This is a genomic window from Imperialibacter sp. (assembly GCF_048007035.1).
In the GTDB taxonomy this organism is placed as follows: domain Bacteria; phylum Bacteroidota; class Bacteroidia; order Cytophagales; family Cyclobacteriaceae; genus Imperialibacter.
This window is the reverse complement of sequence record NZ_CP180355.1, coordinates 1,989,044-2,219,729: the sequence shown is the minus strand read 5'-3', so window position 1 is coordinate 2,219,729 and position 230,686 is coordinate 1,989,044. Positions and strand designations below refer to the sequence as shown.

At 46.2% G+C, this 230,686-nt stretch carries 200 protein-coding genes and 1 pseudogene (2 of these 201 cut by a window edge); 120 read left to right on the top strand and 81 right to left on the bottom strand.

Annotated elements, in window-relative coordinates; all coding sequences use genetic code 11:
- On the top strand, positions 1-608 hold the 3' portion of the coding sequence (locus tag ACMVP2_RS09775; protein ID WP_339785471.1) for a calcium/sodium antiporter. The gene continues 358 nt to the left of window position 1, outside the view; 608 of the gene's 966 nt are visible here — the last part of the coding sequence; its start codon lies off the left edge, out of view; the stop codon is at positions 606-608.
- Here the strand turns inward: ACMVP2_RS09775 and ACMVP2_RS09770 are convergent, their stop codons facing one another.
- A complete protein-coding gene (locus ACMVP2_RS09770; protein ID WP_416867564.1) occupies positions 609-2,603 on the bottom strand; it encodes a monovalent cation:proton antiporter-2 (CPA2) family protein in 1,995 nt (664 codons plus the stop codon).
- Between the two features lie 160 nt (positions 2,604-2,763).
- Between ACMVP2_RS09770 and ACMVP2_RS09765 the strand changes: the two genes are divergently transcribed.
- Positions 2,764-3,441 carry a GIN domain-containing protein gene (locus ACMVP2_RS09765; protein WP_339785466.1) on the top strand — a complete coding sequence of 226 codons (678 nt, stop codon included), beginning with the start codon at positions 2,764-2,766 and terminating at the stop codon, positions 3,439-3,441.
- A gap of 25 nt (positions 3,442-3,466) precedes the next feature.
- Here ACMVP2_RS09765 and ACMVP2_RS09760 read toward each other — a convergent pair whose 3' ends face one another.
- From ACMVP2_RS09760 to ACMVP2_RS09745, 4 genes are all read right to left on the bottom strand, one after another.
- Positions 3,467-4,993: a sodium:solute symporter family protein gene (locus tag ACMVP2_RS09760; RefSeq protein WP_416867563.1), complete on the bottom strand. Its 1,527-nt coding sequence runs from the start codon at positions 4,991-4,993 to the stop codon at positions 3,467-3,469.
- A 5-nt stretch (positions 4,994-4,998) separates the two neighbouring features.
- Positions 4,999-5,124 (bottom strand): hypothetical protein, encoded by a 126-nt coding sequence (locus ACMVP2_RS09755; protein ID WP_339785459.1) that lies wholly within the window; start codon positions 5,122-5,124, stop codon positions 4,999-5,001.
- Between the two features lie 9 nt (positions 5,125-5,133).
- Positions 5,134-6,618 carry an acyl-CoA synthetase gene (locus tag ACMVP2_RS09750; RefSeq protein WP_416867562.1) on the bottom strand — a complete coding sequence of 495 codons (1,485 nt, stop codon included), beginning with the start codon at positions 6,616-6,618 and terminating at the stop codon, positions 5,134-5,136.
- 94 nt (positions 6,619-6,712) lie between these two features.
- Positions 6,713-7,492, bottom strand: a complete 780-nt coding sequence (locus ACMVP2_RS09745) for an alpha/beta hydrolase-fold protein (RefSeq protein ID WP_416867561.1) — start codon at positions 7,490-7,492, stop codon at positions 6,713-6,715.
- A 120-nt stretch (positions 7,493-7,612) separates the two neighbouring features.
- Between ACMVP2_RS09745 and ACMVP2_RS09740 the strand changes: the two genes are divergently transcribed.
- On the top strand, positions 7,613-8,368 hold the full coding sequence (locus ACMVP2_RS09740) for an NUDIX hydrolase (RefSeq protein WP_339785452.1): 756 nt from the start codon (positions 7,613-7,615) through the stop codon (positions 8,366-8,368).
- Positions 8,369-8,411: 43 nt separating this feature from the next.
- Here the strand turns inward: ACMVP2_RS09740 and ACMVP2_RS09735 are convergent, their stop codons facing one another.
- The 3 genes from ACMVP2_RS09735 to ACMVP2_RS09725 form a co-directional block, all read right to left on the bottom strand.
- A complete protein-coding gene (locus tag ACMVP2_RS09735) occupies positions 8,412-8,936 on the bottom strand; it encodes a DinB family protein (RefSeq protein WP_339785449.1) in 525 nt (174 codons plus the stop codon).
- An 88-nt stretch (positions 8,937-9,024) separates the two neighbouring features.
- Positions 9,025-9,549, bottom strand: a complete 525-nt coding sequence (locus ACMVP2_RS09730; protein ID WP_416867560.1) for a GNAT family N-acetyltransferase — start codon at positions 9,547-9,549, stop codon at positions 9,025-9,027.
- Entirely contained in the window at positions 9,546-9,839 is a 294-nt protein-coding gene (locus ACMVP2_RS09725) for a hypothetical protein (RefSeq protein WP_416867559.1), read from the bottom strand. The genes ACMVP2_RS09730 and ACMVP2_RS09725 overlap by 4 nt, the downstream gene beginning before the upstream one ends.
- 276 nt (positions 9,840-10,115) lie before the next feature.
- Between ACMVP2_RS09725 and ACMVP2_RS09720 the strand changes: the two genes are divergently transcribed.
- From ACMVP2_RS09720 to ACMVP2_RS09710, 3 genes are all read left to right on the top strand, one after another.
- Positions 10,116-11,102, top strand: coding sequence for a MoxR family ATPase (locus ACMVP2_RS09720; protein WP_339785442.1), 987 nt, complete (start codon positions 10,116-10,118; stop codon positions 11,100-11,102).
- Between the two features lie 195 nt (positions 11,103-11,297).
- Complete coding sequence (locus ACMVP2_RS09715; RefSeq protein WP_416867558.1) at positions 11,298-12,572, top strand: hypothetical protein; 1,275 nt, start codon at positions 11,298-11,300, stop codon at positions 12,570-12,572.
- Between the two features lie 244 nt (positions 12,573-12,816).
- Positions 12,817-15,627, top strand: a complete 2,811-nt coding sequence (locus tag ACMVP2_RS09710) for a TonB-dependent receptor domain-containing protein (RefSeq protein ID WP_416867557.1) — start codon at positions 12,817-12,819, stop codon at positions 15,625-15,627.
- Between the two features lie 115 nt (positions 15,628-15,742).
- Here the strand turns inward: ACMVP2_RS09710 and ACMVP2_RS09705 are convergent, their stop codons facing one another.
- The 5 genes from ACMVP2_RS09705 to ACMVP2_RS09685 all read right to left on the bottom strand — a co-directional run bounded on the left by ACMVP2_RS09705 (position 15,743) and on the right by ACMVP2_RS09685 (position 19,222).
- Entirely contained in the window at positions 15,743-16,192 is a 450-nt protein-coding gene (locus ACMVP2_RS09705) for a hypothetical protein (RefSeq protein WP_339785435.1), read from the bottom strand.
- Positions 16,193-16,277: 85 nt separating this feature from the next.
- A complete protein-coding gene (gene arsB, locus ACMVP2_RS09700) occupies positions 16,278-17,330 on the bottom strand; it encodes an ACR3 family arsenite efflux transporter (RefSeq protein ID WP_416867556.1) in 1,053 nt (350 codons plus the stop codon).
- 3 nt (positions 17,331-17,333) lie between these two features.
- On the bottom strand, positions 17,334-17,945 hold the full coding sequence (locus ACMVP2_RS09695) for a protein-tyrosine-phosphatase (protein WP_416867555.1): 612 nt from the start codon (positions 17,943-17,945) through the stop codon (positions 17,334-17,336).
- 22 nt (positions 17,946-17,967) lie between these two features.
- Positions 17,968-18,852, bottom strand: coding sequence for an arsenite methyltransferase (locus ACMVP2_RS09690; RefSeq protein ID WP_416867554.1), 885 nt, complete (start codon positions 18,850-18,852; stop codon positions 17,968-17,970).
- A 49-nt stretch (positions 18,853-18,901) separates the two neighbouring features.
- Positions 18,902-19,222: an ArsR/SmtB family transcription factor gene (locus tag ACMVP2_RS09685; protein WP_416867553.1), complete on the bottom strand. Its 321-nt coding sequence runs from the start codon at positions 19,220-19,222 to the stop codon at positions 18,902-18,904.
- Between the two features lie 101 nt (positions 19,223-19,323).
- Between ACMVP2_RS09685 and ACMVP2_RS09680 the strand changes: the two genes are divergently transcribed.
- A complete protein-coding gene (locus ACMVP2_RS09680; protein ID WP_416867552.1) occupies positions 19,324-19,779 on the top strand; it encodes a DinB family protein in 456 nt (151 codons plus the stop codon).
- A 9-nt stretch (positions 19,780-19,788) separates the two neighbouring features.
- Here the strand turns inward: ACMVP2_RS09680 and ACMVP2_RS09675 are convergent, their stop codons facing one another.
- From ACMVP2_RS09675 to ACMVP2_RS09660, 4 genes are all read right to left on the bottom strand, one after another.
- A complete protein-coding gene (locus ACMVP2_RS09675; RefSeq protein ID WP_416867551.1) occupies positions 19,789-20,424 on the bottom strand; it encodes a nucleotidyl transferase AbiEii/AbiGii toxin family protein in 636 nt (211 codons plus the stop codon).
- Positions 20,414-20,668: a DUF6922 domain-containing protein gene (locus ACMVP2_RS09670; protein ID WP_416867550.1), complete on the bottom strand. Its 255-nt coding sequence runs from the start codon at positions 20,666-20,668 to the stop codon at positions 20,414-20,416. Before ACMVP2_RS09670 ends, ACMVP2_RS09675 begins: the two co-directional genes overlap by 11 nt.
- Before the next feature lie 308 nt (positions 20,669-20,976).
- Positions 20,977-22,578, bottom strand: a complete 1,602-nt coding sequence (locus tag ACMVP2_RS09665; RefSeq protein WP_339789902.1) for a peptide chain release factor 3 — start codon at positions 22,576-22,578, stop codon at positions 20,977-20,979.
- 129 nt (positions 22,579-22,707) lie between these two features.
- Positions 22,708-23,451, bottom strand: a complete 744-nt coding sequence (locus tag ACMVP2_RS09660) for a hypothetical protein (protein ID WP_416867549.1) — start codon at positions 23,449-23,451, stop codon at positions 22,708-22,710.
- Between the two features lie 107 nt (positions 23,452-23,558).
- Here ACMVP2_RS09660 and ACMVP2_RS09655 point away from each other — a divergent pair, with 107 nt between their 5' ends.
- The 3 genes from ACMVP2_RS09655 (at position 23,559) to uvrA (ending at position 28,513) form a co-directional block, all read left to right on the top strand.
- On the top strand, positions 23,559-24,482 hold the full coding sequence (locus ACMVP2_RS09655; RefSeq protein ID WP_416867548.1) for a TIGR01777 family oxidoreductase: 924 nt from the start codon (positions 23,559-23,561) through the stop codon (positions 24,480-24,482).
- 113 nt (positions 24,483-24,595) lie between these two features.
- The gene (locus ACMVP2_RS09650) at positions 24,596-25,588 is read left to right on the top strand and encodes a lytic transglycosylase domain-containing protein (protein ID WP_416867547.1); all 993 of its coding nucleotides are present in this window, start codon (positions 24,596-24,598) and stop codon (positions 25,586-25,588) included.
- 33 nt (positions 25,589-25,621) lie between these two features.
- The gene (uvrA, locus tag ACMVP2_RS09645) at positions 25,622-28,513 is read left to right on the top strand and encodes an excinuclease ABC subunit UvrA (RefSeq protein WP_416867546.1); all 2,892 of its coding nucleotides are present in this window, start codon (positions 25,622-25,624) and stop codon (positions 28,511-28,513) included.
- Between the two features lie 112 nt (positions 28,514-28,625).
- On the opposite strand, the gene ACMVP2_RS09640 is transcribed toward uvrA, so the two are convergent.
- Positions 28,626-28,952 (bottom strand): hypothetical protein, encoded by a 327-nt coding sequence (locus ACMVP2_RS09640; RefSeq protein ID WP_152001651.1) that lies wholly within the window; start codon positions 28,950-28,952, stop codon positions 28,626-28,628.
- 385 nt (positions 28,953-29,337) lie between these two features.
- Between ACMVP2_RS09640 and ACMVP2_RS09635 the strand changes: the two genes are divergently transcribed.
- From ACMVP2_RS09635 to ACMVP2_RS09625, 3 genes are all read left to right on the top strand, one after another.
- Positions 29,338-30,687 carry an NAD(P)/FAD-dependent oxidoreductase gene (locus ACMVP2_RS09635; RefSeq protein WP_339789917.1) on the top strand — a complete coding sequence of 450 codons (1,350 nt, stop codon included), beginning with the start codon at positions 29,338-29,340 and terminating at the stop codon, positions 30,685-30,687.
- A gap of 93 nt (positions 30,688-30,780) precedes the next feature.
- The gene (locus tag ACMVP2_RS09630) at positions 30,781-31,809 is read left to right on the top strand and encodes a sensor histidine kinase (RefSeq protein WP_339789920.1); all 1,029 of its coding nucleotides are present in this window, start codon (positions 30,781-30,783) and stop codon (positions 31,807-31,809) included.
- A gap of 21 nt (positions 31,810-31,830) precedes the next feature.
- Entirely contained in the window at positions 31,831-32,559 is a 729-nt protein-coding gene (locus ACMVP2_RS09625) for a LytR/AlgR family response regulator transcription factor (protein WP_317488701.1), read from the top strand.
- 1 nt (position 32,560) lies between these two features.
- On the opposite strand, the gene ACMVP2_RS09620 is transcribed toward ACMVP2_RS09625, so the two are convergent.
- Together ACMVP2_RS09620 and hemW are read right to left on the bottom strand one after the other, a co-directional pair.
- Positions 32,561-32,926, bottom strand: a complete 366-nt coding sequence (locus ACMVP2_RS09620; RefSeq protein ID WP_152001655.1) for a hypothetical protein — start codon at positions 32,924-32,926, stop codon at positions 32,561-32,563.
- 42 nt (positions 32,927-32,968) lie between these two features.
- Complete coding sequence (gene hemW, locus ACMVP2_RS09615) at positions 32,969-34,093, bottom strand: radical SAM family heme chaperone HemW (protein ID WP_416867545.1); 1,125 nt, start codon at positions 34,091-34,093, stop codon at positions 32,969-32,971.
- Between the two features lie 36 nt (positions 34,094-34,129).
- On the opposite strand from hemW, the gene ACMVP2_RS09610 reads away from it, so the two are divergent.
- The 9 genes from ACMVP2_RS09610 (at position 34,130) to ACMVP2_RS09570 (ending at position 45,442) form a co-directional block, all read left to right on the top strand.
- A complete protein-coding gene (locus tag ACMVP2_RS09610) occupies positions 34,130-35,827 on the top strand; it encodes a BamA/TamA family outer membrane protein (RefSeq protein ID WP_416867544.1) in 1,698 nt (565 codons plus the stop codon).
- An 89-nt stretch (positions 35,828-35,916) separates the two neighbouring features.
- Positions 35,917-37,035, top strand: a complete 1,119-nt coding sequence (locus tag ACMVP2_RS09605) for a DUF4271 domain-containing protein (RefSeq protein WP_416867543.1) — start codon at positions 35,917-35,919, stop codon at positions 37,033-37,035.
- Between the two features lie 42 nt (positions 37,036-37,077).
- Entirely contained in the window at positions 37,078-37,854 is a 777-nt protein-coding gene (locus tag ACMVP2_RS09600; RefSeq protein WP_317488697.1) for a uroporphyrinogen-III synthase, read from the top strand.
- Positions 37,855-37,947: 93 nt separating this feature from the next.
- Positions 37,948-38,904, top strand: a complete 957-nt coding sequence (locus tag ACMVP2_RS09595; protein ID WP_339789937.1) for a type IX secretion system membrane protein PorP/SprF — start codon at positions 37,948-37,950, stop codon at positions 38,902-38,904.
- 191 nt (positions 38,905-39,095) lie between these two features.
- Positions 39,096-40,136: a gliding motility lipoprotein GldK gene (gene gldK / locus ACMVP2_RS09590; protein ID WP_152001661.1), complete on the top strand. Its 1,041-nt coding sequence runs from the start codon at positions 39,096-39,098 to the stop codon at positions 40,134-40,136.
- A gap of 43 nt (positions 40,137-40,179) precedes the next feature.
- Complete coding sequence (gldL, locus tag ACMVP2_RS09585) at positions 40,180-40,986, top strand: gliding motility protein GldL (protein WP_317488695.1); 807 nt, start codon at positions 40,180-40,182, stop codon at positions 40,984-40,986.
- Between the two features lie 32 nt (positions 40,987-41,018).
- Positions 41,019-42,602, top strand: a complete 1,584-nt coding sequence (gene gldM, locus ACMVP2_RS09580) for a gliding motility protein GldM (protein WP_416867542.1) — start codon at positions 41,019-41,021, stop codon at positions 42,600-42,602.
- An 11-nt stretch (positions 42,603-42,613) separates the two neighbouring features.
- Positions 42,614-43,501: a gliding motility protein GldN gene (gene gldN, locus ACMVP2_RS09575; protein ID WP_416867541.1), complete on the top strand. Its 888-nt coding sequence runs from the start codon at positions 42,614-42,616 to the stop codon at positions 43,499-43,501.
- A 318-nt stretch (positions 43,502-43,819) separates the two neighbouring features.
- Positions 43,820-45,442, top strand: a complete 1,623-nt coding sequence (locus tag ACMVP2_RS09570; protein WP_416866955.1) for an IS1634 family transposase — start codon at positions 43,820-43,822, stop codon at positions 45,440-45,442.
- Between the two features lie 80 nt (positions 45,443-45,522).
- On the opposite strand, the gene uvrC is transcribed toward ACMVP2_RS09570, so the two are convergent.
- The 3 genes from uvrC to ACMVP2_RS09555 are packed head-to-tail and all read right to left on the bottom strand — an operon-like array spanning position 45,523 to position 52,202.
- Entirely contained in the window at positions 45,523-47,352 is a 1,830-nt protein-coding gene (uvrC, locus tag ACMVP2_RS09565; protein WP_416867540.1) for an excinuclease ABC subunit UvrC, read from the bottom strand.
- 3 nt (positions 47,353-47,355) lie between these two features.
- Positions 47,356-49,632, bottom strand: coding sequence for a transglycosylase domain-containing protein (locus ACMVP2_RS09560; RefSeq protein ID WP_339789948.1), 2,277 nt, complete (start codon positions 49,630-49,632; stop codon positions 47,356-47,358).
- On the bottom strand, positions 49,632-52,202 hold the full coding sequence (locus ACMVP2_RS09555) for a tetratricopeptide repeat protein (protein WP_416867539.1): 2,571 nt from the start codon (positions 52,200-52,202) through the stop codon (positions 49,632-49,634). Before ACMVP2_RS09555 ends, ACMVP2_RS09560 begins: the two co-directional genes overlap by 1 nt.
- 107 nt (positions 52,203-52,309) lie before the next feature.
- On the opposite strand from ACMVP2_RS09555, the gene ACMVP2_RS09550 reads away from it, so the two are divergent.
- The 17 genes from ACMVP2_RS09550 (at position 52,310) to ACMVP2_RS09470 (ending at position 64,205) form a co-directional block, all read left to right on the top strand.
- Positions 52,310-53,185 carry a M23 family metallopeptidase gene (locus ACMVP2_RS09550; protein WP_317488689.1) on the top strand — a complete coding sequence of 292 codons (876 nt, stop codon included), beginning with the start codon at positions 52,310-52,312 and terminating at the stop codon, positions 53,183-53,185.
- A 10-nt stretch (positions 53,186-53,195) separates the two neighbouring features.
- The gene (locus tag ACMVP2_RS09545) at positions 53,196-53,624 is read left to right on the top strand and encodes a polymer-forming cytoskeletal protein (RefSeq protein ID WP_317488688.1); all 429 of its coding nucleotides are present in this window, start codon (positions 53,196-53,198) and stop codon (positions 53,622-53,624) included.
- On the top strand, positions 53,575-53,850 hold the full coding sequence (locus tag ACMVP2_RS09540) for an AtpZ/AtpI family protein (RefSeq protein WP_416867538.1): 276 nt from the start codon (positions 53,575-53,577) through the stop codon (positions 53,848-53,850). Before ACMVP2_RS09545 ends, ACMVP2_RS09540 begins: the two co-directional genes overlap by 50 nt.
- A complete protein-coding gene (locus tag ACMVP2_RS09535; protein ID WP_416867537.1) occupies positions 53,850-54,242 on the top strand; it encodes a hypothetical protein in 393 nt (130 codons plus the stop codon). The genes ACMVP2_RS09540 and ACMVP2_RS09535 overlap by 1 nt, the downstream gene beginning before the upstream one ends.
- Entirely contained in the window at positions 54,235-55,272 is a 1,038-nt protein-coding gene (gene atpB, locus ACMVP2_RS09530; RefSeq protein ID WP_339789963.1) for a F0F1 ATP synthase subunit A, read from the top strand. Before ACMVP2_RS09535 ends, atpB begins: the two co-directional genes overlap by 8 nt.
- A 35-nt stretch (positions 55,273-55,307) precedes the next feature.
- On the top strand, positions 55,308-55,553 hold the full coding sequence (atpE, locus tag ACMVP2_RS09525) for an ATP synthase F0 subunit C (protein ID WP_152001671.1): 246 nt from the start codon (positions 55,308-55,310) through the stop codon (positions 55,551-55,553).
- Positions 55,554-55,619: 66 nt separating this feature from the next.
- Positions 55,620-56,114: a F0F1 ATP synthase subunit B gene (gene atpF, locus ACMVP2_RS09520; RefSeq protein WP_152001672.1), complete on the top strand. Its 495-nt coding sequence runs from the start codon at positions 55,620-55,622 to the stop codon at positions 56,112-56,114.
- 1 nt (position 56,115) lies between these two features.
- Positions 56,116-56,673 (top strand): ATP synthase F1 subunit delta, encoded by a 558-nt coding sequence (atpH, locus tag ACMVP2_RS09515; RefSeq protein ID WP_339789967.1) that lies wholly within the window; start codon positions 56,116-56,118, stop codon positions 56,671-56,673.
- A 21-nt stretch (positions 56,674-56,694) separates the two neighbouring features.
- Positions 56,695-58,275 carry a F0F1 ATP synthase subunit alpha gene (atpA, locus tag ACMVP2_RS09510; protein WP_339789970.1) on the top strand — a complete coding sequence of 527 codons (1,581 nt, stop codon included), beginning with the start codon at positions 56,695-56,697 and terminating at the stop codon, positions 58,273-58,275.
- 48 nt (positions 58,276-58,323) lie between these two features.
- Complete coding sequence (gene atpG / locus ACMVP2_RS09505; RefSeq protein ID WP_339789973.1) at positions 58,324-59,217, top strand: ATP synthase F1 subunit gamma; 894 nt, start codon at positions 58,324-58,326, stop codon at positions 59,215-59,217.
- Positions 59,218-59,271: 54 nt separating this feature from the next.
- Positions 59,272-60,093, top strand: coding sequence for a hypothetical protein (locus tag ACMVP2_RS09500; RefSeq protein WP_416867536.1), 822 nt, complete (start codon positions 59,272-59,274; stop codon positions 60,091-60,093).
- A gap of 1 nt (position 60,094) precedes the next feature.
- Positions 60,095-60,715, top strand: a complete 621-nt coding sequence (locus tag ACMVP2_RS09495) for a class I SAM-dependent methyltransferase (RefSeq protein ID WP_416867535.1) — start codon at positions 60,095-60,097, stop codon at positions 60,713-60,715.
- A 77-nt stretch (positions 60,716-60,792) separates the two neighbouring features.
- The gene (locus ACMVP2_RS09490; RefSeq protein ID WP_152001680.1) at positions 60,793-61,356 is read left to right on the top strand and encodes an RNA polymerase sigma factor; all 564 of its coding nucleotides are present in this window, start codon (positions 60,793-60,795) and stop codon (positions 61,354-61,356) included.
- Positions 61,353-61,904: a hypothetical protein gene (locus ACMVP2_RS09485; protein WP_152001681.1), complete on the top strand. Its 552-nt coding sequence runs from the start codon at positions 61,353-61,355 to the stop codon at positions 61,902-61,904. Before ACMVP2_RS09490 ends, ACMVP2_RS09485 begins: the two co-directional genes overlap by 4 nt.
- Positions 61,873-63,021: a hypothetical protein gene (locus ACMVP2_RS09480; RefSeq protein WP_339789982.1), complete on the top strand. Its 1,149-nt coding sequence runs from the start codon at positions 61,873-61,875 to the stop codon at positions 63,019-63,021. The genes ACMVP2_RS09485 and ACMVP2_RS09480 overlap by 32 nt, the downstream gene beginning before the upstream one ends.
- A gap of 8 nt (positions 63,022-63,029) precedes the next feature.
- A complete protein-coding gene (locus ACMVP2_RS09475) occupies positions 63,030-63,569 on the top strand; it encodes a hypothetical protein (RefSeq protein WP_317488677.1) in 540 nt (179 codons plus the stop codon).
- A 9-nt stretch (positions 63,570-63,578) separates the two neighbouring features.
- Positions 63,579-64,205, top strand: coding sequence for a hypothetical protein (locus ACMVP2_RS09470; RefSeq protein WP_152001684.1), 627 nt, complete (start codon positions 63,579-63,581; stop codon positions 64,203-64,205).
- 312 nt (positions 64,206-64,517) lie between these two features.
- Here the strand turns inward: ACMVP2_RS09470 and ACMVP2_RS09465 are convergent, their stop codons facing one another.
- The 3 genes from ACMVP2_RS09465 to ACMVP2_RS09455 all read right to left on the bottom strand — a co-directional run bounded on the left by ACMVP2_RS09465 (position 64,518) and on the right by ACMVP2_RS09455 (position 68,468).
- On the bottom strand, positions 64,518-65,402 hold the full coding sequence (locus ACMVP2_RS09465) for a gluconolaconase (protein WP_416867534.1): 885 nt from the start codon (positions 65,400-65,402) through the stop codon (positions 64,518-64,520).
- Positions 65,403-65,537: 135 nt separating this feature from the next.
- The gene (rsgA, locus tag ACMVP2_RS09460) at positions 65,538-66,602 is read right to left on the bottom strand and encodes a ribosome small subunit-dependent GTPase A (protein WP_416867533.1); all 1,065 of its coding nucleotides are present in this window, start codon (positions 66,600-66,602) and stop codon (positions 65,538-65,540) included.
- Positions 66,603-66,962: 360 nt separating this feature from the next.
- Positions 66,963-68,468 (bottom strand): ATP-binding cassette domain-containing protein, encoded by a 1,506-nt coding sequence (locus tag ACMVP2_RS09455; RefSeq protein WP_416867532.1) that lies wholly within the window; start codon positions 68,466-68,468, stop codon positions 66,963-66,965.
- Positions 68,469-68,650: 182 nt separating this feature from the next.
- Here ACMVP2_RS09455 and ACMVP2_RS09450 point away from each other — a divergent pair, with 182 nt between their 5' ends.
- The 9 genes from ACMVP2_RS09450 (at position 68,651) to ACMVP2_RS09410 (ending at position 74,318) form a co-directional block, all read left to right on the top strand.
- Positions 68,651-68,911, top strand: a complete 261-nt coding sequence (locus ACMVP2_RS09450; RefSeq protein WP_416867531.1) for an OadG family transporter subunit — start codon at positions 68,651-68,653, stop codon at positions 68,909-68,911.
- An 18-nt stretch (positions 68,912-68,929) separates the two neighbouring features.
- A complete protein-coding gene (locus tag ACMVP2_RS09445; protein ID WP_416867530.1) occupies positions 68,930-70,804 on the top strand; it encodes a biotin/lipoyl-containing protein in 1,875 nt (624 codons plus the stop codon).
- A gap of 54 nt (positions 70,805-70,858) precedes the next feature.
- Positions 70,859-72,049 (top strand): sodium ion-translocating decarboxylase subunit beta, encoded by a 1,191-nt coding sequence (locus ACMVP2_RS09440; RefSeq protein WP_416867529.1) that lies wholly within the window; start codon positions 70,859-70,861, stop codon positions 72,047-72,049.
- A 221-nt stretch (positions 72,050-72,270) separates the two neighbouring features.
- A complete protein-coding gene (locus ACMVP2_RS09435) occupies positions 72,271-72,498 on the top strand; it encodes a hypothetical protein (protein WP_339790003.1) in 228 nt (75 codons plus the stop codon).
- A complete protein-coding gene (locus ACMVP2_RS09430) occupies positions 72,495-72,800 on the top strand; it encodes a type II toxin-antitoxin system RelE/ParE family toxin (protein ID WP_416867528.1) in 306 nt (101 codons plus the stop codon). Before ACMVP2_RS09435 ends, ACMVP2_RS09430 begins: the two co-directional genes overlap by 4 nt.
- Before the next feature lie 136 nt (positions 72,801-72,936).
- Entirely contained in the window at positions 72,937-73,095 is a 159-nt protein-coding gene (locus ACMVP2_RS09425) for a sodium ion-translocating decarboxylase subunit beta (protein ID WP_416867527.1), read from the top strand.
- A 51-nt stretch (positions 73,096-73,146) separates the two neighbouring features.
- Positions 73,147-73,389 (top strand): type II toxin-antitoxin system Phd/YefM family antitoxin, encoded by a 243-nt coding sequence (locus ACMVP2_RS09420; protein WP_416867526.1) that lies wholly within the window; start codon positions 73,147-73,149, stop codon positions 73,387-73,389.
- A complete protein-coding gene (locus ACMVP2_RS09415; RefSeq protein ID WP_339790015.1) occupies positions 73,386-73,652 on the top strand; it encodes a Txe/YoeB family addiction module toxin in 267 nt (88 codons plus the stop codon). The genes ACMVP2_RS09420 and ACMVP2_RS09415 overlap by 4 nt, the downstream gene beginning before the upstream one ends.
- Positions 73,653-73,730: 78 nt before the next feature.
- Positions 73,731-74,318 carry a phospholipid scramblase-related protein gene (locus tag ACMVP2_RS09410; protein WP_339790018.1) on the top strand — a complete coding sequence of 196 codons (588 nt, stop codon included), beginning with the start codon at positions 73,731-73,733 and terminating at the stop codon, positions 74,316-74,318.
- 16 nt (positions 74,319-74,334) lie between these two features.
- Here ACMVP2_RS09410 and ACMVP2_RS09405 read toward each other — a convergent pair whose 3' ends face one another.
- Both ACMVP2_RS09405 and ACMVP2_RS09400 read right to left on the bottom strand, forming a co-directional pair.
- A complete protein-coding gene (locus ACMVP2_RS09405) occupies positions 74,335-75,042 on the bottom strand; it encodes a DUF6503 family protein (protein ID WP_339790020.1) in 708 nt (235 codons plus the stop codon).
- A gap of 35 nt (positions 75,043-75,077) precedes the next feature.
- Positions 75,078-76,202 carry a DUF4249 domain-containing protein gene (locus ACMVP2_RS09400; RefSeq protein ID WP_416867525.1) on the bottom strand — a complete coding sequence of 375 codons (1,125 nt, stop codon included), beginning with the start codon at positions 76,200-76,202 and terminating at the stop codon, positions 75,078-75,080.
- 310 nt (positions 76,203-76,512) lie between these two features.
- Between ACMVP2_RS09400 and thrA the strand changes: the two genes are divergently transcribed.
- From thrA to thrC, 3 genes are read left to right on the top strand one after another with little or no spacing between them, the layout of a single operon-like run.
- On the top strand, positions 76,513-79,005 hold the full coding sequence (gene thrA, locus ACMVP2_RS09395) for a bifunctional aspartate kinase/homoserine dehydrogenase I (protein WP_416867524.1): 2,493 nt from the start codon (positions 76,513-76,515) through the stop codon (positions 79,003-79,005).
- Positions 78,995-79,930 (top strand): homoserine kinase, encoded by a 936-nt coding sequence (locus ACMVP2_RS09390; RefSeq protein ID WP_416867523.1) that lies wholly within the window; start codon positions 78,995-78,997, stop codon positions 79,928-79,930. Before thrA ends, ACMVP2_RS09390 begins: the two co-directional genes overlap by 11 nt.
- Positions 79,931-79,932: 2 nt before the next feature.
- Positions 79,933-81,228: a threonine synthase gene (thrC, locus tag ACMVP2_RS09385; RefSeq protein ID WP_416867522.1), complete on the top strand. Its 1,296-nt coding sequence runs from the start codon at positions 79,933-79,935 to the stop codon at positions 81,226-81,228.
- Positions 81,229-81,233: 5 nt separating this feature from the next.
- On the opposite strand, the gene ACMVP2_RS09380 is transcribed toward thrC, so the two are convergent.
- Entirely contained in the window at positions 81,234-81,818 is a 585-nt protein-coding gene (locus ACMVP2_RS09380; protein ID WP_416867521.1) for a TIGR00730 family Rossman fold protein, read from the bottom strand.
- A 119-nt stretch (positions 81,819-81,937) separates the two neighbouring features.
- Between ACMVP2_RS09380 and ACMVP2_RS09375 the strand changes: the two genes are divergently transcribed.
- Positions 81,938-87,076, top strand: coding sequence for a PKD domain-containing protein (locus tag ACMVP2_RS09375; protein ID WP_416867520.1), 5,139 nt, complete (start codon positions 81,938-81,940; stop codon positions 87,074-87,076).
- A gap of 31 nt (positions 87,077-87,107) precedes the next feature.
- Here ACMVP2_RS09375 and ACMVP2_RS09370 read toward each other — a convergent pair whose 3' ends face one another.
- A complete protein-coding gene (locus ACMVP2_RS09370) occupies positions 87,108-87,875 on the bottom strand; it encodes a DUF547 domain-containing protein (RefSeq protein WP_416867519.1) in 768 nt (255 codons plus the stop codon).
- A 254-nt stretch (positions 87,876-88,129) separates the two neighbouring features.
- On the opposite strand from ACMVP2_RS09370, the gene ACMVP2_RS09365 reads away from it, so the two are divergent.
- The 4 genes from ACMVP2_RS09365 (at position 88,130) to ACMVP2_RS09350 (ending at position 92,749) form a co-directional block, all read left to right on the top strand.
- Positions 88,130-90,046 carry a cation:proton antiporter gene (locus ACMVP2_RS09365; RefSeq protein WP_416867518.1) on the top strand — a complete coding sequence of 639 codons (1,917 nt, stop codon included), beginning with the start codon at positions 88,130-88,132 and terminating at the stop codon, positions 90,044-90,046.
- A 135-nt stretch (positions 90,047-90,181) separates the two neighbouring features.
- Entirely contained in the window at positions 90,182-91,666 is a 1,485-nt protein-coding gene (locus ACMVP2_RS09360; RefSeq protein ID WP_416867517.1) for a glycine--tRNA ligase, read from the top strand.
- 109 nt (positions 91,667-91,775) lie between these two features.
- Entirely contained in the window at positions 91,776-92,576 is an 801-nt protein-coding gene (locus ACMVP2_RS09355; RefSeq protein ID WP_339795000.1) for a zinc-dependent peptidase, read from the top strand.
- The gene (locus tag ACMVP2_RS09350) at positions 92,573-92,749 is read left to right on the top strand and encodes a hypothetical protein (protein ID WP_416867516.1); all 177 of its coding nucleotides are present in this window, start codon (positions 92,573-92,575) and stop codon (positions 92,747-92,749) included. The genes ACMVP2_RS09355 and ACMVP2_RS09350 overlap by 4 nt, the downstream gene beginning before the upstream one ends.
- 13 nt (positions 92,750-92,762) lie before the next feature.
- Here the strand turns inward: ACMVP2_RS09350 and ACMVP2_RS09345 are convergent, their stop codons facing one another.
- The 5 genes from ACMVP2_RS09345 to ACMVP2_RS09325 form a co-directional block, all read right to left on the bottom strand.
- Positions 92,763-93,767 (bottom strand): WD40 repeat domain-containing protein, encoded by a 1,005-nt coding sequence (locus ACMVP2_RS09345; RefSeq protein ID WP_416867515.1) that lies wholly within the window; start codon positions 93,765-93,767, stop codon positions 92,763-92,765.
- Positions 93,767-94,243: a hypothetical protein gene (locus ACMVP2_RS09340; protein WP_416867514.1), complete on the bottom strand. Its 477-nt coding sequence runs from the start codon at positions 94,241-94,243 to the stop codon at positions 93,767-93,769. The genes ACMVP2_RS09345 and ACMVP2_RS09340 overlap by 1 nt, the downstream gene beginning before the upstream one ends.
- Positions 94,244-94,439: 196 nt before the next feature.
- A complete protein-coding gene (locus ACMVP2_RS09335) occupies positions 94,440-96,527 on the bottom strand; it encodes a kelch repeat-containing protein (protein WP_416867513.1) in 2,088 nt (695 codons plus the stop codon).
- The gene (locus tag ACMVP2_RS09330) at positions 96,511-98,775 is read right to left on the bottom strand and encodes an IPT/TIG domain-containing protein (RefSeq protein ID WP_416867512.1); all 2,265 of its coding nucleotides are present in this window, start codon (positions 98,773-98,775) and stop codon (positions 96,511-96,513) included. Before ACMVP2_RS09330 ends, ACMVP2_RS09335 begins: the two co-directional genes overlap by 17 nt.
- A gap of 10 nt (positions 98,776-98,785) precedes the next feature.
- A complete protein-coding gene (locus tag ACMVP2_RS09325) occupies positions 98,786-99,982 on the bottom strand; it encodes a hypothetical protein (RefSeq protein ID WP_416867511.1) in 1,197 nt (398 codons plus the stop codon).
- A 95-nt stretch (positions 99,983-100,077) separates the two neighbouring features.
- Between ACMVP2_RS09325 and ACMVP2_RS09320 the strand changes: the two genes are divergently transcribed.
- From ACMVP2_RS09320 to ACMVP2_RS09285, 8 genes are all read left to right on the top strand, one after another.
- On the top strand, positions 100,078-101,418 hold the full coding sequence (locus ACMVP2_RS09320; RefSeq protein ID WP_416867510.1) for a deoxyguanosinetriphosphate triphosphohydrolase: 1,341 nt from the start codon (positions 100,078-100,080) through the stop codon (positions 101,416-101,418).
- Between the two features lie 72 nt (positions 101,419-101,490).
- A complete protein-coding gene (locus ACMVP2_RS09315; protein WP_339794464.1) occupies positions 101,491-103,914 on the top strand; it encodes an efflux RND transporter permease subunit in 2,424 nt (807 codons plus the stop codon).
- A gap of 31 nt (positions 103,915-103,945) precedes the next feature.
- Positions 103,946-107,314 (top strand): isoleucine--tRNA ligase, encoded by a 3,369-nt coding sequence (gene ileS / locus ACMVP2_RS09310; protein WP_416867509.1) that lies wholly within the window; start codon positions 103,946-103,948, stop codon positions 107,312-107,314.
- 49 nt (positions 107,315-107,363) lie between these two features.
- A complete protein-coding gene (locus ACMVP2_RS09305; protein ID WP_416867508.1) occupies positions 107,364-108,041 on the top strand; it encodes a lipoprotein signal peptidase in 678 nt (225 codons plus the stop codon).
- Positions 108,042-108,240: 199 nt separating this feature from the next.
- Complete coding sequence (locus tag ACMVP2_RS09300; RefSeq protein WP_416867507.1) at positions 108,241-109,281, top strand: DUF697 domain-containing protein; 1,041 nt, start codon at positions 108,241-108,243, stop codon at positions 109,279-109,281.
- Between the two features lie 245 nt (positions 109,282-109,526).
- Entirely contained in the window at positions 109,527-112,205 is a 2,679-nt protein-coding gene (locus ACMVP2_RS09295) for a M16 family metallopeptidase (RefSeq protein WP_416867506.1), read from the top strand.
- Between the two features lie 498 nt (positions 112,206-112,703).
- A complete protein-coding gene (locus tag ACMVP2_RS09290; RefSeq protein WP_416867505.1) occupies positions 112,704-113,273 on the top strand; it encodes a Crp/Fnr family transcriptional regulator in 570 nt (189 codons plus the stop codon).
- An 80-nt stretch (positions 113,274-113,353) separates the two neighbouring features.
- Positions 113,354-114,013 carry a hypothetical protein gene (locus ACMVP2_RS09285; RefSeq protein WP_416867504.1) on the top strand — a complete coding sequence of 220 codons (660 nt, stop codon included), beginning with the start codon at positions 113,354-113,356 and terminating at the stop codon, positions 114,011-114,013.
- On the opposite strand, the gene ACMVP2_RS09280 is transcribed toward ACMVP2_RS09285, so the two are convergent.
- The 4 genes from ACMVP2_RS09280 to recF all read right to left on the bottom strand — a co-directional run bounded on the left by ACMVP2_RS09280 (position 113,987) and on the right by recF (position 118,354).
- Positions 113,987-115,594 carry a nitrilase-related carbon-nitrogen hydrolase gene (locus ACMVP2_RS09280; RefSeq protein ID WP_416867503.1) on the bottom strand — a complete coding sequence of 536 codons (1,608 nt, stop codon included), beginning with the start codon at positions 115,592-115,594 and terminating at the stop codon, positions 113,987-113,989. The two genes, ACMVP2_RS09285 and ACMVP2_RS09280, sit on opposite strands and share 27 nt — an antisense overlap.
- Positions 115,595-115,756: 162 nt before the next feature.
- A complete protein-coding gene (locus ACMVP2_RS09275) occupies positions 115,757-116,902 on the bottom strand; it encodes a helix-turn-helix domain-containing protein (protein WP_416867502.1) in 1,146 nt (381 codons plus the stop codon).
- Between the two features lie 11 nt (positions 116,903-116,913).
- Positions 116,914-117,222, bottom strand: a complete 309-nt coding sequence (locus ACMVP2_RS09270; RefSeq protein WP_152001725.1) for a DUF721 domain-containing protein — start codon at positions 117,220-117,222, stop codon at positions 116,914-116,916.
- 10 nt (positions 117,223-117,232) lie between these two features.
- Positions 117,233-118,354 carry a DNA replication/repair protein RecF gene (gene recF, locus ACMVP2_RS09265; RefSeq protein WP_416867501.1) on the bottom strand — a complete coding sequence of 374 codons (1,122 nt, stop codon included), beginning with the start codon at positions 118,352-118,354 and terminating at the stop codon, positions 117,233-117,235.
- Positions 118,355-118,481: 127 nt separating this feature from the next.
- On the opposite strand from recF, the gene pdhA reads away from it, so the two are divergent.
- On the top strand, positions 118,482-119,513 hold the full coding sequence (pdhA, locus tag ACMVP2_RS09260; protein WP_317488638.1) for a pyruvate dehydrogenase (acetyl-transferring) E1 component subunit alpha: 1,032 nt from the start codon (positions 118,482-118,484) through the stop codon (positions 119,511-119,513).
- A gap of 74 nt (positions 119,514-119,587) precedes the next feature.
- Here the strand turns inward: pdhA and ACMVP2_RS09255 are convergent, their stop codons facing one another.
- On the bottom strand, positions 119,588-120,766 hold the full coding sequence (locus ACMVP2_RS09255; RefSeq protein ID WP_416867500.1) for a heparan-alpha-glucosaminide N-acetyltransferase domain-containing protein: 1,179 nt from the start codon (positions 120,764-120,766) through the stop codon (positions 119,588-119,590).
- Between the two features lie 11 nt (positions 120,767-120,777).
- Entirely contained in the window at positions 120,778-121,869 is a 1,092-nt protein-coding gene (locus tag ACMVP2_RS09250; protein WP_416867499.1) for a family 20 glycosylhydrolase, read from the bottom strand.
- A 200-nt stretch (positions 121,870-122,069) separates the two neighbouring features.
- Between ACMVP2_RS09250 and ACMVP2_RS09245 the strand changes: the two genes are divergently transcribed.
- From ACMVP2_RS09245 to ACMVP2_RS09235, 3 genes are all read left to right on the top strand, one after another.
- The gene (locus ACMVP2_RS09245; RefSeq protein WP_416867498.1) at positions 122,070-122,789 is read left to right on the top strand and encodes a tetratricopeptide repeat protein; all 720 of its coding nucleotides are present in this window, start codon (positions 122,070-122,072) and stop codon (positions 122,787-122,789) included.
- 70 nt (positions 122,790-122,859) lie between these two features.
- Positions 122,860-123,336 carry a 6,7-dimethyl-8-ribityllumazine synthase gene (gene ribH / locus ACMVP2_RS09240; RefSeq protein WP_152001731.1) on the top strand — a complete coding sequence of 159 codons (477 nt, stop codon included), beginning with the start codon at positions 122,860-122,862 and terminating at the stop codon, positions 123,334-123,336.
- A gap of 15 nt (positions 123,337-123,351) precedes the next feature.
- Positions 123,352-124,671 carry an aspartate kinase gene (locus ACMVP2_RS09235; protein WP_416867497.1) on the top strand — a complete coding sequence of 440 codons (1,320 nt, stop codon included), beginning with the start codon at positions 123,352-123,354 and terminating at the stop codon, positions 124,669-124,671.
- A gap of 14 nt (positions 124,672-124,685) precedes the next feature.
- On the opposite strand, the gene ACMVP2_RS09230 is transcribed toward ACMVP2_RS09235, so the two are convergent.
- Positions 124,686-126,206 carry a sodium:proton antiporter gene (locus tag ACMVP2_RS09230; protein WP_416867496.1) on the bottom strand — a complete coding sequence of 507 codons (1,521 nt, stop codon included), beginning with the start codon at positions 126,204-126,206 and terminating at the stop codon, positions 124,686-124,688.
- Between the two features lie 386 nt (positions 126,207-126,592).
- Entirely contained in the window at positions 126,593-127,681 is a 1,089-nt protein-coding gene (locus ACMVP2_RS09225) for an anhydro-N-acetylmuramic acid kinase (RefSeq protein ID WP_339793624.1), read from the bottom strand.
- A gap of 47 nt (positions 127,682-127,728) precedes the next feature.
- Between ACMVP2_RS09225 and ACMVP2_RS09220 the strand changes: the two genes are divergently transcribed.
- The 12 genes from ACMVP2_RS09220 to ACMVP2_RS09165 all read left to right on the top strand — a co-directional run bounded on the left by ACMVP2_RS09220 (position 127,729) and on the right by ACMVP2_RS09165 (position 138,262).
- Positions 127,729-128,448, top strand: a complete 720-nt coding sequence (locus tag ACMVP2_RS09220) for a type III pantothenate kinase (protein WP_339793622.1) — start codon at positions 127,729-127,731, stop codon at positions 128,446-128,448.
- Positions 128,435-129,703 carry a hypothetical protein gene (locus ACMVP2_RS09215; protein WP_416867495.1) on the top strand — a complete coding sequence of 423 codons (1,269 nt, stop codon included), beginning with the start codon at positions 128,435-128,437 and terminating at the stop codon, positions 129,701-129,703. Before ACMVP2_RS09220 ends, ACMVP2_RS09215 begins: the two co-directional genes overlap by 14 nt.
- A 12-nt stretch (positions 129,704-129,715) precedes the next feature.
- The gene (locus ACMVP2_RS09210) at positions 129,716-131,020 is read left to right on the top strand and encodes a tetratricopeptide repeat protein (protein ID WP_416867494.1); all 1,305 of its coding nucleotides are present in this window, start codon (positions 129,716-129,718) and stop codon (positions 131,018-131,020) included.
- 55 nt (positions 131,021-131,075) lie between these two features.
- The gene (gene lptC / locus ACMVP2_RS09205) at positions 131,076-131,609 is read left to right on the top strand and encodes an LPS export ABC transporter periplasmic protein LptC (RefSeq protein WP_339793616.1); all 534 of its coding nucleotides are present in this window, start codon (positions 131,076-131,078) and stop codon (positions 131,607-131,609) included.
- A 234-nt stretch (positions 131,610-131,843) separates the two neighbouring features.
- A complete protein-coding gene (locus tag ACMVP2_RS09200; protein WP_339793614.1) occupies positions 131,844-133,130 on the top strand; it encodes a hemolysin family protein in 1,287 nt (428 codons plus the stop codon).
- 71 nt (positions 133,131-133,201) lie between these two features.
- Positions 133,202-135,310, top strand: a complete 2,109-nt coding sequence (locus ACMVP2_RS09195; RefSeq protein WP_416867493.1) for a peptidylprolyl isomerase — start codon at positions 133,202-133,204, stop codon at positions 135,308-135,310.
- A 75-nt stretch (positions 135,311-135,385) separates the two neighbouring features.
- Positions 135,386-135,646: a DUF493 family protein gene (locus ACMVP2_RS09190; protein WP_416867492.1), complete on the top strand. Its 261-nt coding sequence runs from the start codon at positions 135,386-135,388 to the stop codon at positions 135,644-135,646.
- A gap of 1 nt (position 135,647) precedes the next feature.
- Positions 135,648-136,346: a class I SAM-dependent methyltransferase gene (locus ACMVP2_RS09185; RefSeq protein WP_416867491.1), complete on the top strand. Its 699-nt coding sequence runs from the start codon at positions 135,648-135,650 to the stop codon at positions 136,344-136,346.
- A gap of 6 nt (positions 136,347-136,352) precedes the next feature.
- Positions 136,353-136,586, top strand: a complete 234-nt coding sequence (locus tag ACMVP2_RS09180) for a 4a-hydroxytetrahydrobiopterin dehydratase (protein ID WP_339793606.1) — start codon at positions 136,353-136,355, stop codon at positions 136,584-136,586.
- The gene (rsmI, locus tag ACMVP2_RS09175) at positions 136,587-137,261 is read left to right on the top strand and encodes a 16S rRNA (cytidine(1402)-2'-O)-methyltransferase (RefSeq protein ID WP_416867490.1); all 675 of its coding nucleotides are present in this window, start codon (positions 136,587-136,589) and stop codon (positions 137,259-137,261) included. It begins immediately after the preceding gene.
- Positions 137,262-137,268: 7 nt separating this feature from the next.
- Complete coding sequence (locus tag ACMVP2_RS09170; RefSeq protein ID WP_416867489.1) at positions 137,269-138,066, top strand: inositol monophosphatase family protein; 798 nt, start codon at positions 137,269-137,271, stop codon at positions 138,064-138,066.
- A gap of 34 nt (positions 138,067-138,100) precedes the next feature.
- A complete protein-coding gene (locus tag ACMVP2_RS09165; protein ID WP_339793599.1) occupies positions 138,101-138,262 on the top strand; it encodes a FeoB-associated Cys-rich membrane protein in 162 nt (53 codons plus the stop codon).
- A gap of 4 nt (positions 138,263-138,266) precedes the next feature.
- Here ACMVP2_RS09165 and ACMVP2_RS09160 read toward each other — a convergent pair whose 3' ends face one another.
- Positions 138,267-139,292, bottom strand: a complete 1,026-nt coding sequence (locus tag ACMVP2_RS09160) for a radical SAM/SPASM domain-containing protein (RefSeq protein WP_416867488.1) — start codon at positions 139,290-139,292, stop codon at positions 138,267-138,269.
- A gap of 74 nt (positions 139,293-139,366) precedes the next feature.
- Here ACMVP2_RS09160 and ACMVP2_RS09155 point away from each other — a divergent pair, with 74 nt between their 5' ends.
- Entirely contained in the window at positions 139,367-140,560 is a 1,194-nt protein-coding gene (locus ACMVP2_RS09155; RefSeq protein WP_416867487.1) for a DUF4105 domain-containing protein, read from the top strand.
- On the opposite strand, the gene ACMVP2_RS09150 is transcribed toward ACMVP2_RS09155, so the two are convergent.
- The 8 genes and pseudogenes from ACMVP2_RS09150 to ACMVP2_RS09115 all read right to left on the bottom strand — a co-directional run.
- Entirely contained in the window at positions 140,547-141,164 is a 618-nt protein-coding gene (locus tag ACMVP2_RS09150; RefSeq protein WP_416867486.1) for a LysE family translocator, read from the bottom strand. The two genes, ACMVP2_RS09155 and ACMVP2_RS09150, sit on opposite strands and share 14 nt — an antisense overlap.
- Entirely contained in the window at positions 141,161-142,237 is a 1,077-nt protein-coding gene (locus tag ACMVP2_RS09145; RefSeq protein ID WP_416867485.1) for a hypothetical protein, read from the bottom strand. The genes ACMVP2_RS09150 and ACMVP2_RS09145 overlap by 4 nt, the downstream gene beginning before the upstream one ends.
- 28 nt (positions 142,238-142,265) lie before the next feature.
- Complete coding sequence (locus ACMVP2_RS09140; protein ID WP_339793588.1) at positions 142,266-142,787, bottom strand: DinB family protein; 522 nt, start codon at positions 142,785-142,787, stop codon at positions 142,266-142,268.
- Between the two features lie 76 nt (positions 142,788-142,863).
- Positions 142,864-143,253 (bottom strand): DoxX family membrane protein, encoded by a 390-nt coding sequence (locus ACMVP2_RS09135; RefSeq protein WP_416867484.1) that lies wholly within the window; start codon positions 143,251-143,253, stop codon positions 142,864-142,866.
- 102 nt (positions 143,254-143,355) lie between these two features.
- Positions 143,356-143,781, bottom strand: coding sequence for a regulatory protein RecX (locus tag ACMVP2_RS09130; RefSeq protein ID WP_416867483.1), 426 nt, complete (start codon positions 143,779-143,781; stop codon positions 143,356-143,358).
- A 47-nt stretch (positions 143,782-143,828) separates the two neighbouring features.
- Entirely contained in the window at positions 143,829-144,302 is a 474-nt protein-coding gene (locus ACMVP2_RS09125) for a YcxB family protein (RefSeq protein ID WP_317488612.1), read from the bottom strand.
- Positions 144,303-144,305: 3 nt separating this feature from the next.
- Complete coding sequence (nadC, locus tag ACMVP2_RS09120; RefSeq protein WP_416867482.1) at positions 144,306-145,169, bottom strand: carboxylating nicotinate-nucleotide diphosphorylase; 864 nt, start codon at positions 145,167-145,169, stop codon at positions 144,306-144,308.
- An 84-nt stretch (positions 145,170-145,253) separates the two neighbouring features.
- Positions 145,254-145,400 (bottom strand): annotated as a pseudogene (locus ACMVP2_RS09115) (hypothetical protein); the annotation flags it as partial.
- A 279-nt stretch (positions 145,401-145,679) separates the two neighbouring features.
- On the opposite strand from ACMVP2_RS09115, the gene ACMVP2_RS09110 reads away from it, so the two are divergent.
- Positions 145,680-146,093, top strand: coding sequence for a hypothetical protein (locus ACMVP2_RS09110; protein ID WP_339794807.1), 414 nt, complete (start codon positions 145,680-145,682; stop codon positions 146,091-146,093).
- Between the two features lie 923 nt (positions 146,094-147,016).
- Here ACMVP2_RS09110 and ACMVP2_RS09105 read toward each other — a convergent pair.
- The 4 genes from ACMVP2_RS09105 to ACMVP2_RS09090 all read right to left on the bottom strand — a co-directional run bounded on the left by ACMVP2_RS09105 (position 147,017) and on the right by ACMVP2_RS09090 (position 151,273).
- Positions 147,017-148,555, bottom strand: coding sequence for a YifB family Mg chelatase-like AAA ATPase (locus tag ACMVP2_RS09105; protein WP_152001755.1), 1,539 nt, complete (start codon positions 148,553-148,555; stop codon positions 147,017-147,019).
- Positions 148,555-149,130 (bottom strand): D-sedoheptulose 7-phosphate isomerase, encoded by a 576-nt coding sequence (gene lpcA, locus ACMVP2_RS09100; protein WP_339794804.1) that lies wholly within the window; start codon positions 149,128-149,130, stop codon positions 148,555-148,557. The genes ACMVP2_RS09105 and lpcA overlap by 1 nt, the downstream gene beginning before the upstream one ends.
- Positions 149,127-149,516, bottom strand: coding sequence for a hypothetical protein (locus tag ACMVP2_RS09095; RefSeq protein WP_339794802.1), 390 nt, complete (start codon positions 149,514-149,516; stop codon positions 149,127-149,129). The genes lpcA and ACMVP2_RS09095 overlap by 4 nt, the downstream gene beginning before the upstream one ends.
- An 80-nt stretch (positions 149,517-149,596) precedes the next feature.
- Positions 149,597-151,273 carry an ABC transporter substrate-binding protein gene (locus tag ACMVP2_RS09090; protein WP_416867481.1) on the bottom strand — a complete coding sequence of 559 codons (1,677 nt, stop codon included), beginning with the start codon at positions 151,271-151,273 and terminating at the stop codon, positions 149,597-149,599.
- Between the two features lie 382 nt (positions 151,274-151,655).
- Here ACMVP2_RS09090 and ACMVP2_RS09085 point away from each other — a divergent pair, with 382 nt between their 5' ends.
- On the top strand, positions 151,656-153,173 hold the full coding sequence (locus ACMVP2_RS09085) for a hypothetical protein (RefSeq protein ID WP_339794798.1): 1,518 nt from the start codon (positions 151,656-151,658) through the stop codon (positions 153,171-153,173).
- 104 nt (positions 153,174-153,277) lie between these two features.
- Here ACMVP2_RS09085 and ACMVP2_RS09080 read toward each other — a convergent pair whose 3' ends face one another.
- Genes ACMVP2_RS09080 through ACMVP2_RS09065 form a run of 4 tightly spaced genes read right to left on the bottom strand, consistent with a single transcriptional unit; the run spans position 153,278 to position 158,436 of the window.
- Positions 153,278-155,110, bottom strand: coding sequence for an ABC transporter ATP-binding protein (locus ACMVP2_RS09080; protein WP_416867480.1), 1,833 nt, complete (start codon positions 155,108-155,110; stop codon positions 153,278-153,280).
- A gap of 47 nt (positions 155,111-155,157) precedes the next feature.
- A complete protein-coding gene (locus ACMVP2_RS09075; protein WP_416867479.1) occupies positions 155,158-156,858 on the bottom strand; it encodes a hypothetical protein in 1,701 nt (566 codons plus the stop codon).
- 29 nt (positions 156,859-156,887) lie between these two features.
- Positions 156,888-157,487, bottom strand: a complete 600-nt coding sequence (locus tag ACMVP2_RS09070; protein WP_416867478.1) for an aminotransferase class IV — start codon at positions 157,485-157,487, stop codon at positions 156,888-156,890.
- Positions 157,453-158,436 (bottom strand): aminodeoxychorismate synthase component I, encoded by a 984-nt coding sequence (locus ACMVP2_RS09065; protein WP_416867477.1) that lies wholly within the window; start codon positions 158,434-158,436, stop codon positions 157,453-157,455. The genes ACMVP2_RS09070 and ACMVP2_RS09065 overlap by 35 nt, the downstream gene beginning before the upstream one ends.
- A 116-nt stretch (positions 158,437-158,552) precedes the next feature.
- Here ACMVP2_RS09065 and ACMVP2_RS09060 point away from each other — a divergent pair, with 116 nt between their 5' ends.
- The 8 genes from ACMVP2_RS09060 (at position 158,553) to ACMVP2_RS09025 (ending at position 166,147) form a co-directional block, all read left to right on the top strand.
- Positions 158,553-158,801: a type B 50S ribosomal protein L31 gene (locus ACMVP2_RS09060; RefSeq protein ID WP_152000786.1), complete on the top strand. Its 249-nt coding sequence runs from the start codon at positions 158,553-158,555 to the stop codon at positions 158,799-158,801.
- Positions 158,802-158,880: 79 nt separating this feature from the next.
- Positions 158,881-160,080 carry a GlmU family protein gene (locus ACMVP2_RS09055; RefSeq protein WP_416867476.1) on the top strand — a complete coding sequence of 400 codons (1,200 nt, stop codon included), beginning with the start codon at positions 158,881-158,883 and terminating at the stop codon, positions 160,078-160,080.
- Positions 160,081-161,223: an ATP-binding protein gene (locus ACMVP2_RS09050; RefSeq protein ID WP_416867475.1), complete on the top strand. Its 1,143-nt coding sequence runs from the start codon at positions 160,081-160,083 to the stop codon at positions 161,221-161,223.
- A 2-nt stretch (positions 161,224-161,225) separates the two neighbouring features.
- Positions 161,226-161,669, top strand: a complete 444-nt coding sequence (locus ACMVP2_RS09045; protein ID WP_339789584.1) for an ATP-dependent zinc protease — start codon at positions 161,226-161,228, stop codon at positions 161,667-161,669.
- Between the two features lie 22 nt (positions 161,670-161,691).
- A complete protein-coding gene (gene hemC, locus ACMVP2_RS09040; RefSeq protein WP_416867474.1) occupies positions 161,692-162,627 on the top strand; it encodes a hydroxymethylbilane synthase in 936 nt (311 codons plus the stop codon).
- Positions 162,624-163,487, top strand: a complete 864-nt coding sequence (locus ACMVP2_RS09035) for a peptidylprolyl isomerase (RefSeq protein WP_416867473.1) — start codon at positions 162,624-162,626, stop codon at positions 163,485-163,487. Before hemC ends, ACMVP2_RS09035 begins: the two co-directional genes overlap by 4 nt.
- A 3-nt stretch (positions 163,488-163,490) precedes the next feature.
- On the top strand, positions 163,491-164,384 hold the full coding sequence (locus ACMVP2_RS09030; RefSeq protein ID WP_416867472.1) for an SDR family oxidoreductase: 894 nt from the start codon (positions 163,491-163,493) through the stop codon (positions 164,382-164,384).
- Positions 164,385-164,683: 299 nt separating this feature from the next.
- Complete coding sequence (locus ACMVP2_RS09025) at positions 164,684-166,147, top strand: glycoside hydrolase family 32 protein (RefSeq protein ID WP_416867471.1); 1,464 nt, start codon at positions 164,684-164,686, stop codon at positions 166,145-166,147.
- Positions 166,148-166,182: 35 nt separating this feature from the next.
- On the opposite strand, the gene ACMVP2_RS09020 is transcribed toward ACMVP2_RS09025, so the two are convergent.
- Positions 166,183-168,810 carry a WG repeat-containing protein gene (locus ACMVP2_RS09020; RefSeq protein WP_416867470.1) on the bottom strand — a complete coding sequence of 876 codons (2,628 nt, stop codon included), beginning with the start codon at positions 168,808-168,810 and terminating at the stop codon, positions 166,183-166,185.
- 168 nt (positions 168,811-168,978) lie between these two features.
- Between ACMVP2_RS09020 and ACMVP2_RS09015 the strand changes: the two genes are divergently transcribed.
- From ACMVP2_RS09015 to ACMVP2_RS08990, 6 genes are all read left to right on the top strand, one after another.
- Positions 168,979-173,265: a hypothetical protein gene (locus tag ACMVP2_RS09015; protein WP_416867469.1), complete on the top strand. Its 4,287-nt coding sequence runs from the start codon at positions 168,979-168,981 to the stop codon at positions 173,263-173,265.
- Positions 173,252-173,659: a gamma-glutamylcyclotransferase family protein gene (locus ACMVP2_RS09010; RefSeq protein ID WP_416867468.1), complete on the top strand. Its 408-nt coding sequence runs from the start codon at positions 173,252-173,254 to the stop codon at positions 173,657-173,659. Before ACMVP2_RS09015 ends, ACMVP2_RS09010 begins: the two co-directional genes overlap by 14 nt.
- A complete protein-coding gene (locus ACMVP2_RS09005) occupies positions 173,656-174,708 on the top strand; it encodes a mechanosensitive ion channel family protein (protein ID WP_416867467.1) in 1,053 nt (350 codons plus the stop codon). Before ACMVP2_RS09010 ends, ACMVP2_RS09005 begins: the two co-directional genes overlap by 4 nt.
- A gap of 58 nt (positions 174,709-174,766) precedes the next feature.
- Positions 174,767-175,696 carry a polysaccharide deacetylase family protein gene (locus ACMVP2_RS09000; protein WP_416867466.1) on the top strand — a complete coding sequence of 310 codons (930 nt, stop codon included), beginning with the start codon at positions 174,767-174,769 and terminating at the stop codon, positions 175,694-175,696.
- A gap of 21 nt (positions 175,697-175,717) precedes the next feature.
- Positions 175,718-176,593 carry a hydroxypyruvate isomerase family protein gene (locus ACMVP2_RS08995; RefSeq protein ID WP_416867465.1) on the top strand — a complete coding sequence of 292 codons (876 nt, stop codon included), beginning with the start codon at positions 175,718-175,720 and terminating at the stop codon, positions 176,591-176,593.
- A gap of 207 nt (positions 176,594-176,800) precedes the next feature.
- On the top strand, positions 176,801-177,079 hold the full coding sequence (locus tag ACMVP2_RS08990; RefSeq protein ID WP_416867464.1) for a hypothetical protein: 279 nt from the start codon (positions 176,801-176,803) through the stop codon (positions 177,077-177,079).
- Here ACMVP2_RS08990 and ACMVP2_RS08985 read toward each other — a convergent pair.
- Positions 177,076-178,110, bottom strand: coding sequence for a hypothetical protein (locus ACMVP2_RS08985; protein ID WP_416867463.1), 1,035 nt, complete (start codon positions 178,108-178,110; stop codon positions 177,076-177,078). The two genes, ACMVP2_RS08990 and ACMVP2_RS08985, sit on opposite strands and share 4 nt — an antisense overlap.
- 218 nt (positions 178,111-178,328) lie before the next feature.
- Between ACMVP2_RS08985 and ACMVP2_RS08980 the strand changes: the two genes are divergently transcribed.
- Both ACMVP2_RS08980 and ACMVP2_RS08975 read left to right on the top strand, forming a co-directional pair.
- Positions 178,329-178,742, top strand: coding sequence for a hypothetical protein (locus tag ACMVP2_RS08980; protein ID WP_416867462.1), 414 nt, complete (start codon positions 178,329-178,331; stop codon positions 178,740-178,742).
- A 32-nt stretch (positions 178,743-178,774) separates the two neighbouring features.
- Positions 178,775-180,190 carry a L,D-transpeptidase family protein gene (locus ACMVP2_RS08975; protein WP_416867461.1) on the top strand — a complete coding sequence of 472 codons (1,416 nt, stop codon included), beginning with the start codon at positions 178,775-178,777 and terminating at the stop codon, positions 180,188-180,190.
- Between the two features lie 11 nt (positions 180,191-180,201).
- On the opposite strand, the gene ACMVP2_RS08970 is transcribed toward ACMVP2_RS08975, so the two are convergent.
- The 9 genes from ACMVP2_RS08970 to ACMVP2_RS08930 all read right to left on the bottom strand — a co-directional run bounded on the left by ACMVP2_RS08970 (position 180,202) and on the right by ACMVP2_RS08930 (position 192,745).
- Positions 180,202-180,741: a DUF4136 domain-containing protein gene (locus ACMVP2_RS08970; RefSeq protein ID WP_416867460.1), complete on the bottom strand. Its 540-nt coding sequence runs from the start codon at positions 180,739-180,741 to the stop codon at positions 180,202-180,204.
- Between the two features lie 176 nt (positions 180,742-180,917).
- A complete protein-coding gene (locus ACMVP2_RS08965; RefSeq protein ID WP_416867459.1) occupies positions 180,918-181,484 on the bottom strand; it encodes a gluconate 2-dehydrogenase subunit 3 family protein in 567 nt (188 codons plus the stop codon).
- Between the two features lie 11 nt (positions 181,485-181,495).
- Positions 181,496-183,196, bottom strand: a complete 1,701-nt coding sequence (locus ACMVP2_RS08960; protein WP_416867458.1) for a GMC oxidoreductase — start codon at positions 183,194-183,196, stop codon at positions 181,496-181,498.
- Positions 183,197-183,308: 112 nt separating this feature from the next.
- Positions 183,309-185,858 carry a M14 family zinc carboxypeptidase gene (locus ACMVP2_RS08955; RefSeq protein ID WP_416867457.1) on the bottom strand — a complete coding sequence of 850 codons (2,550 nt, stop codon included), beginning with the start codon at positions 185,856-185,858 and terminating at the stop codon, positions 183,309-183,311.
- Positions 185,859-185,930: 72 nt separating this feature from the next.
- Positions 185,931-186,542, bottom strand: a complete 612-nt coding sequence (locus ACMVP2_RS08950) for a TetR/AcrR family transcriptional regulator (protein WP_416867456.1) — start codon at positions 186,540-186,542, stop codon at positions 185,931-185,933.
- A 66-nt stretch (positions 186,543-186,608) separates the two neighbouring features.
- On the bottom strand, positions 186,609-189,782 hold the full coding sequence (locus ACMVP2_RS08945) for an efflux RND transporter permease subunit (protein WP_416867455.1): 3,174 nt from the start codon (positions 189,780-189,782) through the stop codon (positions 186,609-186,611).
- A 12-nt stretch (positions 189,783-189,794) separates the two neighbouring features.
- Positions 189,795-190,853 carry an efflux RND transporter periplasmic adaptor subunit gene (locus tag ACMVP2_RS08940; protein ID WP_416867454.1) on the bottom strand — a complete coding sequence of 353 codons (1,059 nt, stop codon included), beginning with the start codon at positions 190,851-190,853 and terminating at the stop codon, positions 189,795-189,797.
- A gap of 16 nt (positions 190,854-190,869) precedes the next feature.
- Positions 190,870-192,240: a TolC family protein gene (locus ACMVP2_RS08935; protein ID WP_416867453.1), complete on the bottom strand. Its 1,371-nt coding sequence runs from the start codon at positions 192,238-192,240 to the stop codon at positions 190,870-190,872.
- 46 nt (positions 192,241-192,286) lie between these two features.
- Positions 192,287-192,745 carry a GbsR/MarR family transcriptional regulator gene (locus tag ACMVP2_RS08930; RefSeq protein ID WP_350088937.1) on the bottom strand — a complete coding sequence of 153 codons (459 nt, stop codon included), beginning with the start codon at positions 192,743-192,745 and terminating at the stop codon, positions 192,287-192,289.
- 242 nt (positions 192,746-192,987) lie between these two features.
- Between ACMVP2_RS08930 and ACMVP2_RS08925 the strand changes: the two genes are divergently transcribed.
- The 6 genes from ACMVP2_RS08925 (at position 192,988) to ACMVP2_RS08900 (ending at position 199,988) form a co-directional block, all read left to right on the top strand.
- The gene (locus tag ACMVP2_RS08925) at positions 192,988-194,364 is read left to right on the top strand and encodes an exonuclease domain-containing protein (RefSeq protein ID WP_416867452.1); all 1,377 of its coding nucleotides are present in this window, start codon (positions 192,988-192,990) and stop codon (positions 194,362-194,364) included.
- A gap of 36 nt (positions 194,365-194,400) precedes the next feature.
- Entirely contained in the window at positions 194,401-194,622 is a 222-nt protein-coding gene (locus ACMVP2_RS08920; RefSeq protein WP_339789512.1) for a DUF433 domain-containing protein, read from the top strand.
- 9 nt (positions 194,623-194,631) lie between these two features.
- Positions 194,632-194,982 (top strand): DUF5615 family PIN-like protein, encoded by a 351-nt coding sequence (locus ACMVP2_RS08915; RefSeq protein WP_416867451.1) that lies wholly within the window; start codon positions 194,632-194,634, stop codon positions 194,980-194,982.
- 163 nt (positions 194,983-195,145) lie between these two features.
- On the top strand, positions 195,146-197,116 hold the full coding sequence (locus ACMVP2_RS08910; RefSeq protein WP_416867450.1) for a DUF1592 domain-containing protein: 1,971 nt from the start codon (positions 195,146-195,148) through the stop codon (positions 197,114-197,116).
- Positions 197,113-198,492, top strand: a complete 1,380-nt coding sequence (locus ACMVP2_RS08905; RefSeq protein ID WP_317488575.1) for a DUF1552 domain-containing protein — start codon at positions 197,113-197,115, stop codon at positions 198,490-198,492. Before ACMVP2_RS08910 ends, ACMVP2_RS08905 begins: the two co-directional genes overlap by 4 nt.
- 29 nt (positions 198,493-198,521) lie before the next feature.
- On the top strand, positions 198,522-199,988 hold the full coding sequence (locus tag ACMVP2_RS08900; RefSeq protein WP_416867449.1) for a c-type cytochrome domain-containing protein: 1,467 nt from the start codon (positions 198,522-198,524) through the stop codon (positions 199,986-199,988).
- Between the two features lie 51 nt (positions 199,989-200,039).
- On the opposite strand, the gene ACMVP2_RS08895 is transcribed toward ACMVP2_RS08900, so the two are convergent.
- Positions 200,040-201,152 (bottom strand): amidohydrolase family protein, encoded by a 1,113-nt coding sequence (locus tag ACMVP2_RS08895; protein WP_416867448.1) that lies wholly within the window; start codon positions 201,150-201,152, stop codon positions 200,040-200,042.
- Positions 201,153-201,319: 167 nt separating this feature from the next.
- Between ACMVP2_RS08895 and hppD the strand changes: the two genes are divergently transcribed.
- The 5 genes from hppD (at position 201,320) to ACMVP2_RS08870 (ending at position 204,415) form a co-directional block, all read left to right on the top strand.
- Positions 201,320-202,453, top strand: a complete 1,134-nt coding sequence (hppD, locus tag ACMVP2_RS08890; RefSeq protein WP_416867447.1) for a 4-hydroxyphenylpyruvate dioxygenase — start codon at positions 201,320-201,322, stop codon at positions 202,451-202,453.
- A gap of 21 nt (positions 202,454-202,474) precedes the next feature.
- Complete coding sequence (locus ACMVP2_RS08885) at positions 202,475-202,948, top strand: MarR family transcriptional regulator (RefSeq protein WP_339789489.1); 474 nt, start codon at positions 202,475-202,477, stop codon at positions 202,946-202,948.
- A gap of 72 nt (positions 202,949-203,020) precedes the next feature.
- Positions 203,021-203,359: a hypothetical protein gene (locus ACMVP2_RS08880; protein ID WP_317488570.1), complete on the top strand. Its 339-nt coding sequence runs from the start codon at positions 203,021-203,023 to the stop codon at positions 203,357-203,359.
- Positions 203,360-203,398: 39 nt separating this feature from the next.
- Positions 203,399-204,061: a deoxyribose-phosphate aldolase gene (gene deoC / locus ACMVP2_RS08875; RefSeq protein ID WP_416867446.1), complete on the top strand. Its 663-nt coding sequence runs from the start codon at positions 203,399-203,401 to the stop codon at positions 204,059-204,061.
- 84 nt (positions 204,062-204,145) lie between these two features.
- Positions 204,146-204,415, top strand: a complete 270-nt coding sequence (locus ACMVP2_RS08870) for an acylphosphatase (protein ID WP_152000746.1) — start codon at positions 204,146-204,148, stop codon at positions 204,413-204,415.
- Here ACMVP2_RS08870 and ACMVP2_RS08865 read toward each other — a convergent pair.
- Complete coding sequence (locus tag ACMVP2_RS08865) at positions 204,412-204,924, bottom strand: hypothetical protein (protein WP_339789476.1); 513 nt, start codon at positions 204,922-204,924, stop codon at positions 204,412-204,414. The genes ACMVP2_RS08870 and ACMVP2_RS08865 overlap by 4 nt on opposite strands.
- Positions 204,925-205,404: 480 nt before the next feature.
- On the opposite strand from ACMVP2_RS08865, the gene ACMVP2_RS08860 reads away from it, so the two are divergent.
- The 5 genes from ACMVP2_RS08860 (at position 205,405) to ACMVP2_RS08840 (ending at position 216,051) form a co-directional block, all read left to right on the top strand.
- On the top strand, positions 205,405-208,629 hold the full coding sequence (locus tag ACMVP2_RS08860; RefSeq protein ID WP_416867445.1) for a TonB-dependent receptor: 3,225 nt from the start codon (positions 205,405-205,407) through the stop codon (positions 208,627-208,629).
- A 350-nt stretch (positions 208,630-208,979) separates the two neighbouring features.
- Entirely contained in the window at positions 208,980-210,053 is a 1,074-nt protein-coding gene (locus ACMVP2_RS08855; RefSeq protein ID WP_416867444.1) for an efflux RND transporter periplasmic adaptor subunit, read from the top strand.
- Between the two features lie 12 nt (positions 210,054-210,065).
- Positions 210,066-213,125 carry an efflux RND transporter permease subunit gene (locus ACMVP2_RS08850; RefSeq protein ID WP_339789466.1) on the top strand — a complete coding sequence of 1,020 codons (3,060 nt, stop codon included), beginning with the start codon at positions 210,066-210,068 and terminating at the stop codon, positions 213,123-213,125.
- Positions 213,126-213,140: 15 nt separating this feature from the next.
- Complete coding sequence (locus ACMVP2_RS08845) at positions 213,141-214,469, top strand: TolC family protein (RefSeq protein ID WP_416867443.1); 1,329 nt, start codon at positions 213,141-213,143, stop codon at positions 214,467-214,469.
- A 145-nt stretch (positions 214,470-214,614) separates the two neighbouring features.
- On the top strand, positions 214,615-216,051 hold the full coding sequence (locus ACMVP2_RS08840; RefSeq protein ID WP_416867442.1) for a transglycosylase SLT domain-containing protein: 1,437 nt from the start codon (positions 214,615-214,617) through the stop codon (positions 216,049-216,051).
- On the opposite strand, the gene crtD is transcribed toward ACMVP2_RS08840, so the two are convergent.
- Positions 216,043-217,515 carry a 1-hydroxycarotenoid 3,4-desaturase CrtD gene (gene crtD, locus ACMVP2_RS08835; RefSeq protein ID WP_416867441.1) on the bottom strand — a complete coding sequence of 491 codons (1,473 nt, stop codon included), beginning with the start codon at positions 217,513-217,515 and terminating at the stop codon, positions 216,043-216,045. The two genes, ACMVP2_RS08840 and crtD, sit on opposite strands and share 9 nt — an antisense overlap.
- Positions 217,516-217,707: 192 nt before the next feature.
- Between crtD and ACMVP2_RS08830 the strand changes: the two genes are divergently transcribed.
- Positions 217,708-218,169 carry a hypothetical protein gene (locus ACMVP2_RS08830; protein ID WP_339789452.1) on the top strand — a complete coding sequence of 154 codons (462 nt, stop codon included), beginning with the start codon at positions 217,708-217,710 and terminating at the stop codon, positions 218,167-218,169.
- On the opposite strand, the gene ACMVP2_RS08825 is transcribed toward ACMVP2_RS08830, so the two are convergent.
- The 4 genes from ACMVP2_RS08825 to ACMVP2_RS08810 all read right to left on the bottom strand — a co-directional run bounded on the left by ACMVP2_RS08825 (position 218,166) and on the right by ACMVP2_RS08810 (position 222,508).
- Complete coding sequence (locus ACMVP2_RS08825; RefSeq protein ID WP_416867440.1) at positions 218,166-219,494, bottom strand: FAD-dependent oxidoreductase; 1,329 nt, start codon at positions 219,492-219,494, stop codon at positions 218,166-218,168. The genes ACMVP2_RS08830 and ACMVP2_RS08825 overlap by 4 nt on opposite strands.
- Entirely contained in the window at positions 219,487-220,785 is a 1,299-nt protein-coding gene (gene kynU / locus ACMVP2_RS08820) for a kynureninase (RefSeq protein ID WP_416867439.1), read from the bottom strand. Before kynU ends, ACMVP2_RS08825 begins: the two co-directional genes overlap by 8 nt.
- A 160-nt stretch (positions 220,786-220,945) precedes the next feature.
- The gene (locus ACMVP2_RS08815; RefSeq protein ID WP_416867438.1) at positions 220,946-221,971 is read right to left on the bottom strand and encodes an amidohydrolase family protein; all 1,026 of its coding nucleotides are present in this window, start codon (positions 221,969-221,971) and stop codon (positions 220,946-220,948) included.
- A 12-nt stretch (positions 221,972-221,983) separates the two neighbouring features.
- Entirely contained in the window at positions 221,984-222,508 is a 525-nt protein-coding gene (locus ACMVP2_RS08810) for a 3-hydroxyanthranilate 3,4-dioxygenase (protein WP_339789439.1), read from the bottom strand.
- 99 nt (positions 222,509-222,607) lie between these two features.
- Here ACMVP2_RS08810 and ACMVP2_RS08805 point away from each other — a divergent pair, with 99 nt between their 5' ends.
- The 3 genes from ACMVP2_RS08805 to ACMVP2_RS08795 are packed head-to-tail and all read left to right on the top strand — an operon-like array spanning position 222,608 to position 225,826.
- Positions 222,608-223,396 carry an SDR family oxidoreductase gene (locus ACMVP2_RS08805; protein ID WP_339789436.1) on the top strand — a complete coding sequence of 263 codons (789 nt, stop codon included), beginning with the start codon at positions 222,608-222,610 and terminating at the stop codon, positions 223,394-223,396.
- 1 nt (position 223,397) lies between these two features.
- A complete protein-coding gene (locus ACMVP2_RS08800; protein ID WP_416867437.1) occupies positions 223,398-224,387 on the top strand; it encodes a dipeptidase in 990 nt (329 codons plus the stop codon).
- Positions 224,384-225,826, top strand: coding sequence for an aldehyde dehydrogenase (locus ACMVP2_RS08795; protein WP_416867436.1), 1,443 nt, complete (start codon positions 224,384-224,386; stop codon positions 225,824-225,826). The genes ACMVP2_RS08800 and ACMVP2_RS08795 overlap by 4 nt, the downstream gene beginning before the upstream one ends.
- 52 nt (positions 225,827-225,878) lie before the next feature.
- Here the strand turns inward: ACMVP2_RS08795 and ACMVP2_RS08790 are convergent, their stop codons facing one another.
- Complete coding sequence (locus ACMVP2_RS08790) at positions 225,879-226,613, bottom strand: hypothetical protein (RefSeq protein ID WP_339789428.1); 735 nt, start codon at positions 226,611-226,613, stop codon at positions 225,879-225,881.
- Between the two features lie 664 nt (positions 226,614-227,277).
- Here ACMVP2_RS08790 and ACMVP2_RS08785 point away from each other — a divergent pair.
- The gene (locus ACMVP2_RS08785) at positions 227,278-228,252 is read left to right on the top strand and encodes a hypothetical protein (protein WP_416867435.1); all 975 of its coding nucleotides are present in this window, start codon (positions 227,278-227,280) and stop codon (positions 228,250-228,252) included.
- Positions 228,253-228,311: 59 nt separating this feature from the next.
- On the opposite strand, the gene ACMVP2_RS08780 is transcribed toward ACMVP2_RS08785, so the two are convergent.
- The gene (locus ACMVP2_RS08780) at positions 228,312-229,091 is read right to left on the bottom strand and encodes an alpha/beta fold hydrolase (RefSeq protein WP_416867434.1); all 780 of its coding nucleotides are present in this window, start codon (positions 229,089-229,091) and stop codon (positions 228,312-228,314) included.
- 18 nt (positions 229,092-229,109) lie between these two features.
- On the bottom strand, positions 229,110-230,686 hold the 3' portion of the coding sequence (gene dxs, locus ACMVP2_RS08775; RefSeq protein ID WP_416867433.1) for a 1-deoxy-D-xylulose-5-phosphate synthase. The gene runs 343 nt beyond the window's last position; 1,577 of the gene's 1,920 nt are visible here — the last part of the coding sequence; the start codon falls outside the window, past its right edge; the stop codon is at positions 229,110-229,112.

Below are 230,686 nucleotides of genomic sequence, written 5' to 3'. Positions count from 1 at the left end.
CTGCGCTGTTCGGAGACCCGGGTACATTGAGCATCAGTAGGTGGGATGGATTGATTTTGCTTACTTTCTTTGCTTTGTTCATGGCGTATATTTTTAAGATAGCCGGGGAAAACAAAGAGCAGGAATTGGAGTCTACAGAGAAAGTAGAAATTATGCTGCTGCCAAAGTCGATACTTTATATAGGCATTGGCATCGGGGGCTTGTTTCTCGGCGGAAAATGGGTGGTAGATGGGGCCGTGGCGATGGCCGAGTACTTTGGTATGTCGCAAACGTTCATTGGCCTTACTATTGTGGCGATTGGCACTTCCCTTCCTGAGCTGGTTACTTCCGCCATGGCTGCTTACAAGGGCAACACAGATATAGCCGTCGGTAATGTAGTTGGTTCCAACATATTTAACCTGCTTTGGATACTAGGCATCAGTGCCACTATCAAGCCCTTGCAGTTCTCCCTGATCAACAACGCCGACATACTGGTGCTGATCGTCGCCAGTGCCTTGATGATCCTGTCTCTTACCACAGGGAAACGAAATGCCATAGACAGGGTGAACGGAATTGTTTTTGTTCTCCTTTATGTAGGCTACATAGTTTACCTTGTTTACAGGGGCTAGTCAAACCTTTACCTTCTGATTGAGCTTCAGGATGTTACCGGGTTTGCCAAACACATACAGCCTGTCGTCGAGCTTTATTTCCGTGTCTCCGTCTATGTCGGTAAGCAGCTCTTGCCCCCTTTGGATGGCCAGAATGAAGAGCTTGTAGCGGCTTTTTATTCTCGATTCTGCAATGCTTTTTCCGACGATTGATTTATCCTCCCGTTCCAATACAACACATGCCATCTCCAGGTCCTGAATGCTGAGATTTTTTGCTGCCTGTTCGGTTCTCATTAGAGGGCTGCGGAGCATTTCATAGCTACCTGAGCGAACCTCCTGTGTAAAGGCCTCAATCTCATTTAGCGGAACCAGGTAGTGCCGAAGTACCCGGGTAAAAATTTCAATGGAGGTTTCAAATTCCTCCGGAATAACCTCGTCAGCTCCAAGCTTTTTCGACTCTTCAATTTCGTTGATGTAGCGGGTGCGAACAATGATATGCACCGTGTTGGAGAACTCTCTGATCTTAGCGACTATTCGTTTGGTAGAAGAAGGATCCGATATGGCGATGACCACCACCCGGGCTGACTGAATCTGGACGTGCCTTAAAATCACATCATCGCTGGCGTCTCCATATATTATCGGCTCTCCTCTTTCTTTTTCCTGTTTAACAGTAGCCGGGTTCATTTCAACGATGGCGTAAGAAATAGCGGCCTTTCTTGCTGCTTTCGCTACATTTTTACCGTTGATACCGTACCCAATGATCACCAGATGATCCTTCAGTTCATGCTCGTCAGGCTCTTCTGTTTCAACATCCGACGACAGCGCCTGAATCTTTCTTACCAGCGGGTTCGGCGTTTTGCTATGCACCACATCGGTAATTTTGGAAGCGTAACTGAGAATGAATGGCGTAAGTCCCATGGTGATCAGCGACACACTAAGAAAATACTGATACGTCAATGGGCTGAGAATTTGGTTTTCGATGCCTGTTGCCGACAACAGGAAGGCAAATTCTCCTACCTGACAGAGCATGAGGCCGGAAAGAATAACCGTTCGGAAGGGATACCTGAGCAGCACCGCCCCGAAGCCTGCAATCAGCGCCTTTCCAAAAAGTGTTAGAAAAGTTAAAAGTAAGACAACGCTAAGGTGGTCAAAAAGGAATTTGAGATCGAGCAGCATTCCGATCGACACAAAAAAGAAGCTGATAAATATTTCTCTGAAAGGCAGAATATTGGCAGTGGCCTGGTGGCTGTAGTCTGATTCTGAAATGATGAGACCAGCAAAGAATGCACCCAGGGCCAGCGACAGACCAATGGAGGACGTAAGCCAGGCTGTAGCAAAGCAGATGACAATTATCGTCAGAATAAAAAGTTCACGACTTTTTGCCTGGGCCACCCTGAAAAGCAGTTTTGGAACAATATAGCGGGCCATGATTAGCACCAGACCGACTACCGCAATTACTTTTAGTAATAAAATGAGAATGGTTTCACCAATATTTCCGGTTTTACCGGCGATGATTGGGGTAAAAAGTATCATCGGAACGACAATGATGTCCTGAAAAATCAGAATGCCCAGGGCAATGCGGCCGTGAGGGGTATTGATCTCGCCTTTTTCCTGTAGCAGCTTCAGCACGATGGCGGTGGAGCTTAACGATACGAGAAAGCCTGCAAAAATCGACTCCTTGAAGGACAGCCCAAACATGTAAACAATGCCAAATGTGACCAAAATGGTGCCGGCCACCTGCACGGTTCCGCCAACAAATACTGTTTTCCTTATAGATGTTAAATGTTTGAAAGAAAACTCCACACCAATGACAAAAAGCAGGAAAATCACACCAATCTCCGACAGCATCTCCACTTCGTGAGAGGCCTGAATGAGCCCCATGCCGTGGGGCCCGGCCACCATGCCAGTAGCTAAAAGGCCTAAAATGGACGGCAGCTTAAAGCGGTTGAAGATGAGGATCATCAGCACGGAAATGCCAAGGATGATGACTATTTCAGTAAGAATCGGTATCTGCATAGTGGTTTTGTTGGGCGCAAATTACTAAAAGCTGGGGCAAGGAAGTTGGCGTGAGTGAAATAGTTCAGTGTCAGTTGGTGACAAAAATTGACATAAATTAACGCAAGGGTGACACTCGCTTTACTTGTTATGATCATATTGAAGTTAAATCTCCACCACTATGAAACTACTCTCAGCCTTTTTTATTGGCGTTAGCCTTCTGGGTGCTGCACCCTCAATGTCGCAGTCAAACGATTATGTAGCTCATGAAAAGGACTTTGGCCACTACACCTCCCTGGTTGTCGATGTTCAGGCCAATATTGAGGTGGATGCCAGTCAGCCTTCTCACGGCACTTTGGTGGTGTCAGAGGCTGATTTCGAGAACCTTAAATGGGAGCTGCTGGGAGAAACGTTGATTATTTCTGCGAAGGAAGGCAAGTCTGTGGCTGGCCCGATTAATTTGAAGCTCGGTTCCCCTAACCTGGCACGTATCGAGTCGACACAGGAGTCTATCATCTATATGCATCACGTAAGCGGAGAAAGCTTGAGCCTGGATTTACTCAAGGGTACTGTAAAGCTTGAAGGAAAAGTGGAAAACCTGCATGTGATGGCCGAGAAGGGCAGACTGTATGGATCAGGGCTTGAGTCAAAGAGTGCAGAAGTGAGGATTTGGGATGAGGGCTCTGTCGTCATACATGCAACCGAATCGCTGGAGATAGAAGCAACTAACAATGGGAGAGTTATTTACAATGGCTCTCCATCCAAAGTGATTAAGAACACGGGCAGTGGTGGTGTGATCATGTCAGAAGAGGCGTTGCAGCAACAGCGGGAAGTCGAGTATGTGAATTTTGGGGTTTAGGCAGCTTAAACAGGGCAGTTATTCTCTATTTTCTGTCGGCAAACACTAATTGTAAATGCTCACCTTCGGGCATTCGTTTCGCTGTCAATTTACTAGCCACCACGTACACCAGGAAAGAAACTACGAAAGCCGGAAAGACCTCATGCACCTGTTCCATGCCTTCAAAATTGAACCGGATTCCGAAGCGCCAGATCACATTCACCACCATACCAGCCACCATGCTGGATAGCGCTCCAATGTCGGTGCCCCAGCGCAGGTAAAGGCCGCCAAAGATGGTGGGGAAAAAGCTGGCAGCAAAGACCGATCCTGCAAAGGAAGACATTTCTACCACGCCCGCCGGAGGGTATAGTGTGAAAAGGAACACCACTACGCAATAGCCGAGCATGGCCCACTTGGTGCGCCTCACAATCTTTTGTTCCTCCATCGGCTTCCAGATATTCCAGATGTCTTTGACAATAGAGGTGCCTGCGATAAACGTGACAGAGGCTAGCGAGGACATGCCTGCAGCAAAAAGCCCCATCATACAAATGCCACTTACTGTTGGGCTATTGAGCTTGTTGAACATTACGCCAACAACTTCATCCGTATTGTTGATGAGATAGGCAGCCTCTTCATCACTCACCATCACATGCACCAAAGCCCCCACGCACATTACACAAATCAGCGAAATACCAAGGAAAATAGGCGTCCAGGTCATGGCAAACTTCATGCTGGCTTTGTCCTTGATGGAGTAAAACCGGATAATCAGCTTCGGGTCGGACACCTGCTTCATGCCTATGGTGAGGCCTATCGCAATGATATAGTACATGCTGGCTACTCCCCCAAACGTCATCATGCCGTCGCCAATAGGGGTGCCATCGGGCGTTACATGCCGGAGGTTGGCGAGCTTCTCCATTAACGGTGAATAGCCACCTGCAAAATAGAAAGGAATAATGAGCATGATAATGGCCACAAGGAACATGAGGATGCCCTGTATGGCATCTGTCCACATCACACCGTACATGCCGCCCGCCATGGTATAGCCACAGGTGAAAAAGATGAGGATAAACGCACCCAGGCCATAGTCGACTTCCAGCACGGTATTCAGCAAGTTAGCGCCGCCTTTGGCAATGCCGGTCATGTACCAGAGTGTAGCAAAGAGAATAATGAAGGAAGACAGCACCCTGATGCTCCTGGAGAGGTTGCTTTGGTAGCGCAGGTGAAAATAATCCGGCACCGTTACTGACTTTAGCCGAATGGACTGACTACGCATTCTGGGACCCATCACCAGCCAGGAAATCATGCAGAATACTACCCAAAACAGCGCTACATAGGCCCACGAAAGGCCGTATTTGAAAGACTCTCCTGCCTGACCGATGTAGGTGCTGGTACTAATGAATGTAGAGAAAAAGGCCAGGGACACTACCCAACCCGGGATTTTTCGGTTGGCCAGATAATACTCATTTACATTTTGAGAGGCCCTCTTCTGAAAGTGCCAGCCGATGTAGATAATAAGTCCTACATAAACCGCAATTAAAAGGAGCGTGAGCCCGTGTTGTGATAAGTAGTCCATGTTGATCAGTGCCCCACGGGGTTGTTGGTGTCATCGTCTTTGATACGATCGCTGAAACTGGATACCAGAAAGCTATTAAGTACAAGGAGTAAAAGCATCATCCAAAATGGAAAGCTGATCCAGAAGCTCATAATGTTGGGTTAGGTGTTGAAAAGCTTTTTCACGTCGTTTTTTGTCACTTTGCCCATTGCATTTCGGGGAAGCTCTGAAAGTGACAGGTATTTTCTCGGTACCCGGTAGCCCGGCAGGCGGGCTTTGAGCCAGGAGGTGAGTTCTTCAGTGTCGAGCGAGGAGTCACCAACAATGGCAGCGGCCACTATTTCCCCCCATTCTTCATCGGGAAGGCCAACTACGGCGCAATCGCTGACGGCCGGATGGCTTCTGAGTACTTCTTCAATTTCCAGAGCCGATATTTTGTATCCACCGGATTTAATGATATCCACTGAATTCCTGCCAAGAATTTTGTAGTAGCCATGTTCAACCTCGGCAATATCACCTGTTTTGAACCAACCATCGCTCGTGAAAGATGCTATCGTGGCCTCAGGCCTTCGCCAATAATCTTTGAAGACATTTGCTCCCTTTACCTGAATTTCACCGGGTACAGTAGTGTTTTCCAGTTCAATGTTTGCCTCATCCGCCAGCCTGATATTGACTCCTGGCAGCGGTAGTCCAATAAATCCAGCTTTTCTTTCGCCCACATAGGGATTGCTGATGGCCATGCCAATCTCGGTCATGCCGTAGCGCTCCAGCAGGCGGTGGCCGCTTATTGTTTCCCATTTTTCCATTACCGAAACTGGCAAGGCGGCAGAGCCCGACACCATTAGCCGAAACTTCTTCATTGCAGCGGTGAGCTGTTGCTGTTCACCCTCATCAAGGCTTTCAAAATGGGCAATGAGCTTGAAATAGATGGTGGGCACTGCCATGAACACATTGAGCCTGCCGGCTGCAAATAGGCCGAACACTTTTTCCGCAGAAAAAGAGGGCAAGAACTCACAGACCGCCCCTGACCATAAAGCGCAGCTAACTACGTTGATGATGCCGTGCACGTGGTGCAGTGGCAGAATGCATAACGTGTGATCAGCAGAAGTCCAGCCCCAGGCGGCCACGAGCGTTGAAATTTGTGCTTCCAGATTGGCATGCGTTGTTACCACCCCTTTGGGTAGGTTGGTGGTGCCACTGGTATACAGAATCATCGCCCGGCGAGACTTGTCAATTTCAGGTAGTTCTGCTGGCTTGCGATCGTTCTCAGGCTCCAGCACTATGAACCTAATGGTTTTATCTTCTGCATAGCCTTGCAAAACCTCTCTGAAGGAAGGCGACACCACGATAGCCGAGGCCTCGGTGTCTTCAATGACGTATTGAAGGGAAGGAAGCGGATGTGTGATACAAAGTGGCACCGCAATGCCTCCCGCCTGCCAAATACCCCATTGCACCCTGACGTAGTCAAAACCGGGTTCCACAAGAAAGGCAATTCGCTGTTCCTTTAAATCAGAAGTCCTATCCAGAAGGAGAGCGGCAAGCTGCTGAGAAGCAAAAAGAAGCTGTTGGTAAGTGCATGAGCCGCCATTTGATACAATGGCAGTTTTCTGAGCGTAAATTTTAGCCTTTTGAAAGAGTTGTAGCATTGAGTAGGTTCCAGACTAACAACATAAGTAAAATTGACCCGACCAACAAGTGTTCACCTCTCTTGGCGACGGCTTGGTTTGATCAGGGTAAAAGCTACCTGCTTTTTGAAAACATCCAAGGAAACAGATCAGGCTCAACATAAGCATTTTCCCAACTATTGTGATTGACACCCGGGTATTCTGTGTACTGCACATCGGCCCCCATCTCCCTCAGCTTTTCGTTAAGTTTCCTTGAATTGTCGACGGCAATCACGCCATCCACACTGCCATGGAATAGCCAGAAAGGTATTTTTGACTGTTTTTTCGAGTAGGCATTGAGGTCGGCACCCCCGCACACGGCAGCAATAGCAGCGAACATTTTTGGATAGCGATACACAGCCTCCAACGACCCCATGCCTCCCATGGAGAGCCCGGTGATATAGACACGCTTGCTATCGACAGACTCACTTTTCATCACGCTTTTCGTAAGGTCAATGGCCAGTTGTAAACCTTTGGTGATGTCGTAGCCATAGTTGAAATCAAGCTCCAACGGATACTTGGTTCGTTCAAACTTTACCGATGCCCAGTAGCTATCTTCGGGGCACTGCGGTGCTATAACGATACAGGGAAACTTGCTTCTGTTTTCAGGCTCCAGAAAGGCTTTCACTCCATTCACCAGTTGCTTTTCATTGTCAGTGCCTCGTTCTCCCCCACCATGGAGAAACAGCACCAAAGGGTACTTTTTAGTCTTGTCATAGTTTTCCGGATACAAAATCCGGTAGGGCAGCACGTCGCCTTTTTCGCTGATAAACTCTTTTTTCTCAAAAAGAGAGAAGTCCTGCGATTTTGCCTTAAATGACGTGAGCAGTATGATCAGCACAACTAATTTCTTCATAACTTTTGTCGGTAGTATTTTAAAATGTGTATTAGTGACACAACCTACAGTTTTCTTTTTAAACTTGAATGATGTAATATTCTTTTTCTTACTTGCCGGATTGATTGAATACGTTAGAAAATGTCGGAATTTCTGGATATAGCTGCTGAAAAATACCACCCCGGTCTTTCGGTAGATTGTGTGATTTTTGGGTTTCACGAAAATGAACTGAAGGTGCTGCTGCTGAAAATGAAGCACACCTCCAAATGGGCGTTGCCCGGAGGTTTCGTAGAGAAGAATGAGCATATTGACCTGGCGGCGATTAGAGTGCTGGAGAACAGAACCGGGTTGAAGGATATTTTCCTAAAACAGTTCTACACGTTTGGGGATCCGGACAGGCATGATCACGAAATGGATCTTGAGCTTTTCAAACAAAGTGGCCGTGATCCGGTGAAGGATCACTGGTTTTTGCAGCGCTTTATTACCGTGGGGTACTATGCCCTCATAGAATTTTCGAAGGCAAGCCCAAGGCCCGATGATATTTCCGACGCCTGCGAATGGAAAAGCGTTGACGAGCTGCCCGACATGATACTTGATCACCGGGAGATAGCGGATAAAGCGCTGGATACTTTACGGTTTCAAATCAACTACCAGCCTATTGGCCACAGGTTGCTTCCGGTTAAGTTTACGATGCCAGAGCTTCAGAAGTTGTATGAGACTATTTTGGGGAAAGAACTGGACCGAAGAAATTTTCAACGAAAGATGCTTGCTTATGGCATTTTGAAAGACCTGGGGGAGAGAAGAAAAGGGGGTGCCCACAAAGCGCCTTATCTCTATAGCTTTGATGTAAAGAAATACAACGCTGCCTTGAAAATTGGGTTGAAAGGAAGCTGGTAAAAACCTTACTAAGCCGCAAGGCTTAGTAAGGTTTTAAAAAGTATTAAAATAACTTCTCGTTCGGCGGAGTGGCACCAGCCAGCCGGATATATGGTGTAGTTTGACCCCTGTGGTGTGTTTGATGTTCAAAGGCTTTGCCGAAGGCTACCTCCCGGGTCATGTCCATCCCAAAAAGACTAACCGTTTCTGCCATTTGAGCCGCAGTCATTCCTTTCAGTGCATTGATCACGAAATCATAACTGTCCGACACCATTTTCACGGTGACTTCTTTCGATTTCCCGGCTGATTTTTCTGCGCCTCCTCTTTCAACAGGGCTAGCTGTTCCGGTGATTCCCGCAGTAAAACCGAAGTTCGCATCCGCCAGGTGCAGAAGCTGCTGCTCGAACGACCTGATCTCAGGTGTAGGCTTGTAGCCATACTTGTCTGCTGGCATCGCTTCCAGGTATTCCAAAGTGAAGGCCTTGGCTCTTTCCCATTCTTTCACAAGGAAGGCCGGGTCAACGGCAAAGCATTTGCTTGAAGCCACAAGGGCTAGCAATGCGAAGGTGAGTAAAAAGTTCTTTTTCATGGTGGTAGGAATTTAGTAAGGGTATGAAAATACGCTTTTTCAAATTATTAACGTAAGCTCCTGAATATTTTAAAGTTATCTATTCAGCTCAACCCAGTGACAGCTTCATCAGAAGGTCTGTTTGCGGATCGTTTCCCAACATAAAGGTGTGACTACCAAATTGCTGGAAGCCATGCCGTTTGTAAAACCGGATAGCACCGTCATTTTTCTCCCACACGCCCAGCCACAGGTAAGGGAATTGCCTTTTTTTACCAGTATTGATGGCAAAGTCCAGTAGCTGTTGCCCTATTCCTTTCCCCTGATGCTCCGGCATTACATAAATGCGTTGCAGTTCGATGCCTGGCTCTGTAGCGATGTCCGTTTGCGCTGCGCCATGATTAAGCTTGATATAACCGACAACTTCCTCGCCCGTGATGGCAAAGTAAAACTCCGACCCCTCAGTACCCAGTTCCTTTTTCGTTTGCTGCAGTGAAAAGGCCTCTGCCATATAGGCTTCGAAATCCTCCGGGTCGTTGAGGTGCTGAAAGCCCACCCGAAAGGTAAGCTCTGCTACTTTAAGCAATGTCTCGGCCCTGTCGGCTCCGACTCTTTCGAATGAGATATTTTTGCTCATGCTAAGTCCAGCAAAGCTTTCACGATGTTCTCCCATTCTTCGTCAAGGGTCAATTTTGGTCTCACCTTGCCAGCTCGCCGGTACCAATAGTCAGCGTTCCAAACATCACCTTCTTTGCGGTGAAGATAGGCGTGCACCCAGGCGGCATTTTCACTCTCCAGATCCTGAACTGTTTCGTGCGACTTGTCCCAGCTGCCCTTTCCGTCCCACCAGAGCCCTTTTAATTCTTCACTCAAGTTCAACGGTGGAGCTTGCTCGTGAATGGATACCTTGTATTCGTCGAAAGTCATAGTTGCAATTTACCTGTTTCGAAAATATGTGTTCAATAGCTGCCAGTCAATTAATTGTTGAATCAAATCCACCTTACATGAAATGCTGGTTGTTGCGGTGCATCGGGGACTCGCCAAACCTATCGCTTTCAATATTATAACCGTTTTTAACATTAATTAACACTTCCACGTAAACCATGTTTGTTTATGTATACAGGGTTGAGGTAACTTAGCCGTTTGTTAAAGCGTCAGGAGTTCAACAATACATAGTTTACATCCAGGAAAAGTTTGTGCATAATGGAAACATCGACAACAGATCTTAAAAGAGAGCACCAGGAGAAAATAAAGAAGGTAATAAGTGAGGTTGGAAAAGTAGTAGTCGGTCAGGAGTACATGATCAACAGGCTGTTGATTGGCTTGTTTACCAACGGCCACATCCTGCTCGAAGGTGTGCCTGGCCTTGCAAAAACACTTACGGTAAATACGCTGGCTAATGTGCTGCATCTTGACTTCAAAAGAATCCAGTTTACCCCCGACTTGCTGCCCGCCGACCTTGTGGGTACCATGATATACAATCAACAGAAGGCTGATTTTGAAGTGAAGAAGGGCCCTATTTTTGCCAACATAATCCTGGCAGATGAGGTCAACCGATCGCCCGCTAAGGTGCAATCGGCGTTGCTGGAAGCCATGCAGGAAAAGCAGGTGACCATTGGGGAAACCACTTTCCACCTGGACAGGCCTTTTTTGGTGCTGGCCACTCAGAACCCAGTGGAGCAGGAAGGCACCTACCCATTGCCAGAGGCCCAGGTTGACCGTTTCATGCTGAAAGTAAATATTGAGTACCCTACCAAGGCCGAAGAGCTAGAGATTATGCGCAGAATGGCGAATATGAGCTTTAATGCCAAGGTGGATACGGTGCTTTCCAAAGAAGACATTTTTGCGATCCGTGATGAAATCAACCAGGTTTCTATTTCCGAGTCACTTGAAAAATATATTGTGGAGCTGGTCTTTGCCACAAGAACGGCGGCAGACAATGGTCTTAAAGACTTTGCCGGCTATATCCAATTTGGAGCTTCTCCCAGAGCTTCCATCAACCTGAACCTTGCGGCCAAGGCCATCGCTTTTTTCGATGAGAGAGATTATGTGTTACCGGAAGATATCAAGGAAATAGCCAGCGACGTGCTCAACCATCGTATTCTTCTTAACTATGAGGCGGAGGCTGATGGAATTACTACTCAGCAGATCGTCAAAGAATTGCTCAACAAAGTATCTATAGGTAAATAAGCGACTCAATAGCTTACTGCTAAGCCCATATTGATTTACCCCTGCGACGTAACACCACGTTAACAAACGTCACGCAGGGGTAATTTTTTTAAAATTAGTTTAATCATATCGTAACATCGCTTTTCCTCCCTTTTAACATTAAGTGCTCAACTTTGCGGCTCAAAGACTTTTGAAATCAAAAAACAAAGTTGAACCATGAACAAGATCTTATCATTACTTTTTATGGCGGGCGTTTTAGTGTTCGCATCATCATGTGGCGGCGACGATGAGCCAGAGCCGGAAAAAACAACGGAAGAAAAAATTGCTGATGCGGTTGCTGCTTCTCAAACGGCCGTAAGTGCAAAGGCTTCTTCAGACGCATCTGCAACGGGTGTTACTGATGCTTCGGTATTCGACGATTGGACGCTGGCTTTTGTCAAAGGTCAACTGGGAGGCACTGATCAGACTCCATCTGAGCCATCAGCTGAGGCTACTGTAGTTAAAGTATCTGCTAACATCTCTGAAGATACTGAATGGACAAAAGACAAAGTGTATCAGTTGGACGCCCGTGTTACCGTTCTTGATGGCGTGACGCTAACAATCGAAGCCGGAACAATCATTAAAGGTAATGCCGAGCTGACCGGAGCTAACGCTGCCGTGCTAATGATTGCCAGAGGCGGAAAGCTTATGGCCGAAGGTACTGCTGAGGAGCCTATCATTATGACTTCAACCGACGACAACATTCAGCCGGGAGACCTTTCGGGCACTACTTTGACCGAAAGCGATCGGGGTAAATGGGGTGGATTAGTAGTCTTGGGCAAAGCGCCTGTAAGTGCCAAGACTGAAGACCCTCAGATTGAAGGTGTTGACGCAGCTGACACTAACGGAAGATACGGAGGAACCGCCGCTGATGACAACTCAGGAGTTATTAAGTATGTTTCGATCCGCCACGGTGGCGCTGAAATCGCTGCCGGAAGTGAAATTAATGGACTTACCCTCGGTGGTGTGGGAACTGGCACAACAATCGAAAACATTGAAGTTTATTCTAACTCTGACGATGGTATCGAATTTTTCGGGGGTACTGTAAATGTTAAGAGTGTGCTTATATACACTGTTGGTGATGATGGTCTTGATGTGGATCAGTCATACGCTGGAACTATAGACAACTTCGTTGTGTACGTTAGCTCTGACTCTGACAAAGGATTGGAAATCGACGGCAGAGAAGGCAGCTTGGATAAATCATTCACTATCAAAAACGGGACTATTGAGAGTGTTGGCGGAAAAGCTACAACAGCTGACTTCAAAGCCAAAGCCAAAGCTACAGTTACCAACGTGGTCTTGAAGAGTGGCAAAGTAATATTGTCCGCTTCATTCGATACAGAAACATACGAGGAGACTGAAGATGCGGCTTCTAACACAGCTGCTGGTTCACTTGTATTCTCTAAAGTTTCAACTTCAGCGTTTGAAGTATACACTAAGAGCTTCGATTGATAATAGTCGAAGCGAACTTATAGAAGATAATTCATAAATAAGACTCGTACTGAAAATGGTAGTTGTGGTGTTCCACGGCTACCTTTTTTGTTTTTCCATACTGACACCACTCGATTCAATATTACGGAAATGTTATCAAATCCTCACTTTCGAGTCTTTTTATTAAAAAACTGATAAAGTTCCCCTAATCAGTTCTAGCCGTGTCGGTGTCTACCTTTGCAGCGAATTAATTTTGAGTCTATTTATGAAGAAGTTCTTTATTGTTGCGCTGGCGGTTTGTATCTCCTCGTCGGCATTTTCTCAAACCGGGTTTTTAAGAGGTAAAGTTTACGACCAAATCTCCGGTGAGGCATTGTTTGGGGCGGCTGTTATCAAGAAGGGCACTACCACTGGTGCCGTTGCCGATTTCGATGGCAACTTTTCATTGACCCTTGAGCCAGGCACCCATACCATCGAAGTGCAATTCGTCTCTTATCAGTCCAAAACTATCGAAGGCGTTGAAATAGTTGCTGGGCAAACTACCACACTCGACATTCCTATCAGTGAGGATGTGACCGAACTTGAGTCGGTCGTAGTTACTGCTGAAGTAATCAAAAACAACGATGTTGGTTTGCTGTCTGTTCAAAAGAAGTCTATCAACACCATGGATGGCATTTCTTCTGCTTCTTTCAGAAGAGTAGGTGATAGCAACCTGTCTTCAGCCATGAACAGGGTGACTGGTGTGACCATTCAGGGTGATAAGTATGTGTACGTACGTGGCCTGGGTGACAGGTACACAAAGACGTCGCTGAATGGGATGATCATCCCTGGCCTCGACCCAGATAGAAACGATGTGCAAGTGGATCTATTCCCAACAGGTGTGCTAGAGAATGTGATTGTTTACAAAACATTCACCCCAAATCTGGTAGGGGATTTTGCCGGAGGCCTGGTTAATATTCAAACCAAAGCTTTTCCTGAAGAAAAGACTAGTTCAGCTTCTTTAAGCTTTGGGTACAACCCGGCCATGCATTTCAATAGCAACGCCGTGTCATACAAAGGCTCATCTACTGATGCGCTGGGCTGGGACAACGGAGCAAGAGCGCTTCCAATATCAGCCAGCGCTTCTATTCCAACATTGCCTAATTCCTTTGTAGAAGAAACAACAAAGAAGTTCTCACCTCTTTTAGGAACATCCCGGTCTACCAACTTCATGAACACCAATTTTTCTCTGTCACATGGCAATCAGGTGCAGAAAAACAAAGTGACATGGGGCTACAACGCCATATTCAACTACACTAATACCAACACTTTTTACGAAGGTTTCACAAGAAAGCGGTTTGAAAAAGACCGTACTTCTGCTGAGGTTAGCCTCGAGAGGGACTTTACAGCCGTGGGTGATTTGAGCTCTAACAACGTGCTTTGGAGTGCATTGGGAACCCTGGCCGCTAAGGTTGATAATCACACCATTGGTACAAATATATTTCGTACGCAGAATGGCGTAAGCACTGCTTTGGATCGTGAGATAGACTTCACTACGCTGAACAACCCAACTCATATCCATAACGATATCCTTGCTTATACCCAACGCCAGATGACTAACAACATCTTGTACGGTAAGCATCAGTTTGGCAGGCTCCGGGTGGATTGGACAAACTCACTTTTATTTTCAGGAATTACCGATCCGGATTATCGTGATACCAGAATCAATGAAGATGACGACACCTATGCCTTCAGAAATGGTGGTGGCATTGACAGATTTTGGAGAGAGTTGAAGGAAACAAATGAAAGCTTCAAGGCAGACCTTACATACGATCTAAACGACAACAATAAGTTGAAGGCTGGAGCCATGGTGGCTTTGAAGTGGAGAGAATTCAAAGTGAATGCGTATAACTACGATCCACTTGAAGCATTTCAGATTGAGCAAAACGACGCTAACTGGTTGCTGACTGATGCTAATTTGTATTCTGCGGAAAACCCCAGAGGTCTGTATGTTCAAAACAACAGTAACGCCTACAACAACTACGATGGAAGCCAGTCTACATATGCTGCCTATGTGATGAATGAAATGAATATCACAAGCAAGCTGAAGTCGATTTATGGTGTGAGAGTAGAAAACGTCAAGATGTTCTATACTGGAATCCGATTAAATGAGGACAACTCCAGCCAGCTGGAAGAGAACACAAAAACATTGGACAAGACTAACTTGCTGCCGTCTTTGAACCTTGTATATGCACTACAGGAGAATATGAACCTGAGAGCGTCATTCAATAAAACGCTTGCCAGGCCATCTTTCAAAGAGAAGTCTTCGGCGTTTATCGAAGACCCTATCACCAGAATACAATTCTCTGGTAATTTGGACCTGAAGCAGGCACAAATACTCAACTATGACTTGAGATGGGAGTATTTCTTCACTCCGGGTGAAATGGTGTCAGCCTCAGTTTTCTATAAAGACTTTACTGATCACATCGCATTGGTTTTCTTCCCTAACAATCCAGGCCAGCTGAAGCCAAGGAATGTGGGCGAAGCCCAGGTGTATGGTGCTGAGTTTGAGGTAAGAAAAGACCTGAGCTTTATCACTCCTGCTTTGCAGAACTTCTCAATAGGCTCCAACGTGTCGATTGTGGCCTCACGGGTCAACAGAAAGACAGTAACTGTAAGTGAGCAGGGACAAACCGAATACGACAGCGAAGTGAGCTACAAAGGTGGCGATGCATCTTCTGTAAAACTTTACAGAGAAATGACTGGCCAATCGCCTTATGTCGTAAACGCTTACCTGTTGTATCAAAATGATGAAATTGGGTTTTCAACAAACTTGTCATACAACGTCCAGGGAGAAACGATCACTTTCATCGGCATATCTAATATTCCTGACGTTTACCAAAAGCCATTCAATAGCCTGAACCTGAACGTTACACAGCAGTTTGGAGGAAGCCGCCAGTCAGCGCTAAGCCTATCAGCAAAGAATCTGCTCAACGCAAAAGATCAGCAGGTGTATAAGTTTGGTGATCAGGAGGAGTTGTTCTCGCTATACATGCCGCAAAGACTCTTCTCTCTAAAGTATACTTACACTTTCTAATTTGATATTTGGGCAGTGCAGTTTAGCAGCCCACCAATGAAATAGAAATTATAAACGAGAAAGGGGAGCTCAGCTCCCCTTTTCTCGTTTAATAGTCTTTCGTCGGCAATTTTGCCTATTTCCTTCCGATGATGGTAACAGTAAAGTTGTCTACATTTTGCAGGCTGTCGTAGTGTGTGGCTGCGAAGCTAATGGCTTCAATTGGCGCCTGCATTTTTATCCAGCGTAGCACCTTTTCATCCGCCGACTTGGTGGGTTCCCCCAAGGCTTTTGCATTGAAAGCCTCTAGTGCTTCTTCTGAAAATGGGAGCCCATGAGGGCCTTTTACAGAAATGTAGCTGGCTTTGTTGTCTACATACTCGACCTCCACATTATACATCCTGAAATGCTGTGCAAGAGCGGGGCCTGCGAGTGTCTCGGTGGCATAAGTACTATCTGGTTTGCCTAAAATGGCCTCTACTTCCTCCGGAGAATGTCTTAAAATAGCTGGAGCATCTACAACTACCCTATGTTTGCAGCTAGCCAGCGAAAGAAGGACGAGTCCAAAAAATATACGCTTGTTCATGTTATTTGTGGTTTGGCGCAAAATAGAAAATCAGAGAGAAACTACACAGCTTCTGGTGGGAAATGGCTGCCAGGAATCCGTAACACTACGATGGTGTTGTTGTGTAGTATTTTCTTTTCAGCCAGAAAGCTACTCTTACCAAAAGGATCAAGGCAGGTACCTCAACCAGGGGTCCCACTACTCCGGCAAAGGCTTGTCCGCTGTTGAGCCCGAATACGGCGATAGCTACTGCAATCGCCAGTTCAAAATTGTTGCCAGTGGCGGTGAAGGCAATGGATACATTCTTATCGTAAGGTGCTCCAATAGCTTTACTGAAGAAGAAGCCAATGAAGAACATAATGGTGAAATACAGCAGGAGAGGAACGGCTATCCGAAATACATCGCCCGGAATCTGGACAATTATCTCACCTTTCAGGCTAAACATCACCAAAATGGTAAAAAGCAGTGCAATGAGTGTTAACGGAGCAATGGCAGGGATGAATTTTTGCGTGTACCAGCTTTCTCCTTTTAGCTTTACTAACGAAACTCTCGTTAACAACCCAGCGAGAAACGGAATACCGAGGTAAATCGCTACACTTTCGGCAATGGTAGCGATGGAAATGTCTACAATGGCCCCTTCAACACCAAAGAGGGGAGGAAGCACAGTAATGAAAACACAGGCATAAAAGCTGTAGCCAAACACCTGGAAAATGCTATTAAGCGCTACCAGCCCAGCTCCATATTCAGCGTTGCCTTCCGCTAAGTCGTTCCATACCAACACCATCGCAATGCACCGGGCCAGGCCAATCAGGATTAAGCCCACCATATACGCCGGGTAGTCCTTCAGGAAAACGACAGCCAATACAAACATCAGCATGGGACCTATGACCCAATTGAGGATAAGCGACCCAAAGAGTATTCGTGTATTGCGAAAAACACGTGGCAATAGCTTGTAGTTCACCTTTGCCAGCGGTGGATACATCATCAATATCAAGCCGATGGCGATCGGGATATTGGTAGAGCCACTGGAAAAAGAGTTGATAAAATCGGAACTCCTGGGAAACAGATACCCAATGGCAACGCCTATAGCCATTGCCAAAAAGATCCAAAGTGTAAGGTAGTTGTCCAGGAAGCCGAGCTTCTTCTTGATGGTGGCCAAAGCTTATTTGATTTGAGAGAATACGTAGAACATTTCGGTGGCGATTTGCTGGCAGCGCTCATCGTATTTGACAGCTTCTAACACAGTGTCGTCAAAAGCTTTTGGGTCGTCATACATCACAGGTATGCGAGCTTCGGTGCCAGGGATATACGGGCAGTTTTCCTCGGCGTGCGAGCAGGTCATCACAGCAGAAAAGTTGGTGGTGGCGTTGGCAGGGTCATCGTACAATTTTGAAAAGGCAGTGATCGGCTCACCATCTTCGGAATTGAAAATGAAGTAGACCGGATTGGTTTGCTTTTCCTTTTTAGTAACATGAAAGCCAGCCCGCTCAACTGCGGCTACAGCACGCTCATTGAAGGCTGTTACCTCCACTCCGCCCGAGTAGGTTTGCACATCAATGCCGTAGTAGTCGGCAGCAGTTTTAGCCCATATTTGTGAAAATTGGCTGCGGCGTGAATTGTGCGTGCAGATGAAATTCAACTTCACTTCCTTATGTTCTTTTTTTCTGGACTGTATATAGTCAATCAACTTTTGAAGAACAGCTTTTCTTTCTCCTGAGAGTTCACTCACAGGAAGTTGTTGTCGGTAGGCTTCAAGCCTCGGTAATAGTTGCATAGTAGTGTTAGACATTTTGATGTTAGCAGCAGCCCGAGCCAGGAGCGCAGGCATTGGCAGGAAGTTTATCTGTTTGTGAGGTGGCAATTTTGATAGACTCGCCGGGCTTTTGGGCGAAGACGGTAACACTGAAAATACCTGTAGAACCACTTTTGAAGGCTTCTACCTCTGCTTCGGATAAGTACTTGTTGAGAATGTCATTAGGGATAACTATAGCTTTCTGCTTTTGCACTAACACGTTTTCAAATCCCGTTGACTCGATGTAGCCAAGATACTCATCCTTTTGAATAGCACCAGCTACGCAACCAGCATACATTTCAGCGTCTTCCTGAAGAGCTTTTGGCAAGTCGCCTACGAGCACAATGTCTGAAATACTGAAATGGCCTCCTGGCTTGAGCGCCCGGTATATTTCTTTGATAACGTTTTGTTTGTTGGGCACCAGGTTTAGTACACAGTTGCTGACTATAACGTCCGCAACATTGTCTGACACGGGCATTTCTTCAATATCACCCTGGCGGAATTCGACGTTGTTGTACCCAAGCTTTTCAGCGTTGGCTCGTGCCTTTCTGATCATGGCGTCGGTAAAATCAATACCGATTACTTTGCCAGTTTCGCCGGTTTCGTGCCGGGCCAGAAAACAGTCGTTTCCAGCACCAGATCCTAAGTCAATAACCGTATCTCCTTTTTGGATTTTAGCAAATTGTGTAGGAAGCCCGCACCCCAAGCCAAGATCGGCTTCCTGAGCGTAGCCCTGCATTCCGGTGTAGTCGTCGGTCATGATATTATACACCTCGTTTGATGAACCACCCGCTCCGCAACATGAAGATTGGTTCACGGAGATGTCTTGCTCGGCGATCTTGCTGTATTTTTCACGAACTATTGTCTTAAGCTCCTCGGAGGTTTTCATATTTTCAGTTGTTTAATTGCAATATTACGATGCCTGTTGGCAAATTTTTTTAGCAGCAGAAGGGGTGTCGGTCAAACATCTTATTAAAAAGACCCTTTATTTCCGTCCAACGAACCGGATCAATGCAATAGCTTACAGAGACTCCCTCAATCGTACCTTTAATAATACCCATGTCTTTTAGCTCTCTCAAGTGCTGACTGATGGTGGCTTGTGCCAAACCCAACTCTTCCACCAGATCCCCATTGATACAAGCGTTGGTTTTGAGCAAATAATCAATGATCGCTAAACGGGCAGGATGAGCGAATGCCTTAGCAATAAGGGCCAGGTCATTTTGTTCAGCAGTAAAGAGATCAGTTTTAGTTACACCCATAACTTTTGATTACATTGCAATATTACGATTAATAAATTCATTTGTCAAATACCCCGGTAAAATTTTACCATTACATTTGTCAATAAGCTAAATAAAAACTTATGGCCACTGAAATCATGCTCCCGATTTGGCGAATGGGCCGAACCAGGCTCACCAACCAGTTGCCCTCGATTAGCTCCGAGAGCTTGCCGTTGAGAATCCATCCCGATAGCAATTCGATAGGCTGGCTACTCAGGCACATCGCAGAGGTGGAGCTGCTTTTTGCCAAAAATGTATTTGGAAGGCCTTTGCAGGTGAAGCTATCGACAGTCGGGCAGGGCATAAAGGACTTGGGGCACTTTACCAACCTTGAGGAACTCAAAGGGTTGCTCGACGAATCGGGCAGAGAGCTTGAAGCGGCCATTTTGGATCAGGAAGACGGAAGCTGGTCTACTGAGGTTACTACCCGGGAGTTTGGAACGATCACTAAGGCTGAGGCACTTTCACGCATCACTACGCACACCGCATGGCATGCAGGTCAAATGGCGATTATTAAAAAGTATGCTGTAGCCGGGTAGAAGCTTGCACTACCCGAAACGCTTTTTTGAATGCAACACAGCATCATTAATTCGTTTTTTTATTTCAGACAAGGGCAATTTTTCTTTCAGTTTGGGTGGGTCAATGGCAGGATCGATATCATCAAAGTAGTTGACTGACCTCAAAGCAATGAGCGGGTTGAAATTAGGGTACTTAGTAGTGTAGAAGGCGATCATTTCGTCCATAGAGAAATGCTCTAGCAGATAGTAGACATCAATAAAGTCCTTGAGCCGCTTCCCCGAGTTTGAAATGGCATTGAGCTTCATAGCGGCTATGTCCTCTTTCCCAAGAAACGTAATGCCCTCTTCCGTTATTGGAGGCTTCACTAGTGGATAGTTATGGCGGACGAAGTCTGTTTTCACCGAGTTGACTACCGTCAGAAGGGTTCCTTTTCTTTGAAAGGTTGGCGTTACCGAATACTTCTCACCTAAAAACTTTAGAAGTTCTTCGCCGTCAAATTCATTAACAGTAAACAAATCAATATCAATAGAATTGCGATGGCCAAGTTGAAGCGCCAAGGAAGTTCCTCCGACCAGATAAAAACCGTTCAACTCTGAAGAAGTTTGTAGCTGCCGTATTAAAGCGAAAGTCTCCGGTTTGACAATAAGTGGGTCTTTATGTAGCATCCAAAAAATCGGATTTAAGGAAGAATTTGGACCACTCCTTTTCTCGGGCACCCAGCTGAGCACTCCAGTCTATCGTTTCAAGTATCTTTTGCTCGCCATAATACCGAACGATCTCTCTCCATTCTTCGAGATTTCCTCTTTCCAGCACTCTTTCAATGACGATCTTGTATGACTTCTCATAGTTGAAAGTCTCAAGATCATATTCCCAAAGCAAATGGCCAGGCAAATTGGGTTTGGTGCTCATGACTTATTCAATCAGGGAAAAGTGTCGTTGAACAAAAAGTGTAAGCCTAATTTAACGTGAGTTCGATATAAAAATGCCGTTATTCCGGAAAATATTGGCCTAAAATTCAAATGGGCCAATATTTATCCGGAATCTCAAATGTCTTGTGGCGGAGATTGCGGATAATTTTCTTCAGATGAGAAAAATATCTGAAGAAAATTTCCGCAATGACGCCCCTCGGTGATGTTTTGTTACATTTTTATATCGAACTCACGTTAATTTACGAAAAGCGATATAACTAATGCGAAAAAGTTACCCGAAACGTTGGGTTAAGCCTCGCTATCTGCCATCCTGTTGTGCTCCGACTGAAAAGCAAAGTCGATTTCCGGATACTTCGAAATCATCACATCCAGCATACCTTTCGATTCCGCCAGATAAACGGGTAAACCATCTTTGTCCAGTGCGATAGAGTTGGCCTTAAAGTCAAGGAAGTCTTTCAGTTTGGCTGGGTTGTTGGAGCTGACCCAGCAGGCTTTGTACATCGGCATGGGGCGGAAACGACAGCTGGCCCCATATTCATGGAGCAGGCGATATTGAATAACGTCGAACTGGAGCTCACCCACTGTGCCTACGATTTTTCTATTGCCGGGCTGCTTGATAAACAGCTGTGCCACGCCTTCGTCGGTCAGCTGGTGAATTCCTTTTTCCATCTGCTTCGCTTTCATGGGGTCAGCATTTTCCAGTTCCCTGAAAATCTCCGGAGAAAAGCTGGGAATTCCCTTGTAAGTCATCATTTCACCTTCGCTCAGGGTGTCACCTATCTTGAAGTTGCCTGTGTCATAAAGACCCACTACGTCCCCGGGAAAAGCCGAGTCAATTGTTTCTTTGTCCTGAGCCATGAAGCTGGTAGGGTTGGCAAAGCGCACATTTTTGTTGAGCCTCACATGGTGATAAAACTTGTTACGCTCAAACACACCGCTGCATACCCTGAGGAAGGCGATCCTGTCACGGTGGCGGGGATCGAGGTTGGCATGTATCTTGAAAACAAAGCCTGAGAAGTTTTTTTCTGTGGGAAGCACCTCACGAAGGTTGGTGTTTCTTGGCAAGGGTGTTGGAGCAATTTCGATGAAGGTGTCGAGCAGCTCCTGCACGCCGAAGTTGTTCAAGGCACTGCCGAAAAAAACCGGAGCCAGAAGCCCGTCCAGATAGTTCTCCTTATCAAACGGCTCATAGGCCATTTCTACCAGCTCTGCATCTTCTCTCAACGTATCTGCATCTTTGCCTATGATTTCTTCCAATTTGGGGCTTTGGAGATCCGAAAATGATACAATGTCTCGCTCGACGGCAGTCTTGTTGGCATTGAAGAGGTTGAGATGCTTTTTATACAGGTTGTATACTCCTTTAAAATCCGAACCGTTGTTGATAGGCCAGCTGAGAGGACGCACTTTAATGCTCAGCTTGTCTTCCAGCTCGTCCATGAGCTCAAAAGGGTCTTTGCCTGGTCGATCCATTTTATTCACAAACACAATCACTGGCGTGTCTCGCATTCGGCACACACTCATGAGTTTTTCGGTTTGCTCTTCCACGCCCTTCACAGAGTCCACCACAAGTATCACACTGTCGACGGCCGTTAGCGTCCGGTAGGTGTCTTCTGCAAAGTCTTTGTGACCGGGAGTGTCCAGCAGATTGATCTTTATGCCTTTGTATTCGAAGCCCATCACCGAGGTAGCCACGGAAATACCACGCTGCTTCTCTATCTCCATAAAGTCGGAGGTGGCGGTCTTCTTAATTTTGTTGTTCTTAACGGCTCCGGCTGACTGAATAGCACCACCAAAAAGAAGTAGCTTCTCCGTCAAAGTGGTTTTCCCCGCATCGGGGTGACTGATAATGGCAAATGTTCTGCGGCGATCTAATTCTGCAGTGTTCTTCATACAACTCCTTAACTATTCGTGATTTACTCTGGATTTGGTGGATAAAAAGGCCTCATTCACAAAGATTTTGCAAATATAAGTCTTTAAAGACAAGGGATCGACATGCGCTGTGATAAATAGGAACTTACACTAGTGTCCGCTTTTTTGAATATAGTTCAGAAGGGTCTTTTTCAATGAGGCAATTTCCTTTTGGGAAGCATCCACTGCTGCCGCTTTCTCTGCTATCAGTTGTCCCAGCGTGTTGATGGCGGCCACCAGCTCTTCATCTTCAAAGGTAGTATCTTTATCGGCACTTCGGGCCTTCGACTTTTCCAGCTTAGCTATGAGCTTCTCTCTTTTTGCCACAGCCCTTTGGTGATCGGCGCTGGTTTTTCTGGCTTGTTTTTCGGCGGCAACTATCAGTTGCTGGATATAGTCACCATAGAATTTTGACTTAAACTCCTCCAGAAAATTCTTTGTCTGTTGCATGTACTCTTTCCGTGTCGACGCATCCATATTCACACTGTTCAGCACAAGCGTTAACCTGGAAGAATTACCATCAACCTTTATTTCGGAAAACATTTCTATTGGCACATTTGACGAGCCTTTTTCCGGCGGTACTGAAAGTTTCCAGTAAGTCTTTCGGTTTTTTACCCTGGCTACGGTTTTAAGGTACCGCCACCAGCCCTTTTTCAGGTTTTTTGGAGGGAAGTCGAACTGGGCAACATAACCAGCGTGCTTGTCGCTGCCAATTGTAAGCGAAGCCGATGTCACTGCCGGGCCGAAATCAGGTACGGCATTTGAGCTGGCCCCGGCATTTTTACTTTGAGCCCACAAGCCTCCTGCTGAAATGAAGATAATTAAAACAGAAAGCAGGAATATGCAGTTTTTCATTCAAACACCATTTCTTATCTAACGCAAATGTTGGCTAAAAATGCGTAATTAATACGGAAGTTGAAAAGTGAATTATACACAGATAACCAGCAGCAACTGCATCAAGAATGAGAGAGACAACGAAAGGCAAAATACTTGTGACGGGAGGAAGCGGCTTAATTGGCAGCCGGCTAAGTGAGTTGCTGACACAGGCAGGGTATGAAGTGGCCTGGCTGAGCAGATCCTCTGGAAAGGCCGACAAGTACAAAACCTATACATGGGATATTGGAAAGGGCGAGATACAAGATGGTGCCCTGGAAGGCGTTGAGGCTATTGTCCATTTGGCTGGTGCTGGTGTAGCTGATAAGCGCTGGACGGAAGCAAGGAAAAAGCTGATACTTGAAAGCAGAACTAAGTCGACGGCATTACTCATGGAAAAGCTCTCGGCCCTTGAGCGGAAACCGAAAGTATTTATTGGCGCCTCGGCGATTGGCTATTACGGTGCCGATACTGGCGACGCTATAATTGATGAGAAGTCACCAGCTGGTGACGATTTTCTTGCTCAGGTAGTCAAATCGTGGGAAGCATCATCAGCCCCCGTTGAAGGCATGGGAATCAGGAGGGTACTTATCCGGGTGGGGGTGGTGCTGAGTGCCAGTGGTGGTGCACTGCCGCAACTGCTGGCCCCGCTTAAATTTGGGTTCGGCGCTCCTTTGGGAACTGGCAAGCAGTGGATGAGCTGGATTCATATCGATGACCTTTGCCGCTTGTTTCTGGAAGCCATTGAGAATACTACTTACTCTGGAGTCTATAATGGAGTGAGCCCATCGCCGGTCACCAATAAAGAAATCACGAAGGAAGCCGCTAAAGTATTGAACAAACCGCTTTGGCTGCCGCCAGTGCCTGGCTTCGTTCTGAAAGTGGCGCTTGGTGAAATGGCGCAGATTGTCCTGGGTGGCAGTAAGATTTCTTCAGAAAAAGTGGATAAGATGGGATTCAAGTTTGATTATACCCACCACAACAGTGCTTTGAAGAACATTTTGCTGAAATAGCTTTTTGCCACTGCCAATGAGCAAATCATGTTTTCACCTTCGTTTTAATTGTGTCGATTTAAACGTATTTTTGCGTTTTGGCAATTCTGTACTGCCCCCAAGAACATAAGAGTATGCGTAAATTCATCATGTTGCAGCTTTGGCTCGGCATCCTTATCATCGGCGGTTATTTTGTTTACAAGCGCACCACGGGCAAAGATGAATACCTGACGCCGCCGCCCGCCTCCATGGAGACAGTGCCTTTGGAGGTGACGCTGCCCGACAACTATGTAAAAGTATTCGAACTGCCTGATACTTTGAGTTTCGCAGGAGAGCCAGTGCCGTTACATATGACCGATGTGAGGGAAAGACTTGACAGGGAAATACACGTCAACTCCTACTGGCACAGCAGTACTATCTTCCTTATCAAACGTTCCAATCGGTGGCTCCCGTTGCTTGAAGAGCTGCTCAAAGAAAATGGCATTCCTACAGATTTTAAGTATTTGTCAGTGATTGAAAGTGGCCTTGAGAATGTTGTTTCTCCAAGGCAGGCAGTAGGTTTCTGGCAAATAAGAGAAGGTACCGGAAATGATTTTGGCCTGGAAATTAACCGGGAAGTTGATCAAAGATATGATCCGATTGCCTCAACAGCCGCCGCAGCCAAATACTTGCTCAAAGCAAAAGAGAAGTTTGGGGACTGGACAAATGCAGCAGCCTCCTACAATATGGGGATGAAAGGTCTGTCAGATGAACTTGAAGAGCAGAAGACAAACTCCTACTACGACTTGCTCTTGAACGAAGAAACTTCCAGATACATGTTCCGTTTGTTGGCCATCAAAGAAATTCTTGAGCACCCCAAGAAGTATGGGTATGATATTCCGCAGGAGTTACTGTACCCTGTGATTCCGCTCGACACATTGCGGGTTACGGAAGACATACCTAGCCTCGTTGACTTTGCCCAGGCGAGAGGCTTGTCATACAAGGAACTCAGACTGCACAATCCGTGGTTAAGGAGGGGTGCTCTAAATGTCAGGAAAGGAAAAAGCTATTTGCTCAGGCTACCGAAGGGGCATCTTGAAGTACTGCCATCCAACAGTAAAGCCGATGCACTGAATTCCGGAAATTGATTTATTTAAAAACATTTTGTATCCATCAACAGCATGCCAAAAGATACTTTAAAAGCACCACAACCCACAAAAGAAAGCAATGGGGAGCAGTTGGTGAATGGGGCCACAGATGGTATTGACTTTCTCGAGATTTTCGGAGCCAGGGAGCACAACCTGAAAAACATTGACCTGAGATTCAAAAGAAATCAGTTGGTGGTCATTACGGGCATTAGTGGTAGCGGTAAGTCATCTCTGGCGTTTGACACAATCTACGCAGAAGGCCAGCGCCGCTACATGGAAAGCTTCAGCGCCTACGCACGTTCGTTCATTGGCGAGCTGGAAAGACCCGATGTGGATAAAATCAATGGACTAAGTCCGGTCATTTCGATTGAACAAAAGACCACCTCTAAAAACCCTCGTTCTACAGTAGGCACGGTTACTGAAATTTATGATTTTCTTCGTTTGCTTTATGCCAGGGCAGGTGACGCCTATTCTTACCTCACAGGCAAGAAAATGACCAAGCAAAGTGAGGATCAGATCATCAGGCAGATTCTTAAGCAATACGATGGCCAAAAATTGGCTATCCTTGCTCCGGTTGTCAAAGGCCGAAAAGGGCACTACAGGGAGCTTTTTCAGCAAATCAGGAAACTGGGCTTTTCAAGGGCCAGGATAGATGGTGCCTTGGAAGAGATCACCCCCAAGATGCAGTTGGATCGTTACAAAACCCACGACATCGAAATTGTGATCGACCGGGTGGTTGTAAGTGAGAAAGACGCCAGTCGCATTACCCAGTCTACCAAAACAGCAATGACGCAGGGCAAGGGGGTAATGATGATTTTGCTGGAAGATGGAAACGTGGCTCATTTTTCCAAGACACTGATGGACCCTGAGACGGGGCTTGCCTATGATGATCCGGCTCCAAATACCTTCTCCTTCAATTCCCCCTACGGTGCCTGCCCGGACTGCAATGGCCTGGGGGTCATTCAGGAAATATCCAGAGAGTCGGTCATGCCCGATCCCAATATCAGCATTAGCCGGGGAGGAATAGCACCCTTGGGTGAATACCGGGATATATGGATTTTCAAGAAGCTGGAGGTCATTCTCAAAAGACACAGGTTAAGTCTGGCTACGCCTATTAAAAACATCCCTGAAGAGGCGTTGAAGATAATACTGTTTGGCGACGACGAACCTGTAGCAGTCGCCTCCGTCAAATACCCCGGCACAGAATGGAACACCAAGTTTGAGGGCATCATCAATTTCCTTGAAAAGCAAAAGGACGGTGGCTCTGACAAAATGCAGCAATGGGTGGATGAATTTACTGTTAGCACCATCTGCCCGTCCTGTCATGGCGCTCGGCTTAAAAAAGAAGCACTGCACTACAAAATCGACAACAAGAACATTTCCGAGCTGTCTTTCATGAACATCACCCAGCTTTCGGAATGGTTCGAAGGGCTGGAGACTCGGCTCGACGAGCGGCAGAACATCATAGCAGCCGAGGTATTGAAGGAAATCAGGAAGCGAATCGGCTTTTTGCTGGACGTTGGTCTGGATTACCTTAACCTGGACCGGCCCCTGAGAACGCTTTCCGGAGGAGAAGCTCAGCGTATTCGACTTGCAACACAAATAGGTACTCAGCTGGTCGGTGTGCTGTATATTCTTGACGAGCCAAGCATTGGCTTGCACCAGCGTGACAACGTGAAACTGATCAAGGCGCTGAAAGACCTCCGGGATCTTGGCAATACCGTCATAGTGGTGGAGCACGACCGTGATATGATGATGGAAAGCGACTTCCTCATTGACATCGGGCCGGGAGCTGGAAGGCACGGTGGCCAGGTGGTAGCTGCTGGCACGCCTCAGGAGGTTTTAGAAAGCAATTCGCTAACAGCCGGTTATCTCAACGGAATTAACAAGATCGCTGTACCGAAGGAAAGAAGAAAAGGAAAGGGCGAGAGCATTGTACTGAAAGGTGCCACGGGCCACAACCTGAAAAATGTAACACTCACTTTGCCAATTGGCAAGATGCTCTGCATTACCGGTGTGTCAGGTAGTGGCAAGTCTTCGCTGATCCACGAAACGCTTTTCCCCATTCTCAGGAAGCATTTTTACGGCAGCAGATCAGAACCCCTTCCCTATAAAGAGATCAAAGGGGTTGAACATATCGACAAAGTAATAGAAGTGGATCAGGCACCTATTGGCAGAACGCCACGCTCTAACCCAGCCACTTATACTGGTGCCTTTTCAGATATTCGTCTGTTGTTCTCGAACCTTCCCGAGGCGAAGATAAGAGGCTACAAGCCGGGCCGCTTCTCTTTCAACGTAAAAGGTGGCCGTTGCGAAACCTGCGAAGGGGCGGGCATGAAAGTCATCGAAATGGATTTCCTCCCCGACGTGCATGTGCCGTGCGAAACCTGCAAGGGCAAACGCTACAACAGGGAGACGCTGGAGGTAAGGTTCAAGGGCAAGTCAATTTCAGACGTACTTGACATGACTGTGGAGCAAGCCGTAGAGTTTTTCGAGTTCCAGCCCAAAATCCTCAGACGGATTCAGACCCTGCACGAAGTTGGTCTGGACTACATCACATTGGGCCAGCATGCCACCACGCTTTCGGGCGGGGAGGCGCAGCGGGTGAAGCTGGCAACTGAGCTTTCGAAGAAAGACACGGGCAAAACGCTGTACATTCTTGACGAGCCCACCACCGGCCTGCACTTTAAAGACATCCAGCACCTGATTGACGTGCTGAACAAACTTGTGAACAAAGGCAACACAGTCCTGATCATAGAGCACAACCTCGATGTGATCAAAGTAGCCGATCACGTCATTGATCTGGGACTTGAAGGCGGCGATAAAGGTGGTAAGATACTTGTGGAGGGTACACCCGAAGAAGTGGCAAAAAAGCAGGTAGGGTATACGTCTAAGTTTCTGAAGGAAGAACTCGAACGGGTTTAAATAAAAAATCCCACTGAAAAAACAGCGGGATTTCCACACCTAAACCTACCATGTGTTACCCCGATGAACCGGGGTAAACCACCTACTTAAACTAACTACTAACCTTTATGTTTTAGTCTTCCAACATGTAGTAGCTGTTTCCAGCGTACTCCATCAGGAACTCACTTTTCTTTATTAACGATCTTTCTTTTGAAGAAGGATCTTTTTCCAACACCTCCTGAAGTGGCTGCTCCAGCAACACATTCCAGCTTTCGTCAAACACTACAATTTTATCCTGCAACACAGGAATGTCTTTGACACTTAATTCGTTATTGAGGCTGTTGATGATTTCTGCGATCTCCGCCTGCGAGAGCTTGTAGGGATTTTTAGCTACAAGGTCGCTCGTGAAGGTGCTTCCTATCAAGACTATACCTGCAATGCTCAAAAAAATACTTTTCATAATTTTGGTCTTTTCCAATTCTTTAACAATGTTCTGTTTCTTGGTTCTGACCAAAATGAACGCAAAATTATATTCTTTGTTTCTTATTTTTACAGAACATATTAATGAAGAGGTGCGTTCTGAGGTAAGAAAAGTGATCGAACTTCAGAAAATGAGACAGACTTACGCCAGTTTTATTCGAAAAGTACAATTTATAGACTGATGATCCTCACCAAATTAGCTATGAAGAGGGACCTAAGAGGGGAATATTTTAAGAACTAAGGCGGCCACAATATCAAAATAATAATTGCCTACACTCTAAAAAATCAGAATATAATTCTGGTATAATTTAGTAAAAAAATAGAATAATTATAAGAAGTTAGTCAATGTACCTTTATCTCCTATTATGTCAGAACAAATAAAAAAATCGGGCGATATCATGATTCCTCAGACCTCCAAAAAACGAGTGGTAATCATCGGAGGAGGATTCGGAGGCTTAAAAATAGCGAAAGGTTTAAGAAAAAAAAACTTTCAGGTAGTTCTTTTTGATCGACACAACTACCACACTTTTCAACCTCTCCTTTATCAGGTGGCTACTGCAGGGCTTGAACCCGACTCTATCGCAGGTCCTTTGAGAAAGCGACTAAAGAATTTCAAAGACTTCTACTTTCGAATGGCCACGGTTGAGTCTGTCGACACATCTAGGAATTGTATAATTACAGAGATCGGAGAACTGACCTATGATTACCTTGTGATAGCGAACGGGTCGCTCACAAACTATTTCGGCGACAGTGAGCTGGAGAGGAATGTTTTTCCGCTCAAGCAAATACCCCATGCACTCAACCTGAGAAGCCAGCTTTTGCAGTCATTTGAGAAAGCTGTGTTGCAATCTGACACGGAAGAGAAGCAAAGCCTGATGAACTTTGTGATCGTAGGGGGCGGCCCCACGGGAGTTGAGCTGGCAGGGGCGCTTGGAGAACTGAAATTACATGTGCTGCCCAAGGACTACCCGGAAATCAACTTCAAAAAGATGATGATCTATTTGGTGGAGGGCCTGCCAAGGCTGCTCAATGGCATGAGCCATGAGGCGGGAGAAAACGCTTTCAACTACCTTAAGCGATTCGATGTGCAGGTGTTGGTTGATAAGCGCTTGAAGTCCTACGACGGGAAAACCGTCGTGTTGGATGACGGCATGAGCATCCCGGCAAGTACGCTGATTTGGGCGGCCGGTGTAAAAGGCAACATTTTGCCCGGAGTAGCAGATGCCTCTGTTTTCAAAAGCCGCATCAAAGTAGATGAGTATTGCAAGGTGATTGGCACCGACAATGTTTATGCCATTGGCGACGTGGCCTATTTCCCGACAGAGGCCTACCCAAATGGCTTGCCCATGCTGGCGCCTGTGGCCATTCAGCAAGGAACCTTACTGGCAAAGAACCTGGTCAACCTCGACAAGGGGAAGGAAATGAAGAAATTCGAGTACCTTGATAAGGGCAGCATGGCCACCATTGGACGAAACAAAGCTGTTGTCGACTTGCCTGGCAACATAAGAATGAAAGGATTCATCGCCTGGTGGGTTTGGATGTTCATTCACCTGCTGTCCATTATTGGCTTCCGCAACAAGTGGATCGTGCTGAGCAACTGGATATGGAATTATTTCACGTTTGACCGAAGCACAAGACTTATCATAAGGCCTTATGTGAAGAAACCTGCCAGGCAAGAAAAAGAACCTGAGAAGGAGGAAGTTACCTCCCGTTGAAAGGGCCCGCTAACGGTTTGAAATTGAGAAACACTCCACTTAACCGGAATGTATTAGACCAAGTGTGGATTTTATTTATATTTCGCCCATAAGATGATCAATAAGAGGCGGATATATTGGATTTGTCAGATTGGTGGATGGTCGATTTACGGCTTCAGCAATTTGTTTTTGCTGTCTACTGCAAAAACACTCACGCTATCCGACATCACCGGACAAATCATTTCGACCGCTTTCTATATTCTTATTACGCACTTTTTAAGAATACTGATGATCAGGCGGAATTGGCTGGGCAATTCATGGCCAATTCTTATCCCAAAGGTGATATTTGCCACATTTCTGGTAGGCATTATCGACTACTTCTTTCTATTGGCTCTTCAGTACAGCCTGGGCACGTTGATGAAGAGTGATTTCAGTTTTGAGACAATGAGTGCGAACGTCCTCATCTCCTGGACACTCACCTTTATTTGGGCGTTGATTTATTTTACCTTTCATTATTTTGAGAGGTACAACAAGTCTCTTCAGTTTGAAGCAACCATCAACGAAATAGAGCTCAACAACCTGAAGTCGCAGCTGAACCCGCATTTTATATTCAATGCCCTCAATAGTATCAGAGCCCTTGTTGACGAAAACCCGTCGAAATCGAAAATAGCCATCACACAGCTGTCGAACATACTGCGATATTCCCTGATTCTCGACAAAAAGAAGCTTATCCCTTTTCAGGACGAGCTTCAAACAGTAAAGGATTACCTTGCGCTGGAAACCATCCGATTCGAAGAAAGACTTAAGACAGAATTTCAAATCCATCCCGATTCTTACCTTTACATGGTGCCGCCCATGATGATTCAAACGCTGGTTGAGAATGGAATTAAACATGGCGTGTCCAACCTTAAGCACGGCGGACATATTAAGGTGACCACGGAAGTGAAAAACAACACCCTGATGGTGCAGATCAGAAACAGCGGGTCGTACAAGAATGGGGTGGTGAGTCCCAACGGCGGATATGGTCTGCAAAATACCAAGCGCCGATTGAAGCTTATTTACGGAAGCGGCGCCTCCTTTAAAATTGCGAACGAGGGTACAAATATGGTTTTGACTGAACTAAAATTTCCTGAAACAATTTAATTACTGATAATAGATCTAGACATGAGAGCACTGATAATCGACGACGAGAGGTTGGCACGGAAAGAGCTAACAACTTTGCTGAGCGTACACAAAGACATTGAACTGATAGGAGAAGCCGTCAATGCTGATGATGCGTTTGAAAAAATCAACACCATGCAGCCAGACCTGATTTTCCTGGATATCCAAATGCCGGGCAAAACTGGATTTGAGCTTCTTGAGAGCCTGGAGAGAGTGCCAAAGGTTATATTCACAACGGCGTACGATGAATTTGCTATCAAAGCGTTTCAGTACAATGCGCTTGATTACTTGCTAAAGCCCATTCAGCCGGAACGATTGAACGAAACCGTTAAGAAACTGTTCAACGAAGGAGTAGCGCAAGGCGAGGAAGACCTGTCAGGTTTACCGCAGAAAAAACTTGGCGCCACCGATCAGGTATTTGTGAAGGATGGCGACAAGTGCTGGTTTGTCAGGCTCTCAAACATCAGGTTATTTGAATCCGATGGCAACTACATAAAGGTCTATTTCGATAACTTTAAGCCCATGATTCATAAGTCGCTCAACGCTCTTGATGAACGATTGGATGACAGAACTTTCTTTAGGGCAAGCCGCAAGCATATCGTTAATCTTGACTGGGTGGAGTCTATCGAGCCCTGGTTCAATGGTGGGCTAATGGTGCAGCTAAAAGGCGGTGAAAAGGTGGAAGTGAGCAGGAGGCAGGCTGCCAAGTTCAAAGACATGATGTCTTTGTAAGCTACTGCTTCACAATATTGATAATCTCCTTTTCGATGTGCCAGTCCTTGGCAAGGTTTAACATAGCGGTTGCCTCCATTTCAGTGAGGTAGCCCTTTTTGTCATTGTCCTGCCACACGGAAAGGAGGTATTTTATCCTTTTTTCTTTCTCAAGTTTGCTTATCACCTTGTTCAGGTACTCTCTGGAGCGGTCGAAGGCAGAAAGATAGTCCTCGGCAATAAAAGTATTGGCCCATTGCAACTCATCAAACGCATCAAGCGATTCGGCCGAGTCGTTCAGCATGTTTTGCTCATCCTCATCTAGTCCATGGTAATGGAAGATAAGCGACTTAAGAAGCATAAAGGCCTTTTTCTCTTCTTTTTCCATTTTAATCCTAAGGTGTCCGGCAATCAATCTCTCTTTTGCTCACTACAGCATAAGTTGAGAAGTGATTTCATCTGCAAAAAGTTTGCCTTTTTTTGTTAAATATAGTGTACTATCGGTTGTAAATAATAACTCCTCCTTGTGAAGAAGCGAAAGCTCCCTCTCTTTTTCCTTCAAAAGGTCAACACCGAACTTTGTACCGGCCAGTTCAAGGCTGGTGCCCCACATGGTTCTGAGGGTGGTCAGCAGGTACTCGTTGAAAGCCTGATTAGCCTCCAGCACCTCCACCGTTGTCGGAATTTTATTTTCGCCGAGCGCCTTGATGTAGGCGGCATTGTTGGCGACATTATACTGCCTGCTTGAGCTGTTGTAGGAGTGGGCACTTGGGCCAATGCCCAGATAAGGCTTTTGCTGCCAGTAGGCAGTGTTATGCTTCGAGTGCCTACCCGGCTTGGCAAAGTTGGAAATCTCGTATTGCTCATAACCGGCGCTTTCCAAAACTGAAACCAGCATTTCAAATTGCTCAGCAGCAAAATGATCGTCTATCGGGGCCAGCTTGCCTGTTTTTTGCCATTTGCCAAAGGCAGTTTTTTCTTCAATTGTCAGGCAATACGCCGAAATGTGCGGAACATTTAATTCAATCCCTTTTTGCAGATCATTTTGCCACACTGAGTGATCTCTGAAGGGCACGCCATAAATCAGGTCGATGCTGATGTTCTCGAAACCGGCCTTTTGTGCAAGCTCCAGGCATTTCAGCGCCTGGCTGCTACTATGCGACCGGTTCATAAATCTCAGGTGTTCATCCCAAAACGATTGAATCCCGATGCTCAGCCTGTTGACTCCAAGTTTCTTAAAAGTGTCGAGCTTAGCTGTTGTCAAATCCTCCGGATTAGCTTCCAGCGTCACTTCCGCCACCTGCGTCAACTCAAAGCTCTCTTTCAATGCGTCAAAAACCTGCTGCAAGTCGCCCTCATCAAGCAGCGACGGTGTTCCACCGCCTAAATAGACGGTTTCTATGGCTTCATTGTTTAAATACCCTTTTTGAAGCGTAATTTCATGGCAGATTGATGCAATGAGGTCACTTTTCAACTTCAGCGAGGTGCTGAAATGAAAGTCGCAATAGTGACATGCCTGCGAACAAAAAGGAATATGAATGTAAATTCCGGCCAAGAGCGTTTACTTTATCCAGCAAAACTAAGCAAAACATTGGGGAGACTCGCAAGCTACCTGTTGGCATGGGGGGCGTTAACTCTTTTCGGCACCACCGAAGCGATGTCGCAGGTATACACAATAAACATTCAACCTGTTGACACACTGGCCAGCTATGCCCTAAAAACCCTGGACAACAGAAAATTTACCGACTCTGTTCAGGTAGTTTCAACCCTTAGCCAAATCACCTCGAAGTTCAGGCTCGACGGATACATCTTCGCTGATTTTCATGACCTACGTTGGAAAGGTGATACGGTCAACGGATTTCTGTCAGCAGGTAAAAAGCAATACTTGTCTCTCCGAAATGCCAGGAGCGGCAAACAATATTCATCCTGGACAAGCCTTCAAAATAAAGCAGCATTCACCAGAGACCTTGAGTTGTACCTCAACAACGGCTACCCGTTTGCCCGCCTCTACTTCACAGAGGCGGTGTTTTCGCACGACACGCTTAGGGCTACGCTTGAGGTGGAGAAAGGGCCGCAGATCGTGTTTGACACACTGGTGATACGAGAAAAAGGCAAGACCAAGGCCAGTTTCCTTCAAAAGTATCTTTTTATAGCTGCAGGTACTCCTTATTCTGAAAAGGCCTTTCAAGGCATCGCTTCCAGAATTAATAACAGCGGATATTTAAGAACTTCATCAAGCCCGCAGGTAGAGTTTTACGCCGGCAAGGCGAGAGTCAGCCTCGCTGTCGACGAATTGAAGGTCAACCAAATCGACGGCGTCATTGGGTTTTTGCCGGATCAAAACTCCGAAACGGGCAAGCTGCTGCTAACCGGTCAGGTCGAAACCGACTTGCACAACCTGTTTGGCACCGGCAAGCATGTGTATTTAAACTGGCAGAATTTCAATGTGGCTTCTCAAAAGCTGGAAGTTGCCTACGACCACCCTGTCTTGCTTGGCTCTCCGCTCGATTTTCATGGAGCCTTTCAGCAGCTCAAGCAAGACTCCTCTTTTGTCACGAGGTCAGCTCAGGCTGGCTTTAAGCTTCCCATTGGCTATTTCCTGAAGTTTGGGTTTGGGGTAGACTTCAGGCAAAACAGTCTTTTGTCGGCTAATCGAATAAGTAGTGCCGAGAAACTGGTCAATGCCGACAGCCGCTTGAACCAGTACCAGGTGGCTATAACTTATACTCAGCTTGATGACATGCTGCTGCCGTCAAAAGGCATGTCATCGGGGCTGACAATAGGTGTTGGCCAAAAAGAGATAGTTAGAAATAGTATTGTTGATCCTGAGCTATACAGTGATGTCCAGCTCAAATCAATCCAGGCGACCATTGAGGGGTATCTCGAAAACTATTTGAAGCCGGCGAAGGCTGTTGTTTTTGCCCAGCAGGTGTATGTGGGCTCCATTCTCAACGAGCAGGTTTTCAGGAATGACCTCTTCAGGTTTGGTGGTTTGAGAAGGCTTCGTGGGTTCAACGAAAATCAATTTTATAGCCAGCGCTATGGCGTGGGAGTGGCTGAGCTCAGGTTTTTGTTTCAGGAGGAAAGCTATTTCGTCACATTTGCTGACCAGGGAATTATTAGCAGTGAAGTGGGTAGCTGGGTGTATGCTGCTGGGGTAGGAGGGGGCATGGTATTGAAAGTCAACAACGGGATTTTCAGACTGATGCTTGCTGTGGGAGGCACCAAAGGGCAGCCGATGGACGTAACTCAGCCCAAAGTTCATTTCGGCTTTGTCAACCGGTTTTAGCAAGTGCGGCGCAGCAAGGCTGAGTTAAAAAACCCAAGTGTTTTGCTTATACAATTTAAGCTATCATTTTTGTGACGATATGTTCGCCCATGAGTAAATACCATTTTCTGCTACTTCTTCTTTCCTTTTTTGGCTTGAGCAAGGCTTCCGCACAGGAGAGTAGTGCAACCAGGCGGATTCTGGAGGAGAGATGGTTCTATAGCACAGAATCCAACAGTTTTGAACCTTCTTTCAAAGCCACTTTGCCCGATCCGGCACTTGTCGGGTTTTATATCCAGCTAAACGGCGATTACCTCCATTTTTTGAGGATATGTGCACCGATTGGCACAGCTGTTTGGGTGGATAGCCAGCTTATACTTGGCGAAACACAGGAAGATTGCTTTCAGCTGGATTTAGGCGAATGGCGAAGCCAGTTTGCCAGGGATTCTGTTTTTGTTGTGCTGCACAAAGACACGGGTTTGCTGGCATCGGCTGACATAACAGCAATCGCTCATGAGGAAAGCAGCGGGACGAATGACAAAGTAATTCTTCCTGTCAAGCGTTCTATCGACAAGAGAGATCATTTTATACTCTTGTTTACAATTGCCTTCTTAGTCACTACGGGTTTCTTCCGGCTGCAGTTCTCTCGTATTTTCCGATCTTTTATCGACCTCAACAGGGTGCTCAGCTTCAGAGTAAGGGATGAAATGGTGAGCGGTTTTCGGCTTCTTTCCACTCCTTCCATCACCATACACATGCTGGTTAGTATGTTGGCCGCATTCTTTTTGACTATCGGCCAGTCTTACCTGTCTGCGGAGGCTGCCGGCTCCCCAACGCTATCAAACTATATTAGCGAATGGGCTGTTTATGCATTGCTTATATTGGCATTCCTGTTGTCGAAGAGGTTCCTCATCCAAATTTTTGGAGAGATCTTCCAAATGAGAGGAGCCATCTACCTACAGGTTTTTGAATACCTCCGCACCATTTTTATACTGCTTAGTATAGCACTTTTCGTCTACGTGCTCTTTTTCTACCTTTTCGGAACAGCGTCACAGTGGCTTATCAGTAATATGGCCGGTTTTGCAATTGCCTTCCTAATTTCCGTCATGCTTTTAATGTTTTATAAATTAGCTTTTGAAACCCGCTATCAAAAACTTCATTTATTTTCATATCTTTGCGCCACCGAAATATTACCAGCGATTCTTTTGATCAAATGGATGTTTTTTTGATCGAAAGTGTAGCAGTCACTCAAAACAGGAAATAGCGCAGATATGATCTTGGAAGATAAGAGTAGGCTTAAAAAGGTATCAAGTATCTTAGTTTCTCAGCCAAAACCTTCTGACCCAAATTCCCCATACTTCAAACTTGCAGAGCAATATAATATTAAGGTTGACTTCAGGCCATTTATAAAAATTGAGCCAACCAATATTAAAGAGTTCAGGCAGCAGAAAGTGGATATTTTGGCGCACACAGCCGTGATATTTACCAGCCGAAATGCTGTTGACCACTTTTTCAGACTCGCTGCTGAAAGCAAGATTGAGATACCAGCTGACATGAAATATTTTTGTATTTCAGAACAAACAGCAAACTATCTCCAGAAGTACATCGTCATCAGGAAGAGAAAAATCTTTACTGGTCTTCGCACAGCGACTGACCTGATAGAGATTATCAAAAAGCACAAAAACGAAAAATACCTTTTCCCGTGTTCCGACATAAGGAAGGAAGACATCCCTGTTTTTCTTGAGGAAAATGGGTACAAGTTTTCCGAGGCTATTATATACAAAACTGTAGCAAGCGACCTCTCAGATCTTGAGGATGTTTACTACGACATATTGGCTTTCTTTAGCCCATCAGGGATCAACTCCCTGTTTGTCAACTTTAAGGATTTTAAGCAAAACGACACACGAATTGCGGTGTTTGGCCCTACAACGGCAAAAGCCGCCAGAGATGCGAACCTGGTGCTCGACATTGAAGCGCCTCTTCCCAATGCCCCTTCTATGACTGGTGCCATTGAGCTCTATATTAAAATGGCAAACGGATTAGTGTAGCTTGAGCTAAGGTTGGCAGGCTTTCAGGTTGTTGTAGAAAGTACTTTAGCTTTTACGCTAGTTTAACTACCTTAACGGCAACGAATAAGCTGCATGAGAAACAAATTGTTTTTTATTATTCTTCTGGCTGGTGCTGGTTACACAGCTTCGGCACAACAAGATGCTCATTTTAGCCACTACATGTTCAACCAGGCCCTTTATAACCCAGCCTGGCTGACGCAGGAGAAAAGCGGCTATGTATCTGCCCTGCACCGAACGCAGTGGGCTGGTTATGCAACTTCTTTCGACGGATCTGGTGGGGCCCCCACTACACAGCAGTTCAACTTCGGTATGCCGCTGGCGACTATGCCCGGCGCAGTTGGCGTAACAGCCATTCACGATCAGCTTGGACCGTTGACCAACGTGCACCTCCAATTCCTCGGGGCATACTACAAAAACTTTAACCGGGGAAGGGTCAGCATCGGTCTTCGCCCTTCATTGGTCATGCAAACCATAGACTTTGATCAGTGGAGATTTGTTGATCCGAACGATCCACTTAACAAGGGAGGCCGGGAGTCTCAGCTGAGGCCAGACCTTAGCTTCGGAGCTATGTATTCCAATACCGATTTTTATCTTGGAGTAGGCATCAACCATATTTTATCGCCTTCATTTGATTTCGGAATTGCACAAATAGAAAACAGGCTTGAAAGATCAGTTAACCTGATGGCCGGCTACTCCTTTAAGCCCACTTACAATCTGGAAGTGAGTCCAAGCGTTCTTGTCAGGTCTACCTTCAAAACATTTACTTTTGATGCAAGCGCCATTGCCACCTACCAAAATAAACTTTGGGGAGGCTTGGGCTTCAGGGAGTCTGAAGCTATGATTGTACTTCTGGGGTATAACTTCCTCAAAGACGGTATCTTGAAAGTCGGATATTCTTTTGACTATGTAATAGAAAGCAGAGAGGCAAAACAGTCGACCTCTCACGAAGTTTTTGTCAGATACAAATTAGGCGGGCTCACCGGTGGCGGCGGAAAGAAAATCATCCGCACACCGAGGTTTAGGTTCTGATAGCGGAAGCTTTTTACTGCCCGAAGAGGATTATTTGTGAAACAAAACAGGGGTAATTAACGGAATTATTCTTTTTTTTGTTAAAATTGCGTTAACCGACTCTAAAAAAATTGGTATAAAAGACCTTAATGATAATATTTGTAAACTTTGTGTTGTTTTATAGTTGCAGGATTTTTTATAAACTAGGTGTTATGAATAAAAAGAGTGTTGTAAAAAACTTAGCTCTTCTGATTATTTTTGCTGTCGTTTCACAATCGTGTGGGCTACTTGGCCTTGGCGGTGGTGGGTATGACGACAGAGGAGAGCTTGTGGGTGTTCCTGACCGGGAAGGTTGGGAGATGACGATACCATTTGGAATGGTGTCAGTACCTCCGGGTACTTTTCACATGGGACAGGCGGACGAAGATGTGGCTGCTACGCAGATCAACTTCAACAAGCAAATCACAATAGGTGGTTTTTACATGGACGATACTGAAATTACCAATAATGAGTATCGTCAGTTTGTTGTAGCAATGTCCGAGGGATCAGAAGTAGACATGCCAGAGGGTATTACGCTGGAAGATATCTATCCCGATACTGCTGTTTGGGTAAGAGATTACACACACCATATGGGCGACCCTATGATGGTGTACTATTGGTCTCACCCTGCCTTTGACAACTATCCTGTGGTAGGTGTCGATTGGGAATCAGCGCAAGCTTTTTGCGACTGGAGAACGGAGCATTTGAACTCTTACCGGGCCGACCAGGGCTTATTCAGGATGCCTAACTTCAGGCTCCCTTCTGAAGCCGAGTGGGAATATGCCTCAAGAGGCGGCAGAGATATGGCCAAGTATCCATGGGGTAACCCGTACATAAGAAACACGAAAGGGTGTCTGTTGGCCAACTTTAAGCCAGGCAGAGGTAACTATTTCGATGATGGATTCGCTTACACAGCACCGGTGGCAACGTTTTTTGCCAATGACTTCGGTCTTTATGACATGTCGGGCAACGTAGCCGAGTGGTGCGAAGATGCATTTGATGAGGCTTCAGTTCCGTTAGTGTGGGATCTGAACCCAACTTATAACGATGATAATGAACCTAGGAAAGTAATAAGAGGAGGATCGTGGAAAGACATCGCCTACTATCTTGAGACAGGTACAAGAACATTTGAATATAAGGACACTTCCAGAGCAAGTATAGGCTTCCGTTGTGCGATGACTTACCTCGGAAGGTCAGCTGGCAGTGAATTCTAAACACTAACCTAAACCCATTCTAAGAACTTAAATTTTTAAACAGATGAGCAAAAAAGGCGGATTTCAGGAGCTTCTCTTTTCAACAATAATGCCCAAAGTCTATGGTATTGGCGCTGCTGTCGTAATTGTCGGTGCCATGTTCAAAATCCTTCACCTTCCCGGTGCGAGTGAGATGTTGGGTATTGGACTTACCACAGAAGCAATCATTTTCTTTCTAAGTGCATTCGAACCGAAGCACAAGGAGGTAGACTGGTCAAAAGTTTATCCAGAATTGGCTGACGACTTCGACGGAGGCCCGGCAAGACCTAGACCAACTGCAGTTGCTGTGGGTGACGGAACTAGCCAAAAAATGGACAAAATTCTGGCGGAAGCTAAGATTGGCCCCGAGTTATTGGATAGTTTAGGAAAAGGCATGAGAGGCCTTGCAGACACATCTAACAAGATGGCTGCATTAGGCGAAGCATCAGTTGCGACCAACGAGTACGCAAATAATGTGAAAGCCGCTTCTAAGTCGTTGACGGACATGAACAAAGCTTATGCTACTACAGCTACAGCTATGACAGAGATGGCCAACGCTTCAAAGGATGCTAAAGAATATCATTCTCAGGTGCAAAGTGTAACTAAAAACCTTAGTGCGCTGAATGCAGTGTATGAGATGGAACTTCAGGATGCTAATACTCACCTGAAGGCGATGCAGAAGTTTTATTCAAACATAGGTACTGCCATGGAAAGCATTGCGCAGGCCGGTAAGGACACAGAGCAGTTCAAAGGTGAATTGTCTAAGCTTACAACGAATATTACGCAACTGAACAAAGTTTATGGCAATATGCTTACTGCCATGAAGGGTTAATTTATTTCTACTAACCACCAAAAAGTAAAACTATGGCTGGAGGGAAACAATCGCCGAGAGATAAAATGATCGGTATGATGTACTTGGTACTGACTGCACTTCTGGCACTGCAGGTAAGTAACAGTGTACTAGAAAAATTTGTTCTTATTAATATGAGCCTTGAGGCGACTGTCGTAGAGAAAGTTGCGGGGAATATAAGCACAATCGGCAGGATTGAAGCCGCTGTAACTGAATCTGGCGAAAGAGCTGACGACGTGGCGGTGCTCGAGAAAGCCAAGGCACTTCGTGAGGAGACTGAAAAAACGGTTCAGGAGGTTGAGGTATATAAGAATCGACTCATCGAAATTACAGGCAACAGGGACGAGCATGGACAACTTGTGGGCCAAAAGGATATTGATGCGGCTCCAGCCTTATTCATTAATGCGGGTGAAGGAGATGTGTTGAAGGAGAAGTTGAATAAATTCTCTGAATACCTTCGTCAAACTACTGGAGATGACTCATTTAAGGACATTGCTTTAGATGCGAAAGACGTGCCAGTGTTTGCAAACGATCCGAACCAGAACACCAAAGGTTTTGCTGAGTTGAACTTTGGGTCTAATACTCCTATGGTGGGCGCACTTGCCACCCTAAGTCAACTTCAAATGGAATTGATTGACTCGGAGGCAAGGGCACTTGAGACACTTGCAAGACAAGTGGGTGCAGCGGATCTTAAATTTGATCAAATTGTTGCTATGGTTCGGCCAGAGTCCAATATTGTGGCTGCTGGTACTAAGTTCCGGGCTGAGCTGTTTATTGCAGCATCGTCATCCTCTGCTAATCCTACCATGACAATTGATGGGAAAGAGATTCCAGTTGTAGGTGGAATGGGTCAGGTAGAATTTACTGCTACACCTGGAAACTACGTAAACGGACGGGCTGAGAAGTCGTTTGAGGCTGCTATTACAGTAAACTCAAGAGGCAAGGATACAACTTTCGTAAATACTGTGAAATACTTCGTGTCGAAGCCGGTAATACAGGTGCAGTCTGCTTCATTGTCAGCTTTGTACTTGAATTGCGGTAACGAACTGAATATTCAGGTGCCCGCAATGGGAGAAGCATATGATCCTTCATTTAATGTAACAGGTGGTACGGCCACAAAAGATCCTTCAAAGAAGGGCTTTGTTACAGTTGTGCCTCAGGCAGCAAAAGTGGACATAGCCGTATCGAGTGGAGGAAACTTGATTGGAACAGAGACTTTCACGGTAAAGAGAATACCCAAGCCTGAAATAGTTGTGTATGACCGTGGTAGAGCGGTTGATATGAAAATGGGTGTGGCTCAGCCACCAAGAGCGCTTCAATTGAGAGCTGAGCCTGATGAGTCATTTGCTTCTTTGCTCCCTAACGATGCAAGATTCAGAGTAACCGACTCAGAAATTGCATTGGTAAGAGGTGCGAGAGCCGTTGTGGTTCGCCGATTCCAGGGGCCGGACATCAACTTGGCTGATATAGCTGGCCAGGCAAGGAGTGGTGATGCGATAGTGATTGACATTAAGCAAGTACAACGTATGAATTTCAAAGGTGCCACAGAGGACTTTAACAACTATGGCCCTAGAATTCTTACAGTTCGAATACAATAAATTATACAGGTATGAAAAAGTTTGTTTATGTAATTGGTTTTGCTCTGTTTATCGCAGTCCTCTCTATGGGAGAATTGCAGGCGCAGGAGGCAAAGCCGGGGTATAACCCAAACTCGGAATTTCCGGTACATGAATCTCAGATCATGTTCAAGAAAGAGTTGTGGTGGAGAATGGATTTGCGTGAAAAACAAAACCAACCTTTCTACGCTATCAATGGCGAACTGCCGACTCTTTTGATAAAGGCCGTAAAAGCGGGGTTGCTGTTTCCGTATATGAATGACTCCCTTACAAATAGAATGGGTAAGGAAATGTTTTTGGAAAACCTAAAGATGCCTGAAGAGGGCGGTGGGTTGACTGAAGAGGAGAAGGCGATGGGTTTCGGTGCCGATTCCGGTGCTAGTGACTGGGGTGCCAGTGACTGGGGTGGGGGTGGTGCGGCGCCTGCTGGTGGTGGCGCTGCTGCTGCGGCTCCTGCTGCATTGGAATTCAGTCCACGTGATTTCTCAATTTTTGAATTACGTGAGGATTGGTACTTTGACAGGAATCGTTCAAGAATGTATCACGATATTCAGTCGATAAGTATGTTTTTGCCTGCTGACAAGAACCCTGCTTTGTATGAGAAGCCAATCGCTTCATTTAGATACAAGGATATAGTGGAGCTGTTTGCAACTATGCCTGACGAAGCTGTCTGGTACAACGCTCAGAACATGGCAGAGCATAGAAAGATGTCGGATGCGTTTTTGCTGAGACTCTTTAGTGCCACGCTGGTTAAATATTCTAACCCTCAGGATCAGAGGATTATCGATGTGTATTCAAAGTCGCAGAAAGAAGGAGTACTTGCTTCTCAGAGACTGGAGTATGAGCTGGTAGATTTCGAAAATGAATTGTGGGAGTATTAATTACTTTCAGTTTTATACAAAAAGGGGCGTTAAGCCCCTTTTTTTGTGTCTGATGCCGTAAAGTGATCCTTAACGAGCAATGCCTTTTTTTGACCTATCAGGTTCGAAAGTTCAGTAATAGAAGCCCGCTTAATTTTTTCAACAGATTTCAGCTCACTCAACAGGAGACTTCTTCCTGAGTTTGACACGCTGAAATTGAAAAAGTGCCATTGCGCTGTGTATGGGCACTTTTTAGACTACTTTTCAGAAATTTGTATATCGAAAACTCGCTTGATTTTCTTTCAGATAGTGGCTTGATTTGCCTCAAACAGATTTTGAGTGCCTAGTATCATTATCGACAAGAAGCCATCAGGTGATTATATCCGCATCGTTGAGTCTTATCGTGACCAGGATGGCAAGCCACGCACCAAAACGCTTTACAGCCTGGGGCGGGTAGACAGTTTTTCGCCCGAGTCTCTGAAACGAATGGGCCAGCGGCTCTATGAATTAGGTGGTGGAAATCTGAAGGATTTACTCGGTGAGCAGGTCAGCGAAGAAGGTAGATATAACTACGGCTTTCTGTTGGTTTACCGTAAAATACTCCACTATTACGGCCTTGATCGCATATTTCAGCGGATCACCAAAAAGAAAAAGCTGACCTTCTCTCTTACTGAAGTGGTTTTACTACTGCTCATTGAGCGCCTCAATGATCCTTGTAGCAAGCGGGGTAGCTTTTTCCACCAGGAAGAATACCTGGGGCTGGCTCAGGTGTCCTTGCAACACCTCTACAGGAGTCTGGACTACCTGGCTGACCATAGCCAACTGATCCAGCAAACCATTTTCCAAACTGGTAGAGACCTGTTCAACCAGAAATTAGATGTGGTGTTCTATGACGTGACCACCTTCTATTTTGAATCAGAAATAGAACAGGAAGGAGCATTGCGTCAGAAAGGCTTTAGCAAAGATGGCAAAATAGGAAGCACACAAGTGGTTTTTGCCATGCTCATTGACAGATACAAGCAACCCATCGGTTACAAACTCTATAGCGGAGACCTGTGGGAAGGATACACCTACACAGAAATGGTGGAAAGCCTCAAGAAAGAATACCAGATCGAAAACATCGTCTTGGTCGCCGACCGAGGCATGCTCAATACTGACAACCTGCAAGTCACTGTTGACAAAGGCTATGAGTTCATCATGGGAGAGCGGCTCAAGGTACTCCCCAAACCCATCCAGGCCCGGTTGATCGATCTGGATAACTATCACCATCAATGGATGAGTTCTTCAGTAGGTTCGGAGCGTGAGCCGATCAAAGTGCGCTACACTGTCCTGGAATACAATGAGCGAAAGATCATAGCTACCTACAGCGAAAAGCGAGCTGAAAAAGATCGACAAGAAAGAGAAGAAAAGCTTCGTAAGGCTGAATTGTTGCTCAAAAACCCAACGCAACTCAAAAAGAAGGCCCATCACTACTACCTCAAAAATACCGAAGGGGAAAAGTATGTGGTTGATACTGAAAAAATCAAACGAAGCGAAAAGTATGACGGCTTCCTTGCCATCGCCTACCACGCCAAAGGACTCTCCCATGAACAGGTGCTGGATCACTACCACCATCTATACCAGATAGAGCATAGCTTCCGTACCTTCAAAGGCTATCTGGAAACCCGCCCGATGTTCCACTGGACCAATAAGCGTATCCAGGGTCACATTTGTCTGTGCTATATCGCCTATAGCATGCTAAACCATTTACAACTTCGGCTAACCAAACAAGGCACCCCACTTACAGAGCAAACCATCCGAACCCACTTGTCCAAAATGCAAGTCAGCCTTGTCAAACAAGCCGATCAATACTTCTACCTGCGCTCCAAGACCTCTGAAATCTCACAGCAATTACTACAAGCAGTGGCTGAAAAGAACCTCCCAGACCTTTTTCATAAGGATCAGATAATCAAATACTTATAAAATCTTGTATATCGAAAGCAATTTTTTAATTACTTATATATCAGATACTTAACTCAAAATCGTGTCAAACTCAGGGGGCGTTAAGCCCCTTTTTTTGTGTCTGATGCCGTAAAGTGATCCTTAACGAGCAATGCCTTTTTTTGACCTATCAGGTTCGAAAGTTCAGTAATAGAAGCCCGCTTAATTTTTTCAACAGATTTCAGCTCACTCAACAGGAGACTTCTTGTCTTTTCCCCGATACCATCAATGTCATCAAGAGCAGATTTGGTTTGAGTTTTGGATCTCTTGGCTCTGTGGAACGTGATGGCAAACCTATGGGCCTCATCACGTAGTTGCTGGATGATTTTGAGGGACTCTGACTTTTTTGCCAGGTGGATCGGAATCGAGTCTTCCGGGTAATAGAGCTCTTCCAGTTTTTTGGCTATGCCTATAATTGGGACTTTTCCATAAATACCCAGCTCTTTCAGTGAGCTGACCGCCGCACTTAGTTGTCCTTTGCCACCGTCGATGATGATCAGGTTGGCGAGAGGAAGACCTTCGTCAACAACCCGTTTGTACCTTCGGTAGACAATTTCACGCATGGAGCCAAAGTCGTCGGGACCTACCACGGTTTTAATGTTGAAATGACGGTACTCTTTTTTGGCAGCTTTCCCATTGATAAAGCAGACCATTGACGCAACAGGGTGTGTGCCCTGAATATTGGAGTTGTCGAAACACTCTATCCTCATAGGTGTTTGCGTCAGCTTTAAATCCTCCTTCATTTGAAGGAGAACCCGGTTTTCCTTGGTTTGACTTTGGAGCTTTTGGTTGAAACGTTCCTTTTTGAAGAAGAGGGCATTTTTAACTGAAAGGTCAACTAGTTTCTTTTTGTCACCTATTGCCGGTTGCGTGATGCTCAGTGTTTCGTCGTAAAGGCTGACCTGTTTGTTGGTAAGGATTTCTTTGTTGCTGCTCTCATATTTGCTTCGCAGGCTTACCATTAGCAACTGTAGTATTTCCTCATCGGTTTCGTCAAGTTTTCTTTTTATCTCCAGCGTATCGGAAATATTGATAATGCCACCGTCCACCCTCATATAGTTGACAAACGCTGAGGACTCATCTGACACCAGCGTAAATACATCAGTATTGGTAATCTTGTTGCTGACAATCAATGACTTTGACTGGAACTTTTCGAGCAGGTCTAGCTTGTTCTTAAACTTTTGCGCTTCTTCAAACGCCAGCTGCTCGGCAGCGGTTTGCATTCTCTCTTTGAAGTAGTTTCTTACAACCGATAGATTGCCTTTCAGGGCCTCTTTTGATTGATTGATTTCTTCCAGGTAGTCATTGTGATCCTGTAGCCCCTCGCAGGGTCCCAGGCAGTTCCCTAAATGGAATTCAAGGCAGACCTTGAATTTCTTTTTTCTTATGTTTTGAGGAGAGAGGTCGAAATTGCATGTTCTTATCTTGTAGAGCTGACGAAGGAGCTGAAGTACATTCTTCATGGCCTTCACGCTGGTGTAAGGGCCGAAATATTCACCTTTCGTACGATCGACCTTTCTGGTGGAAATAATTCTCGGAAACTGTTCTTTCAGGATGACAATGTAGGGGAATGTTTTGTCGTCCTTGAGCAGGATATTGTACTTCGGCTGATTTTCCTTAATCAGGTTGTTTTCGAGAAGTAGCGCATCGAACTCAGAGTTGACGATAGTGAATTCTATTTCGGCAACCTCACTGACCATCTTGATGGTTTTCCGACTAAGCTGATTGGACCGGTTGAAATAGCTAGCTACCCGTTTTTTTAGGTCTTTTGCTTTTCCTACATAAATGAGCTTACCGTGTTTATTTTTGAACCTGTAGACACCGGGATCATGTGGAAGCAAGAGGACATCTTCCGTCTTGTAAGAGGTCAGCGAAATTTCACTTGATGACATGCCTTAAAAGATGTCGTCTTCTGATACTTTTTCAATATCAACTCCAAGAGAATCGATGCCTTGCGTGCGATCATGCTTCGAACAGTCGAGTTCAACTGAGAGACCATTGACAGGTTTGGGAAAAGGTCCCTTTTCAATGCCAAGGTCGGGGTCGGCGTACACTTTTAGCATGAATTTATTCCAAATAGGCATGGCTGTTCTGGCCCCTTGACCCATGGCCCAGTTGCGAAAGTGAATACTTCTGTCGTCTCCACCAACCCAGCCACCGGCCACCAAATCCTTGGTCACTCCCATGAACCAGCCATCGGAGGCGTTTTGCGTTGTACCTGTTTTTGCACCCACCTGGTTGTCAGCTTTTATTTCTCTAGAAAGGCCGCCACCGCTTCCATGAGGTTCTTCGGTGGCTCCTCTCAACATGTAGAGCATAGTGTAGGCAGTTTCCTCACTCAGAGCTTCCCTGGTTTGCGGAACAAAGTCCTGTAGCACTCTGCCGTTTTCATCTTCAATGCGGGTAATAAAGATCGGCTCTGTCCATACGCCCTGGTTCACGAAAGTGGAGTAAGCTCCGACCATTTCATAAACTGAAACTTCGCCTCCCGCTCCCAAACAAAGTGCGGGAACGGCTGCTAAGTCGCTTTGAATACCGATGCGGTGTGCGTAGTCGACGACTGTTTGTGGGCCAAGTTTTTTCATCCAATAGGCGGTAATGGTATTGACGCTTTGTGCCAGCGCACTTCTGATGGTCATCATATTTCCGGTAGGGTTTCCTACGGCGTTGCTGGGTGTCCAGGTGGGAGGATCCTGACCCGGGAACGAAAAGGTGATGGGGGCATCAGCAACTTCATAGCAAGGGGAATATCCATTATCTATTACAGCTGAATAAACGAAGGGCTTGATGGTAGAACCAGGCTGGCGTTTTCCCTGCATCACGTGGTCAAACTGAAAGTATTTGTGATCTATTCCCCCGACCCAGGCTTTTATGTGGCCGGAATGCGGATCCATTGCCATGAAACCAGCCTGAAGGAAGTGCTTATAGTACTTCAGCGAGTCATAGGCTGACATAAGTGTGTCAATTTCGCCGTCCCAGCTAAATACTTTCATCGGCCTTTTCAGGTTGAGTAATATATCGACTGAGTCAGCGCCCTTACCATATTCTTTTACCAGGCTTTTGTAGTAGCTGGTTCTCTGCATGGTAGTTTCAATGAAGTTTTCCATTTCGGTACCATCCTCATTGATCCAGGGGCTTCTTCCTTCGAGGTGTTTTATAAATACCGACTGGAGGGTATCCATATGCTCTCTCATCGACTCCTCGGCATATGCCTGCATGCGGCTGTCAATAGTTGTGTAAATCTTGAGACCATCCTCGAAAAGGTCGTAGCCGTGCTGCGTGGTCCAGTCCATCAGGAAGTTTCTTATGACTGTTCTGAAATAGGTAGCGAGGCCTTCGTTGTGTCCATCAACCTTGTACTGCAAATCAAAATCTTTGGCTCTGAGAGAATCGTAGGCTATCTGATCTATTCGATTGTATTTGCGAAGGTTGTATAGTACTTCATTCCTTTTGCGCATGGAGGTTTCAGGATTGAGAATAGGGCTGTACCTGGTTGGCGCATTTACCAGGCCAACAAGGAGGGCCGCTTCGTGGTAGGTAATTTGTTTCGGTTCTTTGTTGAAAAAGGTTTTGGCTGCCGCTTTGATTCCGAAGGCGTTGCTGCCAAACGGAACGGTGTTGAGGTACATCGCCAGGATCTCTTCTTTGGTGTAGTTTTTCTCCAACTGCACTGCAATGATCCATTCTTTGAACTTGGTGATGATTTGCCCAAGGCCAGGCACACTATGCAATTTCCCTTTGTTCTCTTGCTCAGTTTTATAGAGGTTCTCGGCTAGCTGCATCGTTATGGTGCTGCCCCCGCCGGCAAAGCTGAAGGTGAGTTTTCCGACGACCGCTCTTACCAGTGCCCGCAAGTCGATACCGGAGTGCTCACTAAACCTGAGATCTTCGGTGACAAGAAGCGTTTCTGTGAGCTCTCTGGAAAGCTCATCGTAGGTTACCGGCGTTCTGTTTTCTCTAAAGTATTTGCCCAGCAGCACGTTGTCAGCTGAAAATAACTGTGAGGCAGTTTCTTCTTCCGGGTTTTCAAGGCTTTCAAGGCCGGGGAGTTCGCCAAAAAGACCAAAGGAATTGTTTCCGATCATGTTAAAGAACACAGGAACACCAACCATCGTGCAAATGAAAACCACCCAAAGGGTGATCAATAGCCATTTGATTTTATTGCTCTTCATTAATAATTATTGTTAAAGAAGGTTAAGTAAGCTTCCAGGTCTTTTGTTTGATAGAAAACGTTGAAGTTTTCTCTTGTGATTACGAAATTATAAAATTTTATGGTGCCATATTCCTTAAACAGGGTATTGTTGTTATTGAAATTTTGATAAAACTCAGCCGCCTCTTTTTTGCCAGGAAACGAGTTAACTAAAATCATCGATCTTCTTGCGTCAAGAATCAAATTGCCGAGTGTAAGCCCCTGAATTTGAAGGTTGGTTTTAATATAAGTGTCGACTTTCCCCGGAAGTTCATCGGGCAGTTTGCCGTCAGGCGGATAAATAATTACGAAGAAATGGAGTTGATCGAACTCTTGTTTGAATTTTGCCTTTGCGCTATTGACAAGGTTTAGCTGGAAATCATCGTATGCCTTCACGAGTGTTTTCGCATAAGGAATTAGCTCACTCTCGGAGTAGGTGGTAATGAAGTTGTTCAGCTCAAACTGGTACCTGTACACGTCGTCCAGCTTTGCAATCAGCATAACGTCCAGCAGCTTCATATTGTCAGTAAAATCGTTGTCGTCGTAAGCCAAAAGCCCCTCAGAAGTGATTTCCCTTGCTTTTTTGTATTCTCCCCGCTGGTAATAGCCATACGCCTCAGCGTACATTTTCTGGAGCTTGGCCGATGCTGCGGAGCTTTCTTCCCGGTACCTTGGGTTCACAATGAGTTTGGCAAAAATGGATTCTGGAAAGCGGGTGATTAACTGTCGTTCATAATCAGCGTAAATAGCACTGTCCAACTCTTTGTAAATGAGATATAACTCATACAAAGCCTCAGGGGCATGCTCGGAATCAGGAAACCTTACAATGAGGGTGTTGAACGTGATGCCGGCATTATCCTTTTCTAATAACTGGAAGTTGTAGATGTTGCCGAGCTGGAAATGGGCTTCCTCCACTTTCGCAAGTGCTTCATTTTGTGCCTCTTCAGTTAAGGGAAGCGTTTTTATCAAATCTTCCTTGGAAATGGACGCAATCGCTTCGTCAGGATTAGCCTGTGCTGTTTGTTTCGGTGCCTCGGCATCCCTTACCGTCGCTGCAATCTCTCCCTGCTTTACTGATCGCCTCCAGTTGTCGGCCAGGGGCCTATTGCCCCAAACCCTGGCGAACTCCTGCCTGCCCTGGCTGACGGCCGAAGCGCTGTAAAAATACCAGGTGCCCTGCTGTTGCACATTAATTTCCCTGCCCTGGGTCTGGAAGTTCACGGCCTGGTTTCCACGTCGGCCCTTTTTGCTCTCAGCAATGGCTTTCTCTTTGTCTTCTGCTTCCTTGGCCTTGGCAGCGATGTAATCATCGAGGTATTTGTCCAGCTCATCTTCAGGCATTTTTGCAAGCGCTAGCAGGCTGTCCTGGGTTTCAATGATCGTCACCTGTTCCACAAAAGCGGTAAGTATTTCGAGCCGCTGACTCAGCGCTTCGTAGTTGGGTTCATCTTTTGGAAGCACACTCAGGGTGCTGTCGTAGTAGCTTTGAGCAGTCTTATATTTTTTGAAATGGCGGTAGTACACCTCGGCAAGCTGAAGGTATGAATAACCCTTCTGCCTGGGGTTTGACGTGCTGGATTGAATAGAGTTGTTGTAGTTTTCAATGGCCTCATCATAATTTCCCTGCTTCAGCTCAAAGTTGGCCAGCTCGTAGTAAATCTTGTCTTTGAAGTCAATATTTTTCTCGTCCTTCAAGAGCTTCCGAAAATACCTTCTCACAGTTTTGAGGTCATCCGAATTGGTGAGCTGGGTAACCGATGCCATGTTGAGCTTGGCATAAAACGACAGCTCATAGGGAGGGTTGTTCTGCAGGCAGGACTGATAGTTTTCATAGGCCAGCGCATCAAATGTCAATTGCTGATACACCTGACCAATAATGAAATAGATTTTTGCCCTCTCGTCGTGATTAGTTTCAAGAGGAACCGCCTCAACCAGGTTTTTCACCATGTTGTCGAGGTCGTCGGTCAACTGATAATAACGGGCCTTAAAAAGAGCGAATAGTCTTTTGTTATCCTTGCTGAGCTTTTCTCTTTGCAGGTAGTCGATCACAGCTGTGGCATTGTTGTATTCCCCGGCATCAACAAATGTGCGAAAAAGCCAAACCAGCGACAGGTGGCGTGTGTCCTTGTCTTTGCTCTTCACATTCACATATTTGAACGTTTCTACAGCATTCGGAAAATCGAGACTGAAAAGCCGTGCTTTGCCTACGGTGATGTAGCTGTCATCAACCCACTTACTGTTTTCATGTCTTTGAATAGCGATGGAAGCCTTTTTAACAACATCCTCTATCAGCTCCTCGTTAGCCTTGGAAAAAGACGAATCCATTGGAGGATAAATGGGTAAAATCCTGTTGTAATTTCTTTCGCCATAATTGAGCAAATTTTGTTCAACTTCGAGGATTCGTTCTCTGGCGTAGAAATAGGCATTGTAGTGAGCAGTCGTATTGTGATACACGTCGCCCACCGGAGTTATTTTGCTTCCTTTGCAACCAATAAGGAGATAGGAGAAAAGAAGAAAACTGAGGAAATGGTATGGTGAAATACGTTGGGTCAACTGAATTGATTTGAATTGCTAACGCTCAAAAATGTCTCAATAATACATAAAAATAAGAAGGTCTTATTTTATTCTATAATTTTGTGGCTCCCAGAACCTAAAAGGATTTGAAAAATAAGAAAACATTATCCAGCTGGCTTACCACCGGCTATCTGCTAATCATACGGAGTGAGGAGAATTTTGCGGAAAAAAGCACCATCAGGTTCAACTACGCAAGGCTCCTGCTTTTAGCCTTTGTTGTAGTATCAGTTTTTTTTGCGATTTGCTTTTATCTGGCTACCACCATTTTAGCTAAATGGTACGACCCACGCCATCAGCAAATGGAAACCAATCGGAAATTAGTGAGTCTTTCACTCAAAGTGGATTCTATGCTTGTTGAGATGGATAACAAAGACTTGTACATCGATAACCTGAAACTGGTGCTTTCGGGGGATACAAGCATGTTGGAAACCGAATCGGCCCTGAGGGCGTCTGAGCAACAGGAAAGAGTATTGTCGGCTTCTGAGATCAACAGCGAAAGATTGGCACCTATCGACTCAATTTTCAGACAAAGGTTCGAAAGTGCTGACTCTGAGATATTGCCTGTAAGCTCATCTATTGGCTCTGACCTTCAGGACATCTACCTTTTTCAGCCCATTTCAGGTATTATTTCTGACAAATTCAACCCTAAGAACAACCACTATGGGACTGATGTGGTGGCAAAAAAGGATGAGCCGGTCAAGTGTGTGGCCGACGGCACTGTTATACTTGCCGACTGGACACAAAATGACGGCTATGTGATTGGTATTCAGCACAGAAGTAATTTGATTTCAGTATACAAGCACAATTCGGAATTATTGAAAAACGTTGGTAGCTTTGTCAGCGCCGGCGAGATTATATCTATTATAGGCAACACAGGCGAATTGACAACCGGGCCTCACTTGCATTTTGAGCTTTGGCACAATGGAATGCCGGTGGATCCTGAAGAATTCGTAGCTTTTTAATTTATTTATCATGACCATGTTTAATAACAAGGAAATTAAGGAAGCCGAAGAGCTCAGCAACTCCAGCAACATTATTGGAAAGGGAACTATCCTTCGAGGAGGTATCGAAACCTTCGGCAACATCAGGGTAGAAGGGAAAGTTATTGGTGATATTATCACTAAGTCAAAGGCGGCATTTGGTCATTCCTCTTACATTGAGGGAAATGTATTGGCGCAAAATGCTGAAATCGCCGGCACGGTGGACGGCAAAGTGGAAGTAACAGAAATGCTTGTGTTAAAGCCCTCAGCAGTTATCAATGGAGACATTATCACCAATAAACTGGTTATTGAGTCGGGTGCTTCCTTCAATGGAAAATGCCAGATGGGTGTAACTGTTAAGGAAATAAAAATTGGAGAAAAAAATTCGGAAGAAAGACCGCTACTCAAAGCCCAGTCCTGACCAATCTGAGGCAGGAAAGCTAAAAGACGCTGGCACCGGTTCAACTTTTCTGAGGTTTACCGGTGTCGGTTTTGAAATGTTGGCCACTATAGGCGTGGGAGTAACCGCCGGATACTATGCCGACAAGTACTTTCATCTTCAGTTCCCGGTGTTTTTGTTGTCTCTTTCGTTCATTTCACTTTTTGGCTCTCTTTATTTGCTTTACAAGCGCCTTCCTAAAGAATAATGAATAACTATCTCAAGCTGTTTATTTTTTCAGCAGTTGTCGTTGGAGCATATTTCGGACTGTTGGCCTCCGGCTTCGGTCAATACATCCATTCCACGGCGATAGCGACTATTATTTTCTACTCGCTCCAGTCCCTGCTGCTACTTTGGGCCGAGAGTATTTTTGTAAACAACGATGGTCAAAATTTCGTCCTTTTTGTCATTGGCAGTATTTCCTTTCGTCTTCTGACAAGTTTATTGGTCGCAATCACCTACCTTGTGGCAATTGGCGAAGAAAACACCAGTTTCATCATGACTTTCTTTGCCCTGTATTTATTATTTCTTGGGTTTGAATTATTTACGCTTATGACTAACTTGCGCTCAAATTCGAAAAGCGTTCAAATTGATGGATGAAGGTGTAAATCATAAGAGGGCCAACCTATTAAAAATCACCGTGTTATCACTGGTGATTATTTTATTTAATAGCCCGTTGGCGGTAGCTGCAGAGGAAACAGGGGGAACCTTTAATCCTTCAGAATTGATCAATCATCACATTTTGGATGCACATGAGTGGCATTTTTTCGACGGCCACTATGGCACGCTTTTCCTGCCAGTTATTTTGTATTCGTCAGACAATGGGCTGGAAGTATTTTCCAGCAGTAATTTCTATGATGAACATCACAACATCGTTGAATACAACGGCTATAAGTATGAGCACGGGCATATTCTGCCTGTAGCAGAAGGCCGTACTATTATCGACTTCTCGATCACGAAAAATGTGGCCTTTCTTTTCCTGAATGCCACTTTGATGATAGTAATCTTTCTTGCGGTGGCAAGAGGATACAAAAAGCGGCCGAAAGAAGCGCCAAAAGGCATTCAGTCTTTGTTCGAGCCAATCATCGTTTTTGTGAGAGACGATATAGTTAAGCCTAATATTGGCCCCAAGTACGAAAGGTATCTGCCGTATTTGTTGACTTTATTCTTCTTTATCTGGTTTGGTAACCTGCTTGGTTTGATGCCGGGTGCTGCCAACCTCACTGGAAATATCGCTGTGACTGGCGTAATGGCCATTATCACTTTCCTTTTCACAAATTTTAGCGGAAACAAGACTTATTGGGGACACGTTTTTAATACCCCCGGAGTTCCGTTTGCATTGAAGTTCATCATTGTTCCTGTTGAGATCATTGGCGTTTTCACTAAGCCTATTTCTCTCATGATACGTTTGTTTGTGGCGATCACCGCAGGCCACATTGTAATTCTGAGCTTGATTAGTTTGATATTCATATTCGAGAGCTATATGGTGGGCTTTGCGTCAACATTGATAGTGGTTTTCATTACCTTTATCGAGTTGCTCGTTGCCACGATCCAGGCTTATGTTTTTACAATGTTCTCGTCGCTCTATATTGGCCTTGCCATTGAGGAGCATCACGAAGAGCATCATTAATTACGAAACCATTTTCACTATTAAATAATAAAACTATGTGGTTATCTATTTTGCTTGACATGAGTTTGGCAATTATGGGCGCTGGTATCGGTGCCGGACTTGTTGCGATAGGCGCAGGTATTGGTATCGGTCGCATCGGTGGCTCTGCAATGGAAGCAATGGCTCGTCAGCCAGAAGCTGCCGGCAGAATCCAAACCGGTATGCTTATTATTGCTGCACTTATTGAGGTAATTGCCCTCTTTGGTGTGGTAGTATGTTTGCTTATCTCATTCAAAGCCTAAAAATGGCTTCACGGAGGCTGCACTTAGTAGCCTCCGTTTGTTTTTGACTGTAAACGTGATAAAATAATGGAACTCTTAACACCCGGGATAGGCCTTATATTTTGGCAAACGGTTATTTTCATAATCGTTTTTATTGTTCTGCTTACATTTGCCTGGAGGCCGATTGCTGACGCTCTTAAAGCGAGAGAAGGCTTCATCAACGATGCCCTGAAATCAGCTGAGCTGGCCAAAGAGGAAATGGCACAATTGAAAGAAGACAATGAGCTTCTTTTGGAGGATGCCAGAAAAGAAAGAGACCACATATTGAAAGAGGCTCTTGCTGCCGCCAATAGAATCAAGGAAGAAGCAAAAGCCGACACTTCAAAAATTGCCGAAAAAATGATAGCCGATGCCAAGTCTTCTATCGAAAATGAGAAGAAGGCTGCTCTGGCTGAGGTACAAAACCTCGTGGCTGAAATTTCTTTAGACATTGCTGAGAAGGTTTTGAGAAAGAACCTAAGTGGCGACAAAGCACAAAAGGCGCTGGTAGACGAATACATCAAAGACCTAAAAGTCAACTAAGATGTCAGAATTCAGGATAGCCACAAGATACGCCAAGTCTTTGCTGGAGTTGGCAGAGGAAAAGGGAGTGCTTGATAAGGTCAACGAAGACATGATCACATTTGATCACTTGTGCAAGGCTAACAGGGATTTTGCTTTGATGCTTAAAAACCCAATTATTCAGCACCACCGCAAGCTGGCCATTCTTAAAAAGATATTCGCTGGCAAGGTGCATGACCTGACCCTGTCCATTTTCGATATTATCACAAGAAAGAACAGGGAATTCATTTTGCCGATGCTCGCAAGTGAATTTACCCATCAGTATAATGTGAGAAAGGGAATTTCCGAGGCAACAGTTACTACCAATTTTGCCTTGACGCCTGATCTTCGTAAGGAATTCATGAGACTGTTGAAAGAGATTACCAAGAAGGAAATCGAGTTGACGGAAAAGGTAGACAAGGAGATGTTGGGAGGCTACATTATTAAAGTGGGCGACCTTCAATTAGACGACAGCGTCGATTCTCGTCTCAAAGATTTGAAGACGAAATTGATTTCAAGTTCATACATTAAGAAGTTTTAAAAACACCATAATAATACACTAATGGCAGACGTAAGACCTGACGAGGTATCAGCGATTTTGAGAGAGCAGCTCTCAAACTTCAGAACTGAAGCTGAGCTCGAAGAAGTAGGAACAGTTCTTCAGGTAGGTGATGGGGTGGCCCGTATTTACGGACTTACTCAGGCACAAGCTGGTGAACTTTTAGAGTTCGAAAACGGCTTGAAGGCATTGGTACTTAACCTGGAAGAAGACAACGTAGGTGCGGTATTGCTGGGGGACCCAAAAGGAATTAAAGAGGGTGCTACTGTAAAGCGCACAAAGACAATTGCCTCCATTAAAGTAGGCGATAGCATGTGCGGCAGGGTAGTAGATACACTTGGTAATCCTATCGACGGTAAAGGTCCTTTGAGTGGCGACTTGTACGAAATGCCGCTTGAAAGAAAAGCGCCTGGTGTTATCTATCGTCAGCCGGTAAACGAACCGCTGCAAACTGGTGTAAAGGCTATTGATGCCATGATTCCGATTGGACGTGGTCAAAGGGAGTTGATCATTGGTGACCGTCAGACGGGTAAGACCGCTGTGGCCATCGATACCATCATCAACCAGAAAGAGTTTTACGAAAAGGGCGAACCTGTTTACTGTATATATGTGGCGGTAGGCCAAAAGGCCTCTACCGTAGCAGGTATTGTTGCTTCTCTTGAAAAAGCGGGAGCTATGCCTTATACCGTTATCGTGTCGGCTGCTGCATCTGACCCTGCGCCAATGCAGTTCTTCTCACCGTTTACAGGTGCATCTATCGGGGAGTACTTCCGTGATACCGGACGCCCTGCTTTGGTTATCTATGATGACCTTTCCAAGCAGGCGGTTTCTTACCGTGAGGTGTCACTTCTTCTTCGTCGCCCGCCAGGACGTGAGGCCTACCCGGGTGACGTATTCTATCTTCACTCTCGTTTGCTGGAGCGTGCTGCCAAAATCAACGACAACGATGAGATTGCCAGCCAAATGAATGACCTTCCGGAGTCATTGAAAGGCAAAGTAAAAGGAGGTGGGTCATTGACAGCCCTTCCGATTATTGAGACGCAGGCCGGTGACGTTTCTGCTTACATCCCGACTAACGTAATCTCAATTACCGACGGGCAGATTTTCCTTGAAACTAACCTGTTTAACTCAGGTGTGCGTCCTGCGATCAACGTTGGTATTTCTGTATCAAGGGTGGGTGGTAATGCCCAGATCAAGTCGATGAAGAAAGTGGCAGGTACGCTGAAACTGGATCAGGCCCAGTTCCGTGAACTTGAGGCTTTTGCCAAGTTCGGCTCTGACCTCGATGCGTCTACCAAGCTGACAATTGACAGGGGTAGAAGAAACCAGGAAATTTTGAAGCAGCCTCAGTTCAGCCCTATGTCGGTTGAGCATCAGATTGCTATCATTTACGTGTCAACAAAAGGCTTCCTTGATAAGGTGCCTTTGGACAAGGTGAAAGCCTTTGAGAAAGAGTTTTTGACACTATTATCGGCGCAGCATCAGGATGCCCTGGATTTGCTTCGTGCAGGTAAGCTGGAAGACAGCGTGATAAACACCCTGGCCGAGACGGCTAAGAGTCTTCAAAAAAGTTACGTATCCTAAATAGAATGGTGAGTCCGCCCACTGGCGGACTTTTCAAATAGAAAGTATATGGCGAACCTAAAAGAGGTTAAGGGCAGAATTCAGTCGGTTACTTCTACTCAGCAGATCACCAAGGCCATGAAAATGGTGGCGGCGGCAAAGTTGAGGAGAGCACAAGACCGTATTACCCAAATGCGCCCCTACTCTGAGAAGCTGACAGGTATACTTAGAAATGTTACCTCATCTGTTAGCGACGATTTAGAGAATGAATATGCCGTTGTAAGGGAGGTGAACAGGGTCGCTTTGGTTGTTGTTTCTTCCGACAAAGGCTTGTGCGGTGCTTTTAATAGCTCCGTTTTTAAAGCAGCTGTCAACCTTCTGAAGACAAAGTACAAGGAGCAGAATGAGTTCGGTGGAGTTACCATCATTCCTCTGGGGAAGAAGGCCATGGAGTTTTTCAAAAAGAGAAACTACAAAGTGGACACGAAATACTGGGACATTTTCTCTAACCTTTCGTTTGATGAGGTTCGCCCGGTAGCCGAGTACCTGATGGAAGCCTATAAGGCAGGAGATTTTGATGCCGTAGAGCTTGTATACAACGAGTTCAAAAACGTGGCTACTCAGGTGTTGAGGGTAGAAAAGTTCCTTCCTATTGAGCCGTCTGAGGTGGAAGAAGAGGGCACCTCCAACTCGAATGCCATCGACTACATTTATGAGCCATCAAAGGAGTTCATCGTAAAGGAGCTAATCCCCAAGTCGCTGAAGATCCAGGTGTACAAGGCTACTTTGGAATCCAATGCTTCCGAGCAGGGTGCGAGGATGACGGCCATGGACAAGGCGACAGATAACGCCGGGGAGCTTTTGAAAGAGTTGAAGCTCATGTATAACAGAACCCGTCAGGCGGCAATCACCAAGGAGATTCTGGAAATCGTTGGCGGTGCAGAAGCACTTAAGAGTAGCTAAAATCAATATTTGACGATAAATTGAGCCCATGAATATTCATGGGCTTTTTTGTTGATGGGCAGGTCTTTCATAATAGGACTGCTTAAACATGGCAGCCTGGAGGTAGCTCTGGGTGCTGTCGTCATGTCAATGGTTGTTGCCTCCACCTGCGGTGCCCATGTACCGGCCTCTGTTTATGTCTCCCTGTTTTTGGCTGTTTGGTTTATCTATATTCTCGACCGGCTTTTTGACGCCAGAAAAATACCCACATCTGCCAGCAATCCCCGGCATCATTTCTACCAGGAGCACTTCTCACAGTTGCTTACAGTCCTTGTGATGGTGGGTTGCGCCGGCCTCGGTTCGCTGATCTATTTGCCGGCGCCTGTGTTGCTTTATGGTGTGTTGGTGATGGGAAGCTGCTTGCTGTATTTGCTGTGGGTATTTTTGTCGACCCGGAACCTGCCTAAAGAAGTGGTTGTGGCGGCGCTTTATACTGCCGGAATTTCGCTGGCACCCAGGGCCTTGGCGAACAGCAGTGTGCGGCCTGTAGATCTGCTGATTTTCATGGTGATATTCCTCATTGCTTTTATCAACCTGATTTTATTCTCCCGCCAAGAGCGGCAGTACGACATGGCCGATAGTCAGGAATCATTCATAACCCGGTGGAAACCCGAAAAAATACGTTTGCTGCTGCGGGCTACTTTTACTGTAGCCATCATTGGGATAGCTGGTATTTCCTGGTTCAGTGGCAGCCTCCTTGCTCTGCAAGGTTTGCTGATGCTGATGCTTGGTGTTCTTTGGATACTTTATCAGCGAATGGCTGATTTTGAAACCTCTCTCACCTATCGGCTCATTGGCGATGGCATTTTTCTGATGCCGATAGTTCTTCTGATTTAAGATGGCCAATGGATTTAACCTTTTGGCCCCTGTGTACGACCCGCTGGCCCGGCTTGTCTTCGGAAAGTGCATTGACAGGAGCCAATGCCACTTCTTTGGAAGGGCACAAAATGTTAAGTTTACGCTGGTAGCAGGCGGCGGCACGGGCCGGTTTTTTGAAGAATACTTCAGGCAGCATCCGGATAGCCAACTGGTTTTTATTGAGAAGTCGCCGGGCATGATTGCAAAGGCACAGTCGAGAACGACGCCGCTCATGAATACTCGTTTTGTGCGGGCGGACTTCTTGACCCACAGCGAAGCCGATTCTTATGATCTCGTGTTGCTTCCTTTTTTTCTCGACATTTTCACCCACGAGTCGGTGGAACGTATTGTGAAGTCGGTATCGCGGGTGAGTAAACCGAACACACTGTTGATCGTGACTGATTTTGTGGAACAGGAAAAGCGAGGGTGGAAATCACTTCTCATAAGGGGTATGTACTTATTTTTTCGCTTAACTTGTGATATTGAGGCACATAGGCTTCCCAATTGGCAGGAGGCATTTGCCCGAGCTGGATGGAACATTAAGCAGAGTGCCACGTATTGTAGAGGAATGATAGGTACTCACCTTTTAGCGAGAAGCTAAATATTTTTTGCTCCAACCGATTCAATCGAAACCTATTCATTTTTTGGATGTCTTTTACCCTGCAACCTAATTAGAAATTGGATTCAGAAAGTGCGAGTTTACAGGAATACCTTGTGGTGAGGAGCCAGGAGGGCGATCGTCGGGCGATCAACGAGTTGTACAAGCTGTACTCAAAGGCGATGTACAATATCTGCCGCCGGATGATAGGCGACGAGGAAGAAGCCAGAGATGTGCTTCAGGATGCCTTTGTCGATGCCTTTGCCAGCCTGAAGAAGCTCCAGCAGCCCAAGACTTTCCCTGCGTGGATCAAGCGGGTGGTGGTGAATCATTGCATCAATACGCTTAGAAAGAAGCGACTTTTCACCATCAGCATAGAAGAAAAGTTTGACCTGGCCTATGAGGACGACGACGATAACTACTACGCCCGAATGGAGGCTGGTAAAATACTGCAGGCGATGGATCAGATTTCGGTGGGTTGCAAAACAGTGATGAACCTATACCTCTTTGAAGGGTATGACCATGGAGAGATTGGGCAAATATTGGGTATAACGGAGTCGGCTTCGAAGGCCCAGTACTGTAAGGGCAAAGCAAAAGTGAGAGACTTGTTAGGAATGGAAAAATTGAAAGTAGCCAACCAATGACAGATTTTCTAAAAAAGAACATTGACGAGCGCCGGGACAGCTTCGATGTTTTCGATACAGACCTTGATTTGGCCTGGGAAAACATTGACAAGCGACTCCATGGCGGTAAGAAATCGGGAAAGGTACTGCCCATGTGGGGCTGGAGCGGTAAAGTAGTCCGGGTGGCTGCTGCTGTTACATTATTGTTGGTGGCATCCATCGCTTTCATGTGGAACAGTGCGGGATCATCAAAGTCGCAACCGACCCTTTCTATGGTGTCGCCGGAGATGGCAGAGACTGAGCAGTATTATGCCATGATGATTTCTGAAAAAATGAATGAAATAGAAGCCAATGGGCAGTGGGTAGACAAGGAAGTGGTGGAGGACATGCTGGCCCTCGATCAAGCCTATAATGAGCTCCAGACTGACCTGGCAGACAACGTAGACAATGAAGAGGTCATTCATGCAATGATCGTGAATTATAAAATTAAGCTGGACATCCTCGACAGGATACTGGCGCAAATAAAGGAGGCAAAAAATGGAGCAGGTAGGAAAGAATCGTCTCTTTAAGTGGTTGATCATGCTGTTGCTTGTGTTGGCTGGAAGCCAAGCACAAGCGCAGAGCGATACGAGACTGACGAAGAGCATCAACAAAGCGTACAAGGTTCCGAAGGACATTACTGTTGACGTGAGCAATAAATATGGACGGGTAGCGGTAAAGTCGTGGGCAAAAGATTCTGTGCTTATCTCGGTGGAGATTACAGCGTATGCCAAGGATTCCAGATCCACTCAAAAGCTGATGGAGAGGGTTGAAATTGACTTTAGCAATCTTGGGTCTTTTTTAACTGTTGAAACTGTGCTGGACAGGGGCAGCGGAACCTTTAAGGAATTGCTGAACTCGGTTGGCGATGTGTCGAAGACGGTTTTGAGCAGCAACAAGCTGACCATAGATTACGAGATAACCTTGCCAGAGGGGGCGAGCCTATTTTTGGACAACCGCTTTGGGAATGTTTTTATTGCCGATCACGGGGGCCCCATCAAGCTTACCCTTGCGCATGGTGATTTGAAGGCCAATGAGTTGAAGGGTAAGTCGATCGTTGATTTAAGTTTTGGTAAGGCGAATATAAGACGGGTGCATGATGTGGAGCTGACGCTTAAAGCTGCCCAGGTTGACATTCAGCAGGCAAAGGGTATCATTCTACAATCGATGACTTCCGAACTGAGGGTAGAAAGTGCACTTTCAGCGAGAGTAGATTCCAGAAACGATAAACTCAATTTTCAGAAAGTTGGGTGGATCAGTGGCAAAGGAATGTTTACAGACTGGACGTTGGGTGAAATACAGGAGAACCTTGATTTGGAGGTGAACTACGGGCAGGTAATACTTCATAACCTTAATAAAGACTTTGCAAAGGTGAGGCTGGCAAGTAAGTACACTGACCTGGATGTGACCATGGATCCTGCCAGTTGGGTAAATCTTGATATCAAGGCTGAGCAGGATAAGATTTATATCCCTGGCAACTGGATTCCCATGCTGACCAATAGCCCGGTAGCTGGAAAGGAAGGTTACATCCAGTTGAGTGGCCAGGTGGGTAGAACAAATGACAAACAAGGCATCATGCAACTGGATCTGCAAGGTGCCTCGGTAACCCTTCGCTATATGGAGGCTCTGCCGTTTACGAAGAACTAATACTAACAATGAAGAGATTATTTTTTGGTGCGCAGCTGTTGATAGCTGCCCTTAGTCTTGCTACATGTCAATTGGCCAATGCGCAAACGACGCAGGAATACTCGCAGTCAGCCGGCGTACGATTTGGTGCCACGTCAGCGCTGACTTACAAGAAGTTTCTGGTAACCGAAGAGGCACTGGAAATCATGGTAAGTGGAAGGCACGAAGGGCTGCAGCTCACTACTATGTATGTGTTCCATGTGCCGATGGATTTGGCTTTTTCTCCAAACTTCTATGCCTACTACGGCGCTGGTGGCCATTTCGGATTTGAGGAGCGAAACAACCTGACCAAGATATTGGTAGGGACAGACGGGAGTGCGTTCACCTATGAAAATGGGGCGACCTTTTTCACCATGGGGGCTGACTTTCTTATTGGTGTGGAATACCGGTGGCTGGCGGCTCCAATAACCGTTTCTTTTGATGTAAAGCCCTATTTCGACTACATCGGTTTCCGAAAAACGGATTCGAGGTTCTGGGACTCAGCCATTTCATTTAAGTACATTTTTTAAAAAAGATCGATGAAAGCTGTCAAAATTGTTTTTATACTTTCTATCACATGCGGGTGGCTCAGTAGCGCTGCACAGGGTATTGAGAATCCCGAGGAAATCAAGTCTCTTTTTAGCAAAGAAAATGAGATCAAGGGCTTCGGTGGTGTGGACATCAATATTACAGACGTGTATCAGGAAAGAAGCCTTCTGCTGGGGGCATACGGGGGTGCAATCATCAACAAGCATGTGATGTTCGGTCTGGCAGGTTATGGCATCTCTACTGAGAACCAATTCAGGGGCGAGGCCGGCACTATGTTCAATATCGAAGGTGGTTATGGTGGGCTGTACCTTGGGGGCATTCTGTTCCCCAACGAAGTGGTGCACTTAACGATCCCGGTACTATTTGGCGCCGGTGCTTTCCATATAGTCGACAAGCAGTATTTCCCCACTTCCTTCGATAAGGAGTATGTACTTGAGTCAACGGCGTTTTTTGTTGTGAAGCCCAGTGCGCAGCTTGAAGTCAATATCACGCAATTTTTGCGGGTGGGAGTGGGCGCTACCTATCGCCTCATAAAGGGGTCGGATCTGAGAAACATTTCGGATGATGATTTGACCAGCTGGGGAGGAACGTTTTCGATCAGGCTAGGCAGGTTTTAAGCCAATAGCCTGAGGTTTATGAATGGTTTATACTAAAAAAACAGACTGGAGATACCAGCCTGTTTTTTTTGAGTCAGGTATTTTTGTTAGACCTTATGGTTTTAACGACGTCAACAGCCCTAGGGCCAAAATAAGCCGAGCCTGCACCGACCAATACGGCAACTGCCGCTAAAAACCACCAATCTTTGGGCACCAGGTATTCTCTATTCCATCCGATGGCCACCACTCCGCCAATAAAGTAAATTATTGAAACGACGGAGAACTATAAAATTCTGTCTTTTCGAGTGGCCACGGATTTTCTAGAACGGAAGACTACTCTTTCACGATGTCATAAGCGACCACTGTGTTGCCGAAAAACGTAGGAACAAACAGTAAGCTTTGATCCGCCGCAATTTCAATATCCGCCGCATTGGCACCGGCTGCTTTGGTGTCAAGCAGTTTAGTTTTCTTCCAGTCTTCGGTCACGTAGTACACCTCACCGTTCCAGTTAGACACGAAGTAGTCGCCATCCAGCGCCACCACGCCATCACCACCGGGGATAGAATCCACCACCATTTTCACGTCCTTATCGGCGATGCTGATAGTGCTGAATTTGCCTGCGCCGAAAGAAGCCACCATTAGCCTGCCGTCTTCAGCCAAAAGGCCATTGGGGCCGCCAAGGACCTCGCCTTCTGTCCACAGTGCTACAGCCCCATTGGACAGCGTAAAGATTTTGCTCATGCCCGAATCGCTGATATAAACGGTTCCTGAAGCGTCAACGGTAATATCGTTGAGGAATGAGGCCCCGTCTACCGGAAACCTATTGGTGATCTCACCGGTGTTGACATCTATCTCCACCACTTCGTCGATATTGCTTACGTAAAGCAGGTTGCCTACCATGCCCATGCCTTTAGGGCCGTCCAACCCTACGACCCATTGGGTATCGATGATGGCTCCATCAAGCCCTACTTTGGCTATAAATCCGTCTCCATCTTTCGCATCCGGTGGCACCGCTCCGATGCAGGCAACGTACAGCACGCCATTGGTTACATCGTAGTAAACAGACTCAGGCGTCGTCAGCGTTGTATCAGTCTCCCATTTTTTCACGAGTGAAACGGTGGTTGCTGGTGTTTCCTCCACCACAGCTTCCTCTGTCTTCTTTCCACTTTGGCAGGCCACCAAAACGGCAGCGGCCAATAAATAGCTAAGTTTTTTCATTGTTGATCTAGGTTTATTGTTTTCAAAGTTAACAGCATATATGATTATTGTAAAATTGGCAGGATTACCAAAAGGTAATTAATTGCCAGAAAAGTGATTTGAGTAAACCACGGTAAGATTAACAAGGTGGAAGCATTACATGTTTCTGTTTTTCTGGATAGCCTTGTAGTCCTTTTGAATCTTCTTCCATTTTTTCTTCTTTTCCAGCATCGCATTTACATCCTGCCTGGTTTCCAGATATGCAAGCTCTTTTTTCATTTTGGCATAGTTGATCCAGTGTGCTTCGTCCAGCGAACCTTCGTCCAGCGCCTGGGTGATGGCACAGCCTTTTTCATCGGTGTGTGTGCAGTTCTTGAACGTGCAATGCTCGCTCAAGGCTTCAATGTCTTCGAAAGAAGTGCCCAAGCTGGACTGGTCACCCCAGAGCTGTAGTTCACGCATGCCCGGAGTGTCTATCAAAACGCCCCCACTTTCCAGCAGCATCAGATGTCGGCTTGTAGTGGTATGCCTGCCCTTTGAGTCCAACTCCCTCACCTCGCCGGTTGCCATAAGCGGCCGCCCAATCAGACTGTTGATGATTGTCGATTTACCAACGCCAGAGGAGCCTACTATCGCTATGGTTGATCCAGCCTTTATATAAGGATGAAGAGCGCTGACCTGATTTTGCAGGGCAGCTACCACCACAATCTCCACATTTTTCACTCGCTCTTTCACCTGCCTAACAATGTCTTCCGGATGGGGGCAGAGATCGGCTTTGTTCAAAACAATGACCGGCTCTACATTTTGCGCAAGTGTCAGGTAGCGCTCAAGTCGGGCGAGATTGAAGTTACCATCCAACCCCTGCACAATGAAAAGCTTGTCGATGTTGGTAGCAATGATTTGCGCTTCCAGCTTCTTGCCTGGCACTTTTCGTGAGATGACAGACTGCCGTTCCAGCACCCTTTGAATGATGGCTTTGCCCTTGTCAATTTCTATCATCAGCACCCAGTCGCCCACTTTTGGTAACTCGGCGTCTGTTTCCGCCATGTAAAAAAGGCGGCCAGTGGCTTCGGCAATATATGTGTCCCTGGCGGTAAGTACCTGATAGTTGGTCTTGTTTTCTATAGATACTCTGCCAACGATGAGCTCTCTTTCGTCCTGGGTAATTTGATTTTCAAAATAGGTATTCCAGCCCAATGGGCTTAAGTGATTGTATTCCATTTCAGTATAGGATTTAGTCAATAAAAATCTACTCCACCGTGGGAAGGTGGATCTGAAATAAGCGCTGCCCGAAGGAGCGCCTTAGGCTATATCAAGCCCTGGAATAGAAATTTTTAAAAGTATCAGAGACTAAAAGTTATTTTGGCAAAGATAAGGATTTGGTCTAAATAATCCTCAAATGACCCAGGGCAAACGCATTTAAAACAAAAAGGAGTCAAATTTTTTTCAAAGCTGTTTTTTTACCCCGACCCTTAAGGGTGAAACAGCTTTGAAATTCGTCTTTCCCTTTAGGGCTACCGACGTGGAACGGGGTAAAAAGAAGAATTTCGAAGCCAAATGGTTTTAAATGCGTTTGCCCTATCAAATGACCCTTTTTCCCTTTTCCAGCTGAAGCACGTGGTCAACACATGCAGGCAATTCTTCTTCATAATGTGTGACATAAATGAGTGCTGTGGAGGATGCGCTACAAACAGCATCTACCACTGTCCGCACCCTTGTTTGTTGCGCATGATCAAGGCCCTGACACGGCTCGTCGAGGATAAGCAGAGGAGGGTTTTTTATTATGGCTCTGGCAAGTAGAATGATTCGCTGTGTGGTGGGCGAGGCTGTTTCAAAGATTTGCGTGCCCGAGCTCTGCAACTCAAGCAGGTCAAGCCACTCGTCGACCAAAGACGCCTGCTCCTTGCTCACCGGCTTTAGATACCCCAACGTATCGTGAAAGCCCGAGGCCACAATTTCCCGACAGGTGGCTGTCGAGTGAAAGTACTGTAGCAACTCTGGCGATACAAAACCAATTTTTTTCTTGATGTCCCAAATGCTTTCTCCGCTGCCTCGTTTGTGATCAAAAAGAGTGATGTCGTTGGCATAGGCCTGGGGGTTGTCTCCATTGATCAGGCTTAGTAGCGTTGACTTTCCTGCACCGTTTGGCCCCCGCAGTGCCCAGCGTTCTCCCGGCTTGATTACCCAACTGATGCCGCTAAGAATAGTGCTGTCTCCATATTTGACGGTCACTTCTTTCATGCCCACAATCAATTTATATGGTGATAGCGGTTGATTATCTGTCAGCCTGTTCACCTTGGTTGTATCAAGGGAGTAAGAGGGGGGGTTGGGCAGTGTAATTGAACTAAACTTCTCCCTGACGACGACCTGTTGGATGTGACAATTGGCCAGAATGGCGGCATGTGTAACCACCGAGGGTATTTCATCAGCAGCGGTGGTGAGCACAATGGCGATGCCGGAACTGATGATTTCGTCAAGGATGGAATTGAACGCCGTCCTGGTTTTTGCATCCAAGCCAACAAGTGGACTATCCAGAAGTAGCAGCCTGGGGTTTTTCAGCAGTGAGGCTGCCAGCCTGAGCCTTTTGGTTTCTCCATTGCTTAGCTTGATAAGCTGCTTCTGACGCAGCGGCTCAAGCTGGAAAAGCGAGATAACTTTGCTGACGTCCCAGGACCCTTCTGCTAAGCTTCTCTGCGCCTCGTCATTAAGAAAATCTTCGACGGTTGGGGCATCTTCTGAAAAGGCGGCATTGAAGCGTTGCTGGTAAAAGAACTCCGAAGTGTTAGAAAGATTCTTGAACTGATACTTCACAGGGAGGTAGCTGATGAGCTGCCGGTAGTTGAAGTAAGAGTCTTTTGGCGGATGGGCTCTAATATAGTCATCGTAAAAAGGCCTGATGATTTGCCCCTTTACCACATTGAAATTACCTGTAATGGCCTCCAACAAGGCACTTTTCCCGGATCCACTATGCCCCAGGAGAGCCCAGCACTCACCGCTTCTCACCTCAAAGGACAAGTCCTTGAAAACGATTTTTTCACCGTAGCGAGCGGTTAGGTTGTCGAGCTTAAGAAGAAGCTGATCGTGCATAACACTGAGAGTATTTAAAGCCGGGATTTTGTTGAGCTCCCGGCAAGTTTAATAAAATTCTTTCACTGACGGTTTTTTTCATGTACTGACTCAGGGTAGCCTTCATTTTGTCTGTATTACTTCGTCTAAATGTCATTTTTTAATCGATCTAAAATTTCTAATTTGTCGCTAACCCAAGTGTGATGGAAGACATAGAAAGAGCAGTTTCCCTGATGGGAGTAGGTATGATCACAGTGTTTCTGGTACTGGCCCTGGTGGTGCTTACAGGAAATGCACTCATCAAGTTTGTCAACACCTTTGTTCCGGAAACCTTACAGGCTTCCCCCAAATCCCCTTCCACACAAACATCCCAGGTAGCTTCCAAAAAAGTAGCAGCCATTACCTCGGCGGTTCATCAGCTCTCAGGAGGTAAGGCCAACATCCAAAAGATTGAGAAATTGTAGTGTTTAAACAACCCGGAAATGAGTAAGGAAATAGGACTTTGTCTTGTGTACAGAGATATGTGGCAGTCGTCGGGCAAGTACATGCCCAGGAAAGACCAATTGGTGAAGGTGGCAGGCCCCATTGTAGAAATGGGTTGCTGGAGGAGAGTGGAAACCAACGGCGGCGGTTTTGAACAGATCAATTTGCTTTATGGCGAAAACCCCAACCGATCGGTTCGGGAATGGACGCAGCCGTTCAACGATGCTGGCATCCAAACGCAAATGCTGGAAAGAGGCCTGAACGGGCTTCGGATGTACCCCGTGCCCATGGATGTGCGGGAGCTGATGTTCAGGGTGAAGAAAAAGCAGGGCACCGACATATCCCGCTCTTTCGATGGTCTCAATGACACCAGGAGCATCATCAACTCCATCAAGCTGGCAAAAAAGGGAGGCATGATTGCCCAGGCGGCATTGTGTATCACTCATAGCCCTATCCATTCCGTCGATTATTTTGTGAACATGGCAGGTACATTGATAGATGCCGGTGCAGATGAAATAGCGGTGAAAGACATGGCAGGCATTGGTCGTCCGGCGTCTATTGGCAAAATTGTGGCTGGCATTAAGGCCATCAAAAAAGACATTCTGGTGCAGTACCATGGCCATTCCGGGCCAGGATTTTCGGTCGTTTCCTCGCTGGAGGCAGCCAGGGCTGGTGCAGATATCATCGACGTGGGCATGGAGCCGCTGTCGTGGGGCACCGGGCACGCAGATTTGCTCACTGTGCATGCTATGCTGAGAGATGCCGGATTCTCATTGCCTGATGTGAATATGAAGTCTTACATGAAGGTGAGGTCGTTGACACAGGAATTTATTGATGATTTCCTTGGCTATTATATCGACCCGAAGAACCGCCTGATGAATTCACTGCTGATTGGCCCGGGCTTGCCAGGAGGCATGATGGGAAGTCTGATGGCTGACCTTGAAAAAAACCTGGTTTCCGTCAACAAAGCCAGAGAGAAAAATGGAGAACCTGCCATGTCGCAGGACGACCTGCTGATCAAGCTGTTTGAGGAAGTGGAGCATATTTGGCCGAAGATGGGCTATCCACCGCTGGTGACTCCCTATAGCCAGTATGTGAAAAATGCTGCACTCATGAATGTGATGCAGATGAACAAGGGCAAGGAACGCTGGAGTATGCTGGATGATAACACCTGGGATATGATGCTGGGCAAGTCCGGTCAGCTGCCAGGCCCTGTAGCTGATGAATTGAAAGCCCTGGCCAAAACCCAAAAACGGGAATTTTTTGAAGGAGACCCGCACAGCCTATACCCAAATGAACTCGAGAAAATCAGGGGTGAGATGAAAGAGAAAGGCTGGGAGTTTGGAGAAGATGAAGAGGAGCTGCTGGAATATGCCATGCATCCTAAGCAATACATCGATTACAAGTCGGGTAAAGCCAAGAAAGCTTTTGATGAGGATTTGGCGCAAAGAAAAGCAGCTGCGTCGGCGCCTGCTGCTCAGGCTCCAAGCCAAACGCCTGCCATGGCAGCCCTGCCTCAAACATTAATGGTAGATGTGAACGGTGAGGCTTTCCGGGTGACTGTATCCTACGACGGAGATAGTCAGCCGAAGTCGACTTCTGAAACTCAAGCCACGCCGCAACCTTCCAGCAACGGACATACGCAGGAAATACTGGCTCCGCTTGAAGGCAAATTCTTTGCAACGAAGGATGCTGGCGAAAAGGCCATCAAGCCAGGTGACGTCATAAAAAAGGGCGATACTGTGGGGTACATAGAGGCCATGAAGGTGATCAATGCTATTTCCGCCGATAAAGAAGGAACAGTAGTGGAAGTTTGTTTCAAAGACGGGCAGGAGGTATACGACGACGACGTGCTGGTGAGAGTAAAAAGTTAAGGACATAACCAGCTCACTATTTACTTCTTACCAATAACCACTTACCTCCCTACCATGGAACTGTTCGAAAAAGTATACAGAATGACCGCCCTGGGCGACTTGGTTGCTCATCCGTCTTATATCCTGATGATCCTCATCGGGTTTGGTTTGCTCTACCTGGGCATTGCCAAAAAATATGAGCCGCTGCTCCTTGTACCCATTGCTTTTGGAGTGTTGCTGGCCAACTTTCCCGGAGGAGGGATGGGAGTGGAAAACATTCCTGAGGGGCTTACCCTGCCGCAGATTGCCGAGCAGTACGGCATCATGAACTTTGTTTACTACGCCCTGATCAAAACGGGCTTTCTGCCGCCAATCATTTTCATGGGGGTAGGTGCGCTGACCGACTTTGGTCCTATGCTGCGCAACCTCAGGCTGGCCTTTTTCGGTGCTGCTGCGCAAATTGGCATCTTCTGCGTGCTGATGGCGGCAGTGGCCATGGGCTTTACGCTGAAAGAGGCTGCTTCTCTGGGCATCATAGGTGGGGCCGACGGGCCTACCGCTATTTACACCACCATCAAATTGGCGCCGCATCTACTGGGACCAATTGCAATTGCGGCTTACTCTTACATGGCATTGGTGCCGGTGATCATCCCGTTTGTCGTTCGGTTTTCCATGACAAAAAAGGAGCTACTCATCAATATGAAGGAGCAGGACAAATTGTTTCCGTCCACGAAGCCTATCAAGAATTTGCAGGCGTTAAAAATCATGTTTCCCATCGCCCTTGGCTCTATTGTGGCTATTTTGGTGCCTAGCTCGGTGCCGCTGGTGGGCTTTTTGATGTTTGGCAACCTGGTAAAGGAAATTGGCGTGGCCACGGGCCGTTTGTACCAGGCCACATCCGAGACCATTCTTAATTCAGCCACTGTATTTCTCGGCTTATCTGTCGGCGCCACCATGACCACCAAAGCCTTCCTGAACACGCAAACACTGATGATTGTGGTGGGGGGCTTTATCGCCTTTGCCATCTCCATTTTGGGCGGCATCATGGCTGTGAAAGTGTACAACCTGTTTGCCAAAAAGAAGATCAATCCGTTGATTGGTGCTACCGGCTTAAGTGCGGTGCCCATGGCCGCCAGGGTGGCCAACGAGATTGCCATCAAGCATGATCCCAGCAACCACTTGCTGCAATACGCCATGGCCAGCAATATTTCAGGAGTGATTGGCTCCGCTGTCGCCGCTGGGGTGCTGATTTCGTTTTTGGGGTAGGTGGGGTTGAGCCGTTTCGACATAGGATCATCTTCCCGTTTTGATGGGCGTATCCCATCGCCTTCGTTTTCCTTGCTCAATAACCCGGCTGAAACGAGGGCGATAGTGGCTATTAGCATCATGTGATGTGAGTCGAAATTAGCCGGGCCAGTCTGTCCGACTGACAAGTAAATACAAATCGAAAAATTTACGTTGAATCAAATAATAGCTATTTTTATGATATGGAGACTGTAGATATAAAGGCAGAGTTACTAGCGCTCATTGAAAAAGAGACTGATAATAGCATATTAGAAGCTATCAGGACTTTGCTCCGAAAATCAAGCTTAGACCCTGCATTAAAGCAGAAACTAACTTCCAAAGCTTTGAAGGCAGAAGACGACATTACCGCCGGTCGGGTCATGGACAGACAAGAGTTAGAGAAAAGGCTGAATAGCAGGTTGCGTAAATGAAAGTAATTTATACTGACCAGTCTTATGATAGTCTGGAAGATTTAACAGATTTTTTGCTGGAAGAACAAGGCTGGGAGTTAGAGAAATTGTTGGAGTTCAGAATAAAATTGTTGGATCGGGCGGATGCCCTGGAAACCACCTATAACAACTATCAGCAGGAAGACTATTTGGAACATTTAGGAAAGGGCCATAGGAGAGTAATAGAGGGGCATGTCAAAATCATTTATAGGATTGAAAAGGAACGCATCTACATTATCGACTTTTTTGACTCCAGGCAAGACCCAGAGAAAATGAAGGGCTAATTGGCCGGCGTTTTGTAATCACTGGCTGAATTGGAAGAATTAACAATTTGTCGCCGTTAGGCAAACGAGTGGTCGCCAGCAATTTGCCATAAAAATCACATTTTCTCTTGCTCTGGCAACAATGGTGATTCATTTTGTGCCTAGGTTGCCGCCTGTGGCATCCCGGATAGCCAACGAGATTGCCATCAAGCACGATCTCAGCAACCACCTGCTGCAGTATGCCATGGCCAGCAATATCTCAGGGGTGATTGGCTCTGCCGTGGCTGGTGGGGTGCTGATTTCGTTTTTGGGGTAACATTTTTTAATGAATCTTTGCTAAAAGTACGGAAGAGCGTACGTTCAATCTATGAAAAGCTTATCGATTACAGAGGCCAGGAAGAATATGTATAAGCTGATAGACGAGGCTACCGAGACTCACCAACCCGTTCAGATTACTGGCAAGAGAAATAACGCTGTGTTGGTAAGTGAGGAAGACTGGCGTGCTATTCAGGAAACACTTTATTTGATTTCAATTCCACGTATGAGAGAATCTATCGTAACGGGAATGAAAACACCCCTCGAAGAAACCACAGATAAGCTGGATTGGTGAGCAATTACAAATTGGTTTATATAAGGCAGCCTCAAAAGGATGCAAAAAAAGTGACCTCCGGCGGGCTTAAGCCTAAAGTGGAGGAGCCTCTCAATATGCTGGAAGCCAACCCATTTCAAGACTATCCTCCTTACGAAAAACTTCTTGGTGATTTATACAAAGCATATTCCCGAAGGATTAATATTCAGCAGCGACTTGTGTACCAGGTACTGGAAGAAGAGAAAATAGTAAAAGTGCTGAGAATGTGGACTCATTATGAATAATGGGACTGTACTGGAAGCTCATTTTTGATTACTTTTCTCCAAACATATTATTGATAGTTATCCGCCAACAGATTATTTATGAACGCAGCACTCAACCGCAACTTATTCTTTGTCAAAGAACACACCGGTGTTTTTAAAGCAGCCAACAATTACGATATCCATGATCCGAACTCACAGGAAGTGATCCTTCACTGTCGGGAGGAGAACCTGGGGTTCTTTTCGAAAATATTAAGGTTCACCGACTATAAGAGGATGACACCGTTTCACATTGAGATCAGGACGCCAATGGGAGAAAAGCTTTTGACAGTGAAGCGGGGAGTATCTATCATTCTGTCAAATGTGGAAGTACTCGATGCGAACGACCAATTGGTGGGTAAATTCAAACAGAAGTTCTTTTCCATCGGAGGGAAGTTTGATGTGCTGGATGCCAATGAAACATTTATGTGTACACTTCAGGGAAGGTGGACAAGTTGGGATTTCAAGTTCGTCAAAGACAATGTTGAATTTGCCCATGTGAGCAAACAATGGGCAGGCTTGGGCCGGGAGATGTTTACCTCTGCAGACAATTATATGCTTCAGATCAATGACAAAGTGCCTGCCGACCACCCTTTGAGGATTCTGATTTTGGGTGCGGTGATGTGTATTGATATGGTGTTGAAGGAGTAGCAAGTCAGCAAAGCAGCTATTCTATTTTGAGCAATTCGTCGGTTCTGAAGTGCGCACTGTCTTTGTTCCAGTGCCACTTTTTGAGTTTAGGAAGCTGTAAGCCATTCAAAGATTCGTAGCCTTCGACAAAAATGAACTCTCCGTCCCCTTTGCTCTCGTCAAAATAGAAACGATAGCCGGCCAGGAGAAAGGTCTCCTTGTCAATGTAGAAATACCAGGTTTCTCCATCGGTGGATGGATCGTAGGTTACTTTTATCACCCAACATGATTGATTATTGAATGTTTCCTCCACAACCGCCGGGTCGATGATGGTACCTGTATCCTTTAGTTTCATCGGCACGCCGTACAGGTATTCGTACACCTCTTTGAGGTACTGGGTTCTCTCTTCAGTTAGCTGAAATTTGCTTTTTATCTCGTAGTTTAAGTTTGAACTGTCATTTACCGAAACATAATACTCGCCATGTCTCACTCCCTGGCTGACAGTGCTGTCGCCCTGCTGCAGGGCATATTCAAAAATGCCTTCAGGATTATTTATGAGAACTGAGAAGTATCGGTCTGCCTGTCCATCTCGCTTGATGGACATGTGGAAGCGGCTATTGAGCTTAGGCCACTGGTTGTTGGGGTCATGGGCTTCGATAGATTTTTCAAGCAAAGAGGCTGGAGTGAGTGACGGCTTGTCGCAAGAAAAAAGCAGTATCAGTAATAGGACTGGTGTGGTTTTCATGTGTACTCTCAATACGCTGTCCGACAAATATACCCTTAATTCGGCCAAAACTCCGGCTCGTCCAGCTCACCATATAGTCGACAGTCGCAACAGTACTCTGGGGCGTAATAATTAATGCCCGACCCATATGGCCCCTGACTTGCGAGGCAATAGCCAGCCGGCGGACTTCCACCGCCAGATACCTCCACGAGCTTCGAAGAACACCCATCGGAAGCAAAATCTAAGTCCAAAAGCTGGCTTCTGTCGATGTAAATTTCTTTTTCGGTTACAGCACCCACATCAAAAAAGCCGATCACCTGTTCGTCGGGATTGTTAGGATTGAAGAGATTGCTTGGCAAATCGTACGGTAGCGGATCGAAGAGTGTACCCTGGCTCTCAGAAATTTTTTTGAGTTCAGTCCAGTACTTTATACCAGTGCTGCTGAGGGCATATTGACGAACCAACAACCTGTACAAGGAGCGAAGCTGGTAGCCCTCTGTGCTTATATACTTTATTTCGAGTTGGCTGACTCTTGACTCTTTGAGCTGACTGGTATTTGCCGTAATAATATTGGAGTTTGTCTCGGTGTTGTAGCAAACCCACACACTGATATCCTGTGGGTAGGGAACTTTGATTTGGTACGTCTCTTCCCATTCATAGCGGAAGTACTGGGTGAGCCCTTCAGGGTCATGCGAATCGAGAAGTATTTTAATACCGTCTTTGGTGGTCCCTTCATTAGTTAGCCGCCGTTCTCTTTCAAAGTATAAGCTATCGATGTCTGGCGCAGTGTTGAGCAAAATGGGCTTGGATTGGTAGGTCTCGCCGTAAAGAGTTTCGATATGCAAAGCATACGAGTTGCCCGTTTGGCCAACAAAACATGCGGGGTCACTCTGGTAGATTCCCGGGCTGGTCTCTTCAAAGTAAAATTTAGCGCCCTCCTGGCCTTCAACATACACCAGAGCGCCAACTTCAACTCCACCATATTCCACACTGAGTGGTTTGGTGCGTGAAAGCCTGACAGTATTGGCCTCATCGAGATTGGAGACATGACCTTCAACGACCATGAGATAATCAAAAACCCCCAGCTCTGGCTCGATTGGCTCTATGCAACCGACCAAAATTAACGTTAGAGAAAGGGTGACGTGTCGTCTGGTTATCATTCGTTTAAGCAGGTCGATCATACTTCCCGGGCATTTTCCATTATTTCTATCGGCTAATAGACGTATTATTAGCCCCGTTAGTTGGCATTGCCAGCGGTATAGCATAACATCTATCTGCCTAAGCGCCCGTAGTGGTCGTCATTTGGTTCATTATTTTGCAATATCAAACCGTTGTACCTGTTTTTTCCCAACTTCATTCTCTTTTTGGTAATTCTTTTATCAAATTTGCCGATTCCTATTTTTGACGGTCGAAATCAGTGATAAATCTTCCTCGAAACAAAAGATGATTGGTCAGTGTGGACTGTCTGTGGACTAAATTTTTTGCGAATTTATGAAAGTCTTAAAGTTCGGAGGCACTTCAGTGGGGTCCTCGGAAAATATACGAAAGGTGGCGGCTATCCTTCGGGATTACCAACAGCAGGGAACCGAAGTAGCCGTGGTAGTTTCTGCCATGAGCGGTGTTACCAACCGGCTTATTGCGCTTGGTGATGTGGCAGTTTCTGGCGATGAGTCGTACCTGGTGGATTTGGAGCGACTGCGTCTACTGCACCTCGACACCATGAAGCGCCTCAATGATAACAAACTCCACCCGGAGGGGCGGGACACCATTGACAAGCTTTTCGCTGAGTTGAAGGACATGCTTCACGGGGTGTTCCTTATCAAAGAGCTTTCCGTTCGATCGCTGGATTTGATACAGAGCTTTGGTGAGCGGCTTTCAGCCAACATAATTACACTGTATCTGCAAAAGATTGGAATCAACTCCACGTTTCTGGATACCCGCCGGGTGATCAGAACGGACAATCATTTCGGCGGATCGAAGGTTAATTTCAAGGAAACCAATGCTTTGGTGAAAGGCTTCTTTGAAGGGAACAAGTCGATGGTGGTAGCTACAGGTTTTATTGCCAGCACTGCACAAAATGAAACCACCACACTTGGCCGTGGCGGCTCCGACTACACTGCCTCCATTTTGGCTGCTGCATTGGACGCCGATGAGGTGGAGATTTGGACCGATGTTGACGGCGTGATGACTGCCGATCCACGCAAGGTGAGAGAAGCTTACTCAATGACGAGCCTAAGCTATGTGGAGGCGATGGAAATGTCACATTTTGGTGCCAAGGTTATTTACCCGCCCACGCTGCAGCCAGCCATTTCAAAGAAGATTCCATTACGAATAAGAAACACGTTTAACCCGGCTTTTGAGGGCACCTTAATTACGCAGCAAAGCACTGGAAAAAAGTACCCTGTTAAAGGCATTTCTTCCATTGAAAACATGTCGCTTGTGAGCCTGATAGGTGGCGGCATTGCGGGTGTGCCGGGGGTGGCATCGAGGCTTTTTGGAGCACTTGCCAGGAAGAATGTGAACATCGTCCTCATCACGCAGGCCTCATCCGAGCACTCCATCACTTTTGCGGTGAGCCCAAAGGACGGAACCATTGCCAGAGACGTATTGAAAGAGGAATTTGCCCAGGAGATTAAAAACAGAGAGATAGATAGAATCCAGGCTGAAGAAGACTTATCTATAGTCGCTGTTATTGGTGAAAATATGAAGAATACGCCTGGCATTGCGGGCAAGCTTTTCCAGGCATTCGGCAGAAACGGTATCAACGTGGTAGCCATTGCCCAGGGTTCTTCGGAGCTCAACGTATCCGTGGTGATCAACCGGGCCAATATTTCCAAGGCACTCAATTCATTGCACGAAACCTTCTTTCTTTCAGATAGAAAATCGCTCAATGTGTTTCTTGTGGGCACCGGACTGATAGGCAGCACGCTTATTGAGCAAATCAAGGCACAAGCGGCCTACCTCATGGAGGAACGGTCACTGAAAATCAATGTTGTGGGTATTGCCAACTCACGTCACATGGCTTTTGATGAAGGCGGCATTGACCTTAACACTTGGCGCAAGCTTGTGGACAAGCCAGGAAAGGGCATAGAACTTTCAGCGTTCATAGAAAAAATGGAATCTATGAACCTGGCCAATTCGGTGTTTATCGACTGCACGTCGAGCGCTAAAGTGATCGAGTTTTACGAAGATATTTTGGAGTCCAGCATTTCTATCGTTACGCCAAACAAGCTGGCCAACTCCGGCCCACTGGCTTTTTACGAAAAGCTAAAGAAGCAGGCGGCCAAACACGGTGTGAAATTCATGTACGAAACGAACGTGGGTGCCGGACTTCCCGTCATCAACACGCTCAATGATTTGAAGTACAGCGGCGATAAGATCATCAAAATTGAAGGCATCTTGTCGGGCACGCTTTCCTATATATTCAACAGCTTCAAAGAGGGGGTGCCATTCAGCCAGGTGGTAACGGAGGCCCGCAGCAAAGGGCTGACCGAACCCGACCCGAGAGACGACCTGAACGGAATGGACGTGGCGAGAAAGATATTGATCTTAGGACGAGAGGCAGGCCAGAAACTCGACATCAAAGATGTGAAGCTGGAGCCTATTTTGTCTGATGCTTGTTTCAAGGCGCCAAACATTGACTCCTTTTTTGAAGAACTCAAAAAAGAAGACGGCAGACTGGAAGCCATGAGAAAGAAGGCGATGGACGAAGGGAAGAAGCTGCGTTTTATTGCCAAGGTAGAGGAGGGAAAAGCTTCTATTTCGCTGCAAGCAGTCGATGCCGAACATCCGTTTTACAGCCTTTCCGGCAGCGACAACATTATTTCCTTCACCACCCAAAGGTATTTTGAAAGGCCATTGGTGGTAAAAGGGCCGGGCGCCGGAGCAGAAGTGACTTCGGCAGGCGTTTTTGCAGAGATCATCAGCATCAGCAATCACTTTATCCAGGACAATTACAAATTTGCAGGCGGCTATGGCGGATAGTATCAAAGTGTTTGCCCCAGCTACTGTGGCCAATTTAACCTGTGGCTTCGATATTCTTGGACTCGCCATCAATGGCCCGGGAGATGAGCTGGTGGCTAAAAAAACAAGCGGAAGTGGGGTAACTATCGTCTCCATCGAAGGGGACGAAGGGCGGCTGTCAAAAGATGCATCAAAAAACACGGCGGGCATTTCAGCCAACCAGTTCTTGCAGGCAATTGATTACCGGGGAGGCATCGAGATTTCTCTTCACAAGAAAATGCCTTTCGGAAGTGGCATGGGCTCCAGTGCAGCCAGTGCCGTAGCTGGTGTTTTTGCTGTCAACGAGTTGCTGGGGAGGCCGATGAGCCAAAGGGACTTGCTGCCCTTCGCCGTGGAAGGTGAGCGCATTGCCTGTGGCAGTGGCCATGCCGACAATGTGGCGCCGTCGCTGCTCGGAGGCATTACGTTGGTTAAAAGCTACGAACCATTGGAAGTGCTTTCTTTGCCGGTGCCGCCGAATATGTATGTGGCAGTTTTGCACCCCGCAGTGGAGGTGTCGACAGGTGATGCAAGAGCGATTTTGCCAAAAGAGGTGGCCATGAAAGCTTCAGTAAAGTACGCCGGTAATTTAGCAGGCTTTGTTTCAGCGCTATACACCAACGACCTTGGTTTAATGCGCCGAGCACTGATAGATGAGATTGTGGAGCCAAAAAGGGCTTCATTGATCCCGTATTTCTACGAAATCAAAGAAGCTGCTTTGTCTTCCGAAGGGGTCATTGGTTTTGGCATTTCAGGCTCCGGCCCGGCCATGTTTGCCCTGGCTGATGGATTGGAGGCAATAACAAAAGCGGGAGCAGTCATGGAAAGCATTCTTAAAAAGCGAGGCATATCGGCTAACCTCTACATTTCTGAAGTGAATACCGCAGGTCCTAAAATATTAGATTGAAAATGAAGTTATACAGCACCAATAAGCAATCTCCCGAAGTAAGTTTTGAAGAGGCGGTTTTTAAAGGACTCCCTGACGACAACGGGCTTTATATGCCAAAAGCCATTCCGGCACTTTCTGCCAAATTTTTCGAAGGGCTGGAGGACATGTCTTTTCAGGAGATGGCCTTGGATGTAACGGATACCTTGATTGGTGATGAAATAGGAAGAAAAGACCTGGAGAAGATCATTTACGACGCAATGAATTTTCCGATAGAGCTTCATCAGGTAGAAGACAACATATTTGGTCTTGAGCTTTTTCATGGGCCTACGCTGGCTTTCAAAGACTTTGGCGCCAGGTTCATGAGTCGTGTAATGGGTCATTTTTTGGAGAAAAAGCAAAAGGAAATTACCATCCTTGTCGCCACCTCTGGCGATACAGGTAGTGCAGTTGCCCACGGCTTCCTGGGTATTCCGGGCATCAATGTGGTGATCCTTTATCCTAGCGGCAAGGTGAGTGAGATTCAGGAGAAGCAGCTAACAACGATAGGCCAAAATGTGAAGGCGCTGGAGGTTGATGGCACGTTCGACGACTGCCAGCGCATGGTAAAGCAGGCTTTCCTCGACAAAGAGCTGAACAAGGTGCGACATTTTACCTCAGCCAATTCCATCAACATAGCGAGGCTGATCCCTCAATCGTTCTATTACCACTATGCCTGGTCGATGTTGCACAGCGACCGCAAGCCAGTGTTTTTCTGTACGCCGTCTGGCAACTTCGGGAATTTGTGTGGAGGCCTTATTGCAAAGAAAATGGGATTGCCTATCGACCACTTTGTGGCTGCAACGAATGCCAATCACATTGTGCCCGATTATTTGCTGACGGAAAAGTTTCAGCCAAAGCCTTCTGTGAAAACAATTAGCAATGCCATGGATGTGGGCAACCCTAGTAACTTTCCACGGGTGCAGGCATTGTATGGAGGAAGCTATGACAAGATCAACCGGGATATTTCAGGGGCATGGTATACGGATGCTCAAACGTCGCAGGCCATGAAGGAGGTCTTTGAAAACGAGGAATACCTGCTTTGCCCACATAGCGCCATCGGCTATTTGGGAGCCAAAGACTATCTGAAAAGCCATCCAGGCAAGACGGGAGTATTTCTGGCCACAGCTCACCCGGCTAAATTCTACGACGTGGTGGACAAAGTGCTTGGTGGGAAAGTGGAAATCCCCGAAGTGCTGAAAGAGACGATGGAGAAGCCCAAAAAGTCAGTGAAAATGGAAGCCAGCCTCGATGCTTTGAAAAGCTTTTTGATGAACTAAGCTTTTCAGGACTTGCTGAGGCCTGACGGCTTCCGGGCAGAAAGTTCACTGGCTGCTCCAACCATTTTATCAAGCAGGCGGGCAGGGTCAGTTTCCCAGATCACAAAGTCGAAATTCACCTTTTTCAGCAGACCATTCACCGTCATGTGAGCGAAGAGCTGGTGCAAATAGTCGTAGTATCCGTTAGTATTGAGGATGCCAATAGGGGCATGAATGAGGCCCAGTTGACGCCAGGTGAGTATTTCGCAAAGCTCCTCAAGCGTACCGAACCCACCCGGCAAGGCTATGAAGCCCTCTGAAAGTTGCGACATGATGGTCTTCCTCTCATGCATCGACTCTACCCTGATAAGTTTGGTAACACCCGTGTGGGCGATCTCCTTACTGGCCAGAAAATTTGGGATTACTCCTGTGACCTTTCCACTTGCTCTCATGCAGCTATTGGCTACAGCACCCATGATGCCTATTTGAGACCCACCATAAATCAGCTCAATGTTTCGGCTGGCCATCAGTTTTCCGAGAATTTGTGCCTGAGCCACAAACTGAGGGTCTTTTCCTTCAGCAGAACCACAAAACACACAAAGTGACTTCATTTCGTACAAATTAGAGTTTCGTAAATACTTTTTTTGGAGTATTTCTTATTGGCCCTAAACCTAGTAATTTGTTGCATTGATTTTTACTGTAACCTGGAATTTTACTAACCCTACCCCTTATGATAAAGAGGAAGCACTATCTCAATGGCCTGTTATTTTTATTTTTTGTAGGCTCAACCGTCCTTTTTGTTCAAGAGGAAAACCGGCCAGTTGATTCACGAATCGCTTACGAGGCCTTCATAAGGGAGCATCCCTACAACCAAAATCAAAAAGGAGCGCAGCGTTCAAAAGGCAATAGCGAGGAGGACAAGGAGAGGAGCGGCCCGGCAGAGAGAATGCAGCAGGACTTCCTAATGACGATGGATCCTGCGCTTAAAAGGCCCACTCCTGAATTGCTACCACAGATAATGAGGGATCAAAAAAGTGCACGTACTTACGGCACACTTCCCGGAGAGTCGGCAGCGCCGTGGCTGGAAAGGGGCCCCAAAAATGTGGGCGGACGAACCCGGGCTCTTATGTGGGATCCTAATGATGGCACAGGGAAGAAAGTATGGGCGGGCGGAGTAGCAGGTGGCCTATGGTTTAACAGTGACATTACGAGTAGCAACTCGCCGTGGACAGCGGTCGATGACTTTTGGAGTAACCTTGCAATTACTTGCATTGCATATGACCCGAATGATACGGAGACTTTTTATGTGGGTACAGGTGAGGGCTGGTACAACGCTGACGCTGTAAGGGGGCAGGGCATTTGGAAGACTACCAATGGCGGCACTACGTGGACGCAACTGACTGCCAGCACCAGCTTCCTTTTTGTGAACGACATTGTCGTGAGAGATGACGGTGGCACAAGCGAAGTTTATGCAGCGGTGGCCAGAAGAAGTGGAGCGTCAAATAGCGAAGGTCTGTTCCGATCTGTCGACGGAGGAACTTCTTTTACTCAGCAGCTCCCGAATATTGCGGGCAAATCGTACCCACCAGGGGTAAGCGATATCGAGATTGGTGCTGATGGAGCCATTTGGGCAGGTACCACTTTTGCTGGATCGGGCAGTGGCGGTGGTTTAGTTCTCAGATCAAGTGACGGAGAATCATGGTCGACTGTATATACCGCTTCTGTCAACGAATTTGATGGCCGGGTGGAACTCGCTACCTCTGCGGAGGCCGATACTGTGGCGTATGCCCTTATCGAAAAGGACTACAAGATCTTTGAAATGAAGAGGACGGCTGACGCCGGTGCTACCTGGGTAAACATGACGCTACCGGATGATGATGACAATGGCATTGACGCTGACGATTTCACAAGGGGGCAGGCTTTTTATGACTTGGTTGCTGCAGTGAACCCCGAAGACGACAGCACTATTGTAGTGGGTGGAATAAACCTTCACATGAGTACTGATGCAGGCCAGACATGGCAACAGATATCAAAGTGGTCCAACAATCCCAACATGGGTGGCAAGCCGTATTCCTATGTGCATGCCGACCATCATGCTATCCAGTTCAAGCCCGGAAGCTCAAACGAGGTTGTTTTTGGGAATGATGGCGGGGTATTCTGGACAAGTGATTTCTCTGACCCAGCCAATACCGACAAGATTGTGAGTAGGAATAGTGACTACAATGTTACACAGTTTTATTCCGCTGCCGTTCATCCGGACAAAGCCAAGAACTACTTTTTGGCAGGTGCTCAGGACAATGGCACGCAGCGATTCCAGTCTGCGGGAGTAAACGTTACCGACGAAGTCTCCGGAGGCGATGGCGGGTTCGCCTTCATTGATCAAACCAATGGCAGTGAGCAGTTTGCTGCTTACACAAATAACAATTATTATTTCACCGACAATAGCTGGCAAACCGCCGTAACTGTAGAGTCTGATGATGAAACTGGCCGGTTTATCAATCCAACTGACTATGATGACGAGCTGAATATTCTTTACTCAGCATCAACGGAGTCAACTATAGGACGTTTCTCTAATAGCCCGACGGGGTGGGTCAGGAACGATCTGGCTGTAAGTCTGGGTACCAAAGCCACACATTTGAGGGTGTCGCCCCACACCCGAAACTCGACGACCCTTTTTGTTGGTACGGAAGCCGGGCGGGTTTTTAAAATTACTAAAGCTAACTCTGGCGTTTCAGCCTCTGCGGAAATTACAGGTTCTTCGTTTCCGAATGGCTGGGTGTCCTGTATCGAAGTGGGGCAGGACGAAAGTCATCTGCTGGTGACATTTTCGAACTACGGTGTGATTTCCGTGTGGTACACCGAAGATGGTGGTGCCACCTGGAGTAACAAGGAAGGCGATTTACCCAATTTTCCTGTGCGCTGGGCCATGTTCAATCCAACTAACTTTGATGAGGTAATTTTAGCTACCGAAATGGGAATTTGGGGAACAAAGTCAGTGACCGCAGCCTCACCAACATGGGCGCAGTTCAGCAACGGCCTTGCCAATGTGAGAGTGGACATGCTTCAGATGAGGGACTCAGACTTTGAGGTGATCGCAGCCACTCATGGCAGAGGGCTCTACTCAAGTTCAATTTTTGCCGGGCAGTCGTCGCTTACAGCGAATTTTGTAGCGAAAAACAGAGCTACCGAGAAAAATACTGCGGTTGAGTTTGTTGACAGGTCGAAAGGAGCTACCTCCTGGGCCTGGACTTTCGACGGGGGCACACCGGCAACTTCAACTTCCCAAAATCCATCAGTAACCTATGCAACCGACGGAGCCTACACGGTGACCCTTGTTTCAAAAAATGCCAGCGGAGCAACATCAACGAAAACCATCGAGGGCTACGTACAGGTAGGGCCGGTTGATGATGGGCCGATTGAAGCATTGTTTACCTCCGATATCCAAACAGTGGTGCAGGGCAACACAGTTAAGTTTACAAACGCCTCTAAAGGTATGCCTGAGTCTGTCATCTGGTTTTTCGAAGGGGGCACACCATCCGCTTCTACGGAGCAAAATCCGACTGTAAAATATGAAACGACTGGCTCGTTTGATGTGGAGTTGGTGGTGTTTAAGGAAGGGGAGCAAAACAAAATATTAAAAGCCAACTACGTTACGGTTTCTGCTGACAATTCGACTTTAAAAGCGAAATTCAAGGTCAATACGCCCACTGTTTTTGTAGGCAATCAAATCAAGTTCACGGACATATCTACAGGAGGTGCTACCTCCTGGGCGTGGACTTTCGAAGGAGGAACACCGTCTATTTCGAGCAGTCAGAATCCGGTTGTCGTTTATAATACTTCCGGTAAGTTCAACGTGACCCTCAAGGTCACAAAAGGAGCTGAAACAAACACCCTAACGATTGAAGACCATGTCGGCGTTTACGTTAGCACAGGTATTGAGTTTTCAGACGGCGTGATAGACTCATATTACAGCAATGCCAACCCTGATTTTACTGGCTTGTATGGGGGCGAGTGTGATGCATTTTTCACCAACAGAAGGCTTTTGGCTCCAACCAATGTCAATGGAAATACAGATACATTTGTCAGCTTGCCTCTGGGGTCGTATGTGACGGTAGAATTTACCGACAATGTGATTATCAATGCTCCTGGTCAGGACGATATTTTCATCAGAGAATGTGAGGGGGTCAACGAATATGCCAACGTTTATGTAAGTGCAAATGGCGTTGATTTTTCTTTTATTGGCACAGCCATAGGTACTAACAGCAGCAATGTCACGACTACTTTCGATCTGGAAACGATAAATTTTCAGGAACCCGTAACGGCCATCAAAGTAATTGGGCTGGATTTAGGTGGTGCCTCGCCCGGTTTTGATTTACTGAGCGTGAGTGGAATTGCCGGAGCCATTATCGGTAACGATCCACCATTGGCACCTACACTCCTTACTGCCGAGGCCAAGCCCTCAGAAGTAAAGCTGAGCTGGGAAGACAATGCCATCGATGAGGCTGGATTTTTTGTCGAAAGGTCAACCAATGGTACCACTTTCACTAAGATCAAAGACTTGCCGGTCAACGCATCCAGTTACACCAGTGGAGGACTCACAGAGGCAACCAAATACTTTTTCCGTGTGGCAGCCACCAACAAAAATGGCGACTCCGATTACAGCAATGTGGTGGAGGTAACAACGACAGAGTTTACCATTGAAGCACCCACTGGACTTAATGTAATTGCCAACACTTCGGTGTCAGTGGTGCTCGATTGGGTTGACAATTCAGATGACGAAGAAAGTTTTGAAATTCAAAGGTCCGAGGACAATGATCAGTTTATTACGCTTGGCACAATTGGAGCTGACACCATTTCGTTTGATGACCTGAGTTTGGTGCCGTCGTCAACTTATTTCTACAAAGTAAAAGGTGTTAACGCAACAGGCGAGTCCGATTACACCGAGGTTGTGGAAATCAAAACGCTTGACCCTCTTGAGGCACCCACGTCCCTCACACTTGACAAGGCGACTGGGCGTAAAGTGGTGCTTTCGTGGGCCGATAATTCAACGAGGGAAACTGCCTTCATTGTGGAAAGGGCCGTAGGAAACGGAGCGTTTGCTACCCTAACGGAACTGGAAGCTGATGTCACAGAGTTTACAGACGATGCCGTACTTGAACTAACAGACTATAAATATCGCTTGTATGCAGTGAACGATGTGCTCGAGGTTTCGTCAAAAACCACTTCGTTGCTCGTGTCAACGCCCGAAAAGGGCTTTGCGGATCTTACCATTACCGATCTGAATGCCCCGGTTTCGCAGAGCGCCAAAGAAATCACACTTGGAGCAACCGTTTCCAATCTTTCCGACGATCCTACGGAAGGCGCTTTTGAGGTTAGTTTTTACCTTTCTAAGGATGAGAACCTCTCGTTAGCGGACGAGTTTTTAGGGGCGGTAGCTTTTGAGGAGATGGAGGATGGGGCAGAGCAAACTGCCTCCGGAACCTTTGATATGGTGATACTGACAGCCGGGGAGTATTTCATCATTGCCGTAGTTGACGAAGAGAGTGTGATTGAAGAAAAAGACGAAGCCAATAACAAAAAAAGTGCCTCAATTATTCTCACGGAAGTGCTTTCTGTGGCCGATGATTTGCAACAAAACATAAAAGTTTACCCCAATCCAACCACTGCGGTGGTTAATGTGACGTCGGAGGCAGGCAAAATTGGGCCATTCAATATTCGGTTAACAGACTTGTCGGGAAAGCTCTTAAAGGTACAAGCCAAGGTAGAAGGAACTACAAGGATTGATATGACAGACCTGCCAAGTGGCGTCTATCTCCTTACAATCCAAAAGGAGGGTAGCCAGTATTCAACCCGGATTCTGAAAAGGTAAAAATGGGGCTGGCGGTGAGCCGGCCTCATTTCTAAAAGTCCTTTGAGTCATTCAATCGCCAGTCGTAGTCGATATAGCTGACTTTGGTTTTATCAGCGATCTTTACTTTGGCAAACTGATTGATAAAATCTTTCAGATTCTTGTTTTTAGTGAAATCGCCACTGTACCAATCGAAGAGTTTTGACAGCTGAGCACTTGTGCTGGTAATTTTGTTTCGCCGCTCGTCGTTGACAAAGCTAATGGCCTGCTCTTTAAGTTGCTGGTCAATCTTTGCGCCGGTGTAGGCCTCGGCCCTTAGCACCGGGCACGAATAAGAGGCACAATTGACGGCAAAGTGTATCCTCGGCTCATTGAATTCCTTTCTTAGGATGCTGTGCTCTATGTTATTCAAATCCATCTCTTTACCACCTATTTTGATGAACTTGATGTCCCAGGGTGTGTTCACAAAGGGGATTTGAATTTTGCTGCCGATGTCTTTGATGCTCTCCACTGGATAATATTGAAGAATAAGCTCAATAGTAAAAGCATTGTAGGCATTGATCCAATACGCCAGCCGATCCTCTTTGCTCCAGGTCTTATCGTTTGGTGCGTTGTTCTGAATCAAATCCAGGTATTTTTTTAGTTCGGCTCTGTCTTCTTCGAAGCCTTCGTAGTTCACCCAGCCTTCTTTGTTGACATGTTTTTTTAGCAAAGCATCGAAGGTAGCGTGGCTGATCGGTTTTGTGTTTTCCTGTTTTGGCGAGGCTATGCCGCAACTCACAAAAACCAGCAGCAGAAAAATGTTAAGGGTATGTTTCATGGCCAGGGATGTTTTATAAGTGAAACGAGCGAACCCAGTGCTTGTTGGCAGAAAAATGAGATGTGTCTTGAGAAAGACACTATCTTTTTTCCTGAAGGATGACTTTTTCACGGTAGATGGGCGAACCATAAGTTGACCTAATGTAAAGACCTCATCAGTTTTATAGTGTTTTTTTTGACAAATTTTTGGATCAAACACCTTTTATTGAAGTATTCGCTTAATATTGAAGATAAGGTTTGATTGATGATTCGACAATGATACAATTGCTCATTTTAATTGCCGGGTTTCTCTTGGTTGCCGTGTCCTCCAATCAAATAGCCCGCCAATTCCAAAAAATACATTTGCCTTTAATTTCCGGGCTCATGATCACGGGCGTTTTGGCTGGGCCTTATGTGCTCAACCTCATCCCCGAGATAGCCAAAGTGCAGCTGAGCTTTATCAGTGAAACGGCCCTCGCATACATTGCATTTGCCGCAGGGTCAGAGCTTTATCTCAACGAAATGAGGAGCAAGTTGAGGAGCATTAAGATTCAATCTTTTGCTCAAACGGCCATCACTTTTCTGGCAAGCGGATCCCTTGTGTTTTTCCTCGCCGATATGATCCCCTTTATGAAAGAGCTTTCGCTGGGCGACAAATTATCGGTTTCACTGCTTACGGGGGTCATATTTGTTACACCTTCTCCCGCTTCGGTAATAGCTATCGTCAATGAATTGAGAGCGAAGGGGCCTTTTACTCAGGTCGTTCTCGGCGTCACTATTGTGAAGGATTTTGTGGTGGTTGTCATGTTTGCCATTATTTTGGCCGTGGCAAAAACGCTTGCTCATGGCGATAGTTTTGAGCTCACAAGCCTGCTAATAATAGTTATTGAGCTGATTGTTTCTTTTGGCGGGGGCTTTCTTGTGGGGAAGGGGCTTGAGGCAGTTTTAAAGCTGAAAATCAAGCACTTGGTCAAAACCGTATTGATTTTGGGCCTGGGGTACCTGGTTTACTTATTGTCACATCACATTCTGGCATGGAGTGAAGAGCTTTCGGGGCACGGGCTTTATCTGGAGCCGCTGCTTATTTGCCTCGTAGGGAGTTTTTATGTCGCCAATTACTCCAACTACCGGCCAGAGTTTCTAAAAATTCTTCATGAGGTAGGAACACCAGTATATGTAGCGTTTTTCACACTCACTGGCGCATCCATGGACTTGCCTGTATTGGCAGAGGTTTGGGTCATTGCCCTGCTATTTTTTGTTATCCGACTGCTTGCAACCACAGTAGGCGCCCTTGCAGGAAATGTGTTGGCCGGAGACCCGCACAGGTTTCTTAAGGTGGTTTGGATGCCATACATTGCTCAGGCTGGGGTAGCGCTTGGTCTGGCAACCGTTATCGCCAACCAGTTTCCCGGGTGGGGGGAAGATTTTGCCGTACTCATTATTGCCATCATAGTTATCAACCAACTTGTGGGCCCGCCATTTATCCGCTGGGCCATCGACCTGGTAGGTGAAAACAAAAGCAGAGCGGATGTTCCCCGGTTTGATGGCGTTATGGACGCCCTTATTTTTGGCTATGAAAGTCAGTCATTGGCCCTTTCACGGCAGCTTATGGAGAAAGGCTGGAAAGTAGAGATGATTACGCTGAGTGATCAAAAGGATGTGGAAGTTCCGGACGGAATTAAACTTCATTTTGTTACTCAGATCGACAAAAAGCTTTTTGACGGGATCGATGCTAAAAAATTTGATGCCATTGTAACCTTGCTGTCTGACGAGGAGAACTATAGAATATGTGAGATAGTGTACGAAGAAATAGGGACAAAACAGATGGTTGTGCGCCTGAATGAAAGGGCCAACCTCGACAAATTTGTTCACCTGGGCGTGAAAGTGATCGACCCGTCCACTGCCATGGTGAGCCTGCTTGACCATTTTGTACGCTCACCCCAGGCTACCAGCTTGCTGCTTGGCATGGAACACGGCCAGGACACCAGAGACATTGTCATCCGCAATCCGGATCTCCACGGACTCCCGCTTCGGAGCCTTCGCCTGCCCCCGGAGGTCATCATCCTTTCTATGCGCCGGGCCGGCCAAATGATCATTTCACATGGCTACACCCGGCTGCGGGTGGGTGACATCGTGACCATGGTTGGATCGAACAGCAGCCTCGACGAGATAGAGCTGAAATTTGCCAACTAACGTTTCATAGCAGAATAAGCCATTTTTGCTCCTCAATTCTTTATTCTGCAAGCTTTAATCCTATATCTTTGCGGCCTGAAAAGAAATCAGCCGACGGCTGGTGCTCTTTCTTTTAGAACCGAATAAGACGAACTGATGAATTCTCAAAACACGCCTAAAGAAGAAACCAACTTGCTTCGTACCCTCATTGCTCATGCCAAGGAGTATGGCTTCATATACCCTTCAAGTGAAATATATGACGGCCTCCAGGCAGTATATGACTATGGTGCTTATGGTGTGGAGCTGAAAAACAACATCAAAAAAGTTTGGTGGGAGAGTATGACCCGCCTCAACGAGAATATAGTGGGCATCGACGCCGCCATCTTCATGCATCCAACTACCTGGAAGGCATCTGGCCACGTCGACGGGTTCAACGACCCGATGATCGACAACAAAGACTCGAAGAAGCGCTATCGGGCCGACAATCTCATTGAAGATAAGGCTACTGAGTATGAGAATAACGGTGAAGGAGCCAAAGCGGAGCAGCTGCTGGCCGACATGAACAGGCTGCTGACAGCTGAGGACTTGAAGGGAGTGAAGGAGCTGATTGAGAGCCACAAAATTGTTTGCCCCCTCTCCGGCACTGCCAATTGGACTGAGGTGCGTCAGTTCAATCTGATGTTTTCCACCAAAATTGGTTCGGTGTCTGAGGAGGCCGATGTGGTTTACCTGAGGCCGGAAACTGCCCAGGGAATTTTCGTCAACTTCCTGAACGTGCAGAAGACTGCCAGGATGAAAGTGCCTTTTGGAATTGCGCAGATTGGCAAGGCCTTCAGAAATGAGATTGTCGCCCGCCAGTTCATTTTCCGAATGAGGGAATTTGAGCAGATGGAAATGCAGTTCTTTGTCCGTCCTGGTGAAGAAATGAAGTGGTACGAGTACTGGAAAGAGGCTCGCATGAAATGGCACCTGGCGCTGGGCACTCCGGCTGAAAAGCTGAAGTTTCACAACCATGATAAGCTGGCCCATTATGCCAATGCCGCTGTTGATATTGAGTACCAATTTCCATTCGGTTTCAAAGAAGTGGAAGGCATCCATAGCCGTACTGACTTTGATTTAAAGAACCACCAGGAGTTCTCAAAAAAGAAGCAGCAGTACTTTGATACAGAAATCAATCAGAACTACATTCCTTACGTGGTGGAGACCTCTATCGGTGCCGACAGGGCATTTTTGATGGTGTTGAGCAATGCTTATACGGAAGAGACCGTAGGTGAGGGGGATGAAAAGAAGGAAAGAACTTATTTGAAGCTACATCCTGCGCTAGCGCCAATCAAAGCTGCTATCTTCCCATTGGTGAAGAGAGATGGCCTGCCTGAAAAGGGCCGCCAGATTTTTGACATGCTGAAGTACGATTTCAACCTGATTTATGAGGAGCAGCAATCAATCGGCAAGCGCTACACACGGCAGGATTTGATAGGCACACCTTTCTGTATCGCAGTGGATTACGAGACGATGGAAAACGATACTGTAACCATCCGCCACCGTGACACCATGGCACAGGAAAGAGTGCATATTTCCGAACTGAAGGAGAAAATTGGAGAGGCAGTTTCTATTAAGAGGATATTTGAGAAGCTGGGGTAAAACTATCAAATTAGAAAATTATCAAAAGGCTCTTTCTAGAATGATTGAGCCTTTTGCTATTATTATACTTTAGTGTGGCCTAAGTATTAGTTACCTCATTCCAACCTGAATGGCTTATTTTCTATCTGCTGGTGTAGTTTTCGCATTTTTATGGGTAGTCGTACGAAGAAGCGCCCGCTCAGAAAGCTATTGGCGATGGATGCGTTGGGAAAGCTCTTCATTGACTCCCGACCGGGTTCGCCCGCACATTGAAAAGCATTTTGACTACTACCGTCGCCTTCCTGCTGGCTTCAAGATTGAATTCGAGAACAAGCTGATAGAATTTATAGACCGCAAGGATTTCACTCCCCGCCAGATGCAGTCGGTAACGGAAGAAATGAAGGTGCTGATCTCGGCAGCGGCTACCCAGCTCACTTTTGGCCTGCCTGATATCTATCTCGAAAACTTCAGCAGAATATTAGTCTACCCTGACGACTACTACAGCACCATTTTCAAGCGCTACCATCGGGGCGAAGTGAACCTGGGAGGGGGGATCATTGTGCTTTCCTGGAAAAGCTTTGTGAGTGGCTATGCCGATGGATCTGATGGCCGCAACCTGGGCCTGCACGAAATGGCTCACGCTCTGAAGCTGGAGAATGGAATCTTTAACCAGGAGTATAACTTCTTTGACGAAGGAGTGCTTCAGGAGTGGACCACTATTGCCCGCAACACCATCGGCGAAATACGGGAAGGAACGGAGACTTTTTTTAGAAGCTATGGAGGGGTTTCCATAGACGAATTTTTTGCCGTGGCCATAGAGAATTTCTTCGAGAGGCCAGTCGGTTTTCATCAGGAGCACCCCAGGCTTTACAAGTTTACAGTGCTTTTGTTAAGGCAGGACCCCATCAGGTTATTATCTTTGGCGCAATGATCTGGAAAGAACTCCTCAACAGCCAGCGATTCGGCGCCACCAAAAGCATCAACTTCGACCCTGCCCGCAGTCCTTTCGAAATGGACTATGACCGCATTATTTTCTCCTATCCTTTTCGCAGGCTGCAGGACAAAAACACAGGCCAGGGACATTACCGCATTCAAAGCCTTTAAGTCAATCTTGCTATTAGAACGAAACTCGATTGGCGTGGATCTGTGGTGATCTCAGCTTTTCTCTGGCTTTCATACTGGAAGCTTTGACAATTACTATACCCTTACCTAAAGTGCCAAGGCACACAACCAGTTGGTTCGATTCACCAGTAGGAATGAATTTGGCGCTGGAGATGACGGCGTTAATTTTTAGGTCATAGCTGTTGAACGGGGTGATAATTTCAATGAAACCTTCACTAGAAGTTAGTAGAATACTTTTTTGATTTAAATCTATTGCGGTGAGCCAAGTGAAATATCTTTTCCTTTTGAACAAGAGATAGTCGGTTTTTATGCTCGTCATTTGGCATTTCCCGTCATCACCAACTGTTACTATTGCGTTTCTTTCTTTGTCTATCTTGACCTCACGAATTTGTTTAGAGTGGCTTTTTGTAGTTCGTAACAGCTGACCATCAGACAGCTTTCTGAAGGACAGTCCCCCCTCAATGTCCGAAACAACAATGAGGTTGAGTGAGTCACTAACATCCAGGGAGGTGGCTGAAAATTCGCTTGCGGGCAGGTTGTAAATCAGCCGGGAGCTTTTCACACTAAATAAGCTGACAGAATTGTCGTTTAGCAATACGGTTATGGAGTCTTGATTGGCCCAAGCGGTTTTTAAAACTGGAAGTTTATCTTCTGTGTTCAGGGTTTGCTTGAGTTCCAGCGAAGGGAAGCTTCGTAGCTGGACTTGCCCTGACGATGTGCCGCAAGCAAGCGTTGAGTTATCTGGGGAAAGTGAGATGCTGGCACTCGCTCCATCTATTTGTTGTGATACTAAAAGGCTGTTGTTGGATACTTGCCAGGTCTGTAAGATGTATTTCTCTGTGAGAGCCAAAATGTATTCGCCTTTGTCGCCGACTACGATTTGCTGGATGCTTTCATTGGAGCTGCCGATGGTCTTATATTTTTTTGATTGCCCAAAAAGAGAACTAGTTGTAACGAGATAAACAACCAGTAATATGGAAATTCTATTTTTTGCCCACATCAGAAAAGTTTTTTAGTTAATAGTCCTCTGTAAAACATTCCCATCTCTGTCTTAGTAAAGATTGCAGACGTGTCATCATAGAGTTTGGATTTTAAACGATGTTTCGTGACACCATAGGTTAATTGAAAGCCAAGCCTATTGGTTAAAGCAAGCTCAAGGCCGAGTCTGGCTCCATAGCCGAAATTGAAAGCTTTTGATGTTGTTTCTTCAAACGACTCTTTTTCACCGAAGGGGAGGTAGGCTAGCGTGGTTGCTATCGAACTATTTACCTGAAAGACTTCAAGGAACGGTTTGAATCTATTTCTAAATCCGACCCTTCTGTAAGGTAAAAATACCCTCAAAGAAGGGATCAGCGATTTGATAGTAGAATTTGCCCCCTCGTAAGTTTGTGCATCGCCAGGGTGGCTCCAATCCGAAAAATGTACATTGTCTCCTGTTAGTCCGACGGCCAAAAAAGGTGAAAGGCTATAATTCACAAAGAGAGAGGCGCTTAACAATTTGTCATAATTCGAAAACAAAGCCGGTGTAAAGTACCCACTTGAGGCAGTATTTGCTGCCCCGCTGCTGCTACCCCATCCACCACTCAGCCCAACAGCCAGGTAGTTGTCCAAAACCAGCTTTTGTGAGTAGGTACACGAGCTATAAAGAACACCTACCAAGAAAAAAGCGAGCTTAAAATACAGACGGGTCAAATTCCCAAATTTCATTTGAAAGGTAGGTTGGTCCATAACTTTTGTATCCCCCAATAATATATCCTTTTTTGTTGACGGTAATTCCAATGGCGTTATATACCCTGTTTGTTCTGTCGACCAGCGTCATACTCGGCAATTGCGTCCATAAATAATCTGTAGGATCAAACTTCCAAATCTGTTCAGGTAACCCCGTCCCTCCTGTTACATAAGCGACATTGTCTATTACCAATGCACTTACACTGGCGGCGGCATATAGAAGTGGCAAAGCGCCAAGGTTCTGCCATGTATCAGTTTTGGTATGATACACCCAAAAATCTTTCGGATTAATACTTCCAAGAAACCCACCTCCTACAAATATATCCTTCCCAATTACGAAGGAAACCAGGCTTTGGCGTGCCCTACCCGGGTAACTGGTGATCGAATCCCATTTTTGTGTTATTGTACTGTATCTCCAAATATCTGCATGAGATGAGTAACTGTAGGCAGATGAGCCGGAAAGACCAGTGCCAAAATAGATATCTTCGTCGACTACAACGGCAATGGCATCATATCGGGTGCCAAAGGGTACGTTTGATAGCTGGAGCCAGCTGTCCGTGGCGGGAGAATAGCTCCAAAAATCCCCTAGACTGGCTTTTTTTTCAGTTTTACCACCTATGACAAAGCCTTTATCTCCTATTGCTGCTGACGAAGCAGAAGTTCGTGCTACGCCTGGGAAAGTCGCTTTTTTTGAGTTGCTGCCATTTTCGTCAAACTCCCAAAAATCGTTATTTGCTTTGAAGTCTTGTTGCATGATGCTACCAATCCCAGCATACATCTTATTGTTGATAGCAAAGCCAACGCCATTCGCAATTTCGCCTCCCGGAAATGTTCGATCTGATGTCCATGGGCTAATAATTTCTATTGAGTCAGAGGATGGGATTTTGGTTTGACTTACCCAGGGAGCATCTATTGTGAACTTGCCGGGTGGTGTTGAATAATCGATAGCTACAACTCCTGAGGTTGGAGATGTCGACGTTAGTGTTGAAGGTGTATTGCCGATTAACACTCCGGCTATTTTGTCAAGGTATTGGCCGGTTACAAATATTTTCTCACCAGGAAACGCTTCTTTTGGGGTAAACGAAAGCACTTGAGGCCCAGCAATTTCATAATCCTTGAGCAGCAAACCTGCGGAGTTATATTCGCTATCGAAAAACTCAACACTGATTTGTGCGGGGCCGACAAAGGAAAAGTCATATGGAATTTTGAAACGGATTTCGGTAGGTGAATAAGCGAAGTGATAGCCAGAAATGTCATTTGAAGAACCATTCGCTATGAGCGAAAGTTGCATATAATATTGCGGCGCATTCTTACACCATAGTTGGACATCATCATTGGCCAAGCCTTTGATAGGGGAAATGCTATCGATTTGGAATCCTTCCATCATAAAGGAATCTACCGATTGTGTCCTATGGTTCCCCACTTGTACGAAAAGAGGGTAGCTGCCTGAAATCATTGTGCCATTTCCCACCCTAACAGTCAGTTCAGTTCTACTGGCCTTAATTATCTCGCAATTTAGTGCGCCGATTTTAACGAAGTTTTCTGCCAGAGCATCGCTGAAGAAATCTCCTTTGATAGTCAATTCCGACCCGTAAGTGCCCTCGTTGGGTTCAAAACCTGTAATTACTGGAGCTCGCCCGCCGAGGCTCTTAAAGGTGACCATATCTCCATAGATTACCGACCCCGAGGTTTGCATGAACGCCCGTAGATAGTAGGTGGTATCTTTTCTCAGTCCGGCGCTATTGAGGTACTCGAACTCTCCAATTGTCGGTGGTTCGCCGAAAAACTTTGCGTATCCATCCACAGTTGGATAGACTTCTTCTGACCACACAAAGCCGTAATCAATTACCTCTTCCAAGCCAAGCTGTGAGATATTTCCCCGAAACGTGGCACCTTCAGCGGAAATGTCGGTCACAGCACCGGTTCTAATAATCGAGATATTATCAATCTTCTCTTCGCATGCCCCTGTTAGAAGGCCAAGTAGGATCCAGACAACCGCAATAGAAACAACGGCTTTAGTATTGCGGATCATATTCCCAAATGGTGTTCTGGTTGATCAAGAGAAGCTTATTTCCATTTTCAATTATCGCCTTTCCCTTTAACAGGCTTATAGGAATATCTGGAAATTCGGAAGGCGTCAATTCCAAACTGGTTTTGTCAATTTCGTAGATTCGAGAATTGCTAGTCCCGTATTCGTTAGCAAGGATGTATGATTTTCCATTGTAGGGCACATGTTGGATATCTGAGAGGAAATCCATGTCTTTTTTGGACCATTCTAAGGTTTCCAAATTAAAATGCCATAGGGGTTCTGGTGCCGGCTTACCGTCATAATTGGCTACCGTATAGAACAACTCTCCATAACTGATGAAGGAAATCGCAAAACTTTGGGATCGGTAATTTGTCTCATGTGTAAAAGGGGCCAGAAAGGACCAGCTTTCAGTGGTGGAATCGAACTTCCACAATTCAAACTTACCAGTAAGGGAGACTCCATCGTGGCCAGCCCACATAACATACCCGTAGTCTCCAATAGAGTAGCTTGCCATGGTGATGCCGGCATTTGGTATAGATGTTTTCTGCTCCCAGGTATTGGCGGCAAATGTATATTTGTGAAAATTCTTGATTGGAGGGTTGACGACACTTTGTTCACCCATATACATGGCTCCATCAAAGTGAAGTACAAAAAAATTCTTCCCATTGCCACTTTCGCTCACTGCTGGTAGTTCGCTCCAAGAGTTGGACGCAAGGTTGTATTTCCAGAAAGGCCCCCCATCTGATGGATTATACTGATAGATGTCTCCAAAGTTGAGAAAACTACGGCTTCCGTAGCTTGTCTTAGTCTTTGTGAGGGGCACATAGGAGGTTGTTATGTCAAAATCGCCAATTTTTCCAGCCATATTTACACTAAGTTGAATACTATGGGACTCAGCGTCTGACGGAAAATTGAAACTCAGTTCTTCATGGGAATTTACTGCTACTGTGCCATTATTAATTCTTATGCCGTTCACATAAAGCTCAAAAGCTGATCCGCCCATTGGGAAGTTTCTACCAGTGATCAAAACCTTGCTGCCAGGTAGGAGGCCTGAGGAGGGAATAATTGATTCAATAAAGGGCTTGGGAATATTAAGCAATACATTATTTGAATTATCGTTGTTCACCGTAACACCAATTTTTGGGGCATACCCCACGTATTGGGTAGGAATTTTCGCAAGTATTCTTGTTGTGCTTGATTCAACTTTCTGGACTTCATAGTATCTTATTGGATCGCCTTCAAAATATAGCCTTACTGAATTTTCGTTAATGTCAGGTGCAAAATACTTTCCTGTAATTGTGACGGTTTCGCCATATGTCGCAGACTCAGGATCTACCATTTTAATTATAGGAGTCGCCCTGAAAAATTGTTTGGCGGCTGTAATAGTTCGATCACCAATTACCACTTTTACATCCTGAAACCCGACTGTGAGACCATTTGGGACTTCGAAGGTTATTATGTTCAATGAGTCATTGACGGTTACGGCATTTATTTCGACATCATTAAAGTAAACTTTGGTAAAGTTTTTACTGAAAAGGCTTCCTGTGATTGAGAAGGGTACACCATAATTTGCTGAGTCTGGCTTAAACCCGTTTATCAAAGCTGATTCTAACTCGAAGAAGCCGTTTGATTCGCCAGAGTTTCCAGCTACGACCACTTTGATTTTGCCGATAGAATTAATAAAGCTTTGTGGCACGACAATTTTTAGCAGAGTATCTGAATTAAAAACAATCTGCGTTTCGACATCTTCCAGGAGAACCCGATTTTTACCAGAGACCTGGCTAAAATTCTTTCCTTTGATTTGGATAGTGTCACCCCAGGTGCCAGTTTTTGGTTCAAAGTCTTCAATTGAAGGTGCTTTGCTCCCCAGGCTTACAAATTCCTGAACCGGGCCATATACTGTGTTTTCTGCACTCTGGGCATAGGCTCTTACATAATGTGTTTTGCCTTCTTCAAGGGACCTTTCAATTTTGGCTGAAAATGTTCCAGTATTTGATCTACTACCCAGCGAAACATAGTCGGTATTTCCCAACTGCTGGCTTGGAGCATCACTCCAGACAAACCCATAGTCGATAACTTCTACCGAGGTGAAGAATATTTCTCCGTTGAAGGTAGCCCCACCTGACGTAATATTGGAAACGGGGTGTGTAAGAACCCGAGGGTAGGCCCGTGGAGTTATTTTCTCCTCTGTACAGGTTAAGAAAACTGTGGAAATGGTTATAAAGGAGATAGTTCTGACAATCTTCATCATAATCAAATGGTTAATAGGTTATCCCAACAAGCAGCCCAAAATTCGTGACGTTAGAATCCTCGGCAAAGTTCACAATTTTAAACACCGTTGCCTTTTCAAAATATCCTTCTGCGAACACACTCAGTTTTCTCAATATCCTCCTTTCGTAACCTACACTTACCCAATATCCAGTGAGATAAAAGCTTTCTACCTTGCTTTTCTCTAAATATGTTTGAACATCACCGTTGGTCAACATTTTCTCTTCAATTGTTTTACTGAATGTTCTGCTGAATGCAGAAACAGAAATGCCTCCTTTTATATAGGGAGTTGCTAGTTCGGACAAAAGAGAATATTTCACACCAAAAGGGATTTTTAGAAAGCTGGAATTGATAATAATATCCTTATTAGACGTAATAGACCCTTCTTTTGAGGTGTATAGACCCTGGTAAATCGAACTTGTAAATAACCCACTTGCCACAATAGCGATCTTCTCATTTAGGCGAGGGGAATTTACGGACAAGCCAAGCCCATAAATAGCATATTTGGCAGGGTTAAGCATACCGGCCGGATATCCAGGCAGGCTTAGGAGTGAATTATTGAATCCTGAGGCCAATGATAATCTTGGACTTATCCATGGTAAGCTGTTCTTTGGAATAAACACTTCACTCCCTGAGCAAGCATTATACTTCTCTATCACATCGCTTATTTCTCTCTGGGTGTATCGCACTTTTGACAGGTTCTCCAACATGCAATCACTTGTAAGTAAGTTGAGTATGCCGATGTAGCTTTTTCCTTCCTGAACGAATGCTCTGTTGCCAATTTCAACTCGCTTCTGTTCTCCCTTATCGAGCCGAATAAGAGTATCCTTTTTTACAAAAAAATAATGTTCATATGCGTAAAGGCTAAGCTTTCCACTTTGCACCAGTTCCAGAAAAACGGATTCGGGCAATTTGGTCGCTGACGAACTAAATGATTCATAAAACCGGCTATTTATGAATCCGTAGCCCTTTATTTCTTGAGGTTTGTATAATTTTACTGCGGAGCGTCTGTTTTCCCTGAATTCGCAGATTTCCAAATGGCTGTAATTTATGAAGCCATGGAGGGTGTCGCCTTGTAACCTGACGACATATCCCGGGCGAAAATCTGGTTGCGCCAGAATCGGGCTGAATGAAATAGTAAGGCCTGCCAAAAGGCCGAGAGAAAAGAAGCTTTTCAAGAATTGATTCATTGATTAACAATATAAAATTGACTGAAATATATTGAAACGTTAACGATTTTTATGTAGTAATTCTTCATTTAATTGTAAATACGAGCCTCTACTAAATGATCTGGAAAGAACTCCTCAACAGCCAACGCTACGGCGCCACCAAAAGCATCATCTTCGACCCTGCCCGCAGTCCTTTCGAAATGGACTATGATCGTATTATTTTCTCGTATCCTTTTCGCAGGCTGCAGGACAAAACGCAGGTATTTCCTTTGCCCGACCACGACTTTGTGCACAACCGGCTTACCCACAGCCTCGAAGTGTCAAGCGTGGGCAGATCGCTGGGGAAAATGGTGGGTGAAAAGATTCTGGAAAGAGAAAAAGACCTTGCACTCACGGCGGCTGACTTTGGCTCCATAGTGGCTGCTGCCTGCCTGGCGCACGATATTGGTAACCCGCCGTTCGGCCATTCTGGCGAAAAGGCCATTTCTGAGTTTTTTCTCAATCATGTCGAAGGAAGGATATTCGAGTCGAAAGTAACAAAAGCCGAATGGGCTGATCTTGTTTCATTTGAGGGCAACGCCCAGGGGCTTCGGCTGCTTTGCCATGCTCAGAACAAAGGGCTGCGGCTCACACATGCTACGCTGGCGGCATTTACCAAGTACCCCTGCCAGTCGTCATTTGAAGGGAAGAGTAAAGAGAAAAAGAGCCAGAAGAAATTTGGTTTTTATCAGACAGAGGCAAGCATCTTTCAGGAAGTAGCAGCAGCCACCAGCCTGAAAGAAGAAATAAAAAACACAGCCTGGGCCAGACACCCGCTGGTGTACCTGGTGGAAGCGGCTGACGACACCTGCTATCATATCATCGATCTGGAGGATGGGTGCCGGCTTGGTTGGGTGCGGTACGAGGTGGCAAGAGACTTACTGGCTGAAATAATAGGCGACGCCTACAAACCGGAGAAGCTGGATGACCTGGAAACTGTGGAGGAAAAGATGGCGACGCTCAGGGCGCTGGCCATCAACGTGCTGGTGGGGCAGTTAACAAAAGCCTTTCTGGATAACGAAAAGGAAATCCTTGACGGCACATTGAACACTGACCTGTTTTCGCTGGTGCCTTGCAGTACTACTTTGGTAAAAATCAGCAAACTGTCTGTGGCACAGATTTACCAGTCGAGGCAGGTAATCGAAAAGGAAGCGGCAGGGTTTCAGGTAATCTCAGGTTTGATGGAGGCTTTCTGTAGCGCTGCCTACAAAGTTCGTTTTGACGACAAACCAGGCTATAGAGACCAGCTCGTATACAAACTCATGCCGTTAGACATTCTTTTGGGCATTCAAAAGTCAAAAACGACCTATCAACTCCTACGAACGGTGCTTGATTTTATCTCTGGTCTCACCGATGGGCATGCACTTTCCCTGTACCGAAACCTGACCGGCATATCGCTGCCAGGAATAAGATCGTAGAAATAGGAAAGGAATAATGACCCTCAACTACCTTAGAAAGATTATTTCATTACATTTGTGCTCCGTTTGGAAATGTGGACCCAGTTAGCACATATCATCCTGAAATTCAGGCTTCCCCTTCTTATCATTCTGGTTATCCTTACAGCCTTTTTTGGCTATCAGGCCCGGAAAGTTGAGTGGTCGTTCGATCTTGCCAAAACAGTTCCGGATACAGACCCCGACATGGTCTATTTTCAGGAATTCAAAAAGCTGTTTGGTGAAGATGGAAACATGCTGGCTATTGGCGTAAAAGATAGCGCCATCTACAAGGTGGAGAACTTTCAAAAGTTCAGGTACCTGGCCGACGAGCTGGCTCGCATCAACAATATCACAAACGTACTTTCCCTTCCCAGCCTCCAGCACCTTGTAAAGAACGATGAAAAAAAGCGGCTGGAAATGAAGCCGTTTTTCACGAGCATTCCTGACACGCAACCAGCGCTCGACTCTATGTTGCGGGAGGCTAACCAAATCAAAGTTTATAGTGGTCAGCTAATCAATCCTGACAATGGAGCCACGCTTATCATGGTGTCCATCAACAAGGAGATTCTGAGCACAAAAAACCGTGATGGTGTGGTGGGCGACGTGCTGATGGTGGCTCAGCTATTTGAAGAGGAAACGGGCATCAAGCTGCACTATGCCGGCTTGCCCTACATCAGATTTATTAACACAAGCAAGGTAAAAGCCGAGCTCCAGCTATTTCTGGTGCTTTCTATCATTGTTACGGGCATCATCCTTTTCTTTTTCTTCCGGTCATTCCAGGCTGTGCTTTTCCCGCTCATTCTTATTGGCACCATGATCGTATGGGTGATGGGAACGCTGTCTCTCTTCGGCTATAAAATCACCCTGCTTACGGGGCTCATTCCGCCGATTATTGTTGTCATAGGTATACCCAACTGCGTGTATTTGCTCAACAAATACCATCAGGAATATGCCCTGCATGGCGACAAAATGATGGCCCTGTCGAACATGATCAGGCGGATTGGTATTGTGACGTTGATGACCAATTTCACCACGGCCATTGGGTTTCTCGTGCTTCTTATTGTCGACATTGTGGTGCTTCGTGAATTTGGAACTATTGCCGGCATCAATATCATGTCCACTTTCATCGTGAGCATCGTATTCATCCCGACGGTCTTCTCTTATTTGCCGCCACCTAAAAAACGCCACCTGAAGCACCTGGACATGAAGCCGCTGGCTAAGCTGCTATATGGGATAGATCTTCTGGTGCACAGGCACAAATACAAAGTGTTTTTGTTTTCAATAGTATTGGTAGGGGTGTCGATATTTGGAATGACTCGTATCAGAGCAGTTTCGCATATGATCGATGACCTGCCGGACGATAGCCCCGTTAGGTATGACCTGGCTTTTTTCGAGGAGAATTTTAGTGGTGTAATGCCACTGGAGCTCTTGATTGACACGGGCAACAAAAAGGGAGTACTCAACCTGAATAACCTCAGGAAAATTGATCAGCTGGTCAATTTCCTTGATAGCATACCTTACATCTCTCAGCCGGTTTCCATCGTAAGTTTTGTGAAGGCTGCCAGGCAGGCTTTTTACAATGAAAACCCAGCGTTTTACTCGCTGCCAACCAGCCGGGATCAGGCATTTGTCCTTCGCTATCTTCAGGGTGAGGCCGGAATGAGTTCAGGCCTGGCAAGTAACTTTATAGACTCAACCGGTCAGATAGTCCGTGTGTCAGTGCGCATTGCCGATGTGGGATCGGATAAAATGGACAGCCTGGTCACTCAGGTAATAGAGCCGAAGATTACCGATCTTTTTGAAGGAACAAAAATGTCGGCCACCATCACAGGTACTACATTGCTTTTTATAAAGGGCAATAAATTCCTGATACAAAACCTTATCAGTAGCATGGTACTGGCCTTTTTCGTCATCGCCATTGTGATGGGGCTGCTTTTCAGAAACCTGCGGATGATCATTGTTTCCCTGATACCCAACTTTATTCCGTTGATCATTACGGCGGGAATCATGGGTTATTTTGGAATACCGCTAAAGCCAAGCACCGCCCTTATTTTTAGTATTGCTTTCGGGATATCGGTTGATAACTCCATCCACTTCCTGGCCAAGTACAGGCTGGAATTGTTTGCTAACAATTTCTTTGTGCCAGTGGCTGTGAGCAAAAGCATTAAAGAAGTGGGGTCGAGCATGATCTATACTTCGATCATTCTTTTCTTTGGCTTCGTAATATTTGCCTTTTCAGAATTCGGCGGAACAGTGGCGCTCGGAACGCTTACCTCTACCACTTTGTTCTTTGCCATGTTTACTAACACCATCTTGCTGCCGTCTTTACTGCTGCGATTCGATAGCGGCAAGAGGAACAAAAACGAGCATTTGCTTATTGATAGCTATAGCGATTTTTACACGGAAAATGACGACGAAGAAATTGACATTGACCGAATTAAGCTGGAAGAGCTCAATAGCAAAGAAACACAATCGTAGTACTTAAAGATTGAATTTTCAGGAGAAGATCATGACGAAAGCTGTGAAATACAGAGAGTATAAATCTATAGACTTGGCCAAGGTAGCTTCCGAAGTGCTGGAAGACTGGAAGCAGAAGAAAATATTTGAGAAATCTGTAAGCTCAAGAGAGGGCCGCCCGACTTTTACTTTCTACGAAGGTCCCCCGTCGGCCAATGGCACACCAGGTATTCACCACGTGATGGCGAGGACGGTGAAGGATATTTTTTGTCGTTACAAAACGCAGCAAGGCTTTCAGGTAAAAAGAAAAGGCGGTTGGGATACCCATGGTCTGCCTGTTGAACTTCAGGTAGAAAAAGAGCTGGGCGTCACCAAAGATGATATCGGCAAGAAAATATCAGTTGAGGAGTACAACCAGAAGTGCCGTGAGGCGGTGATGAAGTTCAAAGGGCAGTGGGACGACCTCACTGAGAAAATGGGCTACTGGGTCGATTTGGACAACCCTTACATCACCTTCGAGAAAGACTATATTGAGTCTGTCTGGAATTTATTGCAGAAGTTTTACGACAAGGGCCTTCTTTACAAAGGCTACACCATACAGCCGTATTCCCCGGCAGCAGGCACCGGTCTAAGCTCTCACGAGCTGAACCAGCCCGGCACCTACAAAATGGTGAAGGACACCACGATAGCGGCGCAGTTTAAAATAGAGGGAACGGAAAATGACTACTTCCTGGCCTGGACCACCACCCCGTGGACTTTGCCAGCCAACAACGGTTTGGCTGTGGGTAAGGAGATCGCCTACGTGAAGGTGGCCACTTTCAATCAGTATACTTTTGCGCCGGTAAATGTGATCCTGGCAAAAGATAGAGTCAGCGCTTACTTCAATCAGAAGGCCGCCGACCTAAAGCTTGAGGACTATAAGCCGGGTGACAAGTTGATTCCTTTTAAAGTGGTGCAGGAGTACAAAGGCAAAGAACTGGCCGGCATGGCCTATGAGCAGCTCGTTCCTGTGGTGAAGCTGGAAAAACCTGCTTTCACCGTGGTGATTGGCGACTTTGTGACGACCGAAGACGGCACAGGCATCGTGCATATCTCCAAGACCTTTGGTGCGGATGACTTTCGAACTTCGGTGCAGAACAACCTGCCCGGAGTCTTTGTGAAAGATGAGGGTGGCTTTGAAGTGCCTATCGTTGACAAGAAAGGAAAGTTTGTTGATGAGGTAGGTGCCTACCTGAAAGCCAAGATGAAGGAGTGGGACATCACCGCACACAAGGAGTATGACGAAGACGGATTTTATGTAAAGAACTATAAAGAAGAGGACGAAAGCGACCCGAATTTCAAATCGACCGACGTCATCATTTCTATCATCCTCAAGCAGGAAAACAAAGCCTTTAAGGTAGAAAAGTACGAGCACACCTATCCGCATTGCTGGAGAACGGACAAGCCGGTGCTTTACTATCCTATGGATTCCTGGTTCATCAAAACCACGGCTTATAAAGACAAGCTCGTGGCGCTGAACAACACCATCAACTGGAAGCCGCAGTCGACAGGAACAGGCCGCTTTGGCAATTGGCTGGAGAACCTGGTGGACTGGAACCTGAGCCGCAGCCGCTTCTGGGGCACGCCTTTGCCTATTTGGGCAACAGACGACAGGTCGGAAATGAAATGCATCGGCTCATTTGCTGAGCTCAAAGCAGAATCGGAAAAGGCCGTAAAAGCTGGCCTGATGAAGGCACCCGTTGCCGACGATATGGATCTGCACAGGCCTTTCGTGGATGATGTGGTTTTGGTAAGCGACAGTGGTCGTCCCATGCGTCGGGAGACTGACCTGATCGACGTTTGGTTTGACTCAGGCGCTATGCCCTATGCGCAGTGGCACTACCCATTTGAAAACAAGGAAGTATTTGAAGCCAACTATCCTGCGGACTATATCGCAGAAGGTGTGGATCAAACCCGTGGCTGGTTCTTTACACTCCATGCAATAGCAGGTATGCTGTTCGACAGTGTAGCCTTCAAAAATGTGATTGCCAACGGCCTTGTGCTGGACAAAAACGGCAATAAAATGTCGAAGCGCCTGGGCAATGCTGCCGACCCTTTCCTTACATTGGAGAAGTACGGTGCCGATCCCACCCGCTGGTACATGATCACCAACGCAAATCCGTGGGACAACCTCAAGTTCGATATCGATGGAATAGTAGAAGTACAGCGTCGTTTCTTTGGAACCTTGTACAATACCTACAATTTCTTTGCCCTCTACGCCAATCTGGATGGTTTTAACTACAGTGAGGCTGCCGTTCCTTTGAATAAGAGGACAGAGAGCGACCGGTGGATTACCTCTCGCCTGAATACGGTGAAAAAGCAGGTGGCAGAAGCTTATGATGACTACGAGCCAACGAAGGCTGGCCGGTTGATTCAGAATTTTGTTGTGGACGATATGTCCAACTGGTATGTGCGCCTGAACAGGAAGCGTTTCTGGAAAGGTGAGTACAACGAAGACAAGAAAGCGGCTTACCAAACGTTGTACGACTGCCTGGAGACAGTAGCTCGCCTGGCAGCGCCGATTGCTCCTTTTTATATGGAGCGTGTTTTTGCTGACCTTAATAAGGTGTCAGGAAGGGAAACGGAAGAGTCAGTGCACCTGGCAGCGTTCCCTAAGGCCGACGAGTCGGCCATTGACAAAGAATTGGAAACGAAGATGGCGTTGGCTCAGGAGGTATCGTCTTTGATTCACTCGCTTCGTAAAAAGCAGATGATCAAGGTACGGCAGCCACTGTCAAGAATTCTTATTCCTGTGCTGAATGCTTCTACCAGGCATTATATCGAAGCCGTGGAAGATCTTATTTTGTCAGAAGTAAATGTGAAGGCGATAGAGTATATAGACGATACTTCTGGAATCCTGGTGAAAAGCATCAAGCCGAATTTCCGTAAGCTGGGTCAGCAGCATGGCCCGATTATGAAAGATATAGCCGCTGCTGTAAAGGAAATGACACAGGAAGATATCGTCAGCCTGGAGGGTACTGGCAAATTCTTGCTGAAAACAGCCAAAGGCGACATTGAGCTTACGCCGGAAGATTTTGAGATTTCTTCAGAGGACATCCCTGGCTGGTTGGTTGCCAGTGAAAATGGCCTGACTGTCGCCCTCGACATCACCATTACCGATGACCTGAAGAGGGAAGGGATCGCTCGTGATCTTGTGAACAGGGTACAAAACCTGAGGAAAGACATGGGGCTTGACGTACAGGACAAAATCAGGTTGTCGGTTAAAGAAAGTGAAAAAATGGTAAATGAGGCTTTGATTAGTTTCAAAGACTATATTTGTAGTGAAACCCAGGCCCTTTCGCTTGAAATGGTGGGAGATCTGACTGACGCTGTTGTTTTGGATATGGATGAGTTTAACCTCGAAGTCAAAGTCACCGTTTAAAGAGATCAATCGTCGAAGCCAACACCAAACATTGTAAACTAAGGACAAAGTGAAGTATTTTAAATATTACCTACTGGCCATTGCAATGATCATTTTGGATCAGGTAGTTAAGTTGGCAGTACACTTCAATATGGAAATGGGCGTGGCCGGGCAGATTTACCTCCTTGGCGACGTATTTAAGCTTCACTATCTCACCAACCCTGGCATGGCCTTCGGCATGCAGCTGGGCAGCGAAAACGGCAAACTTATTCTTACTGTTGTCAGGCTCATAGCCATGGTCGTGATTGCTGTTTATCTCTATAGGCTGGCAAAAAAAGAAGTACACAGCGGCCTTCTATGGTGCGGTGCGCTTATACTTGGGGGAGCCATTGGTAACCTGATCGACAGTGTTTTCTACGGAGTTTTTCTTAACAACGCTCCTTACGACGCACCGAATCCATGGTTTCACGGCCAGGTAGTTGACATGTTTTACATCGACATCTGGGAAGGCAGAATCCCCGAGTGGGTGCCTTTGTTTGGTGGAGACTACACAGCGTTGTGGCCCGTTTTCAATGTCGCAGACGCCTCAATTTTCGTTGGTGTGGCGATTATTATCATATTCCAAAAGTCATTTTTCAAAGAAGCCGAGCACGAAGAGCATGATGCTACCGAGGACTCTCAAACTTCCATTGTGGGGCAGGTTCCTTCTGATGACGACGAAACAAGAAATGCCCAGTCGGTAGGGTAAGCTGCAGGGGATGGTCTCACGCAAAGGCTTCTAAGACGTAAAGAAGACTTTGAAATCATTTCTTTGGAGTGATGTTTCAATTTAAGTTGCCAGTGCACGACTTTAACTCGTGCTTCTGCAAGTAGTTCGCAAATAGTCGACAAAACATGTAACTTCAGTCTTCCCCAACCTGTCAAACCAACGTAACGTTAATACAGGTATGTCGAGCTTTTCAAAAGAGGTCAAACTTATTGCGGTCTGGCTTTCTGCCATTATCGTTTTCCTCACAGTCCTTTTTCTGGTCAATCAGGTCTATCAGATTTATCACCTGGCGCTTGGTGTAAACGAAACTTTCGGAAGGGTGGTACTTGTTGCCCTGATAGCCATTTCCGCAGGCATTCTGCTGGTGCCTGTTTTTCTCTTTTTGCGGTTGCCGCAAACCCTCACACCTCCTAAAGAGGAAGACCAAGTCCCCAAACATAAAAGGAGAGTATTTCAACGGATTAGAAAAAATAAGCTGTTGATCGCCGAAGGTCTCGTTCCCGCCTCTGAGGATCAATTGGAGGCTTCGCTAACCCGACTCAATGAGGAGGCAGACAAGATTATCAAACAAACGGCGCTGTCAGTATTCCTTACTACATCCATCTCTCAAAACGGACGGCTTGATGCCTTCACCATCCTTTTTACTCACTCACGCATGGTGTGGAAAATTTGCCATTTGTACCACCAGCGACCAGGCCTTAGAGATCTCGCTCATCTTTATGCTAATATTGGTGCCACCACTTTTCTCGTATCCGAAATTGAAGACCTCGACATCAGTCTACAGCTCGAGTCGCTGCTGTCGGGTGTAACTAAAAGCACCTCATTCTCTTCTATTCCAGTGGTGGGCCCCACAGCAACGCTGGTGATGGATTCACTTTTTGAAGGCTCCACAAATGCCTTTCTTACCTTACGAGTGGGCATCATTGCCCGGCAATACTGCAGCTGTGTAACCACCTGGGATAGCAAAAAGGCCAGGAAAAATGCTACCCTTGGAGCCGGAAAAATGTTGAGCCAGATTGTGACCCAGGGATCAACAAAAGTTGTGGGAGGGATACTGAAAGCGGCCAAAAACGCTGGATTTCAATCCATCAAATCGGGTGGCCAGGCCATAGTGAAAGCAGGCACCAAAATCACAGAAGGAGTTTCATCCGCTGCCCGAAAAGTCAATCCTTTCGGAAAGAGAAAATCAGAAAGCGAAGAAGTAGACCAACAGAAATAGCGAGCATGCTTTGGACGGCATTTTGCTTCGATGTATTTTGAAGACCTATTTTCAGTTAATTCAACCTATTCAACAAACCTGGAACTTAATCCATGGAAACATCTTTCAAAAACAGAGCTATAAAAGCTATCTTTTTCTTGCTTTTAGGGCTTCTGCCCTCACTTTTGGCCCAAAGCCAAACTGTTGACTTAAATTCACAGATCCCAGTCGATAAAAATGTCAAGATCGGCACGCTGAAAAATGGAATGAAATACTATATCCGACACAACGACCGTCCCGAAGACCGGGTGGAGTTGCGGTTGGTAGTAAATGCCGGGTCGATTCTGGAGGATCCAAGCCAACTCGGCCTTGCGCACTTCACGGAGCACATGGCCTTCAATGGCACAAAGAATTTCAAGAAAAACGAAATCGTCAATTACCTGCAATCTATAGGTGTGCAGTTCGGTGCAGACCTCAACGCTTATACCAGCTTTGACGAAACGGTCTATATCCTGCCGATACCCACAGACGATGAAAAAATTGTCAACCAGGGACTTCAGATTCTGGAAGACTGGGCACACAATCTCACTTTTGAAGGAGAGGAAATAGACAAAGAGAGGGGGGTGGTGATTGAAGAGTGGAGGCTTGGTCAAAGTGGTGAGCGCCGCATGCTCGACAAATACCTGCCGGTGATTTATAAGGACTCGAGGTATGCGGAACGCCTTCCAATAGGCACCAAAGAAAACCTGGAGACCTTCCCGCATGAAGCGATCAAGCGGTTTTACAAAGACTGGTACCGTCCTGACCTGATGGCTGTGGTAGCAGTAGGCGATATTGATGTGGCAGTGATGGAAGCCAAGATTCAAAAGTACTTTGGAAGGATACCTGCGGCTAAAGGCCCAAAGAAAAGGGAAGAGTTCAAGGTGCCAGACCATTCCGACACCTATGTTTCGGTGCTGGCTGACAAAGAAGCTACTTTTGCTCAGGTGCGTCTGTATTTCAAAACCGACCCTGAAGAGGAAACAAAAGCCAGCGACTACAGAGATTTTCTTGTGGAAAGAGCTTTCACAGGCATGTTGAATAAGCGGCTACAGGAGCTAACGAGAGAAGCTGAGCCGCCATTTGTATACGCAAGTACCAGCCATGGTGGCACCTGGGCAAGAACGAAAGATGCGTTTCAGGCCTTTGCGGTGGCAAATGAAAAAGACATAAAGGGCGGGCTGCAGGCCATGATTACCGAGTTGGAGCGGGTTCGTCGGCATGGGTTCACTTCAGGTGAGTTAAAACGCTACAAGCTCGACTTGCTGAAATCATACGAAGTAGCCTATAACGAAAGAGACAAGTCGGAGTCGGAGAACTATGTAGATGAATATGTTAACAACTTCCTCGAAAAGGAGCCAATACCAGGCATTGAGTGGGAATACAACTTCGCAAAAGTGTATGTTGAAGGGATAGGTCTTGATGAGGTAAATGCGCTGATCGAAAAATGGATCACAAAGGATAACAGGGTGGTGGTGATCACCGCACCTGACAAGGAGGGTGTGGTGCTACCAACTGAGGACGAAGTGAAAGGCGTGCTCAACAGGATCAGGATATTAAAAGTTGATCCTTACGAGGACGAAGATTTTGGTGAGAGCCTCATGACCACCTTGCCCAAGCCAGGCAGCATTGTGTCAGAGAAAAAGAACGAGGCGCTGGGTGTTACCGAGCTCGATCTTTCGAATGGAGTAAAGGTGTTTTTGAAGCCGACCGACTTCAAGAACGACGAAATAGTGATGACTACCTGGAGTCCGGGGGGACACAGCCTTGCTTCCGATGCCGACTACCAGTCTGCTTCTAATGCGGCCTCTTTGGTGGATCAGGGCGGTATTGCCGACTATGACATCACCACCCTGCAGAAAGTTTTGGCTGGTAAAAGCCTCGGCGTCACGCCATTTATCAGGGAGTTAAGTGAAGGTGTGCAGGGAAGTACCACACCTGCCGACATGGAAACGTTCTTTCAGTTAACGAATATGTATTTCACGACTCCAAGAAAGGACGAAAAAGCGTTCCAGTCATTCATCACAAAGAATAAGTCCATTTTGTCCAATGTGATGGCCAATCCACAGTACTACTTTGTGGATCAGGTGCAGCGAACACTTTCAAACAACAGCATCAGGGGTGGAGGTTTTCCAACAGAAGCTGACTTGGATCAGATCGACTTAGATAAAGCGTTCGCCTTTTATCAGGACAGGTTCAGTGATGTGAGCGACTTCACTTTCTTCTTTGTGGGAGCATTCAAAGTAGATGAGATCAAGCCCATGCTGGAGCAGTACATTGCCAGTCTGCCGGCTTCCGGAAGAAAAGATGAATGGAAGGACGTTAGTCCTCGCCCCCCAAAGGCACCTTTGGAGAAAATAATCAAAAAAGGCGTTGACCAAAAAAGCCAGGTGATCATGTACTGGGATACCGAGCAGCCTTTCGACCGGAAGCAGTCTTACTATCTGTCGAGTTTTGGAGAAGTGATGACCATTAAGCTGGTTGAGTTACTTCGTGAGGAAAAGGGCGGAGTGTATGGCGTAGGTGCCAATGCCAATGCTGAGAACATGCCTTACGATCACTACACCTTTCAGGTGAGCTTCCCTTGCGGGCCAGAAAATGTGGAGGAGCTGGTGAAGGCTACTCTGGATGAGTTGAAGAAGCTTCAGAGGGAGGGTATTAGTGCCGAAGACTTGAAGAAAATTAAGGAAGGCCAACGTCGGGAGATCGAAGTGAGCCTAAAAAACAACAACTTCTGGGCCAGCACGCTGCGGACTTATTACTATCAGGGCTGGGATCCTGAAGGTATCTTAAAGGCGAAAGAAAGGATAGAAAGTCTGACTTCGAAAGACATGCAGGAAGCGGCTAAGACGCTGATCGATCCCGACAAGTATATCAAGCTGGTGTTGATGCCGGAGGGGGAGTAAGCTGTAAAAAACTTTGTGGGGCATGGCCGAGCCATGCCCCACTTTTGTCTTTATTTTTTAGAATTGCCCAAATTTTTATGAAGTATGTGCTCCCTTGGCCACGTAGTCGTATGCTACTGAGTTGTGCGAAGCCACAAAAGGAATTCGAATCTGTCCTTTGAGATACTAACCGAACAAGCACCAACGACAACATCCAGCACGTCTTCAAACCCCACCGTGAGTACATCTACATTACCAAATACTGGGATCAGGACTATAACCTGACCTCGAAGGAGCGGATTTGGATGATGGCAACCATGCACTGGGCTTGCTTGTAACCAGACTGAGACCCTCTTGGAATCCCCTCCACAAAACTTAAATTTACCATCAGCATACCACAGCCTGTTGGCAGACATGGCTAGGGGACTGCAACGGAAATGCATAAAACTCCTACACCAAAACACAACGCCCTGTTTTGCCATCAAAAAGATTGGACAAACTAGGCATCAAATTATTGGAATGACTGAGCTATTCGACTTTATTAAATCAATTCACAGCATCAGTGAGGACGATTACCAGCTACTAACCAAAGACCTCAAAACCAGGCAGTTTAAAAAAGGGGAGCATATCACGCAACCAGGTCAGATTGAGAGGCAGATATTTTTCGTTAGGAGTGGTGTTCAAATGTATCACTTTGAGGCTTTTGGGAAACTCAATATTCTGGGGTTTGCCTACCCACCAAACTTTTGTGCCATTCCGGAATCTTTCCTTTTACAGAAGCCGGCCAGGTATTACCTCACCTGCTTAACAGATAGCGAGTTAGATTATTTGTCTTTCGAAAAACTACAGCACCTATTTGATAAATCTCAGCAGATTGAGAGACTGTTCAGAAAACTGTCCGAAGCAGTCACAGTTGGGCTGATCAATCGGCAAATCGAATTGCGATCCACAACCATTGAGGAAAGATTTAAATCCTTTTGCCAAAGGAGCCCGCATTTATTACAGCTTGTCCCTCACAAATACATTGCTGCTTACCTGGCCATAGACCCCACTAACTTTAGTAAACTGTTTAATTCGGTGAAATTTTAGTGTTGGTCTAGACCAAGATTCCTTTCCATGTGATTTCTGAATTTTGTGGCGTTCAACATCACTTTAAAAGGAATTTCGCTATGACAATTCAACACCTACTGTACATTCCCACAATCTTCTTGCTTGGGCTAGTGTTTGGCACCATGATCAATGAAAGGGCACAAGGCAAGATGTCAAATGCAATAATTGACTTAAATGGGCCTTTTCGCTACCAGACTTCCGGGAAAAGGTTACTTCAAACTTTTTCAATATTTCTGATTGTATTTGTCATCACACACATGTTTCCAATTCCGTTTGGGTCGAAAGTGGTAAGCCAACTGCTTGGGGGGCATGAAATATTTGACAAGCGACCTGTTTTCTCGAGCACCGAAGTATACGAACGCATAAACCTATTCAGCCAGGCTGGAGTCATGGCCTACAAGCGCTTCACCTACACTATTGATGTGCTGTTTCCGGCTTCATTTTTTGCCTTTCTTTGGACTTTCGCATCGTTCGTTTCGGAGCGTCGAAAAATTTCTAAGCATATAAGAAACGTTTTAATTGGATTGCCTTTTTTTTGGTTTGCCTCCGACCTAATTGAAAATGCCGTCATATTCAAAATTTTAGATTGCCTCCCAAATCAAAGTGAATTCCTCAGCAATTATTTAGGGTTGATCACGACACTGAAATTTGGTTTGCTTGCGTTTTCCATATTTACCCCCTTACTATTGACCTTATTTGCCAGGAAAAATGCTGGCTGAGTTTGATGTTAGCGAGATCAGGAGGAAGTCCCCAAGAAAAGCAACCAACCCCACCAAACACCCCCAAGCCAGCCAGTCGCCCATCTTCGAGTAGACAGTTGCTATTCCTTTCGTTGCCAGATGACTCACCATCACATGTTCACCGGCTGAGCTAAAGTCATTAGACCCCACTACTTTTCCATAGTAATCCGAGGCAATGGATGTGGCATTGCTAACGGGCCGCAGCAGTGAAAAACCATTTTCTATAGCTCTGACTTTGGCCATCCAGGCGTGATACGGAGCAATCTCTTTCCAGTCGCCCGAAGGGAGCAGTACTATGTCAGCACCTTGCTGTCCTGCCTGTCTCATCAGGTAGGGAAAGTCGGCGTCGTAGCAAATGGAGATTGCAATACGCCCAAATTCGGTGTTGATCACAGGAATCTTTCCATCTCCTTGGATGCTGGGCTCTACCAATGGAACGGGCTTATTTTTGAAAAAGGTGTTGAGCACTTGCCCATCCGGGCCTATGAACAAGGCCTTGTTCTCCAGGTACTTTGAACCCATCGTGACTTCGCCGGGGATAACGGACGCCATGGTTAGCAGGAGATAGAACTGGTTTTCCATTGCCACTTTCCTGGCCTTGGCAATCAGCTTGTCCTCCGTGGCTTTGGTGGTGAACAGGAGCCCTTCGGAAAAAGAGACAATCTTAGCGCCTGCCACTGCTTCCTTTTTAGCGACAGAGAGCATGCTGTCCTGAAAAGCTTCCATTTGAAGATGAGAAGCTGCAAATATTGGATCCGTTGGGTTTTCAATGAACTTCACAAGTCCCTTGTTTAGCTCCTGAAGTGCTGGTGAGGTTTGGGTAAGCTTTGACAGATCAACATCCAGCCTGCTTCCAAACACTGCCTCATAAGTTGACTGAAGCAATTCGAGGTTTTGCCCTGTGATACCAGCCACTCTCACTGTAGTTGCTTCTTCCTGCCACAGCGAATTGATTCTTATGCTTCCGCCAATTAGGATAACTACAAATACTGATGAGCATACAATGGCCGGGTTTTTTATTGAGGAAAAACTAAAACCATTGGAATACCCTGCCGCCAAAAGTGCTGATGCCCAGGTAACTAGAAACGTTATGCCCCACAGGCCTGTGACAGCCGTTAGCTGCATTAAAGCGTCATTGTTCACCTGGGTATAACCCATCGAGCCCCATGTGCCAGCCCCATCAAAACCATTGAGGTAGTCGTAGGCCACGTAGAGGCAGGGAAACAGCAGGGTGGCATACCATCCTGTAGCTTTTTTCGAAAGCAGGCGGAAAAGAAAAAAGGGAATCATGTGCTTCATAGCTCCGATCAGTGCGACCACCACAAATACGAGAGTAGGGAACGGTATCACCTGATAACCGCCGATCAACGACGAAACATAAAGCACAGACAACCCGGCGAGCAAGCTTTTCCACGGCTTGTGCTCTTTCATTAGCAAAATAAGGAAGGCCGGAGCCACCCAGGCTGCAGGAGCAAACATCCATTTTACTGATAACAGTGAGAAGCTGATCGTTGCCAACAGCCAAAGTGTAGTAGTTTTTGTGTTTGTGAAGGTCTTCATAATGTCTCTTTTTTTTGAAGCAAAGGAGACATATTCTATTCAGCCCTCCGACCGCCTGCCGGAAGTCGAACGCTTTTTTCGGAAGAAAACAGTAAAAATTTCTTCCTCGTGTCGGCTACTCAAAGCGACTGTTGCCGTGTGGTAAATTCGAAACTTTTTTGTTTAGTTTGAAGCTGCCAGTTTCTGTAGCACTTCTTTCCTAAAGGCTGAAGGCGTCGTCCCTGTCTTTTCTTTGAAGATGGTGTTGAAAGACGACTTGGAATTGAAACCGACCTCGTAGAGAACTTCCAGCACAGTAAGCTTTGAGTCGGGCGAAGTGGAAAGGATGGTCACCGCTTCATTAATCCTGTATGAATTGATGAAGTCGTAGTAGTTCTGACCGAGTAGTTCATTGAGTACCTGAGAAAGTTTCTTGGGAGCCACTTCGAGTTTTGCACACAGCTGCTCAAGACTTATTTCTGGATCCAGGTACGGCTTTTCATTTTCAATCAGCTGAATCAGTTTATCCTTCAGCGCTTGCTTTTCTTCATTGCTTAGAGTTGAGCTTGTGTATTTGGCAGTGTCCTTTTGTTCAAGCCCTGCAAATATTTCAGGTTGTTGTAAGCCTTTGAAAACGACAGCATTCACGAAAAGAAAAAAGAGCCCCACCACTATGGCGAAGGTGGGTTGAAACCAGGCATCGAGGCCGGCATAAGGAGCCATCACATTCACGAGGGAAAACAACAGGATGCCTGTCATGGTCAGTATCAGGAAGCGCAGCCAGGAAAGACTTATTTTTTCGGTGGACGAAAAAAGGTCTTTGATTCGCTGCTGATAGAACCTGATTTCTTTCAGCGCCAGAAAAAAATAGCTCAAAACATGGCCATAAACCAAAGCGATGGAAAAATAGAAGCCGGTCGGCAACTGCCGGTCGGCGATAGATTTTTGTATGAAGAGTTGCTCTTCCTGGCTGTAGGAATGATAAAAGACCTGAAAGGTAATCGTGAGAATTACAAAAGGAAGGAGATGAAGCAGGTGGGAAGTTTTCAGTTGAAATCCTTCATAAACTACTGACCGGGTGTAAAACAACAGCAGTGGCCCAAGCAAAAAGGCGAATCCATCTTCCAGGTGTGCAACGGCGGGGTATTGCTGGTAAAAGCCAGTCAGTCCGATAAGCCCATCTGAAAAATTGATCCCCAAAAATAGGAAGAATAGGGCGAGCAGTCGATTGCTTAGCTTTTTACCTTTTTTAAGGGCAAAGAGAAAAAAGGCAAGCAGCAATACCTGCAGGATGATAATGGGCAGAAGAGTATTTAATACTATGTCCACCGTTTTTCCTTTTACTGAAACACAATATCCTTCAACACCTTCTCCCCAAACTCCTTCTTGAAGATATCAAGTACCTTGGCTTTGTTTAAATTCATCTCGCTTTTGAGTGGGGCGGACGTAAGACGCACGAACAATACATTGTCCTTTACAAAAAGCTTGGAGGTGCGGCTGGCAATAGGCTTGCCCATGAGTCGTTCCCAGGAAGCAAGCAGCCTGGTGTGATCAAATTTCTCCTCAATATGGTAATTCTGAAGCATTTCCCTGATTACATCCTTCAGCTCCAGCGACTCGTTTTTTCTATCGTCTTTCTTTTTGTACATACTTTCCACTCTAAAAGTCTATCTCCTCCACTTTTCCTTCCTCCACTTTAAATAGCTTCTTGTCTTTCTTCAAGCCCTTAAAAAGCGTCATTGTCCTTTCCGGCCTCGCATCTGTTACAAACAACTGACCGAAGTCATCCTCTCCCACAAGTTCCATCAATTTTTTGATGCGATCGTCATCCAACTTGTCAAATATATCGTCGAGCAGCAAAATGGGGGCAAAGCTTTTCACCTGACTGGTAATGTCAAATTGAGCTAATTTCAGAGCAATCACAAAGGACTTTTGCTGGCCTTGTGAGCCAAACTTCTTCACGGGTTCGTCCTCCAGCAAAAACTCAAAGTCGTCCCGGTGGATGCCAAAAGTGGTTCTTTGCAAGGCCATGTCCTTATCGATCGCCTTTTTGAAGTTTTCCTTCCATGAGGTTTCGGAAAGCTCAGAAACGTACACCACCTTGGTTTGCTCGGCTCCCCCTGAAAGCCACTGGTAGCGGGGGCTGAACAAAGCTTCAAACTTTTCTGTGAAGTCTCGTCTGCTATCGAAAATCAATTGTCCCGACTTCATCAAATGCTCATCGTACACTGCAAGCAACGTTTTGTCCAGCCGCCTGGTGTCCCCATATTGCTTCAGCAGACTATTCCGCTGCTTTAGGTAGTGGTGATACACCATCAGGTTTTCCAGGTAGCTGGCATCCAGCTGAGAAATGATGCTGTCGAAGAATTTGCGCCGACCGTCGCTGCCTTCCCTTATCAGGTCGGTGTCGTTGGGGGCGATCAACACCACAGGGAAGCGACCTATGTGGTCAGCCAGTTTCTCATACTCTTTTTGATTCACTTTGATGAGCTTTTTTTGCCCCGGTTGAAAAGCCACCTGCACCTGTTCTCCCTTCCCGCTCCCTTTTTTAGCAGCCTTCCATTCGCCTTTTATAAAAAAAAGCGGATCACCTTTCCTTATGTTTTGACTGTCCACACTATTCAACGACCCTTTTGTCATCGACAAATAGTGGATCGCATCCAGCAAATTGGTCTTTCCTGAGCCATTTTTGCCCACAAAACAATTTATACCCTTTGAGCAGTTAATAGCAAGTGACTGGTAATTTCGGAACGACTCAAGGTGCAGGTTACTCAGATACATTTACTTTTGTTGAATGAAGGCAATTTACTTATTTTGCGGGGGTTAAATCTGCCAGGCGCATTCCAGGGCAGCGTAACACATCCCAAAAGTAATATTACAATTCGTAGACACAGAAATATTTCCAATAATGGCTAGTGTAAAAGATAAGGCGAAGGCAAAAGCAACAGCGAAGGATAACTTTTCGAATGAAACCTACATGTTCTGGTATGAAACCATGCAGCTGATGAGGAAGTTTGAAGAGAAGGCAGGGCAGCTATATGGTCAGCAAAAGATACGTGGCTTCTGTCACCTTTATATCGGCCAGGAGGCTTGCGTAGCCGGCGCTATTTCTGCCTTGGAAACAGGCGACAAGTACATCACGGCATACCGTGACCACGCCCACCCAATTGGACTGGGATCCGATCCTAAAACCATCATGGCCGAGCTTTATGGCAAAGAAACCGGCATTTCAAAAGGCAAGGGAGGTTCCATGCACATGTTCGATAAAGAGAAGGGTTTCTTCGGCGGGCATGGTATCGTTGGAGCGCAGGTGCCACTTGGCCTGGGAATTGGATTTGCCGAAAAATATCTGAAGACAGGTAAGTTGTGCGTCACTTACATGGGAGACGGTGCTGTTAGGCAGGGTGCTTTCCACGAGGCGCTTAACCTGGCGATGACTTACAAGATTCCTGTGATTTTTGCTATCGAAAACAACGGCTATGCCATGGGTACATCTGTACAGCGTACGTCCAACGTAACCGAGCTATATAAACTGGGTTCTGCCTACGACATGCCCTCATTCCCAGTTGATGCCATGTCGGTTGTTGATGTGCACCATGCGTTTGCTGATGCGGCCGAGCGTGCCAGAAAGGGCGACGGACCCACCCTGTTGGAACTTCGCACTTACCGTTACAAAGGACACTCAATGTCTGACCCTGCCAAGTACCGCACCAAGGAAGAACTTGAGGAGTACAAAGCAAAAGACCCCATTGAGCAGGTTCGCCAATTGATACTCGATAAGAAAATTGCCAAAGAGGCTGATCTCGAAAAGATAGACGACAAAATTAAAGACCAGGTAGCTGAGGCTGTCCAGTTCTCCGAGGACTCAGGCTGGCCTGATCCATCTGAATCGCTAAAAGACGTGTATGCCCAGCAGGACTACCCTTACCTGATGGAGTAGTACTGATCATTGGTCATAGAAGCAAAAAGAGCTGCCCATCAGGCAGCTCTTTCTTTTATATAATGAATGAAACTTTACACTTTCAAACGGATATTGACTTTTTCCAGTAAGCTGGTGATGTAAATAACCAGCAGCGAAAACAGCAATGTTTTGACAAGCCCAACAAGCCCAACTGTAGCGAAATCGGGGAGCCAGGCTGCAATCGTGACCATAAAGATAGGGTAGAACCAATAGGGCACCAGGTAACAGGTGAGCGTGCTTCTTCCTGCCGGTGCCAGAAAGCCAGCCCAACTCGTCTTCTTCCACACGTCGGCAATCAGATAAACCAGTGCAAACGAAATGGTGCTTATGCCAGCGCAGATGGCTGTCCAGGAAGGCGTAGCCCTGATTTTAGATATTCCCCATTCAGGGCGGGTAATGAAGCCAAAAGCCAGAGAAATAACAGCAAAGGCCAAACAAGCGGTAAGAAAGAGGCTCAGTTTGTTCTTTTGACCAAAATAAGTGAGCATAAGGCTTACCCACACGCCACTGAGCACACTGGCGTGGTTAGAGGCACTCACAACGAGAAGCCCTTTTGGCACCGCTCCCAGCAGGCCGTTCATTTGGTGAATATTGAATAGATAGAAGGCCACGAGTATTGCTGAGATGATAACTATTCTGTCACCTGCAAAAACATAGATAACCGAGCAGAAGAGATAGGCCCAGCCAATGAGTCCAAGAATGCCCCACCAATGTGTTTTCATCCAGACGGGGTTGTCTGTCGGCCCTCCTTTATAAATGGCACACAGCGCTATAAGAACGCCAATGCCCAACACCTGCATCACCCACTCAGGCACTTTGCCGAAGGCCTTTTTGTCTTTATAGTTGTTCCAAATGAGAATAAACCCAATGGCCATCAGGATTTGCCAGGCTTGCTTGGGGATAGGAATCAATTCTTTGTTGATGCTCTCCAGATTCACCATCATTACCCCCATCACAATCAGCGCCAGGCTTCTTTTAGCAATGTGGATAATCACCTCAGTGTTGTTTTCTCCCTTTGCCCTGCGTGCCTTAATGGCCATGGGCACTGAAAGGCCTACTATGAATAAAAATGCTGGAAATACCACGTCTGCCAGGCCGAGACCGTCTTCGTTACCCGCTTTGTGACCCATCCATTCCGGCACTTCACTGAGCGACCATAGGTCATTCACAAAAATCATGAGGAGCATGGTAAGCGCTCTGAAAATATCTATAGAGGCGATACGATTGTTCATGATCATCAGCGTTATTGTACCTGGCTATTGATCGCCGAAAACATAGCGTTAAAACAATTGGCCTGACCATCTTCAGAGGTGCCTTTTTCTTTTAGCTCATAGTACTTGTCGAGGAAGCCGTCTGCACCACTCCATACGGTGTGCATCATACCAAGGTATCTTTCCTTCAGTACTTTACTGCCATTTTCTCTCAGGGCTATTGTTTGTGCTACTTGTTTTTTGGCGGGCTCAGGCTTATTCCATGGGCAGGTGATTACTGAGAGACCTTTCATGGCGAGGTAGGCCGCAGTAGGGTCGGCCCGTTCATAGTGCCAGTCGCAAATGACTACATCTTTGGGAATCATGTCCACCGCCCTGTGCGTGTTGTTCATGCTCGCCTCCCACATGCCCAGTCCGGTGTTACTTCCGTCTAGCAAACGATCACCCCAAATCCACAGCTTTCTCCCTTTCTGTGCGAGGTGGTTCCTTATGGTAGTGACTTCTCCGGCAAAAAGCGCTGCCTTGTCCTTCCCTTTGCAGCGTGGGCACTTGTCGTCCCCGATGTAAAACACTTCATCCATGCCTGCGTGGAAAGTTTTGGCCTCAAACACCTCCATTATTTCGTCTACCAGACCGAAAACTACCTTGTGCACATCAGGATGTAGTGGGCAGTAGCTTTTGCAATAGAGCCCGTCCGGGTTAGGCCACTCATACTTTTCCGGCATGGTCACATGTGGCGTTTCGTCAAACTGAGGATACTCTTTTAGCAAGGCATAGGTGGTGCTGGCCCACGATTGATGCCCAAGCAGATTAATTTGCGGGATCAATTCAATATTGCTCCGTTTCGCAGCCGCCACCAGCTTTTTGACCTCCTCCTTTGTGAGGCCATCTTTGTCGGCAAGTTTTGGGTAAGACTTGTACTGATACTTCCAGTCAACTCTCAACACCAGGGAGTTTACATTGTTGGCCGTCAGTTCATTCTCCATGAATTTAATAAAGCGGTCAAGGCCTTTGGAGCTGGGTGCAACTATCGCCAGCCCCCGCACCGGCATGATAGAATCCAGCGGCTGAGCCTTGGCAATGCTCCCCAGGCTGAGTATAAAAAGGAAAGCGATTTTTTTCATAGTGGTGTTCTTTAGCAGATAATGTGTCATCATACAATTTAAAAATATTATGGTGTTTGCGCACACAATTCACTGGAAAGGTGATGAGTGGTAATAGCTGCGATAAATAGGGGGGTTAAAATAATGTGGTTGTTTAATGGCTGATAGTCTTTATTTTATCGAAAAAAATATATCTTTGCGACCTCAAAAGATTAGGATAAATGGCGAAGACTAAAAAGGCGTCAGCTAGAAAGGGTAAAGAGCACGGAAACGATTTGTTGGAAAGCCCTGAAGCGTTAGCCGAACAACTCACCCGTACAGAAGAATTTATTGAAAAGAACAGGCAGCTGGTATTTGCCATTGGCGCTGTCATTATTTTGGGCGTCACCGGGTTCATATTTTATAATTACTATCAGTCGAACCAAAATACTGCTGCTCAGAAGGAGCTTTTTCAGGCAGTTTATTATTTCGAGGCTGACAGCCTTGGACAGGCCTTAAATGGTGATGGAAACAACTATGGTTTTCTTGATATCATTGACCTGTATGGCAGCACGAAAGCCGGCAACCTGGCTAACTTTTATGCCGGAGCCACCTACTTGAAAATGGGCGATTTCGAATCGGCTATTCGTTATCTGAAGTCGTTTGGAGCTTCTGACAATTTGGTGCAGGCCAGAGCTTATTCGCTCATTGGAGATGCTTACATGGAGCAGCTTGACTACAAGAACGCAGCAGACTACTATCAGCAAGCATCAGACTACAAGCCGAACAAGCAGTTTACGCCTGTGTATTTAACCAAAGCGGCCATTGCTTACGAAAGGCAAGGAGATTTAAGTGCAGCACTGAAGTGTTACACAACCATAGTAGATAAGTTTTACGGAGCAGCTGAATACCAGGACGCCAAGAAACAAAAGGCCAGACTGGAAGCCCTCGCTTCAAAATAGTTGATGAAAACATCGGCAGAAGGAGGGATAAAGATAACTTTATCCCTTTTTTGTTTCTAAAAACCAAAAAATGGCGTCTTCAGAAAAGAACTTGAGCAGTTTCTCCGGCAGTAACGTTGGGGACGTAAGCAAAAAGAAATTTGGTATAGTGGTCTCTGAGTGGAATGAAGAAGTGACAGAAGCGCTTTTTCAGGGTGCTTACGGGGTTTTGGTAAAGCACGGAGTAAACAGAGACAATATTATCAGGAAGAACGTACCCGGCAGTTTTGAGCTCAGCCTGGCCTCTCAGTGGCTGGCTCAGCAGGCAGACATTGATGCTGTTATTAGCCTGGGTTGCGTGATACAAGGCGAAACAAAGCATTTTGACTTCATTTGCCAGGCCGTGGCCAACGGCATTACAGAAGTGGGCTTGAAGTACAATAAGCCCGTAATTTTTGGAGTTTTAACCACCAATAATAAGAAGCAAGCATTGGAAAGAGCTGGCGGAAAGCACGGAAACAAAGGAGACGAGGCAGCCATCACGGCCATAAAAATGCTTGGATTTTAAACCTATCTAGTAACAATGATTGTAGTAAAATTCGGAGGTACATCAGTTGGGAAGCCTGAGCGGATGCATTCTGTGAAGGACATAGTGATGAGTGTGCCAGGCCAGAAGCTGGTCGTTCTTAGTGCCGTGTCAGGCACCACTAATGAGCTCATTGCGATTTCTGATGAGTTCTCCAATGGCAATATAGAGGGAGCACTTGACAGAACCAGGAAGCTTTATGCGCAGTATGTTGACTTTGTGCAACAGCTTTATGCAACTGAGGAAGGCAAGCAAAAAGGAACTGACGTAATCGACAGATACTTCCAGCAGATTGAGACACTTGTGAAGCAGCCCTTTTATGGTAAAGCTAACAAGCTTCTGGTCGCTCAGGGAGAGATTATTTCCACCAGTCTTTTTTATGAGTACCTCAATGAGATTAGGGTTCCGGCAGTGTTTCTTTCAGCACTCGACTTCATGTACCTCAAAGACAATGGAGAGCCCGACCTTGAGTTGATTTCCGAAAAGCTGAGGAAAATTTTGGCAGGCATTGATGATAAAAGTGTAATAGTTACGCAAGGATACATCTGCAGGAATTCTTCTGGCGGTGTCGATAACCTGAAGAGAGGAGGAAGTGACTATACCGCTACTCTCATTGGAGCTGCCATCAAAGCAGAGGAGGTTCAAATCTGGACGGATATCGACGGAATGCACAACAATGACCCGAGGATTGTGGAAAACACAATGCCTATTGCAGAGTTGTCGTTCGAGGAGGCCGGTGAGCTGGCATACTTTGGAGCAAAAATTCTGCACCCTACCTGCATTCTTCCGGCGCAGCAAAAGAATGTACCGGTTCGTTTGAAAAACACTTTAAATCCAGCTGCCCGGGGAACCTTGATTACATCTAACAAAAACCCAGACGCCATCAAGGCCATTGCTGTCAAGGATGGTATCACCGCCATCAAAATCAAGTCAACCAGGATGATTCTGGCCTACGGCTTCCTTAGAAAGATTTTCGAGGTATTCGAAAAGTACCAAACCTCTATCGACATGATCACGACGTCGGAAGTGGCTGTGTCTCTCACCATAGACGAGCCCACTTACCTCAACGAGATCATCGAAGAGCTGAAGCCCTACGGCACCATAGAGGTCGACAAGAACCAGTCGATTGTGTGTATTGTGGGCGACTTCGTTGCCGACAAGAAGGGTGTGGGGAAAGATATCTTCGCTTCGCTGGAGGATATACCTGTCAGAATGATTTCGTACGGTGGAAGCAAAAACAATATTTCTTTACTCATCGACACCATCTACAAAACAGAGGCGCTGAAGGTTTTGAACAAGGGATTATTTAATTTATAATCCCTCATCTTTTCTCAGACAGGGTGGCTATAGAAGAATATCAGCCAAACGATGAAGAATAGAGGCAGGAGGATCGGAATCGAGAACCGTAGTATGTAGCCAAAGAACGATGGCATTTTGATGCCTATTTGCTCGGCTATCGACTTCACCATAAAGTTGGGACCGTTACCTATGTAGGTCATGGCGCCGAAGAATACTGCGGCAATTGAAATTGCTTTAAGCGCAAGAACAGAGTCAGCGTAGGTGCCACCCGCCGCAAATGCCACCACATCTTTGACCTGACCAATATCTCCCCCTTTCGCAGCCATAGCTGCAGTCAGAAAGTTAAGATAGGTAGGGGCGTTGTCCAGAAAGCCAGAGAGTGCGCCAGTACCCCAGTAGAGTGAATTGTGGGTGATAAGTGGAGCACCAGCCTCAGATTGAGCAAAGTTGCTTACCAGCTCAAGAGCGGGCATCATGGTGCCGAAGATTCCGATAAAGATAAAGGCGACCTCTCTTATCGGCTCAAAGTTGAAGTCGTTGCCCTCCAGTGCTTTTTTCTCTGCAAACTTGAATGAAAGGAAGGCGGCGGAAAGCATAATGATCTCCCTAATGAAAGAAAATTTTTGCCCCTCGTAGTGGATGGCCGGAACCCATTCTAACACATTCGGATCAAGGAAAACAGAGAGAATAATCACCAAAAGCCAGCCGAAGTTTCTTGCACCGACCACCGTTACCTTATTGGTGAAATCCTGAGGATCCTCGCCGAAGCTATAGTCCGCTTTGTTGTTTCTGTCGATGAAGTAAAAAATCCCCGCCAGGAAGACAAGCGCAAAGACCCATGAAACGCTGTTATTCAATAGTGTCCAAAAGAAGGGGACGCCTTTCAAAAATCCCAAAAACAGTGGAGGATCACCAATAGGGGTGAGAGAACCACCGATATTACTTACCATGAAAATAAAGAAGATAATATGGTATGCTTTGATCCTGTTCTTATTGAGCCTTATAAACGGCCTGATCAGCAGCATGGAAGCTCCCGTCGTACCAATGATATTGGCTATTACAGCGCCAACAAGTAGAATGACGATATTGGTAAGTGGCTTCGCTTCTTTGTCCACATTGATCATAATACCTCCGCTGGCCACAAAAAGGCCAGTCAGCAGGGCTATGAATTGAATGTACTCCGCCAAAGCGTGCACTGGATTGTGCACGTTGTGCAACACAAACAAATAATACAGCACAACAAGTATGGCCAGTGATACAGCTACAATTGGATAGTTTTTGTGCCAAAAGTGCTCGTAGAACAACGGCCCCGTGGCAATCATTAATAGTAGCAGCACGAAAGGAATCACCAGCCAACCTGGTGCACTCGGGTGCTCTCCTTCCTCAGCATGCCCATCCTCGGCTGTGCCGGGGGTTTCCTCAGCACTGTCGCTCAAGTCAATATTGGCTGCTACCTCATTGTTTTCCTGCAATGCTTTTGCCTTTCCTTCATTGGCAAAAACGCTCGTTAGAAGAGCGACACTAAGGCACAGAAATATTGCAATTTTTTTCATCAAAGGCCGATCAAAGTAGAGTGTTAGGTTCTGGAGGAGGGGCGGTACTGCTTTGCCAATTAGCTCCTCTTATTTTTACACTTGGTTAATTCCTGCTTAAATAAGTTGTTTTAGTGCGATTTCAAAAGAAGTTTTAGGTATTTGTTAACTGTGATTATTTAGCTGGTATGATTTCGAAAGAGAGCGCCCCGGTAAGCTTCGAAACACGGCATATGAACACTGCGCCCATCGCCACATTTTTATCCCCGTCGAGCATAAGATAGGTAAAAACTATCTACTATTCTAAATTGAAATGGCTAGTCGGGTGCCTGATGATTCCCAAAACCACTTTTAACATCGTAAGTGGCTGATAGAGCGAACAAGATGCGGTGTACCGGCTTTAGCTATTATATCGCCACTTTAAAATTTCCGTGTAAGCTTCCTGCCGACACATCTTGTCTGCTGCCGGTCACTTGGGAGGAAACGTTGGGTTGTCCCAGAAACCTTTGCAACCCAAGGAAGGCAAACACCAATGCTTCCTTAAACTCAACTGTTTTTCTGTCAGGTGCCTCGTAAGTAAACTTTCCTTTGCCATAAATATTGAGAGATTCCATCAGGAACCCGTTTAGCGCTCCGCCACCTGTCACCATTACTTTTTCCGTAGAAGATCCAAGGCCATCCATGCCCTTATTCACCTGAAAGGCAATGTGATGAATGAAAGTGCAGAGGGCATCTTTCACTGGTGTGCTGCTGTTGTCCAGTAAAGGCGCTACTTCTTTCTCGAACCATTCGTAGCCCAAAGATTTTGGGCCTTTTTGCTGAAAATAATCAAGCCTGTTAAGCGATTGAAAAAGGGAATCACTCATAGACCCGGTTTTGGCCACTTCACCATTTTTGTCGAAGCTCATCCCAAGCTTCCTCGCCAGGTGGTTGAGCCCCATGTTGCAGGCACACGTATCAAAGCCTTTCATAGCGTTTTGACTGTGCAAGGCGACATTGGCTATGCCACCAAGATTAAGAAAAGCATGGTAGTCAGGAAAAAGATAGTGTTCGCCATAAGGAACTAGAGGCGCACCTTGTCCACCATTCAAGACGTCTTGAAGTCGGAAGTTGGCAACAACCGGCAGCTGAGAAAAATGACTGATGGCCTCTGGATTCCCTATTTGAAGCGTGAGGAGTTTCTCGGGCTGATGGAACACAGTGTGACCATGAGAACCTATAAATAGTGGCTGAAGCCCATGCTTCCGGCAAAAGGCCTCGACACTCGTGCCGAAGAATTTTCCGAGCTCAACATCCAGTAAGGACAACTCAAGACCCGACAGCGTCACCGAATCTTTGATCTTGTGTTGCATTTCGTCATCATAAGCTATCGATTCAGCAGCTTCGATAACATAACTCCACTTGCCTTGAGCCAGCCGAAACCGGCATGCTGCCACGTCGAGCCCATCCAGAGAAGTCCCCGACATAAGCCCGATCACAAGAAACTCTTTTTCCATAATTGCATCTATATAGGTAATATCGCCGACTAATTGTTTACGCTACTATGAACGCCGCCATTGATATAGGTAATACAAGGTGCAAGATAGGTTTTTTTGAAAATGACTCGCTCATAAAGCTGAAGACTGATATTGCTATCGACGCCATCGTGGCCACCCTGAAAAGTGAGGAGGTGTCTGACATAATCATAAGTTCTGTTGGCAAAGACGTAAGCAATCTGGAGAAAGAGTTACTTGAGAGATATAAAGTGCTCATATTGACCCACCTGGTATCGTTACCAATTGTGCTTGACTATGTCAGTAAAGACACACTTGGAACCGACAGAATTGCGGCTGCTGCAGGAGCTTTCCATCTTTATAGTGGAAAGAACTGTCTGGTAATAGACGTGGGTTCCTGCATTACATATGACATCATAACCAGCGATGGTTACTATAAAGGTGGAGCTATTTCGCCCGGAGTAGAGATGAAACTAAAATCAATGCATACCTTTACGGCCCGATTACCGTTGCTGGAGCATCCCGAATGGGTTGACCTGCCGGGAAAGGATACAAAAACATCAATGATCAATGGGGTATTGCACGGGACACTGGCAGAAATTGAAGGCATGATAGAGAGGTTCTCTGGTTTGCTGCCTGACTTGCAGGTGATTATGTGTGGTGGTGGGAGTAATTTTTTTGAATCTAATATAAAACACCACATCTTTGTACGCTCCGAATTGGTCCTCATCGGACTCAACAGTATTTTAAGGCACAATGAGAGGAATTAGATTGGTTATTACGGGCTGGGTAGCATTGTTTTGCTGTGCCACTTCCTATGCGCAAGTTACACTTTCACCATTTACACTTTACGGCGTAGGTGACATCAAAGAGGGGAGCTTTGCGAATCAATTTGCCATGGGCGACCTTGGCATTGGTACCCCAACAGTATTTCATATCAATGGGATGAACCCGGCTATGCTTACCCGGAACCTGATGTCTACTTTCCAAATGGGTGTAGTTGCGGATATCCGGACGCTGTCCAGTTCAAACGGCAGCGATAGAAATGGGGGTGCCAACCTTAGCTATTTTGCCTATGCTTTTCCGATCGTGTCCGGCAAATGGTCTTCCAGCTTCGGGCTGGTGCCGTTGAGCAGGATGAACTACAACATTGGCTACACCACCAATGTGAACAATTCCACTACTCAGGTGGAGTATCTGTTCAAAGGAAGCGGAGGCCTTTCAAAGGCTTATTTCTCCAATGGATTCAAAATATACAAAGGCCTTTCGCTGGGCGTTCGAGGCTCGTTTGTTTTTGGCGAGTTTAACAAATCTGCAGAAACGCTTTTGCTTGGTGTTCCTAGTGGTACCAATTACACTACCGCCTATAGAGAGAAAATTAACTACGCAGATTTCGAATTTGGAGGAGGTCTTCACTACCAACAAAAAGTGACTGAAAGAACTGCCATCAACTTAGGTGTTGTATATGATCTTCCTTCATCTATCTCGGGTACTCGATTTGCCGGGCTCGAAAGAAGAAGTGGATCAGGCGGTTCCACACCTGGTGATACATTGATTTTGGATCAATCAGTTGCATTTAATTTGCCAAAAAAACTGGGATTTGGCGTTTCGTTCGAAAATCTTAATAAATTTACAGTTGGCTTTGATGCCAGGATTTCCGAATGGAATGAGAATCCGTCTCCTGAAATAGTTAGCACCACTTATCAAAAAGGGCTAAAATTGGTTTTAGGAGGAGAATATACACCCGATATTAGCAGCGTGGATAGCTATCTGGCACGCACAACATTCCGGCTTGGGGCCGCTTGGGAGAGGTTGCCTTACTTGGCCAACGGGAATGACGTTACTGACTTTGGCATAAACTTTGGGTCATCTTTCCCAATGGGTGTGTCAAGTTTTGATGTAGCAGCCAAAATCGGAAGAAGAGGTAGTGTGACGGATAACTTGATAAAAGAGAATTACATTCAGATATATATTGGAGCAACCATCAATGACAGAGGTTGGTTCGTTAGACGTAAATATGACTAAAACTAAGTAATCATGAAAAAGACGTGGATTTTCAGTTTGCTGTTTTTCCTTGGTATCCAGCTGGTAGCGGTTGCTCAGCCAGGGTGGAATTGGCCTGAAGACAGAGCAACGGCAGAAGAGAAAAACGCTCTCTACACAGACTTCTTAAAGCAAGATAATTTCAAAGCGGCATTGCCTCACCTTGATTGGTTGTTGGCTAATGCGCCTGACTTAAATGAGTCGCTGTATATTAACGGAGCAAAGATTTACGAAGGATTAGCCGACAATGAGCCTGATGCCGCTAAAACAGTTCAATATCAGGAGCAAGCGCTGTCAATGTATGATAAGCGCATCCAGTACTTTGGTAACGAAGGGGACGTGCTTAACAGAAAAGGTTACACAGCTTATAAGTACTACAAAGACAATAAGGCCAAATACCCGGATCTTATCAAAATGTTTGAAAAGGTGTATGAACTTAATGGAGTGAACACCCTGGACAACAACTTGCTGGCTTTCATGGACGTGGTTAGACGCTTTAAGCTAACCGGCGGTGCTATTACCGACGTGCAGGTGCTTGACTACTATGACGAGATCATGGCCATCATAGATTTGAAGAAGGCTACAGGCAAGAACCTGGATAGGATCGAAAAGATTTCTGAAAATATTGACAAGCTGCTTACAGCCACCGTAACCGTTGACTGCGAATTTGTAGAGAACAACCTCGGGCCTAAGCTGAAGGCAGATCCTACAGATCTTAAGTTGGCTAAGAAAATTTTGCAACTTCAGTTGACTGGCAAGTGTACCGACAGTCCTCTTTTCATGACATCAAGTAAGATTGTCAACGAAAAGGAGCCAACATATTCACTGACCAAGGTAATTGCTCAGAAGCTTGCTGCTGAAGGAAAGAACGAAGAAGCGTTTAAATACTACAATCAAGCAGTGGAATTGGCTGACGACAACCAGAAGAAGGCTGAAATCTACTATGACATGGCTAGAATTAATGCCTCTGATGGCCAGAAAGTGTCAGCTCGTGCCAATGCCCGGAAAGCGCTTAGCATGGATCCATCTTTTTCCGATGCTTATACACTGATTGGCAACCTCTACTTGACTAGCTATGAAGATTGCCGCGGTGGAGAAAGCAAAGTGAAAGACAGGGCTGTTTACATTGCGGCTTACGAAATGTACAAGAAAGCTGGCAATAGCCAGGGCATGGAAAAAGCGAAAGAGCAATTCCCTTCCATCGGAGAGATATTTGAAGAAGGCATGAAAGAGGGAGATGTCCTGAGTGTTGGCTGCTGGGTACAGGAATCTGTTACCTTGCAAAGAAGGCCAGCGTAAGAGAAACAACCATATTGAGACGGTCGTTGTAACGCAGCGACCGTTTTTTATTTATATGAGAGTCTGCTTAGGTTATCTTATTTCATTTGCTCTTCTTATATTTTCTTGCGAAAAAAAGGAAGACATGTCCGACATGCCGCTTTACGAAGGGCCAGTCATGGAGATCAAAGACGTGGTCACCTTATTTAGCGACTCCGCTAAAGTGAGAATCAGGCTGGAAGCACCAACGCAATTCGAGTTCGAGAATGGCGACAGAGAATTTCCTGACGGTGTTTACATCGAGTTTTTCGAAAAAGATGGCACTAAGTCATCCACTCTGAGGGCCGACAGAGGGGAGAAAAATGCTAAGGAAAATCTTTACAAGGCAGAGGGAAATGTGGTTGTTATCAGCCTTTTGGATGGAGATGAGCTAAACACAGAAGAGTTGTACTGGACCCCGATAAAAGAAGAGATTTTCACTGATAAATTTGTTACTATTAGGTCTGAAGGCGAAATCCATACTGGAGAGGGAATGACGGCCCGGCAGGATTTTTCAAGTTATTCCATCACCAAGCCAACAGGAACATTGACCATAGATGATCCACAATGAAGAAAGGTCGGGGTATAATATTGCTGACTCTCAGCGTTGGTTTTTTAATTATCGGCGTTCATCAAACGATGACCGTCGGCGTGGTGCATTCATACTGGATCCTAATGATCAGTGTTTGTCTGCTACTTTTGTATAAATTTGTGAAATGATAAACCGAAATAAACAGTTCAGGAGTAAGTCGGGTAACAAAATTTGTTCTTCTTCTTTGCAAGGCAATAGAGGCTTCCAAAGCTAATGGATCCAAACCAAGTCATAATTATTCTCATTTGCCTGGCTTTTTCAGCCTTCTTTTCAGGTGTCGAAATTGCGTTTGTCTCTGCCAATCGACTTCACATCGAACTTCTGCGTAAGCAGGGAGCCATTTCAGGACAAATTTTAACCAGGTTTGTAAAAAACCCATCCCAGTTCATAAGCACAACGCTTGTAGGGAACACCATTTCGCTGGTATTGTATGGGTACTACATGGCAGGGCTGCTCGAGCCCTGGCTGGCGACAAGCCTTCCTGACTCTTTGAGAAACGATGTGACAGTGGGGCTAATTCAAACCCTGCTTTCAACTTTTATAGTGATCATCACTGCGGAATATACGCCCAAGAGTATTTTTATGATCAATCCGGATTGGCTGCTCACACTGTTTGCAGTGCCAATTTTGATGATCTACTACGTGCTTTACCCCTTTGTATTCATCATCGTTCTTTCATCCAAGTTTGTCATAACAAAAATACTTAGGTTCGAGTATTCTGAGGACAAGCCCATTTTTGGACTGATTGACCTCAATAATTACCTGAAGAACTTGTCGACCAGCGAGAACCAGAATGACAACAGGGAGGTTGATGCGAAAATTTTCAATAATGCCCTTGAGTTCAAAACGGTTAAAGTGAGAGACTGCATGGTTCCACGCCCGGAGATTGTGGCAGTTGACATTGAGGATGGGATAGAAGAGTTGAAAAATGCTTTTATCGAGAGTGGACATTCAAAAATCGTGATTTATAAGAACACGATTGACGAAGTGATAGGGTACTGTCATTCGCTTGAGGTGTTCAAAAAGCCGAAGGACATCAAGTCGATTCTAACACCAATTATTATCGTCACAGAAACTTCGCTCGTTAATGAGCTGATGATTCAGTTCCTGACAGAAAGAAAGAGCCTTGCATTGGTGGTAGACGAGTATGGGGGCACGTCAGGTATCGTGAGCATGGAGGACATCATTGAGGAAATTTTTGGCGAGATCAACGACGAGCATGATGACGATGAGGACCTGGTAGAAGAAAAAATCGACCAGCGAAATTACATTTTAAGTGCGAGACTTGAGATCGATTACCTCAACGACAGATACGATTTGAACTTGCCGGTGGGAGATTACGAAACGCTCGGCGGTCTGATACTTTCTGTGAACGAAAACATTCCTGAAGTAAACGACATAATAGAGGTTGCTCCTTTCGTGATCACCGTTTATTCAAAAACTGATAACAGGATTGACAGAGTGAAGCTAACGGTTCAAAATGAGGAAGATAGGGGCTAGTAAAACCTCGAACCTCCATTTTGATTTTAGCTTCGAATGATATTATTTTGCGGCTCGCTAAAAACGACGATATGGGTTTCATTAATAAAATAAGAGAGAGAACTGGGTTGGCAGTAGGTATTATTGCTGTTGGGTTGGGACTATTCGTAGTAGGGGGAGATTTGCTTGGTCCAAACTCGACCTTGTTGGGCGGCAATACGAACGAAATAGGAGAAATTAATGGCACCACTATTAAGCTTGATGAATTTCAGAGCAAGGTAGATGAACTTTCGTTCAACTTTCAAATGAGTCAGGGCCGAAGCCCAAGTGGTGACGATATGTACTCTATCAGACAGCAAGCGTGGGATTTGCTGGTCAACAAGTATGCCTATGAAGAAGAGTTCGCCGGTTTGGGAATAACTGTTTCTGACGAGGAAGTAGTTGATATGGTTCAAGGGAATAATATAAGCCCCGAAATCGTTCAGGCGTTTACAAACCCCGAAACTGGCCAGTTTGACAAAGATCAGATCATCACGTATTTGCAGAACCTTAGTGCCATGCCCGCACAGCAGCAGGCAGCATGGTACAACTTTGAGGGTACGCTGGCTCCGGCAAGGCTGATGCTGAAGTTTGACAACTTGTTTCTTCAAACTAACTATGTTACACAGGAAGAGGCTAAAAGAGAATATGTTCAAGCCAATAAGATCGCCGAGGTAAAGTATCTTTACGTCCCTTATTACACTGTTAGCGACTCTTCTGTTACTGTAACTGACGCCGAGCTACAGGCATACTTAAAAAGCCACGCTGATCAATACCAAAGAGAACTCTCACGATCTCTTGAGTACATTTCTTTTCCTATCATTGCTTCCGCTGACGACACAGCTGCCGTGATCGAAGAGATTAATGAGATCAAAGGCTTATTGGCACAATCGAAAAACGATTCGCTTTTTGCCAGAGCCAACTCTGATGCACCGACACCTTTTAGAACATACACACCTGATCAGCTACCGGCGTCTTTGAACGACACGATCAAAACAATGCAGGAAGGCGACATCATTGGACCAATTTTAGCCAATGACAGGTACACTGTTTACAAGCTTTCCAAGAAAGCAGAAGGCAACACCGGCTATGCCCGTGCCAGCCACATCCTCTTCAAAGGTGAAGACGAAACCGAGGCATCCAAAAGCGCAGCCAAGGCCGAGGCCCGAAGGATTCTGGCTGAGATAAAAAGGGGAGCAAGTTTTGCCGAAATGGCTCGTATTCACGGAACAGACGGCACAGCTACCAGAGGTGGTGATTTGGGTTGGTTTGGTGAAGGTCGCATGGTGGAGCCCTTTGAGAAGGCAGTATTTGATGCAACAAAAACCGGTCTTCTGAACGACGTGGTTGAGACAGACTTTGGGTATCATATTATAGAGGTAACTGCTGTTAAAACAAACACTACCTTTAAAGTAGCTACCATAGAAAAGGAGATTATTGCCAGTGACGATACCCGTAACATGGCGTATCGTGATGCAGATATGTTTGCACTGAGCAGCGAAAACCTGGAGCAGTTCCGGGCCAATGCAGCAGAAAAGGGCCTTGAAATAGAAGAAGCGAAGGGAGTAGCACCAAACGCTCGGCGGTTCGGCGGACTTTCTGATGCCAGAACAATCATCATCTGGTTGTTCAACGACGGCAGCGTGGGCAAAGTATCGGAGGTTTATGAGCTGGATAGCGAATATGTAGTGGCAGCCATGACTGGCGAGCAGCCTAAAGGACTTGTGGAGCTGAGTGCAGTGAGAGACGACGTTACTAAAAAGGTAAAGGACGAAAAGAAGGCGGCTGTCATTGCTGATCAACTGAAAACTAAGACGGGCACACTGGATGAAATCAGCGAACAAATGGGGGCTGACGCCACAGTCTATACAATGAGTGATTTGAAGCTAAGCGCCAACGCACTTACAGGTGTAGGCAACGCACCTGAGGCTGTTGGAAAAGCATTTGCCTTGGCAGCGGGTGAAAGGTCAGGCGTGGTGAAGGCAGACAATGGAGTAGTGATCGTTGAAACCGTTTCTATCACCGAGGCTCCTGAAGTGGCAGATTTCAGCACGTTCAGAGATCAATTGAGTCAGCGTCGTCAGTCGAGAATATCATTTAGCTTGTCTCAGGCTATTCGGGAGTTTGCCGAAATAGAAGATGAGCGTTATAAGTTTTTCTGATAATATTTAGAAGCTAAAGAAAGGAGTTGCCGATATTTTTTGGTAACTCCTTTTTTCTTTTTACAACACGCAAGAATGGACCCGCAAATCGTTTCTTTCAAGGAAAAGCTGGAACAAGAGCACACATTTCCAGGAGCTTATATTTTCAAATTTATTGTTCCAAGTGAAAAAGTTGCTGATGTCGAAAGCCTCCTGCCTGTTGGAAAACTAAGTTTGAGGAGCTCCAGCAACAACCGGTACACCAGTTTGACTTTGGAAAAGATCGTCGAGTCGAGCGAGGAAGTAGTCGAAGTGTATGTTACAGTGAAGGCGGTGGAAGGAGTTATATCTTTATAATATGATTGGCTTTCAACAGTTCCTGGTTATTATGGGTATGGGCGTTGTGCTGATGTCGTGTGGCGGGGAAACTGCTAACAATGACGAGTCAAGCCAAAAAAAGGAAGTGGTTGGAACTGAGAGTGCGCCTGTTGCTGGGGAAGACTTGTTTTCTGACGAGTTTGAGGACCCGGATCGGGATAGCTGGCAAAAGCCTGGCGAGGTCATAAAAAAGTTTGGTGACGCACATGGGAAGAAAATCGCCGACATTGGTGCAGGAGCAGGCTATTTCACTCTACGGCTGGCTGCCGCAGGGGCCAATGTGATAGCGATAGATATTGACGACAACTTTTTGCAACACATTGAGGAGGAAGCTACTAAGCTTCCAACGCACGTTGGCAGTATAGAGACGAGAAAAACAGTGCCGGAAACACCTGGCATTGCGATAAACGAAGCTGATGGAGTACTCATTGTCAATACCGCCTCTTTTTTGCCAGAGCGAAAGAAGTACTTTAGTGAAATAATGGGCGGGCTAAAAGAGGGAGGCCAACTGGTGATTGTTGACTTTAAGCCCGAGCGATCTCCGGTAACACCACCTGATAATCTTTGGATTTCGAGCCAGAAACTCGTGAACGAATTGAAGACAGTTGGGTTTACTATAAAAGAGGTAGATGCGAAGACGCTACCCTACCAATACATCATTACCGCCACTAAAAGATAAGATGTTATGTGGAAAGAAGAGAACAACAAACTTGTACGAGAAATTACCTTCAAGAATTTTGTTGAAGCATTCGGGTTTATGACAAAGGTAGCCATTGAAGCAGAGAAAATGGATCACCACCCTAATTGGAGCAACGTTTACAATAAGGTGACCATAGAGTTGACCACCCACAGTGCGGGCAATACTGTGACTGAGAAGGACAGGAAGCTTGCGAGCGTGATAGATGCGCTCTTGAAATAGATGGCGGCAGCGAAGCTATATCTGGTTCCAACGCCGATTGGCAACCTGGAGGATATTACCCTCAGGGCTTTGAGGGTATTGAAGGAGGTGGATATGATACTAGCTGAAGATACCCGCACATCCGGGGTTTTGCTCAAACACTTTGAGATCAGCAAACCGGTTAAAAGCTTTCATATTTTCAATGAGCATAAAGTAGTAAGTGACCTTGTGGCAAGGTTGAAAGCAGGTGAGAGCATGGCGTTGATTTCTGACGCAGGTACTCCTGGCATTTCCGACCCGGGATACCTGATAGTGAGGGAGGCGATAAGTGCGGGTATTGTGATTGATTGCTTACCAGGCCCAACGGCGCTCATTCCTGCTGTTGTCAAAAGTGGGTTTCCTTGCGATAGATTTGTATTTGAAGGTTTTCTTCCCCACAAAAAGGGTAAACAGTCCAAAATAGAAGCCATTAAGGAAGAAGAAAGGGCAGTTATTTACTATGAATCACCACACAGGTTGGTAAAAACTCTTGAAATGTTTGTTACCTTACTTGGCGGCGAGCGGATGGTTTCGGTAAGCAGGGAGCTCTCCAAGCTCTACGAAGAAACCATTACCGGAAGCGCAACGGAGGTTTTGGCTCATTTTCAGGCTAAGCCACCCAAAGGGGAAATTGTGATCGTCGTATCAGGAAAGTAATAACACGATGGAAATACCATTAGAAACACTTGTTCATCACGTAATAGCAATCAGTAAGGAAGCCGGGCAATTTTTGAAAAACGAAGCAGAAGGCTTTACACCTGACATGATAGAACTAAAGGGACATAACAATTTGGTGTCCTATGTTGACAAGGCGTGCGAAGAGATGATCGTAGAGCGCTTGAGAGAGGTGCTGCCGGAAGCTGGCTTTATTACCGAGGAAGGAACCGTGGCCAGCTCAGAGCAATCCTTACAATGGGTGATAGACCCGCTTGACGGAACCACAAACTTTGTGCACGGCCTTCCTATTTACTCTGTGAGCCTGGCGCTCGTGCGAGACAAGCAGGCGATTCTGGGGGTAGTGTATGAGGTAAATCGTGACGAGTGTTTTCATGCTATCAAGGGTAAGGGAGCCTTCTGCAATGGAAAGCCAATTAGGGTGTCAAATGCTACCCAAATAAATGAGTCGCTGCTCGCCACGGGCTTTCCATACAATGACTTTGGAAAGATGATGCCCTATCTGAATATTCTTAATGAATTGATGAAGTCTTCTCATGGGCTCAGAAGGATGGGCAGTGCTGCTGTGGATCTTGCTTATGTTGCGTGCGGCCGCTTTGAAGCGTTTTTTGAATTCAACCTGAATTCCTGGGATGTTGCAGCGGGCGTCTTACTGGTGACGGAGGCAGGCGGTACTGTTACGGACTTCAAAGGGGGCGACAACTACATATTTGGCAGGGAACTTATTGCCGGCTGTGGCATACAAAGCGAGCTGCTTGGTACGATTAAGAAATTCTGGTTAGACTGAACTTCAGCAGCAATACTACCGTTGACTTACTGAAATGATCGAAACAATTATCATCGGGTTATTATTTGCAGGTGCCGTCGTATTCCTGGGGAGAAAGATTTATCTGAGCCTGAAAGTTGACAAGGGGTGTGCCAAAGGTTGTGGCTGTAGCGAAGCCGACATCCAGAAGGCCCTGAAAGAAACGGCTCAAAAGTAAAAACTCAGGCCCAGACGGCTCCGCCCTCGCTGCAATTCTTGCAAATGTCGATGTCTTTTCTTGACCGCAGCAAAGCGTTTCTGAATCGATTGTACGACGCTCCCCTCCAAATCTCTGCCATAGAACTGTCGGAAACATTCCCCATTGAATGGGTAGCGTCTTTGTCGAAGCAGCAGGGCACCATTTGCCCATCCCAGGTAATTACTCCTGAGTGCCACATTTTCCAGCACTCATTGCGAAGGACGTTTTTCAGAGACCACTTTCCCTCGCCATTTTGGCTGTATCGGGAATACTTATCGATGGTGGGAATTAGCGGAGACCCATTTTCATAGTCATAAATTTGAGCAGTTTTGAACCGGACCTCATCAACACCAAGTTCTTTTCCCAGTTCTTTTATCTCGTCAATTTCATGCTCGTTTGGTTTGACTACCAAAAATTGAAAGATCAAGTGTGGCGTTTTTGAACCTAACTCCTTTTTCCACTTCACAAGCCTTTTGGTGCCGTCTATTACTTCCTGGAGTTTGCCTTCTTTACGGTAAGAGGCGTAGGTGTCCTGCGTGGCCCCATCAATAGAGATGATAAGCCTGTTGAGGCCTGACTCAATAGTCTTTCTGGCCATTTCGTCCGAAAGGAAATGTGCATTGGTGGAGGTTGCAGTGTATATTTTCCTTTGGTGAGCATAGCTCACCATTTCCAGAAAATCAGGATGAAGATAAGGCTCCCCCTGAAAATAGAAGGTGAGATAAAGCAAATGGCTGTGTGCCTCGTCAATGATTTTTTTAAAGAATGGCAGGGCAATTTTTCCCGTTGGTCGGCTAAATGACCTCAGTCCGCTGGGGCATTCGGGACAACGCAGATTGCAGGCTGTAGTAGGTTCTATGGCCAGGCTAATTGGCAGCCCGCTGTGACGTGCCTTGCCCAGCTGCTTACTCACCAGGAAGCTACCCAGCAGCTTGCCGCCATTGACAGCCTTGCGCCAGCTCAATTTGTTGAGCAGTCTTACGTTATCATTAAATGTTGCCAGGTTCATTGTTGAATAAATTCAAGTAAATTTAGCTTCTAATCAGCTACATCCTAAATCAGAGATGTTCTAAATTGGCATTAATGAAAAAGCTCGTCTTAATCAGCTTCCTCCTGTTTGGGGGAAGTGGCCTTGCGGAAAGCCTGGCACAAATACCACCCTTTATAAGCGACAGTACCACGGTATCGGTAATGACCATGGGTCCTTCGCAGGTAGAACTGTACACTGCTTTTGGCCACAGTGCATTTCGGGTGCTTGATCATAAAACCGGGATCGACCTGGTGTTCAATTATGGTATTTTCAGCTTCAATCAGCCTAATTTCTATTTAAATTTTGCCAGAGGGAAGCTCCTTTACAAATTGGGAGTCAACCGGTATGAAGACTTCAAGGAGGCCTACATCGAAGAGAATAGGTCGATTGTGGAGCAAAACCTCAACCTGACAGTCAGCGAAAAACACCAGCTGTATGCCTTTTTGGTGGAGAACAATAAGCCAGAAAACAGAGATTACTACTACAATTACATTTACGATAATTGCGCCACTAAAATCAGGGACGTGCTGGAAACGGTTTTCAAAGACCGGATCACGTTTGACTATTCTTACGTCACTGAAGATTTGACCTTTCGTCAGTTGATGGACATGAACCTCGGCCAGCAGCCCTGGGGTGATTTGGGCATTGATATTTGCCTTGGCACAGGTATCGATAAGGTAGCCACTGGCTATCAGTACATGTACCTGCCTGAATACATTCAAAAGGCTTTTGCAGGGGCGACCATTAAGAGAGGTAATAGCACAGTGCCACTTGTGAGTGATACTGAGGTGGTGTTTATGCCGATAGAGGAAGGAGAATCGCAGGCCTCACTGGTTACTCCCACCATTGTGTTTGTTCTCGTATTTATGCTGGTTGGTTTTTCTACACAGCAAGAGTGGAAGGCAGGAAAGCGGAGAAAATGGCTCGACTTTACTTTGTTTTTTGTGGTCGGGGTAGTGGGAATTCTGTTGTTGTTTTTGTGGTTCGCCACAGATCATATCTCGCAGTACAATTTCAATCTGCTTTGGGCATTTCCGGTGCATGCATTTGTCGCCTTTTATGCATTCAAAAATAGTCCCCCGAATTGGCTAAGCATTTACCTGCTTTCAGCGGCAGTGCTGCTCGCTATAGTGATTGTTTCGTGGAGCTTTTTGCCGCAAATGTTGCACCTGGCGTTGGTGCCAATTATGCTCACGCTGGGTTTAAGAGCTATCTTCTGGAGGAAGAGTGCCTTTAGGGCATCATGAACCAGTTGTAAAAAGAGTAGAACCCCATCGTGAGAAGAACAACACCGGGGATTTTGTTGACGGTTTTCCGGTTTTCCACCACCTTCTGGAAGCGGTGCGACAAGTATGCTACGCTGGCCATCAGAGCAAATGTGCCAGCCGAGATACCTGCTACGTAGATAAACAAGTCGTAGCCTTTGATGACCACTATACTCCGGCTTTGCAGGTAGGCCGTTACCGCCAACCAGAATGGGATCACCATAATATTGGTTACGCCAATGATCAGGCCTTTCCGAAAAGCCCTGGGCGATTCTTCCACAGCTTTTTCTGAGGGGGCCTTGTTTGAGCTCAGCAAACTAGCAATTCCTAAAATAGTTAGGACAATACCAGACACCAATTCGAAGTCTTCAGTGAAGGAAGTATTCTCTGTCAGAAAAATATGGAAACGGACAGTGGCAGCGGCATATACAAACTCGACCAGACTGGCTGCCAGACCGAACCTCAGCCCGAGGGATCGGTGCCCGTGCAGTCCGTACTGAAGTACACTGACGTTTATAACACCGGGGGGAATCGATCCGAGGTAACTGCAAACAAAACCAACCACAAATAGCCAGAGTAGATTCATTCACTCTCTTTTAACCGATTGTAGGCTTTGACTTTTTTGATGAAACGAAGCCCTTCTTTAAATGAGGTATAAGGCACCCCCAATCGGTGATTTTGGATGGCAATATTACACAAAACATTCAAATGATGGAGAATGTCTCTATAGCCTTTCCAAATGGGCCTCCCAGGCTGGTAAACGTGGCCCGGCTCGGCACCGGCACCATTCAATTCCAATATTTTGAAGTTGATGCCCTTTTCCAGTTCATCGTATGATTGGCAGCGGAGGTCAAACCTGCCAAAATGGAAGCCCGGGATGGAAACAGCAATTTGATCAAAGGTGGCTTCCAGCGCTTCCGTCACTTTTCCGGTGTCGTCCAGAAAAGTCGTGCCTCTGCAGTGATTACCAATTGGCTCAACTTCGATGGTTTCACCTTTACCAGGCACGATGTCCATTTTTTCCGGATACTTTTCTTCGAAGTCGTTGATATAGAGACGGGCTCTCAGATTCGACTTCAGCAGGCTGCGGACGGTGGTTTTGCCATCGCCAGTCACCGCCATCAGGCCTTTTCGGGTGATGGACGAAATGCGGCCTTTTTTGGACCCGGGAAACCTGTAGTAGAACAGCCCCAGCTCAATTGGATACGGAACGTAAGCCTGGGCCAGAAAATCGACCTTGACGCTCCTCAAATACTGCTCAATGTCAGCCAGGGAGTCGATTTTTTTCACCATCCAGCCCCTTTCGCCGATGTCCGGCTTGAGCAAAATCGGGTAGGTGAGCCCAGTTGCTTCCATCCAGCTGGTAATGTCCGTGGCAGAGGAGGAAGGAGGGAAGCACTTTGTTGTGGGGATATACTTTTCCGGGATGAGGTTAAAAATGTCGCCTTTTGACTCGCCAAGCATCCCGCCGAATTCGATAGTTGGATTGGCCGCCGAAAAGAAAAAGATTGATCGGGCCCTGACAGCCAGAAAAGCGTAGTAAACGAACACGGGAAAGTAGACGACATTAAATGGCCAGAATTCCCAATGGAAGAGCTTCATAAAGAAGGGCACTTCAAACAGCTTTCTTTTGAATAGCTGCCAGCGGCTTTGACGCATACTACTGAAATAGGTGATGATGAAGAATCTAGTTACTCGCTTGTCTGCTTCGAATGGTGCTACTGGCCACGCCAAAGTCTTCAGGCAGCTGCACGTAACTGCAAAACTCGTTGATCGCCACCCTTATCAACGCCATGTGGTGAATAGCGTGTTCAATATTGTAGACCAATTCACGAAGGTAGTTGGAGGGTATGCTTACCATTGCTTCCTGGTCAGCCTGTCGGTCTGTTGATCCAAAATCTGCTTCAAGATTCAGCGCAGAATTTTCCTTATGGGATTTTACAAAATCTCCAATTCCTCTCAGGACTTGCCGGGCAAAGTCCATGTCGTCTTCGATCATCTTGTCTCTTCGGCGGTTGTCATAATTGACCACACCGCTGGGAGTGCCGTCCATCAGACAGATAAAGAACTCTAGCGTGTGCCTTACGTGCTGGCCAATAGTTGAGTTGTTGAGAAGTTTAACCGGGCGTGAGTAGTCTTCAGGCTTTAGTTGAACGATTACATCATCAAGCTGAGACAAAACGTTTCCTGTCGTGGTTATTAGGTTCATATATGCTGGGTATCCGAACAATAAAAATACTTACCGATCATTTAACATACGGTCAAATGAAGGACAAAAGGTCAATTCAGAACAAATTTTTTAAAATAGGGATATCATTCTTACGATCTATAACAGTCACCAGGCTAGCAAGAAATACAATGACAGCATAGGCAAACAACAGGCCACCATCTCCCTGCACCTCAATGCCCAAAAACGCAAAGTGGAAGAACAAGGCTCCGGCCATTAGCCCCATCCCAAGCAGGCCGCCAAGCCAGTAGATTTTTGGGATGAGTAAAAGCACTGATGCAACAAGTTCCATGCTGCCTACCATGTACCTGCCCCAGGGTTCCATTCCGATAGTGCTGAATATATAAATGGACTCTGGTGCCCCTGTAAACTTAAAATAGAGCGTTTGGAGCATAATTATTGCGGCCACTATTCGCATAACTATTACTCCGCCCTTCCTGATTTTCATGAGACTTCATTTGAGTGAATAACTCAACAGTTTACGGGAATCAGGATGAATTTAATCATTCTGATTGAAAAAAAGACGGGCTTTAGTCAAATACGAGACAATTCAAGGCAACGCTTGAATAGTTTTCCAAACGAGATCAGACTCGAAGCCACGTTGTAAAAGAAATCGGGCAATTTTGTTGTTGCGGTCTGCGGTGCTGCTTGAGCGGGTATCTTTGAGTTTTCTGGTGGCCAGAGAAGTAATCAGATCCTGGTAGTCCCCTTCGTCAATTTGCTCGAGTCCTTCTTCAATGGTGGCACTATCCACCTGCTTCATCCTCAGCGCATAGCCGATCTTAATCCTGCCCCACTGATTTAATTTGAACTTGTCGTTGGCAAAGGCTCTGGCATACCTGGCCTCATCCAGAAAACCTTCTTTTTTCAGCGTTGCTACGATGAGGTTCTTGTCATCATCAGACAAAGAAGCGCTTCGCAATTTCAAGAGGATATCGGAAACGGCACGTTCCTGCATGGAGCAGTAATGTGCCATCTTCGACAAATGCGGTTTTATTCTTTTTTTGTCTGCTTCAGTCAAAGCTATTTGACAAGGCCTTTTCTTTTCAGAATGGTTTCCACAAACTTCACCTCATTTTCGGTGTTAAAAACCTTGAACGGGAGATGAATAATTTGCGCTTTGTTCACAAACAATGTAAAGGCATCTTTTTTGACTTGCGCCCGGGAGATATTTTCCCATTTCATCGGCATCCCCTGCTTGGTATTTATTTTGATCAGGATCTGTCGGCTGTCAATTTCATAGCCCAGTTTGTCAAAAAGAATTTTGAATTGCTCCATTTGAGTGGCACCAGCAAACTGAATCAGCCAAAACAGTATATACAGTACAAGTGCAATGGTAGAGCCAATGAACCACCACCAGCTGGGTAGAAAAAACACTGGCAGATTGAGGCCGACATAGATGAGGGAAACCCACCATTGCTGCTTCAACACGCTCCAAAGAGCAATTTTTATATAGGTATTTTTTGGAAGTTGATACTTCTTAGTTTTTACGATCATGAATTATTCTATTACTACTTTCAAACTTAAATCCAGGCTTTTATAAGAGTGCGTGAGTGCGCCAACCGAAATAAAATCAACCCCGGTTTCTGCTATCTCTTTTATTGTCTTTTCGGTTATTCCTCCGGAAGCTTCCACTTTGGCTTTTCCGGCGATCAAAGCTACTGCTTTTTTCATTTCTGTGGTGCTCATATTGTCGAGCATGATGAAATCGACCCCGCCCTCAGCCAAAACTTCATTAACTTCCGCCAGGCTCCTTGTTTCAACTTCAATTTTAAGGCTTTTTCCGAGCACTTTTAGATAATGCTTGGTGGCCAGGATAGCTGGGCCGATGCCCCCGGCCATATCGATATGATTGTCCTTGAGCATTATCATATCATAAAGGGCGAAACGATGGTTCTTGCCGCCGCCGATTTCAACTGCCTTTTTCTCCAGCAACCGGAAGTTCGGCGTGGTTTTTCTGGTGTCCAGCAGCTTAGCCTTTGTATGCGAAATCATGCTACTTAAACTATTTGTGTAGGTGGCAATTCCACTCATTCTTTGCATGCAATTGAGCACCAACCTTTCTGTGGTTAGGATCGACCGGGCACTTCCCATTAGCTCAAAGGCTATGTCGCCTGCCTTCACCGCTGAGCCATCTTCAAAGTGCTGGATAAACTGAAGAGCGGGATCGTATTTGTGAAAGATAAATTTTGCCACGTCCATTCCGGCTATAATGCCGTCGCCCTTCACCAGAAGCCTTGCTTTGCCTTGCTTTGTCGCAGGCACAGTGGAAAGGGTTGAGTGGTCGCCCTCGCCTATGTCTTCCGCCAGGGCATTTTCCACAAGTGCGTTGAGTTGCGTGTAAAAGAAGTCCTCCTGTTTCACGTCGCAAAAATAGACAACCGAATTTTATTTAGTGGGGAATGATCGAAAATCTTGGTTAATATTTAACCAGCACTAGACTGCAAATTATCCAGCCCAACCTTCTCTATCTAGGCTGCGGTACTGAATGGCTTCAGCTAGGTGTTCAATCCTGATTTCGTCCGTTCCTGCCAGGTCTGCAATGGTTCTGGATATCTTCGCAGTTTGAATAAGTGCCCTTAGGCTGATATTTAGGAAGTAAATAGTCGCAGATGGGAAATGCATATTTCTGATCGTGCCAGAAATATTTTAATAACCAGTAATTTTTTATTTACTACGTACAATCAAAAAGATTGTAGTAGTTATTTTTTCATAACTTATTTAATAATTTTAATGTAAAAATGAAAATTTATTTAATGGCATCTTTGTAATTTTCTGACATATAATCTTTTATGATAACGTGTTATTTATATATATTTGAATTGTTATTGTAAAGCTGATATGGAGGTATAGAAAACTAAAAACTAAAAACGTATGAAAAACTTAAAATTATTTTTGTTGTTAATTACTGTAATAGCTGCTTATGGTTCGGTAAATGCACAAAAAAACGGTTGTGCGGGAATATCGATCCAGAATGTTACTACGGATGCGTGCGCTGGTGATTTTCGTAATTATGTTATTACCACAGCTAATGGAACTGAGCAGGTGACGGTGTCAGTGACTTCAAGCAATTCAGGGGATATTATCGGAGTTATAGGAGGCCCGACTTCGCAGCTTGACGGGACATGGAGAACCGATGTTGGTTTGCAATATGCATCCTATAGTGGCCCTCCTCATACTTCAAAGACATATCTCAGAACTATTACGATGAATATTCAATGGAAATGTTGCGGAGTATGGTATTCCACGTCGAGAACAGTTAATGTTTACGATTGTCCTTTCAGGTAATATTGTAACATATTTCAACCATATCGCCATATCAGCTTTTAAAACGTTAGTCATAATCCATTCTTTTTCGGGTCGCAAATTAATTCTTCAAATAATGTTTTGGCACCTTTCTGAGTGCCCTTAGAAAGTACATCGAGTAGTTGGTGGTTCTTGCAGTACTCGTTATTGAGTACTATAAAGCTCGAGTGCAATATGCCTCTGGATGTGAAAAGTCTTTGATATATCTCGTTATCAAGGACTTGTGGTAATTACATTCAATGATGAGTCATTGGAAAGATACCTCGTTTAGGACATACTTACACTGATATATATGCTCTAAGGGCCATTTGTTTCCTCATCAAGGAAATAAAATGGCAAAAGGAAAAGTGAGAATCATCAGTCCCGGTGCGGCTGACATTGATATATTGAGCCGCACACATTTCGTGGCGATCAGACAATAAAAGGAAGATGTTTGGGAACTTTTGGGTCTACTGAGAAGGCCCAAAAGTGTTAGTGAATTGGTTTTTAGCCAATACTGTGAAGTCAGTTGCTATCGAATTGACTGGCAGCTATTCTCAAAGCCTCTAGACGGAATTTGATCGGGCTGGTCATTGAGATAGTACTGGTTCATAGAGAGCTTACGCAGCGGCGGACCACAAAGAACATCCAGGGCAAAAGGACGGCGTGTTGGACTGTATCTGGATTCAGCAGTTATACACTTTAGTCTTCTTAGAGGTAGCTTTTTGCCGGAAGCCCAAACAGAAGCATCCAGAGCCTTTTGCCGCCACAGAGGTAACCTGATCGACAATGCTGGCTACGTGACCAAAAAGGATATCTCAGAATTTAAGGCTAGTGAAAGTCAGCTTAGATGTAGTGAGACATATAATGTAGCTTGGTTCCGGCTGAATCCAAATAATTATTCTTAAATGGAGTATTGTCTGGGGTCACCCGGCCCAGCCCTCTCTGTCCAAACTGCGGTACTGAATAGCTTCGGCGAGGTGTTCGATCCTGATTTCCTCGGTGCCAGCCAGGTCTGCAATGGTCCTGGACACTTTAAGAATGCGATCGTAGGCCCTGGCTGACAGGCCCAGCCGCTCCATAGCAGTCTTGAGTAGCTTTTTCCCTGCTTCGTTGATCTGGCAAATGTCTTTCACCATCGGGGGTGGCATCATTGCATTGCTGAAAATGGTGGGGTGATCTTTGAACCTTTCTGTTTGGAGCAGCCGTGCGCTGATCACCCGTTCTCTGATTTGCGTGCTTGTTTCCGCTTGCCGGTCTGCGGTCATTTCGTCAAAGGAAACAGGTGTGACTTCCACATGCAGATCAATCCGGTCGAGCAATGGGCCGCTGACTCTGTTAAGGTAGCGCTGTACTGTGCCGGGCGGGCACACGCATTCCTTTTCAGGGTGATTGTAATAGCCACAGGGGCAGGGGTTCATGCTGGCTACCAGCATAAAGTTGGCGGGAAAGTCGATGGAGACCTTGGCCCTGGAAATGGTTACCCGCCTCTCTTCCAGTGGCTGCCGCATTACTTCCAGCACGGTTCGTTTGAACTCGGGCAGCTCATCAAGAAATAGTACTCCATTATTGGCCAGCGAAATTTCACCCGGCTGTGGAATGCCGCCGCCTCCGACCAGTGCAACGTCAGAAATAGTGTGGTGCGGCGAGCGAAATGGCCTTGTTGCTACAAGTGAAGCATGAGCACCAAGCTTTCCGGCGACAGAATGAATTTTGGTTGTTTCGAGGGCCTCGTGAAGGTTCAGCGGTGGCAGGATTGAGGGAAGCCGTTTGGCCAGCATGGTCTTGCCAGCCCCGGGAGGGCCAATCATGATCACATTGTGGCCGCCAGCAGCGGCAATTTCCAATGCTCTTTTGATATTCTCCTGTCCTTGCACCTGAGCAAAATCTGCCTCATACCCATCATAGGTATCTTCGAAAATGCTTCTTGTATCTTTTTTTAGCGGTTCAATTTCAAGCCTGCCCTCCACAAACTCAATGGCTTCATTGATCGTCTCAACCCCAATAATATCAAGCTTATCAACGATGGCTGCTTCAGAGGCATTTTCCTTTGGCAGGATGAAACCTTTAAATCCTTTCTTCCGAGCCTCAATGGCAATCGGTAAAACGCCTTTGATGGGTCGCAGCAGGCCGTCGAGTGAAAGCTCACCCATGATGATGTACTGCTCAAGCGCTTCTGTAGTTAGCTGGCCCGATGCTTTTAAAATGCCCAGGGCGATTGGCAGGTCGTAGGCGGAGCCTTCCTTTTTTATGTCGGCTGGAGCCAGGTTCACTACTGTTTTTATCCTTGGCATAGAATAGCCAAAGTATTTAATGGCCGATTCTACTCGCTGCTCACTCTCTTTAACGGCATTGTCGGGCAGGCCCACCATAAGAAACTTGGTGCCGGCGCTCACATTTACCTCAACGGTAATGATAGAGGCGTCTACTCCATATACAGCGCTTCCAAAGGTTTTTGCCAGCATCAGTACCCCAATTTCTTTTCAATGAGAAGAATAAAAATATGAATGACTTTGATGTGGATTTCCTGAATCCTGTCAGCAAAGCCAAAATGCGGCACTCTTATTTCCACATCGCCTGCGTTGGCTAGTTTACCGCCATCTTTTCCGGTGAGCAAAATAACGTTCAATCCCTTTTCTTTTGCCTTAGCAACTGCTTCGATAATGTTTTTGGAATTGCCACTTGTTGAGATGCCCAGCAGCACATCGCCCGGCTGTCCAAGCCCCTCAATATATCTTGAAAAGATGTAGTCAAAGCCGTAATCATTGCCGACACAGGTAATATGGGTAGGGTCGGAAATAGAAACGGCTGGAATTGAAGGTCTGTTTCCCCGGTATCTGCCGCTCAACTCTTCAGCAAAATGCATGGCATCCGACATTGAGCCACCGTTCCCGCAAGAAATTATTTTTTTTCCTTCCAAAATGCTCGTTACCATCAGGTCAACGGCCTTTTCGATGCTTTGAGCAGTAGCAGGGTCTGAGAGAAAACTTTCAAGAAGTTGATGAGCTTCTTTAAGCTCATTCTCGATCAATTCTTTCATTTTTCGTCGGAAGAGCTTGGTTGCGTTGTGGTAATCGACGGAGGAGTGGTCTTTTGCTCCCTGTCGTAAAGTTTTGCCTTCAAGTCGTTGACCTCCCCTTCAAGCCGGGCAATCTTTTTTCTAAGGAAAAGCTTCCCAAAGAAGTCAGAGAAAAGTATCAGGAAGCTAAATACAACAGCAAGGATGGTGAATATCTGGAACGATCTGAAGTAAGTTTCTAGAAACGAGATCACACCGAAATAACCTCCGAATGTTTCTTTTAAATAAAGGTAGAAGGCATCTTCTGTGGCGTCTGGCACTTTCAGAAGTTTAACGCAAAGGTACAGGAGCATCAGAGCGTAAAGGACGTAGACCAGATAAAATATATACCTAAAGCGTTTAAGCATTATTTTTCGATAACTAATGAGGCTAAAATGTAGTTAGAATGAGTGAGTAAACAAAAAAACGATATACTTCAATTTCAGGACTAATGTGTCTGGTAGAACCCAACCGGATCGTACCCAGGACGATAGTAGCTAATGTTTAAACGAGGAAACTTCTTCGACGTTGCTATGAGGCTTTGTTCAAAATAAAGAAAGACTATAGGTCGCTCTTCGTGCAGAATTTGTTGCAATTTTTTCAAATGAATGGCCATCTCTTCTCTTGAGGTAGATAAGATGGCCTTTTCAATTTCCCGGTCGCTTTCATCAGTTCCGAAGCCAGAAAAATTCATTTTACCCGGAGCAGCCGACGCAGTGTGGAACAGCGGTGAGTAATCATAGGCCCGTGGCGAGCCAACAAATGAATAGAGCACAGCTTCGAACTGGTGCGATCGCAGCCTTTTTAAAAGCGTGCCTGATTCCTCCGGCGCCAGGTTTACCTGCACGCCTATTTTCTTTGCCTCGCTTTGCACAATCAGCGCTATTTTTTGATAGTCCGGATTTGCCCCGTTGTAAGTGAGTTCGAAGTCAAGTGTTTCTCCAGCGTCATTCTTCCATTTATTTCCGTTGAAGTTCCACCCTGATTTTTCAAGTAGGGCCCTGCTTTGGTCTGGGTTATAGGCGTAGGTGCTTATGTCGGCGTTGTACAGATCCGATAAAACCGGATGTACAGGCCCGACAGTAGGCTCAGCATAACCAAGGCGGACTGCGTCGATGATACCCTGAACGTCGATAACATGGGAAAGGGCAATTCTCACGTCCTTGCTGCTAAATTTTGGCTGACGGGTATTGAAGCCAAAAAACACAAACTTGAATCCAGCTTGTTGGTAGAGGTTAAGACTATTTGAGGTTTTGTTGAATGCCTCAAGTTGCACAAACTCGGTGGCGGGCACCTGGGTAATAACGTCTACTTCATTGTTTTGCAAAGCAAATCTGGCGGCCGTGGGGTCAGTTATCATCACATAGTTGATCTTATTTGCTAGCTGGAATTTCGACGGCAGCTTTTCTTCGTTTGTTTCGGTTAATGTCAGGCTAATACTTTGGTCAGGATAGTAGCTCTCGATTTGATAAGGGCCAGAACCTTTAAAGTATACAGAATCGAATGGGGCAATGCCATTGAAACCTTCGAAGTATTTTTTTACATCATCTGGTGCGTTTTCTTCATTGAAGGTGCTTATCTCGTCCAAACTATAAGCTCTCAGCACTTTTTGAGGGTCAAAAATGTGTTCGGGCATAACAAGGAAATCTCCGGCTACTGACCTGCTATACTCCGGGTTGCCATGCGTTTCGAGCTGAAAAAACCGGGAGTTGGCAGAGTCTGGGTAAAAAGCTTTGATGGCATCTAAATGAAAGCTTCCTGAAGAAATGCCGCTTCTGAGCCTGCATTTATTGAGTTTTAAGGTAAAAAACACGTCTTCTTTTGTCACAGGAACGCCATTCACCCATTTGGCTGAGCTCTTTAGTGCAAAGCCAAATAAACTAATTGTGTCATTTATAGGTATTTTTTCAGAAAGTTCCGCTAAATTTGAGACTATCTTATCCGTCGAATCTCTTTCGCTTAAAAATTGAAATATAATCCCATCGAACTCGTTTGTTTTGATGGGTGAAAAGCTTTCCGGAAAGCTATTGATTTGAATCCTTAATTGCGAAGGATAATCAACCTGCGAAGTGCACCCAGTTAGAAAGAGTAGGGAATAACCTAATAACCTTAGTTTCTGATTCATAAAAAAAGCCCCTCAAAGAGGAGCTAATTTAAAACCTGAGAAATGATTATTAGTAATATATTGGATTATAATCCACCTGGCTCCCAACCGTCATCACCGCCCGTCTTAATGATGTGAAGTGATTTCTTTGCCTTTTTTGAGGTGTGAGAAGTGGTTGTTTTAGGAGCGGAAAAATAAAGTCCTAATGATAGAATCATAAAGAAAACATACTGTGCCATAGGTCAAGCGATTTAATTGTTTAAAATTGTATGGCACGAAGATGTGGCTGTGCTTTGGAAAAAAAACTGACACTTTGTAACTTGACGTAACTATAACAAAATGTAGTTGTTATGGTGTATATATTAATCTAGTGAGTATTTAGCAAGTAAGTAATTGTATTGAAATGGAGGAGATAAAAAAATTAGTACGGATTATAACAACAAGGGTAAAGAAAAACGTTTCGCTGATTGATGTTATTAGTCATGACGAAAACCCTAGCAAAGAACAGCAGCTTTTTAATGGGATTCAAAAAGGGCTGTACAACACAGATGATGAAGCCTCTTTGGGCATGTATGAATCGGACTCCACCGACCAGCGTTTCCGGATGCTCAAATCACGCCTGCGGTACAAGCTCTATAATCTGCTTTATTTTGTTGATTTCAACGACTCAAAAGTGAACATCGGATTCCCATACGAGCAGGAGTGTCACAGTTACATTTTCAGAGCCAAAATATTGTTTAAGGAAGGCGAGTATGAACTGGCTGAAAAGCATATCAACAAGGCTCTGGCGATATCAAGGGAAGCAGAGTTTACAGAATTGACACTTTCAGGTCTAAGAATACTGAGGACAATTTACTCTCAAATGTGCAGACCCAATCATTTGAGGAAGACGATTGGGCGGATCAAGAAGTATGAAGAGTTGCTTAAAATAGAGGAGGAAGCTGAAAGTATCTTTTGTATGAAGAAAATGCAGCTTCAAAAGTCAGTTCATTCCAGGAAGACTCACCTCGATTCGACGTTGAAGTCGGTGCAACAATTGCAGAATCTTTGGGAAAAAAGTAAGTCATACAATGTATTTGAGAGATACTATCGACTGAAAATAAGGTCAAATGAGCTTTTGGGCGAGTTCGAGGGTATTCTTGAAATTACCGGAGAAGCAGAACGGATGGTGAAGAGTGGTACTGTTAATCCGCTTAGGTTTGATATGAGGTATAATGTTTTCATCAAAACATATGCATATCTCAGAGCGAAGGATTACAAAAATGGCATGATCTACGCCAAATCGGGGTTAGAACATATTGGTCGTTCATCCAGGAATTGGTTTGCTCATATGGAGAACTACTACTTAATGGCGCTGCATAGTGGAAACTATGAATTGGCGGAAGATCTTATTGGTCAGGTGCAGAGAAACCCTCACATGGAAAAAATTTCCCAGATGGCAAAAGAAAGGTGGGAGCTGTACAAAGCCTACTTATATTTCCTTATGCCAAATAGGGACGTGGAGGATGTGCTCGATTTCTCCAAAATTTATCAGAAGCTGCCCTTTTATACTCAAGATAAGCAGGGGCTCATGGTGGCCATTATGATCCTGGAGTTTATCGATTTAATGAAGAAAGATAAATTGGATATTGCGCTCACCAAACTGCCAAACACAGAAAAATATATTTATCGCTACCTCAACGAAAACCCGGAAAGCCAGCGGGAGAAGCTGTTCCTTAAGCTGATCACCATTATGGTGGAAAGTAGCTTTAACCCCACAATAGCAGCTAAGAAGGGGGAAAAGTATTTCAATAGGCTGAAAGGCACACCAGAGCCTGGTGATGCGTTTGCAGAAATAGAAATTGTGCCTTACGAACAACTATGGGAAATGATGCTACAAAATATGGAGCATTCATTTGTCAAGCTGGACTTCGGCAGGTAGATGAAACTTTGATTAGGTCGATGCTTGTCATATGTTGATATGACAATATAACCCTGCTGGCTCTGTCAGCAGGGTTTTTATTCTTTTGAACCAGGGTGGATTTTCTAGAACGACTGCATTTCGATCAGCCTTGAGTAAAGGCCTGCTTTGGCAATCAACTCATTGTGGGTTCCCTGCTCGGCGATTTGTCCATTCTGCAATACCACAATAAGGTCAGCATTTTGTATCGTGCTCAGTCTGTGGGCAATCACTACCGAAGTGCGGTTTTTCATCAGGTTGGTAAGGGCCTCCTGCACCAGCTTCTCCGACTCCGAATCAAGTGCCGAAGTGGCCTCGTCTAGAATCAGGATTGGTGGATTTTTGAAAATAGCCCGTGCAATGCTCAGCCTTTGCCGCTGACCACCGCTGAGTTTCACGCCTCTGTCTCCTATTTCTGTATAATACCCTTCGGGCATTTCAGCAATAAACTCATGCGCATTGGCGATTTTGGCCGCAGCTATTACTTTTTCCTCATCAGCGTCAGCTACTCCAAAGGCGATATTATTCAGTACTGTGTCGTTAAAGAGAATGGACTCCTGGGTAACAATGCCCATCTGCTTGCGAATGGAGTCCATGGTGTAGGAGGTGAGCGGTTTTCCATCGATGCACACATCCCCTTTATTGGGGTCGTAAAACCTTGGAATAAGGTCGGAAAGGGTGGATTTACCACCTCCGGAGGGGCCGACAAGTGCTACTGTTTTCCCCTTTGGGATACTTAGGTTAATGTTTTTCAGTACCAGCTCTTTTTCGTAGGCAAACGAAACGTTTTTAAATTCGATTGACGTGCTGAAAGATGGAAGTACTGTGGAACTCCGGGCGTCAGTAATGGCCGACTGCGTATCGATAACCTCGAAAATTCTTTCTCCGGCAGCCAGACCACGCTGGATATTGCTGAAAGAAGACGACATAGCCTTTGCCGGAGGTAATATTTGGGAAAATATGATAAGGAATGCAAGAAACTCTGAGGGGGTAAGGGTGGAGTTGTCCTGCAGGATGAGGTTCCCGCCAACGAGAAGGATTCCAGCGACCACCGAAACGCCGAGAAATTCCGAGATCGGCCCGGCCATCTCATATCTTCTGGCTATAGACACATTCTTTCTGGCATAGTATTGAACCTCTTTTATGAACTTTTGGAACACAAACTTGGTAGCAGTGAACGCCTTGATAATCCGAATCCCGCCGATGCTCTCGTCGAGGATGTTGTTGATATTTCCCAAAGCCTGTTGGCTTTGATGTGCCCGCTTTTTGAGTCGCCTGGCAATGCCTGCAATGAGCCCGCCTGAGATGGGCAGCAGAAGCATAGTGTATAAGGTGAGTTCCACAGACATGCTGAACAGCACTGCGAAGTAGCCTATGATCATGGCTGGCTCTTTGAACAGCACCTTAAGTGTGCTAACCACTGAATGCTCTACTTCCTGCACATCGTTGGTAACCCTGCTTACGATATCCCCCTTTCTGCGCTCGGTAAAAAAGCTGACTGGAAAAGAAAGGATGCGTTCATACACCAGGGTGCGGAGGTTCTTAATGACCAGCGCTCGTATTTTTGCCAGCATTACTGCGGAGAGATACCTGAATAAGTTGGCGAGAAATACTGAAATAACGATGATTGCGCAAACAAATTTCAAGGCGCCGGTTTTTCCAGCGGTGTCGATAAAGCCAGAAAAATGATAATAGAAAAGCGATTTGAAATAGTCGACGCTGATCGTGAACTCGGGTAGGTGTTTAAGGTTCTCTAACTTCTCCGGCTCTATCTGGTCAAAGAGTATTTCGAGCAGTGGGATGAGTACAGCAAAGTTCACCAGGCTGAATACGACCTGGAGAATGGTGACCAATATATAAGTGGGAATAAACTTCCCGAAAGGGCGGGCAAAAGAAAGAAGTCTGAAATAGGTTTTCATTCAACTACTTGAAGTGAGGGCGCAAAGGTAGAGTGTAATGGTGTCAATTAGAAATAATGATGTTTGGTATCGGTATTGAGCCGGATGCCAAAACCAAAGAACTGGTCATTGTTACGCAGCGAAACACTTTCTTGTTGCTCTTTGCGGTAAATGAATCTGGCATCGATGAAAAGATTGTGGAGCAACTGATAGCTGGCCTGTAAGCCCACAAGGTTGATTTTTGTAGCCACTCCCTGGCCTGTAAAGTTTCCAAATTCTTGCTCGAAGGTGGCATACGGAAGCAGCGGATTTCGGCCCCAGTTCGAAGCGAGCGTATCTTCTCCCTGGGAAGCAAGCATTGCCCTGGCAGTGAGTTGAAGCTTTCCAATTGGTTGATACCTTAGCACAGCCACCCATTCTTTGAAATTTGCTCCAAGCGGGTTGGCCAGCGGTTGCCGGTAGTGTGTAAAGCTGGTGTAGCTGCTCTGATGGGCGTATGTGTAAGGCCGTGCGTAGTTGTGTTCAAGCTGAAGGTCGAGATTGGAGACGTTGCCCACATCCACCCATTTCAAACCAAGTTGATAGGCGTATTTGTTCGACCACCAGCCTGTCTTGTTTTTCAGGTTGGTTAACGATAGTTCATCCAGCAGGAATTGTCCATAAGCCGAAAAGTGGCGAGCAAAATTCCATTTGGCATCAAACCCAACAAGTACGTTGTCGGGGCTGCCCAGCTGCTGTTCGAGCCCCCTGTAGAAGATAAAGGGATTAAGATAGTTGGGATCGAACGAGCCGGTACGCAACGAGTCTTCGGGTGAAAACATCACAGCCTCAAAAAGGCCCACGTTGAAGTTTTTGGTGACTTGCCAATTGAGCTGGTGCATCACCAGGTTTTTGTTGGGGAACTCCTTAGTGCCCAGCAGCCCGTCATTGTAGTAGAAAACATCGGCCTTGAGCCGGGCGATAACATTGGTATAATTGAACTTCCAGATCTTCGCATTGAAACGAAGGAAAAAGTAGTTGTTCGAAAAGTCGGAAAGAAACATCGACCGCATGCCGTTGCCCACGAAGAGCTTATCATGGCCAGCCTGCAAGTGGATGTGTTTTGTGGGACTAAAAGTTAAATAACCATTGGCGGTAATATAGTCGGTTCCGGCTTCTCCAAATCGCTTCCAGAAGCCTTCGTTGGGCACCACATGCCAGCGGTCGACCCATCGCTGCGTGTAGGCCGGAAACACCGCCTGATTCTCGGTGAGGTAGGTGTAAAAGCCCAGTTTTTCATCGATTCTGCCCCGAACTACTATACCACGTGTATTGATAAATGGCGTTGAGGGAGAATTTGCGTCATGCCCCACATCAAACTGAAAAACAGGACTGACGTGAAGATCAATACCATCTTCCTGCACGTGAAAGGCGTCGGACGGTGTTCTGTAGAAATATTTCAGAATAGGTTTTTTGCTTTGGGGTGCTGCTTCCAAACTGTCGGTAAAGAACTCCCAGTTGTCCTGCCGCAGGTATTTTTCGTTGAACTTGTCAGACGAGCTCTCAAAAACACCAACGTTGGACACCGAATCGACAAAGCCAGCTGCCGAATGGCGCAGTGTTGGCTTGAAAGAACTGAAATAGCCGTCGTGCATCTTGCCGCTTTTAATCTCGTACCGGTCAAGCAGGTGGTAGTAGTCGCCCCATAGGGGCACGTTGGCACTTTGTGCAAATGACTCGGTTAGAGCCAGGCAAAATAAAAGGAAGACGAGTGCTAAGTTTTTTTGCATGCAGCCGCTAAAATAACAGGTTTATCTGGTTAATAAATGAGCTGGCTCGCTGGTAGCACAATTGTGCCAGGGTCCAGCATGGCGTTGATGAGTGTGACGGATTCAAAGAATTTAATGTCGCTGACGGCTATTTTCCGTTCGGAGACAAGGCCTTTTTCAAGCAGTGATGCTCTTTTGGTACCGGCCAGCAGAGGCTCTGCGGGAGTGTGCCATTTGCCTCCATCCCAAAAGCAAACATTGGCGTAGCTGCAGTCGGTGAGTAAGCCATTTTGAGCGATCAGTATGTCATCTGCAGCGCCTCTTTGGCTAAAAAGCGTATTGATAGCTGACCGGTCGGCATACTTATGAGGGTAGTCGAGGCGGTTTGCTTCCACTACCGTTATCGATTGGATTGGTCTGACAGAGTAGGGCTCTATTTCGACTTTGTCAAGCTCTTCACCATAAATTACCCTCGCCTTATAAATAGTGGCTTTGTCAAGTTGGGAGGTGTTGAGTATTTCCTGAAGGTTGATTGGTGGCAGCTGCCTACCAAAAACTTCCAGCCGACTTGCATCGAGCCGCCGCTGGTGCCATGGCAGGTTTTGGGGTTGCCCGTTAGCTATTTTGATAGACTCCAATAGTAGGCACATACACCTTGTCGATTAGTTCCTGATATTCTTGCTGCACCTGGCTTTGCGCTGTGATGCCTCCACCGCTTCGGTAAAAAAGCTGATCACCGATCTTTTCTATGTACCGGATCAGTACGCAGCTGTTCAATCTGATCCCATCAAAGTATCCGGCGACACCAGTATAGTAGCCTCTTTTTTCACCCTCAGCTTCCTTTATGATCTGGCAGGTCATTGGCTTCGGAGCACCGCAAATAGAGCCGGCAGGTAACAGTTCCGTTATAATTTCTCCCAGATTTGATTCATATCCACTTGGCAATCTGCCGGCAATTTTTGAACTGGTTTGAAGCAGGTGCTTGCCATTGGTGCGAATTTCTTCCGTATACCTGAATTTTTCCACCCGCACGTCGTGGCTCACCCTGCTCAAGTCGTTTCTCAGTAAATCCACTACTGTCACATGTTCGGCAAGCTCCTTTGGGTCGTTGAGCAGCGTGGTTGCCGCCCCAGGCAAATCGGCGTCTATGGTGCCCTTCATGGGGCAGGTTTCGATGATGTTTCCTGAAATTCTCACGAAAGTTTCCGGAGAAAAAACCACCCACTCGTCTTTATAGAGGATTTTGTATTTGGCAGATGAGGCGTGATAGATGTCGTAAGGGCTAGCCGATGTAATGAGCTCAGTTTTGGCAGTAAGATTCACTAAAAATGAGTTGCCGACTTGTAAATGCTGGAAAACCTGATCAAATGCCCTTTGATATGTTTCAAACGCCGGATATACTTTTACGGCGTGAACAGGGGTAGCTTCTTTTTTCGGGTGATTGGAAAACCCTTCGAAGTTGAACAGGATATTTTCGTCAATGAGTGAGGCAATGTCCCAAACCTGTGGGTTGTGTAGCTCAAAGTCGACCACAAAAAAGAATGGAACCCTATCTTTCCCCTTCTTGTTGACCAATTCTATGAATGTGGATAGACTCAAATGACTGATTATTAAACTTCAAAGGTAAATATTTGGCGTTCACAATTGGAGCAAAAAAAAGCTTTTGTTATATTTGCCGTCCGATTTAGGAATCAGTTCCTTAAAAGACTTTCAAAATGAGAAAAGACATACATCCAGAATACAGAGAAGTGGTATTTCAGGACACTTCAAGCGACTATTCTTTCATTACTCGCTCGACAATGAACTCTGAGGAGACCATTAAGTGGGAAGATGGTAAAACATACCCGGTAGTGAAAGTGGAAGTGAGCTCAGCTTCACACCCTTTTTACACAGGTAAGAAACTGTTTGTGGATACTGCTGGTCGTGTTGAGAAATTCAACAAGCGCTATGTAAATAAGAAATAAGCAAAACACTTCTGAAAAGAAGTTTGTGCAAAAAGTCTTTAGGATGCTTAGTTCCTAAAGACTTTTTTATTTTTGCGCCATGAATATTATTCTCTTCGACGATCCTATTCTGCGCCTCCAGCTTTTACCCTTCACCTATACCCGCCCTTTGGCAGACATACGGATAGGTATATTAAAGGTGAATGAGAAGTGGCAGAAGCTTACCGGACACAAAGTGTCGTTTCTCACGGAGAATTATCTGTCTGCGAAATTTCCTTCCCACTTTGCATCTGACAATTTCTATATAAGCGGTGCCTTGTGCCCCACCGAATCGCTTGTGGAAGCTATTATTAACCTTGGTGAAAACGAAGGGCTGATGGTTGGCGATTACCTCGCTGCTTTTCATTCGTCTGATCAAATACCATACAGTGAGCTTGCCAGCTTAACGCCGAAGAAAAAAGTGGTTTTTGAAGGCGAGGCTCATTTAATTGACCGTCCGTGGCGGATTTTTCAGTGGAATGGTGCGCAAATTCGCAGCGACTTCGACTTAATCACTACGGGCCGGATTTCTGAGGACATTACCGACCCATTTACCCGGGTTTATAATCCTGAAAATGTTTTCATCGAGCCGGGGGTTTCTATTAAAAGTGCGATCATCAATGCTGAAACCGGGCCGGTTTACATAGGCAAGAACGCTCAGGTAATGGAGGGAGCCATGATAAGAGGTCCCTTTGCCATGGGTGAGCAGTCGATTATTGGCATGGGAGCAGCTATCCGTGAAAACACCACCGTAGGGCCCCATTGCAAAGTAGCAGGCGAAGTTTCCAATGCGGTGTTTTTTGGCAACAGTAACAAAGGCCACGACGGCTACCTGGGCAACGCTGTTTTGGGAGAATGGTGCAACCTCGGGGCTGATACCAATGCCTCCAACCTCAAAAATAATTATGCCAATGTGAAAGTCTGGAGCTTCGCAGATGAGGCCTTCGTTGATTCCGGGTTGCAATTTTGCGGCTTGCTAATGGGCGACCACTCCAAATGTGGCATTAACACCATGTTCAACACAGGGACGGTAGTTGGGGTAAGTGCCAATATTTTTGGCGGTGGCTTCCCCAAGTCTTTTGTTCCCTCGTTTGCCTGGGGTGGCTCGGAAGGCTTCACTACCTACAGAATTGAGCAGGCGCTTGATACCGCCCGCAGAGTGCTGGAGAGAAGAAAGATGCCATTGGATGAAACAGAAAGAGCGATATTGCTGGAAGTATTCGAAAGGTCAGCTAAATTCAGGTCATGGGAGGAAGAATAGATGCAATTTAGAGATATACCAGGGCTAATAGAGGAGAAATCGAGGCTGATTGCCTCGGTGCAAAAGAACCACATGGCGCATGCTCAGCTTTTTAACGGGCCGGAGGGTAGTGCCAACCTTTCTTTGGCCTTGGCCTTTATTACTTACATCAACTGCGACAAACCAGGTGACACCGATTCGTGTGGTGCATGCCCATCATGCAGCAAAATGGCTAAGCTGGTTCATCCCGACGTCACTTTTGCCTTTCCCATTGCAGACATTCCCAACAAAGATTTTAAGGAGGTGGTTTGTAAAAACTACCTCAAATGGTGGAGGCCTTTTCTGGTGGAACAGCCCTATGGCAATCTGCTGGACTGGACTCGCCATTTTGGAGCGGAGAGCAAGCAGGCTATTATTTACAGAGAAGAAAGCCGGCAAATTATCAGCGCCCTGTCATTGAAAGCCTTTGAGGGTAGGTATAAAGCCATGCTCATTTGGCAACCCGAAAAAATGAATATTCAGGCGGCCAATGCTTTGCTGAAGATAGTAGAAGAGCCGCCGGAAAACACCTTTTTCTTCTTCATTTCCAACAACTACGAAGCCATCATCAACACCATTATCAGCCGGACGCAGCTGGTAAGTGTCAGAGGCTTCACTGATGAGGAAGTGGCCGACTACCTTGTAAAAACGGCCGAAGTGGATGCAGCAAAAGCGCAGTCGGTGGCCCGGCTGGCTGCCGGCAACATGAACCTTGCATTGAGTCTGCTCAACGAAGTTGAAGACGAGTCGACGACGATTTTCAGAGAGTGGATGCGGATTTGCTGGTCGTCGGATTTTGAGGGTATGGCCGGGCTTACTGATAAGTTTAACGGCATGTCGAAAATGGCTCAGCGAAGCCTGCTGGAATACGGCCTGACCATTTATAGAGAGTCGCTCATTGTCAAAGCAGGCGAGGCAAGCCTGCAGAGAACGATGCCTCATGAGGAAGAGTTTGTCAGCAAATTTGCCAAGTCGATACCTATGTCAACCATTGAGTTGGCTGCCAGGTTGCTGAACGATTCTATTTACCACCTTGAACGAAATGCGAATCCCCGAATTCTATTTATGGATTTGTCACTCCAAATGGCCGGGCTTTTAAGAACCGGAGAGCTCCAATATCAATGAGAATGAAGAGCAGCTATACCATTGGGAGAAATGACATCATTGACTTGCCGGAGTTGGATCTTTTCAATATCAAAGCCAAAATAGATACCGGTGCTTTCACTTCTGCTTTGCACTGCTCCAGAATTAAGGTAATTGACAAAGAGGGTACGCCAACAGTCAGCTTTCAGATTTCGGGCGCTACCATCGGAAGGAAGGGCAGCACTAAATTTGAGACAAGTGATTTTACCCAGCGGAAGATCAAAAGCTCAACCGGGCACATCGAAAACAGAGTGATCATCAAAACACGCCTGGTGTTGTTTGGCAAAAAGTTCAGAACAGAATTCTCGCTGACTGATCGTTCAGGCATGAAATTCCCAGTACTTTTGGGGCGCAAGTTTTTGAAAAAAGGGTTTGTGGTAGATGTGCGAGAAGAAAATCTTTCTTATAAAATGAAGATCGCACAGTAGAGAAAAATTAAAGCTAGTTGTTGTGGAGAAAATAAAAATAGGAACCAGAGGAAGTTTGCTTGCCATGTGGCAGGCTGAGCACATTGCTGAGCTTTTGAACAAAGCAGGTCTCGCTACTGAGCTGGTAACCATCGAAACCAAGGGTGATAAAGTGCTCGACGTTTCTATAGCCAAAATTGGTAGCAAAGGGGTTTTTACGGAGGAATTGGAGGAGCAGCTGGCTAGTGGAAGTGTGCACATCGCTGTTCACAGCGCCAAGGACATGCAGTCGACGCTGCCCAGGGGTTTTGAAATTATCGCCTTTACTGAGCGGGAAAGAGTCAACGATGTACTGGTAAGTCATAAAAAGGGCATTTCGCTTGAAGACAGAAAAACGCCGATTGTGGTCGGTACGTCTTCCACCCGGAGAGTCGCCGTGCTGAAGCACTATTTTCCACATATAAAAACGGTGGAGGTGAGGGGAAACCTTCAAACCCGTTTTCGCAAAATGGAAGAAGGCCATTGTGATGCACTGTTGCTGGCGTACGCTGGTGTGCACCGCATGGGACTTGCTGATAAAATTGCTCAGGTGCTTGATACAGATTTGTTTGTACCGGCTGTCGGTCAGGGCTCGGTGGCTGTGGAGGCCAGCTCCAGTCTGGATCCAGCTATCAAAAAAGCCATCACAGATGCTGTCAACCACCAAAATACTGCCGCCAGGCTCATAGCCGAGCGGGCTTTTTTGGAAACGCTGGAAGGAGGCTGCAGCATTCCGGTATTTGGACTGGCTACTTTACATGAGGACAGGCTTAAGATCAAAGGGGGCATCATAAGCCTGAATGGGAAAAGCATTGTGCAGGACGCTATTACAGGGAAAGTTGCTGACGCACGGGCGCTCGGCAAAAAGTTGGCAGAAAGACTTCTTGACAAGGGAGGAGATGCTATATTGAAAGAGATTAAAATGCAACTTAAGAAATGAGGAGAGTGAAGCAGTTATTTTGGGGGCTGTCGTTGGCGGTGTTGATTACATCTTGCCGTGGAAACAAGGACTATCTTGTGACAATACACACGCCGTACGGCGACATGAAGGCTGTATTGTATGACGAGACCCCACAGCACAAGGCAAACTTTTTGAAGCTGGCAGAGAGTGGTAAATACGACAGCACAATTTTCCACCGGGTCATGGAGAATTTTATGATACAGGGAGGTGATATCAATCGCAAAAAGCCCCGGGATAAAAGAGAACCAGAGTATACTGTTCCTGCTGAGTTTGTACCCAGGTATTTTCATAAAAAAGGGGCATTGGCTGCGGCCCGGCAGCCCGACGAAGTTAACCCGGACAGGGCCTCAAGCGGCAACCAGTTTTACATTGTGCAGGGAACGGTTTATGAATCGGAGGAAGCCTTAAAGGTCGATCAGGAAAAGCTCGGAATGGCCATCAGAAAACTGCTGGAAGATTCTACGCAGGTTGAGGTGAAGAACAGACTGACTGAGCTTTATATGGAGGGGAGGAAGACAGGAAATTTTGATGCCTATACAGCCAAAGTACAGAGTCTGATTCCGCTCGTTAAGGAAGAAGTCACTACCGATATTTACATTGAAAAAAGCATCTTACCCGAAAGAGTAGAGGCATACACAACGATAGGCGGGGCACCCCACCTGGACGACGAGTATACCGTTTTTGGCCAGGTAGTGGAAGGGTTAGATGTTGTCGATAAAATTGCCGCAGTCAAAACCGTGCAGACCGTACCTGCTGTTGAAGTATATATGACAGTAGAAGTGGAGGAAGTGTCCAAAAAGGAGCTGACCAAAAAATACGGCATTCAATATAAAGAATAAGCTATGTCTATACTGATCACCGGAGCTAACGGTCTGCTGGGCCAAAAGCTGGTAGTAGTTTTGAAGGAAAAAGGCGAAGATTTTCTTGCCACAGGCAGAGGGGGCAGCCGGATTCCACTGGAAGGTATCCGGTACCAGTCAATGGATATTACCAACGCTGCGGAGACACTGAAAGTCATCACCGCCGAAAAGCCGGAAGTGGTCATTCACACCGCCGCCATGACCAACGTGGATCAGTGCGAGACGGACAAGGAGGGCTGCTGGTTGCAAAATGTAACGGCGGTGGAAAACATAGTAAAAGCCTGCGAGGCCAGCGGTGCATTTCTTTTGCATCTTTCCACGGACTTTATTTTCGACGGGGAGGACGGCCCGTATGACGAGGAGGCCAAAGCTAATCCGGTGAGCTACTATGGGGATAGCAAGTTGGCAGCGGAAAAGGCTGTAATGGCTGGCAAGATAGATTGGGCCATGGCCCGTACCGTGTTGGTTTATGGCATTGCTTTCGACATGAGCCGGAGTAACATTATTTTGTGGGTGAAGAAAAGCCTTGAGGAGGGCAAAACCATCAACGTGGTGAACGACCAGTGGAGAACCCCCACGCTGGCAGAAGACCTGGCAATGGGTTGCTTTCTTATTGCGAAGAAGAAGGCTAAGGGCATTTTTAATATTTCTGGCAAAGACTTCATGAACCCTTATCAAATGGCCATTGCCACGGCCGACTATTTTGGTCTTGATAAGTCCCTGATCAATGAAACGGATGGCTCAAAATTCAGCCAGCCAGCTAAGCGCCCGCCTAAAACTGGTTTTGTGCTGGACAAGGCAAAGGAGGTGCTGGGCTACGATCCTCACAGCTTTGAGGAGGGGATAGCCGTGTTGGCAGAGCAGCTCAAAAAATAGACGGTCGTATTTAAAGCCCGCCAAATCTGCCCTTCCCTTTAGTATTTTATTGCGTATGTTTTCTAATGATCAAACGGCAAGTCACAGCACCCCGCCAGCTTCTCATTTGGTAACGATTTTCCGATACCGATTTTGCAAAACGAGTAAGCGTTAGCTTAGCGGTTTTAGAAATTTTCATGAAAATGGCTACTCGTTTCAATATCTTCTTGTAAAATTGGATATTGGCACTTATGAAAGCCATTCAAACAACCTCCCTGTTATGTGTGTTCCTGTACCTGTCAGCGTGTCAAAGTAAGCCAATGAAAGAACCTCAGGTAAAGCTCTATCAGGAAAAATTTCGCCCTCAGTTCCACTTCTCCCCCGAAGCCCACTGGATGAACGATCCTAACGGGATGGTATATTATGAGGGTGAATACCACTTGTTTTATCAGTATTACCCGGACAGCACCGTTTGGGGGCCTATGCACTGGGGACATGCAGTGAGTCCGGACATGGTGAAGTGGGAGCACTTACCCATCGCCCTTTACCCCGACAGCCTCGGTTATATCTTTTCGGGCAGTGCGGTGGTTGACTGGAACAACACCGCCGGCTTTGGCAGCGAAGAAAACCCAGCCATGGTAGCCATTTTCACTTACCACGATGCTGCGATGGAAAAGGCAGGAAAAGACGATTTTCAATATCAGGGGATAGCTTTTAGTCTTGATAAAGGCCGTAGCTGGACTAAATATGAAGGAAATCCTGTGCTGCCCAACCAGGGAATTCGTGACTTTCGTGACCCCAAGGTGAGCTGGAATGCTGCGGCCGGGAAATGGATCATGACGCTGGCAGTTGCTGACCGTATCAGCTTTTACAGCTCGCCCGACTTGAAGAACTGGGCTTTCGAAAGTGATTTCGGCAAAGAATTAGGAGCGCATGGGGGTGTTTGGGAATGCCCCGATCTTTTTCAACTGAAGGTAGAGGGTAGTAATGAAGAAAAATGGGTGCTGCTGGTCAGCATCAATCCCGGCGGGCCCAATGGCGGGTCGGCCACACAGTATTTTGTAGGAAGTTTTGATGGCAAACAGTTTGTGCCCGATGAGGAAATACCGACTACAAGGTGGGTAGACCAGGGCACCGACAATTACGCTGGCGTCACTTGGTCGGATGTGCCTGCTGAAGATGGGAGAAGGCTTTTCCTCGGATGGATGAGTAACTGGCAATATGCACAAGTGGTGCCTACCGAAGCCTGGAGAAGTGCTATGACTTTGCCAAGAGAACTTAAGCTAAAGCGGGTGGGAAGCGAGCTTGTGTTGACCAACTTCCCGGCAAAGGAGGTGGGAAACATTGTTGGTAGTGGGAGGTCGTTCCAACCAGAAAATGGTCAGGTAATCAAACTTACGGATGCTCTTGTGACGATTGACTTGGCGCTGGATGGCACCAGCTTCGATGGTCTTTCAATCAGCCTGGGCAATGATGCCGGTGAAGTGGTGCTGATTGATTTTTCAGATTCAGTGGCTTCAATCGACAGGTCAAAATCTGGTCTGGTAGGTTTTGAAAAGGGCTTTGCTGCTACTCACGTTGGGAAGCTCCTTAGTGGTACTCGCCCAGCCTCGATTCGGATATTTGTCGACACTGCCTCGCTGGAGATTTTTATCAATGAAGGTGAGCTGGTACTGACTGAGTTGGTTTTTCCAACACAACCTTACGATAAGCTTACGGTGGGCTGGCAGGGAGGCGCTGTAGTGAAAAATGCAACCCTCAGCAAAGTAGAAGCTATTTGGTAGCAACCACTTTTCGCTCGCTTTGTTGTTGAAAGCGATTACTGGCAGAAAATTTTGTCATACTCCTCTCCCCGAAAGGCTTGCGATTTGATGGGATTGCCTTTGGCATCAGCGTAAACTACCACATAAAATTCGGCTTCCCGCACATGCTTTTCGGCGAAATAAAGTGGGAGAGTGTCGCTTCCAAGGTTAACGAGGTCGTTGTAGGTGGGAGCGAGCACCACGCCATTTTTGCTACTCAAAACCCCGTACCCATCGTTGGTGTATATCTTCAGTATCTTTTCTTCATTGTCGTCTCTCACCACCTGAAAGTTGATGAAAGGCATATAATATGTTTTTTTCCCATCAAGGGACGTGATGTTCCACAAGCCTTCTTTCTGCGCCATCACCAGGGAGTCGTTCCAAACCTGCACCTTCTCATACTCAAAAGGAAGCACAGTCTTTCCTTCAAAATTGGTTAAGCCGGTTGCCCCTTTGAGGGTGGTAGTGAGCAATTGGTCATTAAAGTACCTCGCACGGGTTTCATATTTAGGGGCTGCCAGAGCGCCGGTGGCCAGGTGATAACTGCCAAATTTGCCGTCGAGCAGCACGGTTACCAGCCCTTCTGCATCGGCCTGCCCAATTCCGTCGTATTTGATGGCCAGGGTTTGCTTACCCGTGGTGTCTACTATGCCTTGCTTCCCTCGGTTTTCAACAACCAGGTAATTGGGAGAAAGATAACGAAGTGAGCCTTGTTTTAAGTCAAACAGAAGCTTCCCCTGCATGCTGTAAACCTTTTTCAGTTTACTATTTTCTATCACCAAAAACTGACTTTTGCTGTCATAATTATCCTTTCGGTAGGGGTCGCCAAGCACATACACCTTGTCGCCTTTAGTGAAATCGACCCTGGAGCCGTTATTAAAGTGTGCAGTGCCTTTCAGGTCCTTGAAGGTGAGAGCAACGTCTTCGTTGATCAGTTTTGCAGAGTCGAGTCGGAAAATAATGCCTCTGGCGCTTTGCTTGTTAACGAGCGCCCATGCGGTGTCGCTTTTCCAAGCCAACCATTGGGAATTGAATTCAACTTCAGGAAAAAGATTGTCAGAGTATTTCCGGGTATCGTTATAGAAAATACGATAGCCAAAAGGCTGCTTCACGAGCCAGTTGTCACCCATAGGATAGATATTTTGAACACCCATAGGAATAACAACTTCCTGGTTTTTGTCGATGATGCATTCTGAATCACCATTGTATCCAATCATGTCACCATTAGGCAACTTCTCCAATTCCTCATAGACGAAAGAAAGCCGTAGCTCTTCCTGATTGGCAATGGCAGCAATTTTTTTGATGTTGGTGAAGGCTAGCAGGTCATCTTTTATAAAAATCCAAAATTGGCCTTCCACAGTGATGTCATCATACTGCGGGGCGATAAGTATCCGGCCATTGTAGGTAGCCAGGCCCGCCTTCTCGCCTTTTGAAATCAAAAGCAGCCTGCTGTCCAGCAGCGAAATATCGTCATATTGCCGGGGAAGAATCTGGTAGCCAGATTTATGCCAGACTCCCATTTTTCCTTCCGAGCCTGCCTTGATCAACCCAGCACCAATACTCTCAACGAGATCAAACTCCCCTTCGGTAATGATGCCGCCTTGACGATTAATAACTTTGTCATCCACCAGCAAAAACTCACTTACAATGTCGCCGCATAGGTAGTCGGTACTTATCGATGAAAAGGTAGGCCCAAACAACACAGCACCATCAGGCTTCAAAAACCCATACTTGTCGTTTTCGTAGAAGGGCGCCAGATAGATGTTTTCGAGCTTGCGCAGGTTGTCAAGAGAGTCCTGAATGGCTCTTGTGGGTGTATAACGTGAGTAGTATTGAAAGTTATAGGCCGCCTGATCAATAGCGAAGACGAAGTCGAAAGCCCTTTTCTTCATGTGCGAGTTGGGGTACTCTGCCATGAACCTGAGGTAGGATTCGGGTTCGTTGGCCGCAGTCATGATTTCGAATATTTGCTCTTCGGCCTCCTTCCTAAATGGCGTAGCCGGAAAATTTCGAAGGAAGTCTTTGAAGCTGCTTAGCTTTCTGTCTTTCGTGAGGTCGTTGAAAATAAGCACTTTATAGCGTTCCTGGGCTTCAGGCACCTGTTCAGCCTCGGGGTAGGTTTCGTAAAACCGCTGATAAGCCTGCCATGTATTAACTTCGGAGGCATCGCTGAAGGCAACACTATCTCTTTTTGTTCTGGCGAGGGGCACCTTGTCAGCATCGGCGAATTGCCTCAAGAAGCTTTCGTAGGCAACAACATCACCCTGAGCCACAGCTCTCAGAAACGCCAGGCTGTCTACCCGCTCCTTTTGTACTTCAAAAAGAGACGGGTAAAATCCATTCTTGATACTTTTTCCCTGCTCTTTTTCAGTAAGCAATGGCCAGTCGACCCTTGCTGCAAGTATATATTTTTGGGCGCTGTCAATACTGTAATCGGGAAGTGAGTCAATCGTGTAGATAAGTGAGTAGAGATAATTGCCCCCGGGGTTAACGATGTCGTCCTGTAGCGATTCTATAACTATTTCTCTGGCTTTGTCTACATCGCCCTTGGCTAGCGCCTTGGCAGCTTTTTTGTTCTTATCGGCATGCAACGAAAAACTTATCAGCACTGTCAGTACTAGCAAGAAGGGTTTGTGCATTTTCATAAATAGTCGATACCGATTTATTTTAGCTGATCTCAATTACTATAGACTGCGAAATTACTAATTTTATTGTGGCTAAGCAGACAACACCACTTCTCTTTGTACTGAATGATTAGCAAATTTCAGTATTAGTAAGTATTTAGAAAAAACCTGATGGCTATGGTGTAATTTATGAAGCTTCCCCGCCCACCCCGAAAACAGACACGGCTTTCAAGTTATCTGCTGAAGATTACTCTCATCACTTCTTTGTCGGCAGTTGCTCTGTACTTTTTATCGATTGGCACCCTCAGGGAGATGGCTGTGAAGCTTGCCGGAACAATCATTGTGCAGGTAGTGGAGGAGGAGAGCAATGGTTTTTATGGCGTTAGCTTCGATAAAATTGAAATTGACCTTTTCAGGCGGCAGATCAACTTCAGCAACTTTCGGCTGAGTGTAGATTCGGTATCGCAGAATCGATTCCATTCCGGGGAAGATACCCGTGAGAACATGTATATCACCCACATACCGCTTCTCACGCTGAGAATTAAGAGTTTATATGACCTTTATCTGAACCGTAATTTACAGGTAGTTGCGATAGATATTCTCCAGCCAGATATTAAGTGGTACAAAAATCCGAAGGAGGAGAAGTCTGTCACCCTGTCGCTGGAAGCGGGGGATTTTTATCAGCTGATAACTGATTACCTGAATCATTTTGAGATTACCGACTTCAAAATCACTGAAGGCTATTTCACTTATATCAAAAATCTGAATGATGTTCAACAGACCTACCTGGTAGGCCCGGTCAATGCGTCAGTTGATAACTTCGAGATAGGGCAGTCGGTGAAGAAGGAAGACAGGTTTCTGAACACCGAAAAGCTTTTGTTGCAAATAAGCAAGCAGAGCGTGAAGTTGGCAGACAGCATTCATGTGGTAGAGTTCGACGACCTCTCCCTGTCAACGGAGACTTCCGACATTGTATTCACCAACCTGAAGCTTAAACCAAGGGTGGAAAAGCTGCCAGTGCCCGACAGTGTAAATAGCTACGAGGTTTTCATTCCTAAGTTCAGGCTGACAAACGTCGATTTTATTCAGGCCTACAACGATAACATCCTTCAAATAGGAGAAATATTTTTTGAAGAGCCTGCCATCAATATCAATGAGGTAACCAGGGTTACCAGAAAGCGGGGGGAAAATCAGGAGAGCACTTCCATTGTAGAGCTTCTCACCTCTCTTTTCGATGTGATTGAAGTTCAAAACTTTGACCTTGACAGGGCCTTGCTGGACCTCAAGTTCTATGGGGGAAAGAACCAGGATCGGTTTACCGTGCAAAATGCCAGTGTGGGCCTCAGAAAGTTTCGAATAGACACCAGCACCGTTATTTTCAGTCGGGACAACAAGATTTTTGAGCACATTGATTTTACGGTTGACGAGTACGCTTACTTTCTGCCAGACAGCATTCACCGATTGTTTATTAAGAAATTCCGGTTTTCGACGCTCGATTCCATTATCCGTGGCGACAGCCTGGTGATTGCACCAATACAGGGTTTGAGTCAGAGGTGGTTTGCTGAGAAGGCCGACATGCAAAAGCGATTTTACGTGCCTGCTTTTGAGCTTAGTCAGGTGGAGCTATGGAACGGTTGGGAAAACAAGGAACTTGTGGTTGGGAAACTCGAGATAAGTAGCTCCGAGTTTTTTCTGAAAAGGCTGAATGACCCAAAGAAAAAGATTGGGTTTAGAGAAATAGCCAACTTTTACCCCTATATCAGCCATATATTCTCAAGCCTTTCCGTGGCCAAACTTCAGGTAGACAAAAGTGAAGTATACTTTTACGATAGAGAAAAACAGCGATTCAGTTCGCCGGAAATCGAGGTGTTTGCAAGCTCCTTCCGGGTCGATAGCCTTACCCAGCTCGACTCTACAAAATTTTTTCACGCCGATGACCTGGTTGTGAAAGTAGGGCAATCCCGGCTGCTTTTCCCTGACGACTCCCACATTCTGGAGATTGGAGATTTCAGTTTTAATCCGATCAAGGGTAATTACATCGTTGAGAACGTGGTGGTAACGCCCTATACGCCATCAGGCTGGTCGGCTGAGGGTAAAATCAGACAGATGAAAATGACCGGTTTTTACCTGAAAGAGTTTCTGGTAGAGGGTGAATGGCTGGCCGACAGCGTGATGCTGATAAACCCCGATATCAGGATCAACTCATACCAGAGGAGAAAAGACCTGAAGAAGGCGTCGCTGGGTAAAGTGGAGGTAAAGAACCTTGACATATATCGGGGCAATCTTTTTGTGAACCTAAGAGACACTTCTTCGCTGCAACTTTCCGACTACTCAATTGGAATGACCGGCGTTGGGTACCAAATAGGACGCACTACTAATTGGCATATAGACGATGCAAGCACAACTATTGCCGGGCTCAAAATTGCTTTGCCTGGCAAGGTGAATATGGATGTGAAAGATATCAAAGCGTCGCTTAGTGACTCCACTTTTACCACCCTCGATTTTAGCTATACGTTGCCACCGGGAAAGGGGCTTGCCAGGCTTGTTACACCCGGTATTGACATCAGCGGAATAGATATACTGGCGGTCATAAAAGGAGATCATATTAAGTGGAATCAGGCAACTTTCGGCGGAGCAAGCATCGAATGGGCGATCGCAGGAGGATCGTCGGAGGGAAAGGGAATTGAAGCCGCAATTAATAATGTAAAAACCCGGATACTTGGCGGCTATGACTATGTGAAAGGAAATGAGATACACTTTCCCCTGCGCTTGCTCACAACCCGACAGGACACCATTTCAAAAAGGATTAGCAATATCACTTTTGAGCTTGGCGACATTTATTTTGACAAACAATCTACCGTTGCCAATTCGCCCATAGGTTTTGCCCGGGATATATCTATGGAGACAAACCAACAGGATTTTTCCTGGCTGGATGGGTTCGATACCTTTACCTTGAACAGATTGTTGTTAAGCACGGCCGACAGGAAGATTTCTCTGTTGGACTTTCGTGTGGCAACAGACAAGGAAGGCAAGTTTATTGCTATGGCTTTTGCTCCGCAACTCGATATTTCGGGGTTGGATTTAAAGGAGCTGCTGCTGAGTGGAAATTTTTCGGCAGACTCGATACAGGCCAGGTTGGATTTTTTAGCCATAGATGATAGAAACACCGGAGCCCCAAAAGGCGGCAAAAGTAAGCCGGCAAACGGGAACGCCGCACTCGGTAATTTGGCAGTGGGTTATATCAACATCGATGGCGACAAGCTAAGCTATCAGAATGAAGCAAAGAACCGTTCGTGGGAGATTCCTTCGTTCGAGATACAGCTCAGGGGCTTCCTGATGAATGAGAATCAGAAGATGAAAGAGGATCGCTTGCTGTTTAGCGAAGCTTATAAGGTGTCGTTGGACAATATCGCTTTTCGCCTGCCTGATAGCCTCTACAGAATTCAGATTGACAGGCTTTCTATTAACTCTCAGGCACCACAGGTGGTGATTGAAGGGCCCACGGTGCTGCCGTTTTACGGTATGTACGAGCATGCCCATGTGGTAGGGCATCAAACTCCCTGGGTGCAAGCGAAGGGGCGACAGATAGCTTTGTATGACCCCAATCTTTTTGGATTGCTTCAGGGGGATGAAATTGTTGCTCGCAAGGTGGAACTAAGCAATTTTTACGTTCGGATGTTTAAGGACAAACGGCTGCCGTTTCCTGCTGACCAGATAAGAAGCTTGCCGCAGCTTCAGCTTTTGGAAATGAAAATGCCACTGCAAATTGACTCATTGTTACTCACAAATAGTGCCCTTCTCTATCTGGAATTTGCTGAGGATGGCACAGAGCCGGGCGAGCTGATGATTTCGGAACTCAGCGCACGGGGAACCAATATCACCAATAAGCCTGAGGCCATTGCTCGCAATGCCTATGCTAATTTGCATGCGCAGGCACTTATGATGGATGCCGGGCAGCTCAAAGCCGATTTTGTATTTGACTTGACGAGTAAGGCAGGCACCCACTATGTGACAGGAAGCGTCGGCCCAACGGATCTTCAAAAAGTAAATTCATTTCTTGTGCCGATCACCTTTGTGCAGGTAAGGGACGGTAAACTCAATGAGGCATATTTCAACTTTGAGGCCGACACTTCGGTGGCTGTTGGAAACATGGATTTTCTTTACAACGATTTAAAGATAAACGTGCTAAACAGAAAAGAGGAAAAACAGGGAGCCGGGAAGGCCTTTGAAAGTTTTTTTGCCAATGCATTTATCGTTTCCTCCAACAACCCTACTCTTTTCTCTACCCGCCAGGGTGGAATCTTTTTTGAAAGAGATACTTCAAGAAGTATTATCAATTATTGGTCAAAGGCGTTTTTAAGTGGCGTTATCAGCAGCATCGGTGCCCGAAGCAATAAGGATAAAATCAAACATTGGCAGGAGGAGGTGTACGAGAAGAATGCCACCCAGCAAAGTGGAACAAATGAAGAAAAGTGATTTGATCTTTGTCTACGGCACACTCATGTCGGGTTTCGAAGGGCCTTATGCAGTTTTTCTCAGGAAAAACGCTGACCTGCTGGGAGAGGCCAGCTGTAGTGGGTACCTTTACCATGTTTCCTGGTATCCGGGCCTGGTGCTGTCGGCCGAAGCAGTGGCCTTTGGTGAATTGTATAGGATCAAGGAATCGTCGAGGGTGACTTTTTGGGCTACACTTGATGAATATGAAGGAGTCGACCCTGCGCTATTAGTAGGAGATGAATATATCAGAAGGCAGGTAGACGTGCGAATGGATGGCAAAATGTTTACTGCGTGGACTTATTTATTCACTGGCACGAAAAAAGGAAAGCCGATTGCCGGAGGCAGGTTTTATCCAGATACAAGTGAACTATGACGGATTTTCTCAATAAAATTCCTTTGCCATTACTCATCATTCTAAGTGGGATTGTTGGTGGGCTGATCCTGAGGTTTTTTATCGTTCTAAGCATAAAACTAGGGCTGAGAGGAAGTGATCAAACTGACTTCATCAAATCACTCAGAAAGGTAAAAACTGCCAGCCTCACTTTGGTACCTATACTAGTAATCTTCCTGACTTTCACTTTCTACGATCCTGAAGACACCTTCCACAACTGGCGGCTGTTGTTTCAGATATTGCTTATTGTATCGGGTACCTGGTTTCTTATCAGGCTAACCAAGGTTTTTCAGGATATTATCCTCAGTCAATATGACATAGAGAAGGATGATAATATCCAGGAAAGAAAGGTCATTACCCAGCTCACGTTTATGAAAAAGCTGGTCATTGTGGGGCTGTGCATCATCGCTTTATCTGCCATTTTGCTAAGTTTTGAGGAGGGCAGGAAATTTGGCGCCGGACTTATTACATCTGCCGGCATTCTCTCTATCATTGTAGGTTTGGCTGCTCAGAAGACTATTTCCAATCTGCTGGCGGGGCTGCAAATTGCCTTTACCCAGCCCATCAAAATAGACGATGTGGTGATAGTGGAAAAGGAGTGGGGCAGGATTGAGGAAATTAACCTCACTTATGTGGTAGTGAAGATATGGGACCTGCGAAGACTGGTGGTGCCCATCACTTATTTTGTAGAGCAACCTTTCCAAAACTGGACAAGAACCGAGGCCAACCTGATTGGTACGGTGTTTATTTATACAGATTTCCGGCTTCCTCTGGAGCCGCTACGTCAGCAGTTGGTAAAATACCTGAAAACGGATCCTCTCTGGGACAAAGAGACACAGGTTGTTCAGGTTACCGACACCACAGAGTCTACCATGCTGGTGCGAGCCCTGGTTTCTGCCCGCAACTCGTCAGATGCCTTTGACCTGCGGTGCAATGTGCGGGAAATGCTTATCACCTTTATTAAAGACAACTACCCACATTATCTGCCAACTACACGGGTTTTGATGGAGCCTGTGGATAAAAAGGAATAAAGCTTTTGAAATAGGGGAATAGGTGATAATTTGATAGTTGATTATTACGCCCGCTCTCATGATTTCGAAAAAGGTACCGATTTTTTTGTGTCTATTGGCAGCCACCGTTGCGTGTCAACCACCTAATACAGCAGAAAAGCTGGGTTATCCGGCTGATACTAAACTTTTGATCATCCATGCCGACGACCTGGGAGTGGCACATTCAGAAAATGCCGCCTCTATTGAGGCTTTTGAAAAAAGCGGTATCAGCTCGGCCAGCATCATGGTGCCCTGCCCCTGGTTCCCTGAGATAGCCAAATATGGAAGAGAACACCCAGACAAAGACCTTGGCCTTCATCTTACGCTGACAGCCGAATGGGAAAACTACAAATGGGACGGAGTTTCAATGCCATCACAAATTCCGAGTCTTATCGGAGCCGATGGGTTCTTCTATCCTACTTCAGAAGAAGTGGCGCAGAAAGCCAAACCAGAAGAGGTGGAGAAGGAAATAAGGGCGCAGGTGCAAATGGCCATTGATGCTGGCTTAAAACCCTCACATCTTGATTCTCATATGGGGAGCCTGTTTCAAACTCCTGATCTTTTCAAAATATACCAGAAGGTGGGGAAAGAGTTTGGCATACCTGTGATGATCCCTGCTGGATTGTTGGAGGCAGCGCCACCACTTTTTGAGGCGATAGATGAGGTTTTTGTGTCAGTTAACCGTCTATATATGATGGGGGAGGGTGTGGCCGACGCCCAGTGGAGCAGCACCTACACTGGCTGGATGAAGGAGCTGCAACCCGGACTTAATGTGTTGCTGGTGCACCTGGCTTATGACGACGACGAAATGCAGGCAGTTACAGTCAATCACCCCGACTTTGGGGCTGCATGGCGGCAAAGAGACCTCGACTATATATTGAGTGATGAATTCAAGGAAGTGCTTAAAAGCCAGGGCATTCAGCCGGTGACCTGGCGACAAATACAGGAAATAACCTTTAACCAGAAATAGCCTACTTAAAATATATTTACCATGAACATTTCGAGAAAAGAAGCATTAAAAAAGATGGCCGTCTCCTCCCTGGGAGTGGCGATGGTGCCATCTATCATAAGCCAGGCGGCTCCGTCCACTGGCAAAGCAGCACGGAAAGGCAATATCAACCACTCGGTTTGCCAGTGGTGCTATGGCAAGAAAACAATAGAGGAGCTTTGTGAGGCTGCCGTCGATATCGGAATCAAATCGGTGGAGCTGCTGGGAGAAAAAGACTGGCCTACGCTGAAGAAGTATAACCTGCATTGCGCTATGGCCTATGGCTCGAACATTGGGCTCAACAAAGGATTTAATGACCCCAGCCTGCATGCAGAGCTGCTGAAGCAATTTACGGCGTCAATACCAAAAGCAGCTGATGCTGGCTTTACCAATGTGATTACCTTCTCTGGCAACAGAAATGGCATGGACGACATGGTAGGCCTGGAGAACTGCGCCAAAGGTCTTGAGCCTGTGATGAAGGTTGCCGAAAAATACGGCGTGACCATCAGCATGGAGTTGCTCAACAGCAAGCGCAACCACCCTGACTACATGTGCGACAAGACCCCCTGGGGCGTGAAGCTGGTGGATAAGCTGGGCTCACCAAACTTCAAGCTGCTGTATGACATCTACCACATGCAGATCATGGAAGGTGACGTAATTGCCACAATCAAAGAATTCCACCCATACATCTCGCATTACCATACTGGCGGGGTACCAGGCCGTAATGAGATTGATGAAACGCAGGAGCTTTACTACCCAGCCATTATGAAAGCCATTATAGAAACAGGCTTCAAGGGCTATGTAGCGCAGGAGTTCATTCCTAAACGTGAAGACGCTTTTGCTTCACTGAGACAGTCGATTGATATCTGTGATGTTTAATCAGGCATAGAAGTCTTGGAAAAGACAATCCTTCTTGGATCTGGAAATAAAGAGTTCTCTCTGAAAGCTCAGAGAGGACTCTATCTACTTCTGGGTTCAATTTTTTTCCTTCAAGGGTCGCTACATTTTTGGAAGCCTGATAGTCGTCCGGGCTGGTGGTGGATTTTAACTGTTCTATTTTTGCTGGGTGGAATATTTTACTTTTTTATGGCCCTAACGATAACCTCCGAAAGGTCAAAGTATTCCCCGAAGGTGAGAATAACGGATGAACAGATAGAATTCCGCCGTGGTTTTTTTGAGAAGAATACGATTGTGCGTTGGGTTGATATTAGGGCAATTACGTTGCTGTCATATTCCTTCGTTTTTGAATTGACGGAAGGGCAGCAAACGGTCAAATATCATACTTCAGCTTCAACTTCGAAGGAAATCAAAGAGACTATAAGGGATTTTGCAGAGCCGAAAGGGATTGTGGTTGAGGGAGGTTAATCTATCATCTTCTCCACCCCCACATAGTACAAATCAAAACCACCTTTGCCTCCCGGTCTGTTCGACGAGAACAAGAGAAGGTTATTGTCAAAGCCTGTGTCATAGGTCAGGATCACAGGCCTGTATTCATCAAATTCCGTGTTGATGCGCTCGCCGAAATTGACTGGCTCCGACCAGGCATTTCCTTCGTAAAGACTGTAGTACAGGTCATATCCGCCATAACCTCCCGGCCGGTCGGAGGTGAAAACCATTAGCCTGCCATTAATAAAGGCGCATTTATCGTTTCCTTCAGCGCTGCTGATGGAGAGTTTCTCAGGTGCAATAGCCTCAGCAGATGACAGTGAAACAATGGGGTCATCAATGGTCAGGTCGATTTGATAGAAATCATAGACACCGTCCTTGTCAGAGCAATAGACCAACTTTTGCACTGAGGCAGGACTAGTGATATATCTGGATTCCCATGTAAAATCTTCGCCAAAGAATGTCGGATAAAGCTCATTCGCTTCCGTGTTAACCATGGCGAGGCTAGTGGGCGACGCTGCTGCTATCTGATTATTTTCGGTGGGATCAATATAAGTGAACTTGATATCAAAATTGCCGGCACAATCATTAGCATACAGGAATAAATAGGTCAACTGCATATTGTTACCTACCTGACTCTCATAGGTAAATGAATAGGGGCCTAGTTCATTGCAGAATGTGTTGACGGAATCGAAGAGGGAACGCATGGGTAGCGAGGTGCCTCGGGACTTATTTACATCAATAATTAAATGTTCTGCAGCATAATCCCATTGCAAGATGAGGTTCTTCCCAACGATGTCGAAATGATTCATGTTTCCCCGGTTAGATGAGAAATGAAACATGTGCTCATCGTGAATTACCGGAAGATCCATGTTGTAGTCATCCGCACTGGAGTTGATGGCCTCAAGGTTGACCACTACATCAGGGAAATGACCCTCCGAATATTTATTGCTTTTATCACAGGAAGAAGTGATCAGCAGTATGAAGAATATTTTGGCAAGAAATTTCATATTTTAAACATAGTTCAAACGCAGATCATCTGTGGATATTGTTTCCTTTTTCTTTTCGATATTAAGTGCCATGCGAAAAAGGGGTTGACCATAATCACCTTTTCCGACTGATCTCAATCATCCGATATCCACCATCAAAAAGGTAGTTTTAATGTGTGATCAGGTCATCAACAATAGATCGCCTGGAGCAAAGCAATAGGAACTAAACATTTACAACCATGACTACCAATTATCAAAAGATTTACGAACAACTGGGCAACCTGTTTTTTGCCGTTGCCATGGCCGACAATCACCTCAAGCACAAAGAGGTGGAAAAGCTGAAAGAACTTGTGAATAAAGAGTGGGTGCCTTTGGAGCATTCAACAGATGAGTTCGGCACTGATGCCGCTTATTATATTTACATATCATTTGATTACCTGACCGACAGTTTCACGACAGCGGAGGAGGCTTTCAATACATTTAAGGAGTATTATGAAATACACAAGGCAGTATTTAGCGAAAAATTGAAGGCCAAGATACTAACCACGGCGACTGATATTGCGGTCTCTTTCAGAGGAATAAGCAAGGCTGAGCATGAGTATTTGGATAGGCTGGAGCACCTGTTTGAAGTGAAGGCGTCTCAGCTGAAGTGAATAGTGGGATTTTGGGTGGTAAGCGAAGAGGAATGAGAAAAAGGGTCACATACCACAGTGCAGTGTTTATCGCCATTTTAATGGCGGCTGTTATGGTAGTGCTCAACAGTTGCAAACCAACAGCGGGCCATGTGCTAGGTGGCCCGGACGATTCCCTGGAAATTGGCGTGGCTGCCACGACAGTTGATACCACCTTGCTCAAAGAATACGGCTTAAGTTCGACGTCGTCGGTTTTGGAATTCTACAAAGACAACGGTGCTTCTCTGGCCTGGTTCAGCGACGGCAATTTGCTGCCAGTTGCCGATTCGATGCTACAGATGGTGAGGGAGGCCCAAGCCTATGGCCTGCCACCCGAAGCCTATAAGTTGGCAGAGTTGGAGGTTTTGCGCAACGAATTGCTGGCTTTTCAGTTTACAACACCCGACAGGCTGGATATTCTCCTTACTGACGCATTTATTTCTATGGCCAGGCACCTTGCTCACGGTATTTCGAGGCCAGTAGCCAGTAGCCTCGAAAAGGATGTCATCGATGCCAGTCTTTTGAGTGAGGCGTTGGCGAAAGGCGAGATAAGGACGTCGCTTGAATCGCAAGAGCCTTGTGGCGAGCAATACCTTGCGCTAAAGAAAGAACTGAAAAATCTTTTAAGGAGGCAGCTGAGTCCAAAAGTCGACCCTGCCAGCGCTCAGAGCCAAATTTCGAAGTTAAATGTCAACCTGGAAAGGTGGCGCTGGGAAGCCGGGCCGCTGCCAGAAAGGTATGTGTTCATAAACATTCCGGCCTATCAGCTGTCAGTGATAGAAGGAGGCGAGGCTGTACTCCAGTCGAAGGTGATAGTGGGTGCTAAAAGTACTCCCACGCCGGTGTTGGAAAGCAGCATCTGGTGCTTCACTATTTACCCCTACTGGACAGTGCCGAGGAGCATCACGGTGAGGGAAATCTTACCAAAAATGAAAGCTGATACTGGCTACCTCAGTCGGCATCTCTACGAAGTGCTTGATCACAAAAGCAACGTAGTCGATACGAAGGCAATCGATTGGTCTTTGTACGATGAAAATAACTTTCCCTACTATCTCCGGCAGAAGGAAGGGCGGGAAAATGCATTGGGGATTGTGAAATTTCGGTTCGATAACCCATACGGTGTGTACCTGCACGATACAAATGCCCCAAAGCTTTTTTCAAGAAAGGAAAGAGCGCTGAGTCACGGTTGTATTCGCATGGAAAAGGCGGAAGAGTTTGCCTATTATCTGGTGAAGAACGACACGGTATACAATAACCCTTTATTGCTGGAGCAATATTTCAGGCTTAAAAAACGTACGGAGATCAGTGTTATTCAGCCCATCCCTATTTATGTGAGGTACTTTACCGCATGGGAGGAAAACGGAAAAATAGTTTACTATCCCGATGTGTATAATAAAGATCGCCAGCTAGTTTTTCAGGTGATGTTGTGAAGCACGGCAAGCTACATGCCGCTTTTGTCTTTCGGAGGAAACTTCTTCAATACAATGCCAATTCCCCTTCGAAGGTTCTTCTCGCTCATTTCTGGATTTAGTTCCAGATAGCGGCTAGCGCTGGAGCGCCAAATCATTTGGCCTGTTTCCCTATCTGCAATGTCCATGATGAGCGTGCCTTCGAGAAAGTAGTACACGTCCGACTGATCTACCGGGTCGAGTTGCAGAAACCTGTCTTCCTCAAACCTGTACACATTGGTTTGCCTGTTTTCCACGGTCACATGAAAATCGAGAAGGAGGTCAGGGTTTTCGGCGTCGTAGATGAAGCCCTTTTCTTCCATTTCTTTGATAATGGCACTTTTAAGGTTGCTAACAACAGTGCTGTCGTTCATGTACCCGGGGCCGGTAAAGGTGAACTCACAACCTTGCAGCCAGCAAAAAGTCTTATACCTGCTAAAATCCGCCTGCCTGTCAAACGACGTGCTTACCCTGGTGGCGCAGCCGTTCAATGCAAGACTTAAAACGAGTATCCAAAAGTATGCTTTTTTCATTGCCTGTGATTTAGAGTCAAACTTAACAACAGGCTGTTGGAGACCGAATGACAATTGTCAACTCAATACATGCCTTTTGTTTGCAATAAGGAGTTGGTTAAAATGCAGAAAGCCCGGCTGTCCACCGGGCTTTCCATATAAAAAAACACAAATCTCAAATCAGTAATGCAAAACTCCTAAGTCGCCCAGGTTTTTCCCACTTCTGAAAATGGAATGCATCCTTCGTACCTGCCGGGGATCGCTTCATAGCGGAGCACTTGTGTGGCACCGATCTCTGAGGTAAAGAATCCAAGCAGGGTGAGCTCTTTCATAGACAAAAACCATGGTCTTTCACCCCCACCTGCACTGCTTAGTGCGGCGGAGTTTTCAGCTTTGATCACTTCCAATTGCTTGGCAGCATCCAATTGACTGAAAGGGTCACCTTCCTTGTCTTCGACCTTCTTGCTGAAAGCTGCCAGGCCATCCATGAATTTCTTCACGTCGGCAGGCTTGTATACCTCATGCACCATTTTTTCAATGAAGGCTGGAACTCCTGCATCTTTGGCGCCGGGTGTGCCAGTGGCTGGGATGATGGTTTCGGCAATGGCCTCCAGCTCTACGGCCTGCTCTTTGGTCACATACTTCGGCGTCCAGTAAAGGCTGGGCTCTGCTGTGCATCCATTCAAAATACCCATTATCGCAGGAGCTGAAACAGATGCTCCCATGAAAAGGGCCGTCTTTTTTATTAGTTCTCTTCTGTTCATGGTTGTTCTGTTTACAGGTTTTGCTTTTTCATTTCCTTCACAGCATAATCGGCGGCTCTGGCCGTCAGTGCCATGTAAGTAAGCGACGGATTTACGCAGGAAGCTGAAGTCATGGCCGAGCCGTCAGTAACGAACACATTTTTACAGGCATGCACCTGGTTCCATTTGTTCAGCACTGAGGTTTTCGGATCACGGCCCATTCTGGCAGTTCCCATTTCGTGGATCCCCAATCCAGGCCCACCTGCGTCGTCGTAAGGCGTGACGTTTTTCATACCTGCTGCTTCAAGCATGGCCACGGCCTGCTCTTTCATGTCCACCCGCATTTTCAACTCGTTTTCTTTGATTTCGCAATCAAAAGTAACGGTTGGCATGCCCCACTTATCTTTCAGGTCGTTGTTCATCACCATCTTGTTCTCGTGGTACGGAAGCATTTCACCAAAACCGGTAAGACCCATTCCCCACTTGCCGGGGGTCATCACCATTTCTTTAAGCTGTGGCCCAACTTCCATCTCGGCAACGCCTCTGCCCCAGCCATCACGGCTGCCACCACCCTGGTAACCGTAGCCTCTGATGTAGTCTTGCTTATCGCTTCCGATGTTTCTGAAACGTGGAATATAGATGCCGTTTGGTCTGCGACCGACATAGTACTCATCTTCGAAGCCGTCAAAATCAGCCCTGGCACCTACACGGAAATGGTGATCCATTAGATTATGCCCAAGCTCACCACTGTCGTTGCCAAGTCCGTTAGGGAATCGATCCGAAATGGAGTTGAGCATGATAGACGTGGTGTTGATGGTGGAGGCATTGAGGAAAATGATATTAGCAAAGTACTCAACTGTCTCAAGCGTCTCCGCATCGATCACTCTCACACCAGTAGCCTTGCCTTTTGCTTCATCGTAAATCACGGAGTGAACGATGGAGTTGGGGCGCAGTTCCATGTTGCCAGTTGCTTCTGCCGCTGGCAGAGTAGAAGCATTACTGCTGAAGTAGCCACCAAAAGGACACCCTCTGATACACAGGTTACGGTACATGCACTTGTGGCGGCCGTTGTGATCCTGCGTAATATTGGCCGAGCGGCCCATGGTCATGATCCTGTCTTTGAAATTGGATTCGATGCCCTGCTTTACGTGTTTTTCGATACAGTTCATCTCCATAGGAGGAAGGTATTTTCCATCGGGAAGCCCAATCCAACCATCGGCTATGCCGTTTACCCCAATGTACTGCTCGGCGTAGTCGTACCACGGTGCTATGTCGGCGTATCTGATGGGCCAGTCGACTGCGATACCATCTTTGGCGTTGGCCTCAAAGTCGAATTCTCCCAGGCGGTAGCTTTGGCGGCCCCACATGATAGAACGCCCTCCAACATGGTAGCCTCTGATCCAGTCAAATCTTTTTACTTCTGAGTAAGGCTGGTCTGTATCCTTGATCCACCAGTGTTTGGTAGAGTTTTTTACTGTATAGCCCGTTCGGTTCTGTTTCTCGTAATCTTTTTGCTCTTCGGCGGTAATCCTATCGCCATTTTCAAGCTCCCAGGGATTCAGGTTCATCGTTGGGTAGTCAGCAACGTGGCGCACCATTCTGCCTCTTTCCAGCACCAATGTCTTGAGTCCCTTCTCTGTGAGCTCTTTGGCAGCCCAACCACCACTGATTCCGGTTCCCACCACAATCGCATCGTAGGAGTTTTGCTGCTTTGCTTTCAGGTTCAAATTCATGAGATAAGGATGTGTAGTTAAATATTATGTATCCGTTGTATTCAATTCAAAATATAGAAAATCTTTTCGGCTTACCCTTTTAAAACATGTTAAAATGCAACCAAGGTCTGAATTATGGCACCGATATGGTGCTTCCGAAAAATAGCGCATTCAAAAACAGCTTATTAGTGCCATACCAGTAGCCTCTGAAGTTGCAGTTGTCGGTAAACAAAATAGTTCTGCCCCGGCCGCTTCCATCCAGCAGAATCGAAGGAGAATCTTTCACCTTTTCTACATTAGACGGTGTGACGAAACCCGCCAGCCAGGGCTGGGCAGTGTACTGTGCTGCCGTGCGGAAAGGGCTTTCGCTAGGCTTCATAAAGATGGTGCTGTTCCGGTATACTGGTAACTTCTTCGAGCTGTACCCAAAAGCGATGGGGTTAGTTAAGTCCAGGTCAGCTTCGAAAATCACTCCACCAATACTTTGAGCACCATAGTAGTTGCGGGCATCTTCATAGTCCATTCTCCCCGGCGTCTTTTCGTCTTTGCTTTCTGCCAGTTTTTCTTTCACCAGGCCTTTGGAGATCGCCCATTCAGTAGCGCCTTTTTGCGTTATAAGTGTTCCTCCGCCACGAATCCAGGCTTTCAGATCTTCAATGAAACTGTCTGACACATCATTGTATCGTCCGTTCACCAGGATCACGGTGTTGTAGTCCGAGAGCCTCACCTGTCCTAGGTCGCCCTTGTCCACTTTTGTGATGGGCATACCGATTTTGCTGTCGAGCAAATGCCACACTTCGCCAGCTTCATAAAGGAATATTCCCTCACCGATAACCATCAGCGCTTTGGGAAGCGTAACGGTTTCGAAGCTTCTTGAACCAAGTCCGACACCTTTGTCGGTGTACCCTGTGGCCGTTGCATCAAACGTCAAGCCTGAGAGCTCACTTGCCTCCTTTACGAGTGAAAAGAGTTTTTCGGCATCTACATTCTGATCAGCCACTGACACGAGTATCGAGCCATAGGAGTAGTTTTTTTCGGCTCCCTTCACTATGGCTGAAAAAGGCTGGTAGGCTACTTTGGCAAAAACGCCGTTTTTCAGCAAATGATAAAGTGCCTTTGGTGCCGCATATTCTCTCCAGTCGAGAATGTAGGCATAGGTTGCCTTTTCCACTGTTGGCTTCGCAGCTGAAACTGCTGTGAGTTCTGCACCTAGAGCAGGTGCTTTGGCTTTTATTTCGGCATGTGGTAGTCCGTACGCCAGTATCATCGTCCAGGTGGAGGCATCGTAAAACACCGAGTCCTCGTATTGTTTTACCTTCTCAAAAACAGAGCGCACAATACGGTACTGCTTCTGGTTGGTAGGTACGAGGTAAGATTTTCCGCTTTCGAAACGCTGCCCCGACAAGGTTTGAGTTGTCGGATTCTCATACACCTTTACGTGGTGCTGAAGCAAAAGATCAACGAAGGCATTGGTTCTGCCGCTGTCAAAGTTATCGCCAAACACATAGGCTTTAATAGGGTCGGCAGCGCCCTGCTTCACGCTTTCTTCGAAGAACTCCTTCATGTGGCGTTGGAAGGTTTCTTTTTCCTTTACCACACCTTTCACTGTCGCCAGACTGGTGGCTACATGGTTGCGAATGGTGAAGGCAAAAGTGATGTCTTTTGTAGTTGTATGCTGCAAGTGGCCACGGCTACTGGCTTGTTCGAAAGTAACACCGAGCCCTCCATGAATATCGGCATAGGTGGCGCCGTAACCAGGATAAGAGTTGTCGTATTGCTCTCTGAGGAAGTAAAGAGAACCCAGCCCGTCAAGCGACTCATGGAAGTATTTGGCCATTGCGGGATTCAGCACGTCGTAGTTCTTGCGGCCCACTACAGGGTTTTCTGAACCATAGGGCTTGGTAGGTTCGAAGAAATAGGTGCTGTTGGTGCCCATTTCGTGAAAGTCGGTCACCATGTTGGGGTACCACTTCTGGTGCCACTTGATTCTGTTTTGGCTTTCGATGTGAGCGAGCGGCAGCCAGTCACGGTTGAGGTCATACCAGTAGTGGTTGGTTCGTCCGCCAGGCCACACCTCGTTGTGCTCCCTGTCTACACCATCGGCCACCGGAGGGAAGCCCTTGTGCATATTGGCCCAGTTGGCGTGGCGGTCACGGCCGTCCGGGTTCAGTGAGGGCTCGATGAAGATGACCCCGTTTTGGCGATATTGTTCGGCTTCCGGCTCATTGGAAGCTACCAGATAATAGGCAGTAAGTAGTGCAGCTTCTGCTGAGCTTGGTTCATTGCCGTGCACGTTGTAGCCCAGGTGAATGATAGCGGGAATTTTGCTGATGTCGGGCATGGGTTGAGCCGGGTCAGTAAGCTTGAGGTGCTCGGTGCGGATGGCTTCGAGGCGGCCAAGATTAGCCGGACTGGAGATGGTAAGCACTACCTGCGCCCTGTGCTCATAGGTGTAGCCAATATTCTGAACAATAGCTCTGTCGGACACGGCAGCCAACTTTTCCATGTAGGCTACGATGTTGTCGTGGCGGGTATGCCAATCGCCGATGGGGTAGCCTAGAAACTCCTCCGGGCTCGGTATGCTTGAATCGAAATTTCCGTGTTCTGGAAAGAAATACTCGTTTTGGGCCTGAGCTAACCCCGTGAATACAAAAGCAAATAGTAGTAGAAATATACGCTTCATAACCGTCTTTGTCATGGTGAATACCAAAGTTACCATGACTGGCAACGGCCTCAACGTATTTGGGATGAGTGGTTATTTTATGGCACCTATTCTTTCAAGCTCGGCGATGCCTTCGGCAGTTGAGATGCCACGAAGAAAGATTTTTTTGATTTCGTCAAATGCCGACCGGGTAGACATAACCGACGCATAGGGCAATTGGAGGATAAGGTTTCGGACATTGTTTTCCCAGAAGCGTGAAAGGAATAGGGGGCTTAAATCGGCGATAATGTGACCATCTTTTTTCCCGCCTTCGATCATTTGGACGAAAATTTGATCTATGAACTCCTGCTTGTAGGTCTCCCAAATGCTGTATACCTCCCGGTGGTGCTTCTCAATCTGCAGGATTACCCCGCCGGGGATTCGCTCCAAAACCATTTTGAAATGATTGATGAAGAGGAGCAGTTTGTGAAGGGAAGAATTCTCGCCTTCTAATATTGTTGTTAACATCAGCCTCTGTTTCTCCAGCATAGTGGAAAATAGTTCGCTAAGCAGGTGCTCTTTGGCCGGAAAATGCTTGTAGATCGTTTTCTTGGACATGCCCAGATCTCTGGCCCATTCGTCGACAGTGTCCAGCCGGGTAGGCTCTGTCAGGAATTTGTCCAGCAGGTAGCTGATGATTCTTTCTTTGGTGTCGTTTGCTTCCATGGATTCAAGAAATAAGGGCGGAGCGGAGCCATGAACTCTTTAACTCCGCCCATCCACCAACCAAACTTATGCGTGCATTAATTCTTCGATATGTTTCTCTTCCACGCCTTCGCTTTCGTCAAGTTCTTTGGCATAGTCGTGTCCTTTTTTGTCAAGCCCAAACCTGGCAAGGACGCTGTCAACAATTTGATAGGCCACGGGTATCACCACCAGCGTCAGGAACATAGAGCTGATTAAGCCACCAATGATGGCCCACGCAAGGCCGTTTTTCCACGCAGCACCAGGGCCGGTAGCAATGGCAATCGGAAGCATTCCAATCACCATAGCAATGGTGGTCATAAGAATGGGCCTGAGACGTTCCTGAGTAGCTTCGACCAGGGCATCCTTCGTTTTCATACCTTTCTCCTTCAGGTGGTTCGTAAAGTCCACCACCAGAATGGCGTTTTTCGCCACGAGACCTATCAGCATAATGATACCCAGAATGGTGAAAATACTGAGTGTGTTCTGCGTCATGGCAAGGGCCAGCAACGAACCAACCATGGCCAGTGGAATGGAGAACAACACCACGAAAGGATAGACATAGTTATCGTACAGGGCTACAAGAATTAAATACACCAGGAGGATGGAGGATGCAAAGGCGATCAAAAGGCTTGAGAAAGCCTCTGACTGGTTCTGCGCATCCCCACCGAACTCATAGCTTACCTCAGTCGGAGGATCGAGTTTCGCCAATCTCTCCCTGATCTCAGCAGTTACAGTACCTGAGGGACGACCTATCACCTGCGACTGTACAGACACAGAGGTAATTCTGTCCTTTCTCTCCAGCCTTGAAGGGCCGGTGCTTTCCTTGACCGCAGCGAACTGGTCCAGCCGGATAAGCTGCCCTTTGTTGTTCACAAGGCTGAGCGCTTTGATATCGTCTATGCTCTTCCTGTCGAAGTCGTCGAACTTGATATTGATATCGTAGTCGTACTCTCCCTGACGGAACTTCGCATTGTTGTTGCCGTTAAATGCTGTTTGCATCGTGGCACCGACCATCTCGAGCGATAAGCCCAGGGAAGCCATCTTGTCACGGTCAACAGCCACAAATATTTCCGGGTTACCTGCTTCCACCGATAGTTTCATTTCGGTGGTGCCGGATACTTTCTTCACCTCTTCCAACACTTTGTTGGCATACACCATCACACTGTCAAGAGTAGGCCCTTTCACAATGATATCGATGGGTGCCTGGTTGGCCGTACCCATGATGGAAATCGGCGTGGTCTTGATTTTGGCTTCTGGCACTTTGGCCTCCAGCTCATTTTTAAGTAAGCTAGCCAGGATATTACTCGAGTGCTCTCTTTGATCTTCAGGCACAACCTTTACCGTAATTTCGGCAGCGTAGGCCGTTCCCTGTGCGGAACCCCCCACGCCACCAGTAGACTGCTGACCAACAGTGGTGAACAGCGATGTGATTTCGGGCTTTTCTGCCAAAATATCTTCAATTTTTCTGGTGGCAAGGTTTGTCTGTTCGAGGGTGGCATCCTTAGGCATTTCCACCTGAACGATGAACTCTCCACGGTCGCCTTGTGTGACAAACTCAGCGCCAATGAAACCCATTGGAACCAGCGCTACGGCTGCCACGAAGAGAACGAAAGTGACAGCGATGGTTACAAACTTATGACCAAGGGCCCACACAAGAATTCCCTTGAGCCAGGATGCAAACCCATCAATTCCTTTTTCGAAGCCAAGGATAAATCTTCCAAAGAGGTTTTTATTAGAAAGGTGCTCGAGTTTCGAAAACCTGGAGGAAAGAAGAGGGATGACCGTAAATGAAACCAGCAAGCTGAGCAGTGTGGAGATCACAACTACTATCGAAAACTGCTTCATCAGGTTAGAGATAAGTCCTGAAGTGAGGGCGATAGGGAAGAACACCACCACAATCACCATGGTGATCGACACTACTGTAAACCCGATTTCTTTTACACCGTCAAAGGCGGCCCTTGCCCGGCTCTTCCCCATTTCCATGTGGCGATAGATGTTCTCAATCACCACAATGGCGTCATCCACCAGGATACCCACCACAAGTGAAAGTGCCAGAAGTGTCATCAGGTTTAGTGAGTAGTCCAGCAAGTTGATAGCAATGAATGTCGAAATGAGCGACAACGGCACCGCAATCATTACGATAATGGCGTTTCGCAGAGAGTGAAGAAACAGTAGCATCACGATGGCTACGAGAATGATTGCGATAAATAAGTCGTGTATTACCGAATCAGCGGCTTCCAGGGTGTATCCCGAAGAGTCGGAGGCAATGCTGAATCTCAAATTGTCGCCGGCATATATTTTTTGAAGCTTTGTGATTTCTGCATTCACCAGACGGCTTACCTCCACGGCGTTGGCATCCGATTGCTTAAGGATGGAAATACCCAGGGAGTTGACCCTGTCAACCCGGGTGATCATGGTAGCCTCCTTCTTGGTGTCCTGTACTTCGGCAATGTCTTTCAACCTCACAGGAGCGCCGTCCACCACAGTCACCACCAGGTTGCGCATCTGATCCAATGACTCATATTTACCTGCCAAACGAACAAGCACCTGATCTTCGCTGGTTTTTATTTTGCCTGTGGGGAAATCAAGGTTGGCATTCTGGATGAGTTGTGATACCTGAAGGATGGACAGGTTGTAGGCATTCAATCGTTCACGATTGATGTTCACCCTGATTTCACGCTCTTCACCGCCTATGATATTGATTTGAGCTACACCGGGGATACGTGCAAGGGCAGGCTGTATCCTGTTTTCCACCACGTCGTAAAACTTGGTCGCCTCCATGTCGGCTGTGGCTCCCATGCGCATAATAGGCAGGTCATCGAAGCTGAACTTGTTGAGTGCAGGCGCTCTTACGTCCTCGGGCAGGTTGCCCATAATGGTGTTGATTTTTCGCTGAGCCTCTTGCAGAGCCAGGTCAACATCTGCGTCAGCTTTTAGCTGAATCACAATGATGGATACACCCTCAATGGAGGTGGTACGTAGCTGATCGATGTTTTCCAGAGAAGACAAGGTGTTCTCCAGCTCTTTCGAGACCGAGTTTTCTACTTCATAAGGAGAAGCGCCGGGATAGACTGTGCTTACAGTTAGTATAGGAGGGCTGAATTTTGGGATCAGCTCATAGTTGAGTGAGAAGTAGCTGATAGCACCCAGAAAGATCAGGATGGTAAACAGCACCACTACTAGTGAGGGCCTCTTGATAGATATTTTGGTAATTTCCATGATTGCTGGTGCTTAGTTTTGTAGTACTTCAATGACATCACCATTGCTCAGGTTGATTTGGCCGCTGGTGATAACCGATTCGCCTTCTTTCAGACCTGCCACAATAGCCACTCTTTCGCCCACTGAGCCACCAGTAGTGACAGACCTAAGCACCGCCTTGTTGCCCTCATTCACATATACCTGAGCGTGGTCAAGACTGCCAATGATGGCATTTCTGGTTACAGTAAGCTGAGGAGTTGCATCTCCTGTGCCGAACAGCGCCTGTGCATACATGCCAGCTTTCAGTTGGTCTGATGAGTTGTTGACTTCTATTTCCACAGGGTAGTTCAGGCTTGCGTCTGCTTTCACGCCGATGAAAGTTACTTTGCCGTCAAAGGTTTTGTTGGGCAGGATGTCTGAAAAAACAGTTACAGCCATGCCTTTTTGTATTTTGAAAACCTGAGCTTCTGTCACTTTCACCGTCAGCTTCAGCTTGCTGACATCCACAAGGTCAAACATTTTTGCTCCGGCATTCAGGTAGGAGCCTACTTCGATGTATCGGGCATTCACTGTACCTGCAAATGGAGCTTTGATGCTCGAGTCTTGCAGCTTCCTTTTAGCGTTTTTGAGCCTTATGTCAGCGTTGGTATAGCCAAGCTTGGCATCTTCCAGTTGCTGAGATGTGATGGCACCGCCCTCAGCTAGTTTTTCGTACTTTTCAAGGTCGGCTTTCATCTTTTTGAACGCTGCCTCTGATGCGACTACCTCGTTTTGAAGCAGCTCATGATCAAGCGTTGCCATGGTTTGAGACCGTGAAATTTTGTCCCCCTTCTCGGCATTGATTGAGATGACCCTGCCCGAAATTTCAGAAACAAAGGTGAGCTCTCTGGTTGGTTCGAAATTTCCAAACGCTGTAAAGCCATCCTTAAGTGATTCCATTTTGGCTTTTTCCACTCGCACAGCCACATAGCCGTTCGATTGCTGAGCCAGGCTGGCGAGGGCAGCAGCCTCTTCTTTGTTACCTTTCAGCACCCACACAATACCGCCAATGATGGCAAGCACTACTACTGTATTTATGATGATCTTTTTCATTTTCTTCGACGATGTATTACTGATTGACTAATGATTTGATATTTCCTTCGGATTTAAGGAGTTGGAGTTCTGATAATCTGTATTGCAAAAGCGCTGAAGCAAAGCCTAGCTGAGCATCTGTCAGGGCTGTTTCGGCGTCCAGTAAATCTGACAATGAAGTAATTCCTTCGCTGTAAGTTTGCTGGCCTTCATTGTAAACTTCCTGTGCCAGAGCAACATTCTCCTGCTGAGCAAGGAGGCTTTCCCGACTTGTCCTAATCGTATTGATTGCATTGGCTCTTTGCAGGTTTAGCATTTTCTCAGTTGACTTTTTGTCTTCCTGCACTTTGAGCAAATGAATTTTTGACTGCTGTATCTGGGCGTCTTTCCTGAACCCATCGAAAATGGGGATGCTCAGTTGAAGCCCGATTGATGCATTGTCGTACCAGTTCAGTGTGCTGTTTTCTTTTGACTTAAAATAGTCGAAGTTGTTACCCACACCGTTGTAGGCATACTGGGCTGTTAGTGCGAGGGTAGGAAAGTAGCCGGATTTGAAGCTTTTTTCCTCCAGACTATACAGGTGCTGCTGTGCATCGAGCAGGCGGTAGGAGGTCAGGTTAGTTACTTCCGAATCATCAGCTAACTGAACCTGACCGGGCATCTCAGCTGGGTTTAATCCTTCCAAACTAACATCCTGCTCCAGCGGAATGCCAGTGTAATACTTTAGCAAATTCTTTTGTTGCGACAAGCCATCGCTGATTCCCTCAGCCTGCGTTTTCAGATTGGTCTGACTTACTTTCAGACGGCTCAAATCAGTTTTCTTTACAAAACCTGCATCCACTTGAAGCGCCACCAGCCGAACATTTTCTTCCAGTTTTTGCAAAGTGCTTTCCATCTGCTCCAACTGATGCTGGGTGATCAGCACCTGATAGTAAAGCGAGGCCACTTGCTCAATCACTTGCTCCTCAGTAAGTGACTTGCTCAGCTCATAAAATTCCTCGCTGGCCTTGGCGGCTTGAAGTCCGGTGAACACCGACTGATTGAAGATTTGCTGAGAAGCGGAGGCGGAAGCAGCAAAATTATACTGCGTACCAATTCGCACCTGTGATACAGTACCCGGGTTGCCGGTAAACTCGCCAGGCAAGATTAGCACTGGTAGCAGTAGGTTATCAGTAAGATTGGCACTGCCGTTTAGTTGTGGTAGGGCCTGAGCCTTCACCTCTCGCACCTTCTGCTGGCCTTCCAGGATACTGAGGTCTGCTTTCCGTATCTCTACATGATGCTCAAACGCCAGCCCAAGCATGTCCTGCAGGCTGTAATTTCCATCCGACGCAGCTTCTTGCGCCAGCGCTGGTTGGGCAATCAAACTTGCTGCTACCAACCCCACACACATTATTATTCCTTTCATTTGATTCGTTTGGTTCGTTTTTAAAAGAACTGACTGTATAAAATTTTTATGAATTCATCTTTTCCCACTTGTCAATAATCTTGGGCATCTCCGCAGCCAGGTACTTGTGGAAGGCCTCCAGCTTCATCAAGTCTTGAGTAAATTCGGACTGCTTGTCATCCCTGATAGACACGCAGTCATTGATCAATGATGAAAAAGAAGAAAAGAACTCTGCTCTCTCTTTTGTCTGACCGATCCACGGCTTAAGGTCAAGAAAGAAATATCTTTTTCTATCTCCGGAGATTGTCAAATACTTAACTAAACCCTTTTCTACGAGCTTGTTGAGGGCGTTGCTTACTGAGCTTTTACTGGCATTGACGAACTGATGAATCTCATAGAAAGTCCTGCCTTTCTCATTCGAAGTCATCAGATACCCAATGAGCCTTCCCGCCACTGGAGGGTATCCGTTCTGCTCAAAGAACACGCCGACTTTCTCAACATAATCAACTCTGGCCTTTTCGTTCATGGGTGCTAAAACTTTAGTTTATTTGGTTCGGTTTCAAACGAACTAATATGCAAAGAAACGAAGTAGGCTTCGGAAAGTTTCCAGTTCTTTTGAAAAAAGTTACGCAAACGATTTAAATAGATCGGGTCGATGTTTCAGTTGAAAAATTTTGCTTGAGTTAGGATGCAGTACCTGAGTCGCTTGCTACCTATTGGCGTTTGAGCAACTTCAGAAAGCGAAAAAAACTTCACATATTTGAATGTATGTACGCTATCATCGACATTGAGACAACGGGGGGCAATGCGCAGTTTTCCAAAATCACGGAAATTGCCATTTATGTCCATGACGGCACGCAGGTTATCGATGAATTTACTACGCTGATTAACCCCGAACGTAATATCCCCCCCTTCATCACCAAACTCACCGGCATTACCAATGAAATGGTGGAAGGTGCGCCCAGGTTTTTTGAGGTGGCCAAGAAGATTGTGGAGGTGACCGAGGGTAAAATATTTGTCGCACACAATGTCAATTTCGATTACGGATTTGTGAGGCACGAGTTCAAGCGCCTGGGGTACGAGTTCAAGCGGGACACGCTTTGCACCGTTAAGCTCAGCAGGAAGATATTGCCGGGAAAGTCAAGCTATAGCCTGGGAAACCTCTGCAAAAGCCTGGGTATTGAAATAGAAAACCGGCACAGGGCTGGGGGCGACGCCTTCGCCACAGTAAAGCTGATAGAGATTCTACTCCAGGCAGACAAGGGAGCAGTTTTCAACAAATTTTTGGAAGCCGGTGTGGGCATTGGCAAGATCAACGAGTTTCTTACCTGGGAGGAAATTTCCTGTTTGCCGGAAAACCCAGGCGTCTACTATTTCCATAACCAGGCCGGTGAGGTGATTTACATAGGCAAAAGCAAGAATATCAGAAGCCGGGTTACTCAACACCTGAAGAAACCGGCTGGTTTGAAAGGCAGAGAGCTGAAAAACAAGGCAGCGTCTGTCACTTTTGAAGAGACGGGCAATGAGCTGGTGGCACTTTTGCTTGAAAGTGAGGAAATCAAAAAAGTGCAGCCGATGTACAACAGGATGCAGTTGCGGAACTCCTATCGCTACGGCCTTTTTGCCGATCTTCAAATCGATGGCTACATCCATTTCAAAGTCGGAAAGGTTGATGGCAAAGCAGAACCCTTTGTAGTTTGCTCCTCTGAGGACGAATCGTTGAAGGTGCTAAGGCGATTAGTCAAACGCTTTCAGTTGTGCGCCCACATTGCCGGCCTGGAAAGGCAGATGACGCCGGAGAGGGGCTGCTTTGATTATAGCTTGCAGTCATGTCAGGGGGCTTGTGTTGGCAAAGAGGAAAGCGATATTTATAACGAACGGGCGACTTTGGCCATGCGCTCCTGGCAATTCAAACACCCCAACTGTTTTATATTTGACAAAGGCCGTCATACGGAAGAGAAGACGATTATTTGTATAGAAAATGGCAACTATCGGGGCTTTGGCTACGCCGATGCAGACCTGCTGGGCAATAGCCCTGACCTGATCAGGGACTGCATTCAACCAAAAAAACCAAATAGGGAGGTGAACCGCCTGATTTACCACTACCTCGAAACCAAAAGGGTGGAGGCGGTGGTTGAATATTAGTATTAATCAACTAAATTGGTTTAACAATGTGTGATTATGAGCTACAAGGGAATAATAGTTCGGGATCCTAAAATTTTGCTCGGGAAACCTACTATCAAGGGGACCCGAATCAGTGTTGAACTTATCATGAAAAAACTGGCAGGCGGATCCACTTTTGATGATATTTTGAACTCCTATCCTCATCTTTCAAAAGAGCAAATTGAGGCGGCGTGCGATTATGCTGCTGAAGTGATTTCAAACGAGATAATTATCGACTGACCTTTCCAGATGCTTTTGGCAGATGAGAATTTAAGCCTTTCCATTATTCTTGAATTAAGACAGGCAAACTTTAGCGTGTTTTCGATATTTGATGAGTCCAGGGGTGTTTCCGACGAAGAAGTAATTCGGTTGGCGACTCAGAAAAGCGCCTCAATAGTAACTGAGGACAAGGATTTTGGTGAACTTGTTTTTGCCCACCAAATAATAGACTGTAGTGTTATACTACTCAGGTATAATAGTGAAGAAGAGAAAGAGCAGGTTACAAAACGGCTTTTACACTTTCTTTTTGGAAACTATCCTTTCCGGCAAACGATTTTTGCGACCATCTCTTCAAAGAAAACCAGAATAACAATTATCTGATCAATTCGGCTGACGGGTTAATGCATATCCCATAAATTGCCCAAACACATAATTTTTTAGCCCTCCCTCTTATCTATTTCGTTTGCAGAGCCAAAAATTCCTAAATTGATGCTTACTGAGTATTTGTGCGGGAACATTTTCTGCCAACAACTGCAAAACAGTTATGAAGCACCCTCAATTTATATGCTTTTGCCTGGCCATTTTGCTGAGCGCTTTTGCTACAAAAGCCTCAGCGCAGGAGGTATTTGACTACGATACCGAGATTCGGCCTATGCTGGTGCAGAAGTGTATAGAATGCCACAATACTAACATGCCCAAGGCCAATGTCAACCTTGATAACTACAAGGAAAAAGCCAGGGTAGTCAAAGATGGTGCCTTTTGGCTCAAGGTACTTGAGCAAATCGAGAGCCGGGCCATGCCACCGAAGTCGAAATCACCTCTTTCGGAGGAAGATTACCGCTTGCTTGTGGATGGCATTAACGGCATTCTCCAAAACTCGCTCAAAGAACATGTGCCAGGCCAAATCGTTATCCGCCGACTCAGCCATACCGAATATCAATACACCGTCAAAGACTTGACGGGTTACGATTTCGATGCCAGAAGCTATTTCCCCTCCGATGGTTCCGGTGGTGGTGGCTTCGACAATCAGGGAGGCTCGCTTTTCATCACACCCCTGAAACTGGAAAGGTATTACGACGCAGCAGACCTTGTCCTTCAGGGAGTAGCGGAAAACGAACAATTATGGAGAAATATAGCACCAGAGGAGTATGACCCCTCATGGTTTACCAAGTTAACCGTGTGGGTGAAATCGCTTTTCGATGACTCTTATAATAGCGGTAGACATGCACAGTTGGCAGCGGAAAAAACCATCTTCCCATTTGCTACCAAGGCGTACCGAAGGTTTTTGAAGGATGACGAGAAAGCAAGGCTGAGCACTTTGTTCTCTCAGGTGTACCATGGAATGGACACACTGGATAATCCGCAAAGGTTTGACCAAAGCATTGCCCAGGTGTACAAGATGGTGTTAGTGTCTCCACATTTTCTTTACCGAACAGAAGAAGAGCCGCCCAACAGCAATGCTTATTACTTGAGCGATTTTGAGATGGCATCACGGCTTTCTTATTTCTTGTGGTCAAGTATGCCGGACGATGAGCTATTCAGCCTGGCCTACATGGGCAAGCTGCAGGACACACTTGTATTGGAAGGGCAAGTGAAACGCATGCTGGCCGATCCAAAAGCCAAAAGGTTTGCTGAAAGCTTCTCAACACAATGGCTGGGGATCAACAAGCTACTTGATACACAACCTATCGTAGATCCGGAGAAATTTCCTGACTTTGATATGCCCTTGCGTGAAGCCCTGTACCGAGAAACTGTGGAATATTTCTATTATGTGCTCACCGATAGCAAGAACATGATGGAGTTGGTCAACAGCAATTATACCTTCCTGAACCAGAAACTTGCGGATTTCTATGGTGTGGAGGGCGACTTCACTGATGAGTACAAAAAAGTGCTTTTGGCTAATGCCAACAGAGGTGGGGTAATGGGCATGGGCAGTGTGCTGACCGTTTCCTCACTCCCTTTGCGCACAAGCCCCGTGCTGAGAGGGAAATATGTGATGGAACAGATCATGGGTATTTCCCCACCACCACCGCCACCAGAAGTGGCTGAGCTGGTGGAGGATGAAGGAGCACATAGCGAACTGGGCCTTAGAAAACTACTGGAGAGGCACCGTTCAAGCCCCGGATGTTTTAGCTGCCACCAGAAAATGGATCCGCTGGGCCTTGGCCTTGAGAACTTTGATGCTACGGGCCGGTGGAGAGACAGCTACGGCAAGGCCGCTATTGATGCCTCAGGTACTTTGGCTGATGGCAGAGAGTTCAATGGCCCTGCTGAGTTAAAGGTGCTGCTGATGGACGAAAAAGAAAAAATAGCGAGAAACCTGGCGACAAAAGTGCTTTCGTATGCTTTAGGTCGTGGTACTATTTTTACAGACGAGCCAGCACTTCGCAAGCTGGAAACAGCTCTATTGGAAAATAATTTTAACCCTGACCCATTTATTGTTGAATTGGTGAAAAGCTATCCGTTCAGAATGAAAATCAATGATTTCAGGGACAAGATAAATGAAGTATTATGAGCAAGAAGTGGCAAATATCCAGAAGACGTATGCTAAAAGGGGTGGGTGCCTGCATGGCCTTACCTTTTCTCGACGCCATGGCGCTACCTGGCATGAGCTCCCCGGTTCCGTCTAAGTCCCCGTTGAGAACAGCCTTTATTGTGATGCCAAACGGCGTGCACCCTCACCACTGGACGCCGGCTGCTGTTGGCCGGGGTTATGAGTTTACCCAACAGCTGCTGCCACTCAAGCACCTGCAAGATGATTTTCTCGTGCTGGGAGAGCTGATGAATATGAATTCGCTTAGAACAGCCGACGGTCACTACACCAAAACTGCCAATCTTCTTACTTCTACCAGAATCCGGCAGACTACTGGTGACAATATCAACAGCGGAGGCGTTTCTATCGATCAGGTCATCGCCAATCACGTGGGCGGAGACACCTTGTTTCCCTCGTTAGAATATGGCCTCGATCGCATTGCTACCGGCGTGGACATTAACGTGGGGCTCACAAGGTTGTACGCCTCAAGTATCTCCTGGAAAACAGCAACCCAACCGCTAACCAAGGAGATCGACCCAAAGATGGCATTCGACAGATTATTTGGGAGGTATGTTCCCGGGGCAAAAATCAAGAACGATCCGTGGAAGCAAAGTGTGCTCGACGCCGTGCTGGATGATGCCAAAAGCCTCAAGAGAAACCTTGGCAGGTCAGACCAGGATAAACTGACGGAATACCTGGACTCCGTTTACAGCCTGGAAAAAAGAATTTCCGACGGAGCCAATCAGGAAAAGTTTGCGGCCAACCTGACCGGCGACGTTAAAAAGGAACTGATTCGCCTGAACCAGAACATTGAAGAATATGCGGAGGTGCGCAGCGGAGTGGACGTGACAGAAAAGACCCGCATGATGCTGGACATCATGGCGCTGGCCTTCTGGAGCGACGCTTCCCGGGTGAGCACCTTTTTGTTTGGCAACTCGGTGAGCAACCGTAATTTCTCCTTCCTCCCTGGCGTAAACGACGGCCACCATTCCATTTCTCACCACATGGACGACGAGAAGAAACTGGCACAATATGTCAAGATCACCCAGTGGCATATGGAGCAGTACGCCTACTTCATTGAAAAGCTGAAATCGATGAAGGAAGGTGAGAGCAACGTTTTTGATAACTCCATGATCATGTTCAGTTCCGACCTGCGGGACGGCAACCGACACTCACCCCGCAACCTGCCCGTGCTTTTGGCTGGTAGGGCTGGGGGAAGAATTAAACCAGGGCAAAACCTGATCTACGAAAAAGAAACCCCTTTGGCCAATCTTTATGTGACCATGCTGGAGGCACTGAACATTGAAAAGACCAGCTTTGCCGACAGCACCGGCAAATTGGCAAACATACTGGCATAGTTAGCAAGACCCTATAATTTGTTTGGCATTTGAGAGTAGAAGCATTAGTTAAGCATCCGGCGCTGGTTGTTTGTTCGTTTGTTATCGGAGTTCTTGTTTTGGGATTGCCATTTATTGGCAAAATTGAGGCGCCAGTTATCTTTTTGATGCTGGGGAGGTTCCATCCTCTGGTGCTGCATTTTCCAATTGTCCTTGTTATTCTGGCTTTGATGCTGGAGCTGGCTATCAAGTTCAAATTTGTTCCCAACGCCACTGGCCTTCAGCTATCGTTGCTTGCGGCCTCTGCTTTCACGGCATTGGTTGCCATTCTGGCTGGCTATTTCCTTTTTGTTGGCGGAGAGTATTCGGGAGAGCTCATGGAGCAGCATTTTTGGGGAGCCACGGTAAGCGGGGCAGGCGTATTTTTTGTAACGGGGCTGTATTTGCTGTCTCATCGATTCACACCAGTTTACCCTTTCTATGTTGGACTTCTGGTGCTTACTAATCTATCAATAGGCTTCACAGGGCATATCGGAGGCTCCATCACCCATGGCAAGGACTATCTCACCGAGTACGTTCCCCTTATTTTTCAGGATGAACCAGCAGGTAATAAGACAGTAGAAGAGATGCTGGTATACGACGACATGATCAGCCCAATCTTCCAGGCCAAATGCATGAGCTGCCATAATCAGTCCCGATCAAAAGGGGGACTCATTATGAGCTCCCTGCAAAGTATTACGAAAGGAGGCGACAGTGGGCTTGCACTCATTACGCCTGAAGATTTGGAGCGAAGCGAGCTATTCAACAGAGTGACCCTTCCAGCTGACCACGATGACGTAATGCCCCCCGAAGGGCAGTCACCCATGAGCCAGCAGGAAATTGAATTGCTTAAATTCTGGATTACTTCAGGGGCCTCTCCGGAACAAAAAGTGACAACGCTACAGGCACGGCCCGAGATCGCCGACGTAACCAATGAACTACTTCCACAGCTGGCCAGGTACCGGCGTAAGCAGGCTATAGCCGAATTGAAATTGAAAGATGTAACTAATGAGTTGGAAACTATGGGCAAAAAACTGAACCTGGCCATAGAACCAGACAGCCTGGAACCACTTTTTAGCCTGAGGGTGAAATTTCCACCTGCGCCTTTCAATAATGATCAGTTCCGTGAGCTGGCGCCTTACAACGACGCTTTTAGCCGACTTTCAATCGTCTCCAGCAGTATAAATGACGATGGGCTATACCACATCAGCCAAATGACTAATGTGAAAAAGCTCTACCTTCAGAAAACAAATATTGATGGGTCAGGATTTATCTACCTCATGCAAATGCCGAGCCTTGAAACGCTCAACCTCTCTTTCACCAAAGTTGACGACAAGGTTGCATTGGACCTATTGAAGTTCCCAAGCCTGAAAGAAGTGTATTTACTTGGCACAAGGTGCACGCCACAGGTGGTCGAAGCACTTAGAAAGAACAAGCCGGGATTGAAGATTCTTTTTGAAGAGGGGCCGTACTTTTAGCAAGAGGGGTGAACACCAATGCGAATGTTCACCCGGAAATAATTGTCTCGATCACTTAGGAAACACACTCTTATCAATATTAGGAATGATTTTGAGAGCGTTCTTATAGTACACTTTCTTTAGCACCTCGTCAGGCAGATCTAGCCCATACATTCTCCAGAAAGCATGGTACCTTTTGTAGTAAGGAAAGTACTCATCGGCGGTTTCCAGCACTCTGAAGTAAGTGTAGTATTCTTCAGGGTTGTAGGCATCTTTGCCAAATAAAATTCTGTCCTGATACTTGGTAAAAAACGCTTTGGCTGCTCTTGGCTGCCTGCCTAGCTCAGCAATGATGGCACCGATTTCGGTGTACATATTAGGCATTTCATCGAGCAGCTTGCCAAGGGTCGCCAGGTCGTTGGCGTACCAACCGAAGTGCGCATTAATGAAGGTAGTTTTCTTGTGTTTCTTAAACACGTTGTGCTGCTCCTGAATAATCTGCTCCCAGGGAACCGGATCAGTAGCCGAGCGCTTACGGTTTGGGTGTGTTTTTAGCTCAAGCCACCGCTCGTTATTTTCATCATAATCGTCCCAGAACGACTTTGGATCGGCAGAGTGGATCAGCACGGGTATTCCCAGCTCACCACACTTCGCCCAAATTGGGTCGATTCTCGGGTCGTCCACAGCCACTCTTTTTCCCGAACCATCAGTCACGCTGAAACCCAGGCTTTTGTAAATTTTCAACCCATTGGCACCCGCTTTCACATCTTCTTCAAGAGAGGCCGCAGCTTTTTTACCCCATTCCGGGTCGTCGATGCCCGTGAAATCAAGGTTGGTGAAGATAATGAACCTGCTGGGCGAGTTTTTCTTTACATTGTCCAGCACTTCCAGCAGGTAGCCACGGCTTCCCCGGCCCCTTCCACTCAAATTGACCATCACCCCCATGTTCAGGTCATCCATTTCCTTTACCAGCGGAGCGAGATCCTGCTGATTCATCCTGAATTGGTGATTGTGGACGTCAACAAATGGATACTTCGATTTTGTCACAGGGTGTTCCGGCACTACAAGTGTTGATGGGGGATCGTATTTCTCCCAGTCCATGACCATTTCTGAGTCCACTTTTTGAGCGGAAGCTTGCGAAAAAATAAGGAGCCCGCAGGAAAGGGTAAGTAAGAGTTTCTTCATGAGATAGATTTTATAGCATAACTAATTACGAAAGATTGAAAGGCCGAAGCATAATAGCTTATAGGAACGGTATTTAGAGGGTGTGAACTTAGCCGTTTTGAAACTTCGGTGCAAAAGATTAGTTTTGTTATATTACTAATAGTTAGTATAACAACAATATACCCATTATGAACATTTTAGATCATTCTCATCAAAACACCATCGAGGCACCGGAGGACTTTTTGCCACTCTTGGGAACCGACTATCTGGAGCTTTATGTTGGTAATGCTTTGCAGGCAGCTCACTATTATAAAACTGCCTTTGGCTTTCAATCACTGGCTTTTTGCGGACTGGAAACAGGCGTGAAGGACAGGACTTCCTATGTGCTGGTGCAGGACAAAATACGCCTGGTGCTGACAACCCCCTTGAAGGCAGACACCGAAATCGGGAGACACATCGATAAGCATGGAGATGGCGTGAAGGTGGTAGCACTTTGGGTGGAAGACGCTGCGAAAGCTTTCGAAGAAACAACGGCAAGGGGAGCAAAGCCATTCATGGAGCCGCAAGTTGAAAAGGACGAAAATGGCGAGGTGGTTCGCTCAGGCATTTATACTTATGGAGACACTGTTCACATTTTTGTAGAAAGGAAAAACTATTCTGGCGTTTTTCTGCCGGGCTTCAAGCCATGGAAGAGTAGCTACAACCCTAAACCCATTGGCTTAAAGTATGTTGACCACATGGTGGGCAACGTAGGCTGGGGGGAAATGAATCAGTGGGTCGACTTTTATGCCAACGTGATGGGGTTTGCTCAGCTGGTGTCTTTCGATGACAAGGACATTTCTACAGAATACACTGCGCTGATGAGCAAAGTGATGAGCAATGGCAACGGAAGGGTAAAGTTCCCGATCAATGAGCCAGCCGACGGTGCGAAGAAATCGCAGGTGGAGGAGTACCTGGATTTTTACAACGGGTCAGGCATTCAGCACATAGCCGTAGCCACTGATGATATCATTGCAACCGTTACCCAGCTTCAGAACAGAGGAGTCGAGTTTCTAAATGTGCCTACGACTTACTATGATGACCTGCTCGACAGGGTAGGCCATATTGACGAAGATTTGGAGCCTTTGAAGAAACTCGGAATTCTTGTCGACAGAGACGATGAGGGCTATTTATTGCAGATATTCACCAAGCCTGTGGAGCCTCGACCGACTATGTTTTTTGAGATCATACAAAGAAAAGGGGCCAGGTCGTTTGGAAAAGGAAACTTCAAGGCATTATTTGAAGCGATTGAGCGAGAACAAGAGCTAAGGGGAACATTGTAGTTCCCCTACAATTGCCGATACATGCAGAATAAATATGGATTTCTTATTGAAGTAGCCTCCCGCCAAATAAAGCAGGCGTTGCAGCGAAAATTGCAGCTTTCGGGAGCAGACTTAACGGTTGACCAGTGGGTAGTTCTCGATCAACTATCGGAAGGCCCCAAGTCGCAGGTAGCGGTTGTGGAAGCGGTGTACAAAGACCCCCCGACTGTCACCCGTATCATAGACCTGCTTGGACAAAAGGGCCTTGTGGTGAGAAAAGCCGACCCCAACGACAGGAGGAAATTCAGCGTTGGATTAACTGTTGAAGGAGAGGCGCTTATTTCGCAACTCAGACCGGTGGTGGATGACTTTCGAAACCAGGGTTGGGAAGGCCTGAATGAAGAAGACTATGTGCATTTGCATCGTATCATGACCAAAATAGTTCATAACTTCGAGATAGCATCAGCAGCTACACTCATGGATGCCACTGCTATTTCTGATGACAAAGCCGCCTGAGATTTGAGGGTAATATATTCAAACATAGCCCGTTAATTAGGCAGTGTTATGTATAATTATAATCTTTGGTGTATGAAGTATTTTGGTGTAATCGTCTTTTTGTTTTTTCTCAGCTGGGGGGCCTCCGCCCAATCGTCAAGGGAGGTAAATACCGCCCAAAAGCAGGGTTCGCAGTACAACTCCACTCAAAAGATAAAGAAGGTAAAGAAGAAAAAGAAGAGCAAGAAGGACCAGCTTATCGAAGAATACGAGCAGCGGATGAAGGACAATGCCAAGGCCTACAAAAAAGCTTCCAAGGAGATGGAAAAGCCTCAGTATTCCGATCAGTCCTACTTCGGACACAAGAAACCGCCTAAGAAAAGGCCACTCGGCAAACGTAAATTTTGCAAGGAGTGCGGCATTGTCCATTAATTATATAGCTCTAAGATATTCCAGTTCTGATGATAGCGCATGCAGCACATAGCCAGGTGCATTGAGCATACACTTTTACGCCCGACACTGTCCGACAAAGACATTGACCAATTGGTGTCGGAAGCTAAAACCTATGGATTCTGTGGGGTATGTGTGCCGCCCTTTTGGGTGAAAAGAGCACAGCGGGAAATTGGCTCTGCCAATATTCAGCTCGTGACGGTTGTGGGCTTTCCGCTGGGCTACCAGATGACTGAAACTAAACTCGAGGAGGCCAGGCTGGCGTTGAAGGACGGGGCCACAGAAATAGACATGGTAATGAACATTTCTGCTTTCAAAATGAACCACCCCTGGTTCAAAATTGATTTGGCCAAAGTGACGAAGCTGGCTCATGAGCAAGAGGCCATACTGAAGGTGATCATTGAAACGGCCTACCTCACTGACGAGGAAATAGTGAAGGCTGCAACTATTGCCAAAGATGCCGGCGCCGACTATGTTAAAACCAGCAGCGGCTTTGCAGGTGCCGGGGCAAAGGCAGAGCATATCAAGCTACTCAGAGAAATATTGCCATCGCATGTGGGCATCAAGGCGTCGGGCGGCATCAAAACTTTGGCTCAAACGCTGGACCTGATCAATGCAGGTGCCGACCGGATTGGCACTTCGTCCGGGGTGGCTATTGTCAGCGAGCTTTCAAACCCCTCCTGAAATTCGTTCTCATTTATTTGCATAAGGCTGTTTGATTTTTGAATTGGAATTTTCATTTTTCAATCCTAAACCGGCAATTGTCAGATGGTCTGTTATCAAATACGTGTGGTGGGCAAAGTGCAGGGTGTCTTTTACAGAGCCAGCACAAAAACCGTGGCCGACGAATTGGGCGTGAAAGGATGGGTGAAGAATGAGTTGGACGGAAGCGTATTGATAGAAGCCGAGGGCACCAAGGACAAATTGATAGATTTAATGGCCTGGTGCAAAAAGGGGCCGCTGCATGCCAAAGTTGACAGCATAGAGCGCACCGAAGTTGATTTGAAACATCACAACGTATTCTTGATCCGGCACTAGGCTACTTTCATAGGCACGATGCCTCGTACTTTGTGTACCCGCACTTCAAATTGGCTATTTAAAAACACCCTCAGCCGGTTTTCTGCAAGTTCGCCCTGTCTCCTGTTCTTACAAAAAACAGTAGCAGCGAGCACAGCTTTAAGAAACTGAGGGTTTTGACCAAATTCGGTGCACCAGATCACAAAACGCTCAGTCCATTCTCTGGAATACTTTTCGAAGTGGCTGCTGCCATCCCAGATGAGCTCAAGTTGGTTGTTGCCATATTTGTACCTGTAGATTCCACACAGTGAAGTGTAGAACGTATGGAGATAGATGAGCTGATTTTTCTCGTAGCTTTCGATCCGCAGCGAGGTGTCATCGTTGAGTCCCAACGGGTTATAAACCTGCTGATAGGCACTTTTTGAAATTGATATCAGCTCCGTGAGAAGATCGGCTTCCAGATGGGCCTGGGCTTGCTTTAATATAAGGTTTTTGTCGTAGGGGAAAAAGCGGTGATCTGTCAACTCCATATAGGCACAAATATAAGCTTTTGAATTTTTACTGCACCAATAAAATAGAATTAGAACACGAAAAAATGGACAACACTAAAACGGTTCCTGACTGTTTTGCTATTTGTTTTTCCGCACCTTATCTTAACAATTAAATAACATCCCCTTAATTTTTCAGTCGGCGGTAGTAGTCTTGCCAGGTGCCGGAAATGTAGAAGTTCTTGACTTAAGTTGACCGGCCAGAAGGTTCGGGTCAATTTATCTTTGGCAACACCACTTTATAGCAGGTTTTTATATTAAAGAAACTGATCGGGTCAAAAGAATAATTGGAATCTAAAGCATTGTTTGACAAGGCGTTTTGGGATTAATCTTTCGTTAAAATTTAATTTCATTGATATCGAAAAGTTAACCTTTTCATGCTGGTCTGAAAACAAGTATCCTTTAGCTTTGCACCATATTTTATCGACCGTAAAATTTATTTAACAACCAAAAAAACAAATTATGAGGCGAATTTTACAATTGGCTATGACCCTGTTGATTACGGCTTCGTTTTCGACGGTATTCGGGCAAGGCACCACCACTTCTGCACTTAACGGGCAGGTCGTGGATGCAAATGGGAGTGCTCTGCCGGGTGCTACTGTTCTTGCTGTGCATACACCTACTGGATCGCAGTATGGTAACGTTTCAGACGTGGAAGGCTACTTCCGTATTTCGGGAATGCAGGTAGGCGGACCTTACACCGTAACCATTTCATTTGTGGGCTACAAGCCCTACCAGCAGTCTGGCGTGTTCCTTACACTTGGCCAAACCTTTAGAATTAAGGCTGTGCTTGAAGAGGAAAGCACGCAGCTTGAAGGAGTGGAAATTATTGCAAGTGGCAATGATGTGTTCGATGGCAACAAGACTGGCCAGTCGACAATTATTGACGAAGGAACGATCAATACGCTACCAACTGTGTCAAGGTCGCTTACTGATTTCACTCGCCTTAACCCCCTGGTAAACATTCAGGGTGACGCTATCGAAATTGCCGGAATGAACAACCGCTACAACGCAATTTATATTGATGGAGCGGTCAATAATGATGTTTTTGGCCTTGCAGCCAGCGGCACCAACGGCGGGCAGACTGGTGTGTCCCCAATCTCAATCGACGCTATCGAGCAGTTTCAAGTAGCTGTCGCTCCATTTGACGTAACACAGTCGGGGTTTGCTGGCGGCTCTATCAATGCAGTCACCAGAAGTGGAACGAATGAATTCGAAGGGTCGGCATACGGCTTCCTGAGAAATCAAAAACTTTCTGGAAAGACCCCCACAGACGACCCAGATTTCGAAAGAGAGCAACTGGACGAATTCACTGCCAAAACTATGGGATTCCGTATTGGCGGCCCAATTGTGAAAAACAAAGTATTTTTCTTTGCTAACGCTGAGATGCAGAGAGACGAAACACCCAGGCCATTCAACGCAGCTACATACACTGGCGATGCCTCAACAGCCGACATTCAAGCGTTGGTTACCAAGCTCAAAAGTGAGTATGGGTACGATCCGGGCACATATACCAACAATGCCTCTTACCTGAATAGCGACAAGGTGATTGCCAAGATTGATTGGAACCTGAGTAAGAACCATAAGTTGTCTGTGCGCCACTCTTACGTAAAGGCGGAAAACCTACAGGCTAACCAGTCGGGAACAACCTCCATCAACTTCCAGAACGCTTCTGTTTACTTCCCTTCAACAACCAACTCTTCTGCGCTTGAGTTGAAAAGCAATTTTGGAAGCAACATGTCAAACCACCTTACCATTGGTGCTACCTTTGTTAATGACGACAGAGACCAGGCGGGCGACCCGTTTCCATTTGTAAGAATTAGTGATGGAGCAGGTTCAATTGCTTTTGGTAGTGAGGAATTCTCAACTGCCAACCAGTTGAAACAAGATGTGATTACAGTGACGGATAACTTCCAGATTTTCAAGGGAAGGCACACCTTCACCATCGGCACACACAACGAATTCTATAAGTCTTACAACCTGTTCATTCGCCAGGCTTTTGGATCATACAACTATGACAGCCTTTCAGGCTTTATGAATAACCTGAACGCCGATAACTACAATGTCAGCTATTCTCTGGTAGACACAAAGGTTGGTGACGGTTCGGCCGGTGCAGCTGAATTTGGTGGCATGCAGCTTGGCGTTTATGGCCAGGACGAATTTCAAGCTACTGATAGGTTGAAATTGACGCTGGGCCTCCGCATTGATATGCCAATCTTCGGCGATGAAACGCTTGAAAACACTGCTTTCAATACAACAACAGCAGGCTTAATTGAGGCCGCTGGATATGACCTGAAAGGTGCCAAAACAGGTGAGTTTATTGGCTCATCCGTTCTTTTCGCTCCAAGGTTTGGCTTTAACTATGATGTGACTGGTGACAGATCTACACAGCTGCGTGGTGGACTGGGAATTTTCAACAGTCGTATTCCGCTCGTATGGCCAGGCGGCGCTTACAACAACAATGGTCTGACCGTTGGTGGAGACTTCAAAACCAATGTCCCATTCAACAGCCAGTGGGATGGTCAACCTCGTAACGTAGCCCCAGGTCAGGGATCTCCCTCAGGACAGATAGATTTGTTTGCGTCAGACTTTAAGTTGCCACAAGTATTCAAGGCTAATCTTGCCGTAGATCAAAAGCTTCCATGGGGGATGGTAGGTTCATTTGAAGCACTTTATACTAAGTTTCTTAATAATATTTTCTATGAGAACCTGAACATCAGACCGGCTGCTACACAGCTATCCGGTACCCCCGATGATCGAAATAAATACAACAGATCTAGTCCAGTCGACCCTACGTATACAGGCATTTATCTTGCCTCTAATACTAATAAGGGGTATACCTATAACCTGTCAGCAACTGTGGCTAAACCTTTCTCCAATGGCTTCACCTCTAGTTTGTCTTACACCTGGAATGATGCCTTTTCAGTGTACGACGGCACCTCATCACAGAACTCTTCGCAGTGGAGAGGTCTTCACTCTGTGAACGGTCGCAATATTTTTGACGAGGCAATGAGGTCTGACTTCTCTATGGGGTCAAGAGTTATTGCGCAACTTTCGTATAGAAAGGAATACCTTGGGTTTGGTGCTTCTCAAATCTCACTGTTCTACAATGGACAGTCGGGCAGAACCTATTCTTACATATATGACGACAGTGGTAACTTGACCAGGGAAGATTCAAGAGAAAGAAGCTTGGTTTATATCCCTGCTAATCAAAGTGATATCAACTTGGTTTCTACCTCAAGCTACACGGTGTCTCCCGCTGAGCAATGGGCCGATTTGGATGCATTCATCAAATCTGATAAGTATCTCAGCGAGCACAGAGGTGAATATGCTGATAGAAACCAGAGCAGATCACCTTTCGAGGGAGTAGTTGACTTCAGATTCTTACAGGATTTCTATATTCAAACAGCCTCTGGCAAAAGAAATACCCTCCAGGTATCACTTGACATTTTCAACATAACAAATCTCATCAATCAGGATTGGGGTAGAAGATATTTTGTGAGCGATGGAGGCAACTTCCAAAGTGCCGAGCTGCTTAGGTTTGAAGGATGGGCTGATGCGGCGCAGACTGTACCAAACTTTACATACCGGAAAGGTGCAGACTACCAGCCATGGCAAATCGACGACTCTGGTTTCCAGAGCTCTCGCTGGCAGATGCAGATTGGTGTTAGATATATATTCAAATAATTTACTTCACAATTTGATACAAAAAGAGGCTCGTCAGAGCCTCTTTTTTTGTCTTCTTGGCTGTCGAAAAATGGGGTTGCCAAAAGGTGTTTCCTTGAAGTACTAAGTAACCGTTCTACTCAACTCAGTTTTGCATGTTTCCCGAAGAGGCAAACAGACTTTTCCTCTTTTTAAGGCACCATCCATAAACGGTTACAATTAAGTTACGCTTTAAAGCCATTTATTTACCCTTCAACCCGCTTGCCACAAACAACGAACAAATTGTAATGCACCCCGTTTTTTGGGTGTAATTTTGTCATTTCCGAAAAAATAGAAATCCGCTCAAACGGATCATTCTATCAACCAAACGTATGAAGAAAACTGTAAGAAGGGTACTATTTTATGTAATGGTATTGGTTGTTTTAGTCTACCTGGCCGACCGCAAGTTTCATTTTATTTCAAGTGGGCCGGATAGTGCTCAGCCTGCGTTGGCTTCCTCTGACGGAGCTTTGCCGGTTACTGCTACCATTATCAAACCTGAACCGCTGGACGATAAGCTAATTATTACAGGTGCGCTTATTGCTAACGAGGCAGTTGAGATTGCCTCTGAGGTGTCAGGTGTGGTGCAGAAAATCTATTTCAAAGAGGGATCTAAAGTAAAAAAGGGAGACCTGCTGCTAACCTTAAACACAGAAGACCAGGAGGCCCAGCTGGAGAAGTTGAAATTCTCGAAGAAGCTGAGAGAGACCAGCGAATATCGCCAGCGTCAGCTACTTGAAAAAGAAGCAATTAGTCAGGAGGAATACGACGTGGCATTGACTGAGTTAAATACCGCCTCCGCCGACATCAAAGTATTAGAAGCTCAAATTGCTAAAAGCAAGATCAGGGCACCTTTCAATGGCACTATTGGCTTGAGATACATTAGCGATGGAGCTTTCATCAACTCAAGTTCCCGAATTGCAAGTTTAATAAACATCAACCCTATCAAGGTAGAGTTCTCCATTCCCGGAAAGTATGGAACAGTGATAAATGACGGCGACCCCATTTTCTTCACAACCGACGCTTCTGAGAAGACATATCAGGGCACTGTTTACGCCGTTGAGCCACAAATTGACCAGGCTACCAGAACCATGAGGATCAGGGCAACCAGCGACAACTCCAAAGGAGAACTGTTTCCCGGGTTGTTTACAAGGGTGGAGGTAGTATTGAACCACAAAGACAATGCGTTAATGGTGCCGTCTATAGCGGTCGTGAATGACCTTGCTGGGCATAAGGTGTTCCTTGAAAGAGGAGGAAAGGTGGTTGAGCAGCCCGTTACCATTGGTATACGTACTGCTAACAGCATAGAAATAATTGAGGGCATTAAGGAAGGCGACACTGTGATCACTTCAGGTTTGCTGCAAATCCGCCCGAATTCAGTGGTGGAGATCACCGATTTTAACTAAAACAATAAAACTATGGCAGGTCTATCCAACATCAGTATTAACAGACCCGTGCTGGCGGTGGTAATGTCCATCATTATCATCATTTTCGGCATCATAGGATTCAACTTTCTGGGTATCAGAGAGTATCCTAGCGTTGACCCACCTATTATCTCGGTAAGCACCTCTTACACCGGCGCCAATGCGAGCATCATAGAGTCGCAGATCACCGAGCCCTTGGAGGAATCGATCAATGGAATTGCCGGCATCAAAAGTCTTACGTCTACCAGTAGAGATGGAGCCAGCTCTATCAGGGTTGAGTTTGACCTGGAAATTGACCTGGAAGCAGCCGCCAACGATGTTAGAGACCGGGTGTCGAGAGCCACCAGAAACCTCCCACCCGACTGTGATCCGCCGTCGGTGAGAAAAGCGGACGCTGATGCCATGCCCCTTGTTTTTTTGAATGTAAAAAGTGACAAAAGAACCCTTTTGGGCCTTTCCGATGTAGCAGAGAATATTTTTAAGGAGCGACTTCAGACTATAAAAGGAGTGGCAGCCGTCCAGATTTGGGGCGAGCGTCGCTATTCCATGAGACTTTGGATGGATCCCGCTAAACTGGCAGCCTACTCGCTTACGCCATTGGAGGTCTTGAATGCAGTGACACGGGACAACGTCGAACTTCCTTCGGGGCTGGTGGAAGGCACGAACATGGAACTCACCGTGAGAACCATGGGCAGGATTTCAACGCCAGAAGAATTCAACCAGCTTATCGTCAAAGAGGATGACAACAACGTTGTGCGTTTTCAGGATGTTGGGAGAGCTGAACTGGGACCAGAAAACAACCGAACCATACTCAAAAGGGATGGCGTACCCATGGTTGGCGTTGTACTTCAGGCGCAGCCGGGAACTAATATCATAGAAATCGTAGATGAGTTCTACAGAAGGCTGGAGTTTATCAAGAAGGACCTCCCCGCCGATATCGAACTCGGGATAGGCTTCGACGTCACAGAGTATGTGAGGAAATCTATCACTGAGGTGCAGGAGACTATTTTCATGGCCTTTGTGCTGGTGGTGTTGATTATTTTCGCCTTCCTGCGTGACTGGCGAACTACGCTAATTCCTGTTGCCACTATCCCGATATCGCTGATAGGTACTTTCTTCATCATGTACCTTGCGGGCTTCACCATCAACGTACTGACGCTTCTGGGCATCGTGCTGTCGATAGGGCTCGTGGTGGATGACACTATTGTGGTGTTGGAGAATATTTACACCAAGATAGAAGATGGGATGTCGCCGCTGGAGGCCGGACTCAAGGGATCGACGGAGATTTTCTTCGCCGTTATTTCCACCACCGTGGCGTTGGTAGCAGTGTTCATGCCTGTTGTGTTTCTCGATGGTCTCACAGGCCGGCTTTTCAGGGAGTTTGGGATCGTTGTGGCAGGGGCGGTAATAATATCGTCGTTTGTTGCTCTTACGCTTACGCCAATGCTGTCTACCAAAATTCTCAAGAAAAGAGAGAAAAAGCAGTGGCTATATAGGGTGACGGAGCCTTTCTTCGATTGGATGAACGAGGGCTACAACAAATCGCTTGAAAACTTTATGGCTCGTAAATGGCTTGCTTTGGTCATACTGGTACTTTCTTTTGGGGGCATCTATCTGCTCAATAACAACATCCAAAGCGAGCTTTCTCCCATGGAAGACAGGGGTGAGTTCAGGATCAACAGCACCGGGCCCGAAGGCGCTACTTTCGAGTATATGGACGCCTATCTTGATAAAATGCTTGCATTAGTAAGCGAGGCGGTCCCGGAAAAGGAGGCACTCATTAGTATGACAAGCCCCAGCTTTGGATCATCGGGCTCTGTGAATTCTGGAAACGTGAGGGTGATGATGGTTGATCCATCGGAGCGAACCAGATCGCAGCAAGAAGTCGTGGACGCCATTAGTCCTTTGGTGATGAGAATGACCGAAGCCCGTTCTTTTGTTTCTCAAAGCCAGTCGATAGGCAATAGAAGAGGAGGGCTACCTGTGCAATACGTAATACAGGCAACTACCATCGAAAAATTGAAAGAAGTGTTGCCAGCCTTTGTGGATGCGGCAAGTGCCGATGAGCATTTTAATTTCGTTGACCTTGACTTGAAGTTTACCAAGCCTGAGATCAACATAGAAATAGATCGTGACAAGGCCCGCAGTTTGAATGTATCGATCCGGGATGTCGCTCAAACGCTCCAACTTGGCCTGAGTGGTTCTAGATTTGGTTATTTCATCAAAGACGGAAAGCAGTACCAAATAATAGGCCAGGTGGACAGAGAAGATCGCAACGACCCACTTGACCTGAAGGCACTTTATGTGAAGAACCAGGTAGGAGACCTTATCCAGATGGACAACCTTGTAAAGATCACAGAGCAAAGCACACCACCGCAGCTCTATCGGTACAACAGATTTGTGTCAGCAACGGTATCGGCGTCGTTGGTGCCTGGCTACACCATCAAGGATGGTATTGATGCCATGGATGCCATAGCAGCGAAAGTGCTGGATGGCACTTTCCAAACCGAGTTGTCGGGCCCGTCTGCGGAGTTCAGGGACTCCTCGTCAAGCTTGTACTTCGCTTTTATATTTGCTCTTATTTTGATTTATCTGGTGCTGGCGGCTCAGTTTGAGAGCTTCAGAGATCCATTTATCATTATGCTTACTGTGCCCATGGCAATTGCAGGAGCATTTCTATCGCTATGGTACTTTGACCAGACACTCAACATATTCAGCCAGATAGGTATTATCATGCTGATAGGTTTGGTAACAAAGAATGGTATCCTGATTGTGGAATTTGCCAACCAACGCAAAGCTCATGACATGGCCGTGGAAGAAGCCATAGTTGGTGCGGCACAGCAACGTTTCCGCCCTATTCTGATGACCAGTCTGTCGACCATTCTGGGTATTCTGCCGATTGCATTGGCGCTTGGTGCAGGCTCTGAAAGCCGTGTGTCCATGGGTATCGCCATCATTGGAGGGCTACTATTTGCAACAATACTCACCCTGTATGTAATACCTGCCATGTATGTTTACATCTCTGGCAAGGAAAAAAGAATGGCTAGATTTTAATTTTCAAATAATAATATGAACAAAGTGAGGATTGTGTTTTTCGTTCTGGGTGCGCTGCTGCTATCGGAGAGTTTGTTTTCTCAGGACATAATGAGCCTGCCGGAGGCGGTCAGGATAGCACTTGAAAACAACTACGACATTAAAATAGCTGACAATACCAGAGAAATTTCTGAAAATGATGTCACACGGGGAAATGCTGGGTTTTTACCTACCGTTGGAGTCACTGCATTTAAGAACTTTGCATCCAATGATACTTATCAGGAGCGAAACGATGCGAATAGGACAATAGTTGATATCCAGGGCGCAAAGTCGGAACAGGCTAGTATTGGCGCCTCATTTAACTGGATAGTTTTCGACGGATTGGGAATGTTTTATGCTTATGACAGACTGGGGCAGCAGAACGAAGCCAGCAACTTGCTGATGAAGGTAACAATGGAGAACACTGTAGCTGAAGTGCTCTCCACTTACTATACTGTTGCCCTCGAAGTGGAGCGAATCAAGGTGCTAAACAACTCGTTGCAGCTTTCAGAGAGACGACTTGAAATCGCACAGAATAAATATGAAATAGGCAAAGCCAGCAAAGTTGAGTTTCTCGCTGCTCAGGTCGATTTCAATACCGACAAAACTTTACTGATCAATGAGGAACAGCTGCTATACCAGGCCAAGGTAGATCTTAATAGAGTGCTGGCAAGAGATGTCGAGGCAGATGTCGAAGTTGACCAAACAATTGACATCAACGAAAATTTGGTTTTGGGCGAGCTGCTTGAATCGGCAAACATGAAGAATCCTTCTTTGCTTCAGTCGCAAAGGCAGTTGAACATTGCTCACCTGCAAATGAGGGAATTAAAAAGTGATAGATTTCCAATAGTCTCTCTAACTACAGCATATTCCAAGGGCAATAGCAGCTCGCAGGTTGGCTTTGCTGCTTTGACACGTACAAATGGCTTTAATTATGGCGTTACAGCCAGTCTCAATATCTTTAATGGCTTCAACGTTAACCGTCGTGTACAAAACGCCAAAGTGCAAATGGAGACAGCCGAATACACGATAGCTGACTTAAGACTGTCCCTGGAAGCCGATATCAACAAAATGTATAATCGGTACGTAACCAGCCTTGATCTTATTAATATCGAAAGGCAGAACCTCGAGGTTGCCAGGGAAAACGAAAGTATTGCCTTAGAAAGATATCAGTTAGGTAATTATACTCCACTGGAGCTAAGAGAAGCTCAAATCAATGCTGTGCAGGCTGAGAGCCGCCTTATCAATGCTGCATTCTCCACAAAGCTGGCTGAAATTGAGCTGCTTCGGCTAAGCGGAAGCCTGATCACGACATTCTCTGAGTAGGTAGCAAAGCGGGGTAGATAGCGTCGCTTCCCAAGTCTTTGATGGTCAGAACTAGCTTTTTAGCAAAAAAAGCCTATTTTAGGTCATGTTTCTTTGCAAACGTAGCCTGATAAACCAGTTGTGCCACCGCACATTTGGCTATCTATTGAGAATACTCCTTTGCTTTCTGCTATGCCTTTTTGCCGCCTGCGGCAGAACTTCCTCCGATTCTAAAGCCATTGACAAAAATAAAAGAGTGGCCGAAGAGGTAGTAGACTTCGACCTTGACAAGATCATGGCCAGAGGGTTGTTAAAGGTCATCATCGAAAACAGTTCTACTAGCTACTTTATCTATAAAGGCCAGCCAATGGGCTATGACTATGAGCTGCTGCGCAGGTATGCCAGGTCTATAGGGGTGAGGCTACAGTTCATCATTTCTCAGGATTTGGAAGAAAGCTTCCGGAAGCTTAACAGCGGGGAGGGAGATATTCTTGCCTACAATCTTACCGTTACCAAAGAAAGAAGAGAAAGGATCGCATTTACGCACTACCACAATCTTGTCAGACTGGTGCTGATACAGCGAAAACCTGAGAATTGGTATCAGATGAAGCTTCATGAGATTGAGGACCAGCTTTTGACGAATCCGGTCGACCTGATTGGCAAAGAGGTTGTTGTGCGCAAAGGCTCGTCATACATAAGCAGGCTGGAGAACCTGAGCGACGAAATTGGTGGTGACATTGTGCTTGTCCCGGCTTTTGCCGAGCAAACGACAGAGAACCTGATTCATGAAGTGGCAACCGGAAAAATTCAGTACACGGTTGCCGAAGAAAATGTCGCCCTGCTCAACGCCACTTATTTTCCTATTCTTGATGTTAGCACTGCTATTAGTCTGCCCCAGCAAATCGCCTGGGGTTTACGAAAAAACGCCAGCCAACTACAGACGTCTTTGAATCTCTGGATCGATGGCATGCGCAAGACGGCCGACTACAATGTTATTTACAATCGGTATTTCAAAAACACCAAGACATACACTTTGCTGGCGCAAAGCGACTTTTCTAACCTGAACAGTAATACCATTTCTCCCTACGACGAGCAAATCAAAGCTGCGTCTCATGAACTGGGCTGGGATTGGAAGCTGCTGGCTGCGATGGTGTTCAAGGAATCTCAGTTCAAACCTAAAGCAAAATCGTGGGCCGGAGCTGTCGGGCTTATGCAGCTGGTTCCTGATACCGGCGAACTGTATGGAGCGAAAGACCTCACCGACCCCACTCAGAATATAAATGCTGGCGTTAAGTACCTGCTTTGGCTCGACAAATTGTGGACTAAACGGATTCCCGACAAAAAGGAGCGGATAAAGTTTGTTTTGGCCTCTTACAATGTTGGCCAGGGCCATGTGATTGATGCGGTCAAGCTCACTGAGAAGTATCACGGAGACGCTGCGAAATGGAACGACGTGTCGGAGTATCTTCTGAAAAAGTCGGAACCGAACTATTTTAACGACCCGGTAGCCGAGTTCGGTTATTGCCGTGGAGCCGAGCCGGTCAATTACGTGGCCGACATCTTGTCACTTTTCGATCAGTATTCTCAAATGATTTCAGTGTAGGTCAGGAAAATGGCTTGCTACAATCTTGGCGGAAGAAAGACACAATGGGATGCCACCGCCCGGGTGCACACTGCCACCACAGAAATAGAGATTTTTTACCCGCCTGCTCTTGTTGGGGTGGCGAAGGAAAGCAGCAAATCTGTTGTTGGAACTATTGCCATAAAGTGCTCCCTGCGAGGAAGATGTTTTTGACTCTATGCTGATGGGGTCGAGCACCGCTTCTTCCTCAATCAGTTCCGCTATGTCGGTTTTCAAAATTCCCGAAAGCTTTGTAAGGATGTGTTCCTTAGCCCGAACTTTTAGCAGCTCCCAATCTTGCCCTGAATTGTGGGGAACATTGATCATCACAAACCAGTTTTCGCAACCGGCTGGCGCATCGCCACTCACTTCCTTTGATGTGATGTTTACATATACTGTAGGGTCGGCATAAATGTCCGCCTTGGAGAATATGTGATCAAACTCTTTTTGATAGTCACCGCTAAAGAAAATATTATGGAGATCGAGCTCCTTAAAGTTCTTTTTAATTCCCCAGTAAAAGATAAGCGCCGAGCTGGATTTTGGCTGGTTCAAAAGCCTGGCTGGTGCTTTAGTGCCCGGGAGCAAGCGCTTGTAGGTAGCCACCATGTCCATATTGCTGACTATGTTGTCAAATGGATGATCCTGGTCGTTGACTCTGAGTCCAGTTACCTGGCCGCTCTTCAGATTGATTTTTTCCACCGGGCTATTGAAGCGGAATTCTGCCCCACTCTCTTTCGCAAGTTTAAAGAGGCTTTCTGTGATTTGGTGCATCCCTTTTTCTGGGATGAATGCACCTACACCAAACTCCAGGTGGGGAATGATATTCATCGTAGCCGGAGTTAGGTAGGGGCTGGAGCCATTGTAGGTCGCATACCTGTTGAACAGTTGTGTGGTTTTGTCTTTGGCGAACCTTTGTCGGTTGGCAGCGTGCATAGTCCGGAAAAGGTCAAGCTTGTGAAGCACTTTGTATGCCTTAAACGCCTGCCTATTGAAAAACGTCTTTACATCGTGCAACGACCTGTGAATAAAGAGGTCAGCCAGGTGGTCGTATAGAAAGGAGCTGTGCTTGAGAGCAGCTAGTGTATTTGCAGTTGGTTCACCAAGCTTAGCTTCGAGTTCAGCCGCCAGTAGTTGTGGGTTGGCAGAAGCCTGCAGAGAAATCCCGTCATCAAAGAAGTAATTAGCGGTGTTAGGGAGTTGCTTATAGCTGAAGTGATTTTTTGGATCTTTTTTTGATATTCTGAATAATTCATCGACATAATCAGGCATGGTAAATAGAGAAGGCCCTGCATCAAATCTATATTTCCCAAGCCTGAGTTCAGTCAATTTGCCTCCCGGATAATCGTTTCCATCAAAAATTGTGACCTCATATCCTTTGTTAGCCAACCTGATACCCGTAGCCATGCCCGCTATACCCGCTCCAATAATTCCGACTGTTTTTTCCATTAAATGTATTTTCTTAGTAACATTAAAGCCGGGCGTAGGTTATGGCCTGAGCACAATTTTTTAGCACAGTAAAATTTTACTAGAAAAAATTATATTTTTTATAAGATAGTTTCTAAAAATTGGTTACCTTTATTTTGTAAGGCGTATTAATCGATGATGTAAAGACAACCAGCAATTAGAATACTACTTCAAATGAACGCAATTAACGACACCATGTCTTACGCCATCGACCGATTACAGCAGGAATACCAGAGGTACCGCCCTGCCAAGCTTACTCTTGAGCAATTTACTTATTTGGTTCAAATGTTTCCTTCGCTACTTGTTTCTATGAGCGATGGGGTGTTGGACAAAGAGGAATGGGATGCTGTGCTAAGGGCCGCCGAAAATCTCGGCAAGAACCTGGCAGCTAGCCCCGACGAAGTCGAATCCCTTTCCGATGTGTATAAAACAGAGTTTCGCTACCTGATTGACAATAGCGAACGCTGGAGAAAGAAATTTATTAATGCACTGAATGACTTCCTTAAGGAAGACCCAACAGCAAAGGATTTGGTACTGGAATCAATGTACCTGTTTGCCAATGCTACGGACGGGATTTCAGGCGCAGAGCAAAAAATGATTGACGAATTGTCAAGCAGGCTGGATTTAAATAACTAGTCCAGCCAACCAACGATTTTTTCCAGGTCGATAGCTTCCGGAGGTGTGCTCATTGGGTACACCTCCCTTATTTTACGCATAATCGACTCCTGCCTGTTGCCCCGCTCAAGTGCCTTGCTGTAAGGCATGTTCGAAAATGTCACCATTGTGTAAAGTGGTGTCCATTTGTCCGGGTATTTTTCGTGAATCCTCGCTTCCAATTTTTTTTGCCAGATAAAACCAGCGTCTGCAACCTTGTCACGCATCTCGATAAAGTTATCATTAGCAAGCTTGGCAATGGCGTCAGTATTTGGCTTGCGTGACTTTTCGAATGTTTGAAATACTGTTTCCCAGTTTGGGTATTCGGCATCTATGATCTCATCCAGTAGCCGACAGTCTTCGAAACCTGCATTCATCCCCTGCCCAAAGAATGGAACAATGGCATGGGAGGCATCGCCAAGCAGCAGACTTCTTTTTTTGCTCCACGGGTAGCACTGAATGGTGACCAGCGAGGAGGTGGGATTGGTGAAAAACTGATCGGTGAGATTGGGAATAACCGGTAGTGTATCTGGGAAAACTTCGGAAAAGAAAGCACCTACTTTTTCCGGTGTATCTAATGCATCAAAAGAGGAATCCCCTTCAAATGGAAGAAAAAGCGTACAAGTAAAGCTTTTGTCAATGTTGGGCAGGGCTATGAGCATGAATTTGCCCCTCGGCCAAATGTGAAGGGCGTTGGGGTCAATCTGAAACTCCCCGTTTTTCCCCGCAGGAATGTTTAACTCTTTGTACCCATGTGGCAGGTAGTCTTGCAAAAAGTTGAACCTGTCTGAGTGTAAAAAAGAGGCCCGAAGAACGGAGTAGGCACCGTCAGCCCCAATAATAATGTCGCCACGATACTCCTTAGTTTTTCCATCTGTTGAGAAAGACAGCACAGAGTTGTCGATGTCGGCTTGCTCACATTTGTGTCCGAACCTGAAGGAAGCACCGGCAGCTTCTGCTTCACCAATAAGGTACTCGTTCAGCAAACCCCTCGATACTGAGTTGATAGCCTGATTGGCCTTTCCGTAAGGCTGGAAATGAACCTGAGAGTCTAACTGGTGAATCATACGACCATGCATAGGCAGCATCACCTTGTTGAGGTTCCTGGTAACCCCGGCTTTTTCCAAAGCCAGGAGGCCCCTGTCACTTAAAGCGAGATTGATGGATCTACCCCCTAACACATCGTTTTTTCTTGGGTCAGGGCGCTTTTCAAAAACTTCTACTTTGAAACCCTTCTTAGCTAAAAAAATGGACAGCAACGAACCAACAAGCCCCGCACCCAGGATCAGTATTTTTTCTTTAGCCATGTTTTATTGATGCTAGCTTTAAAAGTTCTTCCTTAAGAATTTCAACAAACTGAAAGACCTCCTCAAAGGTATTGTATAATGGAGCGGGCGCTATTCTTATCACGTTCGGCTCCCGCCAGTCCGCGATAACTCCCCTCCTTTGGATGGCATTGAAAACCTCTTTGTTCCCATTGGTAATGAACAAACTCAACTGACTACCTCTTTCTCCAGGATTGGAAGGCGTAATAATTTGAACAGTTTCGTCGTCCTCATTAAGCTCCCTGAGTAAAAACTCCAAAAAACCGGTAAGGGCCACACTCTTCTTTCTCAGCTTATCAATGCCAGCTTTTTCAAAAATATCCAGCGAGGCCATGTGAGCCGCCAGCAGTAATACAGGGGCATTGCTTAATTGCCACCCGTCGGCATTGGGGGTTGGCTCAAAACCCTTTTTCATCTTAAATCTCTCCTGTTCATTATGTCCCCACCAACCCCCAAAGCGATTCAACTCCTTATTAGCGGCATGTTTTTCATGGATATAAATTCCAGAAATGCCTCCCGGACTGGAATTCAGGTATTTGTAAGAACACCAGGTCGCAAAGTCAACCTCAGCATCATGTAAGGACATCGGCACATTCCCCATGGCATGGGCCAAATCGAAGCCCGCCAGCGCTCCGACCTCATGGGCTGCTTTGGTAAGGGCAGCCATGTCGAAAAGCTGGCCGGTGTAGTACTGTATCCCACTGAACAGCACCAAAGCAAGTTCGTCTCCAGCTTTCGAGATTTCATTTACAATATGACTCGTAGAGTAAAGATTGGTGTCGACATCTGGCTCTACTTCTATGATGCACTCTTCCGGGTCGTAGCCATACCATTTCAAATGGCTTTCCAGGGCGTATTGATCAGAAGGGAAGGCGCCCTTCTCCATCAGAATTTTTCTGCGCTGCCCTTTAGGTTGGTAAAAGGTCACGAGTAGCAGGTGCAAGTTCACCGTTAAGCTGTTCATCGCAACTACTTCGTGCTCTTTTGCCCCAACGAGGAGGCTCAGCGTTTTCCTGGCTTGTTTGTGATAGGTCATCCAGGGTGTCGCTCCTTCAAAGTGGCCTTCTACCGCAAAATGTGCCCAATTGTCCATTTGCTCTCCGATGCTATTTGCCGCCGCTTTTGGTTGGAGGCCAAGTGAATTCCCGCAGAAGTAGATACAATCCTTTCCATTTCTTTGAGGGATTTTAAATAGAGATCTGAATGAATGGAGAGGGTCATGTTCATCAAGCTCCCTGGCGAAGCTAAGAGAATGTTTATAAGGGATACTCATCTATTTTCTGGCTAAAGTTGTCGATAGAACTCTACAGTCAATGTGTCGATTAGGTTGCGTACAACAATGGCGGGCGGTCCGGGGCACACCTTCATTTATCGTTTGTCAGGGACAAAAATAGGCAAATTAGGAAGCTTGGAGCGACAGGAGCTGCTATTATTCACGCCTTGGCCAATTTGTTCTGATGGATGCCCAGCCAGTTGAGGGCGTTTTTGTGAAGTAACTTCTGCCGGGTACTCTTCGAATAGGGCATTGACTGTATAAGTTTTCCAGGCTCATGCTCACCCAAAGGGAAAGGGTAGTCCGACCCCAAAACGATGTGATCTTCGCCGACCAGCTTTACCAGCATGTCCAAAGCCATTTGATCATAAACCAGCGAGTCGAGGTAAAATTTACCTATATAATTTCTCGGGTTAACCGGGTTGTCGACGGCACAAAGGTCAGGGCGAACGTTAAAGCCGTGCTCAATTCGGCCGATGGTTGAGGGAAATGAGCCCCCTCCGTGAGCAAAGGCTATTCTAAGGTTTGGAAGCCTTTCGAAAACTCCCCCGAAAATGAGTGAGCAAATGGCCCTGGAGGTTTCTGCAGGCATGCCCACAAGCCAGGGCAGCCAATACTTTGGCATGTCCTCTTTGCCCATCATGTCCCATGGATGAACAAATACCGAAGCACCCAGCTCTTCTGCCGCTTGGAAAACGGGAAAAAGCTCTTCTGCATCCAGGTTGAGTTTATTTACGTGTGTGCCTATCTCAATCCCATGCAAGCCCAGTTGCTTCACGCACCTTTCCAGTTCCTTCACTGCGAGCCTGGTGTCCTGCAACGGCAGGGTGCCGAGGCCGATATATCTGTCGGGGTATTCTTGCACAATGGAGGCTATGTGATCGTTCAGCAGCATCGAAAGATCGTGGGCATCTTCTGCCTTGGCCCAGTAGTTAAACATTACTGGCACGGTCGACAGCACCTGCACACCCACTCCATGCTGGTCACATTCATGAATTCTCCTTACCGGATCCCATGTATTGTCTTCTACCTCCCTGAAAAATTTATTGTCGATCATCATACGGGCGCAGCAAGGCTTGTGGTGCTCAAGGCGGATCCACCCCCCATAGCCATACTTTTCCTTCAAATCCGGCCATTTCTCCGGTAGAATATGGGTATGTATGTCTATTTTGAAATCAGTATCCACTTTAACACAAAGTTAGGCTCTTGCTGGAGGCTCCATCACAGTGCCGCAGTTGTCACATGTTCTTTTTTCTTCACTCTCGTAAAACTCCTCCATGATTGGAGGCAGTTGCGAAACGATGTCAGTAATTACCGCAAACTTCTCATGGAGTTTGTGACCACAGGCTTCACAAAACCACATGAAGCCATCCTTGTGTTTTTCTCCCCGGTACACTTCCATTACCAGCCCCACAGTATTGGCGGGCCTTTGCGGGGAGTGTGGTACTCGGGCAGGCAACAAGAAAATATCTCCTTCCTTAATGATCAGGTCAAGCGGTCTCCCATCTTCTATTATTTTCAGTTTTATATCTCCTTCTACCTGATAGAAAAATTCTTCGGTTTCATTATAGTGATAATCCTTTCGGGAGTTCGGGCCGCCAACCACCATCACTATAAAATCATCGTTTCCTTTATAAACTTGCTGGTTTCCTACCGGAGGCTTTAACAAATGTCGATTTTCATCTATCCAACCTTTAAAATTGAAGGGTCTTTTAATAGTCATAGCTAAACGAATAATGTTTTCGTATTTTTCTAAAAATAACGAATAATACCCATTTAGGAAAAGGTAGTATTACGAGAAAACGGTAACGGTTACTAAACTATGGATTTAGATTTAAAAGGAAGGAAAGCGTTGGTTTGTGGCAGTACCCAGGGAATTGGCCTCGCCAGTGCCATTGAGCTGGCCAGGCTCGGCGCTGAAGTTACGCTCCTGGCCCGAAATGAGGCAGCCATGAAAAAAATTGTCGCTAGCCTGGCTGCTGAAAACGGGCAATCGCACAATTACCTCTCGGCAGACTTCAGTAGCCCCTCTAGCGTTGAGGTGGCCGTCACAGCTGCTATCAACCGGGGAGCTCGCTATGACATACTGATCAATAACACCGGAGGGCCTCCGGGCGGGCCATTGCTCGATGCAAATTATTCGCAGGTGTTTGACGCCATGGAGGCGCACCTGCATTGTAACCATATACTTGTGCAGAAGCTATCGCAGGGAATGAAGGAAAAGAAGTTTGGCAGAATTGTTAATGTAATAAGTACGTCGGTCAAAATACCCATCAGCGGTTTGGGCGTGTCCAATACTGTGAGAGGAGCGGTAGCAAGCTGGGCAAAAACCCTGTCCCTTGAGCTGGCACCTTTTGGGGTAACGGTAAACAATGTGTTGCCGGGCTTCACTGAAACTGAGAGACTCTTTTCCCTTATCAGGTCCAAGGCTGAAAAAGAAGGGAAGTCGGAAGAAGAAGTAGCCAGGTCGATGAAGATGGAGGCACCTGCCGGGCGTTTTGGCACGTCGGAAGAAATTGCATCACTTGTCGCTTTTTTGGCGACGCCTGCTGCCGCTTATATTAATGGTACAAGCATTCCTGTAGACGGAGGAAGAACTGGCTCTATTTAATATGAAGCAACCTATTGTCGACCTTCATTGCGATTTGCTATCTTATCTGTCGTCAGTGCCAGGTGCTGGGGTCGATAAAGTAGCAGAATTTGGCGCCGCTGTTCCTCACTTAAAGGCTGGTAATGTTAAGTTACAGGCAATGGCCATCTACACCGATACCAAAGAAGGAAGTAGTGCGGCTGGCGAAAAACAGCGAAAGCTTTTTGACGAGCTCCCTATGCTCTCGAACGGGTTTTTCAGCCGTTTCACAAGCAGTGCACTTTCTCCGGAGGCATTAGAGAACCAGTCGGGCTGCTACGCCTGGTTGGCGATAGAAAATGGATCAGCCTTTTGTGAAGAAGACGAGAGCCTCAGCGCAGGCTTGCTCCGGCTAGAGCAGTTGGTGGCATCGTCAGGCCCACTGGCCTACATTATTATGACTCATCACTATGAAAATCGTTTTGGAGGCGGCAACTATTCGGGTGTGGGGCTGAAGGCCGACGGCGAGGTGCTGCTTGATTTTCTGGACGGAAAAAGGATTCCTGTTGATTTGGCACATACGAGCGACAAGCTGGCTTACGGCATTCTGAATTATATCGACAAAAGGAGCCTGAATGTCCCGGTGTTGGCTAGCCACTCCAACTTTCGAAAGATTCATAGTCATGTCAGAAATCTTCCGGATGAGCTGGCGATGGAGCTGATAAGACGAAATGGACTGATCGGCATCAATTTTCTGCGTAACTATATCAACGACACTGATCCCGGAGTGTTATATGATCACATTGACCATGGCATAAAGCTTGGGGCGCTGCACCTTCTGGCATTTGGGGCCGACTTCTTTTATGCATTGAATCATCCTGACCCGTCCCGTTACCCAATCTATTTTCAAGGACAGGACAACGCCTCCTGGTATCAAAAAATTCTGGCCGAAATGAGGGAGACAGGAGCGAAGCATTTTGAAAGTGGGATTGCCTATAAGAATGCGATTGGTTATTACTCGTCATTGAAGTGAAGAAGTTTGCCAACTATATCGACGGAAAGCTTGTACCCTCAAAGTCAAAGGATTATCTGGACAACTATAATCCGGCGACAGGCGAAGTCTACAGTTTGCTGCCCGACAGTTGCCAGGACGACGTTGAGGAGGCAGTAGCCGCAGCAAAAGGAGCATTTCCGAAATGGTCTGGCCTCTCCCCTGAGGATCGGTCTCAGTACCTTATTAAAATTGCAGAAGCCGTGGAACAGTGCCAGCCAGAGCTTGCTCTTGCCGAAACAACCGACACGGGAAAGCCCCTTTGGCTTTCAAATGCCATGGATATTCCCAGGGCGGCTGCCAATTTCCGATTTTTTGGGCACGCTATTACCCAATTTGCTTCCGAGTCGCATCTGGTCGACGGTGTTGCACTGAATTATACCCGCCGTGGTCCTCTTGGCGTGGTTGGGTGCATTTCTCCCTGGAATCTGCCCCTATACCTCTTCACCTGGAAGGTAGCGCCGGCATTAGCTGCCGGCAACACCGTGGTTGCTAAACCGTCGGAGCTCACTCCCCACACGGCCTTTCTGTTGTCAGAAATTTGTATAAAGGCCGGGCTGCCTCCCGGCGTCCTGAATATTGTCCATGGCACCGGCGGCAAGGTTGGTCAGTCCATCGTCCAACACGGCGAGGTCAAGGCCGTGTCGTTTACCGGAGGCACTGCTACAGGGAGAAAGGTTGCTCTTACCGCTGCCGAGACATTTAAAAGGACATCCCTTGAGCTAGGGGGAAAGAACCCAACCATCATTTTTGAAGATTGTGATTTTGATTTGGCTGTTGAGAGCGCTGTTCGGTCATCCTTCACCAACCAGGGCGAAATATGCCTTTGCGGTTCGAGAATTTATGTCGAGGAAGGTATTTATGAGCAGTTTTTGAGTGAATTTGTAAAACAAGTGAGGGCTTTGAAAGTGGGCGACCCATTGGACGGTGACGTAAAAGTAGGCGCCCTTGTCTCTCAACAGCATCAGCAGAAAGTACTACAGTATTTGGAGCTTGCGAAGCAGGAAGGTGGACACATTTTGTGTGGCGGAGGCAGTGAAGTGGTTGCTGGCAGATGTGAGAGGGGCTATTTTGTGCAACCAACAGTAATTGCCGGCTTGCCAAACTCATGCCGGACAAACCAGGAGGAGATTTTTGGGCCAGTAGTAACCGTTCAATCGTTTAAAGGGGCCGATGAGGCTGTCAGCCTGGGCAACGAGTCATCATATGGTCTGTCGGCGAACATTTGGACGTCTGACCTGAAGAAGGCACACAATGTTTCTCACAAGCTGCATTTTGGAATTGTCTGGGTCAATACCTGGCTTTTGCGGGATCTTCGCACCCCTTTTGGCGGGATGAAGAATTCTGGTTTGGGTAGAGAGGGTGGCTTCGAGTCGTTGCGGTTTTTTACCGAAGCCCAAAACATTTGCATCAAACTATAAAAAGAAAGGCCTCAACTGAGGCCTTTGATTTTTTATGAGTCGGAGTGAGGGATTAAACAGCTTCGCCTTCTGGCTTAAGTCTGTTGATTTTGAATGGCTTACGCTCCTTATGTCCGCAGTAAGAGCACTCATAGTATTTCATCATTTCACCGTCTTCATCATTAGTAGCCGTCCTTGTAACTTCTTCTTTCATCACCCTCAGGGTTTGATAGTTACACTCGCTGCACTGTAGTGCATGAAGTCGACCATTGTACTTTTCAATCTTCACATAACCTGACACTTCATCAATCCAAACGTCATAGTCCACGGAGAAGGCAAGTTCTTCAGCCTGCATACCTTCGTCAAGGTATTCGTCTTCCTCTTCTTCGCTCAGAAGCTTCATCTTGCGACCATCGGGAGACAGCCTTGGAGAGTATCTCAATTTCTTAAGACGCTTCTCAATATAGAAGGGATAGTAAAACTTAAGTACGTTTTGAACAACCACGCCGGCAATGATGCCAAGCATAGAACTAACGAATATCCTTACGAAGAACCAAAGAACACCTGTTTGATCAACCAGTGTATTTGAATACAGAGCAGCACCAATGATTATAAGAAGAAAGGCATACCACAAAAAGTTAATCTCGTTTTTGTTGATATAGTCATATTTAGTTTTCTTATCACCGATAGAAGCTAATCTGAGGAAATGATAAATAAGGACAACTAAACCGATAGCAACTAAAGCATAAGCCCCATATTTCCCATAGGTGTTCCAAGCTTCAAGCAGACTAGGTGAAATTTCTTGCATAGCGATTCGACGTTAATAGGTTCAAAAGTAAGTTTTGTTCGATGTAAGGTTTATGTGGCAATTAAATAACTCTTTCGTTGTGAGAATTGCACATTTACAGTATTGCAATGTACAAATATATTTAATTCAGCATTTATTCAATCTTATAAACAGCTAAAATTAAAAAAAAAATGGCGGCAACCAAAAGTATTAGAATGCCGGGACGGGTCGTTTTGGGCTGCCACTCAATGTAATATGCTAAACAAAAAGGCAGGTATACCTGTTTGACTTTCCTGTGGAAGGCAAAAATAGCACTCTCTTTCGCAACTTTTTGATGAAAATCTGGTTCAATAGTAGAAATACCTATTATTAGGTATGGAATTTGCAGGTGGTTATTGGTACCTTTGGGTAGTTTATTGACTCTTCAATTTCATTACCCCAAAGCCAACCATAATTATTAGAATGCCTCAATATAAATTGGGAGCATAGATGTTGTTAGCAACCCAAATTTTTAACCCTAAGGGCAATTAGGCCTCTGTTTGTTATCAAAGTGTAATTTTTTTGTAAAATCTCATTTGACCTGATAAAAACGTTGGTAAAATTTAAAAATAGCATTAACTGGGTATAAACTTTAATTTTTACGATATAATTCATAATCTTGCAAACCAATTCAAATTATTTAACCATGAAAAAACTATTTAGAAACTTATTGTTCTTTAGTGCAATCGGATCTGTAGCCATTTTGGCAAGTTGCGGTGGTGACGAAGAAGAGCCACTACCAACTGCACCTTCAATGGAAGTAGAAGTAGAAGGTGTTGAAGTAACAGGGGCAGCTATTTCTGCTGTTGAGGGTGAAACGGTTACTTTTACAGTAACAGTAACAGCACCAGGTGTATTTAACACATTGAATGTTACTCCTTCTGTTGATGGAGTTGCTGGTACATCTACGCCATATCCAAGAACTGCGTCAAATGTTACTTTATCAGAGGAAGGCACTGTGGCTGTTATTGGCCTGACCTACACTTTTGATGTTGATGACGTTGATAAAGATTTGTCATGGACTTTCGAGGGAGTTGACGATAGCAACCAAACAACAGAGAAAACTTTTACAGCTACTGTTGAAGCAGCTCCTGTTGAAGTAGTTGTGTATACTGAAACACTTATTGGTGGTCAGTCTAATGCAACCCTAGGAAGCTTTTATGATGCGGAGGAGAACAAAGTTTATAAGTACGCTGAAACCAGAGATACTCATTCAGCCAGCGTCGACTTCTTGTTTTTCTATGGTGACACTAATAAGTACGCAATTGCTGCAATGGATGATGCCGATGCAAATACTGCATTTTCTGCTGCCCTAAACGTTACCAATGCGCTGTCTGCAATCATGCCAACTAAAAACGCTACTAAGTTTAAGGTAACCACATTGACTGCTGCACAATTCGACGCAATCGGAGATGTGGACGCACTAGCCAGTGCTTATGGCGAAGTGGCGGCAGATGCTTCTAAAGTGAATAACCTAGAAGCTGGTAAAGTGTTTGCGTTTGTTCAAGCTTCTGCAAGAGGATCAAAGAAAGGTCTTGTAAAGGTTGTGAAAACTGATGGAACTTCTGGAACTAACAGGTCGATTACTGTTACAGTTAAGATAGAGCCATCTGAAGACTAAAAATTTGCGTTCAAGCAAATAAATGTAAAGGCCATCCCAGCGGGATGGCCTTCCTTTTTTTACACCAACGAGCTCAGCGCCTTTTTGCACGCTTCCGGCTTCTCATACATGCCCATGTGGGCCGTCTCCTCCAAAAGCACAAACTGATCAGACCTTACCATTTCCTTCATCAGCAGACTTTGTTCTAGTGGCACGGCACCGTCTTTTTCACCGGCTATGATGAGCTTTGGCTGGCCAAACATTTTAAGTACTTCGCTTCTTTCGGGCCTGTCCCGCATGGCAGCAGTGTAGGCGGTCAGAGTATCAAGCCTGGTTCTTCCCGCAAGGTCAACTACTTGCTGCACAATGTCCGGACTCTTTCTTCTAAAGAGGCTGTGGAAAAGGCCAGGGACAAATTCAGTGGTAAAGCTTTCTACCCCACTTTTGTTGACGTAATCAATCACCTTGTTTCTTGTTGCCTTCTTTTCCGGAGAATCAGCAAAGACAGTAGAGTGAAAAAGGCATAGGCCACTCAGGCTATTCTCATATTTTTCTGCCAGGGCCAGCGCCACATAGCCTCCCAGTGAATGCCCGACAACAATCGGGTCAATCTGTTCAGGTTCAATCACTTGCTGGTAAATAACCTCAGCCACCCAATCAATAGAAAGTGGGTGGGGGAACTCTAAATTGCTCTTCCCAAACCCGGGAAGGTCTACGAGATAGATTGTTCTGCCTGGAAAAGCCGACAGCATGTTTTTCCAGATGCTATGGTCTTCGCAAAAACCGTGAAGCAAAAGCACGGGAGAGTCATTCGAAGAGGGTAGCTCTTCGTGGGGGAGTTTCTTTACAAATAGGGCCATATGGCCAATATAGTAAGATTATTTTAGTACGCCGGACGGCTCCAGCAGTTTGATGGCTGCCTCATAAATTCCCTGGGTATCAAAGCCGCATTCGTGGTGCAATTCATGCTGCTCTCCGTGCTCAATCACATCGTCAGGGATTCCGAGCCGCACAATTTTGGATGCATAGCCGTTGTCGGCCATAAACTCGATGATGGCACTTCCAAAGCCGCCTTGCAAGCAGCCATCCTCAACAGTGATTACGTATTTGTGAGTTTTGAAGATCTCATGCAGCATCGCTTCATCCAATGGCTTCACAAACCGCATATCGTAATGGGCTGCATTCACATGGTCTTCTTCCAGCATATAGCATGCTTCAGCGGCATAGTTCCCAATATGCCCAAGGGTTAGTATAGCCAGGTCATCGCCTTCTCTAAGCTTTCTGCCTTGCCCAATAGGAATTTCTTTGAAAGGTGTTTTCCAATTGGGCATTACGCCATTGCCTCTTGGGTACCTGATGGTGAATGCGCCTTCTTTTTGCAGCTGGGCGGTATACATGAGGTTTCGAAGCTCCTCTTCGTTCATTGGCGACGAAACGACCATATTTGGGATGCAACGCATGAAGGCGATATCATAAGCCCCATGGTGCGTTGGGCCATCGGCTCCTGAAAAGCCCGCCCTGTCGAGGCAAAAAACGACCGGCAGATTCTGAAGGCATACGTCGTGGATCACCTGGTCGTAAGCACGTTGCATAAATGTGCTGTAGATATTGCAGAAGGGTGTTAATCCCTGCGTAGCCAGGCCGGCAGAGAAAGTTACCGCATGCTGCTCGGCAATGCCTACATCAAAAGCCCTGTCTGGCATGGCTTTCATCATGATGTTCATGGAGGAGCCAGAAGGCATCGCCGGGGTGATCCCCATTATCTTTTCGTTCTTTTCGGCCAGCTCAACAAGTGTATGCCCAAACACATCCTGATACTTAGGTGGCTGAGGCACATCGTAAACCTTTTTGTGGATTTCTCCTGTCAGCTTATCGAACTTACCCGGTGCATGCCATTTTGTTTGGTCTTTTTCCGCTAAAGCGAAACCCTTGCCTTTCACCGTAACGCAATGAAGAATCTTAGGCCCGGGAATGTCTTTCAGGTCATTGAAAATCTGAGCCAGATGAGTGACGTCGTGGCCGTCTACCGGGCCAAAATATCTTAAGTTGAGGGATTCAAAGAGGTTGCTGCTTTTTATCAAAAAGCCCTTCACGCTGTTTTCGACTTTGGAAGCAATTTCCTGGGCGTTTGGCCCAAATTTGCTGATTTTCCCGAGGATGTTCCACACTTCATCTTTCACCTTGTTGTAGGTGTGGGAAGTTGTAATGTCCGTCAGGTAATCCTTTAGTGCGCCCACGTTGGGGTCTATCGACATGCAATTGTCGTTCAACACTATCAGCAGGTTGCTGTTCGCTACCCCGGCGTGGTTCATGGCTTCGAAGGCCATTCCACCAGTAAGAGCACCGTCGCCTATCACTGCTATATGCTGCTTCTGGTTTTCTTTTTTGTAGTGGGAAGCCACTGCCATCCCAAGCGCTGCAGAAATAGATGTTGAAGAGTGACCTACCCCAAAGG

Excerpts from the sequence above, each read along its gene's own strand:
- ACMVP2_RS08855 (WP_416867444.1), top strand. The coding sequence starts at position 208,980 with ATGAAGAAAACTGTAAGAAGGGTACTATTTTATGTAATGGTATTGGTT.
- ACMVP2_RS09725 (WP_416867559.1), bottom strand. The coding sequence starts at position 9,839 with ATGACTTTCGACGAATACAAGGTATCCATTCACGAGCAAGCTCCACCG.
- hppD (WP_416867447.1), top strand. The coding sequence starts at position 201,320 with ATGAACATTTTAGATCATTCTCATCAAAACACCATCGAGGCACCGGAG.
- ACMVP2_RS09315 (WP_339794464.1), top strand. The coding sequence starts at position 101,491 with ATGTGGACCCAGTTAGCACATATCATCCTGAAATTCAGGCTTCCCCTT.
- ACMVP2_RS09015 (WP_416867469.1), top strand. The coding sequence starts at position 168,979 with ATGAAGCTTCCCCGCCCACCCCGAAAACAGACACGGCTTTCAAGTTAT.
- ACMVP2_RS08990 (WP_416867464.1), top strand. The coding sequence starts at position 176,801 with ATGGCCCTAACGATAACCTCCGAAAGGTCAAAGTATTCCCCGAAGGTG.
- ACMVP2_RS08945 (WP_416867455.1), bottom strand. The coding sequence starts at position 189,782 with ATGGAAATTACCAAAATATCTATCAAGAGGCCCTCACTAGTAGTGGTG.
- ACMVP2_RS08865 (WP_339789476.1), bottom strand. The coding sequence starts at position 204,924 with ATGGAGTTGACAGATCACCGCTTTTTCCCCTACGACAAAAACCTTATA.
- ACMVP2_RS08810 (WP_339789439.1), bottom strand. The coding sequence starts at position 222,508 with ATGACTATTAAAAGACCCTTCAATTTTAAAGGTTGGATAGATGAAAAT.
- ACMVP2_RS08950 (WP_416867456.1), bottom strand. The coding sequence starts at position 186,542 with ATGGAAGCAAACGACACCAAAGAAAGAATCATCAGCTACCTGCTGGAC.
- ACMVP2_RS09285 (WP_416867504.1), top strand. The coding sequence starts at position 113,354 with ATGACAATTCAACACCTACTGTACATTCCCACAATCTTCTTGCTTGGG.
- thrC (WP_416867522.1), top strand. The coding sequence starts at position 79,933 with ATGAAGTTATACAGCACCAATAAGCAATCTCCCGAAGTAAGTTTTGAA.
- ACMVP2_RS09320 (WP_416867510.1), top strand. The coding sequence starts at position 100,078 with ATGATCTGGAAAGAACTCCTCAACAGCCAACGCTACGGCGCCACCAAA.
- ACMVP2_RS09595 (WP_339789937.1), top strand. The coding sequence starts at position 37,948 with ATGAGAAACAAATTGTTTTTTATTATTCTTCTGGCTGGTGCTGGTTAC.
- ACMVP2_RS09620 (WP_152001655.1), bottom strand. The coding sequence starts at position 32,926 with ATGGAAAAAGAAGAGAAAAAGGCCTTTATGCTTCTTAAGTCGCTTATC.
- gldM (WP_416867542.1), top strand. The coding sequence starts at position 41,019 with ATGGCTGGAGGGAAACAATCGCCGAGAGATAAAATGATCGGTATGATG.
- ACMVP2_RS09680 (WP_416867552.1), top strand. The coding sequence starts at position 19,324 with ATGGCCACTGAAATCATGCTCCCGATTTGGCGAATGGGCCGAACCAGG.
- ACMVP2_RS08845 (WP_416867443.1), top strand. The coding sequence starts at position 213,141 with ATGAACAAAGTGAGGATTGTGTTTTTCGTTCTGGGTGCGCTGCTGCTA.
- ACMVP2_RS08790 (WP_339789428.1), bottom strand. The coding sequence starts at position 226,613 with ATGCAAGAAATTTCACCTAGTCTGCTTGAAGCTTGGAACACCTATGGG.
- crtD (WP_416867441.1), bottom strand. The coding sequence starts at position 217,515 with ATGGAAAAAACAGTCGGAATTATTGGAGCGGGTATAGCGGGCATGGCT.
- ACMVP2_RS08895 (WP_416867448.1), bottom strand. The coding sequence starts at position 201,152 with ATGAAGAAACTCTTACTTACCCTTTCCTGCGGGCTCCTTATTTTTTCG.
- ACMVP2_RS09740 (WP_339785452.1), top strand. The coding sequence starts at position 7,613 with ATGTCGGAATTTCTGGATATAGCTGCTGAAAAATACCACCCCGGTCTT.
- ACMVP2_RS09270 (WP_152001725.1), bottom strand. The coding sequence starts at position 117,222 with ATGTACAAAAAGAAAGACGATAGAAAAAACGAGTCGCTGGAGCTGAAG.
- kynU (WP_416867439.1), bottom strand. The coding sequence starts at position 220,785 with ATGAGTATCCCTTATAAACATTCTCTTAGCTTCGCCAGGGAGCTTGAT.
- ACMVP2_RS09145 (WP_416867485.1), bottom strand. The coding sequence starts at position 142,237 with ATGCGTCAAAGCCGCTGGCAGCTATTCAAAAGAAAGCTGTTTGAAGTG.
- ACMVP2_RS09640 (WP_152001651.1), bottom strand. The coding sequence starts at position 28,952 with ATGAAAAGTATTTTTTTGAGCATTGCAGGTATAGTCTTGATAGGAAGC.
- rsgA (WP_416867533.1), bottom strand. The coding sequence starts at position 66,602 with ATGGAATACAATCACTTAAGCCCATTGGGCTGGAATACCTATTTTGAA.
- ACMVP2_RS09390 (WP_416867523.1), top strand. The coding sequence starts at position 78,995 with ATGGCGGATAGTATCAAAGTGTTTGCCCCAGCTACTGTGGCCAATTTA.
- uvrC (WP_416867540.1), bottom strand. The coding sequence starts at position 47,352 with ATGTCATCAAGTGAAATTTCGCTGACCTCTTACAAGACGGAAGATGTC.
- ACMVP2_RS09410 (WP_339790018.1), top strand. The coding sequence starts at position 73,731 with ATGAACGCAGCACTCAACCGCAACTTATTCTTTGTCAAAGAACACACC.
- ACMVP2_RS09730 (WP_416867560.1), bottom strand. The coding sequence starts at position 9,549 with ATGAGCAAAAATATCTCATTCGAAAGAGTCGGAGCCGACAGGGCCGAG.
- ACMVP2_RS08870 (WP_152000746.1), top strand. The coding sequence starts at position 204,146 with ATGGTCTGTTATCAAATACGTGTGGTGGGCAAAGTGCAGGGTGTCTTT.
- ACMVP2_RS09695 (WP_416867555.1), bottom strand. The coding sequence starts at position 17,945 with ATGCAACTATTACCGAGGCTTGAAGCCTACCGACAACAACTTCCTGTG.
- ACMVP2_RS09475 (WP_317488677.1), top strand. The coding sequence starts at position 63,030 with ATGAAGAGATTATTTTTTGGTGCGCAGCTGTTGATAGCTGCCCTTAGT.
- atpA (WP_339789970.1), top strand. The coding sequence starts at position 56,695 with ATGGCAGACGTAAGACCTGACGAGGTATCAGCGATTTTGAGAGAGCAG.
- uvrA (WP_416867546.1), top strand. The coding sequence starts at position 25,622 with ATGCCAAAAGATACTTTAAAAGCACCACAACCCACAAAAGAAAGCAAT.
- ACMVP2_RS09420 (WP_416867526.1), top strand. The coding sequence starts at position 73,147 with ATGAAAAGCTTATCGATTACAGAGGCCAGGAAGAATATGTATAAGCTG.
- ACMVP2_RS09050 (WP_416867475.1), top strand. The coding sequence starts at position 160,081 with ATGCAATTTAGAGATATACCAGGGCTAATAGAGGAGAAATCGAGGCTG.
- ACMVP2_RS08970 (WP_416867460.1), bottom strand. The coding sequence starts at position 180,741 with ATGAAAAAAGCATACTTTTGGATACTCGTTTTAAGTCTTGCATTGAAC.
- ACMVP2_RS08975 (WP_416867461.1), top strand. The coding sequence starts at position 178,775 with ATGAGAAAAAGGGTCACATACCACAGTGCAGTGTTTATCGCCATTTTA.
- ACMVP2_RS09235 (WP_416867497.1), top strand. The coding sequence starts at position 123,352 with ATGATTGTAGTAAAATTCGGAGGTACATCAGTTGGGAAGCCTGAGCGG.
- ACMVP2_RS09215 (WP_416867495.1), top strand. The coding sequence starts at position 128,435 with ATGAGAGGAATTAGATTGGTTATTACGGGCTGGGTAGCATTGTTTTGC.
- ACMVP2_RS09025 (WP_416867471.1), top strand. The coding sequence starts at position 164,684 with ATGAAAGAACCTCAGGTAAAGCTCTATCAGGAAAAATTTCGCCCTCAG.
- ACMVP2_RS09675 (WP_416867551.1), bottom strand. The coding sequence starts at position 20,424 with ATGCTACATAAAGACCCACTTATTGTCAAACCGGAGACTTTCGCTTTA.
- ACMVP2_RS09745 (WP_416867561.1), bottom strand. The coding sequence starts at position 7,492 with ATGAAGAAATTAGTTGTGCTGATCATACTGCTCACGTCATTTAAGGCA.
- ACMVP2_RS08825 (WP_416867440.1), bottom strand. The coding sequence starts at position 219,494 with ATGGCTAAAGAAAAAATACTGATCCTGGGTGCGGGGCTTGTTGGTTCG.
- ACMVP2_RS09455 (WP_416867532.1), bottom strand. The coding sequence starts at position 68,468 with ATGCACGATCAGCTTCTTCTTAAGCTCGACAACCTAACCGCTCGCTAC.
- ACMVP2_RS09485 (WP_152001681.1), top strand. The coding sequence starts at position 61,353 with ATGACAGATTTTCTAAAAAAGAACATTGACGAGCGCCGGGACAGCTTC.
- ACMVP2_RS08905 (WP_317488575.1), top strand. The coding sequence starts at position 197,113 with ATGAGCAAGAAGTGGCAAATATCCAGAAGACGTATGCTAAAAGGGGTG.
- ACMVP2_RS09470 (WP_152001684.1), top strand. The coding sequence starts at position 63,579 with ATGAAAGCTGTCAAAATTGTTTTTATACTTTCTATCACATGCGGGTGG.
- ACMVP2_RS08980 (WP_416867462.1), top strand. The coding sequence starts at position 178,329 with ATGACTACCAATTATCAAAAGATTTACGAACAACTGGGCAACCTGTTT.
- ACMVP2_RS09380 (WP_416867521.1), bottom strand. The coding sequence starts at position 81,818 with ATGAAGTCACTTTGTGTGTTTTGTGGTTCTGCTGAAGGAAAAGACCCT.
- ACMVP2_RS09600 (WP_317488697.1), top strand. The coding sequence starts at position 37,078 with ATGATCTTGGAAGATAAGAGTAGGCTTAAAAAGGTATCAAGTATCTTA.
- ACMVP2_RS09355 (WP_339795000.1), top strand. The coding sequence starts at position 91,776 with ATGGCTTATTTTCTATCTGCTGGTGTAGTTTTCGCATTTTTATGGGTA.
- ACMVP2_RS09435 (WP_339790003.1), top strand. The coding sequence starts at position 72,271 with ATGGAGACTGTAGATATAAAGGCAGAGTTACTAGCGCTCATTGAAAAA.
- ACMVP2_RS08880 (WP_317488570.1), top strand. The coding sequence starts at position 203,021 with ATGAAGTATTTTGGTGTAATCGTCTTTTTGTTTTTTCTCAGCTGGGGG.
- ACMVP2_RS09230 (WP_416867496.1), bottom strand. The coding sequence starts at position 126,206 with ATGAAAAAAATTGCAATATTTCTGTGCCTTAGTGTCGCTCTTCTAACG.
- ACMVP2_RS09450 (WP_416867531.1), top strand. The coding sequence starts at position 68,651 with ATGGAAGACATAGAAAGAGCAGTTTCCCTGATGGGAGTAGGTATGATC.
- pdhA (WP_317488638.1), top strand. The coding sequence starts at position 118,482 with ATGGCTAGTGTAAAAGATAAGGCGAAGGCAAAAGCAACAGCGAAGGAT.
- ACMVP2_RS08860 (WP_416867445.1), top strand. The coding sequence starts at position 205,405 with ATGAGGCGAATTTTACAATTGGCTATGACCCTGTTGATTACGGCTTCG.
- deoC (WP_416867446.1), top strand. The coding sequence starts at position 203,399 with ATGCAGCACATAGCCAGGTGCATTGAGCATACACTTTTACGCCCGACA.
- ACMVP2_RS08800 (WP_416867437.1), top strand. The coding sequence starts at position 223,398 with ATGAAGCAACCTATTGTCGACCTTCATTGCGATTTGCTATCTTATCTG.
- ribH (WP_152001731.1), top strand. The coding sequence starts at position 122,860 with ATGGCGTCTTCAGAAAAGAACTTGAGCAGTTTCTCCGGCAGTAACGTT.
- ACMVP2_RS09300 (WP_416867507.1), top strand. The coding sequence starts at position 108,241 with ATGTCGAGCTTTTCAAAAGAGGTCAAACTTATTGCGGTCTGGCTTTCT.
- atpE (WP_152001671.1), top strand. The coding sequence starts at position 55,308 with ATGTGGTTATCTATTTTGCTTGACATGAGTTTGGCAATTATGGGCGCT.
- ACMVP2_RS08925 (WP_416867452.1), top strand. The coding sequence starts at position 192,988 with ATGTACGCTATCATCGACATTGAGACAACGGGGGGCAATGCGCAGTTT.
- ACMVP2_RS09150 (WP_416867486.1), bottom strand. The coding sequence starts at position 141,164 with ATGAATCTACTCTGGCTATTTGTGGTTGGTTTTGTTTGCAGTTACCTC.
- ACMVP2_RS09655 (WP_416867548.1), top strand. The coding sequence starts at position 23,559 with ATGAGAGAGACAACGAAAGGCAAAATACTTGTGACGGGAGGAAGCGGC.
- ACMVP2_RS09605 (WP_416867543.1), top strand. The coding sequence starts at position 35,917 with ATGAGTAAATACCATTTTCTGCTACTTCTTCTTTCCTTTTTTGGCTTG.
- ACMVP2_RS09255 (WP_416867500.1), bottom strand. The coding sequence starts at position 120,766 with ATGAACAATCGTATCGCCTCTATAGATATTTTCAGAGCGCTTACCATG.
- ACMVP2_RS09195 (WP_416867493.1), top strand. The coding sequence starts at position 133,202 with ATGGGTTTCATTAATAAAATAAGAGAGAGAACTGGGTTGGCAGTAGGT.
- ACMVP2_RS09220 (WP_339793622.1), top strand. The coding sequence starts at position 127,729 with ATGAACGCCGCCATTGATATAGGTAATACAAGGTGCAAGATAGGTTTT.
- ACMVP2_RS09225 (WP_339793624.1), bottom strand. The coding sequence starts at position 127,681 with ATGGAAAAAGAGTTTCTTGTGATCGGGCTTATGTCGGGGACTTCTCTG.
- ACMVP2_RS09685 (WP_416867553.1), bottom strand. The coding sequence starts at position 19,222 with ATGGGTGTAACTAAAACTGATCTCTTTACTGCTGAACAAAATGACCTG.
- ACMVP2_RS08785 (WP_416867435.1), top strand. The coding sequence starts at position 227,278 with ATGAAAAAACTATTTAGAAACTTATTGTTCTTTAGTGCAATCGGATCT.
- gldK (WP_152001661.1), top strand. The coding sequence starts at position 39,096 with ATGAATAAAAAGAGTGTTGTAAAAAACTTAGCTCTTCTGATTATTTTT.
- ACMVP2_RS09755 (WP_339785459.1), bottom strand. The coding sequence starts at position 5,124 with ATGAGCTTCTGGATCAGCTTTCCATTTTGGATGATGCTTTTACTCCTT.
- ACMVP2_RS09160 (WP_416867488.1), bottom strand. The coding sequence starts at position 139,292 with ATGAACCTGGCAACATTTAATGATAACGTAAGACTGCTCAACAAATTG.
- ACMVP2_RS09750 (WP_416867562.1), bottom strand. The coding sequence starts at position 6,618 with ATGCTACAACTCTTTCAAAAGGCTAAAATTTACGCTCAGAAAACTGCC.
- ACMVP2_RS08985 (WP_416867463.1), bottom strand. The coding sequence starts at position 178,110 with ATGAAATTTCTTGCCAAAATATTCTTCATACTGCTGATCACTTCTTCC.
- ACMVP2_RS09335 (WP_416867513.1), bottom strand. The coding sequence starts at position 96,527 with ATGATCCGCAATACTAAAGCCGTTGTTTCTATTGCGGTTGTCTGGATC.
- ACMVP2_RS08930 (WP_350088937.1), bottom strand. The coding sequence starts at position 192,745 with ATGAACGAAAAGGCCAGAGTTGATTATGTTGAGAAAGTCGGCGTGTTC.
- ACMVP2_RS09405 (WP_339790020.1), bottom strand. The coding sequence starts at position 75,042 with ATGAAAACCACACCAGTCCTATTACTGATACTGCTTTTTTCTTGCGAC.
- ACMVP2_RS09630 (WP_339789920.1), top strand. The coding sequence starts at position 30,781 with ATGATCAATAAGAGGCGGATATATTGGATTTGTCAGATTGGTGGATGG.
- ACMVP2_RS09200 (WP_339793614.1), top strand. The coding sequence starts at position 131,844 with ATGGATCCAAACCAAGTCATAATTATTCTCATTTGCCTGGCTTTTTCA.
- ACMVP2_RS09635 (WP_339789917.1), top strand. The coding sequence starts at position 29,338 with ATGTCAGAACAAATAAAAAAATCGGGCGATATCATGATTCCTCAGACC.
- ACMVP2_RS09765 (WP_339785466.1), top strand. The coding sequence starts at position 2,764 with ATGAAACTACTCTCAGCCTTTTTTATTGGCGTTAGCCTTCTGGGTGCT.
- ACMVP2_RS08955 (WP_416867457.1), bottom strand. The coding sequence starts at position 185,858 with ATGAAGCGTATATTTCTACTACTATTTGCTTTTGTATTCACGGGGTTA.
- ACMVP2_RS09670 (WP_416867550.1), bottom strand. The coding sequence starts at position 20,668 with ATGAGCACCAAACCCAATTTGCCTGGCCATTTGCTTTGGGAATATGAT.
- ACMVP2_RS09325 (WP_416867511.1), bottom strand. The coding sequence starts at position 99,982 with ATGAATCAATTCTTGAAAAGCTTCTTTTCTCTCGGCCTTTTGGCAGGC.
- ACMVP2_RS09085 (WP_339794798.1), top strand. The coding sequence starts at position 151,656 with ATGGAGGAGATAAAAAAATTAGTACGGATTATAACAACAAGGGTAAAG.
- ACMVP2_RS08780 (WP_416867434.1), bottom strand. The coding sequence starts at position 229,091 with ATGGCCCTATTTGTAAAGAAACTCCCCCACGAAGAGCTACCCTCTTCG.
- lpcA (WP_339794804.1), bottom strand. The coding sequence starts at position 149,130 with ATGAAAGAATTGATCGAGAATGAGCTTAAAGAAGCTCATCAACTTCTT.
- atpB (WP_339789963.1), top strand. The coding sequence starts at position 54,235 with ATGGATGAAGGTGTAAATCATAAGAGGGCCAACCTATTAAAAATCACC.
- gldN (WP_416867541.1), top strand. The coding sequence starts at position 42,614 with ATGAAAAAGTTTGTTTATGTAATTGGTTTTGCTCTGTTTATCGCAGTC.
- ACMVP2_RS09500 (WP_416867536.1), top strand. The coding sequence starts at position 59,272 with ATGGGCAGGTCTTTCATAATAGGACTGCTTAAACATGGCAGCCTGGAG.
- ACMVP2_RS09290 (WP_416867505.1), top strand. The coding sequence starts at position 112,704 with ATGACTGAGCTATTCGACTTTATTAAATCAATTCACAGCATCAGTGAG.
- ACMVP2_RS09070 (WP_416867478.1), bottom strand. The coding sequence starts at position 157,487 with ATGTGCCTACTATTGGAGTCTATCAAAATAGCTAACGGGCAACCCCAA.
- ACMVP2_RS08960 (WP_416867458.1), bottom strand. The coding sequence starts at position 183,196 with ATGAATTTGAACCTGAAAGCAAAGCAGCAAAACTCCTACGATGCGATT.
- ACMVP2_RS09650 (WP_416867547.1), top strand. The coding sequence starts at position 24,596 with ATGCGTAAATTCATCATGTTGCAGCTTTGGCTCGGCATCCTTATCATC.
- ACMVP2_RS09625 (WP_317488701.1), top strand. The coding sequence starts at position 31,831 with ATGAGAGCACTGATAATCGACGACGAGAGGTTGGCACGGAAAGAGCTA.
- ACMVP2_RS09020 (WP_416867470.1), bottom strand. The coding sequence starts at position 168,810 with ATGAAAATGCACAAACCCTTCTTGCTAGTACTGACAGTGCTGATAAGT.
- ACMVP2_RS09735 (WP_339785449.1), bottom strand. The coding sequence starts at position 8,936 with ATGAAAAAGAACTTTTTACTCACCTTCGCATTGCTAGCCCTTGTGGCT.
- ACMVP2_RS09690 (WP_416867554.1), bottom strand. The coding sequence starts at position 18,852 with ATGAAAACCTCCGAGGAGCTTAAGACAATAGTTCGTGAAAAATACAGC.
- ACMVP2_RS09075 (WP_416867479.1), bottom strand. The coding sequence starts at position 156,858 with ATGCAAAAAAACTTAGCACTCGTCTTCCTTTTATTTTGCCTGGCTCTA.
- ACMVP2_RS09095 (WP_339794802.1), bottom strand. The coding sequence starts at position 149,516 with ATGCTTAAACGCTTTAGGTATATATTTTATCTGGTCTACGTCCTTTAC.
- ACMVP2_RS09035 (WP_416867473.1), top strand. The coding sequence starts at position 162,624 with ATGAGGAGAGTGAAGCAGTTATTTTGGGGGCTGTCGTTGGCGGTGTTG.
- ACMVP2_RS09245 (WP_416867498.1), top strand. The coding sequence starts at position 122,070 with ATGGCGAAGACTAAAAAGGCGTCAGCTAGAAAGGGTAAAGAGCACGGA.
- ACMVP2_RS09760 (WP_416867563.1), bottom strand. The coding sequence starts at position 4,993 with ATGGACTACTTATCACAACACGGGCTCACGCTCCTTTTAATTGCGGTT.
- ACMVP2_RS09105 (WP_152001755.1), bottom strand. The coding sequence starts at position 148,555 with ATGCTGGCAAAAACCTTTGGAAGCGCTGTATATGGAGTAGACGCCTCT.
- ACMVP2_RS09495 (WP_416867535.1), top strand. The coding sequence starts at position 60,095 with ATGGCCAATGGATTTAACCTTTTGGCCCCTGTGTACGACCCGCTGGCC.
- ACMVP2_RS08920 (WP_339789512.1), top strand. The coding sequence starts at position 194,401 with ATGAGCTACAAGGGAATAATAGTTCGGGATCCTAAAATTTTGCTCGGG.
- ACMVP2_RS09365 (WP_416867518.1), top strand. The coding sequence starts at position 88,130 with ATGATACAATTGCTCATTTTAATTGCCGGGTTTCTCTTGGTTGCCGTG.
- ACMVP2_RS09665 (WP_339789902.1), bottom strand. The coding sequence starts at position 22,578 with ATGAAGAACACTGCAGAATTAGATCGCCGCAGAACATTTGCCATTATC.
- ACMVP2_RS09210 (WP_416867494.1), top strand. The coding sequence starts at position 129,716 with ATGAAAAAGACGTGGATTTTCAGTTTGCTGTTTTTCCTTGGTATCCAG.
- rsmI (WP_416867490.1), top strand. The coding sequence starts at position 136,587 with ATGGCGGCAGCGAAGCTATATCTGGTTCCAACGCCGATTGGCAACCTG.
- ACMVP2_RS08805 (WP_339789436.1), top strand. The coding sequence starts at position 222,608 with ATGGATTTAGATTTAAAAGGAAGGAAAGCGTTGGTTTGTGGCAGTACC.
- ACMVP2_RS09280 (WP_416867503.1), bottom strand. The coding sequence starts at position 115,594 with ATGAAGACCTTCACAAACACAAAAACTACTACACTTTGGCTGTTGGCA.
- ACMVP2_RS09660 (WP_416867549.1), bottom strand. The coding sequence starts at position 23,451 with ATGAAAAACTGCATATTCCTGCTTTCTGTTTTAATTATCTTCATTTCA.
- ACMVP2_RS09190 (WP_416867492.1), top strand. The coding sequence starts at position 135,386 with ATGGACCCGCAAATCGTTTCTTTCAAGGAAAAGCTGGAACAAGAGCAC.
- ACMVP2_RS09135 (WP_416867484.1), bottom strand. The coding sequence starts at position 143,253 with ATGAAAATCAGGAAGGGCGGAGTAATAGTTATGCGAATAGTGGCCGCA.
- ACMVP2_RS09060 (WP_152000786.1), top strand. The coding sequence starts at position 158,553 with ATGAGAAAAGACATACATCCAGAATACAGAGAAGTGGTATTTCAGGAC.
- recF (WP_416867501.1), bottom strand. The coding sequence starts at position 118,354 with ATGTATCTGAGTAACCTGCACCTTGAGTCGTTCCGAAATTACCAGTCA.
- ACMVP2_RS09445 (WP_416867530.1), top strand. The coding sequence starts at position 68,930 with ATGAGTAAGGAAATAGGACTTTGTCTTGTGTACAGAGATATGTGGCAG.
- ACMVP2_RS09080 (WP_416867480.1), bottom strand. The coding sequence starts at position 155,110 with ATGAAAACCTATTTCAGACTTCTTTCTTTTGCCCGCCCTTTCGGGAAG.
- ACMVP2_RS09480 (WP_339789982.1), top strand. The coding sequence starts at position 61,873 with ATGGAGCAGGTAGGAAAGAATCGTCTCTTTAAGTGGTTGATCATGCTG.
- ACMVP2_RS08935 (WP_416867453.1), bottom strand. The coding sequence starts at position 192,240 with ATGAAAGGAATAATAATGTGTGTGGGGTTGGTAGCAGCAAGTTTGATT.
- ACMVP2_RS09250 (WP_416867499.1), bottom strand. The coding sequence starts at position 121,869 with ATGAAAAAAATCGCTTTCCTTTTTATACTCAGCCTGGGGAGCATTGCC.
- ACMVP2_RS09345 (WP_416867515.1), bottom strand. The coding sequence starts at position 93,767 with ATGTGGGCAAAAAATAGAATTTCCATATTACTGGTTGTTTATCTCGTT.
- ACMVP2_RS09710 (WP_416867557.1), top strand. The coding sequence starts at position 12,817 with ATGAAGAAGTTCTTTATTGTTGCGCTGGCGGTTTGTATCTCCTCGTCG.
- ACMVP2_RS09465 (WP_416867534.1), bottom strand. The coding sequence starts at position 65,402 with ATGAAAAAACTTAGCTATTTATTGGCCGCTGCCGTTTTGGTGGCCTGC.
- ACMVP2_RS09770 (WP_416867564.1), bottom strand. The coding sequence starts at position 2,603 with ATGCAGATACCGATTCTTACTGAAATAGTCATCATCCTTGGCATTTCC.
- ACMVP2_RS09000 (WP_416867466.1), top strand. The coding sequence starts at position 174,767 with ATGATTTCGAAAAAGGTACCGATTTTTTTGTGTCTATTGGCAGCCACC.
- ACMVP2_RS08910 (WP_416867450.1), top strand. The coding sequence starts at position 195,146 with ATGAAGCACCCTCAATTTATATGCTTTTGCCTGGCCATTTTGCTGAGC.
- ACMVP2_RS09545 (WP_317488688.1), top strand. The coding sequence starts at position 53,196 with ATGACCATGTTTAATAACAAGGAAATTAAGGAAGCCGAAGAGCTCAGC.
- ACMVP2_RS09125 (WP_317488612.1), bottom strand. The coding sequence starts at position 144,302 with ATGATCGTAAAAACTAAGAAGTATCAACTTCCAAAAAATACCTATATA.
- ACMVP2_RS09535 (WP_416867537.1), top strand. The coding sequence starts at position 53,850 with ATGAATAACTATCTCAAGCTGTTTATTTTTTCAGCAGTTGTCGTTGGA.
- ACMVP2_RS09440 (WP_416867529.1), top strand. The coding sequence starts at position 70,859 with ATGGAACTGTTCGAAAAAGTATACAGAATGACCGCCCTGGGCGACTTG.
- ACMVP2_RS09330 (WP_416867512.1), bottom strand. The coding sequence starts at position 98,775 with ATGATGAAGATTGTCAGAACTATCTCCTTTATAACCATTTCCACAGTT.
- ACMVP2_RS09180 (WP_339793606.1), top strand. The coding sequence starts at position 136,353 with ATGTGGAAAGAAGAGAACAACAAACTTGTACGAGAAATTACCTTCAAG.
- ACMVP2_RS08995 (WP_416867465.1), top strand. The coding sequence starts at position 175,718 with ATGAACATTTCGAGAAAAGAAGCATTAAAAAAGATGGCCGTCTCCTCC.
- ACMVP2_RS09090 (WP_416867481.1), bottom strand. The coding sequence starts at position 151,273 with ATGAATCAGAAACTAAGGTTATTAGGTTATTCCCTACTCTTTCTAACT.
- ACMVP2_RS09055 (WP_416867476.1), top strand. The coding sequence starts at position 158,881 with ATGAATATTATTCTCTTCGACGATCCTATTCTGCGCCTCCAGCTTTTA.
- ACMVP2_RS09430 (WP_416867528.1), top strand. The coding sequence starts at position 72,495 with ATGAAAGTAATTTATACTGACCAGTCTTATGATAGTCTGGAAGATTTA.
- ACMVP2_RS09375 (WP_416867520.1), top strand. The coding sequence starts at position 81,938 with ATGATAAAGAGGAAGCACTATCTCAATGGCCTGTTATTTTTATTTTTT.
- ACMVP2_RS09370 (WP_416867519.1), bottom strand. The coding sequence starts at position 87,875 with ATGAAACATACCCTTAACATTTTTCTGCTGCTGGTTTTTGTGAGTTGC.
- ACMVP2_RS09560 (WP_339789948.1), bottom strand. The coding sequence starts at position 49,632 with ATGAAGAGCAATAAAATCAAATGGCTATTGATCACCCTTTGGGTGGTT.
- ACMVP2_RS09045 (WP_339789584.1), top strand. The coding sequence starts at position 161,226 with ATGAAGAGCAGCTATACCATTGGGAGAAATGACATCATTGACTTGCCG.
- ACMVP2_RS09005 (WP_416867467.1), top strand. The coding sequence starts at position 173,656 with ATGACGGATTTTCTCAATAAAATTCCTTTGCCATTACTCATCATTCTA.
- atpG (WP_339789973.1), top strand. The coding sequence starts at position 58,324 with ATGGCGAACCTAAAAGAGGTTAAGGGCAGAATTCAGTCGGTTACTTCT.
- ACMVP2_RS09155 (WP_416867487.1), top strand. The coding sequence starts at position 139,367 with ATGAAAAAGCTCGTCTTAATCAGCTTCCTCCTGTTTGGGGGAAGTGGC.
- lptC (WP_339793616.1), top strand. The coding sequence starts at position 131,076 with ATGAGAGTCTGCTTAGGTTATCTTATTTCATTTGCTCTTCTTATATTT.
- ACMVP2_RS09170 (WP_416867489.1), top strand. The coding sequence starts at position 137,269 with ATGGAAATACCATTAGAAACACTTGTTCATCACGTAATAGCAATCAGT.
- ACMVP2_RS08940 (WP_416867454.1), bottom strand. The coding sequence starts at position 190,853 with ATGAAAAAGATCATCATAAATACAGTAGTAGTGCTTGCCATCATTGGC.
- gldL (WP_317488695.1), top strand. The coding sequence starts at position 40,180 with ATGAGCAAAAAAGGCGGATTTCAGGAGCTTCTCTTTTCAACAATAATG.
- ACMVP2_RS09715 (WP_416867558.1), top strand. The coding sequence starts at position 11,298 with ATGAACAAGATCTTATCATTACTTTTTATGGCGGGCGTTTTAGTGTTC.
- ACMVP2_RS09110 (WP_339794807.1), top strand. The coding sequence starts at position 145,680 with ATGAAAAACTTAAAATTATTTTTGTTGTTAATTACTGTAATAGCTGCT.
- ACMVP2_RS09705 (WP_339785435.1), bottom strand. The coding sequence starts at position 16,192 with ATGAACAAGCGTATATTTTTTGGACTCGTCCTTCTTTCGCTGGCTAGC.
- ileS (WP_416867509.1), top strand. The coding sequence starts at position 103,946 with ATGACGAAAGCTGTGAAATACAGAGAGTATAAATCTATAGACTTGGCC.
- ACMVP2_RS09010 (WP_416867468.1), top strand. The coding sequence starts at position 173,252 with ATGAAGAAAAGTGATTTGATCTTTGTCTACGGCACACTCATGTCGGGT.
- ACMVP2_RS09720 (WP_339785442.1), top strand. The coding sequence starts at position 10,116 with ATGGAAACATCGACAACAGATCTTAAAAGAGAGCACCAGGAGAAAATA.
- ACMVP2_RS08850 (WP_339789466.1), top strand. The coding sequence starts at position 210,066 with ATGGCAGGTCTATCCAACATCAGTATTAACAGACCCGTGCTGGCGGTG.
- ACMVP2_RS09360 (WP_416867517.1), top strand. The coding sequence starts at position 90,182 with ATGAATTCTCAAAACACGCCTAAAGAAGAAACCAACTTGCTTCGTACC.
- ACMVP2_RS09185 (WP_416867491.1), top strand. The coding sequence starts at position 135,648 with ATGATTGGCTTTCAACAGTTCCTGGTTATTATGGGTATGGGCGTTGTG.
- ACMVP2_RS08965 (WP_416867459.1), bottom strand. The coding sequence starts at position 181,484 with ATGAACAGAAGAGAACTAATAAAAAAGACGGCCCTTTTCATGGGAGCA.
- atpF (WP_152001672.1), top strand. The coding sequence starts at position 55,620 with ATGGAACTCTTAACACCCGGGATAGGCCTTATATTTTGGCAAACGGTT.
- ACMVP2_RS09400 (WP_416867525.1), bottom strand. The coding sequence starts at position 76,202 with ATGATCGACCTGCTTAAACGAATGATAACCAGACGACACGTCACCCTT.
- ACMVP2_RS08885 (WP_339789489.1), top strand. The coding sequence starts at position 202,475 with ATGCAGAATAAATATGGATTTCTTATTGAAGTAGCCTCCCGCCAAATA.
- ACMVP2_RS09295 (WP_416867506.1), top strand. The coding sequence starts at position 109,527 with ATGAAATACTATATCCGACACAACGACCGTCCCGAAGACCGGGTGGAG.
- ACMVP2_RS09130 (WP_416867483.1), bottom strand. The coding sequence starts at position 143,781 with ATGGCACATTACTGCTCCATGCAGGAACGTGCCGTTTCCGATATCCTC.
- ACMVP2_RS09350 (WP_416867516.1), top strand. The coding sequence starts at position 92,573 with ATGATCTGGAAAGAACTCCTCAACAGCCAGCGATTCGGCGCCACCAAA.
- ACMVP2_RS09140 (WP_339793588.1), bottom strand. The coding sequence starts at position 142,787 with ATGAACCTAATAACCACGACAGGAAACGTTTTGTCTCAGCTTGATGAT.
- ACMVP2_RS09030 (WP_416867472.1), top strand. The coding sequence starts at position 163,491 with ATGTCTATACTGATCACCGGAGCTAACGGTCTGCTGGGCCAAAAGCTG.
- ACMVP2_RS08830 (WP_339789452.1), top strand. The coding sequence starts at position 217,708 with ATGAACGCAATTAACGACACCATGTCTTACGCCATCGACCGATTACAG.
- thrA (WP_416867524.1), top strand. The coding sequence starts at position 76,513 with ATGAAAGTCTTAAAGTTCGGAGGCACTTCAGTGGGGTCCTCGGAAAAT.
- atpH (WP_339789967.1), top strand. The coding sequence starts at position 56,116 with ATGTCAGAATTCAGGATAGCCACAAGATACGCCAAGTCTTTGCTGGAG.
- ACMVP2_RS08915 (WP_416867451.1), top strand. The coding sequence starts at position 194,632 with ATGCTTTTGGCAGATGAGAATTTAAGCCTTTCCATTATTCTTGAATTA.
- ACMVP2_RS09165 (WP_339793599.1), top strand. The coding sequence starts at position 138,101 with ATGATCGAAACAATTATCATCGGGTTATTATTTGCAGGTGCCGTCGTA.